Annotated in this window: 208 protein-coding genes, 2 tRNA genes and 2 pseudogenes (2 of these 212 only partly in view); 129 read left to right on the forward strand and 83 right to left on the reverse strand. The window is 70.9% G+C overall.

Annotation, left to right across the window (positions count from 1 at the left end):
- The 12 genes from EDD93_RS13295 to EDD93_RS13350 form a co-directional block, all read right to left on the reverse strand.
- A protein-coding gene (locus EDD93_RS13295) for a beta-ketoacyl synthase N-terminal-like domain-containing protein (RefSeq protein WP_123525351.1) crosses the window boundary here: on the reverse strand, positions 1-20 show its 5' end (the start). The gene continues 1,120 nt to the left of window position 1, outside the view; the window shows 20 of its 1,140 coding nt (coding positions 1-20); its start codon is at positions 18-20; its stop codon lies off the left edge, out of view.
- On the reverse strand, positions 17-1,240 hold the full coding sequence (locus tag EDD93_RS13300; RefSeq protein WP_185092305.1) for a beta-ketoacyl synthase: 1,224 nt from the start codon (positions 1,238-1,240) through the stop codon (positions 17-19). The genes EDD93_RS13295 and EDD93_RS13300 overlap by 4 nt, the downstream gene beginning before the upstream one ends.
- The gene (locus tag EDD93_RS13305; protein WP_123525352.1) at positions 1,233-1,499 is read right to left on the reverse strand and encodes a phosphopantetheine-binding protein; all 267 of its coding nucleotides are present in this window, start codon (positions 1,497-1,499) and stop codon (positions 1,233-1,235) included. Before EDD93_RS13305 ends, EDD93_RS13300 begins: the two co-directional genes overlap by 8 nt.
- Before the next feature lie 145 nt (positions 1,500-1,644).
- Positions 1,645-2,079 carry an ester cyclase gene (locus EDD93_RS13310; protein ID WP_123525353.1) on the reverse strand — a complete coding sequence of 145 codons (435 nt, stop codon included), beginning with the start codon at positions 2,077-2,079 and terminating at the stop codon, positions 1,645-1,647.
- 83 nt (positions 2,080-2,162) lie between these two features.
- Positions 2,163-2,867, reverse strand: a complete 705-nt coding sequence (fabG, locus tag EDD93_RS13315; RefSeq protein ID WP_123525354.1) for a 3-oxoacyl-ACP reductase FabG — start codon at positions 2,865-2,867, stop codon at positions 2,163-2,165.
- Entirely contained in the window at positions 2,864-3,532 is a 669-nt protein-coding gene (locus EDD93_RS13320; RefSeq protein WP_123525355.1) for an HAD family phosphatase, read from the reverse strand. The genes fabG and EDD93_RS13320 overlap by 4 nt, the downstream gene beginning before the upstream one ends.
- Positions 3,533-3,541: 9 nt before the next feature.
- Complete coding sequence (locus EDD93_RS13325; protein WP_123525356.1) at positions 3,542-4,567, reverse strand: AfsA-related hotdog domain-containing protein; 1,026 nt, start codon at positions 4,565-4,567, stop codon at positions 3,542-3,544.
- Positions 4,568-4,668: 101 nt separating this feature from the next.
- Positions 4,669-6,105 carry an MFS transporter gene (locus EDD93_RS13330; RefSeq protein ID WP_123525357.1) on the reverse strand — a complete coding sequence of 479 codons (1,437 nt, stop codon included), beginning with the start codon at positions 6,103-6,105 and terminating at the stop codon, positions 4,669-4,671.
- Positions 6,102-7,196 carry an SMP-30/gluconolactonase/LRE family protein gene (locus tag EDD93_RS13335; RefSeq protein WP_260255713.1) on the reverse strand — a complete coding sequence of 365 codons (1,095 nt, stop codon included), beginning with the start codon at positions 7,194-7,196 and terminating at the stop codon, positions 6,102-6,104. Before EDD93_RS13335 ends, EDD93_RS13330 begins: the two co-directional genes overlap by 4 nt.
- 478 nt (positions 7,197-7,674) lie before the next feature.
- Positions 7,675-9,126 carry a DUF2637 domain-containing protein gene (locus EDD93_RS13340; RefSeq protein WP_123527744.1) on the reverse strand — a complete coding sequence of 484 codons (1,452 nt, stop codon included), beginning with the start codon at positions 9,124-9,126 and terminating at the stop codon, positions 7,675-7,677.
- Positions 9,127-9,334: 208 nt separating this feature from the next.
- On the reverse strand, positions 9,335-10,177 hold the full coding sequence (locus tag EDD93_RS13345) for a DUF3558 family protein (RefSeq protein WP_123525358.1): 843 nt from the start codon (positions 10,175-10,177) through the stop codon (positions 9,335-9,337).
- Positions 10,178-10,346: 169 nt separating this feature from the next.
- Entirely contained in the window at positions 10,347-11,195 is an 849-nt protein-coding gene (locus tag EDD93_RS13350; protein WP_123525359.1) for a DUF3558 domain-containing protein, read from the reverse strand.
- 170 nt (positions 11,196-11,365) lie between these two features.
- Between EDD93_RS13350 and EDD93_RS13355 the strand changes: the two genes are divergently transcribed.
- Positions 11,366-12,559 carry an RtcB family protein gene (locus EDD93_RS13355; RefSeq protein ID WP_123525360.1) on the forward strand — a complete coding sequence of 398 codons (1,194 nt, stop codon included), beginning with the start codon at positions 11,366-11,368 and terminating at the stop codon, positions 12,557-12,559.
- 101 nt (positions 12,560-12,660) lie between these two features.
- Here EDD93_RS13355 and EDD93_RS13360 read toward each other — a convergent pair whose 3' ends face one another.
- Both EDD93_RS13360 and EDD93_RS13365 read right to left on the reverse strand, forming a co-directional pair.
- A complete protein-coding gene (locus EDD93_RS13360; protein ID WP_123525361.1) occupies positions 12,661-13,419 on the reverse strand; it encodes an SDR family NAD(P)-dependent oxidoreductase in 759 nt (252 codons plus the stop codon).
- 53 nt (positions 13,420-13,472) lie between these two features.
- Positions 13,473-13,808 (reverse strand): YnfA family protein, encoded by a 336-nt coding sequence (locus tag EDD93_RS13365; RefSeq protein WP_123525362.1) that lies wholly within the window; start codon positions 13,806-13,808, stop codon positions 13,473-13,475.
- A 137-nt stretch (positions 13,809-13,945) separates the two neighbouring features.
- On the opposite strand from EDD93_RS13365, the gene EDD93_RS13370 reads away from it, so the two are divergent.
- A complete protein-coding gene (locus tag EDD93_RS13370) occupies positions 13,946-14,470 on the forward strand; it encodes a hypothetical protein (protein WP_123525363.1) in 525 nt (174 codons plus the stop codon).
- Positions 14,471-14,565: 95 nt separating this feature from the next.
- On the forward strand, positions 14,566-15,060 hold the full coding sequence (locus tag EDD93_RS13375; RefSeq protein WP_123525364.1) for a MarR family winged helix-turn-helix transcriptional regulator: 495 nt from the start codon (positions 14,566-14,568) through the stop codon (positions 15,058-15,060).
- Positions 15,061-15,107: 47 nt separating this feature from the next.
- Here EDD93_RS13375 and EDD93_RS13380 read toward each other — a convergent pair whose 3' ends face one another.
- The 4 genes from EDD93_RS13380 to EDD93_RS13395 all read right to left on the reverse strand — a co-directional run bounded on the left by EDD93_RS13380 (position 15,108) and on the right by EDD93_RS13395 (position 18,334).
- Positions 15,108-15,866 carry a Mut7-C RNAse domain-containing protein gene (locus EDD93_RS13380; protein ID WP_123525365.1) on the reverse strand — a complete coding sequence of 253 codons (759 nt, stop codon included), beginning with the start codon at positions 15,864-15,866 and terminating at the stop codon, positions 15,108-15,110.
- A gap of 108 nt (positions 15,867-15,974) precedes the next feature.
- Positions 15,975-16,814 (reverse strand): NAD(P)H-binding protein, encoded by an 840-nt coding sequence (locus tag EDD93_RS13385; protein WP_123525366.1) that lies wholly within the window; start codon positions 16,812-16,814, stop codon positions 15,975-15,977.
- A gap of 138 nt (positions 16,815-16,952) precedes the next feature.
- On the reverse strand, positions 16,953-17,483 hold the full coding sequence (locus tag EDD93_RS13390; RefSeq protein ID WP_123525367.1) for a GNAT family N-acetyltransferase: 531 nt from the start codon (positions 17,481-17,483) through the stop codon (positions 16,953-16,955).
- A gap of 29 nt (positions 17,484-17,512) precedes the next feature.
- On the reverse strand, positions 17,513-18,334 hold the full coding sequence (locus tag EDD93_RS13395; RefSeq protein ID WP_123525368.1) for a helix-turn-helix domain-containing protein: 822 nt from the start codon (positions 18,332-18,334) through the stop codon (positions 17,513-17,515).
- Positions 18,335-18,437: 103 nt separating this feature from the next.
- Here EDD93_RS13395 and EDD93_RS13400 point away from each other — a divergent pair, with 103 nt between their 5' ends.
- Positions 18,438-19,010 (forward strand): TIGR03086 family metal-binding protein, encoded by a 573-nt coding sequence (locus EDD93_RS13400; RefSeq protein ID WP_123525369.1) that lies wholly within the window; start codon positions 18,438-18,440, stop codon positions 19,008-19,010.
- Here the strand turns inward: EDD93_RS13400 and EDD93_RS13405 are convergent.
- The 4 genes from EDD93_RS13405 to EDD93_RS13415 form a co-directional block, all read right to left on the reverse strand.
- Complete coding sequence (locus EDD93_RS13405) at positions 18,943-19,260, reverse strand: hypothetical protein (RefSeq protein ID WP_123525370.1); 318 nt, start codon at positions 19,258-19,260, stop codon at positions 18,943-18,945. The two genes, EDD93_RS13400 and EDD93_RS13405, sit on opposite strands and share 68 nt — an antisense overlap.
- Before the next feature lie 62 nt (positions 19,261-19,322).
- Entirely contained in the window at positions 19,323-19,613 is a 291-nt protein-coding gene (locus EDD93_RS39385) for a hypothetical protein (protein WP_148083859.1), read from the reverse strand.
- Positions 19,614-19,851: 238 nt separating this feature from the next.
- Positions 19,852-20,460 (reverse strand): hypothetical protein, encoded by a 609-nt coding sequence (locus tag EDD93_RS13410; RefSeq protein ID WP_123525371.1) that lies wholly within the window; start codon positions 20,458-20,460, stop codon positions 19,852-19,854.
- A gap of 211 nt (positions 20,461-20,671) precedes the next feature.
- Positions 20,672-21,265 (reverse strand): hypothetical protein, encoded by a 594-nt coding sequence (locus tag EDD93_RS13415; protein ID WP_123525372.1) that lies wholly within the window; start codon positions 21,263-21,265, stop codon positions 20,672-20,674.
- 129 nt (positions 21,266-21,394) lie between these two features.
- Between EDD93_RS13415 and hemL the strand changes: the two genes are divergently transcribed.
- From hemL to ccsB, 7 genes are all read left to right on the forward strand, one after another.
- Positions 21,395-22,711, forward strand: a complete 1,317-nt coding sequence (hemL, locus tag EDD93_RS13420) for a glutamate-1-semialdehyde 2,1-aminomutase (protein ID WP_398903557.1) — start codon at positions 21,395-21,397, stop codon at positions 22,709-22,711.
- The gene (locus tag EDD93_RS13425; protein ID WP_123525374.1) at positions 22,708-23,412 is read left to right on the forward strand and encodes a histidine phosphatase family protein; all 705 of its coding nucleotides are present in this window, start codon (positions 22,708-22,710) and stop codon (positions 23,410-23,412) included. Before hemL ends, EDD93_RS13425 begins: the two co-directional genes overlap by 4 nt.
- Positions 23,413-23,681: 269 nt before the next feature.
- A complete protein-coding gene (locus tag EDD93_RS13430; RefSeq protein ID WP_123525375.1) occupies positions 23,682-24,935 on the forward strand; it encodes a hypothetical protein in 1,254 nt (417 codons plus the stop codon).
- Between the two features lie 67 nt (positions 24,936-25,002).
- The gene (locus EDD93_RS13435; RefSeq protein ID WP_123525376.1) at positions 25,003-25,611 is read left to right on the forward strand and encodes a TlpA disulfide reductase family protein; all 609 of its coding nucleotides are present in this window, start codon (positions 25,003-25,005) and stop codon (positions 25,609-25,611) included.
- Between the two features lie 4 nt (positions 25,612-25,615).
- Positions 25,616-26,377 (forward strand): cytochrome c biogenesis CcdA family protein, encoded by a 762-nt coding sequence (locus EDD93_RS13440; protein ID WP_123525377.1) that lies wholly within the window; start codon positions 25,616-25,618, stop codon positions 26,375-26,377.
- A 6-nt stretch (positions 26,378-26,383) separates the two neighbouring features.
- The gene (locus EDD93_RS13445; protein WP_123525378.1) at positions 26,384-28,171 is read left to right on the forward strand and encodes a cytochrome c biogenesis protein ResB; all 1,788 of its coding nucleotides are present in this window, start codon (positions 26,384-26,386) and stop codon (positions 28,169-28,171) included.
- Positions 28,168-29,250 (forward strand): c-type cytochrome biogenesis protein CcsB, encoded by a 1,083-nt coding sequence (gene ccsB, locus EDD93_RS13450; RefSeq protein WP_123525379.1) that lies wholly within the window; start codon positions 28,168-28,170, stop codon positions 29,248-29,250. Before EDD93_RS13445 ends, ccsB begins: the two co-directional genes overlap by 4 nt.
- A gap of 68 nt (positions 29,251-29,318) precedes the next feature.
- Here ccsB and EDD93_RS13455 read toward each other — a convergent pair whose 3' ends face one another.
- Entirely contained in the window at positions 29,319-30,644 is a 1,326-nt protein-coding gene (locus tag EDD93_RS13455; protein ID WP_221217346.1) for an aldehyde dehydrogenase family protein, read from the reverse strand.
- A pseudogene (locus EDD93_RS39910) lies at positions 30,630-31,322 on the reverse strand (type 1 glutamine amidotransferase domain-containing protein); the annotation flags it as partial. The pseudogene EDD93_RS39910 and the gene EDD93_RS13455, both read right to left, overlap by 15 nt.
- A 136-nt stretch (positions 31,323-31,458) precedes the next feature.
- On the opposite strand from EDD93_RS39910, the gene EDD93_RS13460 reads away from it, so the two are divergent.
- Positions 31,459-31,923: a MarR family winged helix-turn-helix transcriptional regulator gene (locus tag EDD93_RS13460; RefSeq protein ID WP_123527745.1), complete on the forward strand. Its 465-nt coding sequence runs from the start codon at positions 31,459-31,461 to the stop codon at positions 31,921-31,923.
- A gap of 11 nt (positions 31,924-31,934) precedes the next feature.
- Here EDD93_RS13460 and EDD93_RS13465 read toward each other — a convergent pair whose 3' ends face one another.
- The gene (locus tag EDD93_RS13465; RefSeq protein WP_123525381.1) at positions 31,935-32,339 is read right to left on the reverse strand and encodes a PLD nuclease N-terminal domain-containing protein; all 405 of its coding nucleotides are present in this window, start codon (positions 32,337-32,339) and stop codon (positions 31,935-31,937) included.
- Positions 32,340-32,427: 88 nt separating this feature from the next.
- Here EDD93_RS13465 and EDD93_RS13470 point away from each other — a divergent pair, with 88 nt between their 5' ends.
- Positions 32,428-33,885, forward strand: a complete 1,458-nt coding sequence (locus EDD93_RS13470; protein WP_123525382.1) for a menaquinone biosynthesis decarboxylase — start codon at positions 32,428-32,430, stop codon at positions 33,883-33,885.
- Positions 33,882-34,799 (forward strand): menaquinone biosynthesis prenyltransferase MqnP, encoded by a 918-nt coding sequence (gene mqnP, locus EDD93_RS13475; RefSeq protein WP_123525383.1) that lies wholly within the window; start codon positions 33,882-33,884, stop codon positions 34,797-34,799. Before EDD93_RS13470 ends, mqnP begins: the two co-directional genes overlap by 4 nt.
- On the opposite strand, the gene EDD93_RS13480 is transcribed toward mqnP, so the two are convergent.
- Complete coding sequence (locus EDD93_RS13480) at positions 34,735-35,376, reverse strand: rhomboid family intramembrane serine protease (protein WP_123525384.1); 642 nt, start codon at positions 35,374-35,376, stop codon at positions 34,735-34,737. The genes mqnP and EDD93_RS13480 overlap by 65 nt on opposite strands.
- Positions 35,377-35,475: 99 nt before the next feature.
- Here EDD93_RS13480 and EDD93_RS13485 point away from each other — a divergent pair, with 99 nt between their 5' ends.
- On the forward strand, positions 35,476-36,141 hold the full coding sequence (locus EDD93_RS13485; RefSeq protein ID WP_123525385.1) for a UbiX family flavin prenyltransferase: 666 nt from the start codon (positions 35,476-35,478) through the stop codon (positions 36,139-36,141).
- 11 nt (positions 36,142-36,152) lie between these two features.
- Here the strand turns inward: EDD93_RS13485 and EDD93_RS40175 are convergent, their stop codons facing one another.
- Positions 36,153-36,287, reverse strand: a complete 135-nt coding sequence (locus EDD93_RS40175; RefSeq protein WP_260255715.1) for a hypothetical protein — start codon at positions 36,285-36,287, stop codon at positions 36,153-36,155.
- A gap of 140 nt (positions 36,288-36,427) precedes the next feature.
- On the opposite strand from EDD93_RS40175, the gene EDD93_RS13490 reads away from it, so the two are divergent.
- From EDD93_RS13490 to EDD93_RS13555, 14 genes are all read left to right on the forward strand, one after another.
- On the forward strand, positions 36,428-36,883 hold the full coding sequence (locus EDD93_RS13490; protein WP_073737182.1) for an Lrp/AsnC family transcriptional regulator: 456 nt from the start codon (positions 36,428-36,430) through the stop codon (positions 36,881-36,883).
- A 78-nt stretch (positions 36,884-36,961) separates the two neighbouring features.
- Entirely contained in the window at positions 36,962-38,125 is a 1,164-nt protein-coding gene (gene mqnE, locus EDD93_RS13495; protein ID WP_073737183.1) for an aminofutalosine synthase MqnE, read from the forward strand.
- A gap of 125 nt (positions 38,126-38,250) precedes the next feature.
- Positions 38,251-38,775 carry a GNAT family N-acetyltransferase gene (locus EDD93_RS13500; protein WP_123525386.1) on the forward strand — a complete coding sequence of 175 codons (525 nt, stop codon included), beginning with the start codon at positions 38,251-38,253 and terminating at the stop codon, positions 38,773-38,775.
- Positions 38,776-38,904: 129 nt separating this feature from the next.
- Positions 38,905-39,159, forward strand: coding sequence for a DUF4229 domain-containing protein (locus EDD93_RS13505; protein ID WP_051386654.1), 255 nt, complete (start codon positions 38,905-38,907; stop codon positions 39,157-39,159).
- 410 nt (positions 39,160-39,569) lie between these two features.
- On the forward strand, positions 39,570-40,922 hold the full coding sequence (locus EDD93_RS13510) for a dicarboxylate/amino acid:cation symporter (RefSeq protein ID WP_123525387.1): 1,353 nt from the start codon (positions 39,570-39,572) through the stop codon (positions 40,920-40,922).
- A gap of 381 nt (positions 40,923-41,303) precedes the next feature.
- Positions 41,304-44,555: a non-ribosomal peptide synthetase gene (locus tag EDD93_RS13515; protein ID WP_123525388.1), complete on the forward strand. Its 3,252-nt coding sequence runs from the start codon at positions 41,304-41,306 to the stop codon at positions 44,553-44,555.
- On the forward strand, positions 44,552-50,293 hold the full coding sequence (locus EDD93_RS13520) for a non-ribosomal peptide synthetase/MFS transporter (RefSeq protein ID WP_260255716.1): 5,742 nt from the start codon (positions 44,552-44,554) through the stop codon (positions 50,291-50,293). Before EDD93_RS13515 ends, EDD93_RS13520 begins: the two co-directional genes overlap by 4 nt.
- Positions 50,290-51,825 carry a class I adenylate-forming enzyme family protein gene (locus EDD93_RS13525; RefSeq protein ID WP_123525389.1) on the forward strand — a complete coding sequence of 512 codons (1,536 nt, stop codon included), beginning with the start codon at positions 50,290-50,292 and terminating at the stop codon, positions 51,823-51,825. Before EDD93_RS13520 ends, EDD93_RS13525 begins: the two co-directional genes overlap by 4 nt.
- On the forward strand, positions 51,822-54,908 hold the full coding sequence (locus tag EDD93_RS13530) for a non-ribosomal peptide synthetase (protein ID WP_123525390.1): 3,087 nt from the start codon (positions 51,822-51,824) through the stop codon (positions 54,906-54,908). Before EDD93_RS13525 ends, EDD93_RS13530 begins: the two co-directional genes overlap by 4 nt.
- Positions 54,905-55,117 (forward strand): MbtH family NRPS accessory protein, encoded by a 213-nt coding sequence (locus tag EDD93_RS13535; RefSeq protein WP_123525391.1) that lies wholly within the window; start codon positions 54,905-54,907, stop codon positions 55,115-55,117. Before EDD93_RS13530 ends, EDD93_RS13535 begins: the two co-directional genes overlap by 4 nt.
- Positions 55,114-55,374, forward strand: coding sequence for an acyl carrier protein (locus tag EDD93_RS13540; protein ID WP_123525392.1), 261 nt, complete (start codon positions 55,114-55,116; stop codon positions 55,372-55,374). The genes EDD93_RS13535 and EDD93_RS13540 overlap by 4 nt, the downstream gene beginning before the upstream one ends.
- Positions 55,367-56,866 carry a condensation domain-containing protein gene (locus EDD93_RS13545; RefSeq protein WP_123525393.1) on the forward strand — a complete coding sequence of 500 codons (1,500 nt, stop codon included), beginning with the start codon at positions 55,367-55,369 and terminating at the stop codon, positions 56,864-56,866. Before EDD93_RS13540 ends, EDD93_RS13545 begins: the two co-directional genes overlap by 8 nt.
- Complete coding sequence (locus EDD93_RS13550) at positions 56,863-58,803, forward strand: N,N-dimethylformamidase beta subunit family domain-containing protein (RefSeq protein ID WP_123525394.1); 1,941 nt, start codon at positions 56,863-56,865, stop codon at positions 58,801-58,803. Before EDD93_RS13545 ends, EDD93_RS13550 begins: the two co-directional genes overlap by 4 nt.
- A gap of 93 nt (positions 58,804-58,896) precedes the next feature.
- Positions 58,897-59,559, forward strand: coding sequence for a TetR/AcrR family transcriptional regulator (locus EDD93_RS13555; RefSeq protein ID WP_185092306.1), 663 nt, complete (start codon positions 58,897-58,899; stop codon positions 59,557-59,559).
- Positions 59,560-59,806: 247 nt separating this feature from the next.
- Here the strand turns inward: EDD93_RS13555 and EDD93_RS13560 are convergent, their stop codons facing one another.
- Positions 59,807-60,625: a MaoC/PaaZ C-terminal domain-containing protein gene (locus EDD93_RS13560; protein ID WP_123525395.1), complete on the reverse strand. Its 819-nt coding sequence runs from the start codon at positions 60,623-60,625 to the stop codon at positions 59,807-59,809.
- Between the two features lie 4 nt (positions 60,626-60,629).
- Entirely contained in the window at positions 60,630-61,949 is a 1,320-nt protein-coding gene (locus EDD93_RS13565) for a 3-oxoacyl-ACP reductase (RefSeq protein ID WP_123525396.1), read from the reverse strand.
- A 76-nt stretch (positions 61,950-62,025) separates the two neighbouring features.
- Between EDD93_RS13565 and EDD93_RS13570 the strand changes: the two genes are divergently transcribed.
- The 8 genes from EDD93_RS13570 to EDD93_RS13605 all read left to right on the forward strand — a co-directional run bounded on the left by EDD93_RS13570 (position 62,026) and on the right by EDD93_RS13605 (position 73,204).
- The gene (locus EDD93_RS13570; protein WP_123525397.1) at positions 62,026-63,303 is read left to right on the forward strand and encodes an acetyl-CoA C-acetyltransferase; all 1,278 of its coding nucleotides are present in this window, start codon (positions 62,026-62,028) and stop codon (positions 63,301-63,303) included.
- 77 nt (positions 63,304-63,380) lie between these two features.
- Positions 63,381-65,285, forward strand: coding sequence for a long-chain fatty acid--CoA ligase (locus EDD93_RS13575; RefSeq protein WP_123525398.1), 1,905 nt, complete (start codon positions 63,381-63,383; stop codon positions 65,283-65,285).
- Between the two features lie 247 nt (positions 65,286-65,532).
- The gene (locus tag EDD93_RS13580) at positions 65,533-66,537 is read left to right on the forward strand and encodes a hypothetical protein (protein ID WP_123525399.1); all 1,005 of its coding nucleotides are present in this window, start codon (positions 65,533-65,535) and stop codon (positions 66,535-66,537) included.
- A gap of 161 nt (positions 66,538-66,698) precedes the next feature.
- On the forward strand, positions 66,699-67,643 hold the full coding sequence (locus tag EDD93_RS13585; protein WP_123525400.1) for an LLM class F420-dependent oxidoreductase: 945 nt from the start codon (positions 66,699-66,701) through the stop codon (positions 67,641-67,643).
- Between the two features lie 10 nt (positions 67,644-67,653).
- Positions 67,654-68,439, forward strand: a complete 786-nt coding sequence (locus tag EDD93_RS13590) for an SDR family NAD(P)-dependent oxidoreductase (RefSeq protein WP_123525401.1) — start codon at positions 67,654-67,656, stop codon at positions 68,437-68,439.
- Between the two features lie 120 nt (positions 68,440-68,559).
- The gene (locus tag EDD93_RS13595) at positions 68,560-69,681 is read left to right on the forward strand and encodes an LLM class flavin-dependent oxidoreductase (protein WP_123525402.1); all 1,122 of its coding nucleotides are present in this window, start codon (positions 68,560-68,562) and stop codon (positions 69,679-69,681) included.
- Between the two features lie 311 nt (positions 69,682-69,992).
- Positions 69,993-71,732: an amidohydrolase family protein gene (locus EDD93_RS13600; RefSeq protein WP_123527748.1), complete on the forward strand. Its 1,740-nt coding sequence runs from the start codon at positions 69,993-69,995 to the stop codon at positions 71,730-71,732.
- Entirely contained in the window at positions 71,729-73,204 is a 1,476-nt protein-coding gene (locus EDD93_RS13605) for an aldehyde dehydrogenase family protein (RefSeq protein ID WP_123525403.1), read from the forward strand. The genes EDD93_RS13600 and EDD93_RS13605 overlap by 4 nt, the downstream gene beginning before the upstream one ends.
- A 69-nt stretch (positions 73,205-73,273) precedes the next feature.
- Here the strand turns inward: EDD93_RS13605 and EDD93_RS13610 are convergent, their stop codons facing one another.
- The 3 genes from EDD93_RS13610 to EDD93_RS13620 are packed head-to-tail and all read right to left on the reverse strand — an operon-like array spanning position 73,274 to position 75,404.
- The gene (locus EDD93_RS13610) at positions 73,274-73,819 is read right to left on the reverse strand and encodes an NUDIX hydrolase (protein WP_123525404.1); all 546 of its coding nucleotides are present in this window, start codon (positions 73,817-73,819) and stop codon (positions 73,274-73,276) included.
- A gap of 5 nt (positions 73,820-73,824) precedes the next feature.
- Positions 73,825-74,946, reverse strand: a complete 1,122-nt coding sequence (locus EDD93_RS13615) for an NAD-binding protein (RefSeq protein ID WP_123525405.1) — start codon at positions 74,944-74,946, stop codon at positions 73,825-73,827.
- Complete coding sequence (locus tag EDD93_RS13620; protein WP_123525406.1) at positions 74,856-75,404, reverse strand: ATP-binding protein; 549 nt, start codon at positions 75,402-75,404, stop codon at positions 74,856-74,858. The genes EDD93_RS13615 and EDD93_RS13620 overlap by 91 nt, the downstream gene beginning before the upstream one ends.
- 178 nt (positions 75,405-75,582) lie before the next feature.
- Between EDD93_RS13620 and EDD93_RS13625 the strand changes: the two genes are divergently transcribed.
- The 5 genes from EDD93_RS13625 (at position 75,583) to EDD93_RS40185 (ending at position 81,057) form a co-directional block, all read left to right on the forward strand.
- Positions 75,583-76,653: a DNA-binding transcriptional regulator gene (locus tag EDD93_RS13625; protein ID WP_123525407.1), complete on the forward strand. Its 1,071-nt coding sequence runs from the start codon at positions 75,583-75,585 to the stop codon at positions 76,651-76,653.
- Positions 76,650-77,306 (forward strand): YdcF family protein, encoded by a 657-nt coding sequence (locus EDD93_RS13630; RefSeq protein ID WP_123525408.1) that lies wholly within the window; start codon positions 76,650-76,652, stop codon positions 77,304-77,306. The genes EDD93_RS13625 and EDD93_RS13630 overlap by 4 nt, the downstream gene beginning before the upstream one ends.
- On the forward strand, positions 77,284-78,096 hold the full coding sequence (locus tag EDD93_RS13635) for a WbqC family protein (RefSeq protein WP_123525409.1): 813 nt from the start codon (positions 77,284-77,286) through the stop codon (positions 78,094-78,096). Before EDD93_RS13630 ends, EDD93_RS13635 begins: the two co-directional genes overlap by 23 nt.
- Before the next feature lie 143 nt (positions 78,097-78,239).
- Positions 78,240-79,601 (forward strand): MFS transporter, encoded by a 1,362-nt coding sequence (locus EDD93_RS13640; protein WP_260255717.1) that lies wholly within the window; start codon positions 78,240-78,242, stop codon positions 79,599-79,601.
- A 124-nt stretch (positions 79,602-79,725) separates the two neighbouring features.
- The gene (locus EDD93_RS40185) at positions 79,726-81,057 is read left to right on the forward strand and encodes a DUF4157 domain-containing protein (protein ID WP_260255718.1); all 1,332 of its coding nucleotides are present in this window, start codon (positions 79,726-79,728) and stop codon (positions 81,055-81,057) included.
- An 18-nt stretch (positions 81,058-81,075) separates the two neighbouring features.
- Here the strand turns inward: EDD93_RS40185 and EDD93_RS13650 are convergent, their stop codons facing one another.
- The 3 genes from EDD93_RS13650 to EDD93_RS13660 form a co-directional block, all read right to left on the reverse strand.
- Positions 81,076-82,599: a CehA/McbA family metallohydrolase gene (locus tag EDD93_RS13650; protein WP_123525410.1), complete on the reverse strand. Its 1,524-nt coding sequence runs from the start codon at positions 82,597-82,599 to the stop codon at positions 81,076-81,078.
- A gap of 98 nt (positions 82,600-82,697) precedes the next feature.
- A complete protein-coding gene (locus tag EDD93_RS13655) occupies positions 82,698-83,378 on the reverse strand; it encodes a DUF4232 domain-containing protein (RefSeq protein ID WP_123525411.1) in 681 nt (226 codons plus the stop codon).
- Positions 83,379-83,576: 198 nt separating this feature from the next.
- Positions 83,577-84,365, reverse strand: a complete 789-nt coding sequence (locus tag EDD93_RS13660) for a hypothetical protein (RefSeq protein ID WP_148083860.1) — start codon at positions 84,363-84,365, stop codon at positions 83,577-83,579.
- 151 nt (positions 84,366-84,516) lie between these two features.
- Here EDD93_RS13660 and EDD93_RS40190 point away from each other — a divergent pair, with 151 nt between their 5' ends.
- From EDD93_RS40190 to EDD93_RS13670, 3 genes are all read left to right on the forward strand, one after another.
- Positions 84,517-84,648 carry a hypothetical protein gene (locus EDD93_RS40190; protein WP_260255719.1) on the forward strand — a complete coding sequence of 44 codons (132 nt, stop codon included), beginning with the start codon at positions 84,517-84,519 and terminating at the stop codon, positions 84,646-84,648.
- Between the two features lie 9 nt (positions 84,649-84,657).
- Positions 84,658-85,257 carry a YdcF family protein gene (locus EDD93_RS13665; protein WP_123525413.1) on the forward strand — a complete coding sequence of 200 codons (600 nt, stop codon included), beginning with the start codon at positions 84,658-84,660 and terminating at the stop codon, positions 85,255-85,257.
- A 165-nt stretch (positions 85,258-85,422) separates the two neighbouring features.
- Positions 85,423-86,268, forward strand: a complete 846-nt coding sequence (locus EDD93_RS13670; RefSeq protein ID WP_123525414.1) for an LLM class F420-dependent oxidoreductase — start codon at positions 85,423-85,425, stop codon at positions 86,266-86,268.
- 128 nt (positions 86,269-86,396) lie between these two features.
- On the opposite strand, the gene EDD93_RS13675 is transcribed toward EDD93_RS13670, so the two are convergent.
- Both EDD93_RS13675 and EDD93_RS13680 read right to left on the reverse strand, forming a co-directional pair.
- The gene (locus EDD93_RS13675) at positions 86,397-86,870 is read right to left on the reverse strand and encodes a hypothetical protein (protein ID WP_123525415.1); all 474 of its coding nucleotides are present in this window, start codon (positions 86,868-86,870) and stop codon (positions 86,397-86,399) included.
- Positions 86,867-87,526, reverse strand: a complete 660-nt coding sequence (locus tag EDD93_RS13680) for a class I SAM-dependent methyltransferase (protein WP_123525416.1) — start codon at positions 87,524-87,526, stop codon at positions 86,867-86,869. The genes EDD93_RS13675 and EDD93_RS13680 overlap by 4 nt, the downstream gene beginning before the upstream one ends.
- 191 nt (positions 87,527-87,717) lie before the next feature.
- Here EDD93_RS13680 and EDD93_RS13685 point away from each other — a divergent pair, with 191 nt between their 5' ends.
- Positions 87,718-88,500 carry a maleylpyruvate isomerase family mycothiol-dependent enzyme gene (locus EDD93_RS13685; protein ID WP_123525417.1) on the forward strand — a complete coding sequence of 261 codons (783 nt, stop codon included), beginning with the start codon at positions 87,718-87,720 and terminating at the stop codon, positions 88,498-88,500.
- A gap of 320 nt (positions 88,501-88,820) precedes the next feature.
- Positions 88,821-89,876, forward strand: coding sequence for a C40 family peptidase (locus EDD93_RS13690; RefSeq protein ID WP_185092307.1), 1,056 nt, complete (start codon positions 88,821-88,823; stop codon positions 89,874-89,876).
- Positions 89,877-89,988: 112 nt separating this feature from the next.
- Here the strand turns inward: EDD93_RS13690 and EDD93_RS13695 are convergent, their stop codons facing one another.
- Entirely contained in the window at positions 89,989-90,939 is a 951-nt protein-coding gene (locus EDD93_RS13695; protein ID WP_123525418.1) for a helix-turn-helix domain-containing protein, read from the reverse strand.
- A 379-nt stretch (positions 90,940-91,318) separates the two neighbouring features.
- Here EDD93_RS13695 and EDD93_RS13700 point away from each other — a divergent pair, with 379 nt between their 5' ends.
- From EDD93_RS13700 to EDD93_RS13710, 3 genes are all read left to right on the forward strand, one after another.
- Positions 91,319-91,900 (forward strand): DUF4333 domain-containing protein, encoded by a 582-nt coding sequence (locus EDD93_RS13700; protein ID WP_123525419.1) that lies wholly within the window; start codon positions 91,319-91,321, stop codon positions 91,898-91,900.
- Between the two features lie 27 nt (positions 91,901-91,927).
- Complete coding sequence (locus tag EDD93_RS13705; RefSeq protein WP_123525420.1) at positions 91,928-92,584, forward strand: maleylpyruvate isomerase N-terminal domain-containing protein; 657 nt, start codon at positions 91,928-91,930, stop codon at positions 92,582-92,584.
- Between the two features lie 146 nt (positions 92,585-92,730).
- Positions 92,731-93,150: an ASCH domain-containing protein gene (locus EDD93_RS13710; protein ID WP_123525421.1), complete on the forward strand. Its 420-nt coding sequence runs from the start codon at positions 92,731-92,733 to the stop codon at positions 93,148-93,150.
- Positions 93,151-93,348: 198 nt separating this feature from the next.
- Here EDD93_RS13710 and EDD93_RS13715 read toward each other — a convergent pair whose 3' ends face one another.
- Positions 93,349-94,026, reverse strand: coding sequence for an HAD family hydrolase (locus EDD93_RS13715; protein WP_123525422.1), 678 nt, complete (start codon positions 94,024-94,026; stop codon positions 93,349-93,351).
- Positions 94,027-94,176: 150 nt separating this feature from the next.
- Here EDD93_RS13715 and EDD93_RS13720 point away from each other — a divergent pair, with 150 nt between their 5' ends.
- Positions 94,177-96,756: a bifunctional FO biosynthesis protein CofGH gene (locus EDD93_RS13720; RefSeq protein WP_123525423.1), complete on the forward strand. Its 2,580-nt coding sequence runs from the start codon at positions 94,177-94,179 to the stop codon at positions 96,754-96,756.
- A 254-nt stretch (positions 96,757-97,010) separates the two neighbouring features.
- Here the strand turns inward: EDD93_RS13720 and EDD93_RS13730 are convergent, their stop codons facing one another.
- The 5 genes from EDD93_RS13730 to eccE form a co-directional block, all read right to left on the reverse strand.
- Positions 97,011-99,767, reverse strand: a complete 2,757-nt coding sequence (locus tag EDD93_RS13730) for an alkaline phosphatase family protein (protein WP_123525424.1) — start codon at positions 99,765-99,767, stop codon at positions 97,011-97,013.
- Positions 99,758-101,137: an ABC transporter permease gene (locus tag EDD93_RS13735; protein ID WP_123525425.1), complete on the reverse strand. Its 1,380-nt coding sequence runs from the start codon at positions 101,135-101,137 to the stop codon at positions 99,758-99,760. Before EDD93_RS13735 ends, EDD93_RS13730 begins: the two co-directional genes overlap by 10 nt.
- Entirely contained in the window at positions 101,134-102,138 is a 1,005-nt protein-coding gene (locus EDD93_RS13740; protein WP_123527751.1) for an ABC transporter ATP-binding protein, read from the reverse strand. The genes EDD93_RS13735 and EDD93_RS13740 overlap by 4 nt, the downstream gene beginning before the upstream one ends.
- Before the next feature lie 562 nt (positions 102,139-102,700).
- On the reverse strand, positions 102,701-103,459 hold the full coding sequence (locus EDD93_RS13745; protein WP_123525426.1) for a hypothetical protein: 759 nt from the start codon (positions 103,457-103,459) through the stop codon (positions 102,701-102,703).
- Positions 103,460-103,512: 53 nt separating this feature from the next.
- Entirely contained in the window at positions 103,513-104,751 is a 1,239-nt protein-coding gene (gene eccE, locus EDD93_RS13750) for a type VII secretion protein EccE (RefSeq protein ID WP_260255720.1), read from the reverse strand.
- Positions 104,752-105,008: 257 nt separating this feature from the next.
- On the opposite strand from eccE, the gene eccB reads away from it, so the two are divergent.
- The 14 genes from eccB to EDD93_RS13820 all read left to right on the forward strand — a co-directional run bounded on the left by eccB (position 105,009) and on the right by EDD93_RS13820 (position 116,817).
- On the forward strand, positions 105,009-106,559 hold the full coding sequence (eccB, locus tag EDD93_RS13755) for a type VII secretion protein EccB (protein ID WP_123525427.1): 1,551 nt from the start codon (positions 105,009-105,011) through the stop codon (positions 106,557-106,559).
- A gap of 239 nt (positions 106,560-106,798) precedes the next feature.
- A complete protein-coding gene (gene mycP / locus EDD93_RS13760; RefSeq protein ID WP_123527753.1) occupies positions 106,799-107,932 on the forward strand; it encodes a type VII secretion-associated serine protease mycosin in 1,134 nt (377 codons plus the stop codon).
- Between the two features lie 146 nt (positions 107,933-108,078).
- Positions 108,079-108,429: a WXG100 family type VII secretion target gene (locus EDD93_RS13765; protein WP_024491245.1), complete on the forward strand. Its 351-nt coding sequence runs from the start codon at positions 108,079-108,081 to the stop codon at positions 108,427-108,429.
- A gap of 53 nt (positions 108,430-108,482) precedes the next feature.
- On the forward strand, positions 108,483-108,764 hold the full coding sequence (locus EDD93_RS13770; protein WP_123525428.1) for a WXG100 family type VII secretion target: 282 nt from the start codon (positions 108,483-108,485) through the stop codon (positions 108,762-108,764).
- A 111-nt stretch (positions 108,765-108,875) separates the two neighbouring features.
- Positions 108,876-109,340, forward strand: a complete 465-nt coding sequence (locus EDD93_RS13775) for a hypothetical protein (protein ID WP_123525429.1) — start codon at positions 108,876-108,878, stop codon at positions 109,338-109,340.
- A gap of 31 nt (positions 109,341-109,371) precedes the next feature.
- Positions 109,372-110,973 (forward strand): WXG100 family type VII secretion target, encoded by a 1,602-nt coding sequence (locus EDD93_RS13780; RefSeq protein WP_123525430.1) that lies wholly within the window; start codon positions 109,372-109,374, stop codon positions 110,971-110,973.
- Positions 110,974-111,026: 53 nt separating this feature from the next.
- Entirely contained in the window at positions 111,027-112,286 is a 1,260-nt protein-coding gene (locus EDD93_RS13785) for a S8 family serine peptidase (protein ID WP_260255721.1), read from the forward strand.
- 68 nt (positions 112,287-112,354) lie between these two features.
- Positions 112,355-113,119, forward strand: a complete 765-nt coding sequence (locus EDD93_RS13790; RefSeq protein WP_123525431.1) for a hypothetical protein — start codon at positions 112,355-112,357, stop codon at positions 113,117-113,119.
- A 21-nt stretch (positions 113,120-113,140) separates the two neighbouring features.
- A complete protein-coding gene (locus EDD93_RS13795; RefSeq protein WP_123525432.1) occupies positions 113,141-113,446 on the forward strand; it encodes a hypothetical protein in 306 nt (101 codons plus the stop codon).
- A gap of 12 nt (positions 113,447-113,458) precedes the next feature.
- Positions 113,459-114,193: a hypothetical protein gene (locus EDD93_RS13800; protein WP_123525433.1), complete on the forward strand. Its 735-nt coding sequence runs from the start codon at positions 113,459-113,461 to the stop codon at positions 114,191-114,193.
- 85 nt (positions 114,194-114,278) lie between these two features.
- Positions 114,279-114,641 (forward strand): hypothetical protein, encoded by a 363-nt coding sequence (locus EDD93_RS13805; RefSeq protein ID WP_123527755.1) that lies wholly within the window; start codon positions 114,279-114,281, stop codon positions 114,639-114,641.
- Between the two features lie 198 nt (positions 114,642-114,839).
- Entirely contained in the window at positions 114,840-115,103 is a 264-nt protein-coding gene (locus EDD93_RS13810) for a hypothetical protein (protein ID WP_260255723.1), read from the forward strand.
- 180 nt (positions 115,104-115,283) lie between these two features.
- Positions 115,284-115,886: a hypothetical protein gene (locus EDD93_RS13815; protein ID WP_148083861.1), complete on the forward strand. Its 603-nt coding sequence runs from the start codon at positions 115,284-115,286 to the stop codon at positions 115,884-115,886.
- Positions 115,887-116,055: 169 nt separating this feature from the next.
- On the forward strand, positions 116,056-116,817 hold the full coding sequence (locus EDD93_RS13820; protein ID WP_185092308.1) for an SDR family NAD(P)-dependent oxidoreductase: 762 nt from the start codon (positions 116,056-116,058) through the stop codon (positions 116,815-116,817).
- A 52-nt stretch (positions 116,818-116,869) separates the two neighbouring features.
- On the opposite strand, the gene EDD93_RS13825 is transcribed toward EDD93_RS13820, so the two are convergent.
- On the reverse strand, positions 116,870-117,478 hold the full coding sequence (locus EDD93_RS13825; RefSeq protein WP_123525436.1) for a TetR/AcrR family transcriptional regulator: 609 nt from the start codon (positions 117,476-117,478) through the stop codon (positions 116,870-116,872).
- A gap of 115 nt (positions 117,479-117,593) precedes the next feature.
- Positions 117,594-121,559: a type VII secretion protein EccCa gene (gene eccCa / locus EDD93_RS13830; protein WP_123525437.1), complete on the reverse strand. Its 3,966-nt coding sequence runs from the start codon at positions 121,557-121,559 to the stop codon at positions 117,594-117,596.
- Between the two features lie 169 nt (positions 121,560-121,728).
- Here eccCa and eccD point away from each other — a divergent pair, with 169 nt between their 5' ends.
- Positions 121,729-123,198, forward strand: a complete 1,470-nt coding sequence (gene eccD, locus EDD93_RS13835) for a type VII secretion integral membrane protein EccD (protein ID WP_123525438.1) — start codon at positions 121,729-121,731, stop codon at positions 123,196-123,198.
- A 171-nt stretch (positions 123,199-123,369) separates the two neighbouring features.
- Here eccD and EDD93_RS13840 read toward each other — a convergent pair whose 3' ends face one another.
- Positions 123,370-126,231 (reverse strand): LuxR family transcriptional regulator, encoded by a 2,862-nt coding sequence (locus tag EDD93_RS13840; protein WP_123525439.1) that lies wholly within the window; start codon positions 126,229-126,231, stop codon positions 123,370-123,372.
- A 284-nt stretch (positions 126,232-126,515) separates the two neighbouring features.
- Between EDD93_RS13840 and EDD93_RS13845 the strand changes: the two genes are divergently transcribed.
- From EDD93_RS13845 to EDD93_RS13875, 7 genes are read left to right on the forward strand one after another with little or no spacing between them, the layout of a single operon-like run.
- Complete coding sequence (locus EDD93_RS13845) at positions 126,516-127,508, forward strand: SDR family NAD(P)-dependent oxidoreductase (RefSeq protein WP_123525440.1); 993 nt, start codon at positions 126,516-126,518, stop codon at positions 127,506-127,508.
- A gap of 10 nt (positions 127,509-127,518) precedes the next feature.
- Entirely contained in the window at positions 127,519-128,715 is a 1,197-nt protein-coding gene (locus EDD93_RS13850; protein WP_123525441.1) for a cytochrome P450, read from the forward strand.
- 22 nt (positions 128,716-128,737) lie between these two features.
- Entirely contained in the window at positions 128,738-129,955 is a 1,218-nt protein-coding gene (locus EDD93_RS13855; protein ID WP_123525442.1) for a cytochrome P450, read from the forward strand.
- Positions 129,952-131,178, forward strand: coding sequence for a cytochrome P450 (locus EDD93_RS13860; protein ID WP_123525443.1), 1,227 nt, complete (start codon positions 129,952-129,954; stop codon positions 131,176-131,178). The genes EDD93_RS13855 and EDD93_RS13860 overlap by 4 nt, the downstream gene beginning before the upstream one ends.
- Before the next feature lie 46 nt (positions 131,179-131,224).
- Positions 131,225-132,544: an MFS transporter gene (locus EDD93_RS13865; protein WP_260255724.1), complete on the forward strand. Its 1,320-nt coding sequence runs from the start codon at positions 131,225-131,227 to the stop codon at positions 132,542-132,544.
- Positions 132,531-133,364 (forward strand): SDR family NAD(P)-dependent oxidoreductase, encoded by an 834-nt coding sequence (locus EDD93_RS13870; RefSeq protein ID WP_123525445.1) that lies wholly within the window; start codon positions 132,531-132,533, stop codon positions 133,362-133,364. Before EDD93_RS13865 ends, EDD93_RS13870 begins: the two co-directional genes overlap by 14 nt.
- Complete coding sequence (locus tag EDD93_RS13875; RefSeq protein ID WP_123525446.1) at positions 133,361-134,593, forward strand: helix-turn-helix domain-containing protein; 1,233 nt, start codon at positions 133,361-133,363, stop codon at positions 134,591-134,593. The genes EDD93_RS13870 and EDD93_RS13875 overlap by 4 nt, the downstream gene beginning before the upstream one ends.
- Here the strand turns inward: EDD93_RS13875 and EDD93_RS13880 are convergent.
- Complete coding sequence (locus EDD93_RS13880) at positions 134,541-135,230, reverse strand: TetR/AcrR family transcriptional regulator (protein WP_260255725.1); 690 nt, start codon at positions 135,228-135,230, stop codon at positions 134,541-134,543. The two genes, EDD93_RS13875 and EDD93_RS13880, sit on opposite strands and share 53 nt — an antisense overlap.
- A 168-nt stretch (positions 135,231-135,398) precedes the next feature.
- Here EDD93_RS13880 and EDD93_RS13885 point away from each other — a divergent pair, with 168 nt between their 5' ends.
- The 9 genes from EDD93_RS13885 (at position 135,399) to EDD93_RS13925 (ending at position 144,572) form a co-directional block, all read left to right on the forward strand.
- Positions 135,399-136,382 (forward strand): aldo/keto reductase, encoded by a 984-nt coding sequence (locus tag EDD93_RS13885; RefSeq protein WP_398905057.1) that lies wholly within the window; start codon positions 135,399-135,401, stop codon positions 136,380-136,382.
- Positions 136,383-136,420: 38 nt separating this feature from the next.
- Positions 136,421-137,362 carry a superoxide dismutase gene (locus EDD93_RS13890; protein WP_148083862.1) on the forward strand — a complete coding sequence of 314 codons (942 nt, stop codon included), beginning with the start codon at positions 136,421-136,423 and terminating at the stop codon, positions 137,360-137,362.
- Between the two features lie 513 nt (positions 137,363-137,875).
- Positions 137,876-138,883 carry a 4-hydroxy-3-methylbut-2-enyl diphosphate reductase gene (ispH, locus tag EDD93_RS13895; protein WP_260255727.1) on the forward strand — a complete coding sequence of 336 codons (1,008 nt, stop codon included), beginning with the start codon at positions 137,876-137,878 and terminating at the stop codon, positions 138,881-138,883.
- Complete coding sequence (locus tag EDD93_RS13900) at positions 138,880-140,715, forward strand: 1-deoxy-D-xylulose-5-phosphate synthase (RefSeq protein ID WP_123525449.1); 1,836 nt, start codon at positions 138,880-138,882, stop codon at positions 140,713-140,715. Before ispH ends, EDD93_RS13900 begins: the two co-directional genes overlap by 4 nt.
- Positions 140,712-141,863: a flavodoxin-dependent (E)-4-hydroxy-3-methylbut-2-enyl-diphosphate synthase gene (gene ispG, locus EDD93_RS13905; RefSeq protein WP_123525450.1), complete on the forward strand. Its 1,152-nt coding sequence runs from the start codon at positions 140,712-140,714 to the stop codon at positions 141,861-141,863. The genes EDD93_RS13900 and ispG overlap by 4 nt, the downstream gene beginning before the upstream one ends.
- A complete protein-coding gene (locus EDD93_RS13910; RefSeq protein ID WP_123525451.1) occupies positions 141,860-142,939 on the forward strand; it encodes a polyprenyl synthetase family protein in 1,080 nt (359 codons plus the stop codon). Before ispG ends, EDD93_RS13910 begins: the two co-directional genes overlap by 4 nt.
- Positions 142,936-143,853, forward strand: coding sequence for a UbiA family prenyltransferase (locus EDD93_RS13915; RefSeq protein WP_260255728.1), 918 nt, complete (start codon positions 142,936-142,938; stop codon positions 143,851-143,853). Before EDD93_RS13910 ends, EDD93_RS13915 begins: the two co-directional genes overlap by 4 nt.
- Positions 143,854-143,992: 139 nt before the next feature.
- Positions 143,993-144,310: a ferredoxin gene (gene fdxA, locus EDD93_RS13920; protein ID WP_123525452.1), complete on the forward strand. Its 318-nt coding sequence runs from the start codon at positions 143,993-143,995 to the stop codon at positions 144,308-144,310.
- A 79-nt stretch (positions 144,311-144,389) separates the two neighbouring features.
- Positions 144,390-144,572 carry a hypothetical protein gene (locus EDD93_RS13925; protein ID WP_221217312.1) on the forward strand — a complete coding sequence of 61 codons (183 nt, stop codon included), beginning with the start codon at positions 144,390-144,392 and terminating at the stop codon, positions 144,570-144,572.
- Between the two features lie 41 nt (positions 144,573-144,613).
- Here the strand turns inward: EDD93_RS13925 and EDD93_RS13930 are convergent, their stop codons facing one another.
- Entirely contained in the window at positions 144,614-145,522 is a 909-nt protein-coding gene (locus tag EDD93_RS13930) for an aminoglycoside phosphotransferase family protein (RefSeq protein ID WP_123525454.1), read from the reverse strand.
- A 311-nt stretch (positions 145,523-145,833) separates the two neighbouring features.
- Here EDD93_RS13930 and EDD93_RS13935 point away from each other — a divergent pair, with 311 nt between their 5' ends.
- The gene (locus EDD93_RS13935; protein ID WP_123525455.1) at positions 145,834-146,718 is read left to right on the forward strand and encodes a hypothetical protein; all 885 of its coding nucleotides are present in this window, start codon (positions 145,834-145,836) and stop codon (positions 146,716-146,718) included.
- Between the two features lie 135 nt (positions 146,719-146,853).
- On the opposite strand, the gene EDD93_RS13940 is transcribed toward EDD93_RS13935, so the two are convergent.
- Both EDD93_RS13940 and EDD93_RS13945 read right to left on the reverse strand, forming a co-directional pair.
- A complete protein-coding gene (locus EDD93_RS13940; RefSeq protein WP_123525456.1) occupies positions 146,854-147,054 on the reverse strand; it encodes a DUF397 domain-containing protein in 201 nt (66 codons plus the stop codon).
- On the reverse strand, positions 147,051-147,875 hold the full coding sequence (locus EDD93_RS13945; protein ID WP_123525457.1) for a helix-turn-helix transcriptional regulator: 825 nt from the start codon (positions 147,873-147,875) through the stop codon (positions 147,051-147,053). The genes EDD93_RS13940 and EDD93_RS13945 overlap by 4 nt, the downstream gene beginning before the upstream one ends.
- A 156-nt stretch (positions 147,876-148,031) precedes the next feature.
- On the opposite strand from EDD93_RS13945, the gene EDD93_RS13950 reads away from it, so the two are divergent.
- Both EDD93_RS13950 and EDD93_RS13955 read left to right on the forward strand, forming a co-directional pair.
- Positions 148,032-148,343: a hypothetical protein gene (locus tag EDD93_RS13950; RefSeq protein ID WP_123525458.1), complete on the forward strand. Its 312-nt coding sequence runs from the start codon at positions 148,032-148,034 to the stop codon at positions 148,341-148,343.
- A gap of 166 nt (positions 148,344-148,509) precedes the next feature.
- A complete protein-coding gene (locus EDD93_RS13955; protein ID WP_123525459.1) occupies positions 148,510-149,625 on the forward strand; it encodes an ADP-ribosylglycohydrolase family protein in 1,116 nt (371 codons plus the stop codon).
- A 108-nt stretch (positions 149,626-149,733) separates the two neighbouring features.
- On the opposite strand, the gene EDD93_RS13960 is transcribed toward EDD93_RS13955, so the two are convergent.
- Both EDD93_RS13960 and EDD93_RS13965 read right to left on the reverse strand, forming a co-directional pair.
- Positions 149,734-151,341 carry a sodium:solute symporter family protein gene (locus EDD93_RS13960; protein WP_123525460.1) on the reverse strand — a complete coding sequence of 536 codons (1,608 nt, stop codon included), beginning with the start codon at positions 151,339-151,341 and terminating at the stop codon, positions 149,734-149,736.
- Between the two features lie 402 nt (positions 151,342-151,743).
- A complete protein-coding gene (locus EDD93_RS13965; protein WP_123525461.1) occupies positions 151,744-152,526 on the reverse strand; it encodes an SDR family oxidoreductase in 783 nt (260 codons plus the stop codon).
- A 79-nt stretch (positions 152,527-152,605) separates the two neighbouring features.
- On the opposite strand from EDD93_RS13965, the gene EDD93_RS13970 reads away from it, so the two are divergent.
- The gene (locus tag EDD93_RS13970) at positions 152,606-153,499 is read left to right on the forward strand and encodes a hypothetical protein (protein WP_260255729.1); all 894 of its coding nucleotides are present in this window, start codon (positions 152,606-152,608) and stop codon (positions 153,497-153,499) included.
- A 138-nt stretch (positions 153,500-153,637) separates the two neighbouring features.
- On the opposite strand, the gene EDD93_RS13975 is transcribed toward EDD93_RS13970, so the two are convergent.
- The 3 genes from EDD93_RS13975 to EDD93_RS13985 form a co-directional block, all read right to left on the reverse strand.
- Complete coding sequence (locus EDD93_RS13975) at positions 153,638-153,844, reverse strand: DUF397 domain-containing protein (protein WP_123525462.1); 207 nt, start codon at positions 153,842-153,844, stop codon at positions 153,638-153,640.
- 244 nt (positions 153,845-154,088) lie between these two features.
- Positions 154,089-154,958: a helix-turn-helix transcriptional regulator gene (locus tag EDD93_RS13980; protein ID WP_123525463.1), complete on the reverse strand. Its 870-nt coding sequence runs from the start codon at positions 154,956-154,958 to the stop codon at positions 154,089-154,091.
- Between the two features lie 264 nt (positions 154,959-155,222).
- A complete protein-coding gene (locus EDD93_RS13985; RefSeq protein WP_024491270.1) occupies positions 155,223-155,945 on the reverse strand; it encodes a GPP34 family phosphoprotein in 723 nt (240 codons plus the stop codon).
- Positions 155,946-156,124: 179 nt separating this feature from the next.
- Here EDD93_RS13985 and EDD93_RS13990 point away from each other — a divergent pair, with 179 nt between their 5' ends.
- Together EDD93_RS13990 and EDD93_RS13995 are read left to right on the forward strand one after the other, a co-directional pair.
- Complete coding sequence (locus tag EDD93_RS13990; protein WP_260255730.1) at positions 156,125-158,752, forward strand: D-alanyl-D-alanine carboxypeptidase; 2,628 nt, start codon at positions 156,125-156,127, stop codon at positions 158,750-158,752.
- 263 nt (positions 158,753-159,015) lie between these two features.
- A complete protein-coding gene (locus EDD93_RS13995) occupies positions 159,016-160,860 on the forward strand; it encodes an MFS transporter (protein WP_123525464.1) in 1,845 nt (614 codons plus the stop codon).
- Between the two features lie 209 nt (positions 160,861-161,069).
- Here EDD93_RS13995 and EDD93_RS14000 read toward each other — a convergent pair whose 3' ends face one another.
- Positions 161,070-163,712 (reverse strand): N-acetylmuramoyl-L-alanine amidase, encoded by a 2,643-nt coding sequence (locus EDD93_RS14000; protein ID WP_123525465.1) that lies wholly within the window; start codon positions 163,710-163,712, stop codon positions 161,070-161,072.
- Positions 163,713-164,486: 774 nt separating this feature from the next.
- Here EDD93_RS14000 and EDD93_RS14010 point away from each other — a divergent pair.
- Both EDD93_RS14010 and EDD93_RS14015 read left to right on the forward strand, forming a co-directional pair.
- Positions 164,487-165,020 (forward strand): hypothetical protein, encoded by a 534-nt coding sequence (locus EDD93_RS14010; RefSeq protein WP_148083863.1) that lies wholly within the window; start codon positions 164,487-164,489, stop codon positions 165,018-165,020.
- The gene (locus EDD93_RS14015; protein ID WP_123525468.1) at positions 165,017-165,394 is read left to right on the forward strand and encodes a transcriptional regulator; all 378 of its coding nucleotides are present in this window, start codon (positions 165,017-165,019) and stop codon (positions 165,392-165,394) included. Before EDD93_RS14010 ends, EDD93_RS14015 begins: the two co-directional genes overlap by 4 nt.
- Here the strand turns inward: EDD93_RS14015 and EDD93_RS14020 are convergent.
- Complete coding sequence (locus EDD93_RS14020) at positions 165,383-165,997, reverse strand: TetR/AcrR family transcriptional regulator (protein WP_123527762.1); 615 nt, start codon at positions 165,995-165,997, stop codon at positions 165,383-165,385. The genes EDD93_RS14015 and EDD93_RS14020 overlap by 12 nt on opposite strands.
- Before the next feature lie 125 nt (positions 165,998-166,122).
- On the opposite strand from EDD93_RS14020, the gene EDD93_RS14025 reads away from it, so the two are divergent.
- From EDD93_RS14025 to EDD93_RS40195, 3 genes are all read left to right on the forward strand, one after another.
- The gene (locus EDD93_RS14025; protein ID WP_123525469.1) at positions 166,123-167,076 is read left to right on the forward strand and encodes an alpha/beta fold hydrolase; all 954 of its coding nucleotides are present in this window, start codon (positions 166,123-166,125) and stop codon (positions 167,074-167,076) included.
- A 921-nt stretch (positions 167,077-167,997) separates the two neighbouring features.
- Positions 167,998-168,402 (forward strand): hypothetical protein, encoded by a 405-nt coding sequence (locus tag EDD93_RS14035; RefSeq protein ID WP_123525470.1) that lies wholly within the window; start codon positions 167,998-168,000, stop codon positions 168,400-168,402.
- Between the two features lie 505 nt (positions 168,403-168,907).
- Positions 168,908-169,150: a hypothetical protein gene (locus EDD93_RS40195; protein ID WP_260255731.1), complete on the forward strand. Its 243-nt coding sequence runs from the start codon at positions 168,908-168,910 to the stop codon at positions 169,148-169,150.
- A gap of 373 nt (positions 169,151-169,523) precedes the next feature.
- On the opposite strand, the gene EDD93_RS14045 is transcribed toward EDD93_RS40195, so the two are convergent.
- Positions 169,524-169,596 (reverse strand) — tRNA-Arg (locus EDD93_RS14045).
- Between the two features lie 597 nt (positions 169,597-170,193).
- Here EDD93_RS14045 and EDD93_RS14055 point away from each other — a divergent pair.
- Positions 170,194-171,978, forward strand: a complete 1,785-nt coding sequence (locus EDD93_RS14055) for a class I adenylate-forming enzyme family protein (protein WP_123525472.1) — start codon at positions 170,194-170,196, stop codon at positions 171,976-171,978.
- 15 nt (positions 171,979-171,993) lie between these two features.
- Here the strand turns inward: EDD93_RS14055 and EDD93_RS14060 are convergent, their stop codons facing one another.
- Positions 171,994-173,271, reverse strand: a complete 1,278-nt coding sequence (locus tag EDD93_RS14060) for a M6 family metalloprotease domain-containing protein (RefSeq protein WP_123525473.1) — start codon at positions 173,269-173,271, stop codon at positions 171,994-171,996.
- Between the two features lie 305 nt (positions 173,272-173,576).
- Here EDD93_RS14060 and EDD93_RS14065 point away from each other — a divergent pair, with 305 nt between their 5' ends.
- Together EDD93_RS14065 and EDD93_RS14070 are read left to right on the forward strand one after the other, a co-directional pair.
- Positions 173,577-174,239, forward strand: coding sequence for a TetR/AcrR family transcriptional regulator (locus tag EDD93_RS14065; protein ID WP_123525474.1), 663 nt, complete (start codon positions 173,577-173,579; stop codon positions 174,237-174,239).
- Positions 174,240-174,441: 202 nt separating this feature from the next.
- Entirely contained in the window at positions 174,442-175,980 is a 1,539-nt protein-coding gene (locus EDD93_RS14070; RefSeq protein ID WP_123525475.1) for an MFS transporter, read from the forward strand.
- Positions 175,981-176,166: 186 nt separating this feature from the next.
- Here the strand turns inward: EDD93_RS14070 and EDD93_RS14075 are convergent, their stop codons facing one another.
- The gene (locus tag EDD93_RS14075) at positions 176,167-176,679 is read right to left on the reverse strand and encodes a MarR family winged helix-turn-helix transcriptional regulator (protein ID WP_123525476.1); all 513 of its coding nucleotides are present in this window, start codon (positions 176,677-176,679) and stop codon (positions 176,167-176,169) included.
- Between the two features lie 135 nt (positions 176,680-176,814).
- Between EDD93_RS14075 and EDD93_RS14080 the strand changes: the two genes are divergently transcribed.
- Positions 176,815-177,597 (forward strand): dioxygenase, encoded by a 783-nt coding sequence (locus tag EDD93_RS14080; protein ID WP_123525477.1) that lies wholly within the window; start codon positions 176,815-176,817, stop codon positions 177,595-177,597.
- A 127-nt stretch (positions 177,598-177,724) separates the two neighbouring features.
- Here the strand turns inward: EDD93_RS14080 and EDD93_RS14085 are convergent, their stop codons facing one another.
- Both EDD93_RS14085 and EDD93_RS14090 read right to left on the reverse strand, forming a co-directional pair.
- Entirely contained in the window at positions 177,725-178,783 is a 1,059-nt protein-coding gene (locus tag EDD93_RS14085; RefSeq protein ID WP_123525478.1) for a questin oxidase family protein, read from the reverse strand.
- Between the two features lie 120 nt (positions 178,784-178,903).
- Entirely contained in the window at positions 178,904-179,464 is a 561-nt protein-coding gene (locus tag EDD93_RS14090; protein ID WP_123525479.1) for a GNAT family N-acetyltransferase, read from the reverse strand.
- A 147-nt stretch (positions 179,465-179,611) separates the two neighbouring features.
- On the opposite strand from EDD93_RS14090, the gene EDD93_RS14095 reads away from it, so the two are divergent.
- The gene (locus EDD93_RS14095) at positions 179,612-180,610 is read left to right on the forward strand and encodes an RNA polymerase sigma factor RpoD/SigA (protein ID WP_073737264.1); all 999 of its coding nucleotides are present in this window, start codon (positions 179,612-179,614) and stop codon (positions 180,608-180,610) included.
- A gap of 117 nt (positions 180,611-180,727) precedes the next feature.
- On the opposite strand, the gene EDD93_RS14100 is transcribed toward EDD93_RS14095, so the two are convergent.
- Positions 180,728-181,768, reverse strand: a complete 1,041-nt coding sequence (locus tag EDD93_RS14100; RefSeq protein WP_260255732.1) for a YafY family protein — start codon at positions 181,766-181,768, stop codon at positions 180,728-180,730.
- A gap of 32 nt (positions 181,769-181,800) precedes the next feature.
- Here EDD93_RS14100 and EDD93_RS14105 point away from each other — a divergent pair, with 32 nt between their 5' ends.
- The gene (locus EDD93_RS14105) at positions 181,801-183,393 is read left to right on the forward strand and encodes an MFS transporter (protein WP_123525480.1); all 1,593 of its coding nucleotides are present in this window, start codon (positions 181,801-181,803) and stop codon (positions 183,391-183,393) included.
- Between the two features lie 214 nt (positions 183,394-183,607).
- Here EDD93_RS14105 and EDD93_RS14110 read toward each other — a convergent pair whose 3' ends face one another.
- Both EDD93_RS14110 and EDD93_RS14115 read right to left on the reverse strand, forming a co-directional pair.
- Positions 183,608-184,378: a DUF6227 family protein gene (locus tag EDD93_RS14110; protein ID WP_123525481.1), complete on the reverse strand. Its 771-nt coding sequence runs from the start codon at positions 184,376-184,378 to the stop codon at positions 183,608-183,610.
- Positions 184,379-184,511: 133 nt separating this feature from the next.
- A complete protein-coding gene (locus EDD93_RS14115) occupies positions 184,512-185,600 on the reverse strand; it encodes a P1 family peptidase (RefSeq protein WP_123525482.1) in 1,089 nt (362 codons plus the stop codon).
- A gap of 161 nt (positions 185,601-185,761) precedes the next feature.
- Between EDD93_RS14115 and EDD93_RS14120 the strand changes: the two are divergent.
- The 8 genes and pseudogenes from EDD93_RS14120 to EDD93_RS14160 form a co-directional block, all read left to right on the forward strand.
- Positions 185,762-186,082 (forward strand): annotated as a pseudogene (locus tag EDD93_RS14120) (pyruvate formate lyase family protein); the annotation flags it as partial.
- Positions 186,083-186,084: 2 nt separating this feature from the next.
- Positions 186,085-186,210, forward strand: a complete 126-nt coding sequence (locus tag EDD93_RS14125; protein ID WP_123525483.1) for a glycine radical domain-containing protein — start codon at positions 186,085-186,087, stop codon at positions 186,208-186,210.
- Positions 186,211-186,751: 541 nt separating this feature from the next.
- The gene (locus EDD93_RS14135; protein WP_123525484.1) at positions 186,752-187,834 is read left to right on the forward strand and encodes an MFS transporter; all 1,083 of its coding nucleotides are present in this window, start codon (positions 186,752-186,754) and stop codon (positions 187,832-187,834) included.
- Positions 187,831-190,155 (forward strand): molybdopterin oxidoreductase family protein, encoded by a 2,325-nt coding sequence (locus EDD93_RS14140; RefSeq protein WP_123525485.1) that lies wholly within the window; start codon positions 187,831-187,833, stop codon positions 190,153-190,155. The genes EDD93_RS14135 and EDD93_RS14140 overlap by 4 nt, the downstream gene beginning before the upstream one ends.
- A gap of 7 nt (positions 190,156-190,162) precedes the next feature.
- Positions 190,163-190,765, forward strand: a complete 603-nt coding sequence (locus tag EDD93_RS14145) for a 4Fe-4S dicluster domain-containing protein (RefSeq protein ID WP_123525486.1) — start codon at positions 190,163-190,165, stop codon at positions 190,763-190,765.
- Positions 190,762-191,526 (forward strand): Rieske (2Fe-2S) protein, encoded by a 765-nt coding sequence (locus tag EDD93_RS14150; protein WP_123525487.1) that lies wholly within the window; start codon positions 190,762-190,764, stop codon positions 191,524-191,526. The genes EDD93_RS14145 and EDD93_RS14150 overlap by 4 nt, the downstream gene beginning before the upstream one ends.
- Complete coding sequence (locus tag EDD93_RS14155; protein ID WP_123525488.1) at positions 191,523-191,903, forward strand: hypothetical protein; 381 nt, start codon at positions 191,523-191,525, stop codon at positions 191,901-191,903. The genes EDD93_RS14150 and EDD93_RS14155 overlap by 4 nt, the downstream gene beginning before the upstream one ends.
- A gap of 93 nt (positions 191,904-191,996) precedes the next feature.
- Positions 191,997-192,236: a hypothetical protein gene (locus tag EDD93_RS14160; protein WP_123525489.1), complete on the forward strand. Its 240-nt coding sequence runs from the start codon at positions 191,997-191,999 to the stop codon at positions 192,234-192,236.
- 8 nt (positions 192,237-192,244) lie between these two features.
- Here EDD93_RS14160 and EDD93_RS14165 read toward each other — a convergent pair whose 3' ends face one another.
- Complete coding sequence (locus EDD93_RS14165; RefSeq protein ID WP_123527764.1) at positions 192,245-192,724, reverse strand: MscL family protein; 480 nt, start codon at positions 192,722-192,724, stop codon at positions 192,245-192,247.
- Between the two features lie 256 nt (positions 192,725-192,980).
- Between EDD93_RS14165 and EDD93_RS40805 the strand changes: the two genes are divergently transcribed.
- Entirely contained in the window at positions 192,981-193,661 is a 681-nt protein-coding gene (locus EDD93_RS40805; protein WP_185092310.1) for a hypothetical protein, read from the forward strand.
- Between the two features lie 256 nt (positions 193,662-193,917).
- Here the strand turns inward: EDD93_RS40805 and EDD93_RS14180 are convergent, their stop codons facing one another.
- From EDD93_RS14180 to EDD93_RS14200, 4 genes are all read right to left on the reverse strand, one after another.
- Positions 193,918-194,751 carry an S-methyl-5'-thioadenosine phosphorylase gene (locus EDD93_RS14180; protein WP_123525491.1) on the reverse strand — a complete coding sequence of 278 codons (834 nt, stop codon included), beginning with the start codon at positions 194,749-194,751 and terminating at the stop codon, positions 193,918-193,920.
- A 254-nt stretch (positions 194,752-195,005) separates the two neighbouring features.
- On the reverse strand, positions 195,006-195,377 hold the full coding sequence (locus EDD93_RS14190; RefSeq protein WP_123525492.1) for an FmdB family zinc ribbon protein: 372 nt from the start codon (positions 195,375-195,377) through the stop codon (positions 195,006-195,008).
- 66 nt (positions 195,378-195,443) lie between these two features.
- Positions 195,444-196,730, reverse strand: coding sequence for an MFS transporter (locus EDD93_RS14195; RefSeq protein WP_123525493.1), 1,287 nt, complete (start codon positions 196,728-196,730; stop codon positions 195,444-195,446).
- A 468-nt stretch (positions 196,731-197,198) separates the two neighbouring features.
- Positions 197,199-198,860, reverse strand: coding sequence for a potassium/proton antiporter (locus tag EDD93_RS14200; protein WP_260255734.1), 1,662 nt, complete (start codon positions 198,858-198,860; stop codon positions 197,199-197,201).
- Between the two features lie 276 nt (positions 198,861-199,136).
- Here EDD93_RS14200 and EDD93_RS14205 point away from each other — a divergent pair, with 276 nt between their 5' ends.
- Entirely contained in the window at positions 199,137-201,887 is a 2,751-nt protein-coding gene (locus EDD93_RS14205; RefSeq protein WP_123525495.1) for a penicillin acylase family protein, read from the forward strand.
- Positions 201,888-201,959: 72 nt separating this feature from the next.
- Here the strand turns inward: EDD93_RS14205 and EDD93_RS14210 are convergent, their stop codons facing one another.
- On the reverse strand, positions 201,960-202,547 hold the full coding sequence (locus EDD93_RS14210; RefSeq protein WP_123525496.1) for a 5-formyltetrahydrofolate cyclo-ligase: 588 nt from the start codon (positions 202,545-202,547) through the stop codon (positions 201,960-201,962).
- Between the two features lie 107 nt (positions 202,548-202,654).
- On the opposite strand from EDD93_RS14210, the gene galU reads away from it, so the two are divergent.
- The 7 genes from galU to EDD93_RS14245 all read left to right on the forward strand — a co-directional run bounded on the left by galU (position 202,655) and on the right by EDD93_RS14245 (position 208,115).
- Positions 202,655-203,557: a UTP--glucose-1-phosphate uridylyltransferase GalU gene (galU, locus tag EDD93_RS14215; RefSeq protein ID WP_123525497.1), complete on the forward strand. Its 903-nt coding sequence runs from the start codon at positions 202,655-202,657 to the stop codon at positions 203,555-203,557.
- A 4-nt stretch (positions 203,558-203,561) separates the two neighbouring features.
- Positions 203,562-204,872 (forward strand): gephyrin-like molybdotransferase Glp, encoded by a 1,311-nt coding sequence (gene glp / locus EDD93_RS14220; protein WP_123525498.1) that lies wholly within the window; start codon positions 203,562-203,564, stop codon positions 204,870-204,872.
- A gap of 122 nt (positions 204,873-204,994) precedes the next feature.
- Positions 204,995-205,495, forward strand: a complete 501-nt coding sequence (gene moaC, locus EDD93_RS14225) for a cyclic pyranopterin monophosphate synthase MoaC (RefSeq protein ID WP_123525499.1) — start codon at positions 204,995-204,997, stop codon at positions 205,493-205,495.
- On the forward strand, positions 205,492-206,007 hold the full coding sequence (locus tag EDD93_RS14230; protein ID WP_123525500.1) for a molybdenum cofactor biosynthesis protein B: 516 nt from the start codon (positions 205,492-205,494) through the stop codon (positions 206,005-206,007). The genes moaC and EDD93_RS14230 overlap by 4 nt, the downstream gene beginning before the upstream one ends.
- 17 nt (positions 206,008-206,024) lie before the next feature.
- A complete protein-coding gene (locus tag EDD93_RS14235; RefSeq protein WP_123525501.1) occupies positions 206,025-206,639 on the forward strand; it encodes a GNAT family N-acetyltransferase in 615 nt (204 codons plus the stop codon).
- Positions 206,640-206,802: 163 nt separating this feature from the next.
- A complete protein-coding gene (gene glpR, locus EDD93_RS14240) occupies positions 206,803-207,945 on the forward strand; it encodes a gephyrin-like molybdotransferase receptor GlpR (protein WP_123525502.1) in 1,143 nt (380 codons plus the stop codon).
- Positions 207,946-208,041: 96 nt separating this feature from the next.
- A tRNA-Ala gene (locus EDD93_RS14245) sits at positions 208,042-208,115 on the forward strand.
- Between the two features lie 446 nt (positions 208,116-208,561).
- Here EDD93_RS14245 and EDD93_RS14250 read toward each other — a convergent pair.
- Positions 208,562-210,013: an MFS transporter gene (locus EDD93_RS14250; RefSeq protein WP_260255735.1), complete on the reverse strand. Its 1,452-nt coding sequence runs from the start codon at positions 210,011-210,013 to the stop codon at positions 208,562-208,564.
- A gap of 156 nt (positions 210,014-210,169) precedes the next feature.
- Between EDD93_RS14250 and EDD93_RS14255 the strand changes: the two genes are divergently transcribed.
- Positions 210,170-211,000: a helix-turn-helix domain-containing protein gene (locus EDD93_RS14255; RefSeq protein ID WP_185092311.1), complete on the forward strand. Its 831-nt coding sequence runs from the start codon at positions 210,170-210,172 to the stop codon at positions 210,998-211,000.
- 103 nt (positions 211,001-211,103) lie between these two features.
- Here EDD93_RS14255 and EDD93_RS14260 read toward each other — a convergent pair whose 3' ends face one another.
- On the reverse strand, positions 211,104-211,301 hold the full coding sequence (locus tag EDD93_RS14260; RefSeq protein ID WP_123525504.1) for a hypothetical protein: 198 nt from the start codon (positions 211,299-211,301) through the stop codon (positions 211,104-211,106).
- A gap of 6 nt (positions 211,302-211,307) precedes the next feature.
- On the opposite strand from EDD93_RS14260, the gene EDD93_RS14265 reads away from it, so the two are divergent.
- Positions 211,308-211,598, forward strand: a complete 291-nt coding sequence (locus EDD93_RS14265) for a transposase (RefSeq protein ID WP_398903647.1) — start codon at positions 211,308-211,310, stop codon at positions 211,596-211,598.
- A 10-nt stretch (positions 211,599-211,608) separates the two neighbouring features.
- Here the strand turns inward: EDD93_RS14265 and EDD93_RS14270 are convergent, their stop codons facing one another.
- Positions 211,609-212,130, reverse strand: coding sequence for a hypothetical protein (locus tag EDD93_RS14270; RefSeq protein ID WP_123527767.1), 522 nt, complete (start codon positions 212,128-212,130; stop codon positions 211,609-211,611).
- Between the two features lie 518 nt (positions 212,131-212,648).
- Positions 212,649-213,938 carry an ROK family transcriptional regulator gene (locus EDD93_RS14280; protein WP_123525505.1) on the reverse strand — a complete coding sequence of 430 codons (1,290 nt, stop codon included), beginning with the start codon at positions 213,936-213,938 and terminating at the stop codon, positions 212,649-212,651.
- Between the two features lie 186 nt (positions 213,939-214,124).
- Between EDD93_RS14280 and EDD93_RS14285 the strand changes: the two genes are divergently transcribed.
- Genes EDD93_RS14285 through EDD93_RS14295 form a run of 3 tightly spaced genes read left to right on the forward strand, consistent with a single transcriptional unit; the run spans position 214,125 to position 217,325 of the window.
- Positions 214,125-215,438 (forward strand): sugar ABC transporter substrate-binding protein, encoded by a 1,314-nt coding sequence (locus EDD93_RS14285; RefSeq protein ID WP_123525506.1) that lies wholly within the window; start codon positions 214,125-214,127, stop codon positions 215,436-215,438.
- An 11-nt stretch (positions 215,439-215,449) separates the two neighbouring features.
- Positions 215,450-216,448, forward strand: a complete 999-nt coding sequence (locus EDD93_RS14290; RefSeq protein WP_123525507.1) for a carbohydrate ABC transporter permease — start codon at positions 215,450-215,452, stop codon at positions 216,446-216,448.
- Between the two features lie 37 nt (positions 216,449-216,485).
- Positions 216,486-217,325: a carbohydrate ABC transporter permease gene (locus tag EDD93_RS14295; RefSeq protein WP_123525508.1), complete on the forward strand. Its 840-nt coding sequence runs from the start codon at positions 216,486-216,488 to the stop codon at positions 217,323-217,325.
- Positions 217,326-217,422: 97 nt separating this feature from the next.
- Here EDD93_RS14295 and EDD93_RS14300 read toward each other — a convergent pair whose 3' ends face one another.
- The 4 genes from EDD93_RS14300 to EDD93_RS14315 all read right to left on the reverse strand — a co-directional run bounded on the left by EDD93_RS14300 (position 217,423) and on the right by EDD93_RS14315 (position 219,147).
- Positions 217,423-217,854 (reverse strand): SHOCT-like domain-containing protein, encoded by a 432-nt coding sequence (locus EDD93_RS14300; RefSeq protein ID WP_123525509.1) that lies wholly within the window; start codon positions 217,852-217,854, stop codon positions 217,423-217,425.
- A 29-nt stretch (positions 217,855-217,883) separates the two neighbouring features.
- On the reverse strand, positions 217,884-218,147 hold the full coding sequence (locus EDD93_RS14305; RefSeq protein WP_123525510.1) for a hypothetical protein: 264 nt from the start codon (positions 218,145-218,147) through the stop codon (positions 217,884-217,886).
- Positions 218,144-218,506: a DUF2089 domain-containing protein gene (locus tag EDD93_RS14310; RefSeq protein ID WP_123525511.1), complete on the reverse strand. Its 363-nt coding sequence runs from the start codon at positions 218,504-218,506 to the stop codon at positions 218,144-218,146. The genes EDD93_RS14305 and EDD93_RS14310 overlap by 4 nt, the downstream gene beginning before the upstream one ends.
- Positions 218,507-218,655: 149 nt before the next feature.
- A complete protein-coding gene (locus EDD93_RS14315) occupies positions 218,656-219,147 on the reverse strand; it encodes a GNAT family N-acetyltransferase (protein ID WP_123525512.1) in 492 nt (163 codons plus the stop codon).
- A 49-nt stretch (positions 219,148-219,196) separates the two neighbouring features.
- On the opposite strand from EDD93_RS14315, the gene EDD93_RS14320 reads away from it, so the two are divergent.
- Entirely contained in the window at positions 219,197-220,012 is an 816-nt protein-coding gene (locus tag EDD93_RS14320) for an exodeoxyribonuclease III (protein ID WP_123525513.1), read from the forward strand.
- 12 nt (positions 220,013-220,024) lie between these two features.
- Here EDD93_RS14320 and EDD93_RS14325 read toward each other — a convergent pair whose 3' ends face one another.
- Positions 220,025-220,657, reverse strand: a complete 633-nt coding sequence (locus EDD93_RS14325; protein ID WP_123525514.1) for a MerR family transcriptional regulator — start codon at positions 220,655-220,657, stop codon at positions 220,025-220,027.
- A 195-nt stretch (positions 220,658-220,852) separates the two neighbouring features.
- Between EDD93_RS14325 and EDD93_RS14330 the strand changes: the two genes are divergently transcribed.
- From EDD93_RS14330 to EDD93_RS14350, 5 genes are all read left to right on the forward strand, one after another.
- A complete protein-coding gene (locus tag EDD93_RS14330) occupies positions 220,853-222,373 on the forward strand; it encodes an NAD(P)/FAD-dependent oxidoreductase (RefSeq protein ID WP_123525515.1) in 1,521 nt (506 codons plus the stop codon).
- Complete coding sequence (locus tag EDD93_RS14335) at positions 222,370-223,317, forward strand: alpha/beta fold hydrolase (RefSeq protein ID WP_123525516.1); 948 nt, start codon at positions 222,370-222,372, stop codon at positions 223,315-223,317. Before EDD93_RS14330 ends, EDD93_RS14335 begins: the two co-directional genes overlap by 4 nt.
- Positions 223,314-224,198, forward strand: coding sequence for an SDR family oxidoreductase (locus EDD93_RS14340; RefSeq protein WP_123525517.1), 885 nt, complete (start codon positions 223,314-223,316; stop codon positions 224,196-224,198). Before EDD93_RS14335 ends, EDD93_RS14340 begins: the two co-directional genes overlap by 4 nt.
- 96 nt (positions 224,199-224,294) lie before the next feature.
- The gene (locus EDD93_RS14345) at positions 224,295-224,489 is read left to right on the forward strand and encodes a hypothetical protein (RefSeq protein WP_123525518.1); all 195 of its coding nucleotides are present in this window, start codon (positions 224,295-224,297) and stop codon (positions 224,487-224,489) included.
- A gap of 197 nt (positions 224,490-224,686) precedes the next feature.
- Complete coding sequence (locus EDD93_RS14350) at positions 224,687-225,097, forward strand: hypothetical protein (protein WP_185092312.1); 411 nt, start codon at positions 224,687-224,689, stop codon at positions 225,095-225,097.
- A gap of 18 nt (positions 225,098-225,115) precedes the next feature.
- Here the strand turns inward: EDD93_RS14350 and EDD93_RS14355 are convergent, their stop codons facing one another.
- On the reverse strand, positions 225,116-225,457 hold the full coding sequence (locus tag EDD93_RS14355) for a hypothetical protein (protein WP_123525519.1): 342 nt from the start codon (positions 225,455-225,457) through the stop codon (positions 225,116-225,118).
- A complete protein-coding gene (locus EDD93_RS14360; RefSeq protein WP_221217313.1) occupies positions 225,454-226,146 on the reverse strand; it encodes a DUF6232 family protein in 693 nt (230 codons plus the stop codon). The genes EDD93_RS14355 and EDD93_RS14360 overlap by 4 nt, the downstream gene beginning before the upstream one ends.
- A 463-nt stretch (positions 226,147-226,609) precedes the next feature.
- Between EDD93_RS14360 and EDD93_RS14365 the strand changes: the two genes are divergently transcribed.
- Entirely contained in the window at positions 226,610-227,266 is a 657-nt protein-coding gene (locus tag EDD93_RS14365; RefSeq protein ID WP_123525520.1) for a hypothetical protein, read from the forward strand.
- 2 nt (positions 227,267-227,268) lie between these two features.
- A protein-coding gene (locus EDD93_RS14370; protein ID WP_260255736.1) for a putative T7SS-secreted protein crosses the window boundary here: on the forward strand, positions 227,269-227,377 show its beginning. The gene runs 4,637 nt beyond the window's last position; 109 of the gene's 4,746 nt are visible here — the first part of the coding sequence; the start codon lies at positions 227,269-227,271; the stop codon falls past the right edge of the window.

Genomic DNA, 227,377 nt, shown 5'->3' on the forward strand with positions numbered 1-227,377 from the left:
ACGGGCGCGGCCGTGGTCACAGATACCTCCCGAGAATGGTGATGACGTTGTTCCCGCCGAAGGCGAAACCGTGGTTCTGCACGATCTCCACCCGGGCGTCCCTGCCCACGCCCGGGACACAGTCCACCCCGGGCCCCAGCTCCGGGTCGGTCTCGACCAGGTTGGCGGTGGGCGGCAGGAACCCCTGCTCCAGGGCCGCACAGCAGGCGATCGCACCGAAGCCGCTGGCCGCGCCCATCGTGTGGCCGAGCATCGACTTGATCGAGCTGATCGGCGGCAGCCGGTCCCCGAAGACCTGGCGGACCGCCCGGACCTCCGTCGCGTCGTTGGTCGGCGTACCGGTGCCGTGGGCGCAGATGTAGTCGATCTGCTCCGGTACGACCCCGGCGTTGAGGTGCGCGGCCCTGATGCAGTCCGCGATGCTGTTCGCTTCCGGGTGCACCATGTGGGACGCGTCGCAGTTGGCGGCGTACCCGAGCACCTCGGCGTAGATGCGTGCACCGCGGGCCAGCGCGTGGTCGAGTGGTTCGAGCAGCAGGGCCGCCCCGCCCTCGCCGGTGATGATGCCCGAACGGTTGGCGTCGAAGGGCTGCGGCAGCTCCTGGGCCATGGCGCCCAGCGCGTAGAACCCGGCGTGGGTCAGCCGGTTCACCGAGTCGGCGCCGCCGGCCAGCATGAAGTCGGCCTCGCCCAGGCGCACCATGTCGAAGGCGTAGCCCAGCGCGTAGTTGCTGGCCGAGCAGGCGGTCGGAATGGTCTGGGCATCACCGCTCAGGCCCAGTTCGGCGTTGACGGCTCCCGCGATCTGACCGGCGGGCAGCTGCTCCACCAGGCGCGGCTCCAGGCCCTTCAGGCCCTGCGACACCCACTGGCTGCCCAGGCTCTGCGCGACCGCGGACTCGCCGCTGGTGGTGCCCATGATCGAGCCGGACCGGCCGGCGGAGAGCTGTGCGGGGTCGATACCGGAGTCCTCGACCGCCAGCCGGGAGGCGGCGGCCGCGAGGAGGGCGCTGCGCCCCCACCGCTCGGGGTCGAGGTGCTGAAGGAGGGCGGCCGGGTCGAAGTCGTCGACCTCGGCGGCCTTTCGGCTGGGGAACGGGGTGGCGTCGAAGCTGCGGGCCGGCCCGATGCCGACCCGGCCCGCCCGGAGGGAATCGGCGAAGAGCTCCACGCCGATCCCCACCGGGCTGACCGCTCCGAGTCCCGTGATGACGACTCGGCGCAAGGTCGACTCAGGCATTCCGCGCGCATCCTTCGACGGCGGTCAGCAGCGTCCTGAGCGTGGTGAGGGACTCCAGCTCCTCCTTGGGCAGGACGTAGCCGAGCTCCTTCTCTATTCGGGAGACGACGGTTATGAGGGTCAGCGAGTCGCTGTCGTAGTCCTCGATGAACAGGCCGTCCTCGGTGAGCTCGTCGTCGTCCAGCTCCAGTTCCTCGTTGACGATGTCGATGACACGGATCCGCAGCTCGGCATCCAGTTCCACGGTCTGCACGGTCATGATGGGTCCTTTCGTGAAGAGAAAACGTGAGTGGTCCGCGTCCGCCGGTGATGGTGGGGGGTGCGGGTGGGAGGGGCGGTTGGTGTGGGGGCGGTTGGCGTGGGGGTGTGGGGGTGTGGCGCGTGTGGGGGTGCGGCGCGAGGGATCAGACGCCGGCCGGGACCGGCGGCTTGAGGGTGATGGCGCCTATCTGGGTCAGCAGCAGCAGGTCCTGGCGGAAGCCCCAGTGCTCGACGACCTTGCCGTCCTCGATCCGGTAGATGTGCGTCTGCTCGACGTCCACGTCGGCCCCGCTCGGCGCGAAGCCCAGGAAGTCACCCGTGTGCTTGCCGGTGAAGCGCAGCCGCAGGACGGCCTTGTCGCCCTCGGTGAAGCTGTCCAGCTCCTCCCACGTCGCACCGGCGAAGGCGCTGTGGACCCAGCGGGCGGTACCGAGGTACCCGAGCGGGCCACCCGGGACGCCGGGCTGCGCCTCGTGGTCGACGAAGGAGTCCGCGATGTACTTGAGCGCGGCCTCCTCGTTCAGGTCGTTGAAGACGAGGCCCATGTTGATGGAGAGTTCGAGTGCTTCGCTGCTCATCTGCTTGCTCCTCAATAGTGGGGAAAGGTCCGGGGATTCACCCCCGGAGGTCTGTGGGTCGGCCGGGCCGGCGGGCCCGTGCCTCAGTGGCCGGCGCCCAGGCCGCCGGTGACCGGGATGACTCCTGCGGTCACGTACGAGGCGTCCTCGCCGGCCAGGAAACGCGCGGCCGCGGCGACTTCCTCGGGGGTGCCGGTACGGGCCAGCGCCGTCCTGGCGAGCGCGGCCTGCCGGCGCGCGTCGGTGACGTTCTCGACCATGTCGGTCTCGATCATTCCGGGGGCCACCACGTTGACCGTGATGTTGCGCCGGCCCAGCTCGATCGCGAGGGACCTGGCGAACCCGATCAACGCCGCCTTGGAGGAGGCGTAGTTGGTCTGCCCCGGGGCGCCGGACATGCTGTTGATGGACGACATGTAGATCAGCCGGCCCCAACGGGCCTTGATCATCGCGGGGATGACCGCGCGGGTGACGCTCACGGCCCCCTGGAAGTTGGTCTCCATCACGGCCCGGAAGTCGTCCTCCGGCATCCCGATCAGCAACTGGTCCCGGGTGATACCCGCGTTGGAGACCAGGATCTCCACGGCACCCTGCTGGATCGACACCTCCTGGACCGCGGCCTCGACCTGGGCACTGTCGGTCACGTCGCACCGCACGGCGAAGAAGCCGGGCGGGGGTTCGCCGTTGCGGTAGGTGACGGCGACCTTGTGGCCCTCGGCCGCCAGGGCGCGTGCGGTGGCGAGCCCGATGCCCCGGTTGCCACCGGTGACGAGTACGGAGCGGCTCATGCGGACTTCCTCCTGGTGTCGTCCCACAGGGACGCGAGCCGGTCGCCCGCGCTCTCGGCGTCGGTGAACAGCACCGTCTGCCAGCCGAGCGCCTCGGCACCGGCACAGTTCTGCGGCAGGTCGTCCACGAGCACACAGCGCTCCGGGGGGACGCCCGCCCGCCGCGCGGCCAGTTCGAACATGCCGGGGGACGGCTTGCGGTGGCCCACCTCGAACGAGAGGAGCACGTCGTCCCAGAGCCCGTCGGGCTCGATCATGCGGCGCCAGTACGGGTCCCAGGCGGGCACCATGTTGGAGAGCATCCCGACGAACGCGCCCCGCTCACGGATCTTGCGCAGCTGGGCCAGCCAGGCGTGGTTGGTCTCCCGCCCGTCGAACCAGGCGTCCGCCATCGTGGTGAGCCGGAGCCGCACCCCGTGCTCGGCCTCCAGCACGTCACCGACCTCGCGGAGCCACTCCTCCTCGGTCACCAGCGGGGTGTCGATCGGCAGCATGATGTCGGTCGTGCCGTACCGGGCGGTGACGGTGGCCAGCGCACGGCCCAGGACCACCTGGTCCAGGCCCATCGAGTCACAGAACGTCTTCATCGTGTGGCCGAGCGGCGGGGTGAGCACCCCGCCGAAGTCCGACCAGACGGCCAGTGGGGGCGATGTGGTGTCAGACATGCCAGGTCCTCAGGATCCGTGGAGGTGGGAGACGTCGACGACGGTGACGCTGAGTTCCGCGATCTCCTGGTCGTCCTGGCGGAAGCGGACCCGCACCGTGTGCCGGCCGTCACTCGCGGGCGTCCGCGCGGCCGTCGCGGTCAGGGGCACGTCCAGCTCGGCGAACCGCTGGAACCCGCCCTCGTAGCCGGCGGCGAAGAGGTTCGCGGAGCCGGACGCCGACGCCGGGCCGGGCGCGGCACCCGCCGTCACCAGCGCCAGCTGACGCGCCGCCTCGACCAGGGCCATGGCCGGCAGGTGGTCGTAGGAGTGGTCGAACAGCGCCGGGTTGTCGAACCGCGGCACCACCTGCGCCGTCACGGACTCCGCGGTGAACTCCGGCTCCGTGAGCACGACGTTCAGCGGGTTGTCGCGCCCCACCAGCTCCGGGGCCACGCGCCCGACGACACCGGGCCACTCGGTGAACTCCGAACTGAGCGGGGCCGGGGTACCGCGCTGGGCGTGGCGCAGGATCTCGTTCTCGTCCCCCTTGAGGAAGAGCACGTCCATCGCGTGGTCGCCGACGTGCACGTCCCCCATGAAGATCCGCTGTTCGAGCCGGCCCTTGCGGAAACGGCCGCTGTGCCGGGCGGTCTTGCCGAAGAAGTCGGTGTCGATCCGGGGCTGCCCCGGCTCGCCGCCGACCCGCAGCGCGGACAGGTTCCGCAGCGAGAACTGGAAGGCGTGCACGATGGCGACGGTTCCGGCCGGCACACCGGCGTTGGTGTGGCCACCCGCGATCGAGGCCTGCCGCCCGGCCTCCAGCAGCAGCAGGGAGTCGTGCAGCTTCGGCCTCGGCCGGTGGTCGCTGTAGTAGAGGTGGGTGAGCGGCAGATGGATGCCCGAGGTCACGGCCATCGGACGTACGGTCCTGACGTCCGTGACGAAGACCTCGGATATCGCGGAACGGTGCGCCAGGGAGCGCTCGATGGTGCGCCCGTAGTCGAGAGTGGGCCGCACGTCCGGCGCGGCGTCTTCCAGCACCTGGGTGGTCATCGGATTCCTCCAAACCAGTTCTCGGGGTGATCAGCCGGGCGGTGGGGCGGGCTGGGGCGGGGCCGGTCGGCCGGCCCCGCCCCGCCGGGTGGCGGCTGCGGTCAGGCGACCGGAACCGCCACCGTGCTGTCCTCGGCCGCCTTGTCGCCGGCCCGCTCCGAGCTCCGCCGGATGAGCAGGCCGCTCACCGCGCCGAGCATCACCACGATCACGCCGATCCACAGCGCGGCCTCCAGGCCGTCGGTGAACGCCGAGGCCTGGTCGCCCGAGGTGTTGGCGGCGAACTGGCGGCTGAACACGGTGGTGAGCGCGGCCACACCGAGCGCGCCGCCGAACTCGCGGCTGGTGTTGTTGGCACCGGACGCCTTGTTCTGCTCGTTCTCCGGCACCGCCGAGATCACCGTGGCGGGGTTGCCCGCGAAGACCAGCCCCATGCCGATACCGGCCAGGGCCAGCGCCGGCACCATGGCGCCGTAACCGACGTCCGGCGTGATGACCAGGGCGATCCAGCCGAGGCCGATGCCCTGCAGCGCGCAGCCTGCGGCCTGCAGCACGCCGCCGCCGATCCGGTCCACGAACTGGCTGGCGACGGGCACCACGAACATCGGCGCCAGGGTCCACGGGATGGTGCGCAGACCCGCCTCGAAGGGGGTGTAGCCCATGGGGCCCTGGAGGAACTGGGTGAGGTAGAAGATCGACCCGAAGACACCGAAGTACATCGTGATCGACACCACGTTGCTCAGCACGAACGCCCGCGCCCGGTACAGGTGCGAGGGGATCAGCGGCTGGCTGCTGGACCGCTCGGACACGACGAACGCCACGGCGAGGACCACTGTGAGGGACAGCCCGACCAGGGTGCTGGTGCTGGTCCAGCCGTGGTCGGCGGCCGAGACGATGCCCCAGACGGCCGAGACGACGGAGCCGGTCACCAGGACCATGCTCGGCACGTTCAGGCTGCGCTCCTTGCCCCGGCTCTCCTTGACCGCCCACAGGGCCAGCGGCAGGGCGATGAGACCGACGGGCACGTTGATCCAGAAGATCCAGCTCCACGAGATCTTCTCGGTGACCAGACCGCCCGCGAGCGGACCGGCCGCGATCCCGAGACCGTTGACCCCGCCCCAGACCCCGACGGCCAGATTCCGCTGCGCACGGGAGACGGCGCCCACGGCCAGCGTCAGCGAGACCGGCAGGATGGCCGCCGCGCCCGCGCCCTGGAACACCCGGGCGATGACCAGCGTGACGACCGAACCGGCCATCGCACAGGCCACCGAGGACACGGTGAACAGGGCGATGCCGCCGAGGAACACCCGACGGCGGCCGAAGCGGTCACCGAGCGCCGCACCGGCCAGCAGCAGACCGGCGAAGGCCAGCACGTAGCCGTTCATCACCCACTGCAGCTCGGACTGCTTGACGTCGAAGTCCTTGCCGATCTCCGCCAGCGCGTTGGTGACGACGAGGTTGTCCAGCGAGACCATGAACATGGGCAGAGACGTGGCGATCAGCGCCCAGAGAACGCCGTTGCTCTTGGCTGCGCTCATCGGTTGTTCCCCCTGCTGCTCTCGGAGTTGCGGCTCACGGAGTCGTGGCCGGTGGTGTGGTGCGTGGTGCCGGCACGGGCCACCCGGCGCAGGGTGATCCGGTCCGAGACTTCCCCGGCCAGAACCACCCCGACCTCACCGCTGAGCACGTAGTCGCCGTACGGCGTGACGGCCACGGTCGTCGGGCCGCTGACGGGCCACGGCTCCTCGCGCGAGCGGACGGTGGCGCTGCGCCAGCCGTTCTTCGAGTCCACGACCGTGACGGCGTCGACTCCGCCGGGCGCGCCGACGGCCTCACCGATGGAGTTGGTCACCACGACCAGGGAGCCGTCGGGCCGCAGTGCGAGCCCGTCGGTGCCCACCAGCGGCTGGGAGAGCTTCACCTCGGCCACCTTGCGGCGGGCCGGGGCGTCCGGAGTGATCCGGAACATGGCGCCGTTGTCGTAGCGAAGGGCCAGCAGATAGCCGTCCGGGTGCCACGTGATGCCGTTCAGGCCCACGATGTCCGCGGCGAAGCGGGGGTCGGTCACCACCGGGTGGACGTGGCCGGCGAGGTCGATCCGCTGGAGCGTGGCCGACACGGAGTCCGTGACGTAGATATTGCCGCGCGGGTCGAAGGTCAGGTCGTTGGCGAAGGTGCGCGAGAGCCCCCGGGCGACGTCGATCCGGCGCTGCAGCTTGCCGGTGTCCAGGGCGAAGATCGCCACGCCCGAGGTCGGCGGCTGGTCGCCGACGTCAAGACGCTGGCGGATCCAGAAGTCGCTGTAGGCGACGAGGATGCGGTTGCGCGCGGTGTCCACCCGGACCCCGAGTGTGGACACCATGCCGATGCTGGGTGCCAGCTCGGTGACGGTGCCGTCCAGCCGGACCACCGAGAGGGTGCCCTTCAGGGCGGAGCCGACCAGGAAGGCGCGGCGGGTGGGGTCCCAGGCGACGCCCTCCGGGTAGACGTCGGCCGCCCGGGTGTTGATCACGTCCGGCCCGGTGTGACGGCCGGCGGCGGCCGAGGCGTGGGTGGACGAATTCGCCATGGCGGGGGCCGGAAGGGCAATCGGCGCGATCGCCGTGAGGACGGCCGCGGAGGCGAGCACGGCTCTTAGCGGAATTGCGCGGGACACGGTGTTCCTCTCGTGGTGGGTCGGGGGGAATCGGGAGTACGCGAACGCGGAAGTACGGGAACGCGTAAGTACGGGAAACGGGAATGCGGGAAACGGGAATGCGGTATTACGGGCACGGAGAACTACGGGCTCCGGCTTCGCGACGGTCGTGCGAATGGGCCGTTCGGCGAATGGTTCAACGGGCGGCTGTCGTGGACGGCTGTCGGGAATCCGGGAATCGTGGTGCCGTAACTCGCCATGGCGCGTATTCACTTGCGGTACACCACTGAATCTAGGCCGGTGGCCGCGCGATATGTAGACGACCTAGGGCGTACCGGGACTGTTTCCTTCGAGACATTCCGCAGGCGCGGACGCGGGCGCGCACGACCGAGGGCCGCCACCCGGGATGCGGGTGACGGCCCTCGGCCGTGCGCGGTGGTTCAGCTGTTCAGCGGCTCATGGGCTCAGCGGCTCACGCGATGTGGTCGGCCTCCAGCTCCGCGTGGTAGCGGTTCTTGAAGCCCTGGATCAGCTGGCGGAGCAGTGCGGCGCTGCGCGGGTGCCGCACGTTGTGGCCGTCCGACAGGTGGATGTCGAGGACCTCGATGCTGGGGTACGTGCTGTGCTGCGTCACGAACGCGGCGAAGACCTCGTAGGCGATCTCGCTGAACTCCGCGTCCTCCTGCGCCCACTCCTCGGCCCATTCCTCGGCCGCCTCGGCGACGGGCTGCGCCTCCTGCACGACCTCGGCGGCCTCCGGGGCCCCGGCCGCCTCGTGGACCGGCTGCTGCTGCGACTGCTGAGGCTGCTGGAACTGCTGCTCGGTGCGCGGGCCGGGCACGGCGCCGATCGTGCCGACGTTGCCGAGCGGGCGGGTGCGGCCGGGACCGGTCGGGATCATGACCGGGCCGGGCTCCTGCTCGTCGACGTAGGTCGGGTTGTACGAGCCCTCGTACGCGCCGTCCGGCGACTGCGCCGCGAACCAGGGGCTCTCGTGCGAATCGGGGGCGGGGGTGAGGACCGGGGAGTGCGGCTGGAACGCGCTCTGCCGCTGGGGCTGGAACGCGCTCTGCGGCTGCTGGTGCTGTTGGTGCTGCTGGTTCTGCGGGCCGTCCTGGTGCTGCTGTTGCGGCTGCTGCCCGGCGTACTGCCCCTGGTCCGGGGCGCCGGCGAGCTCGGGCTGCTGGGGCCGGGCCGTGTCGACGGCGGCGGCCGCCGCGGCGGGGGCCGGGGGCAGCAGCACCGGTTCGATGCCGGCGGCGGCGAGCCCGGCCGGGCCGGTGTCGGCCAGCGGGACGCCGTACTTCGCGAGGCGCAGCGGCATCAGGGACTCGACGGGGGCCTTGCGCCGCCAGTTGCGGCCGAAGCGGGCCTGGAGGCGGGCCTGGTAGATCAGCCGGTCCTGTTCGAGCTTGATGACCTGCTCGTACGACCGCAGTTCCCACAGCTTCATCCGCCGCCACAGCCGGAACGTCGGCACGGGCGAGAGCAGCCAGCGGGTGAGGCGGACGCCCTCCATGTGCTTGTCGGCCGTGATATCGGCGATCCGGCCCACGGCGTGCCGGGCGGCCTCGACGGACACCACGAACAGCACCGGGATCACGGCGTGCATGCCTACGCCGAGCGGGTCCGGCCACGCGGCCGCGCCGTTGAACGCGATCGTCGCGGCGGTCAGCATCCAGGCCGTCTGACGCAGCAGCGGGAACGGGATGCGCAGCCAGGTCAGCAGCAGGTCCAGCGAGAGCAGGACACAGATGCCCGCGTCGATGCCGATCGGGAAGACCAGCGAGAAGTTCCCGAAGCCCTTCTCCAGGGCGAGTTCGCGTACCGCGGCGTACGAGCCCGCGAAGCCGATCGCTGCGATGAGCACCGCACCGGCCACCACGAGCCCGATGAGTATTCGGTGCGTGCGTGTGAGCTGCATCGCGGCCACCCGCGATCCCCTTCCCGCTTCTTCGTCTCCGACGCCCGGTCCGGAGGGACGATTTCGAGTTCTGGCGGGCACAGCCTGGCACATGCGTGCGAGCCGCGTTGCGCGGGGAGGGGCGAAGCCCGGCTCTCCGAGGAGGACCGGGCTTCGTGAATCCGCTTCCGGGCTGGGGAGTTGGGGCTCCCGGAGGCCGGGGAAGGTACTACTCGGCAGCCTTGTCGGACGCCTTGGCCGAGGACTTGCCCGTGGCCTTGTCCGTGCTCTTGCCCGACTCCTTGGCCGAGGGCTTGCCGGACGACTTGGGGGCGTCGGGCGATGCGCTCGTCTTCGGGGCCTCGTTGGCGGTGGCGACCGAGGCGACCGCGTCCCGGGCACCCATCTTGGCGCCCGCGGTGATCTTCTCGGCCGACGGAGTCTTCGACCCGGCGTAGCCCGCGCCGTTGTAGGTGAGGGTCACGACGACGTTCCCGGTACGGGCGAGGACCGTCGCGTAGCGGAAGTCCTCACCGGTCTTCTCGAGGTCGTACGTGACCAGGGTCGCCGTCTCGCCGATCCCGCTGACGGGAGCCGTGACGACCTTCTTGGCGCCCTCGGTCGCCTTGACCTTGGCGATCTGCTTCGTCAGGTCGTCGCCGGCCCGGTCGGCACCGCTGCCCAGGGCCTGGTCCGAGGAGAAGCGGGTGAAGCCGGTGTCGAGCCAGCGGTACTGGGAGCCCTTGACGCCGTTGTCGTCCAGGCCGTTCCAGGAGCAGCTGCCCCGGACGGCGGTGTCGCTGGACTTGCCCTGGGTGCCCGCCTTGGTCTTGGCCGAGGGGACCAGGGACTTGACCGTCTTCGCGGTGATCGACTTGCAGGGGTCGGGCAGCTCGGCGAACTTCGCGGCCGCGACCTTGGGCTCCGACTTCGTCGCTTCCGACGAGGGGGACGAGGCCGAGGCCTTGTCCTTGTCGCTGTCGGAGTCCGACGAGCAGCCGGCGACGACGAGCATCACCGGAACGGCGGCGCAGGCGAGTATGCGGGTGAGTCGCGGGGCTGATCGGTGCATGGTTCCTTCACTCGGGTGGCGCGGCGTTCGGGCGGCCGGACGGTCGGTGGACAGGGGACGCGGGCGGTGGTTCCGGAGGGCCACGGTACGACGGACTGCGGCCGGATGCCGCCTCGGCCGGACGGCTCGCGGCCCGTCCGGCCCGCCGGACGGACCGGCCGGGGCGGGGTCACTCGCTGAAGCCGTCGACCAGCTTCCGGCCCAGTGCCTGGGCCTTCTCCTGCAGTTCCTTGCTGTCGGGGATCTCGGTGGAGAGGGCCGGCTGCGCGGTGTACTGGATGGTCACGATGACGTTCGATGTGCGGAATACCACGCTCACGGTGCGGTGCTGTGCGGTGGAACCTGCCCGAGTGAGCAGATCGTCCAGAAATGCACTGTCTCCGAGCGAATCGAGGACGCGCGGCTGAAGGCTCTCGGCGGTGCTGCCGCCCCCGGTGTCCCCGGTGTCCGTGCCGGTCTTCCCGTCCGCGCCGGCGTCGGAGCCCTTGCCCGCGTCCTTGCCCGCGTCCTTGCCCGGCTTCCCGCTCGCGGTCGCGGACGGGGAGTCCGAGGTGTCCGGAGTGCCGCTGTCCGTGCTGCCGGGCAGCGCGGCGGGCAGATCGGCGGCGGCCTCCTTCTTCGCGTACACCTCGCGCGCGCGGTCGTCGTCGCTCACGGACGTGTCGTACGAGACCACCCGCTCGAAGTCGACGAACAGACTGCGGGCACCCTCCGGCGCCTCGGCCTTCCAACGGCAGCCGACCCGGCGGTCGGTGTCGTAGGTGACGGCGGGCGAACCGTCGAACACCTTCTCCTGCTGCGCCTCGGGTAGTTCGGCGGAGCCGGGCAGCAGGTCCTTCAGGGTGGCGGGCGAGACCGAGCGGCAGGCCTCGGGGAGCGTGCGGTACTTGCCCGGAGGCGCGGCGGAGGTGGTCGGGGCGCCGGGCTTGCTGTCGGTGGCGGAATCGCCGGTTCCGGTGCCGCTGCTGCAGCCGACCGCGAGCGCTGCGATGAGCACGGCGCCGGGCGCGTACGCCATTCGTCGCACGTTCCTGGGCTCCCTTCGTGCGAAAAACGGTTGCCGCTCGTCGGCGGCCGATGGACACAATGTGTATCGCACGCGCTGCCGTGGTTGCCGGTCGGCCGATACTTTTGCCGACCTTGGTACCGGTTTTGCGCTTTCAGGCTTTTCGGGGGAATCGAGGAACAATGTCGTACGTAGAGGTGCCGGGCGCCAAGGTCCCCATCCGCATGTGGACGGACCCGGCAACGGTCGAGGACGTCGCGATGCAGCAGCTGCGCAACGTCGCCACCCTGCCATGGATCAAGGGCCTGGCCGTCATGCCGGACGTCCACTTCGGCAAGGGCGCCACGGTCGGCTCGGTCATCGCGATGCACGGCGCGGTGTGCCCGGCGGCGGTGGGCGTGGACATCGGCTGCGGCATGTCCGCGGTCAAGACCTCGCTGACGGCCAACGACCTGCCCGGCGACCTGACCGGGCTCCGGTCGAAGATCGAGCAGGCCATCCCGGTGGGCCGGGGCATGCACGACGACCCGGTGGACCCGGGCCGGCTGCAGGGGCTCCCGTCGACCGACTGGGACGACTTCTGGGGGCGGTTCGACGGAGTCGCCGAAGCGGTCAAATTCCGTCAGGAACGTGCCACAAAGCAGATGGGGACGCTCGGAGCCGGTAACCACTTCGTCGAGTTCTGTCTCGATGAGTCAGGTTCGGTCTGGCTGATGCTGCACTCCGGTTCCCGGAACATCGGCAACGAACTGGCCGCCTTCCATATCGGTGAGGCGCAGAAACTGCCGCACAACCAGGACCTGATCGACCGCGACCTCGCGGTGTTCGTCGCGGACACCCCGCCGATGGAGGCCTATCGCAACGACCTGTTCTGGGCGCAGGAGTACGCGAAGCACAATCGCGCGATCATGATGGCGCTCTTCCAGAACGTGGTCCGCAAGGAGTTCAAGAAGGCCAAGGTGTCCTTCGAGCCGGTCATCTCCTGTCACCACAACTACGTGGCGGAGGAGCGGTACGACGGGATGGACCTGCTGGTCACCCGGAAGGGTGCCATCCGGGCGGGCTCCGGTGACTTCGGGATCATCCCGGGCTCGATGGGCACCGGCTCGTACATCGTGAAGGGCCTCGGCAACGAGAAGTCCTTCAACTCGGCCTCGCACGGAGCGGGCCGGAAGATGAGCCGGAACGCCGCCAGGCGGCGCTTCTCCACGAAGGACCTGGAGGAGCAGACGCGGGGCGTGGAGTGCCGCAAGGACTCCGGTGTCGTGGACGAGATCCCGGGTGCGTACAAGCCGATCGAGAAGGTCATCGATCAGCAGCGGGACCTGGTGGAGGTCGTCGCGAAGCTGAAGCAGATCATCTGCGTGAAGGGCTGAGCGGAGGCGGGGCCAGGGCGGGTACGGCCGGGGCGAGACCAGCGGGGGGTGGTCTCGTCCCGGCCGTTCTCCGTCGGGCTCGCGTCCGACGGGCAGGACCGTCAGGCGGTGCGGTGGACCTTGGAGTTGGAGGCCTGGGCGCGGGGGCGGACCACCAGCAGGTCGATGTTGACGTGGCTGGGGCGGGTGACCGCCCAGGTGATGGTGTCGGCCACGTCGTCGGCGCTGAGGGGGGCGTCGACGCCCGCGTAGACCTTGGCGGCCTTCTCGGTGTCACCGCGGAAGCGCGTGGTGGCGAACTCCTCCGTCTTGACCATGCCGGGGGCGACCTCAATGACGCGGACCGGGGTGCCGACGATCTCCAGGCGCAGGGTCTCCGCCAGGACGTGCTCGCCGTGCTTCGCGGCCACGTAGCCGCCGCCGCCCTCGTAGGCGGAGAGGCCCGCGGTCGAGGAGAGGATGACCACCGTGCCGTCGCCGCTCGCGGTGAGGGCGGGGAGCAGGGCCTGGGTGACGTTGAGGGTGCCGATGACGTTGGTCTCGTACATCTGGCGCCAGTCGGCCGGGTCGCCGGTGGCGACGGGGTCGGCCCCGAGCGCGCCGCCCGCGTTGTTCACCAGGACGGCGAGGGAGCGGAACGCGGTGGCGAACTCGTCGACCGAGGCGCGGTCGGTGACGTCCAGGGCGTAGGCCGTGGCCTCGTGGCCGGCCGCGGTGATCTCGGCGGCGAGCGCCTCGATGCGGTCCTTGCGGCGGGCGGTGACCACGACGCGGTAGCCGGCGGCCGCCAGCTGCCGGGCGGTCGCGGCACCGATGCCGCTGCTCGCTCCGGTGATGACGGCGATGGGGGATGCGGCCATGACGAGCTCCTCGGACAGCTGATCGATACGGGGCCAGGATAGGCAGGGCGTGGTCAGTGGTCGCGCGGGGCGTACATGATCACGGCCATCCCGGCCAGGCAGACCAGTGCGCCGGTGATGTCCCAGCGGTCGGGCCGGTAGCCGTCCGCGACCATGCCCCAGACGATCGATCCCGCGACGAAGACCCCGCCGTACGCCGCCAGCACGCGCCCGAACTCGCCGTCCGGCTGGAGCGTGGCGACGAAACCGTACGTGGCCAGCGCGACGACCCCCGCACCGATCCAGGCCCAGCCCCGGTGTTCCCGGACACCTTGCCAGACCAGCCAGGCGCCACCGATCTCGAAGAGCGCGGCGACGACGAACAGGGCGATGGAGCGGACCACGGACATGTGATCAGCCTGTCATGCGCGGCGAGGTGTCAGTGCGGCGATGAGGCGTACGGCAGGGGAGTGCCGCAGGGGGCATGGGGGCGCGCCGGAGCGGTCGGAATATGTGGATAATTCGTGCAGATCTGTATCTTCAGGGCATGGTAGTGACGGGTAAGGCCCTGCTGAGGGTGTCCGCTGCGGCGGCCGTGGCATCGACTCTGGCGCTGGGCGGCACGGGCGGTACGGCCTCGGCCGTCGGCGCACCGGCCGTCCTCCCGGGGGCGCGGACCATCGCACCCGAGGCGGATGTGTCGCACCACGGGCATGTGTCGCTGTGGGGCACGGGGCTGGGCGTCTGGCTCGTCAGCCGCAACAGCGGACCCTCGGACCTCGCGAGCGCGACCGTCCGGCTACGGGTGTCCGTGCCGCTCTCCGGCCGTCAGGTGCTGCCCGCGCAATGCCTCCAGGCCGACCAGCAGACGGTGCTGTGCCGGACGGGACCGCTGAGCGCGGACGGCTCGCAGGAGCGGCAGCTCGCGCTCGAACTCCAGCTGCGGGGGCGGCCCGTCGAGGTGGTCGTCAGGATCGACACCGTCTGGAACGGCGGGGCGACGGACCGGAACGCGAACAACAGCGACCACGAGGTACTGGCACCGGCCACCGGTGACGAGTACGTCTTCTGAGGCCTGGCCCCGAGGCACTGAGCCCCCTCTGAGTCCGGGAGGCCCGAGCGCCCCGGGGCACGGGGCGCGTGATCGCTGCTTCGTACACTTTCTGTATGCCGCAGAAGTCTCCCGCCCCCCGTCGCGCCGCGATGCTCGCCGAGCTGTCCGAGGTGGCGCGCCGCTACATGGCCGCGTACGCCCTGTTCAACCAGGCAGTCGCGGACCGGCTGAACCTGCACCCCACCGACCTTCAGTGCCTCAACCTGCTCAGCCTGGAGGCGACTCCCGTCACCACGGGGCGGATCGCGGAACTGACCGGGCTCACCACGGGGTCGGCGACCCGGCTGGTCGACCGGCTCGAACGGGCCGGCTACGTCACCCGCGCCCGGGACACGGTGGACCGGCGGCGCGTCCTCGTCGCGACGGTGCCGGAGCGGATGGCGGAGTTCGGGGCGGTCTGGGAGCAGCTGAACGGCGGCTGGGCGGGCATGTTCGAGACCTACGACGACGACGAGGTCGCGCTGCTCATCGCCCATATGCGGCGCACGGTCGAGCTGAGCGCGGTGCAGGTCGCGGGGTTGCGGGAGGGCGGCGGCGGGCAGCGGTGAGCCCCCGGGCCGGGAGCGCCGGGCCGTGCTCAGCCGCCGGGCCGCGCTCAGCCGCCGGTCGGGTCCGGCGGTGCGGCGGGGGAGTGGCCGAAGTCGCGGACCGCCTCGGTGACGATCGCCTCCAGCCGGGCGTGGTGGGCGCCGCGCCAGTACACCCGCTCGCACTCCGTGCACTGCGCGAACACGTCGTACGAGCGCTGCGTGCCGTCCTCCAGCCGGGTGCCCACGGTGTCCTTGTCGGCCGCCGCCAGCCGCCCGTTGCAGGCGGTGCACCGGCTCCACGGGTCGAGCTCGGGGGCGAACCGCTCCAGCACGTCGCGCAGCTGCGCCTCGGGCCGGTCGCTGTAGACGTACGCGCCCGCCCAGATCTCCCGCCGGTGGAGCAGCCCCCGGTCCCGGGAGAGCAGGACGCGGCGCTCCCGCGCCGAGCGGGTGGCCAGCGCGGGGTCGCCGATGTCCTCGTACTCGTAGGCGGCGTCGACGCCGAGCAGCCGCAGCCGCCGCGCGAGGGTGCCGAGGTGGACGTCGAGGAGGAAGCGCAGGGGCGCGCCCGGCACCTGCTGCGGGCGCCGTACGGCGTGGACGTCGACCACCTCGCCGGCGGCGGGAATGTGCGAGAAGGGGACGGGGCGGCCGTCGACGAGGAGTTCTCCGGCCTCGGTGAGCGGGACCCCGAGCGATTCGACGACATGGCCGAGGGTGGACGAGCCGTCGGTGGTCACGGCCGTCCGCCCCCCGCGGCGGTGGTGCGCCACGAAGAGCCTGAGTTCGGGGGCGACTTCGAGGTGGATCTCCGGTCCGTTCACCTGGTCAGGATGCCATCGGGCCGGGTGCGCCTGCCAGGGAATTCGCGCGGGGGCGAGGCGGCGGGGCGGCGCGGGATCAGCGGCGGAAGCTCTACGGCGCAGGCGTTCTCAGGCGCGGAAGGCGGCGGCGTGTTCGGCGGCCCAGGAAGCGAAGGTGCGCGCCGGGCGGCCGGTGAGCTTCTCCGTGTCGCGGGTGACCTCGGCGGGTGAGCCGTCGGTGGCGGCCCAGTGGCTGAGCAGCGCCTCAGCGAACTCCGCCGGCAGGAAGGGGGCGACGGACTCCTTCCAGGCCTGCCTGCTCACGGCGTTGACGGTCGTGGTGCTGCCGGCGGCCGCGGCCAGCAGCTCGACCTGTTCGGTCGCGGTGAGGGATTCGGGCCCGGTCAGGTGGTAGGCGGCGCCCTGCAACCGGGTGTCGGTGAGCACGGCCAGGGCCGCCTCCGCGATGGAGGTCTCGTCGATCGGGCTGGTCCCGCTGAGGGGGTAGGGCAGGTCGACGGGGCGCCCGCTGCGGAAGGCGCCCGCCCACTGGTGGGCGTTGCTCGCGAAGTCGCCGGGGCGCAGGAACGTCGAGCCGACGGGCGAGGCGGTCAGGGCCTCCTCGACCGCGTGGTGGGAGGCGGCGATGGGGTTGGAGGCGGCGTCCGGGGCGAGGACGGAGCTGGAGGAGAGCAGCACGATGTGTCCGACCCCGGCGGCCTGTGCTGCGGAGAGGAAGTCGTCGATGTGGGAGGGCTCGGCGTACAGGAACACCGAGTCGACGCCCTCCAGCGCGGCCGGGAAGGTCTCCGGGGCGCCGAGGTCGCAGGCCACGGCGGGGATGCCGGTCGGCAGTGAGAGCTCGGCGGGGTTGCGGGAGGCGGCGCGGACGGGATGGCCGCGGCCGAGCAGGAGCGCGGCGAGCGTGGAGCCGATGCGGCCGCGGCAGCCGGTGACGAGAGTGAGCATGGCGGGTGGGTCTCCTGGAGTCTCCGGGGTCGCCGCCGACGGGCGGCAAACCAGTGAATGCGTAACACATAAACTGCGTGACGCAGATAAATATCCAGGAGGCGGCTCCGATCGTCAAACGGTTTCGAATGGGCCCGGTCAGCGGTCCGGGTGCAGGTCCAGCCGCCAGTCGTTCGTGAGCAGTGGATGGCCGGGCGGGTACTCGACCTCGCACTCACCGAGCAGGGTGAACCCCGCCTTGCGGCACACCCCGTTCGACGCGGCGTTGGCCACGGACGGGTAGGCGTGCAGATAGCGGTGCCGGCGCTCGGCGCGTGCCTGCCCGGCCACCGCCGCCGTCGCGGCCGAGGCGATGCCGCGCCCCTGGAAACCCGCGAGAACGGCCCACCCCGTCTCGTACACCTCCTGGCCCTGCCAGGTGCGCTCCCAGAAGCCGATGGTGCCCACGGCCTCGTCCTCGCCGGTCAGCGCGATGCGGAACATCCTGCCCCGGCCCGTGCGGTCCGCGCTCAGCGCCACGTAGCGGCCGTGGCGCCCGATGAGCTGTTCCTCAGACTCCGGGCCGCCCAGATGGTCCATCAGCTCCGGTGCGTTGGCACGGCGGAGCAGGTCGAGGTCGCCGTCCGACCAGGGCTCGATGCGTACGGGTGGTGCTTCGGTGCGCTCCATGCCAGAACTGTAGGACGGGGCACGAGCAGTCAGTGGGTGCCGAGAGCGGTCGGCGGTACGCCGACCGTCGCCGTGAAGTCCCTGACGAGGTGGGCCTGGTCGCTGTAGCCGAGGTCTGCGGCGAGCGCCGCCCAGTCCACCTCCGGCTCCGATTCGGCGCGCTCCAGCGCCTCGTGGATGCGGTAGCGCAGGATGACCCACTTGGGGCCGACGCCGACGTACGTGGCGAACAGCCGCTGGAGGGAGCGCACCGAGACGCCCTCGGCGCGGGCGAGTCCGTCGACCCGGCGCACCGTGCGGTCGGTGCGCACCAGCTCGGCCAGGGCCATCGCGCGGTCGGCCTGCGGATCCGGCTCGGGGCCGAGCGCCAGCAGGTACGCGTCGAGCGCCGCGATCCGCTCGTCCTCCCCGGCGGGGTCCAGGACGGCGGCCGGCGCGGCGGGCGGCGTGAACACCTCGGGCGCCGGGACCCGTCGCCCCGTCCACTCGGACACCGGCCGGTCCGGCGCGAACGGGTGGAAGCCGCCGGGCCGGAACTGCACCCCGCAGACCCGTCCCCGCCCCTCCAGCTTCTGCGTGAACAGCTCGAGGCCGATGCCCGAGACCTCCGCGAAGCCGGCTTCGTCGTCACCGCAGCCCGGGTACCGCTCGAAGACCAGGTTGACGCTGGGGTGCGGGACCAGATGGGAGAGGTACGGCTCCGGCAGGTCCCAGTCGATCAGCCAGTAGTGCTCCAGGTACGGACGCAGCGCGGGGGCGGGGTCGCGACGCCGGAACCGTACGTGCGTGAACAGTTCGGGTGCGTCGACGATGCCTCGGGTGTCGCGCCGGGGACCTTGCTGGCCAGCCATGACGGCAGATCCTATGCCGGGCCGGGGCCGGTGTCCCGGCTGTCGCGCCCCGGCTGTCGTGTTTCTTCAAGACGCGCGCCGCCGGCGCGTGCATGGTCGAAGCATGAAGAGGATCAGCGAATTGTTGGATGCGGCGGCCGGCGACGCACTGCCCGTGGTCCGTGGGATCGACGACAGCCGGCTGGGCGATCCCACCCCCTGTGCGGAGTACGACGTCCACGCCCTGGTCAGTCACCTCAGCCAGGTGGTCGTCAACTTCACGGCCCTGGCGGCCCGGCAGGAGGCGGAGTTCGGCGAGACCCCGGACGCGGTCATCGGCGAGTGGCGCGACCGCTTCGGGGAGCGGACGGCGGCCCTGGTCGAGGCGTGGGCGCGGCCCGGCGCGCAGGACGGTACCGCGGGTTCCATGGGGTTCCCGGCCCGTACCGTCGGCCACATGGTGCTCGGCGACCTGACCGTCCATGCCTGGGACCTGGCCCGCGCTACCGGCCAGGAGTTCCTGCCGGACGCGGACGTGGTGGCCGAGCTCGCCCCGGCCATGGCCGCGATGGCGCCGAAGGCCCGCGAGGCGAAGATGTTCGGTGAGCCGTTCCCCGTACCGGAGGGGGCTAGCCCCTTCGCGCGGGTGCTGGCGCTGACCGGTCGCGACCCGGACTGGCGGCCGGACCGGGGGTGACACCCGTGGCCGGAATTCGCGCGCCCGGCGCACTCGGGCCGTCATAGAGCGCCCCTACGCTCTCGTACGCGCTGTCCACGATCCTCTCGGCATCCACCAGCATCGCGCGCTCGGCCAGCCGGGCCGCCTGGTGGGTGTACGGGGACGGCGGCGCCGGATGCCGGCGCCGCCACCAGCTCTCACCTGCGGCGTAGATACCGGCGGCGAAGACCAGCACGGGGATGGACAGGGCCAGCAGAGTGTCGCCCATGGGCAGGCCTCCCTCAGTTTCGGTGCCTCCTGCATCGGCAGGTCCGACAGGTCCACTGAAGATCATTCTTCGGCCAATGAATGGCCGGATAGGGCTGGCCGACGGACGCCCGCCGTGCAGGTGGGTGCCCGGGGGTGAACGGGCTGGGCCGTGTGTTCGGCGGCGGCCGGCGGGCGGGGTGTGCGTTCGGCGGGCAGGTGTTCAGAGAGGCGGTCCGCCCGCTCCTCGGCCATGGTCTCCGCGGCTCCCATGCACCAGTGGCCCTGGGCGGCCGGGATCTGCGCGCCCGGCAGATCCGGCGTCGTGAAGAGCGGGGGAAGGTCGCGACCGAGCAGTTGCCGGGTCGGTGTCATGGTGCTCACCTGCTGTGCGGGGAGTGCCCGCCGGGAGTGTCTGTGTCGGTGGTCTGTCGCGGTGATCTGCCGTCCGCGGACTCGCGCCGTCCGCATCGTCCGCAGCGTCCGCGTCATCCGCGTCATCCGCGTCATCCGCGTCGTCGCCGGAGTACGGCGGCCTACGTGAATGGTTCGGCACGGACGGCCCGCCGGATTGGTCCGGTGGGCCGTCCGTGCCGAAGGAGGCACGACCGGCTCACGCCGCCTGGAGGACTTCACAGGGGCAGTGACCGAATTCCAGACCGAGTTCGTGGTCCACGGCGGCGCTCGAACGCGTGGCGGCTTCGACGACCTTCTCCCAGGAGCCGTACTTCAGGTAGAGCTGGTCCGCCGTCGGGCCGAGCGGGTTGCCGTACTTCTTCTGGTTGCGTGCCTCCAGCTCCGCGACCTGTTCCGGGCTCATGCCGGCGCGCACGATGTCCTTGGCGTCGTTGCGCATCTGGACCAGCGTGCGGGCGATGTCCTCCTCCGAGCGCCCTTCGGCGCGCATGGCGCACTCCGTGCGCTCCATGTCCTCGAGGAGGGTGAGGTAGTCGATCCGCTGATCACGGGAGACCTCGCGCTGCTGCGGCGTCTCCCTCCGGATCAGGCAGACGACCGGCTCCGGGCTGGTGCAGTCGCCCTTGTCCGGTGCGGCCTGGGAGACGGGCGCGACGACGACCGGACCGCAGCCGGCGACCGCGCGGCACGGGTGCGTCACGTGTGCGGCGGCCGAAGCGGGCTGCAGGGGAAGGAGGACGGCTTGGGCGACCAGCAGCGCGGGAACCACGCGGCCGGCCAGGAAACGCAGACGGGTCAGTGACATGCGCTCATCGTTGGGCGGTCCGCGACGGAAGCGAGACATGGCGAGGCCGAAGTCCCCCTCGCGGGTGGCCGGCTCCACTCCGCCGAGTGAAGCGCCGGCACCGGCGGTGCCGCCGGCCGGGCCTGCACGGGCCCCCGGCTCATCCGCTGATCCCCAGCTCAGCCGCTGACTCCCAGCTCAGGCACGAGCCCGCCTCAGGCCCGGAACCCCCTCAGGGCCACACTAGGCAGTACGCCTGATGCCCCGCGTCGTGCAGCCGGTGGGAGAAGTCCTGCCATTCGTGGAGCAGTTGGTACACGTTGTACGCATCCCGCGGGCCCCCGCGGTCCGGGACCGTGGACCAGATGAAGGCGGCGGCGCCCACCGACTCCTCGCCGACGCCGCGCAGCGGGTCCACGACCGTCATCGGGAGCCGGACCACCGCGTAGTCGGGGTGCAGCACGACCAGCTCCAGCGGCGGGACCTTGTGCAGAGGTATGCCCTGTATGCCGGTCAGGACCATCGCGGCGACCGTCTCCGGCTTGATCTTGCTGAACATGCCGCCCATGCCCAGCTCGTCGCCGCCGAGCTCCTCGGGGCGCATGGAAATGGGCACGCGTGCGGCAGTGGCCCCGTCGGGGGCCCCGAAGTACTTGTAGGTCACCCCCACCCGGCCACCACTCCTGCTTCCGGCTTCGCCGCCCACCTGCGCACCACCGGCCTGTATGCCCTGTCTGCGCTCAGCCTCTCGCCGGTGCCGACCCCGCCGGGCAGGCTCGGGCCCCAGGTCGTCGGTCCCTTCGCCCACTCCGCCACCGCGATGCATATCTCATCCACCCGACTACTAACTAGGAGACACAGCCCCCGCCGCGCAACCCGATCATCGTGTCAGTGACCTCCCCCACGGGCGTGCGGTGAAACACCTGTCCGCAATACCGTCCGTGGCTCTGACACCATGGCATGTGTGAGCTTTCCCTATGACGCCCCAGTTTCGCAGACGCTTTTCGACCGCGCGTCCCTCGTGACGCCCGGCGGCGTGAACTCTCCGGTACGTGCTTTCCGGGCCGTGGGCGGTACACCCCGCTTCATGGTGTCCGGCACCGGTCCGTACCTCACCGATGCCGACGGCCGTGAGTACGTCGACCTCGTGTGCTCGTGGGGGCCGATGATTCTCGGCCACTCCCACCCGGAGGTCATCGCCGCAGTTCAGGAGGCTGTCGCTCGCGGCACCTCGTTCGGTACGCCCGGTGAGGGCGAGGTCGCGCTCGCGGAGGAGATCGTCGCCCGGGTCGAGCCGGTGGAGCAGGTGCGGCTCGTGTCGTCCGGCACCGAGGCGACCATGTCCGCGATCCGCCTCGCCCGAGGTTTCACCGGCCGGGCCAAGATCGTGAAGTTCGCCGGCTGCTACCACGGCCACGTCGACGCGCTGCTCGCCGCCGCCGGGTCCGGGGTCGCGACCTTCGGGCTGCCGGACACGCCGGGTGTCACCGGTGCCCAGGCCGGCGACACGATCGTGGTCCCGTACAACGACCTGGAGGCCGTGCGGGCCGCGTTCGCCGCACAGCCCGGCGAGATCGCCTGTGTGATCACCGAGGCGTCGCCGGGCAACATGGGCGTCGTGCCGCCGCTGGACGGGTTCAACGCCGGGCTCAAGGAGATCTGTGCCGCCAACGGCGCGCTGTACATCTCCGACGAGGTCATGACCGGGTTCCGTACGTCGAAGGCCGGCTGGTTCGGTATCGACGGGGTGCGGCCCGACCTGATGACCTTCGGCAAGGTGATGGGCGGCGGCTTCCCGGCCGCGGCCTTCGGCGGGCGCGCCGACGTGATGGCGCACCTGGCCCCGGCCGGCCCGGTCTACCAGGCGGGCACGCTCTCCGGGAACCCGGTCGCGACCGCCGCCGGGCTCGCCCAGCTGCGGCTGCTGGACGACGCCGCCTACGCGAAGGTCGACGCGGTCTCCGCGGAGATCCGGGGGCTGGTGAGCGAGGCCCTGGCCAAGGAGGGTGTCGCGCACACCGTGCAGGTGGCGGGCAACATGTTCTCCGTCTTCTTCACGGACGGGCCGGTCCGCACCTACGAGGACGCCAAGCAGCAGGAAGCCTTCCGCTTCACCCCGTTCTTCCACTCGATGCTGGCTCAGGGCGTCTACCTGCCGCCGTCGGCGTTCGAGTCGTGGTTCGTCTCCACCGCCCACGACACCCGGGCCGTCGAGCGGATCGCCGCCGCGCTGCCCGCCGCAGCCCGCGCCGCATCGGAGGCCACCGCATGAGCGAGACCAGCAGCAGCGGCACGGGCCGCCAGGACATCACCGTCGTCCACCTGATGCGCCACGGAGAGGTGCACAACCCGGACGGCGTGCTGTACGGGCGCCGCCCCGGCTACCACCTCTCCGAGCTCGGCCGGCAGATGGCCGACCGGGTCGCCGAGCACCTGGAGAAGCGCGACATCACGTATGTCGTCGCCTCCCCGCTGGAGCGCGCGCAGGAGACGGCGACGCCGATCGCCAAGAGCCACGGAGCGGACCTCGCCACCGACGAGCGGCTCATCGAGGCCGCCAACGTCTTCGAGGGCAAGACCTTCGGCGTCGGCGACGGGGCGCTGCGCAAGCCGGACAACTGGAAGCACCTGACGAACCCGTTCCGGCCTTCGTGGGGTGAGCCGTACATCGAGCAGGTCGTCCGGATGATGGGCGCCCTGGACGCCGCGCGTGACGCGGCCCGCGGCCACGAGGCGGTGTGCGTCAGCCACCAGCTGCCGATCTGGATCGTGCGGAGCTTCGTGGAGCGGCGGCGGCTGTGGCACGACCCGCGCAAGCGGCAGTGCACGCTCGCCTCGCTGACGAGCTTCACCTATCAGGGCGACAAGATCGTGTCGGTCGGGTACTCGGAGCCGGCGCGGGACCTCGTACCCGCGCATCTCCTCGCGGGCGCCAAGCCGGTGAAGGGGGCCTCCAAGGGGTTCGGCGCGTAGCCGGCCACCGGTCCGGGGTTCTTCGGTCCGGGTCCGCTCCGGTGACGGCCGGTGGCGGGCCCGGATTTTGTCGTGGTGGGGGTTCTGTCCTCGATCGCCGGACGGGCCCGAGCCGGCCGGGTGGAATCGGTCTTGTGTTCGGTCAAGTCCGGGGTCTGGTTCCGTAAAGAATTGTGTGCTATTTCGGGGAACCCTCGTGTTGCTTCGTCCATCTAACCCTTTGGCAGTTTGTATGGACTTGAGGCAAAACGACCGCAGATGGGAACCGCATGCGTGACATCAGCCGAAGGGGTTTGCTCGGAGCCGGACTTGGGGCCGCGGCCGCCATCGGGGTGGCGGGCTGCAGTTCGTCCGACTCCCCCGACACCGGCCGGGCGGGTCCGGGCAAGGGTGAGAAGGGTTCCGACGGGACGGCCAAGGGGACCGGTCCCGCGAAAAAGGACGTCAGGTCCATCGGCGACGGTTCCACCGCCGACACCGGAAAGCAGCCGCACCAGCCCGCCGCACCGGTCCCGCTCGAGCCGGGCCAGAAGCCGCCGCAGTTCGTGATCTTTTCCTGGGACGGCGCCGGCGAGGTCGGCAACGGGCTCTTCCCGCGCTTTCTGAAACTCGCCAAGGAACACGACGCGGCGATGACCTTCTTCCTCTCCGGGCTCTATCTGCTGCCCGAATCGAAGAAATCGCTCTACCGCCCGCCGGGCAACCCCGTCGGTGCCTCCGACATCGGATATCTCACCGACGAACACCTCAAGGCGACGCTGACGAACGTACGCCAGGCCTGGTACGACGGCCACGAGATCGGCACCCACTTCAACGGGCATTTCTGCAGCGGTTCCGGATCCGTCGAGAACTGGTCCGCCTCCCAGTGGCAGAGCGAAATCGACCAGGCGATCTCCTTCGTCACCGAATGGCGCACCAACACCGGCTGGACCGACGAGGACCCACTGCCCTTCGACTACCGCAAGGAACTCATCGGCGGGCGCGCGCCCTGCCTGCTCGGGCAGGAGAACCTGCTCCCCACGGCGAAGAAGCTCGGCTGGCGCTACGACGCCAGTTCGCCCGGTGGCACCCAGGTCTGGCCCACCAAGCGCATGGACGTCTGGGACCTGCCGCTCCAGGGCATGCCGTTCCCCGGCCACACCTTCGAGGTCCTCTCGATGGACTACAACATCCTGGCCAACCAGTCGCAGAATTCGACCAAGGGAATGCCGTCCCGCTATCCGGGCTGGCGTGAGCAGGCCACCCAGTCCTATCTCAGCGGATTCAAGCGTGCCTACGAGACGAACCGCGCCCCGTTCTACATCGGCAACCACTTCGAGGAGTGGAACGGCGGCATCTACATGGACGCCGTCGAGGACGCGCTCAAGCACATCGCGGGGAAGCCGGATGTGCGCCTCGTCTCATTCCGGCAGTTCGTCGACTGGCTCGACGTGCAGGACCCCGCGGTGCTCGCGAAGCTCCGCACCCTTGAGGTCGGAGAGGCACCCCAGGGCGGCTGGAACACCTTCTTTAAACAAGCCTGACAACGGGCTTTACGGGCACCGAGGGGGGTGCCCAAGATCCCCGAAACCGCCATGCGAAACTTTTCACATGAGCCATGGCCGCGCACCCCGACGCCGCTTCACCCTGCTCGCCGCACCCGCGGTGGCAGTCGCGCTCGCACTGACACTGAGCGCGTGCGACTCCGGCAACAAGACCGGTGGCGGCGGCGACACGAACTTCGTCACGGGCAACAGCGGAATCTCCACCGCGGACAAGGGCGAGCGCGCCGACGCCCCGAAGCTCGACGGCGAGAGCCTGGACGGCAAGGCACTCGACCTCGCCGACTACAAGGGCAAGATCGTCGTCCTCAACGCCTGGGGCTCCTGGTGCGCGCCCTGCAGACTCGAAGCGAAGTACTTCACCAAGGTCGCCAAGGCCACCGCGGACCAGGGCGTCCAGTTCGTCGGCGTCAACACCCGGGATGCGGAACGCGCCCAGGCGATCAGCTTCGAGAAGGACTTCGGGGTCACCTACCCGAGCTTCTACGACCCGACCGGGAAGCTCCTCCTGCGATTCCCCAAGGGCACGTTCAAGCTCCAGTCCATCCCGTCGACCGTCGTCATCGACCGGGACGGCAAGCTGGCAGCCCGGTTCGTGGGCCCGCTCGACGACACCAACCTGCACAAGATGCTCGACCCGCTGATCGCGGAGAAGTGATCAGGTGACCGCCCTCGCCGCCGCCACGCAGAACGAGACGGTCCTGAGTGGAGCCCTGCTGGTCGCCCTGCCCGTCGCCCTGCTCGGCGGACTCGTCTCCTTCTTCTCCCCGTGCGTCCTGCCGCTCGTCCCCGGTTACCTCAGTTACGTCACCGGGGTCAGCGGCGCCGATCTGGCCGACGCGCGGCGCGGGCGGATGGTCGCGGGCGCCTCGCTCTTCGTGGCCGGGTTCACCGCCGTGTTCGTCTCCGGCGGCGCGCTGTTCGGCTACTTCGGCGACACGCTCCAGGCGAACAGCGGCCCGCTCACCAAGATCCTCGGCGTGCTGATGATCCTGATGGGCGTCTTCTTCATGGGTCTGATGCCGTGGATGACCCAGCGCGAGTTCCGCATCCACCGCAAGCCGGTCACCGGCCTGGTGGGCGCACCGCTGCTCGGAGCCCTCTTCGGGATCGGCTGGACGCCCTGTCTCGGCCCGACCCTGAGCTCGGTGAGCATCCTCGCGATGGACCAGGGCACGGCCGGACGCGGGGCGATACTGACCGTCGCCTACTGCCTCGGCCTCGGCATCCCGTTCGTGCTCGCCGCCGTCGCCTTCCGCAAGGCACTCGGCGCGTTCGGCTGGGTCAAGCGCCACTACGCCTGGGTCATGCGCATCGGCGGCGGCATGATGATCGTGACCGGGCTGCTCCTGCTGACCGGCGTGTGGGGCAGCATGATGCAGGAACTACAGGGCTGGTCCGCCGGCTTCACGGTGGGGATCTGAGTACCGATGAGCAACACCAAGTCCAACCCGTCCCAGGAGCGCGAGCGCCCCGACGAGCGTGAGGTGCGCGCCGAGCAGGACCGGGAGACCGCCCGTGAGCTGGGCGCCGCAGGCTCCCAGCTCTCCACCGCCCCGCGCGAGGAGTCCCTGGCGAACCTCCCCGCCATGGGGGTCGTCGGCTGGGTCCGCTGGTTCTGGCGGCAGCTCACCTCCATGCGGGTCGCCCTGATCCTGCTGTTCCTGCTGTCGCTCGGCGCCATCCCCGGCTCGCTGATCCCGCAGAACAGCGTCGACGAGCTCAAGGTGCAGACCTTCAAGGGCCTCCACCCCACCGTCTCGCCGATCTACGAGAAGCTCCAGTTCTTCGACGTCTACAGCTCGGTGTGGTTCTCCGCGATCTACATCCTGCTGTTCATCTCGCTCATCGGCTGCATCGTGCCGCGCACCGGCACCTTCGTCGGCCAGCTGCGCAGCCGCGCGCCCGGCGCGCCCAGGCGGCTGACCCGGCTGCCCGCGTACACCACCTGGCGCACCGAGGCCGAACCCGAGGACGTCCGCGAGGCCGCGCGCGCGATGCTGCGCAGGCGCCGCTACCGGGCCCATGTCGACGGGGACGCGGTCGCCGCCGAGAAGGGGTATCTGCGCGAGGCCGGGAACCTCATGTTCCACATCGCGCTCATCGTGATGCTGGTGGCCTTCGCCTGGGGGCAGCTGTTCAAGTCCGAGGGCGCCAAGCTGATCGTCGAGGGCGGCGGGTTCTCCAACACGATCACCCAGTACGACGACTTCAAGTCCGGCTCCCTCTTCGACCAGGACTCGCTGGCCCCCTTCAGCTTCACCCTCGACAAGTTCGTCGGCACGTACGAGCGCAGCGGCCCGCAGATCGGCACGCCCCGGACGTACGAGGCGCACGTGACGTACGCCGACGGCGCCTACGGCAAGCCGAAGAAGAAGGTCATCAAGGTCAACGAGCCGCTCGTCGTCGACGGTACGAAGGTCTACCTCAACGCCCACGGCTACGCGCCCGTCGTCTCCGTCCGGGACGGCCGGGGCAAGGAGGTCTACAAGGCCGCCGTGCCGCTGCTGCCCATCGACAACAACGTCACCTCGTCCGGTGCGATCAAGGTGATGGACGGCTACCGCGACAAGAACGGCAAGAAGGACCAGCTGGGCTTCCAGGCCTTCTTCGTGCCGACCTTCGCCGGCAACGGCAAGGGCACGATGTTCTCGCAGTTCCCGGCCGCCGACATGCCCGTCCTCGCGCTCAACGGCTTCCACGGCTCGCTCGGTGTCAACTCCGGCCTGGCGCAGAACGTGTACCAGCTCGACAAGTCGAAGATGAAGGAGTTCAAGGACTCCAAGGGCAAGCAGCTCAAGCAGCGCCTCCTGGTGGGCGAGACGATGAAGCTGCCCGAGGGCGCCGGCTCGATCAAGTTCGAGGGCATCCAGGAATGGGCCAGCTTCCAGATCTCGGAGCAGCCCGCCAGCGGCTGGGCGCTCACCGGGGCGATCGGTGCGATCGCCGGGCTGGCCGGCTCGCTGTTCATCCAGCGGCGCCGGATCTGGGTCCGTGCCGTGCGCGGCGCCGACGGTGTCACCGTCGTCGAAATGGCGGGGCTCGGCCGCAGCGAGTCCGCGAAGCTTCCCGAGGAGCTGGCCGATCTCGCGGTCACGCTCAACGCCGCGGCGCCCATGGCGTCCGGCCCCGACAACGACCCCGACACCGATCCGGACCCCGACACCGACGTAGTCGACGCGTCCTCCGCAGAACCTTCCGAAGGGGCTGAGAAGTGAATCTCGCCGCCGCAACCAACGAGAATCTGGCACACACCAGCAATGTGCTGATCTATTCGTCGATGGCCGTCTACACGCTGGCCTTCTTCGCGCACATCGCGGAGTGGGTGTTCGGCAGCCGCAGCAAGGTGGGCCGCACCGCCGCCGCGCTGACCACCGAGGAGGCCGCCGCAGCGACGGTGAAGGTCGAGGTCGCGCAGAAGTCCGGGGGCACCGCCGTACTGGACCGGCCGAAGATCGTCACCCGTTCCGCAGCCGGTTCCCGCGACGTCCCGGACGGGCCCGGCGCGGCCGGCGGCACGTTCAAGGGCGACCTGTACGGGCGGATCGCGGTCTCGCTGACCGTGCTCGCCTTCCTCGTCCAGGCCGGCGGGGTCATCGCCCGCGCCCTGTCCGTGCAGCGCGCCCCCTGGGGCAACATGTACGAGTTCTCCATCACCTTCTCCGTGGTGGTAGTGGCCGCGTACCTGGTGCTGCTCGCGCTGAAGAAGAACGTCCGCTGGATGGGGCTGCTGCTGGTCACGGCGGTGCTGCTGGACCTCGGTATCGCGACCACCCTGCTGTACACCTCCAGCGACCAGCTGGTGCCCGCGCTGCACTCGTACTGGCTGTGGATCCACGTCTCCACCGCGATCATCTGCGGTGCGGTGTTCTTCATCGGCGGGGCCGGCACGCTGATGTACCTCTTCCGCGACAGCTACGAGAGCAAGATCGCCAACGGCGGCCGGCCGGGCGCGTTCGCCGAGTCCGTGCTCTCCCGGCTGCCCGCCGCCGCCAGCCTCGACAAGTTCTCGTACCGGATCAACGCGGCCGTCTTCCCGCTGTGGACGTTCACGATCATCGCGGGCGCGATCTGGGCCGGCGACGCCTGGGGCCGCTACTGGGGCTGGGACCCCAAGGAGGTCTGGTCCTTCATCACCTGGGTCGCGTACGCCTGCTACCTGCACGCCCGCGCCACCGCCGGCTGGAAGGGCCGCAAGGCCGCCTACCTGGCGCTGATCGCCTTCGGCTGCTGGATCTTCAACTACTACGGCGTGAACATCTTCGTCACCGGCAAGCACTCCTACGCCGGGGTCTGACCCGGCCGGTACACGGCGACGGCCCGCATCCCTTTTCTCCGGGATGCGGGCCGTCGCCGTTGACGCACTCAGGCGAGAGGCGTGTCCAGGACGGCCTTGCGGTGGCTGAACGTCTCCAGTGAGTAGCGGCCGTGGTAGCTGCCCATGCCGCTCTCGCCGACCCCGCCGAACGGCAGGTCCGAGACGGTCAGGTGGGCGAGCGGCAGACCGATCCCGACGGCGCCCGACGACGTCTCGGCGACCAGCCGTTCGCGTACCGCGTCCGATTCGGTGAACGCGTACAGGGCCAGCGGCTTGTCCCGGTCGTTGATGAACGCGATGGCCTCGTCGAGGCCGTCCACCGTGACGACCGGCAGCACCGGGCCGAAGATCTCCTCCCGCATGACGGGCGCGTCCGGTGCCACGTCGGCCAGCACGGTCGGGGCGATGTACTTGCCGTCCCGGTCGTACGTGCCGCCGGTCACGGTGCGGCCCGAGCCGAGGAGCGCGGTCAGCCGGTCGAAGTGGCGCCGGTTCACGATCCGGCCGTACTCCGGGTGTGCCGAGGCGTCCGCCCCGTAGAGCTCCTCGACGGCGGTGGCGAGCGCGTCCGCGAGCGCGGGGGCGGTCTGCGGGTCGGTCAGTACGTAGTCGGGGGCGACGCAGGTCTGGCCGGCGTTCAGGAACTTGCCGGCCGCCAGCCGTCCCGCGACCGCCTTCAGGTCCGTGTCGCGGTCGACGAAGACCGGCGACTTGCCGCCCAGTTCGAGGGTCACCGGGGTCAGGTGCTTCGCCGCGGCGGCCATCACGATCCGGCCCACCGTGCCGTTGCCGGTGTAGAAGATGTGGTCGAAGCGCTCGGCGAGCAGTGCGGTGGTCTCGGGGACCGCGCCCTCCACGACGGCGACCGCGTCCTCGTCGAGGTAGCGGGGCAGCAGCCGTGCGACGGCCGCTGAGGTGGCGGGCGCCAGTTCGCTCGGCTTGGCCAGCACGGTGTTGCCGGCGGCCAGTGCGCCGACGACCGGGGCGAGCAGCAGCTGCACCGGGTAGTTCCAGGGCGCGATGACGAGGACGACGCCGAGCGGGTCCTGCACGGTGCGGGCCGTGGCGCCGCCGAGCCGGGCCGGTACGGGGGCGGGTTCGGGCCGCAGCCAGTCGGCCAGGTGCTCAAGGGTGTGGTCGATCTCGCGGACGGTGAAGTCGATCTCGGTGCGGTAGGCCTCCTTGCGGCTCTTGCCGAGGTCGGCGTGGAGCGCGTCGGCCAGTTCGTCACCGCGTTCGGTGAGCAGCGCGCGCAGCTGCCTGAGCTGGCCGGTCCGCCAGTCGAGGCTCTTGGTGCGGCCGGTACGGAAGGTGCAGCGCAGGCGGTCGACGGTCTCGGCCGGGGTCTCGACGGGGGCGAGCGCGGCGACGATCTCGTGGGCGAGCCGCTCGGAGGAGGCCGGGTTCTGGCCGGTGTGCAGGGTGCGGTCGGTGACGGTGTTCGGGGCGAAGGGTGCGGCGGCGGTGTAGTCGGCGCCCAGCTGGACGAGCCGGTCCTCCAGCAGCCAGGGCGCCTTGTCGGCGAGCCCGCCGATGGACTCCTCGGCGTTGCTGAAGCCGGTCATGCGGTAGCCGGCGAAGGGCCAGGAGCCGTCCTCGCGGCGGGCGGCGAGCAGGGCGGCCGGGGCGTGGCAGAGCACGCCGAGGTGGGTGCCGGAGTCGAGCGCGGCGGTCAGCAGCCGTCCGGAGAGCTCGCTGACGGCGAGGTCCTCCATGGGGCCGTGGCCGCCCGGGTAGAACACGGCGTCGTAGCGGTCGGGGTGGATGTCCTCCAGCCGGGCCGGTGCGCGGAGCTCGGGGCCGATCGAGTCGAGGTACGCGGCGACCGCGTCGGCCTGCGCCTGTCCGCCGTTGGCTGCGGCCGTCAGGCTGCCCACGTCGACGGTGGGGGCGACGCCGGCGGGGGTGGCGAGGGTGACGGCGTATCCGGCTTCGGTGAAGACCCGGTGCGGTGCGGCCAGCTCCTCGGCCCAGAACCCGGTGGGGTGGGTGGTGCCGTCGTTGAGGGTCCAGTGGTCGGCGCCGGTGAGAACGAACAGTACGGAGGGCATGGGGGTACTCCCTGCAAAGCTGGCGAGCGGGTCTGGCTCAGAACTTGATATGCTCAAGCAATCCATTTCATGTAACTGCCAAATATTGAGCATGTCAAATAAATGTCGGCGGATGCCGATCGAAGAATGGCCGACCATGACCACCGAACCGACGCCCCGCGCCGACACTGCTCCGGACGATCGAGCCGCCCCCGCCCCGGAAGACCTCCTGGAGCCGCTGGCCCTCGTCGTGCGCGGTCACCACGACGACCTCACCGCCGTCGCCGCCCGCCACGGGCTGTCCACCTCGCAGGCCCGCGCGCTGATCGCGCTCACCGAGCCGATGCCGATGAGCGCACTGGCCGCCCACCTCGTCTGCGACGCGTCCAACGCCACCGGCCTCATCGGCCGCATGGAGGCCCGCGGCCTGGTCGTCCGCACCCCCGCCCCCGGCGACCGCCGCTCCAAGGTCGCGAGCCGCACCCCCGAGGGCACCGCGCTCGCCCACACCATCCGCGCCGAGATGCGCGCCGTGCACGGCGCGCTCGAAGCGCTCACGCCGGAAGAGCGCACAGCGCTGCTGCCCCTGCTCGAACGGCTGGGACAGCTGCTGTACGCCTGATCCGTCCCGCGTTACGAAGCGGGCGGCGCCGACTCCTCCGGACCCGCCCCGCTCTCACGCCGCTTGAGCTCGTCCTCGCGGCGGCGCAGGTCCGCCTCCCAGTCCTTGAGGACCGCCTCGTCCTGCTTGTTCTCTTCCTTCAGGGACTTGAGGAACTCGGGATTGTCGTCCGGCGCCACCCACCGGGAGCGCCCGTTGCGGTGCCACTCGGAGGGCGTACGGCCGTCGGCCGGCACCTCGCGCACCTTGCCCGCGGCCAGCCACACGATCGGGCCGACGATCCAGAACAGCAGGATGATGAAGACCCAGGCGATCTTCGGCAGGTGCTTGGCCTCGTCCTCCGGGGTGTTCAGGCAGTCGATGAACGCGAAGATCGTCAGTGCCAGCGGCAGGAGATAGATCAGGGCCCGGAGCATGGTGGAAGTTTCCCCCCGAGGAGAGTTGGCGGGGCAAAGCCCGCCCCGGTGACGGGCCCAGGGTAGCGGGTGGCCGATACTGGGGCGTATGGCTTACGACGATCTTCGATCCCTCCTCCGGGCTCTGGAGCGCGAGGGCGAGCTCAAGCGCATCAAGGCCGAGGTCGACCCCTATCTGGAGGTCGGTGAGATCGTCGACCGGGTGAACAAGGCCGGCGGGCCCGCACTGCTCTTCGAGAACGTCAAGGGCTCGTCGATGCCCCTGGCCATGAACGTGTTCGGCACCGACAAGCGGCTCCTGAAGGCGCTCGGGCTCAAGTCCTACTCCGAGATCAGCGACAAGATCGGCGGACTCCTCAAGCCGGAGCTGCCGCACGGCTTCGTCGGCGTCCGGGAGGCCTTCGGCAAGCTCGGCACGATGGTCCACGTACCGCCGAAGAAGGTGAAGGCGGAGAACGCCCCCGTCCAGGAGGTCGTCCTCACCGGCGACGACGTGGACCTGGACCGGCTGCCCGCGCTGTTCACCTGGCCCAAGGACGGCGGCTCGTTCTTCAACCTCGGGCTCACCCACACCAAGCACCCCGAGACCGGCGTCCGCAACCTCGGGCTCTACCGGCTCCAGCGCCACGACCGCCGCACCATCGGGATGCACTGGCAGATCCACAAGGACAGCCGCAACCACTACCAGGTCGCCGCCAGGCGCGGCGAACGCCTGCCGGTCGCCATCGCCTTCGGAGCGCCGCCCGCGGTGACCTACGCCTCCACCGCGCCGCTGCCCGGGGACATCGACGAGTACCTGTTCGCGGGGTTCATCCAGGGCAAGCGCATCGAGATGGTCGACTGCAAGACCGTCCCGCTCCAGGTCCCGGCCAACGCCGAGGTCGTCATCGAGGGCTGGCTGGAGCCCGGCGAGACGCTGCCCGAGGGACCGTTCGGCGACCACACCGGCTTCTACACGCCGCAGGAGCCCTTCCCCGCGCTGACCATCGACTGCGTGACCATGCGCAAGCGTCCGCTGCTCCAGTCGATCGTGGTCGGCCGGCCGCCGACCGAGGACGGGCCGCTGGGCCGGGCCACCGAGCGGTTCTTCCTGCCGCTGCTCAAGATCATCGTGCCGGACATCGTGGACTACCACCTGCCCGAGTCGGGTGGCTTCCACAACTGCGCGATCGTCTCGATCGACAAGAAGTACCCGAAGCACGCCCAGAAGGTGATGAGCGCCATCTGGGGCGCCCACATGATGTCGCTGACCAAGCTGATCGTCGTGGTGGACTCCGACTGCGACGTCCACGATCTGCACGAGGTGTCCTGGCGGGCGCTCGGCAACACCGACTACGCGCGGGACCTGACCGTCGCCGAGGGGCCCGTCGACCATCTCGACCACGCCTCCTACCAGCAGTTCTGGGGCGGCAAGGCGGGCATCGACGCGACGAAGAAGCTGCCCGAGGAGGGCTACACCCGGGACGGGGGCTGGCCGGACATGGTCGAGTCCGACCCGGACACGGCGGCGAAGGTCGACCGCCGGTGGAAGGAATACGGACTGTGAGCGCCGCCGAAGCGACCCTGGGCTCCGGGCCCGCGCGACCGAACAGCAAGGTCAAGGCATTCCTGCGGCTCGTGATGATCGAGCACTCGGTCTTCGCGCTGCCCTTCGCGTTCATCGCCGCCCTCACCGCGATGTTCCGGGACGACGAGTCGATCCACTGGGCCACCCTGCTGCTCGTCACCGTCGCCATGGTCGGGCTGCGCACCTTCGCGATGGCCGCGAACCGGATCATCGACCGGGAGATCGACGCCCGCAATCCGCGCACCGCCGGCCGTGAGCTGGTGACCGGCGCGGTGTCGGTGCGCTCGGCGTGGACGGGGGCGCTCGTCGCGGTCGTCGTCTTCCTCGGCGCGGCGGCGCTGCTCAACCCGCTCTGCCTGGCCCTCGCGCCGCTCGCGGTGATCCCGATGGTCGTCTACCCGTACGGGAAGCGGTTCACGAACTACCCGCACGCCATCCTGGGCATCGCCCAGGCCATGGGGCCGGTCGGTGCCTGGCTGGCGGTGACCGGGAGCTGGTCGTGGGACGCGGTGATCCTGGGGCTCGCCGTCGGGATCTGGATCGGCGGCTTCGACCTGATCTTCGCCTGCCAGGACGTGCAGGCCGACCGCGCCCACGGGGTGCTGTCGTTCCCGGCGCGCTTCGGTATCCCGGCGGCGCTGTGGGGCGCGCGGGTCTGCCACGCGGTGACGACGGGACTGCTGGTCTGGTTCGGCCTGGCCACCGAGGCGGGGCTCTTCTACTGGATCGGCATGGTGATCGTCGCCGTCGCCTTCGTGTACGAGCACCGGGTGGTGCGGCCGCACGATCTGTCGCGGCTGAACCGGGCGTTCTTCTCGGTCAACGGATTCATCGGAATGGCCCTGTTCGCGTGTGCCCTGCTGGATCTGCTGCTGCGGGGCCTGACGGTCTGAGCGGCCGGGCGCCCCGGCGCAGGACGAACGCGGCCAGCGCCCCGCCGGCCAGGCCGAAGAGGTGGCCCTGCCAGCTGACGCCCGGATCGGTCGGCAGGACGCCCTGGAGCAGCGAGCCGTACACCGCGGCCACGAGCACGCCGATGACCACGTCCAGCGGGCGGCGGTCCACGAAGCCGCGGACCAGCAGGTAGCCGAAGAGGCCGAAGACCACGCCCGACGCGCCGAGCGTGACGGTGTTCGCCGGGGCGGTGAGCCAGACGCCCAGGCCGCCGGTGACGATCACGGTGAGCACCACGCCGGCGAAGCGGCGCAGCCCGCCCAGCGCGGCTATGAAGCCGAGGACCAGCAGCGGGACGCTGTTCGAGGCGACGTGGGCCCAGCCGCTGTGCAGGAAGGCGGCGGGCACGATGTCGAGCAGTTCCCCCGGCTCGCGGGGGCTTATCCCGTGGCTGTCCAGGCTGTGGCCGCTCGCGAGGTCGATGCCCTCCAGCACCCAGAGCAGCCCGACCCAGCCCAGCATGACCGCGCCCGCCGCGAGGACGCGGGTCCCGGTCGTCATGCGCATGCCGTTCATGGAACGCCCCCCTTCACACCTCGGAACGCGCGGAGCCCCTGGCTCGGTTCCGGGTGGTGCGTGCCGGATAGGCTCGGTTCTGTGGATTCCGGGATTTCAGTGAGTCAGCAGCAGCGGCAGCCTTGGATTGTCGGGGTTTCGGGCGCTTCGGGCACACCATTCGCCGCTGCGGTGCTGCGCGGTCTGCTGGCCGCGGGGGAGAGCGTCGATCTGGTGGTGAGCCGGGCGTCGCGGCTGACCCTGCTGGACGAGACGGGGATCGCGTTCCGCGACGCGCACTGGCAGGAGGACCTGCGCGGCTGGCTGGCGCGGGGCGCCGACGGCAAGCCGCACACCTTCGACGTGGACGTGTCGGGGGTGCGGCACTGGGCGGCCGGTGACCTGGCGGCCGGGCCGTCCTCGGGTTCGTACCCGGCGAAGGGGATGCTGATCGTCCCGGCCTCGACGGCGTGTGTGGCCGGGGTGGCGCTCGGGCTCTCGAAGGATCTGCTGCAGCGGGCCGCGAGCGTGACGCTCAAGGAGCGGCGGAAGCTGGTCGTCGCGGTCCGCGAGACCCCGCTCAGCGGACAGACGCTCAAGGCGCTGGTGGCCCTGGACGAGGCGGGCGCGGTCGTGCTGCCCGCCTCTCCGGCGTTCTACGCGGGTGCGACGCACATCCAGGATCTGGTGGATTTCGTCGCGGGGCGGGTGCTGGACGCGGCAGGGGTGCCGCACCAGCTGTACCGCCGCTGGGAGGGAGAGCTCGGTGGCGGCTCCCGTGGCTGATCCGGGCGGGGTCAGCGCTTCTTGGGTGCGCGCGGGGTGCGGGTCCGGTCGACCCGGTGCGCGGCGGCGGGCTGGTGGGCACGCGAGCGGTTGGCCAGGTCCTGCAGCTCGCGCATCCGGGCGTAGGCCATCTCGATCGTGTACACGGTGTTCTCACTCCTGAGGATTCGAAGATTCGAAAGCATTTTTTGGATGCTCGGGAAGATTTGCAGGCTCTGACGCCTGCGTGCCTTAGATTCTACACATAGACTCGCGATACTGCTGATTAATGGAAGGTTCCATTCACATGGACGCGGTGGACAGGCAGCTCATCCAGGCCCTCAGGGAGAACGGCAGGGCCTCGTACGCCGAGCTGGGCCGGCTCGTGGGGCTCTCCGGGCCCAGCGTCACCGACCGCATCAACCGGCTGGAGTCCGCCGGGGTCATCACCGGCTACCGCGCCACCGTCGACGCGGCCTCCCTCGGGCTCGGCGTCACGGCCCTGATCGGCATCTCGCTCTCCGACGCCGCCGACCACGAGGACGTCGCGCACCGGCTGAAGGACCTCGCCGAGATCGAGGACGCCTGGTTCATCGCGGGCGACGACTCCTACATGCTCAAGGTGCGCGTCGGTGACGTGGACGGCCTGGAGAAGACCATCCGCCGCCTCAGCGGCACCCGGGGCGTCTCGCGCACCCGCACCACGATCGTGCTGTCCACCAAGTGGGAGAACCGCGTCGGCGAGCTGCCCGAAGAGGGCTGACGGGGGGTCCCCCGGCCGCTCCGGGCGGGGGAGTACGGTGAGCGAAGTCTGTTACGTAGAGAAATGGGAGGCGCCCTAGTGGACGCGGGACTCAAGCGCGAGCTGGAGCAGAAGGTCCGGGCCGGCGAGCGGCTGACCCGCGAGGACGGGATCGCGCTCTACGAGTCCGACGACCTGGCCTGGCTCGGCGGTCTGGCCCATGAGGTGCGTACGCGGAAGAACGGCGACGTCGTCCACTTCAACGTCAACCGCCACCTCAACATGACGAACGTGTGCACCGCGTCCTGCGCGTACTGCTCGTTCCAGCGCAAGCCGGGCGAGAAGGACGCGTACACGATGCGCATCGAGGAGGCCGTGCGCCTCGCGAAGGCGATGCAGGGCGAGAACCTCACCGAGCTGCACATCGTCAACGGGCTGCACCCCACCCTGCCGTGGCGCTACTACCCGCGTTCGCTGAGCGCGCTGAAGGAAGCGCTGCCGGAGGTCTCCCTCAAGGCGTTCACCGCCACCGAGATCCACCACTTCGAGACCATCTCCGGGCTCTCCGCCTCCGAGATCCTCGACGAGCTGATCGACGCCGGCCTGGAGTCGCTGACCGGCGGCGGCGCGGAGATCTTCGACTGGGAGGTCCGTCAGCACATCGTCGACCACGCCACCCACTGGGAGGACTGGTCGCGCATCCACCGGCTCGCGCACGAGAAGGGTCTCAAGACCCCGGCGACGATGCTGTACGGGCACATCGAGGAGCCCCGCCACCGCGTCGACCACGTGCTGCGGCTGCGTGAGCTCCAGGACGAGACCGGCGGCTTCCAGGTCTTCATCCCGCTGCGCTACCAGCACGACTTCGTGGACATGAAGGACGGCAAGGTCCGCAACAAGCTCCAGGCGCGCACGACGATGGCGACCGGCGCGGAGGCGCTGAAGACCTTCGCGGTCTCCCGGCTGCTCTTCGACAACGTCCCGCACGTCAAGGTGTTCTGGGTGATGCACGGTGTGCAGACCGCCCAGCTCGCGCTGCAGCACGGCGCGGACGACATGGACGGCTCGGTCGTCGAGTACAAGATCACGCACGACGCGGACAACTACGGCACGCCGAACAAGCTCGGCCGCGAGGACCTGCTGGACCTGATCCGCGACGCGGGCTTCCGGCCCGTCGAGCGCAACACCCGGTACGAGATCCTCCGTGAGTACCCGGGCCCGGACGCGGACCGGCGCGAGTCGCCGCAGCCCATGCGGGTCTGAACCCCGGCGCGCGCCCCGGGCGCGCGCAACGCCCTGCGAGAGCTCCGGCCGCCGTCCCCGGCCGGAGCTCTCTCGCGTTCCGGACAGGGTTTGAGGGCAGCGCCCGTAATGGTTAATCTGCCTGTATGGCACTTACGTTTGAGTGGGACCCGCCCTTCGACAGGCCTCTGCGGGACGGCATCGCCGCACTCTGGGCCGATGTGTCCAACGCGGGCGGCGCGGTGGGCTTTGTGCCGCCCGTCACGGTCGAGGACGTCCGGCCCGAGCTGGTCAAGCACCTCGTCGCCATGACCGAGGAGCGCACCCGGCTGCTGGTCGGCCGCGACGAGGACGGCGTCGTTGCCGCCACCGCCTTCCTGACCCGCAACAGCCACCGGCTGATGACGCACTGGGTCTGGCTCTACACGGTGATGGTCCACCCCCGCCACCAGGGCCGGGGTTACGGACGCGACCTGATGGCCGCGGCCGCCGACGCCGCGCGCTCCATCGAGGGCATCGAGGCCATCCGGCTCACCTGCCGGGGCGGCACGGGCGCCGACCGCTTCTACGCCGCCTGCGGCTACAAGGAGGTCGGGCGGGTGCCGGACGCGATCCGGGTGGCCGACGGGGACGACCGCGACGACATCATCATGCTGCTGCCGCTCGGCTGAGCCCTTGTGCGGAGCCCTGCGAACCGCTCGATTACGGGGCATGCTTCACTGGACGGGCAGGACTGTCACGTAGAGAGAAGGCGAGCTGTGTCCGCTGCAAAGCCGAGCGCAATGATCCGGTACACCGCGATGCGTCTCAGTATCTTCGTCGGCTGCTTCGCGCTCGCCGCCGTGGCCGTCAACTACGGGCTGCTGCCGTCCGGGGCGGGCGGCTCGAACATCATCTGGGTCATCCTGCTCGCCCTCGTGCTCTCCGCACCGCTCAGCTACGTTCTGCTGCGCAAGCAGCGCGACGAGATGTCCGAGCAGATCGTCTCCAAGGTCGACCGCACCAAGGCGCGCCTGGAGGCGAACCGGACCCGCGAGGACAGCGTCACCCAGTAGGGAAAATGTAAGCTGCCTCACACCCGCACCCATTCTTCCCGAAACCCCAGCGCCGGAGCGAACGCTCCGGTACTGGGGTTTTCGCGTTCCCCGGGGCCAGTTGGGGAGCACCGCCGGGTGACGCCGGGCGTCGGGGCGCAGTCTCACATCAAAGAAGACCTTTGAGGTTCTCAAAGTTCAAGTGTTAACGTGTTCGGCATGAAGACAGCTGTGCGCCTCCGACCTGCCCCGAGCATCCCGCTCGTGGCGCGCCTGCATGTCGATCTCTGCCGCTGTATGTCCGCGGTCTGTTGCCGCAACGTCTGAACGGCATCATGCAGCGGCGCCGCCTCTGACGCGGGCGCCGCACCCCCCGTCCCCTCCGCACACCGTCCCCGTGCGTCCCGATGCGTCACATCTGGAGTGTGTCCGTGTCCGCGAACCCCGCGTCCGCCACCACCGAAGAGCCCTCCGGCTCCGGTTTCCGCATACCCAAGGTCCCGTTCTGGGCCCAGATAGTCGCCGGTCTCGTCCTCGGCGTACTGCTCGGCTGGCTCGCCCGCAGCCAGGACATCGGCTGGCTCTACACCACGCTCGACAAGGTCGGCCACATCTTCGTCCAGCTGCTGAAGCTGGCCGTCGCGCCCCTCGTCTTCTTCGCGATCCTGGTGTCGATCACCAACCTGCGCAAGGTCAACAACGCCGCCCGGCTGGCCGGCCGCACCGTCCTCTGGTTCATGATCACCTCGCTGATCGCGGTCGCCATCGGCCTCGCGATCGGTCTGATCACCAACCCGGGCTCCGGCACCGGCCTCACACCGAAGGACGGCAAGGCCCCCGAGCACGCGGGCTCCTGGCTCGACTTCCTGACCGGCATCATCCCGGAGAACGTGATCACCCCGTTCACCGACCTGAACGTCCTTCAGATCGTCTTCATGGCCGCCGTCGCCGGCATCGCCGCCCTGCAGCTCGGTGACAGGGCCCAGCCGATCCTCAACCTCAGCGAAGCCATCCTGGAGCTCCTCCAGAAGGCCCTGTGGTGGGTCATCCGCCTCGCCCCGATCGGCACCATCGGCCTCATCGGCTACGCCATCGCGGACTACGGCTGGGACCTGATCGGCAAGTACGCCACCTTCACCGCCGACGTCTACATCGGCTGCGCCCTGGTCATGTTCGGCGTCTACCCGCTGCTCCTGGCCACCGTCGCCAAGGTCAGCCCGCTCCAGTTCTTCAAGGGCGCCTGGCCCGCGATCCAGCTCGCGTTCGTCTCGCGCTCCTCGGTCGGCACCATGCCGGTCACCCAGCAGGTCACCGAGCGCCTCGGCGTCCCGAAGGAGTACGCCTCCTTCTCGGTCCCGTTCGGTGCGACGACCAAGATGGACGGCTGCGCCGCGATCTACCCGGCACTGGCCGCGATCTTCATCGCGCAGATCTTCGACGTCCAGCTGGGTGTCGGTGACTACATCCTGATCGCGTTCGTCTCCGTGATCGGCTCGGCGGCCACCGCCGGCCTCACCGGCGCCACGGTCATGCTGACGCTGACCCTGTCGACCCTGGGCCTCCCGCTGGAGGGCGTCGGCCTGCTGATGGCCATCGACCCGATCCTGGACATGATGCGGACCGCCACCAACGTGGCCGGCCAGGCGCTCGTCCCGGTGCTGGTCTCGGCCCGCGAGAAGATCCTCGACCACGACATGTACAACTCGGCCTCGGCCTCTCCGGTCGACGAGGCCGAAGCCGAGGTCCGGGACAGCGAGCCGGACCGGGTGCCCGTCGCCGTCTGACCGGCTTCCGCCCGTCGTTCGCGTGTGGGCCTCTCCCCCCTGGTGGGGGAGGGGCCCATTTCGCGTTCCCGGGCCGTTCGTGGCCGGTGGCCCGCAGAGAGCCTGTTTCGGTCACGCGCGTTGCTCCTGATGTCGCGTAACGGGTGATTCGCGACGGCTGAACTCATCGGAATCAGCCAGACCGAATGGTCCATACCATTGACTTGCGGGGGGTCGCCTTCTAGCGTTGCGGTTGCCGCGAGGCCGATGCCGGACGGGGGCTCTGGGAAGCGCAACTCCCTTACCTGTCAAGGAATATGACGGCCCGTCGGCGGATTCCTGCGGCGTGGGCCCCGTCATCCTCGGGGTCCGTGCCGCGCGGGCACACGGGGGGCACGGCACATGAGGGGCACTACCGGTACGGACTTCACGGGCGGCGGCGGTCTGCCGCTGAGCCACGGGCAGGAAAGGCTCTGGTTCCTGGACCAGCTGGACCCGGGGGACGCCTCCTACAACATCCCACTGGTGCTCCGGCTGTCCGGCGCCCTGTCCGTGGAGGCGCTGCGGACCGCGTTCGACGGGACCGTGGCCCGGCACGAGGCACTGCGCACCAGGTTCCCCGACGCGGACGGCCGCCCCGTCGCGGTCGTCGAACCGGCAGCCGCCTTCCCCGTCGAGTTCCTCGACCTGCGGGCCGGCGGCGCGGCGGGACGGGCCGACGCCATCCTCGCCGCCCGGACCAACGGCGCGTTCGACCTCGCGGGCGGCCCACTGCTGCGCGTCACCCTGCTGCGCACCGCCGACGAGGAACACCTGCTGTGCGTGGTGCTCCACCACATCGTCGCCGACGGCTGGTCGCTGAACCTGCTCCGCACGGAGCTGGCCACCCGCTACGCCGCATGCCTGGACGGCCGCGCCGTCGAGCTGCCGGACGTCCTGCCGTACACCGTGCACGCGGCCCGCGAGCGGGAGTCCGCGCAGGGCCCCGAGGCGCAGCGGGCGCTGGAGTACTGGCGGGAGCGGCTGGCCGGTGCCCCGGTGCTGGACCTGCACTCCGGAGACGGGGCCGGGGGGCCGGAGGGGCCGGGCGGACTGGGCGGACAAGGTGCCTTCCACACCCGGCGGCTGGACGGAGCGGCGGCCGGGGTGGCGGCGCTCGCCAAGGAGCGCCGCTGTACGCCGTTCATGGTGCTGCTGGCCGCCTACCAGTGCCTGCTGCACCGGTGGACCGGGCAGGACGACTTCTGCGTGGGCGTACCGGCGGCAGGCCGGGGCGAACCCGAACTGGAGGAGCTGATCGGCTACTTCTCCACCACGCTCGTCCTGCGGGCGGAGCTGGCGGACGGACCGGCCTTCGGCGAACTGCTGCGGCGCGTGCGCAGGTCCGCGCTGGGCGCCTTCGCCCACGACCGGGTGCCGTTCGAGCGCCTCATCGACGAACTGGGCGTCGAGCGCAGCCTTGGAGGCAGCCCGCTGTTCCAGACCCTGCTCACGGTCCACACTCAGGACGAGGGCGAGGGCGGCGAGCGGACGTTCGCCGGTCTGCGGTGCGAGGAGGCCGACGGCGGGCATGCGGCGAGCAAGTTCGAACTGATGCTGGACATCCGCCGCGAGGGCGCCGACCTGGTCACCGTCTTCGGCTACCGCACCGGCCTGCTGGACGCGGACCGGGTGGCCGTCCTCGCCGGGAACTTCGAGACGCTGCTGCGCGGCGCGCTCGACGCGCCGGACACCCCGCTGCCCGAACTGCCCGTCCTCACCGGGCGGGAGCGCGAGGAACTGCGCACGCTGGGCACCGGCCCCGAGGCGCCCGCAGCCGACGCCGTCGCGCTGCCCCGGGTACTGGCCGGGGTGGCGGCCGGGGAGCACGGCGGGTCGGTCGCCGTGCGGGGGCCGGACGCCACGCTGACCCACCGGGCGCTGTGGGACGCGGCCGGGGCGCTGGCCGTGCGGCTGCACGGGGCCGGGGTGCGGCGCGGCGATGTCGTCGGGGTCTGCCTGCCGCGTGGTGCGGCGGCCGTCACGGCGATGCTGGGCGCGTGGCGGGCAGGCGCCGCGTATCTGCCGCTCGACCTGGCCTACCCGGCGCCCCGGCTGGAGTTCATGGTCCGGGACGCGGGCATCCGCGTCGTGGTCGGGCCCGCCCCCGGCACCGCGCCCTGGCTCCCCGACGGGGTCGCCGTACTCGGTGAGGAGCGGTCCGGGGAGCCCGGCACCCCCGACCCCGCCTGGCAGGCCGGGCCGGACGACGCCGCCTACCTGATCCACACCTCCGGCTCCACCGGCACCCCCAAGGGCGTGGTGGTGCCGCACCGCGCGCTGGCGGCCCGGGTCGCCGGGATGCGCCGGGACTACGGGATCACGCCCGGGGACCGGATCCTCCAGTTCGCCTCGCTCAGCTTCGACACCCACGCGGAGGAGATCTACCCCGCGCTCACCGCGGGGGCCCGCCTCGTCGTCGCGGAGACCGGCGACACCCTGCCGGACCTGCTCGCCGGCGGGCAGGGGCGGGAGGTGACGGTGCTGGACCTGCCCACCCCGTACTGGCACCAGCTGGTCGACACCGTCGACACCGTGGCCTGGCCGCCCGGACTGCGGCTGCTGATCCTCGGCGCCGACCAGGTCTCCCCCGCGGCGGTCGCCGCCTGGCGGGCGCACTTCGGGGAGCGGGTCCGCGTCGTCAACTCCTACGGCCCGACCGAGACCACGGTGATCGCCAGTGCGGCGGACCTGGGCCCGGCCGACGCGACGCGCCGGCCCCCCGTCGGACGCCCGCTCGACGGAACGACCCTGGCGGTGTGCGACGCGCGGGGCCGGCTTCTGCCGCGCGGCGCCGCCGGTGAGCTGCTGATCGGCGGCGCCGGGGTGACGTACGGCTACCGGGGCCGCCCCGGTGCCACCGCCCGAGCCTTCGTGCCCGACCCGTGGGGGCCGCCGGGCGCGCTGCGCTACCGGACCGGGGACCTGGTGCGGTGGCGGTCCGACGGGCAGTTGGAGTTCCTGGGCCGGATCGACGCGCAGATCAAGGTACGCGGCTTCCGGGTGGAGCCCGGGGAGGTCGAGGCGGCGCTGCTGGGCCTGCCCGGCGTGGGCCGTGCCGCTGTCGTGGTCCGCGACGAGGCACTGGTCGGCTATGTCGTCGCGGCGGCGGACCACCGGGGCGAGGCGCTCCGGCCCGCGTCGCTGCGGGCCGCCCTCGCCGAGACCCTGCCGGCCCATCTGGTGCCGAACTCGCTGGTCGTGCTGGACGGTCTGCCGCTCACCCCGAACGGCAAGCTGGACCGGCAGGCGCTGCCCGCCCCCGAACGGCGGCCCGAACTCGGGGGCGGCTACGTGGCCCCGCGTACCGACGCCGAGTCCCTGGTCGCCGACGTCTGGGCGGAGGTCCTGGGCCTCGACCGGGTCGGGGCCCTGGACGACTTCTTCGACCTCGGCGGGCATTCACTGCTCGCCACCCGGGTGGTCGCCCGCATCCGCGCGGCGGCCGGTCTCACGGTCCCGCTGCGGGTGCTGTTCGCCCACCGGACCGCCCAGGCCTTCGCCGTCGCGGTGGAAGACCTCCTGCTGGCGGAGATCGACGCCCTGTCCGAAGCGGACGCTGAGGAACTCCTCGCGGCCCCGGCCGCACCGGAAAGAAACGGAACCACGGCGTGAGCAGCACCGAAGCGATATCCGGCACGGACGCGCCGGGACCGGACGCGGGGACCACCGCGACGGAGCCCGCCGGGACACCGGAGCCGGCCGGGACCCCCGGCAGACCGTCGGCGGCCGCGCTCTCCGAGGCCAAGCGCGCGCTGCTCGCCCGGCGGCTGCGAGGCCGGGACCGCACCGCAGGTGCGATCCCCGCCCGCGCCGCCGGAAGCGTGCCACCGCTCTCCTTCGCGCAGGAGCGGCTCTGGTTCATGGAGCAGTTCGCGCCCGGCACCGCCGCGTACAACATCCCCGTCGCCCGGCGGCTGCGCGGCCCGCTGGACCGTCCCGCGCTCCAGCGGGCGCTGGACGCGGTGACCGCCCGGCACGAGACCCTGCGCTCCCGCTACCCGTCCACCGACGACGGGCGCCCGGTCCTGGAGATCGCCGAACCGGGCCCGTTCGCGCTGCGCACCGCCGACGCCGGGAGCGCCGAGGAGGCCGGCCGGCTGGTGGACGAGCTGGCGGCGGAACCCTTCGACCTGGTCACCGGCCCGCTGATCAACGCGGCCCTGATCCGGCTGGCCGACGACGACCACGTCCTGCTCCTGGTCGTGCACCACAGCGTCAGCGACGGCTGGTCCAGCGAGGTGCTGGTCTCCGAGATCCTGCGCGGCTACACCGCCTACGCCTCGGGCCGGCCCGACCCACTGCCCGAACTGCCCATCCAGTACGGTGATTTCGCCGTCTGGCAACGCGAACGGCTCACCGGCGCGCGGCTCGCCGGGGAGGTCGCGTACTGGCAGGAGGAGCTCGCCGGCGTCCAGCCCCTGGAGCTGCCCCGCGCACGCCCCCGCCCCGAGCGGCAGACCTTCGACGGAGCCGGCTACGGCTTCGACGTCGGCCGTGAGCTGCTGGACCGGCTCACCGAGCTCGGCCGGGCCCACGGCGCGACCGCGCACATGGTGCTCCTCGCCGCGTTCCAGCTGGTGCTCGCCCGGTTCAGCGGACAGCGGGACTTCGCCGTCGGCTCACCGGTCGCCGGCCGTCCCGAGCCGGAACTGGAGGGCCTGGTGGGGATGTTCGTCAACGTCCTGGCCTTCCGCGCCCGGCTGGACGGCGACCCCACCTTCACCGAACTCGTCGCCCGGACCAGGGAGACCTGTCTGGAGGCCTACGCGCACCAGGAACTGCCCTTCGCCCAGCTGGTGTCGGAGCTCAAGGTGGAACGCGACGTCTCGCGCTCCCCGGTGTTCCAGGCGGTGCTCGCCATCCAGAACTACGCGGTGCGCGGCGACGGGGCCGGTGAGCGGGCGGACCTGGACGTGGAGGCGTTCGGGCTGCGCGCCGCTGGCACCCGGTTCGACATCGAGCTCTTCCTGATGGAATGGCCCGACGGACTGCACGGCGCCTTCAACTACAACACCGACCTGTTCGACGAGGCGGACGTCGCCCGGATCGGCGGCAGCCTCGGCCGGCTGCTGCGGGCCGTCGCCGACCGTCCCGACGTGCCCCTGTCCACGCTGGACCTCCTCGCCCCCGAGGAACGGGAGCAGGTGGTCGTCGAGTGGAACGACACCGCGCGCGCCTTCCCGGACGACGCCACCCTCCCCGGGCTCGTCGCCGCGCAGACCGCCGCCACCCCGGACGCCGTCGCCGTCGACTTCGAGGGCGCCACCCTCACGTACGCGGAGCTCGACCGGGCCGCCGCCCGGGTCGCCCGGCGGCTGCACGCCGAGGGCGTGGGGCCCGGCTCGCTCGTCGCGGTCAGCGCGGAACGCTCACCGGAGCTCGTCGCCGGGCTCCTCGGCGTGCTGCGGACCGGAGCCGGCTACACCCCGCTCGACCCGGAGTACCCGGCCGGGCGCCTCGCGTCGATGCTGGCCGACAGCGGTGCCGGGGTGCTGCTCACACAGGCCCGTCTGCCCGCCCCCGAGGAGTGCGCCGCGCGCGTCCTGCTGCTGGACGAGTCGGCGTCCTGGCCCGACGACGGACCGCTGCCCGGGGGGCCCGCCGCCGACGACACCGCGTACATGATCTACACCTCCGGCTCGACCGGCCGGCCCAAGGGGGTGCCCAACACCCACCGTGCCCTCGTCAACCGGCTGCTGTGGATGCGCCGCACCTACGGAGTGGGGCCGGACGACGCGGTGCTGCACAAGACCCCGACCGGCTTCGACGTCTCGGTGTGGGAGCTGTTCCTGCCGCTGCTGTCCGGGGCCCGCCTGGTCGTCACCAGGCCGGGCGGTCACAAGGACGCCGCCCACCTGCGGGACACCATCGCCGACCGGGGCGTCACCCTCGCCCACTTCGTGCCCTCGATGCTCGACATGTTCCTCGCCGAGGACGGCATCGAGCGCTGCGCGGGGCTGCGCCAGGTCGTGTGCAGCGGTGAGGAGCTCCCGCCGCGTACCGCACGGGAGTTCACCGCCCGGCTGCCGCACTGCGGGCTCGCGAACCTGTACGGCCCGACCGAGGCCGCCATCGACGTCAGCAGCTGGGAGTGCGCGGGCCCGCTGGAGACCGTGCCGATCGGCGCGCCCGTCGACAACACCCGGCTGTACGTCCTGGACGCGGACCTGCGCCCCGCCCCCGTCGGCACCCCGGGCGAGCTGCACATCGGCGGCGTACAGGTCTCGCTCGGCTACCACCGCAGACCCGGGCTGACGGCCGCCCGCTACGTCCCCGACCCCTTCGGTGAGCCCGGCTCCCGGCTCTACCGGACCGGTGACCTGGCCCGCTGGCGCGCGGACGGGCAGCTGGAGCACCTCGGCAGGATCGACCAGCAGGTCAAGCTGCGCGGCATGCGCATCGAACCCGGCGAGATCGAGGCCGCGCTGTGCGCCGAACCCGAGGTGGCCGCCGCCGCGGTCGTCGTGCGCGAGGACAACCCGGGGGACAAGCGGCTGGTCGCGTACGTGGTGACCCGGCCGGACCTCACCCCCGCAGCGGGGGAGGCCCCCGAGCCCGACACGAAGGCGCTGCGGACCGCGCTGCGGCGCACCCTCCCCGACTACATGGTGCCGGCCGCGTTCGTCGGCCTGGCCGCGCTGCCGCTCTCCCCGAACGGCAAGCTCGACCGCCGCGCCCTGCCCGCCCCGCAGATCCGCCGGTCCGGCGGCGACGCGCCCGTCGCACCCGGGACCGGGACCGAGCGGGTCCTCGCGGACATCTGGGCCGAGGTGCTGACCCTGCCCGAGGTCGGCATCGACGACGACTTCTTCGACCTCGGCGGCCACTCGCTGCTCGCCACCCAGGTGGTGGCGCGGGCCCGCAAACGGCTGCCGGGCGTGGGCGCCCGGCCGGTCAGCGTGATGGACCTGTTCACCTGCCGCACGGTGCGCGAACTGGCCGCCCTCGCCGACCTCGACGAGTCCGAGCGCGGCCCCAGCCGGCTGCTGCACCGGCTCACGAGGCCGGCCCCCGAGGCCACCCGCACCCTGTCGCTGGTCTGCGTGCCCTACGGCGGTGGCAGCGCGGTCGTCTACCAGCCGGTCGCCGACGAACTGCCCGACGGCTACGACCTGTGGTCGGTCGCCATTCCCGGGCACGACATCGGGGTCACCGAACGCCACCTGCCGTTCGGCGAACTCGCCGAGGGCATCGCCGCCGAGGTGGCCGAACGGGTCGGCGGACCGATCGCCCTCTACGGGCACTGCGGCGTCGGCAGCGCCCTGACCGTGGCGGTGGCCCGGCTCCTGGAACGCTCCGGCCGGGAGCTGGAAGCCGTCTACATCGGCGCGCAGTTCCCCTTCGCCCGCCCCCGCAGCAAGGTGCTCGGAGCGCTCAGCCGGATCTCCGCCCTCGAACCGCTGCTGGGCGACCGGGTGTACGTCAACTGGCTGCGCTCCATGGGCGCAGAGGTCGGTGAACTCGACGAGACCCAGACGCGGTTCATCATCGGCAACATGCGCAGCGACTCCAAGGCCGCCGAGGAGTACTTCACCTCGGTGCTCGACGAGGTCGAGCGGGGCGGCGACCGGCTGCGGGCACCGGTGATCTCCGTCATCGGCAACCGCGACCCGGCCACCGACTTCTACCAGGAGCGCTACCGCGAGTGGCAGATGCTCGCCGAACGCTCCGCCGTCACGGTGCTCGACGAGGGCGGGCACTTCTTCCTGAAGTACCGTGCCGCCGAGCTCGCCGAGATCGTCACCCGTACCCACCCCGCCCTCGTGGCCGGGACCGCGGCCGACGAGCTGCCCGCGCGGGCCGACGACGGCTCGTGGTGGTTCCACGGCGTCAGCGACCGCGTCCCGGCCGGCCCGGACGGAACGGAGGCCGGGACCGGGACCGGGCAGGCACCGCCGGGCACCCCGCCGCCGCCGGAGAGCGGCCCGGCCCCCAGCATGGTGCGCTTCCTGCTGGTCGCCCTCGGCCAGCTGCTGTCCATCACCGGCTCCGCGCTCACCGAGTTCGCGCTGCCCGTCTGGATCTACCTGGAGACCGGCTCGATGGGCCGGTACGCGCTGTACGCCGTGATCGGGATGCTGCCCGGCATCCTGATCGGCCCGGTGGCGGGGGCGATCGTGGACCGGCTAGACCGCCGCCGGGTGATGCTGGTCAGCGACGTGGTCGCCGCCGTCACCCAGGCAGCGCTCCTCACCCTGCTGCTCTCCGGACACCTGCACTCCTGGCACATCTACGTACTGCTCGCCGTGCTGTCGATGGCGCTGACCTTCCAGCGCCTGGCCTACGCATCGGCGGTGCCGCAACTGGTGCCCAAGCAGTACCTCGGCCACGCCAACGGCATCGTCCAGATGGCCTTCGGTGTCGCGCAGTTCGTCGTCCCGCTGGTCGCGGTCGCCCTGATGGCGGCGATCGGACTGAAGGGCATCCTCGTCCTGGACGTGGCGAGCTACGCGGTCGCCATCGGTGTGCTGCTGTGCGTGCGGTTCCCCGTCACGATGGCCTGGAGCCGCCGCGAGTCCCTGATCGCCGAGATCAAGCACGGCTTCCAGCACTCCTGGCACAACCGGGGCTTTCGCGCGATGCTGCTCTGGTTCGCCGGACTGAACCTCTTCCTCTCGCCGCTCTTCCTGCTGCTCACCCCGCTGGTGCTGTCCTTCGACTCGCTGGCGGCGGCGGCCCGCGTCGCGGTGGCAGGCGGCGCCGGAGCGATCCTCGGCGGCATCGCGATGGGCTTCTGGGGCGGACCGGTACGCCACCGGCTGCGCGGCATGCTCGGCCTCGCAGCGCTGCTGGCGGTGGCCTGCGCCCTGGTGGGCGTCCGGGCCGACCTGTGGGTGATCGGGGCCGGGGCGTTCGGGATGTCCTTCGCCCTGTCCATGGTCAACGGCGTCTACACGACGATCGTCCAGATCAAGGTCCCGCAGCGCTTCCACGGCCGGGTGTTCGCTCTCAACACCATGGTCGCCTGGTCGACCCTGCCGATCGGGCACGGGATCATCGCCCCGGCCGGTTCCGCGCTGTTCGGGCCGCTGCTGGAGGACGACGGACCACTCGCGTCCACGGTCGGCGCCGTCATCGGCACCGGGCCGGGCCGGGGCATCGGCTTCATGTACGTGCTGTTCGGCGCCGCGATGCTGGTCCTGGTCGCGGTGGGCCTGCGGATGCGGGTGCTGTCCCGCTTCGACCTGGACGTCCCCGACGCGCTCCCGGACGACCTGGTGGGAATCCAGGAACTCGAACGCCGGATGGCCGGGGCGCGCACCGGGAAGGCGAAGGCCGGGGCCGGGGGCGGCGGCCTCGTCACCACCGGACCGGCAGGCTCCGCAGGCCGTTCGCGGGACGAGGCATGAGCGCCGCCACGGCACGGCGGGTGCGGCCCGCCGGTCCCACGAGCCTGCCGGCCCTGCTGGAGCACCGCGCCGCCACCGGCCCCGACCGCCCGGCGCTGCTCTGCGGTCCCCACCGGCTGACCTTCGGCCAGTGGCACGACCGGGCGCGGGCGCTGGCGTCCGGGCTGCGGGCCGGGGGACGCGCGGCAGGCGACCGGGTGGCGCTGCGCTACGGGAGCGCCGACTGGGCCGAGTACGCGGTCGCCTACTGCGGGGTCCTGATGGCCGGCTGCGTGGCCGTCCCGGTGTCGGACCGTCAGGCCCCGGCGGTCTTCGCCCACGTGCTGCGCGACAGCGGGGCCGCCCTGGTGCTGCACGCGGCCGGGGAGCCCCCGCCGGTCCGGCCGGAACCGGACGGCTCGGCCCCGCCGGTCCGTACGGCGACCGTCGCCGAGGTCACGACGGCCGGTGACCCGGGCGCCGGGGCGCTCCCGCTCCCCGCCCCCGGCGCGCTCGCCCAGATCCTCTACACCTCCGGCACCACCGGAGTGCCCAAGGGGGTCACCGCCACCCACGGCAACCTGGCGCACGGCTGCACCCTCGACGAACGCCGCCGTCCGCTGCGGCACTCCGCGTACTTCCTGCACGCCTTCCCGGTGGGGACGAACGCGGGACAGACGATGCTGGTCAACGCGCTGGACTCGGCGGCGGCCGGGATCGCCGCACCCCGGTTCACGCCCGCCCGCTTCGCCCGCCTCATCGAGGAGCACGCGGTGGGCAGCGTCTTCCTCGTCCCGGCCATGGCCATCGAACTGCTCGGCTCGGGCCCCGCGCGGCGGTTCTCCACCGACAGCGTCCGGCTGGTCGGCTCGACCGCGGCCGCCCTTCCGCAGCCCGTCGCCGTCGCACTCGCGGACGCCTTCCCCCGGGCCCAGATCGTCAACTACTACACCTCGACCGAGGCGGCCCCCGCACAGGTCACCCTCCTGTTCGACCCCGAACGGCCCGAGTCGCCGGGCCGCCCCGCATCCGTGAGCGAGCTGCGGATCACCGCCGCCGACGGCACCCCGCTGCCGGCCGGGGAACCCGGCGAGGTGTGGCTGCGGACCCCCGCGTCCCCGCGCACCTACCTCGGGGACCCGGAGGCGGGCGCCGAGGTGTTCCAGGGCCGCTGGGTCCGGATGGGAGACCTCGGCCGGCTCGACGACGAGGGCTACCTGCATCTGCTCGACCGCGAACGGGACGTGGTCAAGTCCGGTGCCCACAAGGTGTCCACCCTCCAGGTGGAGAACGCGCTGCACGCCCACCCGGCCGTGGCCGACGCCGCCGCCCTCGGAGTGCCGCACCCCGTGCTCGGATCCGTGGTCGCCGCCGTCGTCGTGCCACGCGGCGAGGTGACGGTGCCGGAGCTGCGCACCTTCCTGCTGGACCGGCTGGCCCCGCACGAGCTTCCGGCCCGGCTGCTCTTCCGTTCCGGCCTGCCCCGCAACGAGGGCGGCAAGATCCTCAAGCGCGAACTGCGCCTGCTCCTGGACGACGAGGCACCGCGATGACGAATACCGCCCCCCAGGGCCTCAGCCCGGCCCAGCACGGCATGTGGGTCACCGAACAGGTGCTGCACGCCGGTTCGGCCCACCACCTGTCCCTCACCGTCCGCTTCACCGGGCCGCCGGACGCCGCAGCGCTCGCCGCCGCCTGCGCGCGCGTCACCCGCCTCCACCCGGTGCTGACGGCGCGCCTCGACCCGGCCGGCCCCGCCCTCGAACCGGGCGTCGCCGGTGCGGAGCTGCGCCGGCTCAGCTGCGCCCCGCAGGAGGTGGCGGCGGTGCTGCACGCGGAGACCGTGCGCCCCTTCGATCTCGCCGGGGGACCACTGGTGCGGTTCGCACTCGTGGACGGCGGCCAGGACGGGCAGCAGCTCCACGTCGTCGCCCACCACCTGGTGTTCGACGGCACGTCCAAGGACGTCCTGCTGGCCGCGCTGGGCGGCGCCCCCGCGCCCGCCGCGCGGCCGGGGCCGCCCCCGGTGCCGGGGGAGTCCGCCGTCGCCGCGGCGGCCGCGTTCTGGTCGGGCCGCGACCACGGCACCGGCACCCCGGCCCTTCCCGGACTGTCCGCCGCGCCGAAGGACACGTGCGCGCCCGCGCCCGGCGCGTCCGTGCCCTTCGCCCTGGACACCGCGCTGCGCGACCGCCTCACCCGGGCCGCCGCAGACCTGGGCGCCACCCCCTTCGAGGTGCTGCTCGCCGCCTGGCACACCCTGCTCCTGCGCTACGGCAGCACGGCGCCCGCCACAGCGCTGGAGCTGAGCACCCGCCGACCCGAGGACACCGGGCACATCGGCCTGTACGTCAACGAACTGCCGGTCCTCACCCACCCGGACCCGCAGCGGCCCTTCGCCCTGTTCGTCCAGGACGTACGGACCGAACTGCGGGCCCTGTACGCGCACCGCACCGTCCCGCTGGCCCGTGCGGTGCGCGGGCTCACCCCGCGCACCGCGCTCACCCCGGTCTCGGTCAGCTACCGGCGCCGCGGGGATGCGGAGCTGCCGGAGTTCGGCTTCGGACGCGTCGCCGCGGTGGACTGGACGGGCTTCACCCACACCGTCCGCAACCTGCTGCACCTCCAGCTCGTCGACGGCCCCGGCCGGATCGACGGCTCGCTCCAGTACCGCGCCGACGCCTTCGCCCCCGGCGCCCCGGAACGCATCGCCGGCCACTTCCTCACGCTGCTCGACGCGGCGCTCGCCGCACCGCGCACCCCGCTCGCCGGACTCCCCCTGCTGACCGGGGACGAGCGGCGGCGGGTCCTGGACTCCGCCGCCGCCGCCGGACCCGCCGCCTGCCCGCCCGGGGCCACGGTCGTCGGCATGTTCACCGCGCAGGCCGGCCGGACCCCGGACTCGGTCGCCGTGACCGGAACCGACGGCGAGGAGCTGACGTATCGCGAACTGCACGTCTCGGCAGCCGCGTTCGCCGCCCGGCTCGGCGCGCGCGGGCTGGGCGCCGGCGACCTGGTGGGTGTCCTGCTGCCCCGCTCCGTCGACCAGCTGGTGGCCGTGCTCGGCGTGCTGACGGCGGGCGCCGCCTACCTCCCGCTGGACCCGGAGCACCCGGCCGAGCGGCTCGCCCTCGTCCTGGGCGACGCCGCACCGGCCGCCCTGGTCACCGAGGGCGACGCCCCCGCAGGGCTCCCGGCCGGCGTGCCCGTGCTCACCGTCGCCGGACCCGCCGCCCCGGCCGCCGCCGAACCCGCACCGCCGGAGGCCGGCGACCCCGCCTACGTCATCTACACCTCGGGCTCGACCGGAACCCCCAAGGGTGTCGAGGTCCCGCACCGGGCGCTCGCCAACCTCCTCGCCACGATGTCCGAGCGGCTGGGGACGGGCGCGGCCGACCGCTGGCTCGGACTGACCACCCTGTCGTTCGACATCTCCACCGTGGAGCTGCTGCTCCCCCTCACCGCCGGGGCCCGCGTGGTCCTGGTCCCCGAGGCGCACCAGCGCGACGGCGCGGCCCTGCTGAAGCTGATCGACGCGCAGCAGGTGACCCATGTGCAGGCGACGCCGAGCAGCTGGCGGCTGATGCTCGCCGCCGGGCTGCACCGGCCTGACCTGGTCGCCGTCGCCGGTGGTGAGGAACTGCCGGGCCCGCTGGCACGCGGTCTCACGGACGCCACGGGCAGGCTCGTCAACGTGTACGGGCCCACCGAGACCACCGTCTGGTCGACCCTGGCCGAACTCGCCGCAGGCGGGCCCGTCACCATCGGCGGCCCGCTCGCCGCCACCTCCGTCCAGGTGCTCGACGCTTACGGCGCACCGGTGCCGGACGGCATCACCGGCGAGCTGTATCTGGGCGGCGCGGGTGTCGCGCACGGCTACCGGGGGCGTCCCGGACTCACCGCGCAGCGCTTCGTCCCCGACCCGTACGGGCCGCCCGGCTCGCGGCTGTACCGCACCGGCGACCTCGTACGACGGACGCGGGACGGCCTGCTGGAGTTCGCCGGACGCGCCGACACCCAGATCAAGCTGCGCGGCCACCGCATCGAACTCGGCGAGATCGAGGCGCGGATCGGGGAGCACCCGGCGGTGGCCCAGGCGGCCGTCGTCCTCGACGGGGGCACGGACGATCCGGACGGCGGGCAGGCCCGGCTGGTCGCCTACACCGTCCCGGCGGCCGCGCCGGGCGCCCCCGCCTCGCCCGAGGCGCTGCGCGCCCATGTGGCAGCGGCCCTCCCGGCGGCGATGACGCCGGGGGTCTGGGTGTCCCTCGACGCGTTCCCCCTCACCCCGAACGGCAAGCTCGACCGGGGCCGCCTGCCCGCACCGCCGCGCACCCGGGAGCAGCCGGTGGCGCCGGTGTCCGGTGCGCAGGGCGGGAGCGCGGCGGACGGCGGGACGGACCGGGTCACCTCGGTGGTCCGTGACATCTGGCAGCACGTGCTGCGGCTCGACGACATCGGTCTCGACGAGGACCTCTTCGACCTCGGCGGGCACTCCCTGACGGTCACCGCCATCGCCGGCCGGATCCGCCGGGAACTCGGCGTCGACGTACCGCTCGACGTCTTCTTCGACACCCCCACGATCAACGGCGTAGCGGCCGAGGTGGCCCTACTTCAGCAGGAGGAACAGCGATGAGCGAGCAGGCGTCGTACCAGGTCGTCGTCAACGACGAGGAGCAGCACGCGCTGTGGCCCGCCGGTGGCGAACTCCCCGCCGGGTGGCGGGCCGAGGGCTTCACCGGTTCGCAGGAGGCGTGCATGGCGCACGTCGACGAGGTGTGGGAGGACATCCGGCCGCTGAGCCTGCGCCGCCGGCTGGCCGAGGCCGCGACGGGCGCGCGGTGACCGCCGTGCGGGAGCGGCTGGCCGGACTCGTCGAGGCGGCGACCGACGGCGAGATCGCCGCGGCGCACGTCCTGGCCGAGGGGGGTTCCCTCACCGCGATCGGGGTCACCTCGCTGGCCATGCTGCGGCTGATCGACGCCCTGGAGGAGGAGTTCGGTGTGCTGATCGACCCCGACGGATCGTTCCGGCAGCTGGACGACTTCGACGCGCTCGCGGACCGGCTGGCCGCACCGGACGGGGGAGGCGGACATGGCTGACACCGTCACGGCCGACGCCCCGGGCACCGGCCGGGCGGCCCAGGGCGCCCCGGCGGACCCGTACCCGTGCGACGACGGTTCCGGCGTCGTGGAGGTGGCCTTCTGCGGCGAGCGGTCCGGGCGGGCCCCGCTGACCTGGGGGCAGCGGGCGATCTGGCACGCCGTGCTGCGCACCGTCCCCAACGACCACTACTTCAACCTGGGCCGCGTCCTGCCCCTCGGTTCGCGCGGAAGGTCCGTCACCGTGCCTGTGGCCCTGACCGCACTCAGTGCACTGATGGCTCGTCACGAGTCCTTGCGTACAAGGCTGGTGGACGACGACGGCCGTGCGGAGCAGTCGCTCTTCGCCGACGGGACGCTGCCGGTGACCCTCGCGCCGGCACCGGACGCCGACGCCGCGTCGCGGGCCGCGGACGAACTCCTGGACCGGCTGTCCGGCACCCGCTTCGACTACACCGGCGAGTGGCCGCTGCGCGTCGCACTCGTCACCGTGGACGGCCTGGTCACCCACGCGGTGCTGGTCCTGTGCCACCTGGCCGCGGACGGGCACGGCGCCGAGGTCCTCGTACGGGACCTGCGCCTGCTGGCCCTGCGCGGCTCCGCAGGGCGGCCGCCCGCCACCGGCCCGCTCGACCTGGCGCGCGAGCAGCACGGCGAACGGGGCAGGCGACGCGGCGCGGCGGCCCTCGACCACTGGGAACGGGGGTACCGGTCGGCGCCGCCGACGATGTTCCCCACCGAGGTCGCCGAGCCCCGCAGCCCGCGCTTCTGGACCGGGCGGATCGTCTCCGCGGCGATGGCCCGCTCCGTCGGAGCCGTCGCGGCCGCCCACCGGGTCAGCGGCTCCACCGTGCTGCTCGCCGCGTCCGCCGCCCTGGTGGCCGCGGACCAGGGCCACCGCACCGCCGCCGTGATGCCCATCGTCGGGAACCGGACCGCCCCCGGTCTGCGCGACCTCGTCTCGACCCTCTCCCAGGACGGGCTGTTCGTCCTCGACCCGGGGGCGGTGGGCGCGGACGGCCGGTTCACCGATCTGCTCCCGGACGCCTACCGGACCGCGCTGCGCACCTACCGGGCCGCCGTGTACGACCCGGTGGAGTGGGACGGGCTCGGCGAGCGGATGAGCCGGGAGCGGGGGACCGAGGTCCACCCGTACTGCTGCTTCAACGACATGCGGCTGGTGGACCGGCACGGGCCCGCCGGACCGGCGCCCACCCGGGAGGAGCTCGCGGAGGCGCGCGGGTCGACCCGGTTCGACTTCCCCGCCACCCAGGAACGGGTGGCGTGCCGCTACTGCCTGCACATCACGGGGGTGGGGCCGGCCCTCGCCGTGACGCTCACCGCGGACACCGCGTATCTGCCACCGGACGCCATCCGCGGCCACCTGTACGCCATGGAGCACCTGATCGTCGCGAGCGCGACGGGCGATGCGCCGTCCCTCGGTGAACTGCCGGAGCTGCTGAGGCGATCGTGGGGGGACGAGCGGCCATGACCCACAACACCCGCGCGACCGGCGGCGGGACGGAGCCCGGTGCGCCGGCCGTGATCCGCGCCTGGGCCGAGCGGACGTCCGCCGTGCAGGGCGGCACCCTGGCCTTCCACCGAACCGGCGGGCCCGCCCGGGTCGTCGTCACCGACGCGGTCGGCGGCGAGGTACGGCTCACCGCACCGGTCACCGGCCAGGACTGGACCCTGCGGATCCCGGGGGACTGGCCCAGCTCCCTGTACCGGGCCACGTTCGAACCGCTCCCGGACGGCGGCCCCCTCGACGAGGCGGAGCACGAGGCGGACCACGAGGCGGAGCACGAGGTGTGGTTCGTCGTCCGGGCCGCCCGGCCGGGCACCGGTTCGCCGATCCTCGTCTCCGTCCCGTTCGCCACCTGGCGGGCGTACACCCACAGCGGCCGGCCCGGCCGGGGCCTCTACTACACCGAGCAGCCCGGCCGGGCGGCCCGGGTCTCCTTCGCCTCGCCCGGTGGCGGCCCGCCCCCCGAGCGCTGGGAGGAGGGGCTGCTGCGCTGGCTGCCGCGCGCCGGGTACCGGGTCGACTTCTGTTCGGGCCTCGACCTGCACGAGGGCGACGAACTCCTCTCCCACTACCGGCTGCTGGTCGTCAACGGCCACGACGAGTACTGGACGATGGAGATGCGCGACAGCGTCGAGGCGTTCGCCCGGCGCGGCGGCAACCTCGCGTTCTTCGCGGCCAACACCGCGTGGTGGCAGATGCGGCTGGAGGACGGCCTGAGCACGATGGTCTGCCACCGGGACGCGGTCACCGACCCGATGACCGCGACCGACCCGAGGCGGGTCACCGTCGAGTGGTCGAGCTCCCCGGTCGACCGTCCGGAGAACTCCATGACCGGGCTCAGCTTCCGCCGGGGCGCGGGAGCCTGGGGCGAGGGCATGAAGGTGATGCTCAAGGACGCGTACACCGCACGGTTCGCCGGGCACTGGGTCTTCGAGGGGACGGGACTGTCCCAGGGCGAGTCGTTCGCCCGGGGCGCACTCGGGTACGAGACCGACGCCTGCGACCTGGAGTGGACCGGGGACGTCCCCCGGGCCACCGGCACCGACGGCACCCCGTCCTCCTTCGTCGTCCTCGCCACCGCGGACCTGCGGCACTGGCGCGACTACGGCCAGGGCGGCGCCGCCACGATGGGGACGTTCCGGCTGGGCGCGGGCACGGTGTTCAACGCGGGCACCATCAACTGGGGCAGCGTCCTGGCGGATGACCCGGTTGTCGACCGCATCACGCGCAACGTCCTGGACCGCCTTGCGGGTGCGGTGCCCGGCGACGCCTGGGAGGTGGCGTCCGCCGCCGACGGGGTGCGCGCACTCGCGGTCTGCGAGGGGATCCTCTTCGGCGCGGACGCGCAGGGCGCGCTGCTGTGCCGCGAGCCGTCCGGCCAGAACCTGCCCTGGCGCCGGATCGGCGACGCGCCGGGAGTACGGGCCCTGGCCTCGTCCCGCGAGGCGTCGGGCGCGTTCCCGCTGGAGCTGTACGCGGCCACCGACGACGGACGGCTGCTGCGCCGCGACCCGGTTCCCGGCCCGGCCGAATGGCACCGGGTCACCACGGTCCCGGCGGGCACGGCGGCGCTGGCGCTGTGCGACGCCGGGGCCTTCGCGATCACCCCGCACGACGACACACTGCACCACCTGTCCGCCCTCGACGTGGACGCGCCCTGGCAGGCGCTGGGGCCGGCGGGCGGAGCCGTCGCGCTCACCACGATGAACAGCCGGCTCTGGGCGGTGACCGCACAGGGGGCACTCCTCACCCGGCTGCCCTCGGCCGACGCCACCCCCTTCGCGCCCTGCGCGGCGCCGGGGCCGAGCGGCGGCTGCGAGGGGCTGGCCGCCCGTGCCGGGACGCTGTACGCCACTCGTGCCGGGGGGCCGTTGCGACTGCGACGGCAGCCTGTCGTCTGACGGTGCGCCCACGCGTGGACGCCGCACCGCCCGTGCCGTCGGGCGCCGTACTCTTACCGGGGAGTAGTGCATCGGGGGCGGGAGGAGTCCGGCATGGGTGCTGTGAAGGGCAAACGGATGCCGCGCGCCGTGCGCGAGCAGCAGATGATGGACGCCGCGGTCCAGACGTTCGGGCGGCGCGGCTACCGGGCCGCCTCCATGGACGAGATCGCCGAGCTGGCCGGAGTGTCCAAGCCACTGGTGTACCTGTACCTGAATTCAAAGGACGAACTGTTCACCGCGTGCATCCGCCGAGAGGCGCGGGAACTGCTCGCCGCCGTCCAGGCGGGCGCGGAACCGGGACTCCCCGCCGACCGGCAACTCTGGTCCGGGCTCCAGGCGTTCTTCACCCACACCGCGGAGAACCCGGACGGCTGGGCGGTGCTCTACCGCCAGGCGCGTACGCACGGGGAGCCGTTCGCCACCGAGGTGAGCGTGATGCGCGACGAGATCGTCGCGTTCGTCACGGGTCTGATCGGCGCCGCGGCCCGCGAGGCCCACCACGACCCGGCCCTCCCCGACCGCGACGTGACAGGCCTCGCCCAGGCGCTGGTGGGCGCCGCCGAGTCGCTCGCCGGCTGGGCCAACGAGACCCCGGGCGTCTCGGCGAAGGAGGCGGCGGCCACCCTGATGAACTTCTCCTGGGCCGGCCTGGAGAACCTGATGAACGGCCACCCCTGGCAGCCGCGGGGGGCGGGGCGCGGGCGTCCGGCGTGACGGGCGGCGCGGACGCCCTCAGGGGCCTTCGGGCGCTTCGGGGCCGAGCGCGCGGGCAGGCAGGCCGCGCAGGTCGCGGAGCATGACCGTGAAGGCGGGGGAGTCGGGGAACGGCTGCCGCTTGCCGACCCCGGTATATCCCCACGTTTCGTAGAGGGCCCGCACCTTCGGGTGGCCGGGGGCGGTCAGGAGGACGGCGGACGCCCCACGTCCGCTGAACCCGCCGCACCGGAGCGGCCGTCTGCGGTCAACTCCGGTGCGTGGTAGTCCCGGTGAGGTGGACGCGCTCGCCGCCGCGCAGCTGGAAGGCGGCGCCGTCGGACGCGTAGGTGACGGTGCCGGGCAGCAGGACGGGCGCCCTGAAGTCCGCCCGTACCGTGTGGATCAGGTCGGGCCGAGGGGCTTCCGCGAGGCAGCGGGCCACGGTCCACATGCCGTGCGCGATGGCACGCGGGAAGCCGAACAGCCGTGCCGTCAGCGGGTACAGGTGGATGGGGTTGCGGTCGCCCGACGCGGCGCCGTAGCGCCGGCCGAGGTCGGCGGGCAGCCGCCACTCCGCGACGGCGGGGAGGTCCGGTTCCGGTGCGGGGCGCGCCTGTTCGGCGGCGGTACGCGTCGCGTGCCGGGACAGGTAGCCGCTGCGGGACTCCCACACCAGCTCGCCCGAGAGCCGGGCCTCGGTGACCACGGTGACCTCCGTGCCGCGCCGGTGCGGGGCCAACCCGTCTGCGTACACCGTCAGTTCGAGCGCGTCCGAGGGGCGCAGCTCCCGGTGTGCGGTGATCTCGATCCAGGTGTGGACGAGTCCGGTGACCGGCAGCGGGAAGCGGCGCCGGGTCATCAGCCGCATGGCGAGCGGGAAGGCCAGGACGTGCGGGTAGGTGACCGGCAGGGCGTCCGGGTCCGCGAAGCCGCAGATCCTGCGGTACGCGGCCAGCGGACCGGCCGCGAGGGGCGCGGCCGGGCTGCTCGCGCGGTCGGCTGGCAGTACGGCGTCCGGCCGGCCCGGCCGTTTGAACGGGGACGTGGCGGCTCCGCGCGCCAGCGAGAGGATCAGGCTCGGCACCGGTTCACGCCCCCAGCAGGCTCTGGCCGCAGACCCGGACGACCTGGCCGTTGACGGCGCTGGAGGCGGGCTGGGCGAACCAGGCGGTGGTCTCGGCCACGTCGACCGGGAGCCCGCCCTGCGAGAGGGAGTTCATCCGGCGGCCCGCCTCGCGGATGAACAGCGGGACGGCGGCGGTCATCTTCGTCTCGATGAACCCGGGGGCCACCGCGTTGACCGTGACGCCGTGGTCGGCGGCGGCGCGCGGGGCGAGCGAGCGGACCAGGCCGATGATGCCGGCCTTGCTGGCCGCGTAGTTGGTCTGGCCGTTGTTGCCGGCGATGCCCGCGATGGAGGCGGTGGCGACGATCCGGCCGCCCCGGTTGACGGTGCCGGTCTTCAGCAGTGCGTCCGTGGTGCGCAGGACGCTGTCGAGGTTGACGTCGATGACCGGGGCCCAGCGGTCGGCGGCCATGTTGGCGAGCCGCCGGTCCCGGGTGATGCCGGCGTTGTGGACGAGGATGTCGAGGCCGTCCGGGGCGGCGGCGGTGATCCGGGCCGCCGCGTCGGACGCGGTGATGTCCAGCGGCAGGGCGCTCGCGCCGAGCCGGTCGGCGGTGCGCAGCAGGTCCTCCCGGGCCTGCGGGACGTCCAGGCAGATGACGTGGGCGCCGTCCCGGGCGAGCACCGATGCGACCGAGGCGCCGATGCCGCGCGCCGCGCCGGTGACCAGCGCGATGCGTCCGGCCAGCGGGGCGGCCCAGTCGCCGACGGGGTCGGGGGCGGCCGAGGTCACCTCGATGACCTGGCCGCTGATGTAGGCGGACCGGGGCGACAGCAGGAAGCGCAGGGTGGACTCGGCGCCCGCGACCGCGCCGGGTTCGACGCGTACGAGCTGCGCGGTCGAGCCCCTGCCGATCTCCTTGCCCAGTGAGCGCACGAAGCCTTCGAGGGCCTGCTGGGCGGCGGCCTGGTGGTGGTCGTCCGGGGACGGGCGCACTCCGACGACGACGACGCGGCCGCCGGGTGCGAGGGAGCGCACGACGGGGTGCAGCGCGGCGTGCACGTCCCCGAGCCCGGCGGCGGTGTCGACGGCCGTGGCGTCCAGGACGATCGCGGCGGGCCGTTCGGCGCTCGCCCGCACCTGGAGGCCGGTCGCGGTGAGGACCGCGCCGAGCTCCTCGGTCACGGTGGAGTCCCCGGCGGTGAGGTGCAGGACGGGGCCGGTCAGCGACGGGGTCTCCAGCGTCCAGCGGCGCAGCGTCGCGGGCTGCGGAAGCCCGGTCCGCCGGGTCAGGAACCGGCCGGTCGCTGTGCCGGAGAAGTACAGATAGCGGTCGGCCATTGTCCAGACTCCCTGCTCGGTCTTAGATTTACTCCAGAGTAAGGTTACTCAAGAGTCAGGAGTTGGTCGAGATGAGTTGGTCGAGTTGATCCCCCTCGCACTCCCGCAGCCCCGCAGGGTCGCGGTCATCGGCGGCAGCCGTATCCCCTTCGCCCGCTCGGACGGGCCGTACGCGCAGGCCTCCAACCAGCAGATGCTCACCGCCGCACTGGACGGTCTGGTCGAGCGGTTCGGGCTCCAGGGGCAGCGGGTCGGGGAGTTCGCCGCCGGCGCGGTCCTCAAGCACAGCCGGGACTTCAACCTGGCCCGGGAGACCGTGCTCGGCTCACGGCTCGACCCGCGCACGCCCGCGTACGACGTCCAGCAGGCCTGCGGCACCGGCCTCCAGGCCGTCATCGCCGCCGCCAACAAGATCATGCTCGGTGCGATCGACTCCGCGGTCGCGGGCGGCGCGGACACCACCAGCGACGCGCCCCTCGGCGTCAACGACGAACTGCGCCGGCTGCTGCTGTCCGCCCGGCGCGCGAAGTCGGCGGGCGGCCGGGCAAAGGCTCTGGCGGGGGTACGTCCCCGCCACCTCGTCCCGGACATCCCGCGCAACGCCGAACCCCGCACCGGTCTTTCGATGGGCGACCACGCGGCGCTCACCGCCCGGCGGTGGGACATCGCCCGCGCGGACCAGGACCTGCTCGCCGCCACCAGCCACCAGCGCCTCGCGGCCGCGTACGAGCGCGGGTTCCTGGACGACCTCGTCGTCCCGTACCTCGGCCTGGACCGGGACCAGAACCTGCGCCCCGGCTCCACGGTGGAGAAACTCGCCACCCTCAAGCCGGTGTTCGGCGCGGACCACCCGGACGCGACGATGACCGCGGGCAACTCCACCCCGCTGACGGACGGCGCCGCGACCGTGCTGCTGGCGAGCGAGGAGTGGGCCGAGCGGCACGGGCACGAACCGCTGGCCTACCTCTCGCTGTACGAGAGCGCCGCGGTCGACTACGTGGGCGGCGAGGACGGTCTGCTGATGGCGCCCGCGTACGCCGTACCGCGCCTGCTGGAGCGGGCCGGGCTGACGGTCGGGGACTTCGACCTCTTCGAGGTCCACGAGGCATTCGCCTCCCAGGTGCTCGCCACGCTGGCCGCCTGGGAGAAGGCGGGCCTCGCTCCCGTCGACCGGGCGAAGCTCAACGTGGCCGGCTCCTCGCTCGCCACGGGGCACCCGTTCGCCGCGACCGGCGCGAGGATCGTCGCCACCCTCGCCAAGCTCCTCGCGGAACGCGACGCCCCCGGCCGGGGACTGATCTCGATCTGCGCGGCCGGCGGCCAGGGCGTCACCGCGATCCTCGAACGCGCCTGATCAGTGACCCGGCCGGACCATGAGCCGGCCGGACCGCACGTGGCTTGACCCCGACCCCGATGCCCGAGGAGCCGCACGTGTCCACGCCACCCGCCACCACCACCGCGCCCGTCCTGGTCGAGCCGACCAGGGTCAGGGCCGCCGACGGAAGCGTCCAGCAGGTCTCCGTACCGGCGTTCGCCCCGCCCGTCCGTCGCGGCTCACTCGCGGAGATCCCCTTCGACAACGCCCGCGAGGCCCCGGCCGACGCCGTCCTCAGCCGCAAGCAGCCCGACGGCAGCTGGCTGGACGTGACGGCGGCGGAGTTCGCGGGCGAGGTGCTCGCCGTCGCCAAGGGCCTGATCGCCGAAGGGCTGCGGGGCGGCGACCGCATCGCGATCATGGCCCGCACGACGTACGAGTGGACGCTGCTGGACTTCGCGTCGTGGGCCGCCGGACTGGTCACCGTCCCCATCTACCCGACCTCGTCCGCCTTCCAGGCCCGCTGGATACTCCAGGACTCCGGCGCCGTCGCCTGCGCGGTCGAGACGGCCGAACAGGGCCGCGTCATCAGCCAGGAACGCAAGCAGCTCGGCGGCCTCACCCACCTCTGGCAGTTCGACACGGGCGTACTGGGACGGCTGAAGTCGGCCGGCCGGGCCATCCCCGACGACGCCGTCGCGGCCCGCCGCGCCACGCTGGAACCACAGACCCCCGCCACCCTCATCTACACCTCGGGTACCACCGGCCGTCCCAAGGGCTGCGTGCTGACCCACGGCAACTTCTTCGCCGAGGTCGACAACGCCATCGAGCTCCTGCACCCGGTCTTCAAGTCGGTCAGCAAGTACCCGGCGTCCACCCTGCTGTTCCTGCCGCTGTCGCACGTCTTCGGCCGGATGGTCGCGATCGGCTGTCTGCGCGCGAGGGTCAGGCTCGGCCACGCGCCGTCCATCAGGACCGAGGACCTGCTCGCGGACCTGGCGGGCTTCAGGCCCTCGTTCCTGCTGGCCATCCCGTACGTGCTGGAGAAGGTGTACAACACCGGCCGGGCCACCGCCGAGAAGATGGGCCGTGCCTCGTCCTTCGACCGGGCCGCCCGGATCGCCCAGCGCTACGGCCAGGCCGTCGAGGCCGCCGAACACGGCACGGGCCCCGGCCCCGGACTCGGCCTGCGGGCGGCCCGCGCACTGTACGACCCGCTGGTCTACCGCCGCATCCGGGCCGCGCTCGGCGGCCAGGTCCGGTACGCGATCTGCGGCGGCTCCCCGCTGGGCAGCCGGCTCGCCGCGTTCTACGCGGGCGCCGGCATCGAGATCTTCGAGGGGTACGGCCTGACGGAGACCACCGCCGCCGCCACCGTCACCCCGCCCCTCAGACCGCGCCTGGGCACGGTCGGCTGGCCGATGCCGGGCACCGCCGTCCGCATCGCGGGCGACGGCGAGGTGCTGCTCAGCGGCGGCCAGGTGTTCCAGGGCTACTGGGACGCCGAACGCGGCGAGGCGGTGCCCGCGCTGGACGGCGGCTGGTTCGCCACCGGGGACCTGGGCGCGCTCGACGAGGACGGCTACCTCACGATCACCGGCCGCAAGAAGGACATCATCATCACCTCGGGCGGCAAGAACGTCACCCCGGCCCCGCTGGAGGACTGGCTGCGCGCCCATCCGCTGGTCAGCCAGTGCATGGTGGTCGGCGACAACCGCTCGTTCATCACCGCCCTGATCACCCTGGAGCCGGACGGGCTGTCCCACTGGCGCCGGATGAAGAAGAAGGAGGGCGTCCCGCTGCACGAGCTGATCCACGACGAGGAGCTGCACACCACGCTGCAACGCGCGGTCGACGAGGCCAACCGGCTCGTGTCCCGCGCCGAGTCGATCCGGAAGTTCACCGTGCTGCCGGTCGACTTCACCGAGGAGCGCGGCCATCTCACGCCCTCGCTGAAACTGAAGCGGGACGCGATCACGCGGGACTTCTCGGCGGAGATCGAGGAGCTGTACCGCAAGTGAGCCGGCGTGCCCGCCGACCGTGCTCCGGCCCGGTGGCGGGCACGGCGGCGGGGCCGGGGGCGGGCCCGGTGGACCCGCCCCGGGCCATGGGGACGATGCGGTCCGAGGGACGACGCGGCCCAGGGGGACGATGAGGACCACGGGAGCCCTGGGGGCGACCTTCGTCATCCGGCCGGCTACTTTCGTCCCCCCGGCCTGGCCCATCGGCCGATGCCCGCCCCGGGGCGGCCCCTCTAGCTTCGGAGGCATGGCCACCGAACGCGCACGCCATCACCGCCTCCGGTCGGTGCTCGCCCTCTTCCTGCTGGCACCGCTGATCGGGGAGTTCCTGCTGGGCAACCAGCCGATCACGGCGCTCCCCTCGGTGTTCCTGCTCGCGCCCCTGTACGGGGGCGGCGCGTTGCTGGTCCGGGAGGCGACCAGGCGCGCCGGGCGCGGCTGGCCCACCATGATCCTGCTCGGCGCGGCCTACGCACTCATCGAGGAGGGCCCGGTCGACCAGATGCTGTGGAACCCGCACTACGGCGGCTTCGACCTGGGCGCCGCGTACGCGGGCATGCGGGTGCCCCTGCTGGACACCGGTGTCCAGCTGCTCCAGGACGTGCTGACGCTGCACACCGTGTGGAGCATCTGCGTGCCCATCGCGCTCGTCGAGGCCTTCGCCGGGGACGGCGACCGCACCCGCCCCTGGCTCGGTCTCCCCGGCCTCTCGGCGACCGCCCTCGTGTTCACCGCCGGTTCGGGCTTCCTCGCCCTGGCGCAGGTGCGGTCCGAGGACTTCGTGGCCGCGCCGGAGCAGTTCACCGCGGCGGGCGTGCTCATCGCCGTACTGATCACCGCGGCCTTCCTCTGCCGCCCGCCGCGGGCGCGGCACACGACCGGCCGGCCGCCGCCCTCCCCCTGGGTGGTCGGTGCGCTGTCGTTCGCCGCCACCAGCGCGTACTGGGGCCGTGAGTACCTGCCGGACGGGGTGCCCCCGGCGGTGCCCGTCCTCGGCTGGGCGCTGCTCGTGGCGGCGGTGCTGGTGCCGTGCGTCCGCTGGGCGCGCAGCGAGCGGTGGACCGGGGCGCACCGGCTCGGGCTCGCCGGGGGTGCGCTGCTCACCTATGCCTGGGTGGGGTTCGAGCAGGCGCGGTACCTGGACGTGTCCCGCGCCACCGGCCTGATCGGCAACGCGGTGTTCGCGACGGGCGCCCTGGCGCTGCTGGCCGCGGCGGTGGCGGCGGTGCGCCCGGCACGGGCGCTGCGCTGAGCCCGAAGCGCCTGCTGCGGGGTGCCGACGGGGGTTTCGCCGCCGAGGTCGCACTGAGCCCTCCCTTCCCCTTGTCTGATGCGGCGTCAGGTACGACGATGGCCCCGCGCGCCGTCAAGTGACGAGGCGTCAGATATGGTCCAGGGGAAGGAGGCCGGACGGTGCCGATCACGCCCGCCGGGCCGCTGTCGTACGGGATGCAGCTCCCGATCCAGTCGCAGAGCGCGATCTACGCAGAGCCGTGGGAGGCCGGGGCCACCCCGGCCGACCTCGCCGAGATCGCCCGCACCGCCGACCGCACCGGGTTCGCGTACATCGCGAGCTGCGACCACGTCGCCATTCCGCGCCGGCTCGCGGACGGCATGAGCACCGTCTGGTACGACCCGGTGGCCACGCTCGGGTTCCTCGCCGGGGTCACCGAGCGCGTGCTGCTGATGAGCCATGTCGCCGTCGTCGGGCTGCGGCACCCGCTGGCCACCGCCAAGCAGTACGCGACCCTCGACCACCTCAGCGGCGGCCGGCTGGTCCTCGGGGTCGGGGCCGGGCACGTGCGCGAGGAGTTCGAGGCGCTCGGGGCGGACTTCGACGGGCGCGGCGCAGTGCTCGACGAGACGATCGACGCGCTGAAGGCCGCGCTCGGGCCCGAGGAGTACCCGGAGTTCGCGGGGGAGCGGTTCTCCTTCAGCGGTCTCGGCCAGCTGCCCAGGCCCGCCCAGGAGCGGGTGCCGGTCTGGGTGGGCGGCTCCTCGCCCGCCGCGGTGCGCAGGGCCGCCGTGCGCGGCGACGGCTGGCTCCCGCAGGGCGACCCGAGGGAGAAGCTGCCGGAGCAGATCGCCCGGCTGCGCGCGCTGCGCGATGCGGCCGGGGTCGCCGAGCCGATCGTCGTCGGGGCCATCACCGAGCCGCTGTACGTGGGTGAGCCGGACTGGTCCGTGGGGCGGCGCACCCTCAGCGGGAAGCCGGAGGCCCTCGCCGAGTCGCTGCGGGAGTACGTGGCGATGGGCGTGCACCAGATCCAGGTGCGGTTCCGCAGCCGCAGCCGGGCCGAACTGACCGATCAGATGGCGGCGTTCGCCGCCGATGTCGCACCTCACCTCGACAGGTAGGAGTCAGGTCATGGGCAAGCTGGACGGGCGCACCGTGCTGATCAGCGGTGCGGCGCGCGGGCAGGGCGAGCAGGAGGCGCGGCTGTTCGCCGCCGAGGGCGCCCGGGTGGTGATCGCCGATGTGCTCGACGAGCAGGGCGCGGCACTCGCGAAGGAGCTGGGGGAGGAGTCCGCGCTCTTCGTCCACCTGGACGTCAGCCGGGAGGCGGACTGGCAGGCGGCGGTCGTCGCGGCGAAGGCCGCCTTCGGGCGGATCGACGGGCTGGTCAACAACGCGGGGATCCTGCGGTTCAACGAGCTGGTGACCACGCCGCTGGAGGAGTTCCAGCAGGTGGTGCAGGTCAACCAGGTGGGGGCCTTCCTGGGGATACGGACCGTGGCACCGGAGATCGTGGCGGCGGGAGGCGGGACGATCGTCAACACCTCCTCATACACCGGGCTCACCGGTATGGCGTTCGTCGGCGCGTACGCGGCGACCAAGCACGCCGTCCTCGGCCTGACCAAGGTGGCCGCCGTGGAGCTGGCGGCGAAGGGGGTCAGGGTCAACGCCGTGTGCCCCGGGGCCGTGGACACGGCGATGTCCAATCCTGCGGCGCTGGACCCGGACGCCGACCAGGTGGCGTCGAAGGAGGCCGTGGACGGGCTGTACCGCAAGCTCGTCCCCCTCGGCCGGATCGGCAGGCCCGAGGAGGTCGCGGCGCTCGCCCTGTTCCTGACCTCGGACGACTCCTCGTACATCACCGGGCAGCCGTTCGTCATCGACGGCGGGTGGCTGGCCGGGGTCAGCCTCTTCTGACCATGCTCCGCATGGTGTCTGACGGGTCGTCAGGTATTGACGGGTCGGGGTGTCGGTGGAACAGTCGGGCACATCAGAATCTGACGGATCGTCAGAAACGATTGAGGACGGTGAACCCCCTTGGAATTCGGGCTCTTTGTGCAGGGGTACGTGCCAGCCGCTCGGTCCAGGGTGGATCCCGGGGCAGAGCACAAGGCGCTGATCGAGGAGACCGAGTACGTCATCCAGGCGGACAAGTCCGGATTCAAGTACGCCTGGGCCTCCGAGCACCACTTCCTGGAGGAGTACTCGCACATCTCGGCCAACGACGTCTACCTCGGCTACCTCGCCCACGCCACGGACCGCATTCACCTCGGCTCCGGCATCTTCAACCCGCTGGCCCCGGTGAACCACCCGGTGAAGGTGGCCGAGAAGGTCGCCATGATGGACCACCTGTCCGAGGGGCGCTTCGAGTTCGGCTCCGGGCGCGGGGCGGGCAGCCACGAGATCCTCGGGTTCATGCCGGGCATCACCGACATGAACCACACCAAGGACCTCTGGGAGGAGACCATCTCGGAGTTCCCGAAGATGTGGCTCCAGGACGAGTACGTCGGCTTCCAGGGCAAGAGCTGGTCGCTGCCGCCGCGCAAGATCCTGCCCAAGCCGTACGGGAAGTCGCACCCGGCGATGTGGTACGCGGCCGGCTCGCCGTCCTCGTACGCCATGGCGGGCAGCAAGGGGCTCGGAGTGCTGGGCTTCAGCGTGCAGAAGGTCTCCGACATGGAGTGGGTGGTCGACTCCTACAAGACAGCCGTCAAGGATGCCGAGCCGATCGGTGACTTCGTCAACGACAACGTGATGGTCACCTCGACGGCGATCTGCGCCGAGACCCACGCCAAGGCCGTCGAGATCGCGGTGGGCGGCGGGCTGAACTACCTCCAGTCGCTGCTGTTCCGCTACCACGACACGTTCCCGCGCCCCGAGGGCATCCCGCAGTGGCCCGAGCTGCTGCCCGAGTACTCCGAGGAGATCATCGAACTCCTCATCGCCGAGGAGCTGATGATCTGCGGCGACCCGGACGAGGTGCTGGCACAGTGCCGGCGCTGGGAGCGGGCGGGCGCGGACCAGCTGAGCTTCGGGCTGCCGATCGGGATCAGCCCCGAGGACACCCTGAACTCGATCAAGCTGATCGGCGAGCACGTGATCCCGGAGATCGACACGGATCCGGTGCACCGGACGACACGGTTCCGCGACGCGGCGTGAGGCGGGCCGCGCCGGCGTTCGAGGCGCGGGCTTCCGGGGGCGCTGCCCCCGTACCCCCCCGGACTACGTCCGGGGGGACCCCCAAGGGGCTTGGTTCTCCCGGCGGGGCCCAGGAACGAGCGGCGTCTTCCCGGACCGCCGCTCCGCGAGCCGGGGTGCGTACCGCGGCCGTACGCACCCCGGCGCACCACCACCAGCACAGCGCCACCACCGCACAGCATCACCGGCATCACCACCACCAGCACCAGCATCACCACCAGCACCAGCACCACATGAACTCCCCTCACCACCACGGAGAAAGGGACCCCGTCATGCTCGACCACCTCATCCGCGGAGCGACCGTCGTGGACGGCACCGGCGGACCCTCCTACCTGGCGGACATCGGCATCCGTGACGGCCGGATCGCCGTCATCGCGGAACCCGGCACGGCCCCCGGGCCCGCCGCGACCACCGAGGACGCCACCGGCCTCGTCCTGGCGCCCGGCTTCGTCGACCCGCACACCCACTACGACGCCCAGCTGTTCTGGGACCCCTACGCCACCCCGTCGATGAACCACGGCGTGACCACCGTCGCCGGGGGCAACTGCGGTTTCACCCTCGCCCCGCTCCACCCGGACCGCCCCGAGGACGCCGACTACACCCGGCGGATGATGTCGCGGGTCGAGGGCATGGCGCTCAAGGCCCTGGAGGAGGGCGTGGACTGGACCTGGTCCAGCTTCCGCGAGTACCTGGACGCGCTCGACGGGCGGATCGCCGTCAACGCCGGGTTCATGGTCGGGCACTGCGCGCTGCGCCGCCACGTCATGGGCGCCGACGCGGTCGGCGGACAGCCGACGCCCGCCCAGATGGACGCCATGCTGGCCCTGTTCCACGACGCGATGGACGCCGGGGCCTGGGGCCTGTCCACCACCCAGTCCTCCACCCACGCCGACGGCGACGGGCAGCCCGTCGCCTCCCGGCACGCGCTGCCCGAGGAACTCCTCGCCCTGTCCCGCGCGGTCGGCGAGCACGAGGGCACCCAGATCGAGGCGATCGTCGCGGGCTGCCTCGACCAGTTCTCCGACGACGAGATCGACCTGTTCGTCGACATGACGGCGGCCGCCGGACGCCCGCTGAACTGGAACGTCCTGACCATCGACGCCGCCGTACCCGAACGCGTGCCGCGCCAGCTGGTCCCCAGCGAACGCGCCCGCCGCGCGGGCGGCCGGATCGTCGCGCTGACGATGCCGATCCTCACCCCGATGAACATGTCGCTCGGCACGTTCTGCGCGCTCAACCTGATCCCCGGCTGGGGCGACATCCTGTCCCTGCCCGTCCCCGAGCGCATCGAGCGGCTGCGGGACGCCGGCACCCGCACCGAGATGCTGCGCCGCGCCAACAGCAAGGAGGCCGGCGTCTTCCGCCGCCTGGCGAACTTCGGGCGGTACGTCATCGGCGACACCTACAGCGCGGCGAACGAGGGCCTCAGCGGCCGCGTGGTCAACGACATCGCCGCCGAGCGCGGCCAGGACCCCTTCGAATGCCTCGTCGAGATCTGCGCGGCCGACGAACTGCGCACGGTCCTGTGGCCGATGCCCACCGACAACGACCCCGACTCCTGGGCGCTGCGGCAGCGGACCTGGGAACACGAGGACGTGATGCTCGGCGGCTCCGACGCGGGCGCCCACCTGGACCGGATGTGCGGAGCCCCGTACACCACCCGGTTCATCGGCGACTGCCTGCGCGGCCGCAGGCTCATGCCGCTCGAAGCAGCCGTGAAGATGCTCACCGACGACCCCGCGCGCCTCTTCGGCCTGCGCGAGAGGGGCAGGATCGCGGAGGGCTACCACGCCGACCTCGTCCTCTTCGACCCCGAACGCATCGACGCGGGCCCGGCCACCCTCGTCCACGACCTGCCGGGCGACAGCCCCCGGCTCGACTCCAAGGCGCTCGGCATCGTGTCGGTCCGGGTCAACGGGGTGGAGACGCTGCGCGACGACAAGGTGACCGGCGCGGTCCCCGGCACGGTGCTGCGCTCCGGACGCGACACCCGGACGGTGAGCACGCAGTGACCACGACTCCCCAGCGCTCTCCCCAGCGCCTCTTCATCGGCGGCGAGTGGACCGAGCCCGCGAGCGGCCACTACGAGGTGATCAACCCGGCGACCGAGGAGATCGTCGGCCTCGCCCCCGAGGCGAGCCGCGCGCAGGTGTACGAGGCGGCCGCGTCGGCCCGCGAGGCCTTCGCGAGCTGGTCGCTGACCCGCCCCGAGGAGCGCGCCGCGATCCTCGACCGCGCCGCCGACCTGATGCAGCGCGACTTCGCCGCCAACGCCGCACTCGCCCAGGCGGAGAGCGGCGCCACCACGGGAACGGCCCGGGGCATGCAGGTCGCCGTGGGCGCGGCCCGGTTCCGGCGGTACGCGAAGGGCGCCCTGGAACCGGCCGAGGAGGCGGTCCCGCCGCAGATCAACGAGGCCGGTCCGATGGGCCGGGCCGGGATCTTCGGGGCACTCGCGGTCCGCCAGCCGGTGGGCGTGGTCACCTGCATCACCTCGTACAACAACCCCTGGGCCAACCCGGCGGGCAAGATCGCGCCCGCGCTCGCGATGGGCAACACGGTCCTCGTGAAACCGGCCCCGCAGGACCCGCTCTCCGTCTACCGGATGGCCGAGGCCCTCGCGGAGGCGGGCGTTCCGCCGGGCGTCGTCAACGTCGTCAGCGGTTCGGGGGCGGAGGCGGGCGAGGCGGCCGTCGACTCGCCCGATGTGGACATGGTGAGCTTCACCGGCTCCACCTCGGTCGGGCAGCGCATCGCGGAGGTCTGCGGCCGTTCCATGAAACGGCAGTTGATGGAGCTGGGCGGAAAGGGCGCAGCCGTGGTGCTCGACGACGCCGACCTCGATTCGGCGGTGGCGGGCATCGGCACCACGTTCTCGTTCTACAGCGGACAGATCTGTACGGCTCCGACCCGCGTCCTGGTCCAGCGGGCCGCGCACGACGCCCTGGTCGAGAAGCTCACGGCGTACGCCGGGTACCTGCCCGTCGGGGACCCGACGGCGAAGGGCACGGTCGTCGGCCCGGTCATCTCCGCCGCCCACCGCGACCGCGTCGAGTCGTACGTCGAACTGGGCCGCAAGGAAGGAGCCCGGATCGTCACGGGCGGCGAACGCCCCGCCCCCACCGGCCGGGGTTTCTACGTCGCGCCGACGCTCCTGGCCGACTGCACCCCCGACATGCGGGTCGTGCGGGAGGAGATCTTCGGCCCGGTCGTGGTGGTGGTGCCCTTCGACGACGAGGAGGAGGGCATCGCGCTGGCCAACGACAGCGACTACGGGCTGATCGACTACGTCTGGTCCGGCGATGTGGCCCGCGCCTTCCGCGTCGCCCGCAGGCTGCGGGCCGGCGGGGTCGGGGTGAACACCATCGGCCGGAACATGGAGGCCCCGTTCGGCGGGTTCAAGCGCAGCGGGGTCGGCCGGGACGTCGGCTCGTACGCCCTGCACGCGTACAGCGAACTCCAGGCGATCGTCTGGCCGGGCTGAGGCGGGGCGGCCGCTGAACCACAGCTTGTGGAAGGCCGCTTCGAGGGGCAGCCGCACCGGCCTGTGAAGTCAGCGCAGTGCGGCCGCCACCCGTCGACGTAGCGACGCAGACACGATGGCGTCTGGGCCCAGCCAGGTGGCATCGCTGACCTCCTCGGTCTGGAGCGCACTGATCCCGCTGTTCACGGTCCGGAAGAGATACCGGAAGTCGACGTGCCGGTGTTCCGGCTCGCCCTTGGCATCGTTGGCCGGGATGACGTGCACATCGATATGGAGGGGGACGCCCGCCGGCACCTCGATGGCTGAGGTTTCCATGCCCGTCTCTTCGGTGAGCTCGCGCAGGGCGGCAGCCTGAAGGTTCTCGTCCTCGGGTTCCAGATGGCCGCCAGGCAGGAGCCACTTGTCCAGGGCGAGGTGGTGGACGTGGAGGATGCGGCTGTCCGGGCGCACGAGGATCGCGCCCGCGGTGGCGTGGACCGGGAACTCCGTGCGGGACGTGAGATCGACACCACGGTCGAGGAGGTTGAGTACGGTTCTGAGGCCGGGCATTTCCTTCGGATGCGTTCCGAGGTAGGCGATCAGGGTCCTGCGGATTTGGTCTGCACTGATTGGCACGGAGATCACCTGTTGAAGTAGGAGAGCCAGGTCGCCGCGATGGCGGCCCGGTCGGCTGCGGCGACCTCATGGAGGCCGGGGGCGAGGTCGTCTCGGGTGAGCATCCTGATCGCGGAGAGGATCTCTGCCTGAACCAGGAAGATGAACGGTCCAACGCTGGCCCCGTGGAGGAAGTTCACGGCGTTGCCGCCGTTCGCCAGATAGAAGTAGTGACCGGTGGTCTGGTAGCGGGTGACGTGATCGCCGACCTTCGTACGGGTGTAGACCTCGGGGAGGGTGCCGAGTTCGAGTTCGTCCTCGCTGCTGGTGACTGTGGCGACGTACGCGCCGTTGCGGAGGTTGCCGAAGTCCTCGCCACGCAGCGAGACCGAGCCGGTGGCGCACAGAACGAGGCCGGCGCCGGTCAGGGCGCTCTCCCGGTCCCGGGCAACGGCGAAGCCCTGGGCGAGTGCCTGTGCGCGACGGACGGGATCGATATCGAAGACGGTGACCTGGACGCCTTTGGCGTGCAGCAGTCGGGCGATGGAGCTGCCGAGCTTGCCGAAACCGATCACCAGGGCGGGACGACCGTGAAGAATGTCCCCCCGGCCGCGCATGACCGCCTCGGTGGAGAAGACGACGGACTGGCCGACGAGGAAGTCTTCCGGGTCTTTGAGAGGCGAACGAGCGACCGAGATCACCGGGCAGGGGAGCTTGTCGATACCGGCGTAACGTCGGTGGCCGTTCTCCGTGTCCTCGATGACGCCTGCCAACTGCCCGGAGAACCGGTCGTGCAGGTCGGTGAGTGCGGGAGCGAAGTAGCCTCCGACGTCCAGCAGGACGATCCGTTCTCCGCCTGCTCGGGACTCGATGTAGTCCAGTGCACTGTCCGGGTCGGCGAAGAGGCCCCGGGAGAGGGCGTCGACAGCAATGCAGCGCTCGACCTCTCTGCGCGCGCTCTCGCTGACCGACTTGGGCTTGGGAAGCACCGCACGCAGGTCGCTCAGGGCGGCGACAGCGCGGACGAAGCCAGGGCGCTCGGGCAGAAGATGTGTGATCAGGAACGACGAGGCACGTTCCTCGGGGAGGAAGCGGCCGACGATGTTCGCGAAATAGGCGTCCAGTCGGGCACGTTCGAAAGTTTCCATGGCTGTTCTCCCTCACATTCGGTCCGCGACGCGGGTTGATCGGCAGGCTGCATCTCGGGTACGGCCTTGAAGCGCGACCACACGACCTTTCCGTAGGGGGCCCGGTTCTCCACCCCCCAGTCGTCGGCGAGCGATCGGACAATCCATAGTCCGCGCCCCGTGATGTCCGTGTCGGAGGCCGTATGCACACAGGGGAGGGACCCGGGGCCTGCGTCGCGGCTGTCGTGGACCTCCAGGCGTACGCCGTCCCCGTCGGCGCAGAGGCGTACCAGGAAGCCATGACCGCGGCGGGTCCCGTGTACCAGAGCGTTGGTGACCAACTCCGATACGCACAGACGAATGTCTTCGGCCGACTCGCCGGAGATCCCCCACGACGCCAGCGTGGTGAGAACGAACCGGCGGGCCAGGCAGACCGAGGAACGCCTGGCTTCGAAGTAGTTGTGCAGCGCATTCGTCATGGCACACCTCGTTCATGGAGACCGGAAACCGGTCCTCCGGAGACCTGGGTGAGGCCGGCCCCTTGAGCCTGGCTTCTGCGGCCGGGCCATGGAACCAACCGCTGTCCCACTTCTGTCCCACTACCGCCCTCCTTCCCTCTGTGCCCGTGCTTCCATGACCACCGGAGAGGAGCGAGAAGTGGCGACTGTGCTCAACTGGACCGGCCTGGAAGCAAGAGCTTTGCGGCTGGCCCTGCGCAAGAGTGTCCGGGGCTTCGCCGAGCACCTGGGGGTCGCGGTCAACACCGTCTCCAAATGGGAGAAGCTGCTCGGCGATACGACGCCGCAGTCCGACAGCCAGGCCATGCTCGACACCGTGCTCGCCCGCGCGGACGCCGATGCTACGGCGCGTTTCGCACATCGGCTGGCCGAACAGGAGGCCGCGCCGCGAAACCTCGGTCCCGCGGCGCCGACCGTTGCAGAGTACGAGACGTGGGCAGAAGACCTGGAACGCGCCGCAGTCTGCCTGAGCCGCCAGGACTTCGGCTTCGCAGGCACGTTGCTCGAACGTTGGCTGCGCCGTGTTCCACCGCGTGAGCTGGACGACCAGGGGCTGTACCTCTATGCGCGGTCGCTCACACTCAACGGTGACATGCGACGGCTGCAAGGCACGGTCCGCGATCTCCTCACCGCGACCTCGCTCTACGGCGACGCACACAGCATGTTCACCGCGCTCGGCATCCCGCGCAGGGCAGCCCAGCTAGAGCTCTCGCTTGCCGTCGTCGCCGAGATGTCGGGCCGGCTCACGCCCGCCGCCTCCCGGTACGAATCCCTTGCCGCTGACGAGCGGCTGAACCGGCGCGACAGGGTGAGGGCCCGGCTGTGGGTCGGCACCGCCCTGGCGAAGCAAGGCCACAATCGCTCGGCCATCGAGCTCATGCATGCGGCCGCGCGGGACTTCTACGATTTAGTGGAGCCCGAGGACTGGGCAGTGTCCCAGCAGAAGCTCGCACTCGCTCACCGAGGCGCGGGAGACCTCACACACGCGCTGCGCCACATCGCGACAGCCCGGTCCGCCGGACTTCCTAATTCCCCACTTGAGCACGTACAGCTCGACACCGCGCACGCGCACATCCTGTTGTCCGATCCCGCGACCGCCGACGAGGGCAGAAAGACTCTTGCGCGAGCCGCTGTCACCGCCGGGCAACATGGGCTGAAGCATCAACTGCGCAGCATCACCAGCATCCGCGACAACGAGGACCACGCATGAAGCCGATCACCGACGCCGACCGGGAGGACGCCCGGAGGCTGTGGGACTTCAACCTCATGCACCATCCCGTCCGTCCCGTCTCGGCCGCCGTAGCCCTGGGCGGTTGCGACCTCGGCGTCGTCGCCGCCGTGGCAGAGCTCTACCGTGCGCGTCTCTTTCCGACCGTGGTCTTCACCGGCGGCATCACGCCCGCCACTCGCGGACGCTTCCCGCGCGGCGAGGCCGTCCACTTCCGGGCGGAAGCGCTCGCTCTGGGGATGCCGGATCAGGCGATCCTCCTGGAGACCCGCGCGACCAATACCGGGCAGAACATCAGCTTCGCTCGCGAAGTGCTGGAGGGCACGGGCCAGGCGCTGTACTCCGTCCTGATGGTGACCATGCCCTACATGCAGCGGCGGGCGTACGCCACCTGCCGCCGGCAGTGGCCCCAGGTGGAACCCGTCTGCGCCTCCCAGGAGATCACCTTCGACGAGTATGCCAAGACACAGGATGACGAGGAGGAGTTCATCGCCATGATGATGGGCGATACGCACCGCGTGATGGAGTACCCGCGCCGAGGCTTCGCCATCGAGCAGGAGGTTCCGGAGCATGTCCGTGACTCCTTCGAGCGGCTGCGCGAACGGGGCTACGATGGCTGGCTACTCCGCGACTGAACGCCCACCCGACCGCGGGAAGGGCGGGCTCTGCGCTATCCATCAGCCCAACCTCTTCCCCCGGCTCTCGACCCTTGCCAAGCTTTACGCGGCCGACTGCTGGGTTGTCCTGGACGACGTGCAGTTCGCCCGCCGCGACTACCAGCACAGAGCCCTTCTCGGCTCGCTCCCGGACCAGCGGCAACGGCAGTGGCTCACGCTTCCCACGCACCTGCCACGCGGACGGCCGACACTCATCCACGAGGCACGGCTCGTCGACCCCGCGAAGTCACGTCGAAAGGTGGCGCTGCTGCTTCGGCAGTACTACGGGGCCAGCCCGTTCTGGCCCTGTTTCCGCGAGGCGCTGCGAGCGCTTCTCGACCTCATGCAGGAGACCGACCACGCAGACACGATCGCCGAGACCTCCACGCGTTTGCTTCTCGACCTGCTCGGCTGGCGCGGCTGTGTGGTTCGTAGCAGTACGCTCCCCTCGCGCTCCGGACGCTCGGAGCGACTCGCCGACCTCGCGGGAGCGACCGGCGCGGTCGTCTACCTCTGCGGTACCGGCGGGATGCACTATCTGCAGCCCGAGGCGTTCCGGGAACGCGCCATCGAGGTGGCGCCCTTCCGTATCCCGACCGACGGCGGGCCATGGACCGGCGCCCGAGAGATCAGCGCCTTGTGGGCCTTGATGTCCTACGGCCCACGCGAGGTCGCCAGGTATCTGCGCACACCAGCCAGTGGTCAAGTACTGCGGTCGGCTGCCGCCGGCCTCGACGATCGCAGCCGCCCTGCTGGCCGACGACCCTGACCTTCCAATCGCCGTCCTGATGGATGACCTCGCCGACGCCCGCAAAATATCTCGCCATCAAGTATCTTGACATCGAGATTATTTCTCGGCAGGCTGCCCCCGGTCCAGCGATCTCTTGTTGCTGAGATATTCGGGGGTGGAAGGTGCGACGACGTACTACGAGGAGCCGAGGCGACCGGGGCCCGGAAGGCGGGCCGGGGCTGCTGGCGCAGTTGCGCAACCCGCCCGGCGGCCGGAACGCCCGGATCATGCTGCTCGCCCTGTCGGTCGACCGCACCGGATCGGGGCTGTGGGCCGCGTCCTCGGTTCTGTACCTCACCTTCGTCACGCATCTGAGCGCTCAGCAGGTCGGGGTGCTGCTGGGCGTGGCCGGAGTGGCGGGCATCGTCGGTTCGCCGCTGGCCGGGCGGCTGGCCGGGCGCTTTCCGCTGCGTCCGCTGCTGATCGGCTGCCATCTGCTGCGGCTGGTGACCCTGACCCTGGTGCTGCTGTGCACGGGCTTCGAGGCGCTGCTGCCCGTCGTCGCCGCGACCTACCTGGGGGACAGGGCGGCCAAGACGCTGGAGATGCTGTTCGCCACCCGCGCGGCCGGCGAACGGCGTTCCGCATACCAGGCGTTGTCCCGCAGCGCGGCCAACGCGGGGTACGGAGTCGGCGCCGGGATCGCGGCCGTCGGGCTGGCCGTGGGCACCACGGGTGCCTACCGCGCCCTGATCCTCGGCAACGCGCTGTCCTTCGTCGTCGCGGCGGTGCTGGTGTGGCGCACCGGCGAGCTGCGGGAGACGACGGTCGAGGTGGCACGGTCGACGGCGGGGCCCGGGGCGGCGTCGGAGCCTGCCGCCGGGCGCACCTCCGGGCGGCCGAAGAGCCCCTGGCGGGACCGTGGTTACCTCAGGTTCGTCCTGCTCGACATCCCGATGAACCTCGACGACTCGGTCCTCGGCGTCGGCCTGCCGCTGTGGCTGGTCAACCGCACCTCCGCGCCGCACGCGCTCGTGCCGGCCTTCCTGGTCATCAACACCGTGCTGGTCGTGGTGCTCCAACTGAGCGTCTCCAGAAGGGCCGAGGGCCCGCGCCGGACGGTCCGGGCGCTGCTGCTGTACGGCGGCCTGATGTTCGTGTGCTGCGCGCTCCTGGCCGGCGCCGTCCGGTGCGGGACCTGGACGGCCGCGGCGGTCCTGCTCGGTGCGGCGGTGCTGGTCACCCTGGCGGAGCTGATGCGCTCGGTGAGCTCCTGGGAGCTGGCCGTCCTGCTGGCGCCCCCGGAAGCGAGGGCCTCCTACCTCGGGGTGGCGGGCATGTCGCAGTCCATCCAGAAGTCCGCCGGGCCCCCGCTGCTGACCGGCGTGGTGATGGCCGCAGGGCCGGCGGGGTGGCTGGTGCTCGGCACGGTGATCGCGGGCCTCGCCGTCGTCCAACGGCGCTCCTGCGCCCAGCGGTTCCGCGCCCTCGCGCAACCCGTCCCGGACCGCGCGCGGGCCGCCGCACCGGTCGGACCGGAATAGCGGGCGGCCGGGCGGGGCGGTGTCCGGCGAGTGCAGCGGCGGTGCCCCGGGACCGACCCCGGCGTCCATTGGCGGGGCGGGCGCGACGCGGTATCAATGGCAGGGACCGATGGCTGGAGGCCCCATGCCCGCGCACGAGCAGGAACGCCGTACCACCCGCGCCCAGCGTCCACGCGCACAGGACCGCGAGTCGGACCGCCCGCCGGGCCGGGACGCAGCGCCGGGCGCCCCCGCCGAACTGGCGGTGCTCCAGCGGACCGTGGGCAACGCGGCCGTCGCGCGCATGCTCGCGGACCGGGAGCAGGACCGGGAGCAGGCGCAGGGCCGGGACCGGGAGCAGCCGGTGCAGCGCTCGGCGGTGCGCGAGGTGCTGGGCGCGACGGGCCGCCCGCTCGAACAGCCGGTGCGCGAGGACATGGAGGCCAGGTTCGGCACGGACTTCTCCGATGTCCGGCTGCACACGGACGCCACCGCCCAGCGCTCCGCCGCCGAGATCGGCGCCCGCGCGTACACGTCCGGCAACCACATCGTCCTGGGCGGCGCGACGACCGACGCACACACCCTGGCCCACGAACTGACCCATGTGGTCCAGCAGCGCCAGGGCCCGGTGGCGGGAACGGACGACGGGACCGGGCTGAAGGTCTCGGACCCCTCCGACCGCTTCGAGCGCGCGGCCGAGGCCAACGCGCACCGCGTCATGGCCGCACCGCACGCGCACGACGCCGGGGAGACCGGGTTGCGGCACGGCAGCGCGAGCGCGGCACATGACCACGCCGTGCAGCGGGCCCCGGCCCCCGCCGGGGCCGCACCGGTCCTCAGCGCCCCGGTCCAGGGCGCCTACAACGAGGAAGGGCTCTGCGGCAACTTCTCCCGGGTACGGGAATGGCAGCTCGCCAACCCGCAGCAAGGGGTGATCATCCAGCAGGTGACCAGGCACTTCGCCGTGGAGCGGCACACCGGCCAGGGCTGGGCCCCGATCGACGGCCCCGGACTGGACGCCTATGTGTCGGCGGCCGGGGGGACGGCCAACGGGAGCGAGCTCCAGTACTGGGAGCTGTGGGTGGTCAACGCGGACGGCACGATCAACGACGGGGGCGACGACACCTTCGGCATGACCTCGCTGATCCAGAACGCGGGGCAGATCCATAACACCACGCGGGGAAGCTTCACGATCAGCGGCGAGGCGCACTTCTTCGCCACGAACCAGGCTCCGACGGCCATGGGGTTCCAGCGCGGCGGGGCGGTATCGGCGGGCGGCCTGTTCAGCCGCACCACCGACCCGCAGTCGGAGCTGAGCGCCCTCGGCCTGACCGCGGCGGCCGGACCGCTCCGGTACACTGCCCGGTCCACCTGGGACAGCTCGGACCTGCGGACGCCCGCGGCGGCTGCCAAGCCGAGGAACACTGTGTACACCCCGAAGGCGGCGTGGTCCAAGGTGCAGGAGAGCACGACCTGATCCGGGGGCGGCGCGGCCTCAGCCCTCCAGGAACACCGGGTTGGTCAGCGCCGCCAACGCTCCGGGCAGCCCCGGTACCGTCGCCGGATGCCGGACCTCGGCCCGCACATAGGCGGCGTTCGCGGGCGTCGTGCGCCACTCCACCGCCCCCGTACCCGACTTCGGGAGCGTCGAGGTGAACAGGGCCCCCTGGTCGGTGACGAAGTGCGCCGTGCAGCCCGGGGCCCCGCCGACCTCCAGCCGTACGGTGACCGGGGTGGCGTCCCCCGCTGCCCGCAGCCGCTCACCGATTCCGGCGTGGCGCCCGCGCCCGTCCGAGACGCCGAAGGAGAGGCTGACGGCCGACGACTCGGCGATGTAGGAGTGCCCGGCCCGGATGCCCGCCACGATCGCCTCGCGCGACAGGTCGTCGGCCAGGACGACGGTCTGCGGGAGCCCGATCCGGTCCGGCTCCCGGTGCGCGTCGCTGTTGCCCATCGCCGGAACCCACGGTTTCGACGAACGGGTGGACGCGACAAGCGAGTTGTCCCAGTCGGCCAGCGCGATCTCGTCCTCCGGGGTGTACGCCCCGTTCCACACTTCCACCGCGTCCGCCTCGCCGAGGCCGAACTTCCACCGGCAGCCGATGCAGGTGGCGTGCGGATGCGCGGGCACGACCAGCCCGCCGGCCCGGCGCACGGCCTTCGCGTAGTGCCCGAAGCGGTTGTCCCGGGCCCGGTAGCGCCAGTCGACGAACGTGCCCGGATCGGTGGCGAGCGCGAGCACGTGCCCGTTGCGGGTGGTGATCTCCTCGCCCGTCAGGACGAGCAGGTCGTCACCCCACAGCCCGCCCCACGCACCGTGCGCGGAGGTGGTGTTGTGCTCACTGCTGTTGATGAAGTCGAGCCCGGCGGCGCGGGCCCCGGCGGCGATCTCGGCCGGGGTCCGCCCGCCGTCCGAGTGCACGGAGTGCAGGTGGCAGTCCCCGCGGTACCAGGCGCGCCCGCGCCCCTTCGCGCGCTGCGGCGGATACCCGGGACGCGGGGTGGGCGCGGTGGGCCCGGTGCGCAGGGTGACCGTCACCTCGTACGGCAGACCCTGCGGGGCGACGGTGTACGGACCGAGGGCGATGTGCCAGGTCCCGGCCCGCACCGGCCCCGCGAGGTAGCCGGGCGTCGCCTCGTCGCCCCGGATGAAGAAGCTGCCGCGCGCCCCGCCGGACCACCCCCGGAACCCCGGCCCGCCCGGCTCCGTACCGCGCTCGTCGAAGATCCCGATGTCCAGGGCGTTGCCCTGCGTCCCCGCCGGGACGGGCGTCTTCTCGTACGTGTACGAGACGGCGATCTCGGCGACCCCGCGCGGGACCTCGACCGGCAGGTACACGTAGTCGGGGGCCCCGGGCGGCAGGACGCCGCGCACGGTGCTGGACCGGGTACCGCCCTCGTCGGCGGCGGCGAAGCTCACGGTCCCCAACGTTAGGGCGGTGGCGGCGGTTCCGACGAGAAGGCCACGCCTGGCGATCGGGCGGTGTGCGGGAGTCGGTGCAGCAGTCGGATCGGGCATCGGGCGCTCCCCGGGATGTGGTGGACGAGACGAGGTCTGCGTACCGGTGCATCGTGGTGGAGAGCGGTGAATGCCGTGTGAACGCGGGTAGTTCGTTCCTACTTGGTCGTGTGCGTGGGGTAGACCTGCACGTCGGTGTAGGCGCCCTTGATGTCCGCCGCGCCCTCGGGCCACTTCAGGCTCAGGGTGTGGGTCTCGTTCGGCGGCGTCACCAGGATGTTGGTCGGGTGCGAGAGGCTGTTGCCGCTGCTGTCGATGGTGTACGAGAGGTTGAAGACGGCGGCGTCGCCCGGCTTCAGAGTGGTGATACGCGGCTGGGCGTGGCCCCGCTCGATGGGGTTCGAGGTGTTGTCGGTGTCCTTGATGTCGACGCCGGCGAAGCCCGTTGCCGAGCAGGTGGTCGAACCCCGGTTGATCATGGTGATGTCGATGTTGCCGGTCTGCGCGTCGGGCGCGGTGTCCATGGCGTCGATGGCCAGGTCCTCCGTCTTGCAGAACGTGACCTTGTCGCCGGTCTCCGTCGCGCCGTTCGCGGCGTCGTCCGGGGCCCCGGTGCTGTCGCCGGACCCCGACTGCGCGTTACCGCTCTCCGAGCTGCTCTCCGAGCCGCCGTCCTGCTTCGAGCCACCGCCCGAGGACGAGGAGGAAGAGGAGGACGCGGAGGACGAGGAGCCCTGGGACGACGAGGCCGCTCCGGTGTCGTCCCCGTTGCAGGCGGTGAGCGAGAGGGTGGCGGCGACTCCGATGGCGGCGATGGCTGCGATGCGGTTGTACTTCACTGTGTTCCCCCAGAACGAGCGCGGTGCATGTGGTCAGAAATATTTGTATCTCGCACCGAGTTACAGGCGGTCTTCAGCGACGTTCTCGTTCTGTCACAGGGGTATTGACCGCGCGCTCCGAGGAAGCGTCGACCGGACGCTCCGAGGAAGCGTCGACCGGACGCCGACGAACTGCCGACGGGACGTTCGGAACACGCGCTAGAAGGCTCCTCCGCTGTCCACCCAGGAGACGTCCTCGCGCGGCCCCTGCTCCCTGCGCTCGGGGCGGCGGCTCGTGCGCAGCCGCTCGCGCCGCTCCTCGTCGAGCGCCGCCGGCTGCGGGTCGGGGAGGCAGGCGCAGTGCGCGCGGAAGGGGTCGCGGCGGTCGGGCCAGAAGCGCAGGGCGAGCCAGACCAGCGGGACGGCGAGCATCAGCCCCGTGACCACGACGAGGAACAGCCCGAAGAGGAGGTCCCCGGCCCCGTCCGGTGTGTCGTCACCCAGGAACACCCGCTGCACGGGGAAGAAGAAGGCCAGCGCGAGCGCGGTCACGCAGGCCGCCGTCCCGAGGCCGTCGTCCCTGCGGCCCGACCAGCGCGGCACCCGGGCGTCCTGCTCGCGCAGGAATCCGGCCCGCGCCTCGCGCAGCCCTGGATCGTCGCGCAGCCGCCGCAGCGTGACCGGCCCCTGCCGCCGTACGGCGTCCAGCAGGGCGGCGGCGACGGGGTGCCGGGGAGTGCCGGTGGCGCCGCCGTCCGTCACGCGCAGCCGGCCCTCGGCGTCTATCGTCAGGCGTCCGTCGAGGATCAGGACGGCGGCCGCGTGCCCGTCGGCGTCGTGAGCCTCACCCGCCGTGGCGACGGCGTGGTAGGGATCGATGTCCAGGCGCCCTAGCGAGGAGGCGGCGGCCAGGTCGGACCGGTTCCGCACCAGCCACAGGACGGCCAGTACCCCGTAAATGCCTGCGGCGACCGCCAACGCGGCCCCGGAAAGCTGGAGTTGGGTCACGTCCTCATGATGGCAGCGCCACCCGGCCCGAACCAGGGCGCATCCGGCGCCGTCCCGCCGCGCCCCCGCCTCTGCCGCCCGCTCGGTACGGTGGCTGCCGATGTCGCCGGCACCTGCGGGATTCGCGCCTCGCGGGGACGAAGGAGGAGTGATGGGCGGGCAGCACACCGTTCCCGTACGCCTGGTTCCGCTCCTGGACCAGTTCGACTTCGGCTGCGAGCGCCTGCTCGGCCGTAGGAGCCCGAGCCCGCGCACGGAGCATGCCGGCCACGCGGTGCCCTAGGGTCGCCGCATGCGACCAAGGACAGGACTTGCGATGGCCGGGGCAGCGGCCCTGGTCTGGGGCGAGTGGTTGAACTGGCGTTGGTCCCGGGCCCTCGTGGGGGCCGTCGGGGGCACGTCCGAAGCGGTGGTCGTGCTGGGCTATCGCAACCCCGGGCCGAAGGCGAACCTCATCAACCGCCGGCGGGTCCGTGCCGGAGTCCGCTCCGTCGCCGCCGGTAACGCGCGAGACACCCAGGTGATCTTCAGCGGTGGTGTGACCAGCGGCGGCGCCTCGGAAGCCCGGCTGATGGCCGACTACGCCGGGTCGGTGCAGGAGTTCGACGGCACCGTTCTCCTGGAGGACCGGAGTACGACGACCTGGGAGAACATCACGAACGTGATCCCGCTGATCGAGGACGTCGACCGCATCAAGATCGCCTCCCAGCCGGCTCACGCGCTCAAGGCCCGTGCGTACCTGCGGCGACAGCGCCCCGATCTGGCCGCGAAGCTCGTGCGTGCGGACGACTACCGGCTCGGCGAGTACGTGCTCGCCAAACCCCTGCTGGCTCTGTACGGACTCTGGACACTGCGCGGGCTCAGGGCCGACGAACGGACGATCTCGCCGTAGCCGGATGCCGACCGCACCGGCGCCTGGGGCGTGGCAAGGACGCGGCCCGGCCCCGGTGCCATCACGGCCGCTCCTGCGTGGGTGCCTGGGTGCGAGAGGCTCGGTTTTGTGCACCGGACGGCATACCTTTGGCCCGTCATTCGACGACGACGGAGGTGTTCTCGCATGCGGATCGGTACCACGATCTTCCTCACCGACGAGACGATCACACCGGTACGGCTCGCCCGCCAGCTCGAACAGCGGGGGTTCGACGGGCTCTACCTGCCGGAGCACACCCACATTCCGGTGAGCAGGAAGACCCCGTACCCGCAGGGCGGCGAGCTGCCGCCCGAGTACGGTCGCACCCTGGACCCCTTCGTGGCGCTCGGACAGGCCGCCGCAGTCACCGAACGCCTCACGCTCGGCACCGGCATCACCCTGGTCGCCCAGCACGACCCGATCGACCTGGCCAAGCAGATTGCCACCCTCGACCACCTCTCCGGCGGCCGCTTCACCCTGGGGCTCGGCTTCGGCTGGAACGTCGAGGAGGCCGCCGACCACGGCGTGGACTGGCGCACCCGCCGCGACCTCGGCCGGGACCGGATGGCGCTGATGCGTGCGCTCTGGTCGGCGGAACCGACGTCGTACGAGGGCGAGTTCGGCTCGGTCCAGGCGAGCTACGCGTACCCGAAACCGTTCCAGCAGCCCCGGGGCCCGGTGGTCGGCCCGCGCACCCTGATCGGCGGTGCGGCCGGACCGAAGCTGTTCGCGAGCATCGCGGAGTACGCCGACGGCTGGATGCCGATCGGCGGCGGAGGCCTGACGGAGTCCATCCCCCGGCTCCGTGCCGCCTGGGAATCAGCGGGCCGCGACCCGAAGGACCTGCGGGTGATCCCGTACGCGGTCCAGCCGGACGCGGGCAAGCTGGCGCACTACGCGGACCTGGGCATCGAGGAGGTCGTGCTCCAACTGCCCCCGGCGGGCGAGGCGGAAGTGCTGCGGACGCTGGACGCGTACGCGGAGTACCTCTAGGCGTCTGTCGGTCCTGGTTCCTGTCCGGGGCCCGGACAGGCCCCAGGACCGACGTCGGGCCCACGGCGCCGCGGGCGCGGCGGTGGGCCGCGAAGCCCGTGGAGCCTGATGTGAGCCGGGACGGGTTCTCAGTGGGAGCCGAGGCTCGTGCGGGCCGCTGTCATGAAGGCTTGCTTGCACTCCTCCACGTGCTCGTTGACCTCCGTGTCACCGATCTCCCGCCACACCGCCTGGTTGAGCGCGTGCCCGTAGGAGCGGGCTATGCCTTCCAGGGCCGGGGCGCAGAGCAGAACGACGTTGCGATCCGCGGTCCAGAGCTTCGTCATGATGTCACCGGTCCGGGTCATCCAGCCGTCCTCGTCGTCGCCCCACGGCTCGGGGCGGCGGTAGGCGGCACGCTCGGCCTCCTGGGCGCATTCGAGGAACCGCTGTATCGCCAGCAGCTGCTCGGCCCGGCGCGCCTCGGCGGTCGCTGCCGCCTGGCGCCGCTCCTCGGTCCGTTCGGCCGACCGCTGGGTGGCGCGCTGTGTGAACGCCGTCAGCAGGCCACCGAGCACGACACCCGCGAGGGAGAAGGCGGGGGCCGTCAGTTCTCCCGTCACGCCGGGCCCGGCCCGTCCTGCGCCGCGCGCATCAGCAGGTGCCCCCGCCGGAACCGCTCCCCTTCGAGGGGCTCGCGCAGCATCCGGCCGGCCTCGGTGAACCCGGCATCGCGGGCGAGCGCGGCGAGGTCGTCGATCGGCCACCGGTATGCCGTCGTCACCTTGTGGTCGAAGGCCGCCAGCGGCCCGTCACCGGCCTCGAAGAAGGCGAACAGGAGGACGCCGCCCGGGGACAGCAGGCGACGGAACTCGGCGAAGTAGGGCGGAAGCTCCGTCGGCGGGGTGTGGATGACCGAGTACCAGGACACGATCCCGCCCAGCTCGCCGTCGGCCCGGTCCACCGCGTCCATCGACCCGACCTCGAACCGCACGTCCGGGTACGCCTCGCGGGCCAGGTCGATCATCACCGGCGACAGGTCGAGCCCGAACGCGTCCAGTCCCAGCCCCCGCAGGTGCGCCGTGAGGTACCCGGGCCCGCAACCCAGCTCCGCGACCTGCCCGGTGGTCTCCGCCCGTACGAGGTCGGCGAAGGCGGCGAGCATCGCGCGGTCCAAGGGGAGGGCGTCGAGGCTGCCACGGGCGAAGTCGGCGTAGACGACCGCCATGGCGTCGTAGGCCTCCGCTGTCGCGCGGAGGTAGGAGGGGGATTCGGTCATGGGGCACGACCCTAGATGATTGGTTCCAAGGGGCCCCGGCCTTTGCGTCGAGCGCCGAACAGCGGGAGCACAAGGCTGGGTTGTGGCGCTGCGGAAGCCGGAGCGCGGGCTCCCGCAGGCCGGAGTTCCCCGCCGGACCGGCTGGGAAAACCGTTGTCGGGCGAAAGAATCGAGGTGGTAGAACTGCCGCCGTGCACAAGACTCTGGAGTTTCCCGACCTGCTGCGGCTGATCGACGAACGTGCAACCGCCTTCCGCGCCGCGATCGCTGCCGCGCCCAGCCTCGATCTGCCCGTGCCGACCTGCCCCGGGTGGACGTTGTCCGACCTGGTGCAGCACATCGGCGAGGGCCGTCGCCGCTGGGCCGCCACCGTCGCGGCAGGGCCGGACGCCACGGCCAGGACCCCGGCGCAGGGTGACGCGGTCGCGCCGCAGGAGCCCGAGGCCGTGCAGGCCTGGCTGGCCGCCTCGACCGAGCTGATGCTGGCGGCCCTGCGGGAGGCCGGCCCGGACCAGGGCTGCTTCACCGGCTGGGGCAACACTCAGACGCCGCACACCGCCGGTGGCGTCGCCCGGCACCAGGTCCAGGAGATCGCGGTGCACGCCTACGACGCCCAGCTCACCGTGGGCGAGCCGGCCCCACTGCCTGTCGAGGTGGCGCTCGACGGTGTCGAGGAGAACCTGCTCATCGCCAGCTTCACGACGAGCGCCTGGCCGCACAAGCCCACCGCCTTCGACCTTCACGCCACCGAGGGCCGTTCCTGGCGCCTCACGGTCGACGGTGACGGTGCACGGACCACCCGGCTGCCCACTGCCGACGAGGACCCCGACGCGGCTGGACTCTCCATCAGCGGCACGGCCAGTGATCTGGTCCTCTGGCTGTACAACCGCGTTTCGGTGGACTCCCTGCAACTCGACGGCGACCCGCAGCTGCTCGACCTGCTCCTCGCCTGGGAACCGGAGGACTGGGAGTGACGACACGCCGCCGCGTACGAACCTGCCGCTGAATCGCGAACCGGCGGGGCGGAGGTCACGATTCCGGAACGGGCTGTCAGACTACGACTACACGCGGTGTGATGTGACCGGAATATGTGACTCGTGTGCAGAGATTACGCCTCCGCCGATTGAACTGATTACGAGATGGTCACTATGGTTGGGCCTCGAACCTTCGCACGGTTGATCACCCATCCGGGGTGGCAGCGAAGGAACCGCCGATTCCGTGACATCCACGGAGCCGGGGATTCCCGTCCCCCCATAGCCCGGTAGGCGGCTCGAGGAAGAAGGAGCTCGCCTTCGTGGCGTCCCACCGTCGTCCCAAGAACCCGAGCCGCGCCCGTGTGACCGTGCTCACCGCGACTGCCGCTGCGGCCGTGGCCCTGACCTCTCAGGCCGCTCACGCCGACCCCAAGCCGACCAAGAACGAGGTCAAGGCGCAGGTCGACAAGCTCTACCACGAGGCAGAGGTCGCCAACGAGCACTACAACGAGGCCAAGCAGAAGCAGGAGAAGCTCGAAAAGCAGGTCGGCGCGCTGCAGGACAAGGTGGCGCGCGGCCAGCAGGAGCTCAATTCCCTTCGCGCCGGCCTCGGTTCGCTCGCCGCCGCGCAGTACCGCTCCGGCGGCATCGACCCCTCGGTGCAGCTCTTCCTCGCCTCGGACCCGGACAGCTTCCTCGACCAGGCCTCCGCGCTCGACCAGTTGACGGCGAAGCAGACCGAGTCGCTGACGAAGATCCAGGGCAAGCAGCGGACCCTCGCGCAGGAGCGCAAGGAGGCCCAGGACAAGCTGAGCGACCTGGCGGACGTCCGCGAGACGCTCGGTTCGAAGAAGAAGGAGCAGCAGGGCAAGCTCGCTGCGGCCCAGAAGGTGCTCAACACCCTTACCGCCGCCGAGCGCGCCAAGATGCGCGAGGACGACGCGCGCGCCAGCAATGCCGCCGCCGACAAGGTGCGCGCCAGCCGGGGCGCCGGTGACCGGGTCGAACTCGGCAAGGAGGCCCCCGGGTCCGCCCTCGGTGCGTCGGCCCTCCAGGCCGCCGCCTCGCGGATCGGCATGCCGTATCAGGCACGTGCCACCGGACCCGGCGCCTTCGACTGCTCGGGCCTGACCCAGTGGGCGTACCACCAGGCCGGCGCCGAGATCACCCGCACCACGTACACCCAGATCAACCAGGGCACCCGCATCTCGACGAGCCAGCTGAAGCCGGGCGACCTGGTGTTCTTCAACGGCAACTCGCACGTGGGGCTCTACGCGGGCGGCGGCAGCGTGCTCCACGCCCCGTACCCGGGCGCCTTCGTCCGCTACGAGTCGATGAGCACCATCGGCTCCGTCTTCGGCGCGGTGCGCATCTGATCACGCCCTGCCGGGCGAACTTCCGTGCCCCGTAACGCCTTTCCTGCCCGCCGTCGACCACTGGTCACGGCGGGCAGGCCGCGTCCGGGGGCCGTCCGGGGGCCGTCCGGCCTCAGGCCGATACGGAACGGCTGCCGAACGCCGCGCATTCACCGCAGTGGCCGGGTTCGGGCGCCCTGAACGCGCGGTCGCAGCCGTCGCAGTTCTGGAGCGGCTCGGCTCTGAATGCGGCGGGGAGCGTACGCCCCGACGGGAGCAGCGCCGTGAGCCGGTGCCGCAGCAGTTTCGCCGGGAACCTCAGCGGATGCGGCAGATCCGCCGTGAGGGAGTGTCGTACGGAGGCGGGCGAGGCGTCCCGCTCGAACCAGGCCGCCACCGCAGGCGCCAGAAACGCGATGTCCGCCTCGGTCAGGGTGAGTTGGGCGGCCTGCTGCCGGAGCCCCGTGAGCAGCGCCGCAGCGGCGTGCATGAGCTGGGGCGTGGGGTTCCGGGGCGCCGGAAGAGGCGGAGGCGGCGGCTTCTGCGCCGTGGGTACGGGCACGAGCCGGGGCGCGATGACCTCTGCGGGCGGCTGCGGCTGCGGCTGGGGTGCCGGTGCGGGCGCCGGTGCGGGTGCTGGCGCCGGAGGCTGGACCGGTGCTGCGGGGGCCGGAGTTGGGGCCATGGCCGGAGCCGGGGCCGGGGCCGGGTTCCTGCGCGGCTGCTCCTTGCCGAGTGAGGCGGCGTCGGGGTGGTTGTAGGACACCGTGCGGGTGTGGACCCGGCCGTCCCGTCCGCGCTGCCGGGTGCGCTTCAGGTACCCGAACTCCTCCAGCTCGCGCAGGGCGGCGGCGATGCGGTGCTCACTGTCCGGCAGCCGCTCGACGAGGGCCTTGATGCCGACCCTGGCTCCGGGCGGCAGCGACTGGATGTGCACGGCCAGGCCCCTGGCGGCGAGGGAGAGCTCGTCGTGCTGGCTGAGGTGATTGCCCACGATCGTGAAACCGGTCGTGTGGCGAAGATTGACATGCACCACACCAGCGGACAGGGCGTGGGAGGGCGCGATAATCTGCGGGGTATCCATCGAGAAGGTGTCTCTTCCTCGCTGGTCAGGCCCTCGTTCGGGATTGCTGTCCCGCCGGGGGCCGACTCATGTCTGAAGTTTGGTGCGGCGAGCATATGCCAGGCAACCCGGGCGAAATCCAGCTCAGTTGGGAAACCTCACCCGGGAGAGTGACGGGCCCGCCGGGTGGGGTCGGGTTGGTGAAATTTCTTTACCCAAGTGCTTTAAAGCCTTTTACGTCGCGGATCACCGCGACGCGGGGAACCGGGTCGCGGCTCGTGGATTTACCGGGTCGCGGTTTCCGGTCCGGGTGCGGATCAGATCGCGGTGGGCGGCGAGAGCCGCGGTGATAGCTTGGCGCGCCAAGTTTTGGACGCGCGTGTTTGATCAAGGGGGACCCATGCGGAAGTCGGGGCGGAGCCGAATAGCGATTCGAGCGGCGGCGGGGGCACTTGTGGTGCTGTGCGCCGCGGGCTGTTCGGCGAGCGTCGGATCGAAGGCGGTGAGCAAGGAAGAGGTCGCGAAGCAGGCCAAGGCCGGCCTGAGCAAGGAGGTCGGCCGGGAGCCCGACAGCGTCACCTGCGAGCACGACCTCAAGGCCAAGGTGGGCGAGACCGTCCGCTGCACGCTCACCGCGGACGGCAAGAAGCAGGGCATGACGGTCACCGCGAAGTCGGTCGACGGCGACAACGTGAAGATGGACTTCAAGGTGGACGACGCTCCCGACGACGGTGGCAGCGGGGCGAAGGCCGTCGACAAGGCGGAGGTCGCCCGCCAGGGCAAGGCCGCGCTGGCGGCGCAGGTGGGCCAGGAGCCCGACACCTTCACCTGCCCCGAGGACCTTCCGGCCCGGGTGAACGCCGAGGTCCGCTGCCAACTGGGCGCGGGCGGCAAGCAGTACGGCGTCACGGCCACCGCGACATCCGTCGTCGGCGGCCAGGTCAAGATGAACTTCAAGGTGGACGACGCTCCGAGCGGCTGAACCCGGGACATGCACTAGCTTGCGGCCATGGACGACTTCTCCCGCTCCTGGACAGCACTGCTCGCAGCGGTGGCCGGACTCGCCGACGCGGACTTCGCGCGGCCGTCCGGCTGCACCGGGTGGCTCGTACGGGACCTGGTGTGCCATCTCGTCATCGACGCCCAGGACATCCTGATCACCCTCGCCACTCCCGCCACCGACGAGCCGACCCGGGACGCCGTGACGTACTGGGACGTCACCGGTACGCCCCCGACCGGCGAGGACCCGCTCGACGCGCTGACCGTCCGGCTGGCCGCCGCCTACGGGGAGCCGTGGCTGCTCAAGTTCCACCTCGACGACGTCGGCGGCGCGGCGGGCCGGGCGGCCGGGCTCGCCGGCCCGGGACTTCGGGTCGGCACCCGGGACGAGGTGTTCGCGGTGGCCGACTACCTCTCCGTGTACGTACTGGAGAGCACGCTGCACCACCTCGACCTGATCGCACACCTCCCGGCGGCCCCGCCGCCGCCCGCCGAAGGCATGGCCCGCGCCCGCGAGCTTCTGGAGGCGATCGCCGGGACCGCGATTCCGTCGTCGTTCTCCGACCGGGACGCCCTGCTCATCGGCACCGGACGCCGCGCCCCGACGGAGCCGGAGAAGGCGGAGCTGGGCGAACTCGCCCTGCGGTTTCCCCTGTTCCTGGGCTGACCCATCGCCCTTCCGGCCATCCGATCCTCGCCGCCAACGGCTACGAGGGCTGAACTGCCACGAGGACTGAACGGCTACGAGGGCTGACAGAACCGGGCGGCTGAAAAAGCCTGGGTTCGCAGGCCGCGGCCTCGGTAGCCTGCGGCATGGACATCAACGATCTGCCCCTGGCGGAGTTCGCGTTCCCCGGACCGCTGCGGGACCAGCTCGTCGCCGCCATCCTCTCCGGAGCCAAGACCTCGACCTCGGCCCTGGTACTGGGATACGAGCGGGACAACGAGCCGGTGCCCGAGGCCGGCCTGCGGTCGGCAGTGGTCGACTCCGAGGGGCGACGGGTCGCGGTGATCGAAATGACCGAGGTCCGGGTGGTCCGGCTCGCCGACATCGATCTGCGGCACGTCGTCGACGAGGGCGAGGGCGACGAGTCGGTCGCGCAGTGGCGGGCCGGGCACGAGGAGTTCTGGCACAGCCCCGAGTCGCGCGAGGAACTGGGGGACCCCGGTTTCACCGTCGACGACGACACCCGCGTGCTGGCCCAGCGCTTCCGGCTGGTGCACACGGTCTGACGGGCGGGGCCGGTCCGGCAGCGTGTTCGTGCCCGTGCCCGTGCCGGTGCTGGTGCTGTGCGCCCAAGCGGTCGGCGCTGCGGAGCATCTGGACCACGGCCGCGCTACCGGCCGTGATCTGCTGCGCCAGGATGCCCTGGAGCCGCACCGCCCCGGCCGGGGCGGACGTGCGGCGGGCAGGGGCGCGCCCGCTCCCGTCTACAGGGCGCGCAGGGCCCTCGGGCGGGGCGGCTCCGGCGCCTTGTCCAGCAGCGCCGGGAGGTCCGTCAGCGCGTCGATGCGGAAGTCGGCGGCGGCGACGACATCGGGGTGGTCCGCCCACCAGTACCCGCAGGCACCGCGCCGGATGTGTGCGGCGAGCAGCCCGCACGACTTGGCCGGGAACAGGTCGCCGGCCGGGTGGTCGCCCACGTACAGCGTCGAACCCGGGGCCGCGCCGGACACCTCGAGCACCCGCGCGAAGAACTCCGGGTCCGGCTTGGCGACGCCCCACTCGTCCGAGGTGACGACGAGGTCAGCGGGCAGGTCCAGCGCCCGCAGGAGCTCCCCCGCCAGGACCGTCCCGTTGCCCGCGACCACCACCCGTACGCCCAGGGCGCGCAGCTCCGCCAGTACCGGCCGCACGTCCGGGTACAGGTCCGGCTCGGCCAGGTGCTCGCCGCGCCCGGCGGCGGTCCGGGCGAGCGAGGCCTCGTTGATGTCTATGTCGGGGCGCAGCAGGCTCAGCGCGTCGGCGCTGTCCCGCCCCTGGGCGACCGCAGCACCGACCAGCGCACTCAGTGTGTGCGGCGGGACACCGAGCCAGTTGGCCCAGGAGGCCCAGTAGCGGTCGTCGCGGATGAGTGTCTCGCCGATGTCGAAGACGATCGTTTCCATCACCGTGCCGACCCTACGGGGCGCGGACCGCTGTACGGCCGAGGCGCCAGGGGCGGGGGCGGCCTGCGAGCGCCGGGACGCCGGGGGCGGGTGTGGCCTGCGGGAGATCCAGCCGGTCACCGGCCGGCTACTCGCTCGTATGCTCGGTTCATGACCGATCCCCAGAGCGGACGCCCCACCACCAATTCCATGCGCCGTGCCCTGCGGCGGGCCCGCGACGGTGTCGCCCTCGATGTGACCGAGGCCGCCGTCCTGCTCCAGGCGCGTGGCGACGATCTGACGGATCTCGCCGCCTCCGCCGCCCGGGTCCGGGACGCGGGCCTGGACGCGGCGGGCCGGCCGGGCGTCATCACGTACTCCCGCAAGGTCTTCATCCCGCTCACCCGGCTCTGCCGCGACAAGTGCCACTACTGCACCTTCGTCACCGTGCCCGGCAAGCTCCGCCGCGAGGGCCACGGCATGTTCCTCTCGCCCGACGAGGTCCTCGACATCGCCCGCAAGGGTGCGGCGATGGGCTGCAAGGAAGCGCTGTTCACGCTGGGCGACCGGCCCGAGGACCGCTGGCCGGAGGCGCGCGAGTGGCTGGAGGCCGAGGGGTACGACGACACCCTCGCCTACGTACGCGCCATGGCGATCCGGGTTCTTGAGGAGACCGGTCTCCTCCCGCACCTCAACCCCGGGGTGCTGACCTGGACCGACGTCCAGCGGCTCAAGCCCGTGGCCCCGTCCATGGGCATGATGCTGGAGACGACCGCGACCCGCCTGTGGTCCGAGCCCGGCGGCCCGCACCACGGCTCACCGGACAAGGAACCGGCCGTACGGCTGCGCGTGCTGGAGGACGCGGGCCGCTCCAACGTCCCGTTCACCACCGGCATCCTGATCGGCATCGGGGAGTCCTACGAGGAGCGCGCCGACTCCCTCTTCGAGCTGCGCAAGACCGCCCGCGCCTACCACGGCATCCAGGAAGTCATCGTCCAGAACTTCCGCGCCAAGCCCGACACCGCGATGCGCGGAATGCCGGACGCGGAGCTGGAGGAGCTGGCCGCGGCCATCGCCGTGGCGCGCCACATCCTCGGCCCGTCGGCCCGCATCCAGGCCCCGCCGAACCTGGTGGACGCCGAGTACGCGCTGATCGTCGGCGCCGGGATCGACGACTGGGGCGGGGTCTCGCCGCTCACGCCCGACCACGTGAACCCCGAGCGCCCCTGGCCGCACATCGACGAGCTGGCCGCGAAGACCGCGGAGAGCGGCTTCACGCTGCGCGAACGGCTCACCATCTACCCGGAGTTCATCCAGCGCGGCGAACCCTGGCTGGACCCGCGCCTGCTCCCGCACGTCCGCGCGCTCGCGGACCCGGAGACCGGGCTCGCGAAGGAGGGGGCGATCCCCGCCGGACTGCCCTGGCAGGAGCCCGACGAGGGCTTCAACGCCTCCGGCCGCACCGACCTGCACCACACCATCGACACCGAGGGCCGCACCGCCGACCGCCGCGACGACTTCGACGAGGTGTACGGGGACTGGGAGGCGCTCCGCGAGGCAGCGGCGCCCGGCATGGTCCCGTCCCGCATCGACGGCGATGTGAAGGCCGCCCTGAGCCAGGCCGCCGACGACCCGACCGGGCTCACCGACGAGCAGGCGCTCACCCTGCTGCACGCGGACGGTCCGGCGCTGGACGAGCTGTGCCGGATCGCGGACGCCCTGCGCCGTGACGTGGTCGGCGACGACGTCACGTACATCGTGACGCGCAACATCAACTTCACCAACGTCTGCTACACCGGCTGCCGCTTCTGCGCCTTCGCGCAACGTCGCACCGACGCCGACGCGTACACCCTCTCCCTGGACCAGGTCGCGGACCGCGCCGCGCAGGCCTGGGACGTCGGCGCGGTCGAGGTCTGCATGCAGGGCGGCATCCACCCGGACCTGCCCGGCACCGCCTACTTCGACATCGCGCGGGCGGTCAAGGAACGTGTGCCGGGCATGCACGTCCACGCGTTCTCACCGATGGAGGTCGTCAACGGCGCGACCCGCACCGGCATGTCGATCCGCGACTGGCTGACCGCCGCGAAGGAGGCCGGACTCGACTCGATCCCCGGCACGGCGGCCGAGATCCTGGACGACGAGGTCCGCTGGGTCCTCACCAAGGGCAAGCTGCCCACGGCGACCTGGCTGGAGGTCATCAAGACCGCCCACGAGGTGGGCCTGTGCTCCTCGTCCACGATGATGTACGGCCACGTCGACCAGCCCCGCCACTGGCTCGGCCACCTGCGGACCCTGGCCAACCTCCAGCAGGAGACCGGCGGCCTCACCGAGTTCGTGACGCTGCCCTTCATCCACACCAACGCCCCCGTCTACCTGGCCGGCATCGCTCGCCCCGGCCCGACCGACCGCGACAACCGCGCGGTGACGGCGATGGCCCGTCTCCTGCTGCACCCGCACATCACCAACATCCAGACCAGCTGGGTGAAGCTCGGCACGGAGGGCGCGGCCGAGATGCTGCGCTCGGGCGCGAACGACCTCGGCGGCACGCTGATGGAGGAGACCATCTCCCGGATGGCGGGCTCCGGTTACGGCTCCTACCGGTCCGTCCAGGACCTGGTCGCCATCGCGGAGCTCGCGGGCCGGCCGGCGAAGCCGCGTACGACGCTGTACGGGGAGGTGCCCGAGGAGCGGGTGGCCGCCGCGGCCGCGTCGGACGGCCACCTGCCGGAGCTGCTGCCGGTGCTGCCCTAGGGTCTTTCGTTTGGATCAGGCCGGATCAGGGAGCGGTGTCCGGTGCGTGCGGCTGCAAGGCGGAGGAGGGAGTAAATGCGGAGCATTGGCGACCGACGACAACGCCGCAGATGTGCGTGCCGGACACCGCGAGCCCGGCATGATCCAAACGAGAGGCCCTAAGCGTTCCGCCCTGGGAGGGCGGGGCGCGGCAGTGTGCCCCGGCGGGCGCGATCGCCTGCCGGGGCACGGCAAACAGCCGGTGCGGGGTGAGGTCAGCCGTCGTTCTCGGCGGACGGGATGAAGGCCCCCGGGACGTCCTTCGGTGCGAAGAGCTTCTTCTCACCCGGGTACGCCTTCGTCCAGCCGTGCGTCTCGTACCACGTGAAGTGGTTCATCTGCGCGGGGTTGGCGAAGTCGGGCCTGGCGTTCGGGCCCGTCAGACGCTGCTTCGACTTCCAGGTGTCCCACTGCGCCGCCAGTTCGCGCTGCGCCGCCGGGACCTCGGTCGACGGCACGGCCGCCGCGGCCGGGTCCTGCGCCGCCGGAGTGTCCACCCCGCAGGCCGGCGGTGTCTTCAGCCCGTCGGTGAGCGCGGTGCGGTTGGGCAGTGCGGTGAACGGCGTGAAGTCGGCCTTCTTGGTGAAGGCCGCCGCCATCGGCGTCGCCGCGCTGTCCTTCTGGTTCATCGGGTGGATCCCGAGGATCTGCTCGATGGTGCGGATCATCGTGATCTGTGAGTAGTAGTGGCTGTCGACCGTCGCGTGCTTCGCCCAGGGGCTGATGATCTGGATCGGCGCGCGGTGGCCGTCGATGTGGTCGAGACCCGCCTGGGAGTCGTCCTCGACCACGAAGATCGCGGAGTCCTTCCAGTACTTGCTGTGCGAGATCGTGTCCACGATCCGGCCGGTCGCCAGGTCGTTGTCCGCGACCTGCGCGGGCGCGGTCGCCGGGCCGCCGGTGTGGTCGCTGGAGAGCCAGAACATGTTCAGGTTCGCCGGGCCGTTCTTCTCGAAGTCCTGCTTCCAGATCTCGGAGCGGTAGATGTCCGGGACGCTCGTGTCGAACTTCGCGAAGCCGGGCACCGACACCTTGTTGAGCGAGGGGATGGGCGAGGACGAGACCAGGTCGTAGGCGGTGTCCTGACCGGTGGAGCGCATGTCCTTGGCGTCGCAGTACAGGTTCTGCCAGCTGGCGTCGGCCGGCTTGGTCAGGAACTGCTGGAACTCCCCGAAGTCCCGTACGGACTTGTCGGCGGCCTGCGCACCGGTCCACAGGAAGCCCGTGCGCTGGTGACCGAGCGCGTCGTCCTCGGTGTCGTAACTGCGCGCGTACTCACCGGCAGACGATTCGGTGTACTCCGGATCGTCCGACTGCATCAGCCAGTTGTGACCCTCGGCCGAGTTCGTGCCGATGTCGTAGGTGTTGTCGTAGAGGCCGAACTGCCGCGCCAGAGCATGCTGGTTGGGTGTCACGTTCTCGCCGAACTCGGCCAGCGCCGGGTCGCCGTCGCCCTGCGGCATGTCGCCGAACAGCTGGTCGTAGGTCCGGTTCTCCTTGACGATCAGGAAGACGTGCCTGATCGTCGACGGGTCGCCGAGCCGCGCCGGGACCGGCACCGCCTTGGCCCGGTGGCCCTTGCTGTTCGCCTTCTCGACCGCGCCGCGGGTCCAGCCGTTCTGCTGGAAGACCTTGGACGTCAGGGAGCGGACGGTGCGGTCGCTCGGCAGCGTGAAGTGCTGCACGCTCGACGTCGTGTCGTGGGTGGCGTGCCCGGCCTTCGTGGTGGGGCGGCGGGCGTCCACGCCGCGCGTGTTGGAGACCACGATCTGCTTGCCCACGGTCGCGATCTCCGAGGGGAAGTAGTCCGTCGGCAGCAGACCGACGTAGCTCACCGGCTCCTGCGCCGAGTGGTAGCGGTACACGGCGACGGCGTTGGCGCGGCCGAGCGTGACCAGGAGGTGCCCGTCGTCGGTGAGCGTCACCGCGTCGGGCTCGTAGCCCACCGAGGCGTCGGGCCAGGGCTGGGTGGAGATGGTCTGGACGACCTTGCCCTTGGCGGTGTCGATGACCGATACGTCGTTGGTGGCGGTGTTGGTGACGAACAGCGCGCCGTTCCGGGCGTACAGGGCCGTCGGGTGCAGGCCGACCCCGATGCTCGCGGGTGCGGCGTCCGGCTTCGCCAGGTCGATGACGCTGACCGTGCCGGTGGTGGTGGCCGCGGTGACCGGGTCGGCGGGGACCTGCGTGTTGTACGAGTTGATCGTGGTGTCACCGGGCTCGGCGGGACGTCCGCCCTCGTTGCTGACGTAGAGCTTGTCACCGACCTGGGCCATGTCACGCGGGGCGTTGCCGACCGCCCAGCTCCGCTTGACCGCTCCGGTGGCCGCGTCGAGCGCGACCACCCGGTTCTGGCCGTTGACGGCCGCGTACACCGTGGCGCCGTCGGACGAGAACACCGGTTCGCCCACGAGCGCGTGCTTGGGGCCGTCCGCCGCGATCTTCACGGTCGTCGGGTTCGCGACGCTGCCGTCGGCGTTGACGGTGAAGCGGGTGTAGCCGTCGGTCTGGCCGAGCCACAGCTGCGTGCCGTCGGGCGAGTACGTCGGGCCCTCCTGGCCCACGGCGTTGCCGCTGATGCGCGGGGTGGACGTCGCGGCGCTGCCGACGAGCTGCTGCTCCTTCCAGGTCCTCAGGTCCACGATGGACAGTGCGGCCCCGCCGTCGGTGACCGAAGCGGCGAGGTGGGTGCCGTCGGGGCTGACCGACGACGACATGATCTTGCCGCTGTTCAGGACGAGCCGGTCGCCGTACGGGGCGATGTACTGGTCGCTGGAAATCACCTGGCCATGCCGGGTGACCTGGCCCACCTGCTGGTGACCGAACTGGTCGGTACTGGCGAACGCGGCGCCCGCGGCGGTCAGGGCGAGCGCCGTGACGCCCGTGACGATCAGGGGTTTGCGACGGCCGACGTGTCTCGCGAAGCGGCCGGTCGAGGCCGTCTCGTCACGCCTGCGGCGTGTCACCTGCATGGGTTTGATCCTTTCGAAGTACTCGACAGCAGTTCGACGTTGGCGTCGAACTGCCACAGCGGATTGGGGCCGTCACCGGTCGGCGTGCGCACCAGGAAGTAGCCGTTGACCTCCTTCGGTCCGTCGCCGTCCGCCACGAAGCGTCCGTCGGTCGTGACGTCGAGCTGGTAGACGGCCTGGCCGGTGGCGTCGATGCCGGGCAGGTGCCACGAGACGACGCAGCGCCAGTCGTTGCCCGGCCCTTCCGCGTCGACCCGGATGCTGCCCTTGTCGCACGCCGCCGTGGCGCGCAGCTGGGCCTCGGTGACGGCGGGCCGGTTCAGCTCACCGGTCTGGACGACGTAGAGGTGGGCGAAGGCGGTGGCCACGGCGCGCTCCACCTTGACCTGCGTGATCCCGGACCCGCTCACCGGAGACGGCGACGCGACGGCGACGAGCACGACCGTCACGGCGCCGATGCCGAGCAGCGGCAGCGCTCCGACGGTGAGGGCACGGCGCCCCGATCCGTCGGTGGCGAGGTTGGTGAAGTCGCGCCTCACGAACAGGGCGTACGCCAGCCAGGTCGCGGCCACCGCCCACACGAGGGAGACCGCGACGCCGAGCAGGAGCGGCCCCAGTTGCTGCGGCTCGGCGAAGAGGCCGTTCCAGGAGATGAAGGCGTAGCCGGGCAGGGCCACCCGCAGCGCGACGGGCAGCGGCAGCATCTGCGCGAGCTGCATCACGAGTGCCACGACGGCCGGCAGCAGCAGCCCCATCGGCGAGCGCCCGAGCGCGACGGATCCGAGCAGTCCGATCGCGGAGAGGGCGAGGGTCGGGGCGAGGGCGCAGGCCCAGGCGAGCAGCACCTTCCGGGCGGCGTCCGAGGCCGTGAGGAGGTGCCCGTCGAGGCCGGCCAGCGGGTGGTTCCCCACGGTCGCGAGGCCGCCCAGTGTGCTGGACACCATGAGCCCCGCCACCAGCACCAGGATGACGCCGAGGCTGGCCAGCGTCTTCGCCACGAAGATCCGCCCCGGTGAGCGCACGGCCACCAGCAGATGCCGCCAGGTGCCGAGCCGGTCCTCCGCCGCGAACACGTCTCCCGCGACCACCGATGTCACCAGGGGCAGCGCCCAGCTGCCCGCGAAGCCGAGCATGACGAGCGGCCCCGCCCAGCCGGTGGCGTGCATCCATCGTCCGAAGAGCGTGTCGACGGGCAGCGAACTCTGCCGGCTGACCGCCGCGACGAACAGCGCGGGCACCACCCAGCACACCAGCACCAGCAGCCGGATCCGCCACTGCGACACGAGTTTGACGACCTCGAAGCGCAGGGCCCTGGCCACCGGGACCGGCCGGGGCGTGGCAACGTTGTCGAGGGTGTGGGTCGCCGTCATCGCGCGGTCTCCAGGGAGGGGGTGTGCTCCGGGCCGTGCCCGTCCCGGCGCGTGCCGGCCGGCTCGACGTGTGCCCGCCCGTCCGGCTCGTCGTCTGGCCCGGCGGCCCGTTGCCCGGTGAGCGCGAGGAACGCCGACTCCAACGGCGAGACCACCGGGGTCAGTTCGCGCAGTGCGATGCCCGCTGTCACCAGTCGGCTGACCAGGGTGTCGAGCGCGGGCGGGAGCGCGCGCACGACGAGCGCGGCACGGCCGGGGCGCGGCTGCGCGGCGTCCACGACGTGCACGCCGGGGGTGTCGGCGGCGATCCCGCGCGCCGCCTCGGCGGGCGAGGCCAGCAGCCGGTAGTCGAGTTCCCGGTGCGGGGCGGCCAGGTCGCTCAGCGGTCCGGAGAACAGGACCCGGCCCGTGGCGAGGATGGTGACGTCGGAGCAGAGCGCTTCCAGGTCGTCCATGCGATGGCTGGACATGACGACGGCGGTGCCGCCCGCCGCGAGCCGGGTCAGGACGCGGTGCACGTGGCGGGCGCCCGCCGGGTCCAGGCCGTTCGCGGGTTCGTCGAGGATCAGCAGCCGGGGCTCGGTGAGCAGCGCGGCGGCGAGACCGAGGCGCTGGCGCATGCCGAGCGAGAAGCCGCGGGTGCGGTCGTCGGCGACGTCGGTGAGGCCGACCTGGTCGAGTACGTCGTCGATCCTGGGCGTGCGCGCGTCGCGGCCGTGCAGCGCGGCGAGCGCCGCGAGGTTCTGGCGGGCGGTGAGCGAGGGGTACAGGCCGGGGCCGTCCACGAATCCGGCGACGCCCTCGGGCGGTGCGAGAGCCCGTCCGACGGTCGTTCCGAGGATGTCCAGGGTGCCGCCGTCCGCGACGCCCAGGCCGAGGAGCAGGCCCAGCAGTGTCGTCTTGCCGGCGCCGTTCGGCCCGGCAAGGCCGTGGATCCGGCCCCGCCCCACCTCCAGGTCCACCCCGTCGAGCGCGATGACGTCGCCGAAGGTCCTGGTGATGCCGCAGGCCCGTACGGCGAGCGGGCCGTCCGGTCCGCTCCATCCGTCCGGCCCGTCCGGCCCGTCGGGTCCGTCCGGCCCGTCGGGTCCGTCCGGCCCGTCGGGTCCGTCCGACCCGGCTGGTCTGTCCGGCCTCTTCACGGGGGCACCTCTCTCTCGCAGGCTCCACGACCTTAGGGAGCCCATGAGGCGGGTACAGACGCGAGAAGGTGAACACGCAGGGAACGAGTGGCAATTGCCGTCCCAAGGACCTCACGCCCAGTCGGGGTGCTTTCCTGTGGCGACCGCTGCCGAGGGAAATCTGCTTCGAGGTAGGGGAGTTGCCTCAGCGGACCGGTCCCGACCGTGCTCCGCCGCGACGTGCGTGACCGGCGTCCGGGACTGCGCTCCTGGAGAATCGGGCCTGTGCTCGTGCGGCGGTGTTCCGTGCCACGGGCCACCGCGCGGCGATTCGTCCCGTCGACCAGCCGGTCGACGGGACGAGGGTGGACCGGATCAACAACGGCGTCCGCGCGGTGACCAGGATCCGGGACTCACCACGACGGGTAAGCCCGGGGCCGGCTCAGTCCAGGCGGCGCGGGACTCCGAGGAGCCCCGCCTCGATGTCGGTCGGCTGCAGCTTGACGAGCTTGCGGTGCTGGGTCGTGCACCACAGCACCATGTCGTCACCGAGCGAGGGCAGCGCCTCTGCCTGCACCTGCGGCAGCCGCAGGAGCCGGCCCAGGACCGCGGCCTCCTCCGGGGAGACCCGCTGGATCCCGACGAGCCCCGCGTTCTCGATCAGCTTCGGCGCCGTCGGACCCAGGAACGGCATCAGCGTCAGCACGGACTGCCAGGGCCCCGTCGCCAGCCGGCTGCGGGGCGGGCGCATACCGCAGTCCCGTACGACGAGGACGGGGCTGGTGACCGAAGCGCCCTGCGGGCCCACCTGCTTCACGTCGTGCACCGTCATGCACTGCTGGCCGCCGCCCGCCGCCTGCGCGAGCCCCGTCCAGGCCTGCGGCCTGGCCGTCTCGACGGCGACGCGCGCACCGGTACCGGCCGTGCGCAGCGCCAGCACCTGCGCCGTCCACACGCTGCCGATGACCACGACATCGAGCTGCGTGGGGCGGAACAGGCCGAGCACCGCAGGCTGCCCCTTGGCGTCGACGCCCGCCACGACCCCGTCGTCGCCGAGCGGAAGCCTCAGCGCGGCGAGCTGCTCCACGGGCAGTACGTGCCGGTCGCGGCGCGGCCCGAGCAGCCCGAACCCGGGCCTGCTCCGCCCGGCCGCCTGCGGAGCGGAACGGGCCGGGGCGGAAGGACCCGGGACGCCGGGCATCGGACCGGACGGAGCCGGGCCGGTGGGGCCGGCGGTCGTCGTACGACGGGGGCTCAACGGGTACCTCCGAGGGGCAGGGTGGCCAGCACACCGGGCAGCTGCTCGCGGTCCAGCCGTACGAGGCTGACCTTCACGCCTCGCGCGGCACGCTCCAACTGCCGCCTTACCGAAACGAGTTCGTTACTGCCGCGCGCCGTGAGCCGGACGTGTCCGCTGACGGCCGGAGCGCCACCGGTCCCGCGCGACACCGCCAGGCTGAACGTGCTGGCCAGCGCCGGCATCGAGGTGAGCAGCGCCACCAGCTGCGCCGTGGGCGCCGCACCCGCGCCCAGGTGCGGCCAGCGGCCGACCCAGTACGTGGTGTGCCAGCGGTCGTCGCAGCGCCAGGCGCGGGTGGACTCCGTGGTGCGCCGCAGCGGGGCGTCCGCCCGCACCGCCAGCGCACTGGCCTGCGGGCTCACCCCGGCCGACGTCGCGAGCGCGGATGTCACCTGCGCCTCGGTCATGACCGACGCGTCGAACCCCGCCCCGGTCAGCCGGCTCGCCAGCTGGTCCGTGGCGCGCAGCAGCGCCCGCTGCGCTCCGCCGATCCCGCCACCGCGGGCGCGTACCGCCTCCGGGCACAGCTCGGGGGCGAGCTTCAGCGCGATCCACGTCAGCCGGATCGCGGGGGTGCCGGCCTGGGCCTGGAGCGGCGCGTACGAACGGGCCGCCGCGGCCTGCTCCGGCAGATGCGGTCCGGGCGCGGGCTGCGTGTGCTGGACGACCTGCACCGACTCCAGCCGGATGTCGTCCACCTCGAGTGCGTCGTGCAGCAGACCGAGCTCCAGCGGCCGGGCGTCCCGCGCCGACCGCAGCGGTTCGTCGCGCGGCTGCACGAGCAGCAGCGCCGTCAGGAACGTCCCGTCGCCCACCATCCCGATGGAGCGCTCACGCTGCCGGTCGGTGTAGGTGTAGGTCCGCAGCGCCGCGTCGCACTCGACGACCGGCGCGAGCGCCGGGTCCAGCCCGTCCGCGGACCATGGCTGCCGGGCGGCGCGCAGCCGCCCGCGCAGCGCCATGACCGCGTTGAGCCACTCCACCACCGGGCGTCCCCGCCGCCGCACGACCGCCAGTAGCACCAGCACCGCCGCGACCAGGCCCATCGGCACCAGCATGACCCTGTTCGTCACCCACGCGATCAGCATCAGCGCGCCGGCGACCTCCATCAACACCACCTGGTGCAGCCGAACCCCACCGATGCGTCCTGGCTTCGGGTGCACGCTCATCACTGCGGTCGTCGCGCTGCTCATCCCCCGGTATGTCCCTCCGTGTCACGGCACTACGGCGTGTGCGAGCCGGACCGGCGCGATTCGCACACGGGCCCGCGACCGCCAACTGTCCCACGCCCGGCGTCGAGGCGTTCGAATGGGGGCTCGGGGCCCGCGGCCGGACGGGAGCGTTTGGCAGACTCCCTGAATCATGTACCCGCACGGCGGCGGACGAGGGTCGGCGGGCATAGTGGTGGCGGTTCGCGAGGCATCAACAACCACGGGGAGAATTCGGGCAGATGGCATCACGGCGGGACGAACTCAACGCCTACACCTTCGCGAAGAAGCGGCTGGTCGCCGCCTTTCTGCAGCCCTCCGCAGCCGGTACGGACGAGGCGGCGCCGCGCCCGCTGCGCGCGCTGGTGCCGGGAGTGGTGGTGGGCGCCCTGCTGCTCGCGGGCTTCGGGGCCTGGGGGATCTTCAAGCCCAAGGTGCCCGAGGGCTGGGACAAGCCCGGTGCCCATGTCATCGTCGGCAGTGAGTCGACGACGCGCTACGTCGTCCTGGAGACCAAGGGCGTCAAGCGCCTGCACCCGGTGCTGAACTTCTCCTCCGCGAAGCTCCTCCTGGACCCGGGCGCCTCCTCGGTGCTCCAGGTGAAGGAGTCCGAGCTGGACAGCGGGAAGCTGCAGCGCGGTCCGATGCTCGGCATACCGTACGCACCCGACCGGCTGCCCAGCGAGGAGGACGCCGGCCGCAACAAGCTGTGGGTCGTCTGCGAGCAGCCCGGCGCCGGGTCCGGCGGGGCCGTGCAGAAGGCGGTCTTCCTGCTCGCCGACCGCGACGCGGAGAAGGTCGGCGGCAAGAAGCAGCTCCACGGCGGCCAGGCCCTCTACGTCGAGGCGGACGGCGCCAACGGCACCAGGTACCTGGTGGACGCGGACGGCACCCAGCACGTCATCGGGACCACCGGCGGCGACAAGCCCTCCGCCCGCGACGAGGTGCTGCGCCGCTCGCTGTTCAGCGAGGGCGCCCGGCCCCAGAAGGTCACCAAGGACTGGCTCGGCACCCTGCACGCCGGCGCCCCCATCGACTTCCCGAAGCTGCCCGGCAAGGCCGGCGCCCCGGCCGGCGTCAGCGGCCTGGACCCCCGCCTGAACAAGGTGGGCACGGTGCTCAAGGCCGTGGCCGGCAACGGCATGCAGCAGTACGTCGTCCTGCCGGGCTCGGTCGCGCCCGTGTCCGACCTCGTCGCCAGGCTCCTCCTGACGAGCCCGGAGGCGGCGGTGCTGGGCCAGAAGGCGCAGGCCACCGAGGTGGGGCCGCAGTCCTTCACCTCGTCCCCGGACGAGTTCTACGCGAAGTACGGCTGGCCGAGGAGCGTCCCGACGCAGGCCAACGACACCGCCTCCCCGACCGGAACCGTCTGCAACGTGCTGCACGGTGTCACCCGGACAGGCGTCCCGAAACTGACGACCTGGGCCGGTTCCGGATACCCGGTCCGCTTCCTGGACGGGGCCACCAGCGCGTACGTCACGCCGGGCAGCGGTGTGCTGTACCGGCAGTTCAACGGTGCGTCCCCCACCACCGGCTCACTCTTCCTGGTGACGGACACCGGGCTGCGTTACGCCGTACAGACGAACAACGACAGCAGCGCGGACCCCTCGAAGATCGGTGCCACCGGCAAGCCCACGACGCCGGAGGAACAGGCCGCCCAGGTCAACCAGGCCCAGACCAGGCTCGGCTACGCGAACGTCAAGCCGCTGCCGGTGCCGGACAACTGGTCCAACCTCCTGCCCAAGGGGCCACGGCTCGACACGAACAGTGCCAAACAGCCGCAGAGTTCCTGAGGACGGGGAGGAGGAGGCCCGTGATGACCACTAGCAAGACTCAAAACACCCGTATCACCCACAGAACCCCTAACACCCTTAACACCCTCAATATTCGCAACTCTCTTACCGGAGTCCGTTCCTCGGCAGTCGTGCTGCTCCTGGCGGTCGCGGCGGGCGCCGGCCTGCCGGGGCTCGCGGCCGCGGACGACTCCGACCCGCAATCGGGTTCGGAGGCCAGCGGTGAGTGCACCTTCCCCATGAAGAAGCAGATCCAGGGCCGCCCCTGGGCGCTCCAGCGGCTGGTCTTCGACCAGCTCTGGCAGGACACCAAGGGCAAGGGCGTCCGGGTCGCGGTGATCGACACCGGTGTCGACGACACGAATCCGCAGCTGACGTCCGCCGTCGACCGCGCGGCCGGGACCGATCTGCTGCCGCCGCCCAAGGACGGCTCCCAGGACCCGGCCGCGAAGGGCAAGGGCAAGGGCAAGCCGAGCGGTGGTGACGGGACCGTCGATCCCATCGGCCACGGCACCAAGGTCGCCGGCATCATCGCGGCCCGCCCGCGCGCGGGCACGGGCTTCGTCGGTCTCGCCCCGGAAGCGACGATCATCCCCATCCGGCAGAACGACGACAAGAGCACCGGCACCGCGACGACGATGGCCGCGGCCATCCGGCACGCCATCGCGAAGAAGGCCCAGGTCATCAACATCTCCCAGGACACCGCCAAGCCCCTGCGGGCGGACTCGGACCTGGAGCTCGCGGTACGCGAGGCCCTGAACAGGGACATCGTCGTGGTCGCGTCCGCCGGCAACGACGGCCTCGCCGGAAACGTCAAGGTGACGTACCCGGCGGCCTACAAGGGCGTCCTGGCGGTGGCCGCCTCGGACCGCAACGACGAGCGGGCGCCGTTCTCCCAGACCGGCGACTTCGTCGGGGTGGCGGCGCCGGGCGTCGACATGGTGTCCACCGTCCCCAAGGGCGGCCAGTGCGTCGACAACGGCACGAGCTTCTCGGCCCCGTACGTCGCCGGGGTCGCCGCGCTCCTGCGGGCCAAGCACCCGGGCTGGAAGCAGTACCAGGTGGTGGCCCAGATCGAGCAGACGGCGGAACGCGCGGTCAACGGCCGGGACGAGTTCGTCGGGTGGGGAGTGGTCGACCCGGTGCGCGCCCTCAACGACGACGAACATCCCCTGAACGCCCCGACCCCGGACCGGGCGGTGTCAAATGGTCCCGCCGGCCCGGAACCAATCGCGCTCCAGATGGGTGAAACAAGGAAGGAGCGGATCTCCCGGATCTCGATCTACGTGTTGGCTACCACGGGTCTACTCGTGGCAGTGATCGCGGGCGTCGCGATCGTGTTGCGTGACCGTCGCAGCCGAGTAATTAGGTGAATATCCAACAACTCAGTTCAAGACTAAGGCTGTTGGAATGCGTGGCGGCCGCAGCTAAACTGATAATTGACAACTTTGGTCCGATGTACGCGTGGTAGCGACAGGTAAGCAGCCCGCGACATCCGATTCATGGGGGAAGGTGCGTTATGTCAGACAAGCTCAAGCACTCAGCTGATCAAATTGACAGTCTCATCCGCGAACTCGGCCACATGCACGACACGCTCCAGGGCAGGATCACTCACCTCAACGGGGTCATCGACGCCGTGGAGGGCCACTGGAAGGGTGTCGCGGCCAACGCGTACAACGGCCTCCAGACGCAGGTCAACCTCGATGTGCGCGACCTGAAGGACCTCCTCGACTTCACCCAGGAGGCCGTCCGGATGAGCAAGGACGGCTTCGACGCGGAGGAAGTGGAGCAGCTCAACAAGTTCAAGGGCGTCGACGGCGTCGGCAACACGGGCAGCAACGGGGTCCTGGACCGCTTCCAGGTCTCCTAGTAACCCGCCCTCGCAACCTGCCCTCAACTCGCTTCGCATCAGGAGACCGTTCCATGGAGATTACGTACTCAGGGGTTGTAGAAGCCTCGAACCAGGTCAAGTCGACCGCCAACACCATCAAGGGTCAGCTCGACGACCTGAACACCAAGGTCAAGGCAGTCGTCGCCACCTGGGACGGTGAGACGCAGCGCGCGTTCTACGACCGTCACCGCGGTTGGGACGTCAAGGTCAACCACATGCACGAGACGCTGCTGTCGATTTCGACGAGGCTCATGGAAGCCACCGAGGGCTACCGGGCGAACGACCTGGCCCAGTCCCGGCGCTTCCAGGGCTGACCCAGGCTCAGATGACTCACGACGGAACCGGCACGATGTGGGTGTGGGATGCGGCCGACGCATCCCACACCCATGCCTGCGGTTCCGCGGCACTTTAGGGGAGGTGCTCGCATGAGACCTGAACTTCCGGGCGACGGATCACCCGCGCCCGATCTGGCGACGCCCAGCGAGTCTCTGCAGAAGTTCAAGATTCGCGTGGACACGCTGCTGACGAAGCTCGACGGCTCACCGGCCGCGCACAGCCGCATCACCGAACAGAAGGTCACCCCCGCCTCGTACGGCAACGGGTTCCCGGAGGCCATGGGGCTGTCCAGCGCCTACGACATGGTGCACGCGCGCCTGGCGCTGCTGTCCAAGACGCTCGGTGATCAGCTGGAGGCGATGGGCATCACGGTCGACCTGGCGGACCGCGGGTACAAGAACGTCGATCAGGAGCACTCCGAGCGGCTGCACGCCATCCAGCAGCGCACGGAGATCTACTACAGGAAGCCGGAAACCGACAAGGGCTCCGGTGCGCCTGCAGAGGGCAAGGACAAGCCCGGCGACGGTTCGTCCAGCGGTAACGACGGCTTGTAACACCTGAAGTGAACGGGGGACAGGGATAACCATGGGCGAGAAGCTGCCACCACTCAACGCCTGCTACAACACCAGCAACTTCGAGAACGCGTCGTACCAGGAAATGCTCAACATGGTCACCGGCGTCAACGCCACGGCGATCATGGCTCGGGGCACCGCCCTCGTCGACGCGCAGACCGAGATCGAGAAGATCGGCACCGAGCTCAAGGAGCACGTCGGTCGTACCACCGGCTGGAAGGGTGCGGGCGGTGACGCCTTCCGCGAGTGGGGCGACGATCTGGCCAAGGAGACCCTGAAACTGGCCGACTACGCGGGCACCGCGGGCACCTCGCTGCAGACGGCCGGCCAGGCCCTCAGTGAGGTGGCCAAGGTCGTTCAGGGGCACCCTGACGCCGTGGCGATGTGCTACGCGGACGAGGCGAAGGAAAAGGCCCGGATCAAGGCCGTCGAGACGGCGCGGAACGAAGCCATTCCGCAGATGAACAAGCTCGCCTCGTACTACCTGATGGCCCAGCAGTCGATCTCCTCGCAGGAGGAGCCGAACTTCAAGCCGTTGCCGGATGCGGCGCTGCCGAAGAGCCCGTACGACAATGAGAAAACGAGCTACGGCTCTCCTGGAAGTAATTCCGGCAATACGGACTCGGTAACAGGTTCGCAGACCGGTAATGCGTCGAGCGCCGACCGCCATTACTCCACCGTGGACCCTGATGGTGTCAGCCCGTCCTCCCCGGACGGCACACCCGTCACCCACACGCCGCAGCACGTCTCTGCGGTACCGGGGGCTCCGGACAACACGGGGACGAACATCGACACGGTGACGATGCCGCAGACCCCGACGCACACCAACGTTCCGCCCACGCCCGGACTGCCCCCGCAGGGCCCGAACGGCGGCGGGTACCAGACGACTCCTCCGCCCGTGGTGATGCCCACGCGCCCGGGACCGCTCGGTCCGGGTGGCGGTCCCGGGCGTTACGGGCCGGGCGGAAAGGGTGACGTCGGACATGTCCGGCCCCCGACGATCAACCCCGACAGGGGCGGTGTGCCTCCGACGGGCAACCCCTCCAGGGGTGGCTGGGAAGCCAACAGGCCTCCTATGGGCACTCCCGGCCGGGGCGGCGTCGATGGAGTCCGTCCGCCCATGAACACCCGGTCTGACACCGGCATCCACGGCGGTACGCCGGCTCAGGGCGGCCGGGGCGGGGTGGGCCCTGCCCGGGGCACCGCGCGCGGAACGGTCATCGGCGGAGAGAAGCCGACCAGCCAGGGAATGATGCAGGGCCGCTCCGGTGGGGTCTCCGGAATCTCCGGTGGGCGGCCCGCCGGGAGGTCCGGTGCGCCGGGCATGGGCGGTGGCTCGCCGCGCCTGGTCAATGAGCCGGGTGGCACGGTGCGGGCGCCTCGCGGCGCGGAGTCGGGGGCGGGACGCGAGTTCACCCCGGGCGGCACCGGGCTTGTCCGTGAGTCGCCGCGATCGGGCGGGACGATGGGCTCGATGGGTGGCGCAATGGGCGGGTCCCAGGCCAAACGACGACGTCCTCAGCGGCGTGACGGGGAGATCCCGGACTATCTTGCCGAGGACGAAGAGACCTGGGGCGCGGGGGACGACGGTGTTGTTCCTCCCGTGATCGACTAGAACCGGTTCCGGAGCAGCGAAGCCCGGCGGCGGACAGAGAACGAGTGGGTGGCATGAGGTCAACGGTCAGGTGGCACCGCAGGCGTGCGTCGGTGGTGGTGTCAGCGCTGGGTTCCCTGCTCCTCCTCGGCGGCGCCATCGCCCCGGCCGCGTCCGCGGACACCATGCGCGACCGCGAGTGGTATCTGGACCGGATGCAGGCCGAGGAGATGTGGAAAGTCAGCACCGGTAAAGGGGTCACTGTCGCTGTACTCGATACCGGTGTGATTCCTTCCGTTTCCGAACTGACGGGAGGAAAAGTCCTCCCGGGTAAGAACTTCGTCGATCCGAAACTGGGTGCGCATATCGACGTGGACGGGCACGGCACCGCCATGGCGATGCTCATTGCCGGGAACGGAGTGAACGGTCAGGGCGTGAAGGGCCTCGCGCCGGACGCGCGCATTCTCCCTCTGACCGTTTTCGGGTCCACTAAGGAATCGGGCACCAACAGCGTTCCTGCTGTCATCGCAGCCATCCGATATGCTGCCGATAGCGAAGCAAAGATCATCAACATGTCCTTGGGCTTCGAGGACTTCGCTCTCGAGGGGGGCGAGAAGGGTCAGATCCAAGAGGCAGTGGATTACGCCGTGGGGCGTGGGAAGCTGCTTCTGGCAGCGACCGGCAACAGAGGCGACAAGGACAACGGCGTCTCGTACCCCTCGGGAAACCTTGGCGTAGCCGGCATCGGGGCCGTCGACAAGACATCCTCGGTAACGAAGTTCTCGGTGTCGGGGCCTCAGGTGGCGCTTGCTGCTCCAGGTGACGAAATCCCGATCCTCTGTGGCGGTGACATGCCCGGGTACTGCAAGAGCAACGGCACCAGCCAGGCAACCGCCATCGCCTCCGCCTCCGCCGCCCTCATCTGGTCCAAGCACCCCTCCTGGACCGGCAACCAGGTCCTCCGCGTCCTGATGAACACCGCGGGCAAGCCGACCAAGGGCAAGATCCCCAGCCGCTACATCGGCTACGGCACGGTCCGCCCCCGGCTGGCCGTCCTCGGGGACCCCGGAGACCCGGGCCCCGCAGACGTGAACCCTCTGGTGGCCGCCCGGACCCCCAAGAAGTCCCCGTCGCCCTCGGCGTCTGCGTCGGAAGCCGGGGGTTCCGGCTCCTCGAACGCCTCGAAGCAGCCGGCATCCTCCGCCGCCTCGGACACCTCGGAGGACGGCAAGGGCGGTGGCGCGATCGTCTGGATCATCGTCGGAGCCGGCGTGGCCGTCGTTGTGGGCGCGGTGTTTGTGTTGCGCCGGAGAGCCGCCGGCCTCCGGCGCTGAACCCGCTTCGTAGCTCCCCCCACCCGAATCGAACTCACCTGTACATAGACAGGCCATGAGGAGGCATCGTGAACGAGGAATTCATACAGGGCCTGCAGCAGTTCCAGCAGCAGGCGCTGAACCTGCAGAACATGATGGCGGGCCTGCAGAACCAGATGCCCCAAGGCGTCGAAGGAACTGACGCACAGGGCGCCGTGACCGTCCGGTTGGCATCGGACGGGCTTCCGGAAGTCATCAAGGCCGCCTCGGACTGGCAGCGCAGGCAGCCGCCCGAGGCCATCGGCGCTGTCGTCGTGGAGGCGTACGGGGCGGCGATGAGTGCGCAGATGGAGGGCTTGTCGCGCTCCCTCGAAGAGTCGGACTGGCAGTCCAAGGCCGACCGGATGGACGACTTGCTCGCCGCACCCGGCCCTTCCGGAGCGGCGGCCGCGTCCACAGCAGCGCACGAGTTCCCCGAACCGGATCTGCGATATGTCGTCCCGCGGAGTCTCGACGAGGTGACCGAGGACATGCTCTCGGCGTTCGGTGCGGTGGAGCAGCTCGCGGCGGCGCCCTCGGAGCCGGTGCAGGCCACCGGTAATTCCTCGGCCCACCGAGTCGTTCTCACTGTGGCGAAGGGCGGCCTGGTCTCCTGCGAGGTGGATCCTCAGTGGGCGTCGAAGCAGTCGTCCATCGGGCTCAACCAGGCGTTCGAAGAGGCACTGGCCGACGCTCGCGGGAAGCTCGGCGCCGCCGATGCCGCCTCCGGGGACGGGGTGGCCAATCTGCAGCTCGGCGGCCTGCTGAACGAGGCACTGGCCATTCTGAGCGACCCTCGGCGACTTGCCGAATAACTCCTGAAGGGATTGAGGACATTGGGCGACCCAGACCTCAAGGTAATCACCGACGGGCTGCGTACCGACGCGGCGATGTGGGATCTACAGAGTGGCGAGATGAAGGCAGTTCATACCGCGGTCGAGGGAACGCGCATGAACCACCTTCAGGCCGGTGTGTTCCAGCTTCTGGTTTCAGCCTACGGAGCTGTCGTCGATCAGGTCTCTCAGCGCAGCACTGAAGGCGCGACACAGATGGCAGCAGTCGCTTCGGCGTTGTACAAGAACGCGAAGGCCTACGACGATCACGAGGCCGATACGAAGAAGCACGTAAAGCACGCTTACTAGACGGGGAATCGAATGGCTTTCAACGCGGCACAATACGAAGCGACCTCTCAGAAACTGACCGCCGGGATTCAGACACTCTCGACGAAGCTGAACGAGGTCGGTCCGAAGGCGGAATCCACCGCGAACCACTGGTACGTCCCTGACTTCGTGGCGAAGGCCCTCATCTGGGCTGCGAACAAGGTGATCGAGGCCGCCTCCTGGGTGCTCAACAAGATCAAGGAGCTCCTGGAAGGGATAGCGGCGCCCGTCTACCTGGCCATGCACGTCTGGGACTGGCAGTCGGACATCCGCGGTAAGGCCACCGGAGTCGCCGGCAGCACCACGGCCGACCAGCTCGAGTCCCTCAAGCACTGGACTGGTGACGCCGCCACCTCCTACACGACGGCAGTGAAGGCCCAGCCCATCGCCGCCGCCAAGATCGGCACCAGCGCGGACAAGGTGGCCACGGGTCTGGCTCTGTGCGCGACCGCCGGACTCGCGTTCTACGTGGCCGTAGGCGTCATCCTGGCTCAGTACATCGTGACCATGATCGCCGCGATCGCGGCGCTGGGTTCCGTTGTCTTTTCCTGGGCGGGTGCGGCCGTCATCGTCGGAGACACTTCGGTGAGCGCCGGCCTCATCATCACCGCCGTCACCGCTCTGCTGGCACTGCTTGGCGCTCAGGCCCAGCAGATGGCTGCCATCGAGGGGGAAGCGCGTGACATGACCGCTTACCCCCACGGTCACTGGCCCGTCGCGGCACCGTGAAGTCCGGCGTTCGTCCGACGCCGGACCAATGGCCGGTGCGGTACTGGACGTGTGAATCTCCCGCATCAACAGGCAGGTGCACTTCATGTACGGATTGCGGGTAGTTCTCTGGGTCATCGGCATGGTGGCCTTGGGGAGTTCCTTCTTCGTGATGAGATCGGACCTCCCCAAGGCGGTCGTCGTTCTCTGCATGGTTACGGCCATCGCATGCCCGGTGGCGGCCGAGAGCCATGCGGCATGGCGGAAGCAGGGTGCCCGCCAGATGGAACAGCAGGACTGGTACGCCCAGAGCTTCGGTTCGATCGACGTGCTGCGGGCGGCCGTCGATGAGCCGGCCCTGCGCCGCATCCGCGACGAGAAGGGGTCTGCCAACGCGGTACGGGAGGTCAAGCGCCAGTTTCCCCGGCTTCCGTTGGACGTGGCAGCAAACCTGGTCAAAGCCCTGTGAGTTCGCAGGCCGCAGGCGGGTCCGGAGCGGGAGAATGTGCTGCGAGGCGGCGTGCCTTCCCTGAGTGCTTGTTGGTGTCAGGGAAGGCAGGGCCCTCGACATGACAGGTGGTGGTCCAGCGTGAAGTGGATTCGAGTACCGCTTTGGTGTGCCGCACTAGCCAGTCTTTACGTGATGATCTTTTCCTTTCATCTCCTTATGGACTCGCTGTTGGTGTTTCTCCTCTGTCCTGTGGGATTTCTCGTCCCATTCTGGGGCGAGAGCTACTTGCAGCGGCGGCGCCGGAAGGACTGGTACGGACAGTTCGGGTCCATCGATGCATTGCGGTCGATCGTGACGGACGAGGCGGAACTTCGCCGGATCCGCGACGAGAAGGGCGTGCTGGTGGCCGCACGCCGGTTCAGGCGCCAATTTCCTCGGTGCCCCTTGCCCGAAGCCCTGAAGCTGGTTCAGTCGCTGTAACCGGCCATGCCCCGGCAAGGGCCCAGCTCCGTGCGCTGATGGCGGGGTCAAGGAGTCGTGTGCCCGCACAGTAGGCCGGCCCGTTCTCGTACGCCCACTCTGGGTGATCCGTTCACGCGTCGCCGCCGGAGAGTTGAGCGCCGTGTGCCGGCCGTCCGGGACTCAATGAAGGAGAGCGTCGTGTTCACGCCTTTGAGAGATGCTGCCGGGGTGCTCTCGCTCCCCGCCGAGCGGGCACGGCGGGGCTGGTTCTACGTCGGCTTGGTCCTCGCCGGGATGCTGTGCCTGATTCTCCTGGAAGTGCTGACGGCATTTGTGGTCGCCCTCCTGGTCGCGGATGACGTCATGGATGCGGTGGGCTCGCTGGGAGTCCTTGGGTATGCGGAAATACCGGTGCCCGCGGCAGTAGTGGCCGTGTTGTGGCTGATCGTGCTCATGCGCCGGCGCTCGGGGCTGCGCATCGATTCGTCAGGTGTGAGCAAAGTGTGGAGTGACCGCACCCAGACCGTGCCGTGGGCGGTCATCGACAAGGTCCGGTTCAACAGCAGGCGGAGCTACCTGCTGTTGGTGCCGAAGCCGGGCGTGTACCCGGAGTCGCCGAACGGCGTCGGCGGGGAGCGAGTGATTCTGATTTATTCGCTCGGACACTCCTTCTGGAACCACCGGAGGCCGACGCACCCTGACCTGATCATTGACGCGGTCGAGCGGTTCGCCCCCGGAAAGTTCACTGACCCCTGGAACCCGGGCAAGGGCCGCGCGAACGGTGCGGGTGCCTCGCGGTAGCCGAGGTATGGGCAGTCCGGAGCCCCCCAGGTCTGGACTTGCGGGTCCATTTTTGTCGTCGCACAGTGGCTGTACGCCCTGATCGTGATGGGGCGACCCGTCCGGTCGAACGCCGCCGGCGGTCCGGCCGTGCGGTTGCGCAGCGGCGAACCACGAAATGGAGAGAACCATGTCTGTGCGGCTTGCGGGTAAGACCGCCCTTGTCACCGGAGCGACCAGCAACCTCGGGCGGGCCATCGCGGAGGCCTTCGCCGCCGAGGGGGCGTACGTCGTCGTCTCGGGCCGCAGCGCCGAGCGCGGCGCGGAGGTCGTCGACGGGATTCGTGCGCGCGGTGGCCGCGCGGAGTTCGTGCGGGCCGACCTGGACGGCAGCGCCGACGCCTCGCAGGCGCTCGCCCGGGAGGCCACGCGGGTGCTCGGCGGGCGCATCGATGTCCTGGTCAACAACGCCGGCATCTACCCCCGCAACACCACGGTCACCGTTGACGAGAAGACCTTCGACCAGGTCTACGGAGTCAACGTGAAGGCCCCGTTCTTCCTGACCGCCGCTGTCGCGCCCGCCATGGCGGAGGCCGGGGGCGGGGTCATCGTCAACCTGGGTTCCTGGATCGCGCGGCTTGGCATCCCCGGCGCCCTGTACAGCTCCACCAAGGGGGCGATGGAGACGCTGACCCGGGCCTGGGCCGCGGAGTTCGGGCCGCAGGGGGTCAGGGTCAACGCGATCTCCCCGGGCGTGGTCCAGACGCCCGCACCCGGCGAGACCCACCCCGGCGAGATCATGATGAAGGGCACCCCCTCAGGGGAGATGGGCACCCCGGAGGCCATCGCGAACGCCGCCGTGTACCTCGCCAGTGACGAGTCCTCGTTCGTGCACGGCACCGTGCTCGACGTGGATGGCGGCCGCACCACGGTCGCCGTCATCGCCGGCTGATACGGCGGAAGTCTGCCTCGGGAGCATCGGCGCTCCGGGGCGGCCGCCCAGCTCACGCCGCGGCGCCGCCCGCGCGGCGCAGGTCCGCGATCCCCTGGTCGAGGGCGGCGCGCAAGTGCGTGGACCGGCCCGTCGACAGCAGGATCGACACGCCCCCCTGGATCCCGGCCAGCAGCGCCGCCGCCCTCGTATCGGCATCGACGTCCGCGGGCAGCTCACCGGCTGCCCGCAGCGCCCGGATCCCCGCCGCGAGGCTCTCCTGCCAGCGGCGCAGCAGCTCGACCACGATCGCCCGCGCCCCGGGAGTCGAGCGCCCGATCTGGAGGAACAGCGAGCCGAGCGGACACTGGTCGCCCTGCGCCTCGTAGCGCCTGACCACCGCGTCGCGCCACTGTTCCCAGGACTCCCACGAGTCGAGGCGGCCCAGGTAGGGCTGCTGGTCCTCCAGGACCTGGTCCGCCTCGAACTGGGCTACGGCGACAAGGAGTTCGTCCTTGCCTGCCGGGAAGTAGTGGAAGAGCTGGCTCTTGCTGGTGCCGGTCCGCGCCATGATGTCGTCCAGGGTCGCCCAGGCGACGCCTCTCTCCCGCACCACCGCCGCGGCCCCCTCGACGATGCGGCTCCGCGTCGCCTTCCCCTTCGCCGTCAGCTTCCCGGGCACGAGCCACCTCCACGACCGTAATGGACCAGATGGTCCATTGTAGGTGCGGACACGGCGGAGGGGGCCGGCCCCGTGACCGGGCCGGCCCCCTCCGCCGTACTCGACAGTGCCCCGCTCAGTCCAGGTCCGTCGGCAGCCAGCCCGTCTGGATCAGCGAGGGCGCGCTGCGGCGGGAGACGAACAGGCCGCGGCCCGGGGGCAGCGGGCGGGCCTTCACGTCGCCGAGGAGTTCGCCCTCGCCGGGGTGGCCGGACAGGACGACGCCCTGGGCGCCGAGCTCCTTGAAGCGCTGGATGAACTGCTCGTACGAGGAGCGGCCGGCGCCCGCGCTGCTGCGGGCGATGATGAAGTTCACCCCGGCGTCGCGGGCGTAGGGGAGGTTGTCGACCAGCTGCGCCATGGGGTTGCCGGAGGACGTGGCGACCAGGTCGTAGTCGTCGACGATGATGAACGCCCGGGGCCCGCGCCACCAGCTGCGCGTGCGCAGTTGCTGCGGGGTCACGTCGGGGCCGGGGATGCGGCTGGTGATGAGGGTGTTCATGTCGTTGAGGTACGTCTCGAACGCGTTCTGCGTCGTCGCGTATCCGACCAGGTACGGCTCGGGCACGCACTCCAGCAGGCTGCGCCGGTAGTCACCGACGCAGATCAGCGCCTCCTCCGGGGTGTAGCGCTCGGTGATCTGCTTGATGAGCAGCCGCAGCAGGGCGGTCTTCCCGGACTCCGACTCCCCGAAGACCGCGAACAGCGGGTCGGTGTCGAAGTCGACCAGGACCGGTGCGAGGTTCATCTCGTCGATGCCGATCGCGATGCCACCGCTCGACCGCTCCGGGCCGCTCGGCAGCTCCCGCGCGGACAGCTTCCTGGGCAGCATGCGGACCTGCGGGGCGTGCGGGCCGGGCCAGTTGTCGGACGCGGCCCGGACGAAGGCGGTGGTGGCCTCGGACAGGTCGTCGCCGGCGCCCGCGGAGTCGTCGATGCGCGGCAGCGCGCCCATGAAGTGGAGCTTCTCCGCCGTCAGGCCTCGGCCGGGTGCGCCGACGGGGACGTTCACCGCGACCTTGCGGTCCAGCTCGGAGTCGGTCGGGTCGCCGAGGCGCAGCTCCAGCCGGTTGAGGAGCTGGTCCTTGAGCGCCGCCCGCATCTCCATGTACCGGGCGACGGTGACGACCAGGTGCACGCCCAGGCCGAGGCCCCGTGCGGCGATGTCCGCGACGACCGGCTCCAGGAACTCGTAGTCCGTCTTGAAGGACTGCCAGCCGTCGATGACCAGGAAGACGTCGCCCCACGGCTCGCCGGGCAGCCGGCCGGCGGCGCGGAGCTGGCGGTAGGTGGTGATCGAGTCGATGTTGTTGTCCCGGAAGAACTCCTCGCGCCGGTTGAGGATGCCGGAGACCTCGGCGACCGTGCGGCGGATCTTCTCCGGGTCGAGCCGGGAGGCCACCCCGCCGACGTGCGGCAGGCCGTCGACGGCGATCATGCCGCCGCCGCCGAAGTCCATCCCGTAGAACTGCACCTCGTGCGGTGTGTGCGTGAGGGCGAAGGAGCCGATGAGGGCACGCAGCAGGGTGGACTTGCCGGAGCGGGGGCCGCCGACGATCAGCATGTGACCGGCGGCGCCGGAGAAGTCCCGCACCAGCGGGTCGCGCCGCTGCTCGAACGGCTTGTCGACCAGGCCGAACGGAACGACCAGGTTGCCGTTCTGCCCGTACTGCGGGGCGTGGAGTCCGCGCTCGGGTGTCACCGCCAGCGGCGGCAGCATCTGGTCGAGGGACGGCGCCTCGGTGAGCGGCGGCAGCCACACCTGGTGGGCGAGGGGCCCCTGACCCTCCAGGCGGCGGGCGATGACGTCGAGGACGGTGTCCGCCAGCGCGTCGGCGGTCCGCTGTCCGGGCGCCAGGGAGAAGTCCGGATCGGGCTCCGGGTAGTGGACCGCCACCGGGGTCGCGGTGAACAGTACGGGGCGCCGGTCGATGGGGAGCTCCCCGGTGCCGGTGGTCGGGGCGACGCCCGGCCGGTAGGTGCCCGACACATAGGCGGCCTTGAAGCGGGTCATCCCCTCCGTGCCGAACTTCAGGAACCCGGAGCCGGGGACCGAGGGCAGGTGGTACGCGTCCGGCACACCCAGGGCCGTCCGGGACTCCGCGGCGGAGAACGTACGCAGGCCGATCCGGTAGGACAGGTACGTGTCCAGGCCGCGCAGACGGCCTTCCTCCAGGCGCTGCGAGGCCAGCAGCAGGTGCACGCCCAGGGACCGCCCGATGCGGCCGATCTGGATGAACATGTCGATGAAGTCGGGCTTCGCGGTGAGGAGCTCGCTGAACTCGTCGATCACCAGGACCAGGGAGGCCAGCGGCTCCAGCGGGGCGCCGGCGGCGCGCGCCTTCTCGTAGTCGGTGAGGTTCGCGTAGTTGCCCGAGGAGCGCAGGAGCTCCTGGCGGCGCTGCAGCTCACCGGTGATGGAGTCCCGCATGCGGTCGACCAGGGTGAGGTCGTCCGACAGGTTGGTGATCACCGCGGCGACGTGCGGGAGCTCGGACATCCCGGCGAACGTCGCGCCGCCCTTGAAGTCGGCCAGGACGAAGTTGAGCGTCTCGGAGGAGTGCGTGACCGCCAGGCCCAGCACCAGGGTGCGCAGCAGCTCGGACTTGCCGGAACCGGTCGCTCCCACGCACAGCCCGTGCGGCCCCATGCCCTCCTGTGCGGCCTCCTTGAGGTCGAGCATGACGGGCGAGCCGTCCTCCCCGATCCCGATCGGGACCCGCAGCCGGTCGGCCGTCGAACGCGGCCGCCAGACGGTCGCGGTGTCGACCGCAGCCGGGTCACCGATCCCCAGCAGGTCCGTGAAGTCCAGGTTGGCGAGCAGCGGCTCGTCGTCCTCGGCGCCGGCGCCCATCCGCAGCGGGGCGAGCTGACGGCCCAGGGCCTCCGCGGTCGCGACCGGCAGCAGGTCGGGCGTGCCGTGATAGGTGGCCGCCGCCGACTCCAGCCTCAGCCGGCCGGGCCGTACCGCTATGTTCAGCCCGCCGCGGGGCTCGTCCAGCTCCTCCGGGACGATCTCCACGACGGTCACGCCCTGCAGCCCCTCCGGGGAGGCGAGCAGCGACTCCGCCGGTACGAAGGTGCCGTCCAGTACGACGACGACGTGCGGCTGGTCCAGGAGCGGCGCCCCCTCGCGGTTGAACCTCGACCGGCCCGACAGGGTGTTCTCGAGCAGTGCCTCGACTTCCATCAGGTTGTCGCCGAACAGCCGCTTCGTGCCGGCCCCGTCGGACGACCCCGGCACCTGGGTGTGCGGCAGCCACTTCGTCCAGTCCCACTGGTCGGTGACGTCCCGGGATGCCACGACCGCGACCATGAGGTCCTCGGGCGAGTGCAGCGCGACCAGTCCGCCCACCATCGCGCGGGCGGAATCGCGTACCGAACCCGGGTCGCCCGACACCACGACGTGGTAGAAGGCGCGCAGCGACACCGCCATGGGGAGCCGGTCGAGCGAGCCGTGCGTGGCCAGGAACTGGTGCATGGCACCGGCCGACAGGGGCTCCAGCTCGTCCAGCGGTGCGGTGCTCGGAGCGACCAGCGGTGTCCACAGCTGCTGCGGGCCCAGACCGATGCGGACCTGCCCGAAGTCCTTGTCGGCGATCCGCCGCTCCCAGAGCCGGCCGCCCTCGGCGACCAGCGACCACAGCTGGTCCGGATCGGGGTGCAGATAGAACTGTGCGTCGCGCTGGGCCCGCGCGGTGCGGCGCACCTTGCGACGGGTCTGCGCGAGGTACTTCAGGTAGTCCCGGCGGCCCTCCGAGGCCTCGCCCTGGCTTCCCTTGCGGGCCCGCATCACCTGCGCGATCGCCATGGCCACGGTCGACAGCAGCATCATGACGCCCATGATCTTCATGAAGGGCTGCGAGCCGGGCATGAAGAAGAACACCACCGACGAGCCCATGCCGAGCATCGGCAGCAGCTGCATCGCCATACCCTCTTGCTGCCCGCGCGGCAGTTCGGGAGGCGATTCGAGCCGTAGTTCGGCCGTCGATGTCTCCGGTGGCATGGCTCGGGGCTGGCGCTTCACGACAATCTGGGTCACCGGCGAATCAATCCCTCAGTGCGGCCCGGAGAGTTGCGGGCCGGCACCCCCGTGGCAGCGACCTACCTCCGCGCGCCGACAATCCTACGTGTAGGCCATGGGAGGGACCCCGATAGGGTGGCGCCCTTGGCCTGGAGCGTGGTGTACAGCGAACGAGGGGATCCATCAGGTGAGTTCGACCCTGACAACCGGTTTTTGCCGCGTAACGGTCGTGGCGCCGGACAGCCGTATCGATGTCGCCCTCCCGGACGACGTAGCCGTCGCGGACCTCCTGCCGGAGATCCTGCGGCTGACCGGACAGGTCACACCGCCGGGAGCGCCTCCCGGCTACCATCTGGCCCGCCGCGACGGCACCCTCCTGGACGCCACCCACCCGCTGTCCGTCCAGCGCGTTCTGGACGGTGACGTCCTGCGGCTGCGGCCCTTCGCTGAATCGCTGCCCCCGGCCGTCTTCGACGACGTGGCCGACGCCGTCGCGTCCGCCGTCCGCCGGGACCGCGCGCTCTGGAGCGACCAGCTGTTCGGCGTCTCCGGCCTGTTCGGCGGTGCGCTCCTTCTCGTACTCATGGGCTTCGTGCTCTGGTTCGCGGACCCGGTCAAGCACGACATGCACGGCCTTCCGGGCATCGTCGCGGCCGCAGTCGGCGTACTGCTCGTCACACTGGCGGGCATCAGGGCACGCAGTTACGGGGACCGGGCCTCGGCGGTCGCGCTCGGCCTCGCCGCGCTGCCGCACCTGATGATCGCCGGGTCCGGGCTCCTCGCGCTCGACCCGGGCACCGGCATCGGGCGACTGCAGTTCCTGCTGGGCTGCGCCGCGGTGCTCCTCGTCTCGACCGGGCTCGTCGCCGCGATGCCGACCGGCGACGCCCCCTTCGTCGCCATCGTCTTCGCCTCGGCGGTCGGCACCCTCGCCACGTTCTGCGCGATCCTCACCGATTCCAGTCCCAGCGAGACCGCAGCCGTCTGCGCGGTCGTCGCGATCGGCGCCATCGCCTTCCTGCCCGGCCTCTCCGCGCGGGTGGCCCACCTGCCGATCGGCTACGCCGCCCCGCGCCCCACGACCGACGCCGACCTCGACAACGAGACGGGTGTCCTCGGCGAGGCCGACCCCGTCGACGCCGAACGCATCGCGGCCCAGGCCCGGCGCGGGCACGAGCTGCTGCTGGGCCTCGTCGGGGGCTGCTGCGTCGTGGTGGTCGCGGCCGCCGCCGTCCTGGGCTTCTCCAGCAACGTCTGGGGCCAGACCCTCGCGCTGGTCGCGGGCCTGGCCATGCTGCTGCGGGCGCGCCTCTTCCGCTACACCGCCCAGGTCGTCGCCGTCCTCGGCGCCGGCCTCGCCGCCCTGGGCCTGCTGGTCCTGGGCCTGTCGCTCAACCCGCCGGCCGACGCCGTCATCAAGCTCCTGACGGAACAGGACCGGGGACCGCTCGACATCCGCACCCTGTGGCTCGCCGCGGCCGTCACGGCCGGAGCCGCGCTGCTGGTCGCTATCGCGCTGATCATCCCGAAGAAGGGGCTCTCCCCCTTCTGGGGCCGCCTCTCCGACCTGGCCGAGGTGGTCCTCCTCCTCGCGCTCGTTCCCCTGTGTCTGGCCGTACTGGACGTGTACTCCTCGGCACGCGGGATGACGAGCTAAGGGCTGTCCCGTAATTGATGGCGGGTGCACGACGACAGCTGCGGCACCTCACCCCGTAGCCGGACGGAGCATTTATCCGTCGTCGCGCAGCAGACGGGCATCAGGGGCAAAGCCGGTTCCACAGGTGGCAGCCCGTCTGCGCGGGAAGACCCCCCCCGGCGCCAGGGGGTGTCAGCTGACTGCCTTGGGGAACCTGCCCGTGTCCTGCGCGAACCTGTTGAGGGTGAGCCGGCGAGGAAGTTCCGAGCGGCGCTTGATGCACAACTTTCGGTAGATCCGCGTGAGGTGCTGTTCGACGGTGCTCACCGTGACATGCAGCTTGCGAGCGATTTCGCGGTTCGAGCTGCCCAGCGCCGCCAGTTCGGCAACCCGCCGCTCGGCATCGGTGAGCAGCTCGCTGTCCGTCGAGTCACGCACCAGGGGCGCGCGGAGCGCGGGCCCGGACTCCGAGGCGGCGTCCAGCTCACCGAGCAGTGGGCTCGCGCTGCACTCGCTCGCCCTGAAGCGGGCCTGATGGGCCACCATCTCCGCTTTGGAGTAGTCCCCGGCGCGCCGGTAGCTGTGGGCGAGTGCCACCAGGGTCCGTGCCAGTTCCAGTTCGTTGCCGCTGTTACTGAGGTGCGTGGCCGATTCCCGTAGCAGTGCCAGACGGTCACCGGCCCGGCCGGCCCTGGCCAGAGCCCGCAGGCCGATGCCCCGGAGGGTGGACGAGGCGCCGCCCGGACGCTGTTCCTGTTCGTGTATCAGACGACGAGCCTCGTCCGCCTCTCCCATCTCCAGGAGCGCGAATGCCGCATCACTGCGCCAGGGAAGAAAGGTCGGGACATCGAACCCCCACGACCTCGCCGTCTCGCCACAGGCCAGAAACGCGTCGAGCGCCGCGTAGTGCCGGCCCGTCCCCAGGTAGTGACGGCCGCGGGCGTGCTGGTACACAAGGCCGAACCGGGTTCTGGCCACACCCGGCAGTCGCTGGTGCAGCAGAAGTGCCTGGGCCTCGTCGTGTCGCCCCGTGTCCGTGTATGCCTGGAGGAGCGTGGCCACCGGAAGCCCGACCCCCACCCCCCACAGCTCCGGAGACAGTGCCTTGAGCGCCGACTCCGCCATGGTGAGCGAGGCCGGAGGGTCGCCCCGCCGTATCGCCGTCTCCGCGCGCACCGCGGTCAGGATCGAGCTCCACCGGGGAATGCCGTGATCCGACGCGACGGCCTGGAGCCGCGCGCCCCACTGCTCGGCGAGTTCGTAGTGCTCGGAATAGGTGAGCGCCTGGAGCACCGCCACCGCGGTCTCCAGCGAGCGCTCGTCCGGACTTATGGCCTCCAGTATCTGCCTGCCCCACTGGACGACGACGTCCTGCGGTCCCTCGTCGAGGACCAGCTTCAGGAGGACGGCTCCGTGCTGGGGGCTGCTGCCGGTGAAGGTGCGGCCGGTGGCACGCCGTTGCGCATGCCTGCTGCCGAAGTGTGTCCGGACGTCGGGCAGGGGCCACGGCGTCGACGGGTAGTAGACACGGAGGAACTGCCGGGTCTGTTCCAGCGCCGTCGTGGTCTCGGAATCCAGTTTCGACCGGCCGGCCCCGACCCTCTGGATGACCTCGACGGCGTCCTGTTCGCGTCCGTCCCGCAGCAGATGGCGTACGAGAGTGAGTGCGCACCGGCCGGTCAGGGAGCCGTCGCGCACGTGGCCGAGCAGGGGATCGTTGTACATGGTCTGCTCGGACGGATTGTCCCGCCCGGTGGCATGCGCGAGATACGCCATGGTCCTCGCCCGGTCCTCGTCGGTCGGGCCGACCGCGTGGGCCAGTTCCAGGCAGCGCACGGCCGACCCCGCGTGCCCGGTGCGAAGCATCTCCTCGGCGGCGTGGATCAAGGGCAGACGTGCCCACGGTTCGGCCCGGCCGGCCGCGACGACACGCTGGGCGACATCGATGTCCGCGGCCCCGCACTCGTACAGCACCCGTGCGGCGGCCAGGGCCATCGCGTCCCGTTCCACGAAGGAAGGGTCCTGCAGAACGGCGGTCCCCACCACCGGATGCGCGAACCGGTCATCCTGGAACACACCCATGGTGCCGAGGGCCTCCAGCGCCGCCGAGCCCTCGCCCCGGTCCAGTCCGAGAACCCTGCTGACGTTGAACTCGCTTGATGACGGACCGAGGACGGCGGCGGCGCGGGCGGCGTTCAGGATCGTCGGGCCGCTGCGGTGGAGCAGGGACAGGGCGGTCCGGGCGAACGAAGCCGTCGCCGCGAGCGATTCCGTGCCGGTCCGGCCCGCCGTCTGACCATCGGCGGCCAGTCCGGTGGCCATGTCCGGCAGCTCCGCCATCAGAGCCCGTACGAGCAGAGGACTGCCGCCGCTGGCCCGATGGATCCTCTCCGCGTGGTGGTCCGCTTCGTCCGGTGCGAGGCGATCGGCGAGAATCCGGCGGACCCCGGCGGGCGACAGCATGGGCAGCGAGATCCGGTGAGCATGCTGAAGAGCCAGTAAGTCCATGTCCGGTAAGGGGCGTTCGGCCGGAACCGACGTGCGTTCGGTCACCACCACGAGGACGCGGGAGGTCCGGGCGGTATGCATCAGCCGGAGCAGGAACCGATATGAGGTCTCGTCCGCGTGATGAAGGTCGTCGACCGCGATGAGCAGGGGATCGTGTGACGACGCGGCATCGATGAGCGCGCACAGTTCCGCAGTCACCCAGGAGGGGAGAGCCGGCCCGCCGGGTGTCGACCCGGCGTCCGCCGCCGGGGCGGCGCCGAGCAGCGCGCCGGCCCGTTCCCGGAGCTCGGTCGCGATCCGGTGCGGGCCCGCGAACAGCTGACGCAGCATCCCGCCGGGCACGTGGCTCTCCGCCGGAGTGCCGACGGCTCTCAGGACCACCGCGCCCGCCTCCTGCGCCAGGCGCTCGGAGAACGCCGACAGGAGCTCGCTCCTGCCGCACCCGGGGGGACCGTGGATTACCGCCGTGCCCCCCTCGCGGCGGACAGCTGCGGAGAACAGGCCTCCGAGCGCCGCCCACTGACTGTCCCGCTCGACCAGGTGCATGTGCCCTCCCCGAGGCCTCGTGGCATCACATGGTGGCCTGAGCCTTTGGAACTGTAGGTCATCGCTCCCCTTACGAGGGTGGATCTCAGCCAACGGTCAGGAGACCCCTGCGGGACCAGATCCCCTACGCATGCTCTGAGCTGCCATTTCATAGGAATTCAAGGAGCCACTAGGGGTTGGTGAGGGGTGGTGGGGTGCGAGTGAAGCACATAGCTTCGCGGTTAATCGGGGTGCCCGTTCCGGATGGGGGAGCGGCGCCCGTTGGCTGGGGAGAGGGTGGGTGCATGGTGCCGGACGTACGGTTCGACGACCTTGTGGTGGTGGTCACCGGCGCTGGGGGCGGCATCGGACGGGCCATGGCTCTGGCCTTCGCCCGCCGCGGTGCCCGGGTGGTCGTCAACGACCTCGGAGGCCCGCCGACCGGAGGAGACACCCCCAGGGCGGAACTGGCTCGAACCGTCGTGCGGGAGATCCGTGAAGCGGGGGGCGAGGCGATCGCCTCCACCCACACCGTGGCCACGCCAGAGGGGGGCGAGGCGATCATCCGTACGGCGCTCGATGCCTGGGGACGGATCGACGCGCTCATCGCGAACGCCGCCATCCTGCGGGACAGCCTCTTCACCCGGATGCTGCCCGAGGACTTCGACGATGTGGTCGCCGTGAACCTGCGCGGTGCCTTCTGTGTCATGCAGCCGGCCTTCCGGGCCATGGCGGAACAGGGCCACGGCAACATCGTCGCGGTGACCTCCGTGGCCGGACTGTGCGGCTCGTACGGAGGCGCCAACTACTCCGCCTCCAAGGCAGGGCTCGTGGGTCTCACCAAGGCCGTGGCCTGGGAGGGGCAGAAGTACGGGATCAAGGCCAACCTGCTCGCGCCCGGCGCACTGGACACCCGGCAGTCCGAGGCGTTCAACGCCACCGGCGCCCTGCTGCCGGGCCGGCCGGCCCCGGACGTCGAACCGGGCGAGGAGATGAAGCTGCTCACCGCCGACCGGGTGGCCCCGATGGCCCTGGTGCTGGCGCATCCGAGCTGCCCGGTGACCGCGGAGACGTACGGCGCGGCCGGCGGCTGGTTCCACCGGTACTGGACCGCCCACAGCGAGGGGTGGGCCGGGACGAGAGAACCCACCGCCGAGGACATCACCCAGCACTGGGAAGCGGTCCGGGGGCAGTCGCCGGCGGGCCGTGAGATCGACCAGGAGACCTTCCGGTTCGCCCTGAGCGCGAACCAGCGGGGGCTCGCCCCCCTGCTCGACCAGCAGCTGACGATCGACTGAAGGACGGGACATGGACATCAACATCGTGACGCCCGAATCGGTTCTGGACCCCTGGCCGTTGCTCGACCGGCTGCGGGAGACCGGGCCCGTCGTCCGCAGCGAGGCGATGGGCGGCGTCTGGCTCGTCTCCTCCTACGAGCACTGCCGGGAGGTTCTCCTGGACCCCACGCGGTTCTCGAACACCGTCTTCGCGTCCACCGACTTCGGACCGTGGTTCGAGGGCACGGACACCATGGTCCACACCGACCCGCCGGACCACACGCGGCTGCGCTCGATGGTGCAGAAGGCGTTCACGTACCGCTCGGTCCAGCAACTGGAGCCCCGGATCGCGGAGATCGTCCGGGAACTGCTCGACGCGCCGGAGTTCGTGACGGGCATGGCGTCCGGCGAACCGGTGGATGTGCTTGGCCAGTTCATCAGCGCCCTGCCCACGACCGTCATCTCCGAACTGCTGGGCATCCCCAGCAGTGACCGCAAACTCTTCTACCAGTGGGCGGAGGCCATGATGCGCTGCATCATGGCCGACCCGCGCCTGGTACCGCAGGCACACATCGATGCCGCGGTCACCAGCGGCCGGGACATGCTCGCCTATCTCCAGGCGGAGATCACCGCCCGGCGCAGGAGCGGTACCACCGACGACCTCATCGGCCGTCTCGTGCAGCAGAACACCGACGGGGCACTGTCGGACGACGAGCTCGCCGCGACCTGCGTCACGCTGCTCGTCGCCGGATCCGACACGACGTCGTCCACGACGACCACCATGCTGTCCCTGCTGGCGAGCCACCCCGAACAGCGCCGGCGCGTGATCGAGGACCGGGTGCTCGTGCCGACGGGCATAGAGGAGACCCTGCGCTTCGAGCCGACGGCCCGGGTGAACTTCAGAAAGGTGCTCGGAGACGTCGAACTCGGCGGACAACGGCTCGCCGACGGAGACGTCGTCTGGGCACTGGTCATCGCCGCCAACCGGGATCCGGCCCGCTTCGGAGAGCCGGACCGGTACGACATCACCAGGAACCCCAACCCTCATCTGACGTTCGGGCAGGGGCCGCACCTGTGTCTGGGTGCGCAGCTCGCCCGGATGGAGATCCGGCACGCCATCAACGCCTTCCTCGACCGCTGGCCGCACTACGAAGTCGCCGAGCGCCGCCCATCTCCCGCCTACGCCGCGCTGACCTGGGAGAAGTTCACAGTCGCCGGCGGGCGGTGACCCAACCTTGTCCGGAGTGGAAATGACGACCGAGACCCAGCCCATCGAAGTGGATTTCGACCCCTGGAGTCCCCGCCTCGCCGGGGAGGACCAAGACTTCTGGGCGGTGATGAACGGCCTGCGGGATCGTGGGCCGGTGCTCCGCAGCAGCGCCTACGGCGGGTTCTGGATCATCACCACCCATGAGGAAGTGCTCGCCGCCAACAAGGACTGGGAGACGTTCTCCTCCGCCCAGGGCGTGTCCCTGCCGCACAATCCCGGCGCCCCGCTGCTGGCCCCCATCGAGGTCGACCCGCCGGAGCACCGCGACTGGCGACGTCTCCTCAACCCGCTCATGTCGCCGCCGACGGTGGCCCGTCACGAGCCCGCCATGCGGCGCATCGCATCGGACCTGATGGACGAGTTCGTGGCAGCGGGCCAGTGTGACCTGGCCGTCGACTTCGCCTGGAAGTTCGTTCCGGCGGCCCTCTTCCAGCTGCTCCTCGGAGTCGCCCCGCAGGAGGTTCCGCACACCCGGGAGCTCGCACACCGCATCGTGTCGCACGGCACTACGCAGGAGGAGCAGAACCAGGCGTTCGCCGACCTGAGCGACTGGTCGCTGCGGTACCTGGACTGGCGCGAGACGCAGCCGGAGCGCGGCGACGTCGTCGACGCGCTGCTGCGGGGGGAGATGCGAGGCCGTCCTCTCACCCGGGAGGAGATGGTGCGCGCGATGATCCTGCTGATCGTCGCGGGAATGGACACCACATCCAACAGCATCGGTGACCTGGCGCTGCACCTGATCGACGACCCCGCCCTGACCGAGCTGTTCCGCGACAACGAGCACTCCGTGGAACAGATCGTCGAGGAAATGCTGCGCCACGGTTCGGTCTCCTTCGGGCTGTCCAGGGTGACCACCAGGGAGACGGTGGTCGCCGGCTGCCGGATACCGCAGGGCGAGCGCGTGTTCCTGCTGTGGGCGGGCGCCAACCGGGACCGCCGCGTCTTCCCCGACCCGGAGAGCTTCGACCCGTCCCGCGCCCCCAACCCTCATCTGGCGTTCGGGGCGGGACCGCACCGTTGCATGGGGGCCCATTTCGCGCGGCTCATGCTCAAGGTGGCGGCGACCGAGATCCACGCACGGATGCCCGGTCTTCGACTGCGTCCGGGCGCGCGGATCGAGCAGCCCCCGGGCCTCGTCCGCAGTACCCGTTCCCTCCCCGTGCTCTTCGAGCCGACGGCCGTGCGGGAGGCGCGGTGAAGCCCTCGGCACAGGCCCCGGCCCTGCCACCCATCGCACCCGACGACCCCGACTTCTACCGGGAACCGGAGCGCGCGTTCGGGTGGCTGCAGGAGCACAGCCCGGTCCATCCCTGGGTGTCGGCCAAAGGCAGGCCGATGTACGTGGTCTCCCGATGGGCAGACGTGCGCCAGGTGTCGGCATCCCCCGCACAGTTCAGCAGCGGACGCGGGCACATGATCGACCAGCCCCGCGCCGGCCACGGCGACCGGCCGGCCGACAGCAGACAGGACACACCCCTGCTGCACAACATCGATCCACCGGAGCACGACAAACACCGCAAGCTGATCAGTCGCAGCCTCACCGCGCGCAGGGTGGTCGGGCTCGAACCGGCCGTACGCAAAGTGATCACGCGGGTTCTCGGCGCTGTGCCCGGCAACGAGGAGATCGATGCCGTGAGCGCCTTCGCGGCGGCCGTACCGCTACGGGTGATCGCCGAACTGCTGGGTGTGCCGTTCGCCGACCTGCCGCTGCTGCGCGGCTGGTCCGACGAGCTCGCCGCCACCTCGGACGCCGAGGGCGCGCGACCACGACAGGAGGTGCTGTCCGAATTCTTCGACTACCTGGACATCCTCATCGCCGAACGGCGCCGCTGTCCCCGGGACGACCTGATCACCTCCCTGGCGTTCGCCGAGGTCGAGGGTGAGAAGCTCTCCCACCCGGAGCTCCTCATGCACATATGGACGGCGCTCGTGGCGGGCAACGAGACCGCGCGCAACGCCATCTCCGGTGGCATCGAGGCGTTCACCGGACACCCCGGCGAGTACCGGCGGCTGACCCAGGAGCCGGGAATCGCCGAGACGGCCACCGAGGAGATACTGCGCTGGACCACACCCGCGCGATACGGCGGCCGCACCGTGGTGCGTCCGGTGCGACTGGCTGGACGACAACTGCACGCCGGCGAATACGTGTTGATGCTCTACAGCGCGGGCAACCGCGACAGCCGGGTGTTCCCCGACCCCTACCGCTTCGACATCGGACGTGACAGCAGCCGGCTGCACCTCTCGTTCGGCCACGCCACCCACTTCTGCGTCGGTTCCCAGCTCGCCCGGCTCGAACTGCGGATCCTGCTGGAGGAACTCGCCGTCCGCTACCGCGGCATCTCGGCGGCCGGACCCGTGGAGCGCACCCGCAGCCCCATGCTCAACGGCTACGAACGCGTCCCGGTCGTGCTTCATGTCTGACCCGGTGACGGCCCGGCGACCCGGGGACCGGCTTCCCCGGCGGTTGATGACCGTGGCGTGCACGACGCAGTTCGTCGTGGTGCTGGACGTCTCCGTCGTCCATGTGGCACTGCCTTCGGTCCGTCAAGACCTCGGGTTCTCCACCGAGGGGCTCCAATGGGTCGTCACCGCCTACATGCTGGCGTTCGGCGGGTCGCTGCTGCTGGGCGGCAGGCTCGCGGATCTGATCGGCCAACAGCGCGCGCTGCTGGGTGGAATGGCCCTCTTCGCCACCGCGAGTCTCGTCGCCGGCCTGGCCTGGGGGCCGGGGGTGCTGATCTCCGCCCGCGCCGTTCAGGGCATCGGGGCCGCGGTGCTGTCCCCCGTCTCGCTGACCCTGCTCACCAGCGAGTTCCACGACGCGAATCTCAGGGCGAGGGCACTCGCGGCCTGGGGCGGGGTGGCCGCCGCGGCGGGCGCGGCCGGTGTCTTCGTGGGCGGACTCGTCACGCAGTACCTGAACTGGCGCTGGACGATGCTCATCAACGTGCCGATCGCGCTTCTCGTCCTCGTGCTGGCCCGGGGCACTGTGGCCGGCCGGACACGGGGCGCGGCGTGGCGCACCCCGGACATCGTGGGGGCCCTGGCTGTGACGGCGGGCCTGGTCGCCTGTGTCTACGGCGTCGAGCCGGGACGCCGACCGGTGCTCGGTGCGGGGCTGGCGCTGCTCGCCTTCTTCGCGGTGTGGGAGGCCCGGGGGGCCCGTGAGCCGCTGCTGCCGATCCCCGTGCTCCGCAGCCGGTCCGTTTCCGTCGCGAACGTGGGGATGTTCCTGACCGCTGCGGCCACCTTCTCGATGTGGTTCTTCCTCTCGCTCCATCTCCAGAACCAGCGCGGATTCAGCCCGCTCGAAACCGGCGCGGCCTTCCTCCCGCAGTACCTGGCCATCGTGGCGGGAGCGCAGCTGGCCGCCCGCCTGCTGCCGGCGTACGGAGCCAAGCGGATGCTGGCGATCGCGGCGCTGCTCCAGTCGGCCGGCTTCGCCTGGCTGTCCGCTGCGGGTCCGCACAGCCCGTTCCCCGTACACATCCTGCTGCCCGGTCTCCTCGTCACCCTGGCCCTCGGGCTGGCGAGCACCCCTCTGACCCTGGCGGCGACCAGTGGGGTGGCGGCGGACCGGGCCGGCACCGCCTCCGGGCTCGTCAACACCTCACGCCATCTGGGCGGTGCCATGGGCGTCGCGGCGCTGGCCGCCGTCGCCGGGCAGCGGCCCGGGGGAGTGGACCGGATCTTCCGGACCGACGCTCTGCTGCTGGCCGCCGTCGCAGTGCTCGCGCTGCTCCTGCCCGAGCCATCCGAGAGAAAGGACTCCAGTGAACCAGCCTGATGCCCTCGAACGATTCCGGCTGACCGGACGTACCGCTCTGATCACCGGGGCGGGCCGGAACATCGGTGCTGCCATCGCGTCGGGCTACGCTCAGGCCGGCGCCGACCTCCTCCTCGTCGACCGTGACAAGGAAGCGGTGGAAGACGTCGCCGAGTCCATCCGCGCCTCGACCGGACGCGTCGTGGCCACCGTGCACCGCGATGTCGGCGCCGCCGACATCGTCGACCAGGTGGCCGGCGCGGCAGAGGCGCACTTCGACGCGGTGGACATCCTGGTCAACGGCGCGCTGGCCTTCGGGGCCACCGGTACGCACAGCGCCGATGTGTCGACGGCGCAGTGGCAGGACGCGCTCGACGTCAATGTGCTGGCCCCGGCGAGACTCTCGTCGCTGTTCGTCAACACGTTGGTGAAGGGCGGTCCGGGCACCATCATCAACCTCCTCTCGGGAGCCGGGTTCGCACCGGTTCCGCTGGCAGCGCCGTACAGCATGTCGAAGGCGGCCCTGTGGATGCTCACCCGGTGTTTCGCCAAGGACTGCGCCCCGCGCATCAGGGTCAACGGGCTGTGCCCCGGGACCATTTCACCGGACGGCGTCGCGCGCACGGAGGAGCTCCGCAAGGCGACCCCCATGGGCCGGGGCGGACGTGCGGACGAGGTTGTCGGCGCGGCGATCTACCTGGCGTCGGATGCGTCCGGCTACTCGACCGGAGACGTTGTCTATGTGAACGGAGGATTCACCGGACTCACTGGCTACAGCGACGAGATCATCGGCTCGGACCCCGTGGGCCGTCCGCGTACCGGGAGGCGTTCGGCGGGATGACGACAGTCGCGCAAGAGACGATCGGGGAACGGATCGAACTGCTCAGGCGCCGACGAGGACTCTCCCGGCAGACCCTTGCCTCGTTGGTCGGACACAGCTCCGAGTGGCTGCGGCAGGTGGAGCGCAAGGGGCGGGGGGTGGACCGGCTGTCGACCCTCCTGCGGCTCGCCGAGGTCCTTCAAGTGAAGGACGTCGCGGCCTTCATGGGGGTCGCAGTGCCGGGCCGGCGGGTCGACGAGCCGACGTTCGGAGCGGCGCCGGACATACGGGCGGCGCTCCTCGGCCACCGCGCGGCGGTCCGCGCGGGTGGCCACCGGCCGGGCGACATCGACCGGCTGGCCTCGGAGGTGACCGAGGCCTGGACGTGGTGGCGGCAGTCCGCGAGACGCTGGTCCGCCGTGCGAACGAGCCTGCCGGGACTGCTGGAACGGGTCTGCGGACCGCACATCGACCGTGCGGCCCCCGAAGCACTCCGACTGAGCGCCGAAACACATCGGCTGGCCGCCGCCTACCTGCACAGTTCGGGGGACCTGTCCCTGGCCCTGCTGGCGACGGACCGGGCGCTGGCCGAAGCCAGGCTGGCCTCGGCGCCCCTGACCGAGGCGGCATGCCTTCAGGGCTTCGGCGATGTACTGCTGCGTCTTCAGGCGCCGGCCGAGGCCTGCGAGATGTGCGTCACGGCGGCCGACGCCCTGGAGCTGTACGACGGTTCCCCCGCCTGCGAGACCACCGCGGCCCGCGTACGGCTGTACCTCACCGCGGCCGAGGCGGCGGCGTTCGCCCGCGACCACCACGGCGCCGAGCGGTTGCTCGACCGGGCCGCCATGCTGGTCCAGGACGCACAGGACATGACGTCGGTGCCCAGTCCCGTGCCCCCGGGGACGACGGCGCCCGCCCGGCCGGTGGACGTGGCGATCTACCGTGTCCGGGTCGAGGTCGTGCTCGGCCGTTCGGGCAAGGCGCTGCGGCTGGCCGAACACGTCGGCAGTGTGGACACGCTGGACCGTGAGGGCCGGGCCCGGTTCTATCTGACCCTGGCACGGGCCCACCTGCATCAGCGTAATCAGCCGGGCGCGGTGCTGGCACTCATGCAGGCGGACCGGGCCTCGCCCGAGGAGGTCCGGTTCAACGTCTACGCGCAGCACCTTCTCAAGCAGGCGATCGGCCAGGACAGCGTCACCGTTCGCCACGACCTGTACCGTCTGGCCGAACGGGCGGGTCTGCTGTGACGCTGTTCGCGCAGCCGTGCCGTAGACCGTCGCACACCACACTCAGTACCCGTTGTGGCACGGCCGCGCCACCGTCGTTGCGGTTGCGGGCCAGTATCAGCCCGGTGATCAGGGCCATCAGGTCGGCGACACTGATGTCGTCGCGGACGGCCCCCGCCTGCTGCGTGTTGAAGAGCAGCTTGCCGATGCCCCGCCGAAGGCGCCGCCTCGCCCGGGGCACGGCGGCGGAAGCGTCGACGTCCTCCCCGGCGAGGGCGTCGACCATGTCCCTGCGGACGCTGCCTTCCTCGATGGTCAGGGAGAGGAACTGGAAGAACGCCTCAGCGGGGTCGTCCGAGTCCGCCAACTTCTCCGCATGGTCGACGAGTTGCTCCAGGCGGCCCAGCACGATCGTTTCGAACAGCGCTTCCTTGCTCGTGAAGTGCCGGTAGATGGTGCCGGAACCCACACCCGCGCGCCGGGCGATCTCGTCCAGGGGCACGCCGAGACCCTCCGAGGCGAACGCCTCCTGGGCGGCCTCCAGCACCCGGGCACGGTTGCGCCGGGCGTCCGAACGCAGTGCCGGCCCGAAGCGGGACGTTGGTTCCGCTTCTTCTTCCTCGGGGTGCAGATCTTGCGCGCTAATGTCCATGTTCATGCGTGTTCTCCGTGGTGATTGCCGTTGACAAGCGGGGAGTTGGTTCCGTAAGTTCGGCCGGGATCGAATGTCCGGATTCTAGGATGCGCAGAAGGAAAACGGATCCGAGGGCCGGGAAGACAACCACGGGAACCTGAGGGAAGGGCCCTGGATTTGAACTCGTCACTGATTCCGCGGCGTCGGCCGGGAAGCGCCGGCCTTGAAGTCTCCGCGTTGGGACTCGGCTGCATGGGAATGAGTCAGACTTATGGAGTTCCGGACGACAAGGAGTCGATTGCGACGATCCATCGGGCACTCGAACGAGGCTGCTTCTTCTTCGACACCGCAGAGTCGTATGGCCCCTTCGTCAATGAAGAACTTCTGGGCCGCGCGCTCCGTGGCCGCCGGGACGAGGCGGTCATCGCGACGAAGTTCGGGTGGGAGTACGAGGGAACACGACGCGGAGAGCTGAACAGCAAGCCCGAGCACATTCGCAAAGTGGTCGACGAATGCCTGAGGCGGCTGGAGACCGACCGGATCGACGTCCTCTATCAGCACCGCGTGGACCTGGAAGTCCCGATCGAGGAAGTGGCCGGCACGGTCCGCGAGCTCATCCAAGAGGGAAAGGTGCTCCACTTCGGCCTGTCGGAGGCCGGCGCCGGAACGATCGCCCGCGCCCACGAGGTCTGTCCCGTGGCCCTGCTCCAGACGGAGTACTCGCTCTGGGAGCGCCACATCGAGCGGGAGATTCTGCCGGCGGTCCGGGAGCGGGGAATCGGTCTCGTGGCCTACTCGCCCCTGGGGCGTGGGTTCCTGACCGGTACGGCGCTGCCGGCGGAGGAGTATCCGGAGTCGGACTACCGCCGCTACGACCCCCGGTTCCAGGGGGACAACTTCACCGCCAACTCGGTGGCGGCATCGGTGGTGCGCGAAGTGGCCACGAAGCACGGGGCGACACCGGCCCAGATCGCCCTCGCGTGGCTGCTCCACCGGGGCGAAGACATCGTGCCCATTCCCGGAACCAAGCGCAGGGTCACGCTGGAGGAGAACCTCGCGGCCGTGGACGTGGCGCTCGACGCCGAGGACCACCAGCGGCTGGACGAGGCGCTGCCTCCGGAGGCGGTGGCGGGAACCCGCTACCCAGAAGCTGTCATGCATATGAACGGCCGCTGACAGTCATTGAACGAAAAGAAAGAAGAAACGGGGAAATCATGTTCCGCAGGCTGGTCATATCTTTCGTGGCGATGGCGACAGCCACGCTCGGAGTCACCGGGACGTCGAGTGCGGCCGCTCGGACGCCCGTGCCGGCAGGACCCACCACACTTCAACTGCCGGACGGCTTCCACCCGGACGGCATCGCCATCTGCCCGCAGGAGCACCGTGCGTACTTCGGTTCGCTGAACGACGGTGCTGTCTACCGGGTCGACCTGTCCACCGGCCAGGGTGGCTTACTCACCCCGGGGACGGGCGGAATGGCCACCGGCATGAAGCTCGGCGAGGGCCACAAGCTGTATGTCGCGGGCGGGTCGGTGGGCGACGGCCGGATCGTGGACAGCGGGAGCGGGAAAGTGCTGGCCGACTACAAGTTGCCGGCCACCACCGGCTTCATCAACGATGTCGTCCTGACCAAGGACGCCGCATGGTTCACGGACTCGTTCAACCCCGTCCTGTACAAACTCCCGCTGCACGCGGACGGCTCGCTGCCCGCGCAGAGTGAGCTGGTCACCCTGCCGCTCACCGGCGATCTCCAGTACCTGGACGGGTTCAACGTGAGCGGCATCGCGCCCACACCCGACGGAAAAGGCCTGCTGATCGCTCAGATCAACACCGGGAAGCTCTTCGAGGTGAACACGGCCAGCGGAGCGACTCACACCGTGGACACCGGGTCCGAGACACTGACCAATCCCGACGGAATGCTTCTGGTCGGCCACACTCTCCATGTGGCCGAGAACCGCATGAACGAGGTCGCGTCGCTGAAGATCGACGATGCCGGACTGCACGGCGAAGTCGTCCGGCGCACCACGGACCCTCGCTTCGACATCCCGACCCGCATCGCGGCGGACGGAGATCTCCTCTACCTTCCGAACGCGCGCACGACGACTACGCCCACACCGACCACGCCCTACACGGCGGTGGCGATTTTGAAGCCGTGAACTGTGGCTCCGGGCAGGCCGGCCCGACGGGTGCCCGGTTCCGGAGCGCGACACACATAACTCCCCTCCACGGCAGCGCGTTATCCCGAAGCTCTTCGGGATAACGCGCTGTTTTCTTTTCCATGGTCGAGCCAATTCTGCGGCCGAAGGAAAGGGGCAAATGAATTTGTCATTCCGGACGCGCTGATCGGCTTTCCTGGAGACACAGCCCCTCGGTGGAAACGGGAAGGTTCATCAGTGAACGCCTACATACAGACAGAAACTCTGGCTGTGCGGTCCGTCGACCTGTCCCTCGCATCCGGTGAAGTGATGGTGGCCGATGGAATCAAGGGGGAGGACCCGCAGGACTTCCCCCGGTCCGGAATCTCTCTGCTTCTGCGAGGAGAGCTGCGGCGTCGGGGCTTCCACGTGCGCACCGGCCCGCTGTGCGCCACGGGTACAGCAACTCCCGGTCATCCCGTACTTCACCTGGCCCGATGCACCCCGCCGGGGGCGGGGAAGCAGGTGCTCGGCGTGGTCACCGCCCCGGGTGACGAGACGGCGGCCGCTGCGGTGCGGGACGTGTTCGGACAACTGGAGGCCGCGTTCCGGCCGCGCACCGTGCTGCTCGCCTCACCCAGGTCGTTCTGCGCGGGTGTCGACCGTGCCATCGAGATAGTGGAACGGGTACTGGCCGACCGCGGCAGCCCCGTCTACGTCCGCAAGCAGATCGTGCACAACATCCACGTCGTACGGAGCCTGGAGCGACGGGGCGCCGTGTTCGTCGACGACCTCGACGAGGTGCCCGCCGGCGCGACCCTCGTGTTCTCCGCCCACGGTGTCTCCCCGGAGGTCCGCGAACACGCGGACGCACGCCGCCTCGACGTCATCGACGCGACCTGCCCCTTGGTCACGAAGGTCCACGCGGAGGCACGGCGGTTCGCCCAGCACGGCGACACCGTGGTCTTCATCGGGCACGCGGGCCACGAGGAGACGGAGGGAACCCTCGGAGAGGCACCGGACAGCATGGTGCTGGTGGAGAGCGTGGCCGACGTGGCGGCCCTGAGCGTCCCCGATCCGGACCGGGTCTCCTATCTGACCCAGACGACCCTGGCCGTCGACGAGACGGCCGGAATCGTGTCCGCACTGACGGAACGCTTTCCGGCACTACGGGCCCCCCGCTCGGAAGACATCTGCTACGCGACGACCAACCGGCAGGAAGCGCTGCGCGCCGTCGCGGCCGCCTCGGACCTGGTGCTCGTCGTGGGGTCGGTCAACTCGTCCAACTCACAACGCCTGGTGGAACTGAGCACTCGCCAGGGCACCACGGCCCAGCTGATCGACGACGCTTCGGAGATCGATCCCGCCCACCTCCGGGAGGCCGCAGTCGTAGGCCTCACCGCAGGGGCGTCGGCGCCGCCCGAACTGGTGGAAGAAGTGGTCGACGTGCTGGCCGGCCTCGGAGCAGTGACGGTGAAGGAGCGAGAAGTGACCCGAGAGAACGTGCATTTCGCACTGCCCAGGGCGGTGGGCGCCCGATGAGTGTGAAGACCCCCGAGCGGCGTTCGACCGCCCTGCTGGACACCATCGATTCCCCCGACGACCTGCGTGCCCTTCCCGCGGACCGGCTGGAGGAACTGGCCGAGGAGATCCGTACCTTCCTGATCGACACCGTCACCGGCACGGGCGGGCATCTCGGTCCCAATCTCGGCGTGGTGGAACTGACCCTCGCCCTGCACCGGGTCTTCGAATCGCCCCGCGACGTCATGCTTTTCGACACCGGACATCAGACGTACATCCACAAGCTGCTCACCGGGCGCCGGTCGGCCTTCGACAGGCTGCGGCAGAAGGACGGGATCTCCGGCTACCCCTCCCGGCGGGAGTCCGTCCACGACATCATCGAGAACTCCCACGCCTCCACGGCGCTGTCGTACGCGGACGGGCTCGCCAAGGCGCACGCGCTGGCCGGTACGCCGGAGCGGAGGGTCGTCGCCGTGGTCGGTGACGGTTCGCTCACCGGGGGAATGTCCTGGGAGGCGCTGAACAACATCGGCGCGGCCCCGGAGCGCCCGGTGACGGTCGTGCTCAACGACAACGGGCGGTCCTACGACCCGACCGTCGGTCTCTTCGGCCGAGTACCCGCCCACTCGGCAGGGCACACCAGCGGTGACCCGGGCGCCGACGCGGTGGCCGCCCTCTTCGTGTCCATCGGCCTCGACTACATCGGCCCGGTGGACGGCCACGACATCGAGGCGGTCGAAGCCGCTCTGCGCAAGGCGGATTCGGCACACAGGCCGACGGTCGTGCACTGCCGCACGGTCAAGGGGAAAGGCTATCCCCCGGCAGAGGCGGACGAGGCCGACCGCCTGCACGCCGTCGGAGTGGTCGACCGCGACACAGGCAGGCCGCACTACCGCACCGCACCCACCTGGACCACGGTCTTCGGCGACGAGATGAAGGACATCGGGGCCGAGCGCCAGGACATCGTGTGTCTCACCGCCGCCATGCTGCGGCCCACGGGTCTGCTGCCGTTCTCCGACGCGCACCCGGACCGGGTCTTCGACGTGGGCCTCGCCGAGCAGCACGCCGTCACCAGTGCGGCCGGGCTCGCGACCTCGGGCCTGCACCCGGTGGTGGCCGTCTACGCGACCTTCCTCAACCGTGCCTTCGACCAAGTCCTCATGGACGTGGCCCTGCACGGCCTCCCCGTCACCTTCGTCCTCGACCGTGCCGGTGTCACGGGCCCGGACGGAGCCAGCCACCACGGCCTGTGGGACTCATCGCTCCTCTCCCTCGTCCCCGGACTGCGCCTGGCCGCACCCCGCGATCCCGCACGGCTGCGGGAACTGCTGCGTGAGGCGGTGGCCGTCTCGGACGGACCGACGGCCATCCGCTTTCCGAAGGCGTCGGCGGGGCCGGACATCCCGTCCCTGGAACGGGTCGGTGCGACCGACGTACTGCACCGAGCAACGGGCAGTGAAGTCCTCGTCGTCGCCGCGGGGCCGCTCGCCCTCGACGCCCTGGAAGCCGCCCGCACACTGGGCGAACACGGCGTCGGCGTGACGGTGGCCGACCCGCGCTGGGTGTCACCGCTGGACCCGTCTCTCGTACGGATGGCACTGCGTCACCGGCTGGTCGTCACCGTCGAGGACAACATCGAAGTCGCCGGCCTGGGCAGCAGGGTGGCCCACGCACTGTCGGACATCCCCGGCGCACCGCGCAACTGCACACTCGCACTGCCCGCCGAGTTCGTCGCCCACGATTCCCGCGGCGCCATCCTGCGCAGCAAGGGACTGGACGGCTCCGCCATCGTGACCGCGGTACTCGACCGTCTCGGCGGCCACGGCACTCTCGACGAGGGGACAGACCGATGACCGGGACAGTCGCACTCCCGATTCCCACAGTGACACCCCGACTCCGCGCGCGGCGCGCCACCCGGCAGATCGTGGTCGGTCACGAGGAGCGAGCCGTGCCGGTGGGCGGCGGCGCACCCGTGTCCATCCAGTCCATGACGACCACGCTCACCGCCGACGTCAACGCGACGCTCCAACAGATCGCCGAGCTCACCGCGAGCGGCTGCCAGATCGTGAGGGTCGCCGTCCCGAGCCAGGACGACGCCGACGCGCTTCCCGCCATAGCCGCGAAATCGCCCATCCCCGTGATCGCCGACATCCACTTCCAGCCGAAATACGTCTTCGCCGCGATCGACGCCGGCTGTGCCGCGGTGCGTGTGAATCCCGGCAACATCCGCCGGTTCGACGACCGGGTCAAGGAGATCGCGCGAGCCGCGTCCGACGCCGCCGTGCCGATCAGGATCGGCGTCAACGCGGGCTCCCTGGACGATCGTCTGCTCCGGAAGTACGGCAAGGCCACCCCCGAGGCCCTCGTCGAGTCCGCGCTCTGGGAGTGCTCCCTCTTCGAGGAGCACGGTTTTCAGGACATCAAGATCTCCGTCAAGCACCACGACCCAGTGGTCATGATCAATGCGTATCGGCTGCTCTCCGAGAAGTGCGACTACCCACTGCACCTGGGCGTGACGGAAGCCGGCCCGGCCTTCCAGGGCACCGTCAAGTCGGCAGTGGCCTTCGGTGCGCTTCTGGCGGAGGGCATCGGCGACACCGTGCGGGTCTCGCTCTCGGCGCCGCCGGTGGAGGAGGTCAAGGTCGCCACGGCGATCCTCCAGTCACTCGGATTGAAGGAACGCCGGCTGGAGATCGTCTCCTGCCCCTCCTGCGGCCGTGCCCAGGTGGACGTCTACCGTCTCGCCGAACAGGTGACCGCCGCGCTGGACGGCTTCCCGTACCCGCTGCGGGTCGCGGTCATGGGCTGCGTCGTCAACGGTCCGGGCGAGGCGCGTGAGGCGGACATCGGTGTCGCGTCGGGTAACGGGAAGGGCCAGATCTTCGTGCGCGGAGAAGTGATCAAGACCGTGCCGGAGTCCCGCATCGTGGAGACCTTGGTGGAAGAGGCCATGAAGCTGGCCGAAGAGCTGCAGCTGACCGGTGAGGAGAAGTCGTCATGACAACAGCCACCGCCGTAGCGGGACCCCTCGACCTCGCCGCAGTCCGGCAGGCCGTCGACAGGACTCTGACCGAATTCCTGTCCGCCAAGGCGGAGTCCGCCGACTCCGCCGCGCTGCCCGAACTCATCGATGTGCTGAGCAGGTTCGTCACCGCCGGGGGCAAGCGACTGCGCCCCCTGCTCTGCGTGTGCGGCTGGTACGCGGCCGGTGGCGGTCCGGAAGCCGGTGTGGCGCTGCGCGCGGCCGCCTCGCTCGAACTCTTCCACGCCTTCGCTCTCATCCATGACGATGTGATGGACGGCTCCGACACCCGCCGGGGGCATCCCAGCGCTCACCGGGCCCTGGAGGCCACACGGGCAGGCGGGGACTGCGCGTCCACGGAGTGGTTCGGTGTGAGCGGCGCGATCCTCCTGGGTGATCTGGCGCTGGTGTGGTCGGACGAGATCCTCACCACCGCAGCCATGTCGGCGCAGCAGCACCAGGCGCTCCGCCCGGTCCTCGACGCGATGCGCAGCGAGGTGATGCTTGGTCAGTACCTGGATCTCCTCGGCACCGGCCAGGTGACCGGTGACCTCAAGGAGGCCATGGACGTCGTGCGGTACAAGACCGCCAAGTACACCATCGAGCGGCCGCTCCACGTGGGCGCCGTGCTGGCCGGCGGGCGGACGGCCGACCTGGAGGCGTGCAGCGCGTACGCCATTCCGGTCGGTGAGGCATTCCAGCTCCGGGACGACCTGCTGGGTGTCTTCGGTGATCCGCTGATCACCGGCAAGTCGGATCTCGACGATCTGCGCGAAGGCAAGCGCACGCCTCTGGTGGCCCTGGCCGTCCAGCGGGCCGACGAACGCCAGCTGTCCGTGCTGAAGGGCCTGCTGGGCAGGCAGGACCTCGATGCGGAGGGCGCCGCTTCCGTGCGGCGAGTACTGGAGGAGACCGGAGCCCGGCGGCGGGTCGAGGAGATGATCGCGAGCCGCTACGAGCAGGCCATGCGGGCGCTGGGCAGCGTGGGATTCCCGACCGCGGTCACGGCGGCACTCCAGGAGATCGCGCGAGCGGCGACGGCGAGGTCCTCGTGAGCGCCCCCCTCGGTCCGGCACGTCCGGCTCCGCTGTCCCGGCCGCTGGCGTCCGCGTGCCGCGCCGTCGTCAACGAGATACAGATCAGTTGCCGTTTCATCAGCAACGACGTGTGGACCACAGTGCTGCCGGCCACCGCGTTCGTCCTTGCGGCAGGACGCCACAGCGGACACTCCGGTGGTCGGATCGCCGTGGATTTCCTGTGTGGGGCGCTGTACTTCTGGCTCTACATCTACGGGTTCACCCTCACCAACCAGCTGTACGGGGTGGAGGAGGACCGCGTCAACAAACCCTTCCGGCCGCTGGTCACCGGCCGGTCCAGCTACCGCGGCGCACAACGCCGGGCCTTAGTAGTGCTGTTGCTCTTTCCGGTTGTCGCCTGGTGGTTCGGAGTCCTGTTCTGGGCCCTGGCATGGGAAGCGACGTATCTGCTGACCAATGTGGCGCGCTGGGAACGGCATTGGTTCCTGAAGAACCTCTCGATGGGTATCGGCGTGACGGTCCAGCTCGCTGCGGCCTGGTCGATCGTCACTCCGCTCACCCCGCTCGCCTGGCGATGGGTGATGACACTCGCCGTGTCCATCTGGCTGCTCATCCCGCTGCAGGACCTGCGTGACGTGAAGGGCGATCTGGTCAACGACCGCAAGACCTTCCCGATCGCTCTCGGCGAGCGGTTCACCCGCGTCTATCTGGCCACCGGCTTCGCACTGCTGCCAGTGGTCGTGCACCTGCTGCTGGTGGCTCCCGGCCGGTCGTCATGGGGGCTGCCGCTGGACGCGGTCCTCGCTGCCATCAGCTGGCTCGTGGCCGTGCGGGTCGTCACCCGACGGGCACCGGAGGAGGACCACGTGACCTACCGGAGGTTCGAGCAGTGGTACACGCTCGCGCTGATCACCGCGATCATCGTGCTGTGACGGCGGTGACCGTCAAGGGCGCCCGCCGGAGTCCCGCCGGGCCGGCGCAATACGGCGATGCCGGCCGCTGACCGGCTGGCTGCTCACACCCGGCGGGCCCCCGCCGCTTCATCGTCCCGTCCCATTCATGGAGATACTCATGACGTATGTCATCGCGCAGCCCTGCGCCGACGTGAAGGACAAGTCGTGCATAGAGGAATGCCCCGTCGACTGCATCTACGAGGGCGCCCGGTCGCTGTACATCCATCCGGACGAGTGCGTTGACTGCGGTGCCTGTGAGCCGGTCTGCCCGGTCGAGGCCATCTTCTACGAGGACGACGTCCCGGAGGAGTGGAAGGACTACTCCGGAGCGAATGTGGAATTCTTCCAGGACCTCGGTTCACCGGGCGGCGCCGCCGTGCTCGGACTGATCGACCGCGACCCCCCGTTGGTGGTGCAGCTTCCCGCCAGGACGTGAGATTCATGCGGATGAGGGGCGGGAGCAGCAAGCTCGTGACGCACTACCGCACGCCATCTCGGCCTCGGCGAAGCCGGGGATGATCAGCCCGCGGCAGTTCGCCGACGCCGGCGGGCCCGGGACGTCCTTCGCGATCCAGGAACCGGAGAACGAGGAAGCCTTCAGCGCGCGCATGGAGTACGCCGCGGGGTCAGGCATGAGCGAGGCGGTCAAGGCGCTGAGCAGGCCCTCCCGCACCACCAGCCTGCGCGAGATCGGCTGAGAGCCGGCGGGGCGGCCCCACGCAGGCTCCCCGGGAGAGCCTCAGCCGAACCGTTCGTGGTCGGCCAACACCGCTCCGACCACGCGCAGTTCCTGCGCGGTGCGGGCCGGGTCCGTACCGACGCTCTTCGTCAGGTTCAGCAGCGACTTCCACAGCGACCACCCGCGGGCCCGTGCCCAGGTGCCGGCGTCCTGGCCGACGGCCTGCCGGAACGCCTCCCGGCTCTCCCCGGAGAACAGCCCCCACGCGATCACCAGATCGCAGGCCGGGTCACCGACCCCCGAGGTGCCGAAGTCGATGACGGCCGTCAGCTCCCCGTCGGCGACGAGCAGGTTGCCGGAGGCGATGTCGCCGTGGAACCACACCGGCTCCCCGCGCCAGGGTGCGGCGAGCGCCGCCTCCCAGACCGCGCGGGCCCGCCCGGTGTCCACGTGGCCCTCCAACGCGGCGAGGCAGCGCCGGGTCTCCGCGTCGTAGTGGCCGGGCGAGGCGCCCCGGTACCAGCTGTGCTCCCCGGCGAGCGGCCCGTCGGACGCGTCGCAGCGCTGGAGGGCGAGGATGAAGTCCGCCACGGCGCGCGCGAACCGCGGAACGTCGTCGATGCGGTCGAGGGCCGCCGTCTCACCGCGCAGCCAGCGGCGGACCGACCACGGATACGGATAGCCCTCGCCCGGATCGCCCAGGGCGAGCACCGGGGGAACGGAGACCGGAAGCGAGGGCGCCAGCCTCGGCAGCCAGTGGTGCTCCTTCGTCACGGCGGGGACGTAACCGGCGGCCGTGGGCAGGCGCACGGTCATCGCGTCGCCCAGGCGGTACGTCCGGTTGTCCCAGCCGTCCACCGCCACGGGCGTCACCGGGAGGCCGCTCCACCGGGGGAACTGGGCGTCGATCAGGCGCTTCACGAGCGCGGCGTCGATTCCGGCGCGGCCGTCGGGGTGGGGGGATGCCATCCGGCGATCATCGCGCCGGTGTCCGGGCAGCGCAACGAGATATCGGCGGCACGCCGGGGCCGCCCTCGCTGAGGGCGGCCGACCGTTTCGCACAGGCCGGGACTTCGTGAGGGTTGGCTTTCAACTCCCCTGGTGAGTAGGTCACTCACTTGGGTGACGTGATGCTTGGGACGACTCCGTGCACTATCTCCGGACATATGCTCCTGGCAATAACGACCTTGTGCTCGGGGGCACGTGGGCACGCACATCACCACAGGTCACCGCGTATCAGTACAGATCGATACAGATCGCCGCACTCGCAGGAGTCCCGCATGGTCAGTTCGCCCCATGAGGCGATGCACCGCATCTTCCAGGAGAACCCGGGCCTGTTCTCCCGTGTCTCGGAGGTACTGGGAATCACGATCCCCCCGCCGGTCTCGGTCACCGTGATGCCTACCGACCTGACCGAGAACCGCCCCGTCGAACGCCGTGTGGACACCCTGTTACGCCTGGACACGGAGAACGACGAGCCGCTTCTCCTGGCCGTCGAGGCCCAGGGCAGGAAGGACCCCGACAAGCCGGCGAGCTGGGCCTACTACCTGTCCTACCTGTACACGAATTACCGGCTCCCGCCGCTGCTGCTAGTCGTCTGCCAGGACCGTGCGACTGCGGAATGGGCCTCTTGCCCGGTCCCCATCGGGCCCCGTCAGTGGCCTTCGCTCACTCTGCGTCCGCTCGTCGCGGGCCCGCACAACATGCCGGTGATCACGAGTGTTGCCGAGGCCCGCAAGGACTTGGCGCTCACCACGCTGGCGGCCATCACACATGCCGCCGATCCGGACATCGGTGCCATACTGAAGACGCTCTGCACCGCTCTCCGGGACGTACCGGAAACCATCGCCGATCCCCTTGTCGAACTCACCGCACAAGGCCTGGGCAACCGCCCGGCCGCACAACAGTGGAGGAACCTGGTGGCCGTGGACCTCTCTTTCTACAAGTCCTTCATGGCAGAGGAGATCCGGGACGAGGGCCGGACGGAAGGCCGTACGGAGGGCATCGCCCAGAGCATCCTTCTCCTCCTCGCGCAGGCGGGCATCGACGTACCGGACGAGGTGCGCGAACGGATCACCACCTGTGGTGATCGGGACGCCCTGAACCGCTGGCTTCTGCGCGCCCCCACCGCCGGGGCGGCCGAGGACGTCTTCGGCGGCGAGTAGGCGGCCGCCCGCCCGGCGTCGTCGACCGGCAGGCCGAGCGGAGCCGCCTGGACAGCCGGTGCCGGGCCCGTCGACGGGGCGCCCGACAGGACGGCCCCGCAGCGAACGCGTTGCGGGGCCGTCGTGCGGGCCGCCTCAGCGCCCCGCAGCGAACCCCACGAACGCGGACCAGGCCGCGGGCCCGATGACCAGCGCGGGGCCGGCGGGGGTCTTGCTGTCGCGTACGGGGACGAGGCCGGGGAAGGTGTCCGACACCTCGACGCAGTTGTTGGCTCCGCCGTCGCTGTAGCTGGACTTGCGCCAAATGGCGGTGGAGAGGTCGGGGGTACGGCTCATGATCTGTGCTCCTCCAGGACACCCCTGATGAACGCGGTGGACTCCGACGGGGGCAGCGCCAGATCCCGGAGCCGATCGTAGGACAGCCGGTAGCGCGTCACGGCAGCCGGATCCTCGATCAACTCGGCGCATCCGTTGCCTTCCGTGTAGGCAACGGCGGACGTGTCGTCCTGCCACAGCAATGTCAGGGAGCCGTCCATCAAGTGGTGTGCTCCGACGGCGAAGGGGAGGACCTGTAGGGCCATGGAGGTCACCTCGCTCATGTCGAGGAGGTGCGCCAGCTGCTCGTCCCACGCCTTGGCGTCAGTGACCGGCCGCCGGAGCGCGTACTCGTCCATGATGATCCGTACGGACGGAGCCGGCTTGCGGTGCAGCAGCTGCTGGCGGCCCATGCGGGCTATCACCTGCTCCTCCACCAACTCGCCCTCGGTGTCGGTCTCCTGGGCACCGGACAGCAAAGCCCGCGCCACCTCCTCCGTCTGGAACAGACCCGGGATGCCGAGGGTGAACAGGTGCATGATGCGAGCCGTCGGCTCCAGCCGCATGAACTCCTTGTACCGGTCCTTGAAGACCTCCTTGCGCGCCACCTTCCAGAGCTGCACCAGCAGCCCCCCGGAGTCGTAGAACCGGTCCAGGTCCTCCATCACCGCGAGCTTGGAGAGGCGCTGGCTCACCTCCAGGCGGTAGAGGTAGCTCTTGTCGTAGCGGGTCTCCTCGGCGAGCTGCCCGAGCGACCGGCCCGACTTCTCCCGTAAGTAGCGCAGTGCCCGGCCGAGCGCTGCCCGGCCCGACTCCTCGTCCGTGGTGCCGGGTTCGTCCATCTGGCGCCCTCCGTTGTCCAGTGCGCGGGCAAGCGTGTGTCCCTGTCCGAGCGTACGGCGCGGGCGTAATCATCGGGTCACGATCCGTCATCGTCACCCGGTGGTGGGACGCCCCGTGCCCCCGCCGCCCCGTGCCCCCGCCCGTCAGGAGCAGTCATGTCTTCCGGTCTTCCTCCCCGTCTCCTTCCCTGGCTCTCCCCGGAGGGCAATCCGTGCTGGCTCAGTACCGACGATCCCGACAGCCGGATGTCGCGGCTGGCCGATGACATGGAGGACGAGCAGATCGAGTGCGGCGAGCAGGTGTGGGCCGGTTCGCGGGCCGTGCTGGCGGACCGGGCGGCGGGGGAGTGGGCGGTGCGGTCCGCGCTCGCCCGGACTTCGGAGTCGCTCGGGGACGTGCTGCGGATCGCGCACAGCAGGGGGCTCCGGATGGGTCGGGAATCCCCGGAGAATGCCGCGCAAAACTGAACCGAACCGCCACTTCGTACATACTGTTCCGCCCCATTGACCACAGGGTCATTCGATTACAGTGCTTCGCAGTCACCAAGTGGTTACGGCGCGGTCGCACTTGGGCGGAACCCGTCATACGCAGGCGGAACCGGTCGTATCCGGCGGTACGAGGGGGAGGGGCACGGTGAGCACAGGGACCACGGCTGTCTGGGGCCGTGCCGAGCAGCAGGACTTCCGCAGCCGGGTACGTGGCGCGCTGCTCGGCGGCGCCATCGGTGACGCGCTCGGCGCGGGCGTCAGCGGGCTCTCGCTGGAGGAGATCCGCGAGGCGCACGGCGCCGACGCCGTCACCGACTTCGTTCCCGCGCACGGCGGACGCGGCCTCGTCACCTCCGTCACGCAGCTCAACCTGTTCACCGTGGACGGGCTGATCCGCGCCCAGGTCCGCCGCGACATCGGCGCCTGGCACCCGCCCACCGATGTGCACCAGGCGCATCTGCGGTGGGCCGCGACGCAGCACGACTGGGGGCCCGACGAACGCCGCAAGGACAACGGCTGGCTTGCCGGGCAGGAGTGGCTCTACGCCCGCCGCTCGCCCACCCGGGAGTGCCTCAACGGGCTTGGCGACACCGTCATGGGCACCCTCGAACAGCCCAAGAACCCCGCAGCGCACGACTCGGCGGCGCTCACCCGCTCCGCCCCGTTCGGGCTGCTGGTCGGCTGGGAGCCGGAGCTCGTCCTCCAACTGGCCGTCGAGTGCGCCGCGCAGACCCACGGCCACCCCGTCGCCCTGCTCTCCGCAGGCGCCCTCGCCGTGATGGTGCACGGGCTGGCGCGCGGCGAGACGCTGGACGGTTCCGTGCAGCAGGCCCTCGCCCTGCTCGCCGAGCGTCCGGGCCACGAACCCGTCACCGGGGCGCTCCAGCAGGCGCTCGGTACCGTGCGCCAGGGGATACCCGGGCCCGCCCTCATAGAGTCCCTCGGCGCCACGGACTCCGCCGAGGACGTGCTCGCCGTGGCGGTGTACTGCGCGCTGGTGGGCGAGGACGTCCGGCACGGCCTGCGGCTGGCCGTGAACCACGGCGGGCCGTCGTCGGCGACCGGGACCCTGTGCGGGGCGCTGCTCGGCGCGCTGCACGGCGAGACCGCGCTGCCGCCGGCCTGGCTCGCCGAGCTGGAGGGCCGGGCGACGCTGCTCGAACTCGCCGACGACTTCGCGATGGAGATGACCCAGGGCGCCGCCCTGCACAGCCCGGTGGCCGTCGCGGCCGGCTGGCTGGCCCGCTACCCGCGCGGCTGAGGGCCGAAGGGGGCCGGCGGAGCGCGAAGAAGGGGTGCGGGGCGGGTTACGGCACGCCGCCGCATCCCGTAACCCACCCCGCACCCCCGTTCCGTAGAACCGTGCGGGTCAGTCCTTCGCGCCGTTCGCGCCGGTTCCGCCCCGCACGTTCTTCGTCTCCTCGGCGAGCGCCACGTCCTGCGGGCCGCCCTGTGCCGGCACGGCCGCGCCGATACCCGTGCCGTCGCCGTCCGTGTTGATCATCTCGATGACCGCGTCGCGCTCCGGAGTGTCCTCGGGCTTGATGAAGCCGATGACGATGTAGAGCACCAGCGAGATCGCCAGCGGCAGCGCCACCTGGTACTGCAGCGCCACGTCCGTCTTCGTCGAACCGTCGAGGTTGTAGTTGGTGAAGAAGAAGGCCAGCAGACCGGCCGCCCAGCTGACGAGTGCTGCCGTCGGTCCGGACTTACGGAACCGGCGCAGCAGGCCCAGCATGAACGGGATCGCGATCGGCCCCATCAGACCGGCGACCCACTTGATGACGACGGAGATGATGTCCTTGAACGTGGGCGAGTTGATCTGTGTCGCCAGCGCCATCGACAGGCCCAGGAAGCCCAGCGTGGAGAGCCGGGCCGCCAGCAGGCCCGCGCGGGCGCTCCAGGTGCGGGCGGCCTTGGAGAAGACCGGGGCGATGTCGCGGGTGAAGACCGCCGCGATGGCGTTGGCGTCCGAGGAGCACATGGCCATCGTGTGCGAGAAGAACCCGACGACGACCAGACCCAGCAGCCCGTGCGGCAGCAGCTGCTCGGTCATCAGCGCGTAGCTGTCGGAGGCGTCCGGCTTCTGTGCGTGGACCAGCAGCGGTGCGCACCACATCGGGAAGAACAGGACCGTCGGCCAGACCAGCCACAGGATGGCGGAGAGCCGCGCCGAGCGGGTCGCGGAGGCTGCGGAGTCGGTGGCCATGTAGCGCTGGGCCTGGTTCCACATGCCGCCGTTGTACTCGAAGGTCTTGATGAACAGGTACGCCAGCAGGAAGGTCACGGTGTACGGACCGGCCGTCGGGTCCGTGTGGCCCTCGGGCAGCTTGTCCCAGACCGTCCACAGCGTGCTGAAGCCGTCCAGTTTGCTCATCGCGGTGACCAGCATCGCGACACCGGCGAACAGCTGGATGATGAACTGGCCCAGCTCGGTGAGCGCGTCGGCCCACAGGCCGCCGACCGTGCAGTAGACGGCCGTGATGATGCCGGTGATGAAGATGCCCTGGGTGAGGGTGATGCCGGTGAAGACGGAGAGCAGGGTGGCGATGGCCGCCCACTTGGCGCCGACGTCCACGATCTTCAGCAGCAGACCGGACCAGGCGAGCGCCTGCTGGGTCTGGATGTTGTAGCGGTTCTTGAGGTACTCGAGCGGTGAGGCGACGTGCAGCCGCGAGCGCAGCCGGTTGAGGCGGGGCGCGAAGAGCTTGGCGCCGATGCCGATGCCGATGGCGATCGGCAGGGACCACGTCACGAAGGACGTGACGCCGTACTGGTAGGCGATACCGGCGTAGCCGGTGAACATCACCGCGCTGTAGCCGGACATGTGGTGCGAGATGCCGGACAGCCACCACGGCATCTTGCCGCCGGCCGTGAAGAAGTCGCTGACGTTGTCGACACGCTTGTGGGACCAGAGCCCGATCGCGATCATCACGCCGAAGTAGCCGATGAGCACGACCCAGTCGAGACTGTTCATGTGCCCCCTCCTGGGGTCCGCCTTGTGAACGAGTACGCACTTCGTCAGCACGGCCGTTCAGCGGGGCCCCCGTGCGGGAGCGGGGACATCGGGGATTGAACCGTCTGTCCGGGCTCCCGGTCAAGGTCTCCGGCGATCAGGGATGTGAACGCGGATCAGTAAGGCGAACGATTTTACGTGTTCTTGACTCGCGGGGGCGTTGTAGCGAACGTGACGGCGGCCACACCATGAGCAGGCACTTCGTCAGGCTGTGCAGACAACGAGGACACGTCCAGGAACGCCGAAGAACGCAGAGAGACCGCACGGGATGCGGGTCCCGTGCGGCCGAGAAGGAGGAGAACTGACGCTGCCCGGCTTCCTGTTCCCCCTGTCGAGGCGTCGGTATGCCGGCGCGTGGGCGCGTCAGCGCATGAGCTCACCGGCGTTGACCAGCAGGGACTGCCCGGTGATCGCCCGCGCCCGGTCGGAGGCCAGGAACACCGCGGCCTCCGCCACGTCGCCGTCCGTGGCCAGCTCCGGAAGCGCCATGCGCTTGGAGAGCCTCCCCAGCACCTCGGCCTCGGGCACCCCCTCGGTGCGGGCGGTGAGCTGTACGTAGGCCTGTACCGGCGGCCCCCACATCCAGCCCGGCAGCACCGTGTTGACCCGGATCCGGTGCGGGCCGAACTCCCGGGCCATGGAGTACATCGCGGAGGTCAGCGCGCCCTTGGAGGCCGCGTACGCCGCCTGCCGTACCTGGGACGGCGCGGCCACCGCCGACTGCGTGCCGATGACGACGACCGATCCGCCGCGCTCCCTCAGGGCGGGCAGGCAGGCGCGTGTCATCCGCAGGGTGCCGAGCAGATTGACGTCGATGACCGACTTCCAGGTGTCCAGGTCGGCGTCCTCCACCCCGCCGAAGTAGCTGTCCCAGGCGGCGACATGGACCACCGCGTCGATCCGCCCGAACCGCTCGACGGCCAGCGCCGCGAGCGCCTCGCACTGCGCCTCGTCGGTGATGTCGGTGGGCAGGTACGCGGTGTGCAGCCCCTCGGGATCGATCTCGGCGGCCGACTTGGCGAGGTTGGCCCCGGTGCGCGCCCCCAGGACCGCGTTGCCGCCGTCCCGCACGACGGTGGCCGCGATCCGGTGCCCGAGCCCGGCGCCCACTCCGGAAACGATGACGGTCTTCCCCGTGAGCAACATCGGTGCCTCCCGGCCCTGGCAGTTCTTCTGACGGGGCGTCAGAGTAGGTGGCTCCGGCGGAGTACGGAAGGGGAACGGCATGAGCGAGGAAGCACGGGACGAGGCAGTGGACAGGGCGGCGGGCGGCGCGGCGCGGGACGGCGGGACGCGGAGCGACACCTACGCCGAACTGGCCGCGCTGGGACCGTACGGGGTCCGCCCCGGCCACGCGCTGATCACCATGGTGGAACCGCACCCGGGCCACGAGTACGCGTACAACCGCTGGTACGAGGACGACCACTACTACGCGGGCGCGATGGCGATGCCCTGGATGGCCGCCGGACGGCGCTGGGTGGCCACCCGGGAGCTCCAGGCGCTGCGGTACCCGGAGAAGTCCGCGATCGCGACACCGGTCGGCGCCGGCTGCTACCTGTCCACGTACTGGGTGACGGAGGGGCGCTACGACGACCACATGAAGTGGACCGTCGGGATCAACAAGCGGCTGAACCGGGACGGCCGGGTCTACCAGGACCGCACCCACGTCTTCACGGCGTTCCAGGACCACGAGGCGACGGTCTACCGGGACGGCGCTGCGGGCCCCCGTGACTTCCACGCCCTTGACCACCCCTACAGCGGGCTCGTCCTGGAGGTGATCGATGCGGAAGGGCCTTTGCAGCGGGCCGAGTTGCTGGAGTGGCTGCGCTCACGGCACCTGCCGAAGCTGCTGAGCGGATCGCCCGCGGCGATGGTGACGGTGTTCCGCCCCACCCCGTTGCCGGGCGACCGGATGACGTATGTGAAGCAGGTCGAGGGCGTCGACACCAGGCTGACCCTGCTCTGGTTCCTCCAGGAGGACCCGCGGCAGTGCTGGGACGAACACTTCACCGGACTCGACGCGGCGGTCGCGGAATCAGGACTGGGGCGGGTGGAGCTGGTGGCACCCTTCATCCCGACCGTGCCGGGCACGGACCGTTACGTCGATCAGCTGCGCTGACGCCTGTGGGGCGGCCCGTGGGTGCGCCGCACTGCGGCGGCCTCGCGGTGAGCCCCCTCGGCCAGGACGGCGAACCGGGCGAGAGGGCTACCCACAGCACCTGGTCGGGTGCTGCGACAAGGCGTGGGAAATCATCGGTCAGGCGTCGAGGGCGCCCTTGGCGACATCGCGCACGAACGCGTTCCAGGCACCGGGGACGAAACCGATCGAAGGGCCCTCGGGCACCTTCGAGTCACGTACGGCAATCTCGCGCACGAGAGGGGACCTGACTTCGACGCAGGCGCCGTTGCCCCCGGAATACGACGACTTCGTCCACTTATCCGTAGCACCCTGACGAATGGCCATGTTCACTCCGGTTCAAAGAGTTGTGTGAGTGGCGCCAACGGTGTTCAGCTGGCGTGATCGACGCTACTCGCCAAGCTCCTTGTGTGAAGGGGCCATTCACTCGACCGGATGGCATATACCATGCGGGTCTTCCATTACGAGGCGGCGGCGGTGTACCGTGCCGCCGCCCACTCGTAACATCGCTTCTTTTCTCTCATTACGGACTACGTGGGCCGGTCGGCTCAATCGCCCGTCCGGCCTGGATTCACTCCGAGTTCAACCGGGTGTAGCCCTTCGCGATCCCGTCGATGAAAATCCGGGTCTGCTCCACATTCAGGGCCTGTGCCCGCAGGTGCTCGTACATGACGCTGTACCGCTGGACGTCGTTCGCCTTCTCCAGGTAGAGGTCGCTGGTGACTCCCTCGATGTAGACGACGCTGGAATCCGCGGCGTCCGGGAATTCCAGGATGGCGTACTGCCCGTTGATCCCGGGGTGGGCGCCCATCTCGAACGGCAGTACCTGGACGGTCACATGAGGCAGGTGCGACAGCTCGACCAGGCGCTCCAGCTGCTCGATCATCACCTGTTTGTCGCCGACCAGCCGGCGCAGCGCCGACTCGTCGATCACCGCCCACATCCGCAGCGGGTGCTCGGGGGCGTTGATCCGGTCCTGGCGTCGCGAGCGGACGCTCACGCGCTTGTCGATATCGGTCTGCGGCGCCTCCGGCAGCGCGCCCTTGATCAGGGCCTCGGCGTACTGCCGGGTCTGCAGCAGGCCCGGGATCACCTGGGGTTCGTACACCCGCAGTGACTCGGCGTCCGTCTCCAGACCGATGTACACGCTGTACGGGATGTCGCCGAAGGCGTGCCACCAGCCCTGCTGGCGGGAGTCCTTGGCCATCTGCATGAGCGAGTCGACGATCCGGAGGTCCTCGACCTCGTACACCCCGCAGAGATCGCGGACATCGCGCTGGCTGATGGAACGGCGGCCGTTCTCCAGGCGGCTGATCTTCGACTGCGATACGAGGAGCCGCTCCGCGACCTCCTCGGCGGTCATGCCCTTGATCTCGCGCAGGCGGCGCAATTCCTGACCCAACCGGCGTCGTCTGACGGTGGGATTGACGTTGGACGGCACGGAAACGGCACCTCCGGCTATGTAGCTGTGCGTATCTACTGCTCAGCAGATTGCCACCCTCGCCCCCGGCCGCGCTGGAAAACGCCCACACGCAGCGGCGCGGGGCAGCCGGTGGTACCGGCTGCCCCGCGCTTGGTGCGGCTCCCGAACCGGGTCTTTGGGGACGACGGTGCGGCGGTATTCGGTTGTTGCGGTGCTGCAGTGCTGCGGTGACGCCGTGGTGCGGTGCTGCTGTGCGGGTGCTGCGTCGGCGCTCGTGCCGCCCTAGTGGGCCGCTGTGTGCGCCATGCTGTCGCGACGTGACTGCGACTGGGCTTGCGGTTGCAACGGCACGCCGGCCGCCTGGTTGCGGCGCGGTTGTGCGACCGCCCCGTTCTGGACATCCATGACGGCATGCGCCACGAGGCCGCCCATCGGGTCGTGTCTGATCAGGTCCCGGAGCCGGGAGCGCGATGAGCGCCCCTCGTTCCCGGGGTACAGGTGCTTGCCGAGTCCGACCGCGTGGGCCAGTGCGGCGAGCGCCGCGGTCCGCGGGTCCGGCGGTACGCCGGTGCGGATCGCGCTGTCCAGCCGGGCCTTGATGTCCCGGCTTATTGCCGTGTCCGTCGCCTGGTAGCGAGTTGTCGGCAGCACTCCGCACATCTGGCCCGCCACGGCATGCACCATGCCGCACCGCTCCAGATGGGCGAGGTAGATCTGGCGAAGCCCCAGTCGGGGTCCGCCTATCCAGTGGACGGCCCGAACCGGGCTGCCGCGTCTGCGCAGCAGTTCCAGTGCGGAGTCCAGAGTCGGATCTCCTGTCGGCCGTGGCATCACCACGGCGATACGATCCCCGTCAGGGGCTATCCGTCCTGCCAGAGCCAGCTCTACTAGCTGTGCTCCGGCGAGGCCGAGGTCGAGCGACTGCGGCTGCGCTGTGGTACCCGTGGTCGGGTCCAGAGCGAGCAGCAGAAGCTCCTCCGGAATTGTTCTGCGGCTCCTGCCCATCCATGCCTCCCCGCGTGGATGAGTGACAGGGTGACCCCTCTCACATCTGTCTGTCGAGGGTGCCTGGGTGCTTTGTACTGGAACCAGTAGGTATGTCGTTCTCGTCTAGCAGCTCAGCCGAGGGTTCACACGGGACACTGGTAGATGGTTCGGACAGCGCGGGGATGTCCCCGTGCCGCATGGAGGAGGCATCGGTGGCGGGCGAGTCCCCCGACAAGTCGGAGCAGCAGAAGTCGTCGGGAACGGCTCGGAGCGAGCACGATCCGCGGCTCTCGGTGTTCCGCGAACCCGCCTCACCGGCGGAGTCCGGCGGCAGGACGGACACGGCGACGGCCGTCTTCGGTACGCAGCGGTCCGAGTCGGCGGCCGACGGTGAGCCTGCGGCCGGGTCCGCAGCCGCCGCGGCGGAGACCCCTGAAGGCCCTCAGAGCCCGGTGAAGGCCCCTGGGGCCGCGTCGGACGCCCCGGAGGAGTCCGGGGAGCCCCGGGAGCCCGCAGGGCCCGCGGAGGGCGAGGAGCCCGCTGGGGCGGCGGACGCGGCGGAGGCCGATGCGGCGGATCCGGCGGAGGCGCCGGAGAGCGCGGCGGCCGAGGCCGACGGCGACGCGGCCGAGCCCGAGGAGGGCGATGTGCGGCTGCGCGCTGCCGTGGCCGCCTGGGTGTCGACGGACGGCGAGGCGCAGGACGGGGACGACGGGGACGCCGGCGGCGAGAAGCCTGCGGCGGAATCCGGGAAGCCGTCCGATGAGCCGGCCGAGCCGTCGGCCGACGAGCCGGCCGGGCGGTCCGACGCGACCGCGGAGAGCGAAGCCAGGGTGCCTCGGACCCGTGAGGAGTCCGACGAGAACTCCAGCTCAGGGGCCGACGAGGGCTCCGGGCCGGATTCCGGGCCGGATTCTGGGGCGAAGTCCGAGGAAAGCTCTGAGCCGAAGCCGGACGCGGACTCTGAGCCGAAGCCGGACGCGAACGCAGACACTGACCCGGACACGAAGCCGGACGGTGCAGAATCCGACGCGAAGTCCGGCGCGAAGTCCAAGGCAGTCCCGGAGCCGGAGCCTGAGCCTGAGCTGGGAGAAGACTCCGGCAGCGGCTCCGAAGGCGACTCGGACAGCGGCTCCGGCGCGGCGCCCGACGGAGATGTCGACGGAGACGTCGACGGCCCGGCCGCCGCGAAGACCGGCATCGACCAGGCGACCGCCGTGTTCAAGGCGCCGAAGCTGCCACGCGTCGACCAGCCGACGACGGCGCTGAAGATCACCCCGCCGTCGGCCGGGAAGCCGAAGCCCGGGACCGGAGGCGGGACCGGGTCCGAGCCCGAGTCCGCAGCCGAGCGGACCAGCAAGTTCGTACCGCTGCGGGCCGACGACGTACGGCAGGCCCCCGCGCCGCGCGCCCCCGAGACCCCTGCCCCGGCGTCGGGACCGGGCCGGTCCGAGAGCGGGACCGGCCCCGCGTGGGCCGCCCAGCTGCCGCCCGACGCGTCACTCAGCGGCGCCGAGCGGACCCGGCAGCAGCCGATGCCGCCCAGGCCGCCGCTCGACCTGCTGGCCGAGCTGACGAACACCCCGCCGCCGCCGGAGACCCCGGTGCGCACCGCGGTGCGGCGGGTCAAGATCTGGACGCCGCTGGTCCTCCTGCTGCTGATCGCGTTTGCAATCGTGCAGATGGTGCGTCCGCTGCCCGACCCCTCGCTCACGCTGTCGGCGAAGCCGACGTACACCTTCGACGGCGCTCAGCCGTCCCTGCCGTGGCCCGACCAGGGCCAGGGCTACATGGCGGCGACCGGCCTCGGCAAGGTCGGCTCGTTCGGCAAGCAGAAGCCGGTGCCGATCGCGAGTGTCGCCAAGGCGATGACCGCGTACCTCGTGCTCAAGGACCACCCGCTGAAGCGCGGTGAGAAGGGTCCGGGCATCCCGGTCGACGCCAAGGCGGAGTCGGACGGCAAGCTCTCCAGCGAGGGCGAGTCCACCCTGGACACGGTGAAGAAGGGCGACGTGCTCTCCGAGCGCGACGCGCTCGCCGCTCTCATGATCCCGTCGGCGAACAACATCGCCCGGCTGCTGGCGCGCTGGGACGCGGGATCGGAGAAGGCGTTCGTCGAGAAGATGAACGCGACCGCGGACGAGCTGGGCATGACGAACACCACCTACACCGACCCCTCCGGGCTCACGGCCTCGACCGTGAGCACCGCCGAGGACCTGGTGAAGCTGGGGGAGAAGCTCGTCGAGTTCCCGGCGCTGATGGACATCACCAAGCTGCCGGAGTGGAAGGACCCGTCGGGCAAGACCTGGCGGAACTACAACACGCTCGTGCCCTACGACAACGCCCTGGGCATCAAGACCGGCTCCACCACCAAGGCGGGCGGCAACCTGCTCTTCGCCGCGCACAAGATGGTCGACGGCACGGACCAGCTCATCGTCGGGGCGGTGCTCGGGCAGTACGACAGCGACTCGATCATCGACGCGGTGAACGCGGCCAGCAAGAAGGTCATGCTGGCCACGCTGGACCTGCTGGAGGGCGCCAAGATCGTCAAGAAGGGTGATGTCGTCGGCACGGTCGACGACGGTATGGGCGGCACCGTCCCCGTCGTCGCGACCAAGGACGTGAAGGCGGTCGGCTGGTCGGGTCTCACGATCAAGCTCGAAATCACCGACGACGGCAGGACCATCCCGCACTCGGCGGCAGCCGGTACGCACGTCGGCACCCTCACCGTGGGTGAGGGTGCGAGCCAGGTGCAGGTGGCGGTCGCGCTCCAGAGCGACCTGACGGAACCGGGGGCCGGCGAGAAGCTGACCAGGATCGGCTGACCGGCTCCAGCAGGAGCTGACCGGTTCCGGCAGGAGCTGACCAGCGGTTCCACCGGCCGGACAGCGTCCGAAAAGGCGGAACACGGGGTGGGTGAGGGGCGCCCGAAACGGCGCCCCTTCCCCCGCTCGCGTACGTGTTAGCGTCCCGGAACAACCCGAGGACGCGGGGACGGCGTCTGCACAGGTGAACGGCGAACGGTGCACTGCGCATGAAGCCCGGACGGGGCCCGGTGACGGGGCTCGGGGAGACAGGGAGAGCCGTAGTGACCACCGCGGAGCCGAAGTCCGGCCGCGAGGTGGCCGACAGCAGAGGCGCGAGGGGAAGCGACACCAGCATGCGGATCGAAGTGCCTGCCCCGCGTGCCTCCGAGCCCGATGTCGGCGCACCCGTACAGAACCGCACCATGAAGTGGCTGCGGCACCCGGTGACCATCGCGACGGCGGCTGCGGCTGTCACGCACGTTCTCTGGTTCTTCTTCTTCGCGAACAGCGGCGGCGACATCGCGGCCCAGGACGCCTGGGCCGAGTTCGTCGGCCGGCACCCCGGTACCGCGTACAACCTGGCCTGGTACGGGGGGATGCACCCCGTCTCGTACAGCGTCGTGTCGCCGTACCTGATGTCGGTGCTCGGTGTCCGTACGACGATGATGATCGTCGGTACGGTCTCGGCGGCGCTGACCGCGCTGATCCTGGTCAGGGTGCGGGCGGTCCGCAATCCCATCGCGTGCTCGCTGGCCGGCGTCTTCGCGTACCTGTGCAACGCGCTGTCGGGCCGGGTGACGTTCGGCCTCGGCATGATGTTCGCGCTCGGCGCGGTGGCGGCGGTGTTCTGCTGGCCGTACCGCTGGCGGTACAAGCGGTGGGCGAAGGCGGCCGTGGCCGCTCCGCTCGCCGGGCTCGCGACCGCCGGCAGCCCGGTGGCGGGGCTCTTCCTCGGCGTGGTCGCCGCCGCCCTGTTCCTGAACAAACGCCGCCCGGGGGCGTATGCGCTGGGACTGGCACCGGTCGTGGTGGTGGCGCTGTCGGCGTGGCTGTTCCCGTTCTCCGGTACGCAGCCGATGTCGATCGCGACGCTGTCACTGCCGTTCGTCTTCGCGGTCCTGGTCTTCTTCCTCGTACCGCGCGACTGGAAGACGGTACGGACGGCGGCCGCGGTGTACGGCATCGGGACGCTGCTGACGTACGTCGTGGACTCGCAGATCGGCTCGAACGTGTCGCGGATGGCGATGCTGTTCGCCGGTGTGGTGCTGCTGGCCGCGCTGCCGTACGCGGAGCCGCGCTCCCGGCGGTGGTACGCGCTGGTCCTCGCGTTCGCCGGGCTCAACTTCTGGATCGGGTTCAAGGGTGTGGACGACGTCGTCCGGACCGCGCCGACCGCGTCCTGGACGCGGTCGCTGGCTCCGCTGGTCAACGAGTTGCAGAAGGTCGATGCCGAGCGCGGCCGCGTCGAGGTGATCCCACCGAGCAGCCACCGGGAGGCGTCCGCGCTGGCCCCGGTGGTGAACCTGGCCCGCGGCTGGAACCGTCAGGCCGACATGGAGCGCAACCCGCTCTTCTACGACGACACCCTGAACTCCGTCAACTACCGGCAGTGGCTCGACCGCTGGGCCGTGCACTACGTGGTGCTCCCTCAGGGTTCCCCCGACTCCAGCGGTGCGGTGCAGGAGACGGAGCTGGTCAGCAAGGGGCTGCCGTACCTGAAGCCGATCTGGTCCAACTCCGACTGGCGGCTCTACTCGGTGGACAGCCCGGTGCCGCTGGCCGATCCGCCGGCGACGGTGGACGAGGCCGGCGCGGGGGAGCTGACCATCCATGTGAAGGAGCCGGGCCGGGTACTGATCCGCATCCCGTACTCGCGCTGGCTCGCCCTGCTCGACGAGGAGGGCCGCAGTGTGAAGCGCCCCCAGGAGACCGAGGAGTCCAAGCAGCGTGAGGACCAGGACATCCCCAAGGACTTCGTCAACACGAACGGCTGCCTGATCAAGCTGGAGGAGGACCAGTACGGCGACGAGTGGACGGAACTGCTCGCCCCGCACGCAGGCGTGTACCGGCTCGGCGCCCCGTACCAGCTGTCGCCGGGCACACCGTGCCCGGACGAACTGCGCTGACGACCGGGGCAGGTTCCGCGCAGAGGCGCGGGGACCGGCCGGACCGATTCCGACGATCCCTCCCCTGCGGAGACGACGGAGACGACGGAGACGGCGAAGACGCCGCGCTGGGGTCGTGTGAGGGGCCGGTGCCCAGCGGTTGTCCGCCGGGCACCGGCCCTTCCGTCACCCGCCCGCGTTGTCAGGGCCTCGGCGCGACGGCCCCCGCATCACGGCGCCAGCGTCTGGCCGAGGTGGGCCGCCGCCGGGGTGCCGAGGTTGGAGCGGCCGTAGTAGAGGGCGCTCTTGGCGGAGATGCCCGCGCTGCCGCTGTCCAGCTGGAGGAAGACGCCGTCGCCGGCGTTCTCGCCGTCCGCGCCGATCGCCAGGTCCGCACGGCCGTAGCCGGACAGGTCCTGGAGGAGGACGGAGGAACCCATCCGGTCACCGGACTCCGTGTCACCGGAGACGTCGGCCGTGTCCTGGCTGTAGGTGACCGAGCCGGCACCGGAGATGCCGGTGGAGGTGCCCTTGAAGAGGATCACCGCGCCGGCGTCCACCCGGCTCACATCGGCACGGGTGATGTCCTCGTTCGGGGATCCGGCCATGACGTCCGCGTACCCGTCGAGGTCGCAGTCGCCGACGGCGACGGAGGCGCCGAGGTCGTCGCCCGTCTCGCCGCCGCCCGGCACATCGGCGGAATCCTGTCCGAGAGTGATCGCGCCGGTCGCGGTGAGGCCGGTCGTCGTGCCCTTGAGCAGGGTGACCGTGCCGCCCTTGGCGGTCGTACCGGACTCGGTCGTGCCCGGCTGGCCGACGACGAGGTCGTCGATACCGTCGCCGGTGACGTCGCCGGCGGCCAGGGAACGGCCGCCCTTCGCGGAGAGGATCCCGACGCGCTGCAGCCCGCCGGACGAGCCCTTCAGCCACAGGACACGGGAAATGCCGCCCGGGTCACGGAAGTTGACGGCGGCGTCCGCGTAACCGTCCCGGTTGAAGTCGCCCGTGGCGACGGCCGCGTAGGAGACGGCCGCGGTGTAGGCGGTGGTGTTCAGGTACCCGGACGTGGCCGCGCCGGTGCCGGAGTCGTACGACCACCAGCGGCCGGGCTCGCCGGGCGCGACGGAGAAGATGTCGGACTTGCCGTCCGCGTTGAAGTCACCGGTGGCGACGGAGGTGCCGAGCTCCTCACCGACGGCGCGGGTCGCGGTCGCGGTTCCGTACGACGTGCCGGTGTTGAGCGCGGGGCCGTACATCACGGAGATCAGGCCCGAGTCGGCGTGGCCGCTGGTGTCGTCCTCGCCGGGTGAGCCGATGACCAGGTCGCCGTATCCGTCCCCGTTGACATCGCCGTACGCGTTCGACGCGCCGAAGAGGTCACCGGACTCGCTGCTGCCGGGGACGCCGGGGCTGTTCTGGTCGATGATCTTCCCGGCCGAGGCGACCGGGCCGTCGTCGCCGCCCGGGACGACCGTGAGCGAACCGGCGTTGCCGCCCGCCTGCGGGGTGCCCGCGACCAGGTCGGTCACGCCGTCACCGTCGAAGTCCGAGCGGGTGAGGGCGTGCGAGACGCCGGGCGAGGCGGCGAGGGTACGGATGAGCGGCAGCTTGCCGTACAGCGCGTCGCCGGGGCACAGCGTGGCGTTGGTGTCGCGGTGGCCGAAGACCCGGGGCAGCGTGATCGAGTCGCCCTCGGGGACCTTGTTGCCGTCCTGGCCGAGCGGCGAACCGGACACCAGGGTCACGTCGGAGCTCGGGCTGATGCCGTACATGCCGAACTTCCAGGCGACGACCCGGGAAATGGCCTCCAGGCCGGCCCGGGTCGGCTTCAGCGTCATCGTGTTGCCGATGTACGAGATGCCCACGGTGTTGGTGTTGAAGCCGACGTCGTGGGCGCCGGTCACCGGGAGGTCCATGCCGCCGCTGCGGCCCTCGAAGATCTGACCGCAGCGGTCGACGACGAAGTTGTAGCCGATGTCGTAGTACCCGCGGGCGAAGTGCTCCTGCTGGATGGTGCGCATCCGGGCCATCGACTGACTGCACGGGACGCCGTTGTCCTGGTCGACGCCGGTGTGATGGATGACGGCGGCCTTGATCTCCTGACCGTATTCGGGCGTGCCGTTGTAGTCCGTTGAGGCACCCCACTGGGCCTGGGTGATGACCGGCGGCTTGACGACGGTCGAGGGCAGGGGAGCCGGGACGGTCGGTGACGGGGAGGCCGTCGCCGTCGGGGTCGGGGTCGCGGGGTCGGTGGGCGAAGGCGTGGTGGCCGCGTCGGTGGGCGTGGCCGACGGGGTCGGCGCGGCGTCCTTCGCGTACGCGACGGGCTTCGGGGTGCCGGTCGGGTCGGTGCCCGGGTCGAGGAGTTTCACGTCCATGCCGGACGGGAGCGCGGAGGCGGAGCCGTCGGCGGCGACCACCCGCACCTCGACGCCGTCCGAGGGCCCGGTCCACACCGCGGAGGTGCCGCCGCGGGTCGCCGCGTCCTCGGCCTCCTTGCCGTCGGCGGAGAAGGGGTCGTCCGGCAGCGCCTGCCAGCCCGACCACTTACCGGTCCCGACCTGCTTCGAACGTATCTGTGCCGTTCCCCCGAGCTTGGCGGCCGGGTCCGACCAGGTCAGCAGGGCGGCGCTGTACTCCTTGGTGTCCTGCCTCGGCAGCCCCTTGCGACCGGCCCCCTGACCGGCGAGCTCGACCGTACGCACGGCCGCGGCCCGCCCCTTGTGCTCGCCCGCCGTGCCGTTGCCGGCCGGACCGGCGACCGCGTAGGTCGCTGTTCCCACCCCGCTCAGGACGACGACGCCGACGGTCAGGAGCGCCCGTCTCCGCAGGCCGCCCAGCGGCCTGGACGAATACTCTCTGCTCGTGCTCAATTCCCCACCCCATTTGTTCTGTTCGTGGTCACGTGAGCACCACAAGTCGCCTTGATGGCCTCATGCATCCTGCGTCCGTGAAGCGTGGAGTGTCACACCAAGAGGCGTAACCGGCCCCGGCTGTTGAGCGCGGCGGCCCGTCGCGGGTGGGCTTCTGCACGTGGGCCGGCGAACGCCCGGGGCCGGCAAGGGCGTTCGGCCGGGAGATGACCTGCACCGGCACCGGATCTTTCACGGCTCCGTTCCGGGGAACGCACGGTCACCGTTCCGGCGGGGCTGCCCTCCGCGCTGGTGCGGGCGGTGCAACTGCCCGGCTCCGCAAGGTTCAGGGGCTGCTCCGTACGCCCGATACCGGCCACCGTCGCTCATGAACCACAGCGCCCCTGCCCCGGCTCCGGCCGGCGGCAGGGGACGCTTTCGCGCGTGCGGGGTCAGCCGCGCCCGACGGCCCCTGACGACAAGACGATCCGCACGGCGCAGCAGCTCGGCGCTCGCCGCCTCGTACGCGGTCCGGTTCGCTGTCTCGTGGGGCATCGCCACGACTTCCACGGCCGCTTCGACGAGATGGCCGAAGACGGCCGCACCGGTGTGTACCGGCTCGGCGCCCCGAACCAGCTGTCGCCGGGCACACCGTGCCCGGACGAGCTGCGCCGACGGGGGCGGCGGGCTGGAGCGGCGGGCTGGGATGGTGGCCACTTTCCATGCTGGAAAGTAAATGCCATGATGGCAAGTATCGGGCCGGTCGGGTGCCCTCGGGAAGGAATCGGTGTGCTCATGTCGTCGCAGGAGAAGTCGTCGCAGGAGAACAGTTCCGCGCTTTCGGGGAACGGTGGCGGCCGGGCGACCGTGCACGCCGAGGACGCGCTGAAGGGCGTGGAGAGGGCCAGGGAGCGGGCTCGTCTCCAGGCCGGGCGGGCTCCCGCGTGGTACGGCCCGGCCGTGGCGGTGGCACTGGTGCTGCCGAGCGCGGTGCAGGTCTGGAGCCGGACCCGGGGTGGCTGGGCGACGCCGTTGGCGCTCCTCGTGTCGCTCCTGGGGCTGGCGGCCGTGTTCGCGCTCGTCCGGGCGGCGAGGCGGACGGCTGGGGTGCGGGTGGAGCGTTCCCTGCCCTCGCGTCTGACCCGGAGCCGGACCGCGCTTCCGGCCGTCCTGGCGGCGGGACTGGCGGCGGGAGCGTGCTGCTGGGCGGCGGGGGCCGGGGAGGGTGCGACCCGGATCACGGCGTTCGCCGTATGGGGGCTCGGCGTGTGGGGCGTGTGCCTCGTCCGTAACGCGGCGATCGACCGCGCGCTGGGGCAACTCGCGTGAAGGGCGATCCGCCGGGACGGGGGCGGGCCGCGCTGGACGAGGCCATCCACCATCCGACCCGGCTGGCCGTGGTCGCGTTCCTCTCCGCGTGCGACGAGGCGGATTTCGCCGCCGTCCGCGACGGCTGTCAGGTGTCCGACTCGGTCCTCAGCAAGGCCTCGTCTGCGCTGGAGGCTGCCGGCTACCTGAACGTCCGCAAGGGGCACGTGGGCAAGCGCCCTCGGACCTGGCTGTCTCTCACGTCCGCCGGTCAACAGGCCCTGGCGGGGCACATCGCGGCGCTTCAGGACATCGTGGCCACGGCCCGGAGTGCGGGCGGGGACGCCCGGGAACCCGCCGGACCGGCCGGGCACCCGGTGCCGTCACCCGAGTGACGGGCCCGGGAAGAGCTTGTCGAGGCAGTGACGAAGGACGGCGACGGCGGCCTCGGCACTGCGCTGCCCGGTCAGAACGCTGATCCCGAGCCCCGCCGCCGTGGCGAGGAGGACGACGGCCTCGGTCCGTACGTCCACGTCGGGCCCGACGAGACCGGCGTCCTGCGCCTGTGCGAGCAGGCCGGCCACGGCGTCCTCGGCGGCGTCGGGGTTCTGGAGGAACGGCTGCGCGGCGAGCACCTCGTCCGTCACGGCGAGCACGGCGTACGAGGTGTAGACGAGGTGGAAGGCGCGGCTCTCCTCGTCGATGGGCAGCGAGGCCAGGAGCAGGGCCTCGACCGTCGCGCGCGGTCCCGGGGTGTCGCCGGCGGCCCGGACCCGGGCGGTGACCCGCGCGCCGAACTCCTCGGCCAGTTGCTGGAGCCCGTAGAGCAGCAGCTTCTCCTTGGTCTGGAAGTAGTACTGCACCAGCCGCAGTGACACCCCGGCCTCTGCGGCCACGTCCCGCATCCCCACGGCGTGCAGTCCCAGTCTCCCCGCGACCCGGACCAGGGCCCGGCCGATCTCGGTGCGCCGCTCGTCGTGGTCCACGCGCTTTGGCATCGGCCGGATCTCCACCCGTCTGTACGACTCGTCAGCCCTGACCGGGCCTTCGACATGGTACCGCCGTACCACGAACATGGTACGGTCGTATCATAAAAACGAGCTGCTCCAGGAGGTGGCCCACCGTGTCCGATGCCAGGACCCGCAACCGTCCCCCGGCCGACATCGGCCGCTACGTGAACGACGCCTTGCGCGACCGGTACTTCGAGGCCTGCGACGCGCTGTACGCGCTGGGCGCCCCCGTGCGGGCGGAGCTCGACGTGGAGACCCGCTTCGGGACGACCCACGTGTACCGGTACGGTCCCACGGACCCCGCCGCCGCATCCCGCACCCCGGTCGTCCTGGTGCACGGGGCCGGCTCCTGCTCCGCCATGTGGTACCCGAACACCGCCTCGCTCAGCGCCGAACGCCCGGTCTACGCGATCGACACCCCCGGCGATCCGGGACGCAGCGTGCAGCGCGCGCCCATCCACCAGCCCGAACGCGCGGCGCAGTGGCTGGACGAGGCGCTGTCCGGCCTGGGCCTGGACCGCGTACACCTCATCGGCTCCTCGTACGGCGGCTGGCTCACCCTGAACCAGGCCCATCTCCGCCCCGGCCGCCTCGCGTCGGCCACCCTGCTGGACCCGGGCGGGCTGGAGAAGGTCGGCCTCCGCTTCTTCGCCTGGATCTTCGTCAGCCTCCTCGCGACCTCCGCCCCCAAGGCCCTGCGCCCCCGCCTGGCGGCCTGGCTGGCCCAACCGGTGCTGGTCGTGCCGGAACTGCGCGCGATGATCAGGGCGAGCGTCCGCGCCTACCGTGTACGCCGCCCGGCCCCGCTGCCCCTCACCGAGGACGAACTGCGCACCATCCGCACGCCGCTCTACCTGCTCCTGGGCAAGCGGAGCCTGCTGGTGCACCCGCGCCGCCAGGCGGAGCGCGTCCCGCGCCTGGTGCCGACGGCGACGGCCGAGATCATCGGCGCCACCGGACACGGACCACAGATCGACCACGCCGACGAGGTCAACGACCGGATACTGACCTTCCTGGCCAGGACGGACGCGGCCACCGCCACCGCCACGGGCGCCGACGCCGACTGATGCGCCACCAGCGCCCCCTGCCCCTGCCCCTGCCCCGGCTACGGCCGGAGGCAGGGGACGCTCCGTCGTGTCCGGGGTCAGCTGGGGCCACCCGGTGAGTTGGGACCGCTGCGAGCGGCTGATGCGCCCGGACGAAGCCGAATCGATCCCCAACTACGTGGCCACTGAAGCCGGGTCCACGGTCTACGTCCACAAGGTTCCGTGCACCAGATCGCGGGCCCACCCGCCGTCGTACCTGTGTCCGGATCGCCGCGCCCACTGACTCCCGCTCGCGGCCGCACGGCGACGGCCGCGGGCGAGGTCACGCCCGCGCGGGCCCGTGCGGAAGGGCGCTGCTTGCATTGGCCCGTGACTCTGTCGGCACACCGGACGAGACGCAAGAGAAGGCAGAGCTTGCGGTCTGGTTCGGCGGAGCATCCTTGGCGTTCTGGTTCTGCTGTCCGTTCTGGATACTGATCAGTTTTGTCGCGCTGTCTCTGGCGCTCGTCGGCCTGGTGCGGGCCTTTGCCGAGTACCGCGCATCAAGGTCGGGGCGAGCGAACAGGACGCGAGCCGTGGTGGGTGCTGTGTTGTCCCTCTGGGGGCCGCGGCGATCGCCTACATGATCTTTCTGGCCACCCATCCTGATCTTCCCGTGCAGGGGTAGCCGCCTCATCGGTGGCCTGTTTGATGCGGGTCAGTCGTACGAAGAGACTCACCGCTTCACGAGCGAGGTAAGGCGAGTTGGAGGCTGACCTGCGGAACGCGGATCTCGGTACCTGCTGCCTGTGCGCTCCGCCGGCAGCCGCAGTGCCCCGTGAGTCCCCGACCGGTCTGGCGCGGTTGTGACACGGGGAATATGTGATCGATGGTCGCATTACTCAAGCAGAGGTGAGTACTGGAACTCAGGCCAGTTCCAGGGGCAGCGGGAAAGCTTGAGTCATGCCACAACGACCTCTGAAACTCTTTCCCCAGCTGATGGCGATCCTCGGGCTGGCCGTGGTAGCGCTAGCGGTGTGGGCTGCCTGGCTGGGCTGGGACCAGCACCGTGACGTGCAACCTGATGGTTCGGAGACCGGGCCGTACGAGGCGTGGCAGGTGATCGGGCTGGTGCTGACTCTGCTGGCGCCGGTGTACTGGGCGGCATCCCGGCGCTACATCGCAGGCGCCGTGCTCGGCGTCACAGCCGGCCTGACTGTTGCCGCCTACTACGACTGGTCGGACGACTCCAGCGGCCTGTTCATGGTCGGCGTAGGCATGGTCATGGTGGGGAGCCTTGCCGTGACAGGTGTCGCTTCGGCCGTGATCGCCTCTGTGAAGACAAGTGCCGACTCAACTCGGCAGTGATCTTGAAGCCGTCGGGGCAGCGATGCCACCGTGAAGTTCAGATCCCACACCCGCCGCAGGCGAACGGCCCCTGACCAGGTGAATCGGTCGGGGGCCGTTCCTGTGCGTCCTGTCCGACGTTCCCCGTCAGTTCCCGGCTGATCGGGCAGGGACGGGGCGCGGGCGCCCTCTGGCCCAGCAGACCCGTCGGTTGCCGACTGGAACAGCGGTCAGGTGGGGAGGAACCGATCACATTCACGGTGTCGTACGGGGGCAGCCATATGAACTCAGACACGGTCACCGCTGTTGCAGCGACAGCCATAGCGCTCGGCTCTCTTTGGGTCAGCTACACACAGGCCAGGGACAGCAGGCGACATAGCCGCCAGTCGGTGAGGCCGATGCTCCAGATGCGCCGCGTCACGGAGTACGAAGGCACTGAAGCGGGGCTCAACGTCGTCAATGCTGGTCTTGGGCCGGCCATTGTGACGAGTTCGGTGGTGCGGTTGGACGGAGAGGCCGTTGGACAGTGGAACTACCACACGCAGCAACGCATATTGGGCTCGTTCCCGATGCGACCGAAGGCACACTCTTACGCCCGGGTGCCGTGGTGTTAGCCGGGCAGACCGTCTTCTTGTTGTCCCTGGATGAGTTCAGCGATGACGAGCACGGCTGGTTCTGGGATCTCATCACCCGACGCCTGGTGATCGAGATTCGTTACGAATCCCTTTACGGTGGCGAAGACTTGAGTGTGATACCACCCGTGTTCTGAAGCGGTCCTGAACCACCACTCACCTCAGCTCCCCCCCCTCGTCCGCCCTGGGCCGAATCTGCTCGGCTTCCCCTGGAGCGAGGGTGGCCGGAAGGGGAGCCCACGACGCTCGCCACGTTCGGCCGTCACTCGCGAACGGTGTCCCGTCCAATCACCCGGATTGCCGAAACCGTCGGCCTCCGGGTGATCCGCCTGCACGCTGCCCGGCCCGGCTGCGCCACGATCCTCGTGCCGGACGATACTGATCCGTTGGGAGGAATTCCGGAGATCAACTCTCTGTCCGCTCACGCAAACGGCCCCGGACGGGAAGTCCGAGGCCGAATAAGGCCCCTCCCTGGGGGGAGAATCCGCAGGCCAGAGCGGTAACGCGTTGTGCCCCCGGCAGGATTCGAACCTGCGACACCCGCTTTAGGAGAGCGGTGCTCTATCCCCTGAGCTACGGAGGCGGGGCTTGTTGAAGGCTCTCTCGGAACCCCAGAGGGGATGCCGGGTGAGTTGAGACAAACGCCCTGGTCAGGCTCTCTTGCGGTGGTGCCGGGATGAGGGTCCGGAGGACGATTTCCCAGGCAGCCGTACCGAAGGTCGACCGACCGCTGACAGCCTAGCGGATAGGGGTTCCGGCGGTCGCCCCCGTTCCTGGCACGCCTCGCGGTGGGCTTGCGGACGGGGCCTCTGAGCTGGGGATTGCCCGCGGGGTGCGTGGGGCTGGAGCTGGTGTGATCGAGGTGTCGGCCGGATGGTGTCCGTCGTGCCCGCCATGGCTGTCGGGGCGGTGTGTGCGACTGTTCTCGGGCTGATCGCGGGGCAGTTGCTTCGGGTGCTGACGGATGGGGCGGATCTGGGCGCGGGGCTGTTGCAGCTGTTCGCCGGGCTCGGGGCGGGTGTTTCGGTGGCTCCGGTCTGCGGTCCGGTGGCCGGGGTCGCGGCCGGCGTGACGTTGCGGGTGGCCGTGGGCCGTAGCCGTGCGGTTGGCTCTCTTGACGGAGGGCAGGTCCGGGCATAGCGTCGCGAATGCCCTGAGCAAGCGCTTAGAAAGGTCGTTCGTGCCGCACACCGACCCGACCCCAGCCACATCCGCTCCCGAGCCCCCCGGTACAGCCGCATCCGCAGCCGCCGGCGTGGTGGCCGCGCTGGCCGGGCCCGGGGCTCCGTTCGCCGTCGTGCGTTCCGAGGACGGGCCGTCGGCCGGTTCGCTCGTCTACGTGGACGGGCCCCGGACGCTGCGGGAGTTCGTGGAGACCACCTGGGCGTTCGGGGACCAGCCGTTCCTGATCTCGGGCGAGCGCCACTACACGTACGGGGAGTTCTTCGCAGCGGCCTCCGCGCTGGCGTGCCGGTTGACCGGGGAGTACGGGCTGCGGCCGGGGGACCGGGCCGTGGTGGCGATGCGCAATCATCCCGAGTGGCAGATCGCCTTCTGGGCCGCCCAGCTGGCCGGTCTCGTCGCCGTACCGCTGAACGCCTGGTGGACCGGGGACGAGTTCACGTACGCGCTCGACGACTGCGGGCCCCGGGTACTCCTCGTCGACGGGGAGCGGTTGCCGCTGGTCGCCGACTGGGCCCGGACCGCCGGGGCGCGGGTGATGGTCTTCCGTGACGAGGAGCGCGGGGCGCAGCCGTCCGGCGCGGTCGAGTGGTACGAGGACCTGCCCGCGCCCGATCCGTACGCCGCACCGCCCGACGTCGAGATCCGGCCCGAGGACGACGCGACGATCATCTACACCTCCGGGACCACCGGCAGGCCCAAGGGGGCCGTCGCCACGCATCTCGCGCAGGCCGGTGCCGCGCGCAACCCCGGGTTCCACGCGGCGGCCTCCGCGCTCGGCCGGGGGGTCATCCCGGGACAGGGGCCGGCGCCCGTCGCGCTGCTTACGTTCCCGTTCTTCCACGTCGCCGCGTTCACCAGCTTCTACGCCGCGATGTCGGCGGGCGGTGCCCTCGTCCTGATGCACAAGTGGGACGCGGAGGAGGCGCTGCGGCTGATCCGCGAGCACGGCGTGACGCACTACGCCGGGGTGCCGGCCACCGCGCTCCAACTCCTCGCCGCAGCCGCCCGGAAGCAGGACGGGCAGGAGGGCGACGAAGGGGAGCAGGACGCGCTGGGCGGGCTCCGGATGCTCAATACCGGCGGGGCCGCCGCCCCGCCGGATCTGGTGGCCCGGCTGACCGCCCGCTACGGGGAGCGGATCGAGCCGCGCAACGGATACGGGCTGACCGAGACCAGCGGCGGCGTCCTGGCGAACTTCGGCGCCGAGTACCGCGCGCATCCCGGCAGCGTCGGCCGCCCGACCCCCACCACGGAGGTGCGGATCTCGGGTCCGGCGGGGGAGGAGCTGGCCGAGGGCGAGGTCGGCGAGCTGTGGCTGCGCGGGCAGGCGCTGGTGCGGGGCTACTGGCAGGACGAGGCGGCGACGGCGGGGGCGTTCAGCGGCGGCTGGTTCCGTACCGGGGACCTCGCCGTGGTCCACGAGGGACGGGTCGCTGTCGTCGACCGGATCAAGGACATGGTGATCCGGGGCGGCGAGAACGTGTACTGCGTCGAGGTCGAGGGCGTGCTGCACGGCCATCCGGATGTCCAGGACGCGGCGGTCCTGGGCGTGCCCCACCCGGTGCTGGGCGAGGAGGTCGCCGCGGTCGTCCGGCTCCGCGCCGGGGCCGTCGCCACGGCCGATGACCTGCGGGCGCACGTGGCGCGCAGCCTGGCCGCGTTCAAGGTCCCGGCCCATGTGCTGCTCTCCGGGGAGCCGCTGCCCCGCAACGCCACCGGGAAGATCCTCAAGCGCGAGCTGCGCGGGCCCGTCGAAAAGGAGGTACGGGACAGCGCTTAGGGAGACCGGGAGGGGTCAGGGGCGGGTGACGCGTACCCGGTAGTCCCCCTTGGAGTCCTTGTCGACCACCGATATGCGTATCCCGGTGGCCCGGTCGGTGAAGGTCTGGCCGGGCTGGAACGGGGCGTCGGAGAGCTCCGCGTGCACATTGGGCAGCCGGGTGCAGCCGCTGCTGTCCTTGGTGCTGTCCGCGACGGAGATGGGCCCCTGGCCGGTGTCGACGTCCGAGCTCACCTTGTAGATCAGTACGCCGGGCCGGCAGACGGCCTGGTCGTTGCCCGACTGGGTCCGTACCTCCACCGCGTAACCGGACTCCGCGCTGAGCGGCACGAACGCCAGCTTCGTGCCGCCGCGGGTGGCCAGCGGCTCCAGTACGTGGTCGCTGGTGCCGGTCTGCGAGGCGCAGCTGATCTGGTTGTTGTCCAGCCAGCCGAGCTTCCACTTGTGCCAGCCGAGCAGGTCGTTATTGGCACCCCAGTCCTCGGACATGATGTCCCAGTGCCCGACCGAGCCGCCGCCCTCCATCGTGTACAGGTCGGGGAGGCCGAAGACGTGGCCGTTCTCGTGGGGCAGGACCCGGTATCCGGTCTGGGCGTACGAGCCCGAGCCGTCGTCCTGCCGGCTGTAGACGAAGGACGTGTTGGCGAGCGGCACCCCGTCCGCGTAGGGCGCGTCGTCGTTGCCCGAGAAGGTCACCGACAGCACGGTGTCCAGGGCGGAGGGCCCGGCGTTCGGGCTGACGAGGATGTTGACCAGGTCGTACGCGCTGAAGTCCACCTTCGGGTCGGCGGCGGCGACGATGTCCTGGACGAGGTGGCGGTAGCCCGGTTCGTACGGTGAGCCGCGCTCGATCCCGTAGCCCGAGAACGGCAGTGGCATCCGCAGCCAGGACTTCACCGGGGCTTCCGGTACGTAGGTGAGCCGCCCGTAGGAGCTGGTGCGGAACCAGTCGGTGGTCTGCGGGAAGAACTCCGCGAGGCGGTCCATGGCGGGCTCGGTGCCCGGCGCGTCCGGGAAGTCGACCATCAGGTTGAGTGCGTGGATCTGGCCGGTGGAGCGGGCGTAGCCCGGCTGTGTCGGCATGCCCTCCGACATCTGTACGCCCATGGCCGCCGATATCCGGCAGGGGCCGATCCCGGCCGTCCCGGTGCTGGACACCGGTCCGGCGGACGCCCGGCTGGGAAGGTGGAGCGTGGTGCTGGCCGAGGCCAGTGCCGCGATGACCAGGGCTGTTGCCGCGCCAAGGACGACCGGGTGGCGGTGCTTGCGTATCCGGTGGCGGGGCTGCTGCATGAAGGCGCCTTCGGGGCCGCGGCAGTCGGCCGACCCTGACTGCGCTCTGCGGATCAGCCTGTGTCGGGTGGTGCGGCGCCGCGCGTTGGGTGCGCCGAAGGGGTGGGATTCTGCCGATTCACGGGGGTGTGACTCAGGTCACATGAGGGCGGGAAATAACCGGGGACCGTTTCCCCGTTTGAACTCGTGTCCCCGTGAAACCGGGGAGGCGCTCCCCGGTTAAGCGGAGAGGCCGCCCGAGTAACGCGAGTAACGCACCTACGAACAGCACAGGCCGCAGGATCAGGAAGAGAAGGAGTGCCGCCGTGGACACCGTCGCCCGTACCGCCCCCGGAACCGCGCAGCCGCGTACGCCCCGCCCGCGGGCCGACGCGCTGCGCAACCGGGAGCGGATCGTGACGGCCGCGCGCGAGATGTTCGTCGAGTTCGGGCCGGACGTGCCGCTCGACGAGGTCGCCCGCCGCGCAGGTGTCGGCAACGCCACGCTCTACCGGAACTTCCCCGACCGGGCCGCGCTGACCCACGAGGTCGTCCTCGCGGTCACCTCCCGCACCACCGACCGCGCCGAGGAGGCCGCGAACGAAGAGGGAGACCCCTTCGTCGCGCTCACCCGCTTCGTGCACGCGGCGGCCGACGAACGGATCGGCGCCCTGTGCCCGATGCTGTCCGGCGGCTTCGACAAGGACCACCCCGAACTGCTCGCCGAGCGCCGGCGCCTCGAAGAGGCCGTCGAAGGACTCGTCGGGCGTGCCATGTCCGCGGGGCGGCTGCGTACCGACATCGCCGTCGGTGACGTACTGGTCGCCCTCTCCCAGCTCACCCGGCCGCTGCCAGGCATCGCCTGCATGAACATCGACCGGTTCACCCACCGCCACATCCAGCTGTTCCTGGACGGACTGGAGGCCCCGGCCCGGTCCGTCCTGCCCGGAACGGCGGCGACCTTGGAGGACCTGCGGAGCCGGACCTGACCAGCGCTCCGGGCCGCTGAATCGGCTGCCCCGCCGCGCGTCCGCCCCGCCTCGACCACCCTTTCCCACCCCTGATCCACGCCCGACCCACGCCTTCACGAGCCTTCGCCGCATCCACGGTTCACGGCCCGATTCACGGTTCACGGTTCACGACTTCGCGCGCCCGAACGCGCCCGAAACGCGCCCTTAGGTGGCTACTCCCATGTCAAAAACAGCTGATATCCGACTCCCTGACCCGAGTCGCTGGAAAGCACTGGCGTTCATCGCGCTCGCTCAGTTGATGGTCGTGCTCGACGCCACGATCGTGAACATCGCGCTGCCGCACGCCCAGACGGACCTGGGCATCACGGATGCCAACAAGCAGTGGGTCATCACGGCCTACGCCCTCGCCTTCGGCGGACTGCTGCTCTTCGGAGGCCGCATCGCCGACCTCTGGGGCCGTAAGCGCACCTTCGTGGTCGGACTGATCGGCTTCGCGCTGGCCTCCGCGCTCGGCGGAGCGGCCCAGAACCAGGGCATGCTCTTCGGCTCGCGCGCACTCCAGGGTGTCTTCGGCGCCCTGCTCGCCCCCGCGGCCCTCTCGCTGCTCGCGGTGATGTTCACCGATGCCAAGGAGCGCGCCAAGGCGTTCGGCATCTACGGTGCGATCGCCGGTGGCGGCGGCGCCGTCGGCCTGATCCTCGGCGGATTCCTCACCCAGACGCTGAACTGGCGCTGGACGTTCTTCGTCAACATCCCCTTCGCGATCGTCGCCGCGGCCGGTGCGTACTTCGTGATCCGCGAGCCGTCCGGCAGCCGCAACCGTTCCGCGCTCGACATCCCGGGCGTCGTCCTGTCCGCGCTGGGTCTGGTCTCGCTGGTGTACGGATTCACCCGCGCCGAGTCCAGCGGCTGGTCGGACGCGCTGACCATCGGCACGTTCGTCGCCTCGGGCCTGCTGCTGCTCGCCTTCGTACTCACCGAGTCCAAGGTCAAGTCGCCGCTGCTCCCGCTGCGCGTCCTGATGGACCGCAACCGAGGTGGCGTCTACCTCTCGCTGGGCCTCGGCGTCATCGCGATGTTCGGCCTGTTCCTCTTCCTCACGTACTACCTCCAGGTCGTCCAGGGCTTCTCGCCGATCAAGACGGGCTTCGCCTTCCTCCCGATGATCGCGGGCATGATCACCGGTTCGACGCAGATCGGTGCCCGGCTGATGACCCGGGTCCCGGCCCGGATGCTGATGGGTCCCGGCTTCCTGACCGCTGCCGTCGGCATGCTGGTGCTCACCCAGCTGCAGGTCGACTCGTCCTACGCGGCGGTCATCCTGCCGGGCCAGCTCCTGATGGGTCTCGGCATGGGTACGGCGTTCATGCCCGCCATGTCGCTGGCCACGCACGGCATCGAGCCGCGTGACGCCGGTGTCGCCTCCGCGATGATCAACACCTCGCAGCAGGTCGGCGGGGCGATCGGTACGGCGCTGCTCAACACCATCGCCGCCTCCGCCGCCACGGCGTACGCCACCTCGCACGCCGCGCTCGGTGCCACTGACCCGGAGCAGCTGAAGCTCCAGTCGATGGTGCACGGCTTCACCGGCGCCATCTGGTGGGCCGTCGGCATCCTGGTGGTGGCCTCCGCGATCGCGGCGACCTTCGTCAACGCCGGCCGTCCCTCGATGACCACGACGTCCGGTGGCACGGGTTCCGGTTCCGGATCCGCCGACGGTGTCGAGGACGAGGTCAGGATCCCGGTCGTCGCCCACTGAGCCGCCGACCGCGACGTCCTCGTGACGGCGGCGTCCTCGTGACGCGACGTCCCGTGAAGTGAAGCGACCGCTGCCCCGGTTCCGTTCTGCGGAACCGGGGCAGCGGTGTGTCCGGGACAGCGGTGTGTCCGGGGTGCGGTGCGTTCGGGGTACGGCGTTGGGCGGTGTGCCGGCGGAGCGGGACGGTCAGCGGAGCCAGGGCAGGTCGGCGTTCGTGCCCTCCGGCTGCAGTCCGGCCGCGACGACCTGCATGATCTCCCCGAGCGAGCGCATCTGCTCGGGGGTGAGCCGGTCGAACAAGGCCTGGCGTACGGCGCTGACGTGGCCCGGTGCCGAGCGGCGGAGCATCTCGTGGCCCTCTTCGGTGAGGACCGCGTTCTGGCCGCGCTTGTCGGACGGGCAGTCCTCGCGGCGCACCCAGCCGCTCTTCTCCAGCCGGGCGACGGCGTGCGAGAGCCGGGAGCGGGTGATCTTGGCGTCCTTGGCCAGCTCCGTCATCCGCTTCTGCCGGCGAGGTGCCTGGGAGAGCTGGACGAGCAGTCCGTAATAGATGTGCGGCATGCCGGCATCGCGCTGCAACTGGCGGTCGAGGTGATCCTCCAGGAGCGTGGTGGCGTGGAGGTACGCCCGCCACACGCTCTGTTCTTCGTCGGTGAGCCAGCGCGGCGCACCGGTGGATGCCGTGGTCATGTACTCCACTGTACGACCTTTTCTTGAAAGTTGAACTAGATAGAGCTAAGGTCTCCGAGGGTAGGAACTTGAAGGTTAAAGAAGTGTTCCTTCTGAAGGTTCCAGTAGAAGACTTACCTTGAGCAGCAGCGGATGGGGAGTGCCATGACAGTCACCGCGGAGCGCATGCCCGCCCTCTACCTCTCCCACGGCGCCCCGCCGCTGGCCGACGACCCGGTCTGGCCCGGCGAGCTGGCCGCCTGGTCCGCCGGGCTGCCGAGGCCCACGGCCGTCCTGATGGTCTCGGCCCACTGGGAGGAGGCCCCGCTCGCCCTCGGCGCCACCGAGACGATTCCGCTCGTCTACGACTTCTGGGGCTTCCCCGAGCACTACTACCAGGTGCGGTACGCCGCGCCGGGTGCACCCCGGCTGGCCGAGAGCGTGCGCAAGCTGCTGCGCGGCGCCGGTACGCCGGTCCAGGACATCCCGGACCGGGGCCTCGACCACGGGGCGTACGTCCCGCTGGTGGAGATGTTCCCGGAGGCCGACATACCGGTGCTGCAGATCTCCATGCCGACGCTGGACCCGCAGAAGCTGATGGAGATCGGCCGCAAGCTCGCGCCGCTGCGCGACGAGGGCGTCCTGATCGTCGGCAGCGGATTCTTCACCCACAACCTGGCCGCGCTGCGGCACCCGGGCGGCGGTACCCCCGGCTGGTCGGCGGAGTTCGACGACTGGGGGAGCCACGCGCTCCGGGCGCAGGACATCGACGCCCTGCTGGACTTCGAGAACAAGTCCCCGGCGGGCCGCCTCGCCCATCCCCGTACCGAGCACTTCGCCCCGCTCTTCGTGACGCTGGGCGCGGCGGAGGGGGAGCTCGACCGGGGGCGCAGCGTGATCGACGGATTCTGGATGGGGCTGGCCAAGCGCTCGCTGCAGTACGGCTGAGGGCTGTCCTCCGCTCGGATCGGGCCGAACGGAAGCGGGCCTGTCCGGGCGGCTTGTTCGCCGGCCGGGCAGGCCCCGCTCCGTGCCATGGGATCAGGGAGCTGGAGGGTTCGGAGCACCGCTGGGATCAGAGCACCGGCGGGTTCAGTTCGATCGAGCGGAGCGCGGCGGCCAGCGCGAGCGGGCCACCGACGTCCAGTGCGGTGTCGGTGAACTTGATGGTGTGGTCGTCTCCGTGGGCGGCGGCCCGCGCGAAGACCTCCTCGGGGGTCAGCCCGGCGGGCGCGGCCGGGTGATCGGCGGGCCGGGCCGGGGAGTACGCGGCGGTGACCGCCGCACTGGCCGCCCACGCGGCGTCCAGGCTCGGCGCCCACAGCTCCCGGGGGAGCGCCGGCAGCGTACGCAGTACGGCGTTGGGCGCGGTCGCGGCGTGCACCAGCATCACCGGCGAGCCGTGCGCGTACGCCGCGTAGCGGTGGGTCGCGGCACGCACCAGCTCCTCCAGCCGGGTCCGGGCGAGGCCGGCGTCGGTCACCGGCTGCGGCGGCCAGAGCGGGAACGCGGTGAGCTGCCCGAGCCGTTCCCGGATGCCGCCGCTCTGGTCCGGCACCCGGTCCACCGCGTCCAGCGCGGCCGCCGCGCCGGATGCCGGGGCGAGCGGGGCCAGCGGGGGGAGCGGCTGGTGGCGGGCGGCCCAGTAGCCGAGGCCGTGGGCGAGTTCCGCGATACGGGGCGCGTTCCCGCTCTTCTCGCCGTTCCCGTCGGAGGCCAGCAGGGTGCGTACGCAGTGGCCGACCCGGATCACCGGGTGGGTGGCGCCGGCCGCGATGCCGGGGAGCAGCCGCGGCCACCACTCCGCGAGGACCTCGCGCCAGGGCCGGTCGGCGGTCTCCCGCTCGAAGTACGCCGTCCAGTCGGCGATCCGGCGCGGGTCGCCCAGGGCCTCGCGCCAGTTGTCCGGGGTCACCTCGGCGAACCGGTCCGGCATGTCCTCCAGTTTCGCCCGGTAGTGGTCCAGCCACCGGTGCACGCCGGGCGCCTGGCCGTGGTGCACCAGTGCCTCGACCGCCATCGGGGCGTGATTGCTCAGCCAGCCGTCCCGCTCGGGGCCGAAGGAGTGAAGCCGTTCCAGTGCCTCGTCGAGCGTGCCGGAGGTGTCGGGTGAGTTGTGCGTCGTGTCGTCCATGCCGCATCACGCTAGGGACCGCGACCGCTCTCCGTAACGGGCTGCGGTCCTAGGGAGGGTCCCGGCTGCGGTCCTAGGGCGGGCCCCGACTCCGGTCCTAGGGCGGGCCCTGCTCCGGTCCTAGGGAGATACGCGAGCGGTCCTGGTCCCCAGGTGTTTCTCGTACCACGCGACGTCCCAGTACCGGCCGAACTTCCGGCCGACCTCCGCGTACGTGCCGAGGTGCCGGAAGCCGAAGCGTTCGTGCAGCCGGACCGAGGCCTCGTTCGGCTGGGCGATGCCCGCGTACGCCCGGTGCAGGTCCTCGCCGGCCAGGGCCTCGAAGAGCGCCGCGTACAGGAGGGTGCCGATGCCGCGCCCGGCGGCGCCGGGGGCGCAGTACGCGCTCACCTCGACGGAGGTGGAGTACGCCGCTTTGGGCCGGAAGGCGCTGCTGGTGGCGTAGCCCAGGAGCCGGGGAGCCGGTCCATCGACATTACGGACATCCTGAGCAACCAGGAGCCGGTGCGGGCCGTCTACAGGGTGGGAGCGCAACCAGGGCAGACGCTGCTCCGGGGTGAAGGGCGCAGTGTCGAATGTGAGGGCGGTCTCACGCACGTAGTGGTTGTAGATGTCCGTGAGGGACTCCAGATCCCTCTCGATACCTGGCCTGACCTGCGCCTCCGTGCCCGGCTGTGTCATGTGCCCTCCCTGGGTGGCGCGACAGGGTACTGCATGATCGCGAAAATGAATGCCAGGCATGGGAATTCTGTCCGGATTCCAGTCGTTGTTTCCATCGGAAGCTGGGCACCCGAAAGGGTGTCGCGACCTACTCAGCAAGGAGCACGCATGGCAACCCGTGCCGTCGCCCGACGTTCGTCCTCCACCGGCGGGACCAACCGGGCAAGCAGTGTTCGCGCCGTGGGCGGGGAGATCGCCGATCGCGACCTGGTCGGCATGTATCTGGATGAGATCGCGCGCACGCCGCTGCTCGATGCCGCCAAGGAGGTCGAGCTGTCGCAGACCGTCGAGGCGGGCGTCTTCGCGCAGCGGATACTCGACGGCGTGGTGGAGAGCGATGCCGGCGGGGCCTCGCGCGAGGAGCTGGAGGCGCTGGTCGCCGACGGCGAGCGCGCCAAGGACGTATTCATCCGGTCCAACCTCCGACTCGTGGTAGCCGTGGCCCGCCGGTACCCGCGGGCCGGGCTTCCCCTGCTCGACCTGATCCAGGAGGGCAACGCGGGCCTGGTGCGGGCGGTCGAGAAGTTCGACTACGCCAAGGGCTTCAAGTTCTCCACGTATGCGACGTGGTGGATCCGGCAGGCCATCACCCGCTCGATAGCCGACCAGTCACGCACCATCCGGCTCCCCGTCCACCTGGTGGAGGAGCTCGGCCGGATCCGCCGGGTGCAGCGCGAGTTCAACCGCGAGCACGGGCGCGACCCGGAGCATGCGGAGATCGCCGCCGAGCTGGATTCCACCACCTCGCGAGTCGGCGACGTGCTGGACTGGGCCCGTGACCCGGTCAGCCTCAACATGTCGGTCGACGACGACGGCGACACGCAGTTCGGAGACCTCCTGGAGGACACCTCCGCGGTGTCCCCCGAGCAGTCGGTGATGACACTGCTGCGCAGCGAGGAACTGGAGGAGCTGATCGGCAGGCTCGACAACCGCACCGCCTCCATCATCCGGATGCGGTACGGAATCGAGGACGGCCGTGAGCGGACGCTGACCGAAGTGGGCAAGCAGCACGGGCTCACCAGGGAGCGAATCCGCCAGATCGAGAAGCACGCACTGCTCGAACTGAAGCGAATGGCTCACGACACGGGCTTTGACGCTGCGGCCTGAGCCCAAGTCCAGTAACCTCCGAATTGGGCCGCTTCATATCGGCCCCCCTGAGCTGAGTCCCGGCGCCCACCCCCCCCTGGCGCCGGGGCTCATCCCTTTTTCCTCATGCTTTTTCCTTCATGTCTTCTCCGGGGGCCCGCCCCCTCGCGCCGCCTGCTGCGCGGCAGACGACGCCGCCGCGCGGGTGAGCCTGCCGCCCAGGTCGTTCAGATACGCCACCAGCTGCGGCGGCCCGTACGCGGTGAATTCGCAGTCGACCATCGCCAGCCGCACCGCCACCCACTCCAGGGAGTCCGACAGCGCCGCCCGCAGCCGGCAGCTGTGCTCACCGGTCGCCTCCAGCGGGCCGATCGAGGCGGGCAGCCGCGAGGTGACGAACTCCGCCGGGGCCGCGAAGCTCACATCGATCGCCAGCTCCGGCTTGACGCGCGCCATGGATCTGGTCAGGAACTCCGCCGCGTCGCCCGTCGGCAGCTCCCGGGGCACGAAGCGGGAGCCCGTCGCGAACGGTTCGCTCACCCGGTCGACCCGGAAGGTGCGCCATGCCGCCCGCTCCAGGTCGTACGCGACCAGGTACCAGCGCCACCCGGTGCTGACCAGGCGGTACGGCTCGACCTGCCGCCGCGTCTCGGCGCCGTCCCCCGCCCGGTAGGCGAACCGCAGCCGCTCCCGCCCCGTGACCGCCGACGCCATCACGGTCAGCGTCTGCGGGTCGATCATCGCCCCGTCCCCGCGCGCCAGCGGCACCGTGGCGTTCTGGAGGACGGAGACCCGGTGGCGCAGCCGCGAGGGCAGCACCTGCTCCAGCTTGGCCAGCGCCCGCACGGAGGCCTCGTCGACGCCCTCGATGGCGTGGCCCGCCCCGGCCCGCAGCCCCACCGCGATGGCCACCGCCTCCTCGTCGTCCAGCAGCAGCGGTGGCATGGCCGCGCCGGCCACCAGCCGGTAGCCGCCGACCGCGCCGCGTGACGCCTCGACCGGGTACCCCAGGTCGCGGAGGCGGTCGATGTCCCGGCGGATGGTGCGGGGACTGACGTCGAGTCGTTCCGCGAGTTCACTGCCCGGCCACTCGCGCGGCGTCTGGAGCAGTGACAGCAGATTCAGCAGTCGTGCCGGGGTGTCGGTCATGTCACCCAGGATGCCCACCCATTGGGTCATGAACTGACCTAATGGGCCCTTAACTTCTTCATATGACTTCTTCCGCACCCCAGCCGTCCGGGACGGCCGCCGCCGCGGTGTCCTCGGACGCATCGGACCGCCGCCGGTGGTTCGCGCTGGCCATCGTGATGACCGCGGCCTTCATGGACCTCGTCGACGTCACGATCGTCAACATCGCCATCCCGAGCATTCAGCGGGATACCGGCGCCACGTTCGGTTCGATCCAGTGGATCACCGCCGGATACGCCCTGGCCTTCGCCGCCGGGCTGATCACCGGCGGCCGGCTCGGTGACATCTACGGCCGCAAGCGGCTGTTCCTCATCGGGATCGGCGGCTTCACCCTCGCCTCCGCACTGTGCGGATTCGCCGCCAACCCGGAGATGCTGGTCGCCTCGCGCATCCTCCAGGGCGGCACGGCCGCGCTGATGGTCCCGCAGGTGCTGTCGATCGTGCACGCCACCTTCCCGGCGCACGAGCGTGGCAAGGTCTTCGGCCTCTTCGGCGCGATCGTCGGACTCGGCGCCGTGTCCGGGCCGCTGCTGGGTGCGCTGCTCACCGAGTGGAACATCGCCGGTCTCGAATGGCGCCCGATCTTCCTGATCAACCTGCCGGTCGGCATCGCGGGGCTGATCCTGGGCCGCAAGTTCATCACCGAGTCGAAGGCGCCGAAGGCGCTGCGCCTCGACCTGGTCGGTGTGGTGCTGGTGACGGCCGCGATGCTCATGCTGATCTACCCCCTCACCCGTGGCGAGGAGCTGGACTGGCCGCTGTGGGGCTACCTGTCGATGGCCGGCAGCCTGGTGGTGTTCCTGGTCCTGGTGATCTTCGAGCAGCGCAAGGCGCGCCGGGACGGCTCGCCGCTGGTCGAGCTGTCGCTGTTCCGGGTCAAGAGCTTCGCCGCCGGTATCGCCGTGCAGCTGACCTTCGGCGTCGGCCTCGGCATCTTCTTCCTGGTCTGGACGCTCTACATGCAGGAGGGGCTCGGCTGGAGCGCGCTGCGGGCCGGCACGACCGGAATCCCGTTCTCGGTCGCCGTCTCCGTCGCCGCCGGGATCTCCGTACAGAAGCTGGTGCCGCGCTTCGGCCGCAAGGTCCTCCAGGCGGGTGCGCTGCTGATGGCCGCAGGTCTGCTGATCTACATCTGGGAGTCCGACCGCTACGGCATGGGCATCACCTCCTGGCAGATGGCGCTGCCGCTGGTGGTCATGGGCCTCGGGATGGGGCTCATCGTGGCCCCGCTGGCCGACGCGGTGCTGTCCGAGGTGCCGAAGGAGCACTCCGGCTCCGCCTCCGGCCTCTTCAACACCGTCCAGCAGATGGGCAACGCCCTGGGGCTCGCGCTCGTCTCGGTCATCTTCTTCGGGGCGATCGGTGACCGGCTCACGCTCGCGCAGGTGGGCCCGGCGTTCGCGAACGCCTTCGAGCACTCGCTGTGGTGGGTGGTCGGAGTGCTCGCGGCCATCTTCCTGCTGATGTTCGCGCTGCCGGCCCACCCGAAGCAGCACGTGGAGGGCGGGGGTGACGATGCCGGTGGTGCCGACGGTGTCACCGATGCCACCGAGGAGCCCGGCAGCGAGGGTCCCATCAGTGGGGAAGCCACCACTGAGTCCGTGCTCACGCACTGAGGCGACGAGGTACGGGGACGAAGAAGAAGACGGGGGCAGAGACGGGGACGCGACGGCTACGGGGACGCGACGGAGAGCGGCGCACGGGGGTCGCGGCTCCGTCGCGTCCCCGCACCCGTCCTTACGCTTGTCCCGTCTCCGCTCTCCTTCGCGTCCCCGTCCTCACGTCCGTCCCGTCTCCGTCACCACGTCCGTCGCGAGGCGCGCCGTGCCGTCAGCAGATGCGCGTACGGCTCTCCATCGCACCGCGCGCGGTCTCCTCGTCGCCGTACACCTCGCACATGTGGCGGCCGTCGGGCGTCGCCGTGTGCTCGACCTCCCACAGGCTCGTCTCGCTGCCGTCCAGCAGCAGGAAGGCGTGCTCGTACAGCGTGAAGCCGGCGTCCCGCCCGTCCACCTGGCACTGGCGCCCGAAGATCTGCGTGATGTGGTGGGCGAAGGCCGCCCGCAGGAGGTGGGCCGTCTCCTCACCGGGGACGTCCCCGTTCTCCGCGCGGCGCAGCACGCGGCGGGCGTGGTCCGCGGAGTTGTCCGGGGCGTACATCCGGGGCAGCGGGGCCGGCGGCGCGGCCATCAGGGCCGTGAGGATCTCCAGGTCACCCTGCGGGCCCTCGTCCCCGAAGACCGGGGCGTCGCAGAAGCCGCCCGCGAGCCGGGCTGCGGCGATATGCGCATCGGCCTCGTCGTCGTACAGCTCGTGCTGCCGGTCGCCGGGCTGCGAGCCGCAGCGCGGGCCCTCCGGATCCCGCTGGCCGCAGTGCACCAGCTCCCAGAGCGTTAACGGGCTGCCGTCGCACAGCAGATACGTGTGCCGGTAGGTCTCGCGGTGCAGCGTCGCGCTGTGGTGCGAGGAGTGCAGGGAGCTGCTGTGGGCGAGGGCTGTGCCGAGCCGCTCCACCGTACTGTCGGGCAGGTCGAACGAGTTGAGAGCCCGTCGCAGGAGTCGTTCGAGGTGCTGCTCGGTTGTCTCGTACGGATCGCTCAAGGTGCTTCTCCAGGCCGTCGCCGCGTGTTACCCGATGCGTGCTTAACGTAGTCCCTGGGTCTGACATCGTGACCGGGGTTCAGCAAAACGTACGACGCACGCAGAAGGTTCCCGGCGTTTTGCCCGAACTTCCTTATGCGGAGGGCGAGTCGGCCATGGGTCCCTCGTCGTCCGTAGGCCGCCCCGGGCGGGGGTGCATGCCGTAGAGCTCGCCGTACGAGGGATAGGTGCCGCCGCCCTCGCGGCCGTTGACGCCTGTCGCCGCCCGTGCGGCCTTCACGATGGCGCGGGCCACGGCCTCCGCACCCGCCGCGAGCAGGTCGTTGAGGGCGATCGGGTTCGCCGGGTCCAGTGTCCGTTCGCCGGTGGCCAGGGCGAAAACGGTGTCCCCGTCGGTCAGCAGGTGTACGGGACGGATGGCGCGCGCCAGCCCGTCGTGGGCCGTGCCGGCGAGCTTCTGGGCCTGTGCCCGGCCGAGGTCGGCGTCCGTGGCGACGACGGCGAGCGTGGTGTTGAGCAGGGGGCGCGCATTCCCGTCGTGCGCCTGCGCCAGGCGCTGTCGCGCCGTGCGGTGGACCTCGGGCGCGGGGGCGACCGCCGGCTCGGCGGCCCCGTACTCCCCGTACAGCACCCCGGTACGGGGATCGAGCACCGAGCCCGCCGCGTTCACCACGACCAGCGCACCCACCGTGATCCCGGACGGCAGCAGGACGCTCGCGGTGCCCACCCCGCCCTTCAGCTGCCCGGCGACCGCGCCCGTGCCCGCGCCGACGCATCCCTCGGCGACCGCCGCCCCCGGCTCCGTGCGCGCGGCGTCCTCCACGGCGGCCCGGCCGGTCGACGCGTCCGGGCGGGCCCGCCAGTCGCCGCCCCGGCCCAGGTCGAAGAGGCAGGCCGCCGGGACCACCGGAACGACCTGCGCCGGATCGGCCCCGACCCGCACGCCGCGCCCCTGCTCCTCCAGCCAGGCCATCACCCCGGACGCCGCGTCCAGCCCGAACGCGCTGCCCCCGGTCAGCACCACGGCGTCGATGCGCTGCACCAGGTTGCGCGGGTCGAGCGCGTCCGTCTCCCTGGTGCCGGGGCCGCCGCCACGCACATCGACGGCGGCGACCGCACCGCCCTCGGGGGCGAGGACCACGGTGGTGCCGCTGAGCGCGCCCCTGCCCGCGAGCGAGGCGTGCCCGACCCGGATTCCGGCGACATCGGTCAGGGCGTCCATCCGGTGCTCCTCGGGGTCGGGGCCGTGGCAATCGGGGTCGGGGTCGGGGTCCGGGTTGTGCGTGGTGGGCGGCACAGGGCGAACCTACCCGCGCGCGGGCGGGAGAAGCGGGAGGGGCCACGGCAGAGGAAGGGCAGGAGCAGGGGGCGGCGGGCGGCGCCGGGTTCAAGGAGTTCGCCTCGCGGGTCGCCATCGACACCTCGGCCCTCCAGTTCGAGTCCGACGAGCTGATGCGCCCGAAGTACGGGGACGACGCGGCCATCGCCTGCGGCGTATCCGCGATGGCCACGGGCAGGCAGATGCAGTTCTTCGGCGCCCGCGTCAACGTCGCCAAGGCGCTGCTGTACGCGATCAACGGCGGCCGCGACGAGCGCACCGGCAAGCTCGTGGTGAGCGGCTTCGAGCCGGTCACCGGCGACTACCTGGACTACGACACCGTCGCCGAGCGGTACGACGCGATGCTCGACCGGCCGGCCAGGACGCCATGGAGCACCCGGAGAGGTACCCGCAGCTGACCATCAGGGTCTCCGGATACGCGGTCAACTTCACCCGGCTGAGCCGTGAGCAGCAGCTCGACGTCATCAACCGCACGTTCCGCGACTCGCTCTGACGCCATCCGCACCGGAGGCCCCGCCATGGCCGCGTCCCTCACCCCCACTGCGTCCCGCACGCCTATCCCCTCCCGCACACCCACCCCATCCCTCATACCTGCCTCGTCTCCTGCGCCGGGCCGGGCCCCGGGCACCCCGGCTGCGGCGGTCACCCGCAGGACGGTCTCCGGCTCCGTCCACTCCTGGGACCTCTCGACCGGCGTCGACGGCCCCGGCACCCGCTTCGCCGCCTCCCTCGGCAACGTCTCGCACGTCGACGTACTCCCGTTCCACAAGCTCGGCGAGGCGAAGCGCGGGCCCTGGATGCGCCGTTCGCCCTGCACGACACCCCGTCACCCACCCCCGGACAGGTCGCCGCCAGGGAGATCTTCGCCGCGCACGGCTTACACGCCGTCTGAGGAGCGAGCCCGCGGCCCGCACCGCACGTCCGTGCGGCCGGTACGCCCACCTGGTCGTCCGGACGTCGTCCCGCCACGACGCGCTCACCCCGTAGAGCCGTAAAACAGGACTAACCTCCCCATACAGCCCTACGGTGACGGGGTGACCGAGCCACCAGAGCCGTCTGCCGACAGGTCCGCCCGCCTCGCGCCCACGGGCACCCGGTCCGTCACCGCCCGCGCGACCGCGGCCGGCGTCATCGTCTCCCTCCTGCTCGTCGTCGCGATCGTGCTCGGCAGCAGGCTTCTGGAGAACTTCGACTCGGCCCTCCTGCCCTATGCCGTGGCCACGGTCTTCCTCGCCTTCGGAGTGGCCTACCGGTACACGGTCTGGGTCTCCGCACCCGGCGCCAAGCGGCTGTTCAAGAAGGGCTGGGGGAGCCTCTTCTCGGTCGCCAACTTCCGCAGGGCCCCCACCGCCCTGCCGAAGATGATCGCCACGTACCTCGGCTTCCAGAAGTTCCTCGGCGCCCGCTCCCACGCCCGCTGGGCCGCCCACCAGCTGATCTTCTGGGGCTGCATCCTCGCCTCCCTGATCACCTTCCCGCTGACCTGGGGCTGGTTCACCTTCACCTCCGGCAGTGGCACCGGGCCCGGCTACGAGATGCGTATCTGGGGCTTCAAGATCATCGGATTCGACTCCCTGGACATCCTCGGCTGGCTGATGTTCCACGGCCTGGACATCGCCGCCGTACTCGTCATCCCGGGCGCCTCCTATTTCCTGTGGCGCCGGATGAAGGACCGGGGCGCCATCACCGGCCAGCGGTTCGCCTACGACCTGGTGCCGCTGATCGCGCTGCTCGTCATCGCCGTCACCGGCCTGCTGCTCACCTTCTCCTCGATCTTCCTGCACGGCGGCGGCTACGAGTTCCTGGCGATCCTCCACATGGTGTCGGTGGTCTTCACCCTCATCTACATCCCGTTCGGGAAGTTCTTCCACATCGTGCAGCGGCCCGCCGCGGTCGGCATGCAGCTGTTCAAGTACACCGGCCGGCAGGACCAGGAGGTCTTCAGCTGCCGCCGCTGCGAGGAGCCCATCGACACCGCCTCGTATGTCGAGAACCTCCGCGGCACCATGCGCGACCTCAGCCTCGACTTCGACGCGTGGGCCGAGTACTGCCCGCGCTGCAAGCGGGTGCTGCGCGGTAGTGCCTATCTCTCCCAGGTGAAGAAGGGCTTCAAGTGACCGCGGACCCCCGAGCGGCCGACCCCCGGGCGATCGTGCCCCTCGACCCCTCCCTCGCGCCGCCGGGCACCCGCGCCTTCCGGGACGCGGGCGGTATCCCCGCCGACCAGTGGCACGCCGACCAGAACGGCGAGACGCTCGTCCCCACCCACTGCTGCTTCTGCGGCGTCCAATGCGGGATGTATCTGCGTGTCGACCGCGGCGGCAAGGTCTTCGGTGTCGAACCCCGCAACCACGACATCAACCGGATGCGCCTGTGCCCCAAGGGCATCAACGCCTACCAGCAGGTCAACCACCCCGACCGGCTCACCGCCCCGCTCATGCGCCGCTCCCGTGACGAGGAGTTCCGGGAGGTCTCCTGGGACGAGGCCCTCGACTTCACCGTCGCCGAGATCAAGCGGATCCAGCAGACCCACGGCAACGACGCGTTCGGGCTGCTCGGCGGGGCCAGCCTGTTCTCCGAGAAGACCTACCTGGTCGGCAAGTTCGCCCGGGTCGCCCTCAAGTCCCGGCACGTCGACTACAACGGCCGGCTCTGCATGGTCAGCGCCGCCGGCGCCAACAAGCTCGCCTTCGGCATCGACCGGGCCGGCAACCCCTTCTCCGACATCCTGCTCACCGACTGCCTGCTGATCGCGGGCTCCAATGTCGGCGAGTGCTTCCCCGTGCTGACCCAGTACGTATGGGGTGCGCGGGACCGCGGGGCCAGCCTGATCGTCATCGACCCGCGCGAGACGGCCGTCGCCCGCACCGCCGACATCCATGTCGCCCTGAAACCCGGCACGGACTCGGTGTTCTTCAACGCCGTTTTGAACGTGGTGATCGAGGAAGGGCTCACCGACGAGAACTACCTCGCCGCCCACGCCACCGGCTGGGCGGAGGTGAAGGCCAAGGCCGCCGAGTACCCGCCGTCCAGGGCCGCGGAGGTCTGCGGCATCCCGGCCGAACAGGTCGTCCAGGTCGCCCGCGTCTTCGCTCGCGCCCCCAGGGCCATGGCCTGGCACGCCCGCGGTATCGAGCACCACTCGCAGGGCGTCGAGAACTGCCTCACCGTGATCAACCTCTGCACCGCCACCGGACACATCGGCAAACCCGGCGCCGGATACGGAACCCTCACCGGCCAGGGCAACGGCCAGGGCGGCCGCGAACACGGCCAGAAGTCCGACCTCCTGCCGGGCGGGCGCTCGATCATGAACGAGGAGCACCGACGGCAGATCTGCGAGATCTGGGGGATCGAGGAGTCCGAACTCCCGCCCGCCGGAACGTCGATGATGGAAATGGTCTGGCAGATGCAGCGCCGAGAGATCCGCGGGCTGATCGGCATCTGCAACAACCCGTTCGTCTCCCTCCCCAACTACAAGGTGGTCAAGGAGGGGTACGACACGACTGAGTTCCACGCTCAATTCGACTTCTTCCTTTCCGAGACCGCTGCCAACGCGCATGTCGTCTTCCCCGTCACCAGCTGGGCCGAGGACGACGGAGTGATGGCCAACGCCGAGGCCCGGGTGGTCAAGCACAACAAGGCCCAGGACCCGCCCCCCGGCGTACGGACCGACACCTGGGTGATGTGCGAACTCGCCAAGCGCCTGGGCGTGGGCGACAAGTTCGCCTTCGCCGACTCCCGCGAGGTCTTCGACGAACTGCGGATCGCCTCCGCCGGCACCGTCAACGACTACTACGGCATCACCTACGAACGGCTGGAGGAGACGGGCGGAATCGCCTGGCCCTGCCCCTCCACCGACCACCCCGGCACCCCCCGCCTCTTCGAGGACGGCAGGACCTACCACCCCGACGAAAAGATCCATCTGCAGGTCGTCGACTGGCACCCGCCCATGGACCCGTACGACGACGAGCACCCGATGTCCCTCACCACCGGACGCACCGTCGCGCACTTCCTCTCCGGCAACCAGACCCGCCGGCTCGGCGCCCTCGTCGAACAGACCCCGCGCCCCTGGGCCGAGATCCACCCCTCCCACGGCTTCCGCAACGGCGAACCGGTCCGGGTCGTCACCCGGCGCGGCAGCGAGGTGTTCCCCGCCCTGGTCACCGAGGCGATCCGCCCCGACACCGTCTTCATCCCGTACCACTGGCCCGTCCCCACCGCCGCCAACGCGCTGACCATCGACGCCCTGGACCCCCGCTCCAAGATCCCCGAGTACAAGGTCTGCGCCTGCCGCATCGAGCACGCCGCGACGATCGACGAGGTACCCGCGCCCCCCGTCGCGCCGGGCCGCCACGCCTACCCGGAGGCCCAGGTCTCCCGTACCGACCCGTTGCCGCCCACGACCCCGCAGGGCCGTGGCACCTCGGAGAGGAGCTGATGCCCGCATGATGGGCAGAACGATCTTTATCGACCCGGGGCGCTGCATCGGCTGCCAGGCCTGTGTCTCCGCCTGCCGGGAATGCGACTCGCACCGCGGCAAGTCGATGATCCACCTCGACTACACCGACGAGGGCCAGTCCGTCGCCTCCCTTCCCACCGTCTGCATGCACTGCGAGGACCCCGTCGCCCCGTGCGCCGAGGTCTGTCCCGCCGACGCGATCCTGGTGACCGCGGACGGGGTGGTGCAGCAGGCGGACACCACCCGCTGCATCGGCTGCGCCAACTGCGTCAACGCCTGCCCCTTCGGTGTCCCGAAGATCGACCTCCAGGCCAAGCTGCAGCTGAAGTGCAACCTCTGCTACGACCGCACCGCCTACGGCCTCGCCCCCATGTGCGCCACCGTCTGCCCGACGGGGGCCCTCTTCTACGGAACCGTCGAGGAGCTCCAGGCCGAACGCCCCGGCGTCCAGGTCGCCGACACCTTCGTCTTCGGCGAGAGCGAGGTCCGCACCGGCGTCGCCATGGTCGTCCCCGCCGACAAGCTCCAGTGGCCGGTGCCCGGCGGTCTGCCCGTCGTGGAGATCAACGGGAAGGACGTCCGCCGATGAGCGTCACCGACCAGCCGCCGCCCTCCCAGCCGCCCGCCGGGGACCCGCGCGAGGCCCTGCACGACCGGATCGCCGCGGATTCCCTGACCACCCGGCGCGACTACCTGCGGATCGTCGCCACCGTCTCCGGCGGACTCGCCGTCGGCGGTCTCGGCGTCGCCGCCGGCATCCTCCCGCGTCACGGCGACCCCGACGACGCGAAGGCACCCGAGCCGAAGAGGGTCAGCACCCAGCTGCTGCCCGGGGAGTCCGTCGCCTTCCGCTACCCGGACGAGGAGGACCGCGCGGTCGCCGTCCGGCTCAACGACGGGACCCTCGTCGGCTACTCGGCCATCTGCACCCACCTCGCCTGCGCCGTGCTCTGGCGGAAGGACCGGGGCTCCGAGGGTGAGCTGTACTGCCCCTGCCACGAGGGTGTCTTCGACGCGCGAACCGGCGAGGTCACCGCAGGACCGCCGCCCCGCGGACTGCCCAAGGTGGCCCTCACCGAGCAGCCCGACGGCAGTATCTGGGCGCTGGGCACCACGCACTCGGGCGAGAGCATCGAGCACGGCCTCTGCCGCCGGCTCGGCGACGACCGCCCGGACCTCGCGTCCCGGATCGGCTGCCCCGGAGCCAAGCGGGGCGCCGAGGCCCCCGCGGCGACCGGCGCGGGCGCCCCGCATGCCACCGGCTCCCGGCCCGCTGCCCCCCAGACCCCTGACGACCAGACTCCTGACGACCGGACCTCCGGCGCCCGGACCTCCGGCAGCCGGACATGAGCGACGCCCAGCAGCCCGAGCCCGGCCCGCACTATCCGGACTACCACCCGGGCAGCGCCCGGCCCGAACTCAACCGGCCCGTCCACGAGCGCTACCCCCAGATCCGGCCCACCAGCGGATACGGCGACCCCCGCGTCCGCCACACCGGGCCGGGGCCGGGAGCCGGCACGGACCAGGAGCCGGAACGCTCCTCGAAGCTCACCGCCCGACTGACCCTCGCCATGACCGTGGTCATCGGGCAGCTCTGGGGACTGACCGTGATCATCGACGAATGGATGGAGGGCAACTCCGGTACCGCCTGGTGGGGGGCCGGATTCCTGTGCCTGTCGTTCCTCGTGGTGCTCGGCCTCTGGGCGCTGGACCCGAAGGACCGCTGAGCACCGCCCGGCACCGGAGGGCGGTCGTACCCCGCAGGGCTGCCGGACACCTGAGCTCGGCCCGGTACCGGAGGGCGGCCGTACCCTGGGGGTATGAGTACCGCCCCCGCCCCCGGCCCGCGTGATCCCGAACCGGGCCCGCCGGACCCCTCGCAGCGGCCGGACCGGCCCGAGCCCAAGGGCCGGCCGAAGCCGGCTCTGGTCTTCGACGATCCGCTGGACCAGCAGTCCTCGGACGACACGGACCGGGGCTGGGGCGAGCGGTCCCCGTCCGGCAGCAGCGCCGCCGACCTGGCCCGCTTCCTCGACGAGAAGCCGCCCCACCACATCTGAGCAGCCGGTTACTCCCGGCCGCCCGGACCGGAGTCGCCGTTCCCGGAGCCCGCTGCCCCGGGGCTCCCGTCCGCCGGGCCGACGCGCTGCGAGACCAGCGCGTCGCGGATCTCCTTCAGCACCTCCAGCTCGCTGACCTCCAGCGTCTCCTGCACGCCCTCCTTCGCCGCCAGCATGGCCGCACGCCTGGCGAGGTACTTCGCCATCGGCAGGACCATCAGGAAGTAGACGACGGCGGCGGTGATGAGGAAGCTGAGGGTGGCGCTCAGCACCGATCCCCACAGGATGCGGATTCCCTCGGTCGCCTCGCCCGTCTTCGGGTCCGTCGTGCACGGGCCCTTGAGACAGGAGCTGTAGTTCGCCAGATCCTTGGTGCCGAACGCACCGACGAGCGGATTGATGACGCCCTTCACGATGGCGTTCACGATGTTGGTGAACGCGGCGCCGATGACGACGGCGACCGCCAGGTCGATCACATTGCCACGCATCAGGAAGGCCTTGAAGCCGTCCAGCAGATTGGCCTTCTTCTTCTCGCTCAAGGGTGAGCCGTCCTTCGTCTGTGCCGTAAGCGGAGTGAACTCCTCCGCAACTTACGGCAGTACAAGGCGGAACAACCCAATTCGGCACTGTCCTCAAGTGGCATGATGAGGCGTCAGTTCGAATCAGCACAGGATAACCGCAAGTCCCGCCGACACTCCCGCGCCCGCCAGCTTCGCTGCCGCGGCCCGGGGCACGGACAGCACGATGAGCGCCCCGTTCTCCGTCGGGCCCTCGGTAGACGTCTGGGGCACCTGGGCGACTCGCGCGCTCTTCGCCATGACCCGGGCATCGGTTCCGGGCCCCTCGGACGCGATCACATCGACGCGGTCCCCGGGCCGCAGCAGCCGCACGGTCGCCGCGTCCGCGATCCGCACCGGCGCCGAGACCAGCCGCCGGACCGGCGGCGAAGCCCGCTCCCGCGCCGTCCCGGCCGCCGGTGCCGCGCCCGCCGCGGCACCGGCCCCGCCGGGTCCCGTAACACCGTCCCCGCCCCGGCTCCCGCTGCCGCCGAACCCCGAGACGGCCAGCACGGCAGCGGTCAACGCCAGCCCGGCGGCCATCGCCCGCCGCCGGCGCCACGCGGCCCGGCACATCCGGTGCCCGCCACCCCCGCGCACCCGCAACGGCGGGAACGCGGGCACCCCGCAGGGCGGGGGAGCGGGCGCGCACATCAAGGGCGAGCCGGAGAAGCCGGTGGGGGCGGACCCAGGAGACAAGGACGAGGCGGGTGAGGCGGGTGAGCTGGGTGGGCCGAACGAACCGGGTGAGCTGGGTGAGCCGAACGGACCGTGTGAGCCGATCGAACTGGGTGAGCCGGGTGAGCGCATGACGAACACCGCCTGGGGCGAGGGAGTTGAGGACGCGGAACCGAGCGGCCCCGGATGAACAGGCCCCACGATCCGGCATTCACGAGATTCCCGCCGAGCCCTGTGGACGGCTCACCGGATGTGGAAAACTCCCTCACCCGCCCGCGAGCCCGGCCCGCAAGCCCACCCGCGAGCCCGGCCCGCAAGCCCACCCGCAAGCCCCGCCGGCGAGGCACGCCCACGAAGCCCCCACGAGGCCAGCGCACCGGCCCCGCCCACGAGGCCAGCGCACCGGCCCCCCACGAGGCGGCGCGCACAAGCCGCGCCCGCACGCCCTACGGCAGCTCGATCCCCGTGTCGATTCCGTCCAGCGCGTGCGCGCACGGGCAGTCGCGGTCCGCCTCCGCGGGCAGCTCGCCCACCGCGTCGAAGAGGACCGAGCGCAGCCGGTCGACGTTGGCCGCGAACACCTTGAGCACTTCGGCGTGGGAGACGCCCTCGCCGGTCTCGGCGCCCGCGTCTAGGTCCGTCACCAGCGTCATCGTCGTGTAGCAGAGCCCCAGTTCGCGGGCGAGGACGGCTTCCGGGTGCCCGGTCATGCCGACCACCGACCAGCCCATCGCCGCGTGCCAGCGCGATTCTGCCCGGGTCGAGAAGCGCGGTCCCTCGACGACCACCAGCGTCCCGCCGTCCACGGCCTCCCAGTCGCGGCCCCGGGCCGCCGCCAGCGCGGCCTTGCGGCCCTTGGGGCAGTACGGGTCGGCGAAGCCCAGGTGCACCACGTTCGGCACCACGCCGTCCGCTCGGGTCTCCCCGTCGTAGAAGGTCTGGGTACGGGTCTTCGTACGGTCCACCAGCTGGTCGGGCACGATCAGCGTTCCCGGTCCGTAGTCCGGCCGGAGCCCGCCGACCGCGCACGGGCCGAGCACCTGGCGAACCCCGACCGAGCGCAGCGCCCACAGATTGGCGCGGTAGTTGATGCGGTGCGGCGGCACGTGATGGCTGCGGCCGTGCCGGGGGAGGAAGGCGACCCGGCGGCCCCCGATCTCACCGAGGAACACGGAGTCGCTCGGCTGTCCGTAAGGGGTGTCCACGCGGACCTCGGTGACGTCCTCCAGGAAGGAGTACAGCCCCGAGCCGCCGATCACGCCGATCTCTGCGTTTGCCATGCGTTCACCCTAGGGCCTGTCGTCAAACGGCCGTCTGCCGCGCGGCGCCATGCACGCACTCCCGCCGCACCGGCCCCGGACCCCGGTACGTCCAGTACAGGGGCCTGAGGCCGGCACGCCGCGAGCACGCACAGCGCGGCCGCCCTCCGGGCGACGACGGCAGTGTGACGACAGGCCCTGGCGGGACCGCAAACGCGGGTGACCCCGCCGAGTTGGATCAGCGGGGTCACGGGCGAAGCAGGTGGGGCGGCGGCTCAGGCAGCCGACGTACCGCTCGAGGAGCTCGACGACGAGCCCGAAGAACTTGACGAACTCGAGGACGAAGATCCCGAAGAGGAGGACGTCGACGAGGACGAAGAGGCCGAGGACTTGGTGTCCGACCCCGTCGAGGACGATCCGGAACCGGCGGCCTTCGCGGCGGCCGGGGCCGGCGTGCTGCTCGACGAGGAGCCGCGGCTGTCGTTCCGGTAGAAGCCGGAGCCCTTGAAGACAATGCCGACCGCCGAGAACACCTTCTTGAGGCGTCCTTCGCAGTTCGGGCACACCGTCAGGGCGTCATCGGTGAACTTCTGCACCGCTTCGAGGCCCTCGCCACACTCGGTGCACTGGTACTGATAGGTCGGCACTTGTTCCTCCTGGCACTCTGACTCAATGAGTGCTAACGACGCTCCATAGTGACGTATTCCGCTGGATCAGTCCACCGTGACCGGCCCGCGGTGACCGATCCCACGTGCCACGGTCCGCCCCGAGGTGCTCGGCAGGAGCCTGGACCGCAGTGCCAGCAGGGTCACCAGAGCCAGCACCGTACCCACCAGCGGCACCAGGAATCCGGTGCTCGCGCCGTGGGCGTCCGCGAGCTGACCGGCGACCGTCACGGCCGCCGCCTGCCCGAGCGCGACCGCACCCGTCAGCCAGGTGAACGCCTCGGTCCTGGCGGAGGCGGGAACCAGCGCCTCGACCAGCGTGTAGCCGCTGATCAGGGCCGGGGCGATGCAGAGGCCCACCAGCAGCCCGAGCGCGGCCAGCAGGGGCACGGAGTGCACCGCCCACAGGCCCGACGCGGTCAGGGTCAGCCCCGCGTACCCGGCGATCAGCCGGCGCCTCGGCCCGCTCTTCCAGGCGATGGCACCGCAGGCGATCCCGGCCAGCATGTTGCCGGCCGCGAAGATTCCGTAGAGCACCCCGTTCGAACCGGGGCTGCCGATCTCCTCGGCGAAGGCGGTCAGCGAGACCTGCATGCCGCCGAAGACCGCGCCGATCCCGAGGAAGGCCACCGCGAGCACGCGCACGCCCGGCACCGACAGGGCGGAGGCGTGCCGCGGGGAGCCGCCGGCGGGTCCGGTGTCGCGCACGGACGGCTGGGTGGCGCGCTGCGCGGCGAAGAACAGTCCGCCGACCAGCGTCAGCGCGGCTTCCGCGATGAGCCCCGCCGCCGGGTGCACCCCGGTGCACAGCGCGGTGGCGATGACCGGGCCGATGACGAAGGTGAACTCGTCCGTCACCGACTCGAAGGCGGCGGCGGTGGACATCAGGGGCGAGGCCTCGCGGCCCGGCGCGGCCCCGAGCACGGCAGCCCAGCGGGCACGCACCATCGGGCCGATCTGCGGGATGGAGGCGCCCGTCGGCACAGCGGCCAGGAACAGCGCCCAGATCGGCGCGTCCGCCAGCGCGAGCGCCGTCAGCGCGCCCACGGACGCCGCGTGCACCAGGACGCCGGGCAGCAGGACCGCCCGCTGTCCGAAGCGGTCGGCGAGCTTGCCGGTCTGCGGCGCGAACAGTGCCATGGAGACGCCGCTCACGGCGGCGACGGCGCCGGCGCTGCCGTAGGAGCCGGTGGTGTGCTGGACCAGCAGGACGATGCCGATGGTCAGCATGGCGAACGGCTGCCGTGCGGCGAAGCCCGGCAGGAGGAAGGTCCACGCACCCGGAGTGCGTAGCAACTGCCCGTATCCGGGGCGGTCGGAGACCGTGGACACCACGGTCCATGCCTTTCTGCCGCCTGGTGGCCATGCTCCTGCGGTACGGGCCGGCACCTGGGGTGCGGGCCCGGTCAGGGGCTGCCGAGAGCTGTCCTCTTCGCGCGGGACTGCGGTAGATGCCGGGCGCTCACAGCAGAGGCGGAGGACGCCACGACCGCCATACGGTCGCGCCAGCTCTGCGTCAGGCAGAGTTGGTCGATCAAGATCGTTGGGTGTCGATCGTTGATGGGTCGATCGTTGATTGTCGGTTGGTCTGAAATGCGGGTGGGTCGTTCACTGCCGGATGCCTGCGGCCGGCCGCCGGGAGGCGGCGCCGGGTCCGGCGACCGGGCCGGCCGCGGTGGTGCGCGTCACGGCCGTACGCCTACGGGGCATCGGCAGATTTCCTTCATCGTACAGGCAGGTTTCGCTGCGTACCTGCGATTGTGCGCTAGTCACCCTCCGTAACCTGCGAACGCGGGCGCCCCCTCACTGGTGGGCCTTCGCTTCGCGTTCCTTCGCGTCTCGTGCGTCACGTTCCTTCGCCTCACGGTCCCCTGCCTCGCGGGCCCTCGCCTCGCGCACCTTCGCGCCGCGGGTCTTCATCTCCCGGGGCGGCGCCTCGTGCGGCTTCGTCTCGTCCGGTGTCCGGCCGAGCTTCTTCACCGCCTTGAGCGCGTTGGAGACGTGCGGCCCGGTGAAGGGCTCCGTGCCGGGGTTCCCGTCGGTGCCCAGCCAGCTCGCCAGCTTGCCGCCCTCGCCGACCGCGCGCAGCCGGGCCTCCGTTGCGTCGCGCACCGGATCGGTGGTGACCACCAGCAGTTCGTCGCCCCGGCGCAGCACCGTCGGCGGGGTGGGGACGAAGCTCTTGTCGTCGCGTACGACGAGGGTCACGGCGGCGCCCGATGGCAGTCGCAGTTCACCGACCTCGACGCCGTGCATCTTCGACTTGGCCGGGATGGCCACCGACAGCAGATGTCCGCGCAGTCGCTCCAGGGGCGCCGACTCGATGCCCAGGTCGGCCGCCTCGGACGGGGCCTGGCCGATCTTGAGGGCCTTCGCGAGCCACGGCAGCGTCGGGCCCTGGATGAGGGTGTAGACGATGACGAGGACGAAGACGATGTTGAAGACCCGGGTGGAACCATCGATGCCGGACACCATCGGAATGGTCGCCAGGACGATGGGTACGGCACCGCGCAGCCCCGCCCAGGACATCAGGGCCTTCTCCTGCCAAGGCAGCCGGAACGGGGCCAGCGCCAGGAAGACCTCCAGCGGCCGGGCCACCACGGTGAGCACCAGGCCCACGACGACGGCGGGCCAGAAGTCGTCGACCAGTTCGTGCGGGGTGACCAGCAGGCCGAGCAGCACGAACATGCCGATCTGGGCCAGCCAGCCGAGCCCGTCGGCGAATCCTCGGGTGGCGGGCCAGTGCGGGAGCTTGGCGTTGCCGAGGATCATCGCCGCGAGGTAGACGGCGAGGAAGCCACTGCCGTGCACCATGGCGCCCGCCGCGTACGCGGACACCGCGATCGCCATCACGGCGATGGGGTAGAGGCCGGAGGCGGGCAGCGCCACGTGCCGCAGCCCGAACGAGCCGAGCCAGCCGACCGCGATGCCGACGGCCGCGCCGATCGCCAGCTCCAGTGCTATCTCGCCGACCAGCACGTACCAGTGGTCCACCGGGCCGACGGTCGAGAAGGCCACCACCAGGATCACCACGGGGGCGTCGTTGAAGCCGGACTCGGCCTCCAGGACACCGGTGATCCGGGCGGGCAACGGCACCTTGCGCAGGACGGAGAAGACCGCGGCGGCGTCCGTCGAGGAGACGACCGCGCCGATGATCAGCGCCTGCCGCCACTCCAGGCCGACCAGGTAGTGCGCCCCGGCGGCGGTCACGCCCACGCTCACCGCGACGCCGACGGTGGAAAGCATCGCAGCCGCCGGCAGCGCGGGTCTGACCTCTTTCCACTTCGTGCCGAGGCCGCCCTCGGCGAGGATCACGACCAGGGCCGCGTACCCGATGACCTGCGTCAGTTCCGCGTTGTCGAACTTGACGTCGAAGAGCCCGTCCTGCCCCATGACGACGCCGATGCCGAGGTACAGGAGCAGGCTCGGGAGCCCGCTGCGCGACGAGATCCGGACCGCCGCCACCGCGACGAGCAGGACAAGTGAGCAGACGAGCAGGAGCTCGTTGAGCGCGTGGACAGTCAGTGGCCGGTCCTTCCCTGCGAGCGCCTGCCGGATCGTGTTCCGGCGGCCGGTACTTCGTTACCTTACCTAATCTTTAACGTTTTCTTGATGCGTTCGAGTACTCGTGCGATCGCTACGCAATTCGAACCATCCCGATACCGCGTCAGAGGGGCCTCAGCGCTGCGCCTATGGTTGCTCCTGCACTCCCAGGACCACCCTGCCCCTCGAAGGACAGCGATGCCCGCCAACACAACCGCCTCTTCCGGCTCCACCGGTACCGCCGGTGGCGGGTCGCGCAAGAAGAAGGGGCGACGCGCCCGCAAAATCGTGATCGTCCTGGTGCTGGCGCTTGTCGCGGGTATCGGATTCGGCACGTACTGGTCCGTATCGACCGTGCGGGCCTCGTACCCGCAGACCAACGGGACCGCCCAGCTCGCCGGCCTCGACAGCAACGTCGAGGTCAAGCGCGACAGCTACGGCATTCCGCAGATCTACGCAGACTCCGACGCCGACCTGTTCCGCGCCCAGGGATTCGTCCAGGCGCAGGACCGCTTCTGGGAGATGGACGTCCGCCGTCACATGACGGCCGGCCGGCTCTCCGAGATGTTCGGCTCCGGCCAGGTCGAGACGGACTCCTTCCTGCGCACCCTGGGCTGGCGCAAGGTCGCCCAGGAGGAGTACGACCACGTCCTGTCCGCGGAGACCAAGAAGAACCTCCAGTCGTACGCGGACGGCGTGAACGCCTACCTCAAGGGCCGCGACGGCAAGGACATCTCCGTCGAGTACGCGGCTCTGGGCCTCACCAACGACTACAAGCCGACGAAGTGGACCCCGGTCGACTCGGTCGCCTGGCTCAAGGCCATGGCCTGGGACCTGCGCGGCAACATGCAGGACGAGATCGACCGTTCGCTGATGACCAGCAGGCTCGACGCGAAGCAGATCGAGGACCTGTACCCGCCGTACCCGTACGACAAGCACAAGCCGATCGTCTCCGAGGGCGGGATCTCCCCGGCCACCGGGAAGTACGACCCGCAGGCGACGCCGTCCGACAGCCTCGGCTCGTCGACCGTGCAGGGCGCCACCGAGGGGCTCAACACCCAGCTCGGCGCGCTCTCCGACACCCTCGACAAGATCCCCTCGCTGCTCGGTCCGAACGGCACCGGCATCGGGTCGAACTCCTGGGTGGTCTCGGGCAAGTACACGACGACCAACAAGCCGCTGCTCGCCAACGACCCGCACCTCGCGCCGCAGCTGCCCTCGCTCTGGTACCAGATGGGGCTGCACTGCCGCAGCGTCTCGGCCACCTGCAAGTACGACACCGCCGGCTACACGTTCTCCGGCATGCCGGGCGTGATCATCGGCCACAACCAGGACGTCGCCTGGGGCTTCACCAACCTGGGCGCGGACGTCACCGACCTCTTCCTCGAGAAGGTCTCCGCCGACGGCTACCAGTACGACGGCAAGGTGAAGCCCTTCACCACCCGCGAGGAGACCATCAAGGTCGCCGGCGGCAAGGACCGGCACATCACCGTCCGTGAGACGAACAACGGCCCGCTGGTCTCCGACCGCAGCAGCGAGCTGGAGAAGGTCGGCCAGAAGGCGCCCGTGACCAACGCCGCCCCCGACCGTGCGGACGGCTACGGGGTGGCGCTGAAGTGGACCGCGCTGGAGCCCGGCCACTCCATGGACGCCGTCTTCGAGCTCAACCGCGCCAAGGACTTCACGACCTTCCGGGCGGCGGCTGAGCACTTCGAGGTCCCCTCGCAGAACCTGATCTACGCCGACACCAAGGGCCACATCGGCTACCAGGCGCCGGGGAAGATCCCGCAGCGCAAGTCCGGTGACGGCACGATGCCCAGCCCCGGCTGGTCCTCGGAGTACGGCTGGAAGAAGGACCCGATTCCGTTCGACCAGCTGCCGTACGAGTACGACCCGAAGCGCGGGTACATCGTCACCGCCAACCAGGCGGTCGTCGACGAGGCCAAGTACCCGTACATGCTCACCAAGGACTGGGGCTACGGCACCCGCAGCCAGCGGATCAACGACCTCATCCAGTCGAAGATCAAGGGTGGCGGGAAGATCTCGACCGATGACATGCAGAAGATGCAGATGGACAACACCAGCGAGATCGCCGCGCTGCTGGTGCCCGAACTGATGAAGATCAACATCTCGGACAAGGACGTCCGGGAGGCGCAGAAGCTGCTGGAGGGCTGGGACTACACCCAGGAGTCCGACTCGGCGGCCGCCGCGTACTTCAACGCGGTCTGGCGCAACATCCTCAAGCTGGCCTTCGGCGACAAGCTGCCCAAGGAGATGCGCGTCAAGGGCGAATGCCTGAACGTGCCGCCGGCCAAGAGCTCGGGCCCGGTCGACGAGCAGGACAGGCTGGTACGCGAATGCGGCCAGCGCGCCCCCGACTCGGCGCAGCCGGACGGCGGCGACCGCTGGTACCAGGTCGTCGAGAACCTCATGGACAAGCCGGACAGCGACTGGTGGAAGGCGCCGGCGAACCGCAAGGACAAGGCGACCGGCAACCGTGAGGAGCTGTTCGCCCGCGCCATGGAGGACGCCCGCTGGGAGCTGACGGCCAAGCTCGGCAAGGACATCACCACCTGGAACTGGGGCCGGCTGCACCAGCTGACCCTGAAGAACCAGACCCTCGGTACGGAGGGGCCCGGACTGCTCCAGCGGGTGCTCAACCGCGGCCCGTGGAACCTGGGCGGCGGCGAGGCCGCGGTGGACGCCACCGGCTGGAACGCCGCAGGCGGCTACGAGGTCGTGTGGGTCCCGTCGATGCGGATGGTCGTCAACGTGGGGGACTGGGACAAGTCCCGCTGGATCAACCTCACCGGCGCCTCCGGGCACGCGTTCAGCGCGCACTACACCGACCAGACGGACAAGTGGGTCAACGGCGAGCTGCTCGACTGGTCCTACGGGACGAACGCGGTCACCGGGTCGACGACGGACACGCTGACCCTGAAGCCGTGAGGGGTGCGCTGATCCTGAAGCCGTGAGTGCGGGCCCGTTCCTGGAGTCTTCGGGGGCGGGCCCGCGGTGTTGTCAGCCGGCGCCGCCGAAGCGCCGCGATCCCGTCGGTGTCACGACCGCGTCCACGGGGTGGTCGTGCGGTTCCGCCGGGACCCGCGCGGTCACCTCGTCGTCGTACAGCAGGACGACCAGGGCGGGGTGCGCCCCGGCCGCCGAGAGCCGGGCCAGCACCCGGTCGTAGCTGCCGCCGCCCCGGCCCAGCCGCATCCCGCGCCCGTCCACAGCCAGGCCCGGCAGCAGCACCGCCCCGGCGTCCAGGACGGCGTCGGGGCCGAGCCGCTCGCCGGCCGGCTCCAGCAGCCCTCGGCCGGCCTTCCCGAGGCTCCCGGGACCCTCGTACGGCGCCCAGTCCAGGTCGTTGTCCGGCAGGAGCACCGGCAGCAGCACCCGGACGCCCCGGGCGCGCAGGGCGTCCAGCAGGGCACGGGTGCCCGGTTCGCGCCCCACCGAGACGTACGCGGCGACGGTACGGGCCCGGGAGAGCTCGGGGAGCGCGAGCGCGTGACGGGCGAGAACCGCGGCGGCCCGTTCGACGTCCTCATCGGTCAGGAGGCGTCGTGCTGCGAGCAGTTCACGCCGCAGCAGTGCCTTTGCGGACATGTCGGTGTTCAACGGGGCACCCACAGATCTCTCGTACTGGCATATATGAGTACAAAGTTAACCGGAGGATCATCTTCCGCCCATGTGCGCCGGTTAAGGTTCTGCGCATGACTCAGTCGAACCCCAGGATCAGCAAGGCTGTCATTCCGGCGGCGGGCCTCGGTACCCGCTTCCTGCCGGCCACCAAAGCCACTCCCAAAGAGATGCTGCCTGTCGTCGACAAGCCTGCCATCCAGTACGTCGTCGAAGAGGCGGTGGCCGCCGGTCTCTCCGACGTACTGATGATCACCGGTCGCAACAAGCGTCCTCTGGAGGACCACTTCGACCGGAATTACGAGCTGGAGTCGGCGCTCACCCGTAAGGGCGACGCCGAACGGCTGCGCAGGGTCCAGGAGTCGAGCGACCTCGCGACCATGCACTACGTGCGCCAGGGTGACCCGCGCGGCCTGGGCCACGCCGTCCTGTGCGCGGAGCCCCATGTGGGCGACGAGCCGTTCGCCGTGCTTCTGGGCGACGACCTGATCGACCCGCGCGACCCGCTGCTGGCCCGCATGGTGGAGATCCAGGAGCGCGAGGGCGGCAGTGTCATCGCGCTCATGGAGGTCCCCACCGAGCTGATCCACCAGTACGGCTGCGCGGCCGTCGAGCCCACCGCCGAGGGCGATGTGATGCGGATCACCGGCCTGGTCGAGAAGCCGGAACCGGCCGACGCGCCCAGCAACCTCGCCATCATCGGCCGCTACGTCCTGGACCCCGCGGTCTTCGGGATACTGCGCCGGACCGAGCCCGGCCGCGGTGACGAGATCCAGCTGACCGACGCCCTGCAACTGCTGGCCGAGGACGAGAAGACCGGCGGCCCGGTGCACGGGGTCGTCTTCAAGGGCCGCCGCTATGACACCGGCGACCGGAGCGACTACCTCCGTGCCATTGTCAGACTCGCGTGCGAACGTGAAGACCTGGGCCCGGAGTTCCGGACCTGGCTCCGCAGTTACGTCACCGAGGAGATGTAAGACCTTGAGCAGCACGATCTGGTCGGTGGACGAGCACCTGGAAGACATCCTCGCCGCTGTGAAGCCGCTCGAACCCATCGAGCTGCAACTGCCCGACGCACAGGGCTGCGTCCTGGTCGAGGACGTCGTGGTGGAGATCGCCCTGCCGCCCTTCGACAACAGCTCGATGGACGGCTACGCGGTCCGCGTCTCCGATGTGGAGGGCGCCACCGAGGAGTTCCCCGCTGTCCTCACGGTCATCGGTGACGTCGCGGCGGGCGACGCCGGGCTCCTCGGCGACCAGCGGGTGGGGCCGGGCGAGGCCGCCCGCATCATGACCGGCGCCCCGCTGCCGGCCGGTGCGGAGGCCGTGGTCCCGGTCGAGTGGACCGACGGCGGTACGGGCGAGGGCCCCGCCGCCTCGATGCGCTCCCACAGCGACGCCCCGGAGGGCGCGCGCGGTGAGGTCCGCGTCCACCGCCCGGCCGAGGCCCGTGCCCACGTCAGGGACCGGGGCAGCGATGTCCGGCCGGGCGATCTGGCCCTGCGCGCCGGCTCGGTGGTCGGACCGCCGCAGATCGGCCTGCTCGCGGCGATCGGCCGCTCGACGGTGAAGGTGCGGCCCCGGCCGCGCGTCGTCGTCATCTCGACCGGCAGCGAACTGGTCCAGCCCGGCGAGGAGCTGACCGGCGGCCAGATCTACGACTCGAACAGCTTCGCGCTGACCGCCGCCGCGCGCGACGCCGGAGCGATCGCCTACCGGGTCGGCGCCGTCACCGACGACGCGGAGACGCTGCGCGCCACGATCGAGGACCAGCTGATCCGCGCCGACATCGTCGTCACCACCGGCGGCGTCAGCGTCGGCGCGTACGACGTGGTCAAGGAAGCGCTGTCCTCGGTGGGCGATGAGGACGAGCCGGGCAGCGGCATCGACTTCCGCAAGCTGGCCATGCAGCCGGGCAAGCCGCAGGGCTTCGGCTCCATCGGCCCGGAGCACACCCCGCTGCTGGCCCTGCCGGGCAACCCGGTCTCCAGCTACGTCTCGTTCGAGCTGTTCGTACGGCCCGCGATCCGGACCCTGATGGGCCTGCCGGACGTGCACCGCCCCACCGCCAGGGCCACCCTGGTCTGCGACAAGGCGCTGTCCTCGCCCGACGGCAGGCGGCAGTTCCTGCGCGGGACGTACGACGCCGAGGCGGGCACCGTCACGCCCGTGGGCGGTTCCGGATCGCATCTGATCGCGGCTCTCGCCCAGGCGGACGCGCTGATCGTGCTGCCCGAGGACGTCACCTCCGCGGAGCCCGACGCGGACGTCGAGGTGATCCTGATCCGCTGAGCGGCGCCGGGTGGCGGTACGGTATCTGCCGCTGTGCCTTCCGGGGGACACCCCCCGGACCCCGGGCCCGCACCCCGGTGCGGCTCAGGGGCATCCGGCGCCCTACCGCTAGGCGGAGTTAGTTGAGTACGCAGAACAGGCTGACGCATATCGACGAGGCGGGCGCCGCCCGCATGGTCGACGTCTCCGAGAAGGACGTCACCGCGCGCGTCGCCCGTGCCAGCGGCCGGGTCCTCGTCTCGCCCCGCGTCATCGAACTGCTCCGGGGCGAAGGGGTCCCCAAGGGCGACGCCCTCGCCACCGCGCGCATCGCCGGGATCATGGGGGCCAAGCGCACCCCCGACCTGATCCCCCTCTGTCACCCGCTCGCCGTCTCCGGTGTCAAGGTCGACCTGAGCGTGGCCGACGACGCGGTGGAGATCCTCGCGACCGTGAAGACCACGGACCGCACGGGCGTGGAGATGGAGGCCCTGACCGCGGTGTCGGTCGCCGCGCTCACCGTGGTCGACATGATCAAGGCGGTCGACAAGGCCGCGGTCATCACCGACATCCGGGTCGAGGCGAAGTCGGGCGGCAAGTCCGGCGAGTACGTCCGCACCGCACCCGCCGGAGCGGACGCGTGAGCGCCCCCGGGCCCTCCGCCGGCTACCGCGCCCTCGTGGTGACCGCGTCCAACCGGGCCGCCGTCGGGGTCTACGCCGACAAGGGCGGCCCGCTGATCGCCGAGGCGCTGACCGGGCTCGGCTTCACCGTGGACGGCCCGCAGGTCGTCCCCGACGGCGATCCGGTCGAGCAGGCGCTGCGGGACGGGGTGGCTGCCGCGTACGACGTCATCGTGACCACCGGCGGCACGGGCATCTCGCCCACCGACCGCACCCCCGAGGCGACCCGCCGGGTCCTGGACCACGAGGTCCCCGGCATCCCCGAGGCGATCCGTGCCGAGGGCCGCGACAAGGTCCCCACGGCCGCGCTCTCGCGCGGTGTCGCGGGCGTGGCCGGCCGCACGCTCGTCGTCAATCTGCCCGGCTCCACCGGCGGGGTGCGCGACGGGCTCGCGGTCCTGACCCGGCTCCTGGTGCACGCCGTCGACCAGCTCCGCGGCGGCGATCACCCCCGACCCGGGAGCCCGAGCTGAACGTCCCGACCTGGCCGGTGACCCTGGTGGACGGCGACGTCACCCTCCGGCCGATAAAGCTGCGCGACCAGACCACGTGGCGCGAGGTCAACCGGCGCAACCGGGACTGGCTGCGCCCCTGGGAGGCGACCGTGCCGCCGCCCGCCCCCGGCGGTCCGGTGGCCCAGCGCCCCACGTACCGGCAGATGATCCGCCATCTGCGCTCCGAGGCCCACGCCGGCCGGATGCTGCCGTTCGCCATCGAGTACCGGGGCCGGCTGGTCGGCCAGCTGACCGTCGCCGGAATCACCTGGGGTTCGATGTGTTCGGGCCATGTCGGCTACTGGGTCGACCAGGACGTGGCCGGCCGAGGGGTGATGCCGACCGCGGTCGCACTCGCCGTCGACCACTGTTTCCGCACGGTCGGACTGCACCGGATCGAGGTGTGCATTCGCCCGGAGAACGCCCCCAGCCGTCGGGTGGTGGCGAAACTCGGATTCCGTGAGGAAGGGATCCGGCCCCGCTATCTGCACATCGACGGCGCCTGGCGCGACCACCTGATCTACGCGCTCACGGCCGAGGAGGTGCCCGACGGGCTGCTCCGGAGGTGGCAGCGGGCCAGGCCGGAGAAGCCTGAACATCGCACTAAATGAAATATGTGTTCGAAATTGATCGCTGTTTGACTGCTAACGGACGAGCAAGCGCCGACTGTTGATCCGAACAATCACAAAAAAAGTCCGTGATATCAGCAGGATCGTGCGACACACCGCGCCAATTGGCGGATGCCTCCAGGCAAACCCCTCTACGGTGTGAGATGTGAGCAGCAGCGGCCTCATCTACGCAGTCATCGTCGGGGCCTGGGCCGCCTACTTGGTGCCGATGTGGCTCCGCAGGCAGGACGAGCTCAACGAAGCCCGTCCGACGGAACGCTTCAGCACCGCCATCCGGCTGCTGTCCGGACGGGCGGCGATGGAGCGCCGGTATGCCAAGGGGCTGCAGGAGCGCACCGACGATGAGGCGGCGCCCGGCGCCGAGCCGGACGTGAGCACGGATCGAATGGATTCCGTCGACGTCCGGAACTTCTCCGCGCCTCCGGCGCACACCGAGGCCCGGGTCCACGACCCGGCTCGTGCCCCGGAGCGTGCACCGAAGCAGCGCCCGGCCCGGGAACGCCCGGCATCCCCCACCGACCCGGCACCCGTACCCGCACGGCGCGCTCGACCGCGCCCCGGCGGGATCGACGCCGAACGAGCCCGGCGCGCGCAGCGCACGCAGGTCCTCGCACGCCGTCGCCGCACCACCGTCGTCCTCTTCCTCGCCTTCACGCTCGGCGCGGTCGTCGCGGCGGTCGGCGGCCTAGGCTTCCTCTGGGCCCCCGCCGCTCCCGCGGTGCTGCTGAGCACGTACATCGTGCATCTGCGCGCCCAGGAGCGGCGCAGGTTCGCCTTCACCATGGACCGGCGACGGGCCGAGGTGGCGGCGCAGCACCTGCGCGAGAGCCGCACGCGCAGGCACCAGCCCGCCGCGACGGCCCCCGCGGAGTCCGACGAGGACCCCGAAGCGCGTCACCCCGCCCCCGAGCCCACCCCCACGGTCTCCCCGCAGGAGGCCGGCCGCCGCGCCCTGGTCGAGCAGACGGACCACGCGGAGTGGGTGGACCAGCAGCGCGAACGCGGCCGGGTCCAGGGCGACAGCTGGGAGCCGGTCCCGGTCCCGCTGCCGACCTACGTCACGGCCCCGGTCGCCCCGCGCGCCTCGGGCGGCGTCGAGGTCGGCAACCCGGAGACCTGGAGCGCGGCCCGCTCCAGCACCGCCGAACCCACGCAGCCCCCGGCACCCCCCGTGGACCCCGCCCCGCGCCAGCGCACCAACCAGTCCCGCCGCTCCCGCGACCGGGGCCGGACCCCCCTCTTCGACCAGTACGACGAGGACGACCGCCCCCGCGCGGCCAACGAGTGAGGCCTCCGCCCCACCCGGGGACGCCGACTCGGCTGACCAGCACCTAACCGATTTCCGAGCACCCCGTTGAGGGTGCTAAAGTTTCACTCGTTGCAAGGGCCTGTGGCGCAGTCTGGTAGCGCACCTCGTTCGCATCGAGGGGGTCTGGGGTTCAAATCCCCACAGGTCCACCGCACACACGAGATCCCGTCCGATCTGATTGATCGGGCGGGATCTTGGCGTTTCCGGGGTCTGTTCGAGGCGATGTCCGAACGCGATCGGTGCCGGACGCGGTTGCTTGGCGGTCGTCGACCTGATCTTTCGGGGTGGTTCGGGTGCGTGAGTCGTTTCTGGGCTGTCGGCGGGCATGCGTGATCCCGGCTGGAGCTGCTGGGGTTTCAGATGGCCTCGTGGATCTCCGGCCCTGTGGGCGGGGCAGCCCGGCCGCGTCGGGGGGCGTGGATGCCGATCCAGCCAGCGCGGCGACTTCGTGGGAGGTGCCGGTCGCTTGTGTTCGGGTGGTCTGAGCGACCTCGTCAACGCCCAGTCGAAAGTGCTGGACGCTGCCGGACGAAGCGCGGCGGACTGGCGGGCCGACGGAGCAGAAGCTACGACCGCCACCGAAACGGCGCGGGCGTCAGCCCCGGTCCGGACGCGTCACCCGGTCATAGCGCGCCCGCCCCACCCCCGCCGCGACCGTCAGCGGGATCGTGAGGAGGGCGGCCGTCAGGAACAGGCCCCTGTACGCGTGGTGTTCCGCGGGGCCGGCGGCGATGGCGCTCGCCAGGGCGCTGCCGACGTAAAGGGCCAGGCCGAACATCGCCACACCGGTGGCGCGGGCCGCCGGGGACAGGCCGGTGGCCCAGGACTGGATCGTGGAGTGCATGAACGACCAGCCGCCGCCGAGCAGCAGCGTGCACACCACCAGCGCGGGCACCGACCGGCTGGCCGCCGCGAGGCCGAAGGCCAGGGCCATCTGCACCCCGCCGACCACCATCAGCCGCACCGGCGTCCAGCGCCCCACCAGCCGCTTCACCGTCTGGGCCGCAGCCATGGAGCCCACCCCGTACAGCGCGGACACCGCGCCGGCCAGCATCGCCGACGCCCCCTGGGCCTCCAGGGCGGGCGCGATGTACGTCAAAAAGCCCAGCAGGACCGCGCCTTCGAGCATGGCCACCGCCATCACGTACCACTGCCAGCGCGAGCGCAGGACGACCTTGAACGGGGTGAGCAGCGCCCCCGGCGCCGCACGCGGCGGCTCCGGCAGGCGGCGCAGGGCGACGGCCAGGTAGGCGGCGATTACGCCGGGCAGCGCGAAGACGAGACGCCAGCTCACGAAGTGCGCCAGGGCGCCGGCGGCGACGGTCGCCACGGCCGTGCCCAGGGCGAACGCGGTCATCAGCTCGCTCAGCGGGCGCTGGCGGACCGCCGCGGGCACGGTGTCCCCGATGTAGGTGATGGACGCGGCGATGGACGCCGCGAAGAACGCGCCGGCCGCGGCCCGCGCCACGATCAGCACCGTCGCGTCGGGCGCGAGCACCGAGCAGAGCGCGGCGACCGCGGCGCCGGCCAGGGAGATCCGCATGACGCGCACCCGGCCGAGCCGGTCGCTGGCCAGTCCCCACACCGGCTGCATTAGACCGTAGGCGAGGAAGTAGCCGCTGGCCGCGAGCATCACCGTCGGCAGCGCTACGCCCAGCTGGGCGCCGATGAGCAGCAGCATCGGGGTGATGCAGAAGCGGTCGAAGTTGCTGACAAACCCGGCGGCCCGCAGCAGCCGTAACGAGGCGGCAGGCAGGGCCGGCAGCGCGGGCGGCACGGGCAGCGCGGGTGCCTCCGGCGGCGATACGGGAGCCTCCCCGGGCGCAGGGGCTGCCGCGCCACGCGCCGCCGAAGGGGCGGCGGCGTGCCCGGCTCCCTCGGCGGACCCGGACGGGACGGCGGGCCCGGATGCGGCGGCTGACCCGGACGGGGCGGCGGGCCCGGATGCGGCGGCTGACCCGGCCGAGTCCGCGGACCCGGCCGAGTCCGCGGGCCTCGCCGGGCCGGCGGGCCCCGCTGAGTCGGTGGTTTCCGTATGGGCGTCCATGACGGCTCTCCTTTGTGGCAATCCTGCGGTGGTCGCTCAGTCCCGCACCAGACCCGGCCTGGCTGGTGGTTCCACCCCATCACCGCCGGTGAGCGGCGCGGCCCCGCAGCCGATTACCCTTGCTCACACCCTGGGAGTGCGGGGCGAGGAGGGATCATGAACGGCGGCGCGGGCAGCGTCCGGGACCGGGAACTGGGCGCGTTCCTGCGCTCGCGGCGTGAGCGGCTGACGCCCGCCGAGCTGGGGCTGCCCGGGTCCGCACGGCGGCGCACCCCGGGGCTGCGGCGCGAGGAGGTCGCGGAGCTCGCCGGGATCAGCAGCTCCTGGTACGCGTGGCTGGAGCAGGGCCGGGTGCGCACGTCGGAACAGGTGCTCCGGGCGGTGGCGCGGGCGCTGCGCCTGGACGCGGACGAGACCGCGCACGTGCTGTCGTTCCTGGAGCACGCCGCGCCGGACGAACACCCGCCGGGATGGGTCTCGCGCAACCTGCTGACCCTGGTGGAGGCACTGACGCCCAACCCGGCCGTGGTGCTCGACCCGCACTGGGACCTGCTGGCCTGGAACTCGGGGTACGCAGCCCTGCTCACCGATCCGGCCAGGCTCGCGCCCAAGCAGCGCAACCTGCTGTGGCTGGTGTTCCGCTGGGCGCCCGCCCGTACGCTGCTGGCCAGTTGGGAGCCCGAGGCGCGGAGCCTGTTGGGTCAGTTCCGGGCGAAGGCGGCCCGACATCCCGAGGACGGCCGGTACGTCGAGATCACCGCGGAACTGCTCGCCGACCCGGACGCGGCGCGCTGGTACGGCCGCCGGGAGACCTCGGCGTTCCATCCCGCCGTACGCCACTTCCGGCATCCGGCCGCCGGCGATCTGCGGCTGCGCTACGTCAAGCTCGCCGCCGTCGACGAGCCGGGCCACCATCTGCTCGCCTACCTGCCCGACGACCCGGCGACGCAACAGGCCCTGGGAACGCTGGGGGCGCCGGGCCGCTGAGCGGGGTGCGGCGCCGCCCCGCGTACCGACGGCACGCGGGGCGGCGGGGCGAGGAGGGGCGGGCCAGGGCGACCGCCCCCCCGCCCTCAGGTGCGCGACCCGCTCAGGAGGTGAGCACCGCCTTCATCACCGACCCGTCCGCGACCGCCCCGAGCGCGTCGGCGTGCCGCTCCAGCGGGAACGGCGTGACCAGGCTCGCCAGGTCGAAGCGGGCGGTGAGCGCGGGCAACAGGCATACGTACTCGACGAGATGGGCTCCGGTGAAGGCCCAGGAGCCGATGACGTCCAGCTGCCGGTGCACGATCGGGTGCGGGCTGACAAGGCGTACGCCTCCCGCAGGAACCGCGCCTACCTGCGCCGCCGCGGGATCCGCTGCACCATCCCGGACAAGGCCGACCAGGCCCGCAACCGCCAGAAGCTCGGCTCCCGCGGTGGCCGGCCGCCACGCTTCGACCCGGTCGACTACCGCGAGCGCCATGCGGTCGAGTGTGGGATCAACCGGCTCAAGAGACACCGTGCGGTCGCCACGCGATACGACAAGCTCGCTGTCCGCTACGAGGCGACCGTGCTGGTCGCAGCCATCAGCGAGTGGCTGTGACCTTGGGCCGTCACGTGGTGGGATCCACGTTCCATGCCGTGGGCAGATCGCTGCCGCAGAAGACGCAGACGAAGTCGTCCTCACGGACGATGTTGCGCTCCTGACAGTCAGGGCATCGCCGGAACATCACCTCGTGGGTGAAGCCGGAGGGCCGCTGGAGCTCTGCAGCGTCCAGGGCGCGGGCGACTTCCGCCCAGGAGGTGACATCTGGGCAGTAGCCGGTGGACTGGTTGCTGACCTCGCTCACGGTCCACCGGTCTGCCTCGCGCATGAAGCTGATCTCACATGCGCTCAGGACCATGTCTCCGCCAGCACAGGCCACGTGCTCGCTCCGGCGCGCCGCCAGCCGAAGCACACCGTCCACGCCGACCACGAAGGTGAACGGTTCGGCCAGCTCGACCGCCGACTGCTCCACAATCCAGCCGTCGAAGTCAGCCGCCGAGCCGATACGACGCCCGCCGTCACCAGGCCGGACCGCGGCCTTCAGCTCGACCGGTCCGACATATCGATAACTCCGCCCCCGCCCAGTCACGTCAGCCAACCTAGAGCACTTCCGACACACGCCCTAGTCGACCCGTCACGTCGTCAGAGCCAGTTGCTACGTCAAGGCGCACGCCAGGGCGAAGCAGACCAATCCACCTGTCGGCATCCCCGGGCGACAGATGCTGCAAGGCAAGGGAGCGAAGGGCATCCCGGGAACCATGTGTCATGCGCCCGATCATCCGCGGCGCCACTGACAGCGACTGAGAGGGCGCGCATCCGTTGGCGGTCCGCCGCTGACCCTTCGCTTCCCGACCCGACCCGTCCCGTCCCGTCCCTTCGTCTCTCTGTTTCCGGTCGTGGCCGTTGTCGCCCTGCTCGGCCGCACGGCCGACCTGCCTCGGTCGCAGGGCGCGGCATTCCTTCCGCAGAGTTCACCGAACGGCTGGACAGGGCGCGGGACGGTGGTCCGGGGGAGGAGTTCCTGCGCACGCCGGCCGGCCGGTCCCCGCAGACCAGCCGCAAGAGGTGCGCCCGGCGCACCGGTTGGGCGGCCCGGCGCGCCCCCGGTCAGTTCTTGATCCGGTCCTCCAGAGCGGTGCGCCAGGCCGGGAGGACCGTCTCGCGCGCCGGTGCGCTGCCGCGTCCGCCCCGGCTCAGGAAGTCCGACAGCGGCAGGGACGCGGCGCCCACGGTGACCGCGTCGGGGCCCAGCCTGCCCAGCTCCACGGTGACCTTCGAGGCCGGGTGGGACAGGGAGTAGGCCACGGCGTGGGCCCGGACCTCGTCGAGGTGGCGGGCCCCGAACTGCAGCCCCGCCCAGCCGCCGATCAGGACGCGGTCGGGCTGGAGGAGGTTGATGAGACCCGCCACCCCGGCGCCCAGGTACTCGGCGGTCTCCCGGACCAGCGCGCGGGCCACGGGGTCGGGCCGGGTGCCGTCGTCCGGGGCGGCCGCGGCGAGCAGCGCGGTGAGGCGGGTCTCCTGGTCGACGCCTTCCGGAGGGTGCCCGCCGACCTCCTGCCAACGCTGCACGAGGGCCTCCGCGCCCGCGTACGCCTCCAGGCATCCCGATGAGCCGCAACGGCACTGCCGGCCGCCCACCCGCACGGTCAGATGGCCCCATTCCAGGGCCCGACCCTGGGGGGCGTCCTCCGCGAAGAGGCACGCGCTGACGCCGGAGCCGAAGAGGATCGCCACGGCGCTGTGCGCACCCCGGCCGGCCCCGAACCACATCTCGGCCCGGCCGAGCGTCTTGGCCCCGTTGTCGATGACGTAGGGCACGGAGTGCGGGAGGCTGCCGGCCTCGCGCAGCAGCGTCTCCAGGGGGACCGCGTCCCAGCCGATGGTCTGGCCGTGCACGATGGCGCCCCGCACCGGATCGTGCTCCACGACGCCGGGGACGCCGATGCCGACGCCGATGAGACCCTCCGCCCCGAGCCCGGCCGTCGCCAGCACCTCGTCGATGCCGCTGCGGATGTGGTCCACGATCTGGTCCACTTCGTATACGTTCGCCGCCAGCGGCCTTTCGGTGCGGGCGAGTTCGGCCAGGGTGAAGTCGAGGGCCGCGACACGCACCCGGGTCTCCCCGACGTCGATGCCGATCAGATGGCCGTGACCTGGGTTGACCCGGAGCAGGGCGCGCGGGCGCCCGCCGTCCGACTCCACGCTGCCGGCCTCCTCCACCAGGTCATCGGCGACGAGTTCGGTGACCACGTTGCTGACGGAACCCGAGCTGAGACCGGTGGCGGTGCCCAGCTCCGGGCGGCTCATCGGCCCATCGAAATACAAATGTTGCAATACGGCCGCACGGCTGCTCCGGCGCAGGTCACGCACCGTACGTCTGGTCCGCTGGGCCATCTGGGCTCCTTCCCCGCTCGCTCGGCAGGCACGCTACCGCGCCTCCGGCTCTTGACGCGACCTTCTCATGAGGCTTAACTCACGCCATAAATTAAGCCATGGGGGTTGCGTGGCCGCTCGCCGGGTTCCGGTCGCGGACTCGGCACGTCCGGCTTGGACGCTCCTCAGGAAGGGACACCTGGAGCCATGCGAAGTATCCGAGTAGTCGCCAGCAGTGCGGCAGTCATCTCCCTGCTCGCCGCCGCGACCGCGTGTGGTGGCGGAGAGTCCGCGGGCGGCGGGTCCAGCTCGCCGAAGACGCTCACCTACTGGGCCTCCAACCAGGGACCCAGCCTTGAGGCCGACAAGAAGATCCTCACTCCCGAACTGAAGAAGTTCGAGAAGCAGACCGGCATCAAGGTCAAGCTGGAAGTCGTTCCCTGGTCGGACCTGCTCACGCGCATCCTCACGGCGACGACCTCCGGCAAGGGCCCCGATGTGCTGAACATCGGCAACACCTGGTCCTCCTCGCTCCAGGCGACCGGCGCGCTGCTGCCCTGGGACGACGCGAACTTCGCCAAGGTCGGCGGCCGCGACCGCTTCGTGGAGTCGGCGCTCGGCTCGACCGGTGCGCAGGGCAAGGACCCGGCCGCGCTGCCGCTCTACTCCATGGCGTACGCCCTCTACTACAACAAGGCGATGTTCAAGGAGGCCGGCATCGAGAAGCCGCCGGCCACCTGGGCCGAGGTCGCCGAGACCGGCAAGAAGCTGTCGAAGGACGGCAAGTGGGGCCTCGGGGCCGAGGGCTCGAACCTCTCCAACAACATCCACCAGGTGTTCGTCCTGGCCAAGCAGCACGGCGCGGACTTCTTCGACTCCGAGGGCAAGCCGAACTTCACCGACGACAAGGTCGTCGCGGCGGTCAAGCAGTACGTCGACATGATGGCCAAGGACAAGATCGTCGCGCCCGGCAATGCCGAGTACGCGCAGAACCAGTCGCTCAGCGACTTCTCCAAGAACAAGACGGCCATGGTGCTGTGGCAGGCCGCGGCCACCACGTTCAAGTCCCAGGGCATGAAGGACTCCGACTGGGGCGTCGCACCGGTGCCGGTCCAGTCCGGGAAGCCGGGCCAGGGCGAGCAGATCAACTCGATGGTCGCCGGCATCAACATCGCCGTCTTCAAGAACAGCAAGAACCTCGACGGCGCCACGAAGTTCGTCAAGTTCATGACGAGCGACGAGGAGCAGAAGCTGCTCTGTAAGACGTACGGCTCGATCCCGCCGGTGAAGGCCGCCCAGGGCGACGCGGCGTTCAACCGGCCCGAGCTCCAGGTCCTGAAGAACACCCTCGCCACCAGCGCCTCGGCGCTGCCGCAGGTCCCCAACGAGTCGCAGTTCGAGACGTCGGTCGGTACCGCGGTCAAGTCCCTGTTCGCCAAGGCCGCCGGCGGTGCGTCGATCAGCACGGCGGACGTCAAGGCCGAGCTCACCAAGGCTGAGCAGCAGATGGCCAGTCAGTGAGTGATTCGTCCATGACCACCATCGTGAACCCCGTGCAGGGGGACCCGGCGGTGCGCAAGGACACTCCCGGGGAGGCGCCGCGCAAGCAGCGCCGCCCCGGGCGCCTGCGCCGCCTCAGCCTTCCCTACCTGCTCCTGCTCCCCGCGGTCGTGCTGGAACTCCTCGTCCACCTGGTGCCGATCGCCTTCGGCTTCATCATGGCGTTCAAGGAGCTCACGCAGTTCTATCTGCGTGACTGGTCCAACGCTCCCTGGCGCGGCATGGAGAACTTCCGTATCGCCGTCGACTTCGACGCGCCCGTCGGCAAGGCGCTGCTGCACTCGTTCTGGGTCACCTGTCTCTTCACCCTGCTCGCGGTCGCCCTGTGCTGGCTGCTGGGCGTCGCGGCGAGCATCTTCATGCAGGAGGCCTTCGCCGGACGGGGCTTCCTGCGGACGCTGTTCCTCGTGCCGTACGCGTTGCCCGTCTACGCGGCCGTCATCACCTGGGCGTTCATGTTCCAGCGGGACAACGGCCTGGTGAACCACGTGCTGCACGACCAGCTCGGGCTCACCGACGGGCTGCCCTTCTGGCTGATCGGTGACAACGCCTTCTACACCCTGCTGATCGTCTCGGTCTGGAAGGGCTGGCCCTTCGCCTTCCTGATCGTGATGGCGGGACTGCAGAACATCCCCAAGGACCTGTACGAGGCGGCCGCGCTGGACGGTGCCGGCATGTGGCAGCAGATCCGCCGCATCACCCTGCCGTCGCTGCGGCCGGTCAACCAGGTACTGATCCTCGTGCTGTTCCTGTGGACGTTCAACGACTTCAACACGCCGTTCGTGCTGTTCGGCAAGTCCGCACCGGAGTCGGCCGACCTCATCTCCGTACACATCTACCAATCGTCGTTCGCTACCTGGAACTTCGGCACCGGAGCCGCGATGTCGGTCCTCCTGCTGCTGTTCCTGCTGCTGGTGACGGCGGTCTACCTGCTGCTCACCTCTCGTGGGAGGAAGGCCTCACGTGGCTAGCCACACCGTCCCGGGGGCCCGTGCCCCGCGCTCGCCGATGGCCTCCCCGCGCTCATTCGTCTGGGCCCGGCGGGTCTTCCTGACCCTGCTCGCGGGCTTCGTCCTGCTGCCCGTCTACGTCATGGTCTCCAGCTCCCTCAAGCCGCTGGAGGACGTGTCGGGCAAGTTCCAGTGGCTGCCCACCGGGCTGACGATCCGGCCGTACTTCGACATCTGGAAGACCGTTCCGCTCGGCCGGTACTTCGCCAACTCCCTGATCGTGGCGGGCTCGGCGACCGTACTGTCCGTGATCATCGCGGTGTTCGCCGCCTACGCCGTCAGCCGCTACACGTTCCGCGGCAAGCGGGTCTTCACCGTCACGGTGCTGTCCACCCAGATGTTCCCCGGCATCCTCTTCCTGCTGCCGCTGTTCCTCATCTACGTGAACATCGGCGACGCCACCGGCATCGAGCTGTTCGGCTCGCGCGGCGGTCTGATCCTCACCTACCTCACGTTCTCGCTGCCGTTCTCGATCTGGATGCTCATCGGGTACTTCGAGTCGGTGCCCAGGGAGCTGGACGAGGCCGCCATGGTGGACGGCTGCGGCCCGCTCAAGGCCCTGTTCCGGGTGGTGGTGCCGGCCGCGACGCCGGGCATCGTCGCGGTGGCCGTCTACGCGTTCATGACGGCCTGGGGCGAGGTGCTGTTCGCCTCCGTGATGACCACGGAGACCACCCGCACCCTCGCCGTCGGTCTGCAGGGCTACTCCACCCAGAACGACGTGTACTGGAACCAGATCATGGCCGCCTCGCTCGTCGTGAGCATCCCCGTGGTCGCCGGATTCCTGCTGCTCCAGCGCTACCTGGTCGCCGGACTGACGGCCGGTGCGGTCAAGTGACGCGCGGCGGTCGGAGGTCTGACCGCCGCGCCCTCCGCTGAGCCCGGGGCCCGCGAAGCCGGCCCGGCAGGGCACGGGCGCGGGGGGTGCGGCGGCCCTACTCGCAGAAGATCCGCACCTGGCCGCTGGGGTCGTCGACGTCGACGGTGACCTCGTCGAGCTGTTCGACGAGCTCCTCCAGGTGCTCGGGCTTGAGTTCGGTGAGATCGATCGGGACGCCCGACCTGCGCAGTTCCGTGTTGGCCCGGGTGAGGGCCTGCGGCGGGAGGAGGCTGGCGATGCGGACGCCCGCGCGCAGCAGCTGGAGCGGCACCTGGATGTTGACCCGGCTCGGCCCCTCGCCGGTGCCGTCGTCCTCCGAGTTGACCATCACGCGCAGGTACTTGGCCCGGGACTTCGGGCGGGGCGTGGCTCCCGCGGCCGGCTCGGGCTGCTGGCGCTGGAGGGCGTCGATCAGCCGCTCCGCCTCGTCCGCGGTGATCTTGCCCTCTGCCAGCATCTGCAGGATCTGTCGGCGTTGCTCGTTCATCGTGGTTCTCCCCCTCTGGGACCTGTGAGTCATCTGACGCTTATCCGAAAGGCCATGGGGCCGTGTTCGATCTCGAACCGGGTGCCGGGCAGTGCCCACAGCAGCTGCCAGGCGGCGCGCAGCACGCTCACCGGGCTCAGCCGGAAGCGCCGGCGGCACGCGATCAGCCCGGCCGGTACGGCGAGCAGCAGCAGCGGCGACAGCAGCAGGGCGACCGGCAGGAGCGGGATGTGCAGCCGGCGGCGGCTGCCGTTGGTGCGGCGGTAGCCCACCGTCACCAGTTGCGGGATCACCGGGGCCGCTCCAGCTCGTCCAGCGCCTCCTGGGCGCTGATCTCCCCGCGCTGGAGGCGGTCGACGACATCGGCTCCGGCGGGCGCCGGGTCGGTGTCGACGAAGTCGAGGCCCTCCGCGATCCGCTTCAGCCGGGCCTTGACCGTCGGGTAGCTCACCCCGAAGACCCGCTCCATCTCCTTGATCGAGCCGTGCGACCGGACGAACGCGGCGACGAACACCTGGTCGTCGGCGGTGAGCCGCGCCAGCTGCGGCGGCTCGAACTCCCCCTCGACCGCGACGCCGCTGTCGGTGAGCCGGACCCGCTCGACGACGAACGGCCGGCCCTGGGTCAGGTCCGTCAGTTCCTGCCAGTCCACCTTCGGCTCCTCTGCACTCGATGATGTGCTCGTAGCCAGTTCTATATTGAGTTCTTCAAGGAGTCAACGTCAAAAACTTAAGTTCTCTGATTTGATCTTCAATATTACAGCCTTGCGGCCGCTCGGGCATGCCTCGCGGCCCGCTGGGCTCAGGCCGTCGCGCCCCGCAGTGGCTTCGCGAAGCAGCGGCTGCTCTCGTACGTCCGGTAGTGGCCGAACTTCTCGCAGGGCTCGTAGCCGCTGGAGAGGTACAGTGCGATCGCCTCGGGCTGCTTGTCGCCGGTCTCCAGGACCATGCGGGTGCGGCCCGCCGCTCGGGCGTCGGCCTCCAGGGCGGCCAGGATGCGGCGGGCCAGGCCGTGGCCGCGCCCCTCGGGTATCACGAACATCCGCTTGAGCTCGGCGTCACCGTCCGAGTAGCCCTCGTCGTTGCGCTCCTGCGCGCGCCAGCCGCCGGTCGCAACCGGGCGGTCCGACGCGTCGTAGGCGAGCAGGTACAGGCCGCGCGGCGGGTCGAACATCGTGGCGTCCAGCGGTGTGATGTCGCCCTCGTCCCCGTAGCGCTCGGCGTATTCGAGCTGCACCTGGTCGTTGAGTTTGACGGCGTCGGGGTGATCGTAGGGCCGCGGCTGGATATTCATGCGAATGATGGTACATGTATGCGTTCAGCTGGGCCGGTATCGTGCCGGGATGCTCACTGTGACCACAGTAAATGTGAACGGTCTCCGCGCCGCCGCCAAGAAGGGCTTCGTCGAGTGGCTGGCGCAGACCGACGCCGATGTGATCTGCCTCCAGGAGGTGCGGGCCGAGGCGCAGCAGCTGGCCGAGCACGTGCGCGAGCCCGAGGGGTGGCACACCGTTCACGCCCCGGCTGCCGCCAAGGGCAGGGCCGGGGTCTCGCTCTACTCCCGCCGGGCGCCCGAGCGGGTGCAGACCGGCTTCGGCGGCTTCGGGGTCCCCGGGGCGGAGGAGTTCGACGCGAGCGGCCGGTACGTCGAGATCGACCTGCCGGGTGTCACGGTCGCGAGCCTGTACCTGCCCTCCGGCGAGGTCGGCACGGAGCGGCAGGAGGAGAAGGAGCGCTTCATGGCGGCCTTCCTCCCCTACCTGGCCGGGCTGAAGGCGCGGGCCGCCGCCGACGGCCGCGAGGTGGTGGTCTGCGGTGACTGGAACATCGCCCACCAGGAGGCCGACCTCAAGAACTGGAAGGGCAACAAGAAGAACGCCGGCTTCCTCCCCGAGGAGCGGGCCTGGCTGACCCGGGTCTTCGATGAGGCCGCGTACGTCGATGTCGTACGGGCGCTGCACCCGGACGTCGAGGGCCCGTACTCGTGGTGGTCCTACCGGGGCCGCACCTTCGACAACGACACGGGATGGCGGATCGACTACCAGGTGGCCACCCCGGGGCTGGCCGCGCGCGCCGCCAAGGCGTACGTGGAGCGGGCCGCCACGCACGAGGAGCGCTGGAGCGACCACGCGCCCGTGACGGTGGTGTACGAGCAGTAGGGCGTACGGGCGCTACTGCGCCGCCTCCGCGTCGCGGCGCAGTCGCCGGTCCAGGGCCATCGAGAGCTCCGCGTCGACCACCGCGCGTGCCAGCGGCCGCAGCTGGGGAGGCTCATCCTGTGTGCTGTGATCGCGCAGGGTCGAGACGAAGAGGTCGGCCAGGGCGTCCGCGTGTTCGCGGACCCGGCGGCCGGAGGCGAGGACGGTGGCGAGCGGGACGCCCTCCCGCACCAGTTCGGCGGAGACCTCCAGGAGGCGGCGGCTGATGTGCACGATCTCGTCGCCGTCCGTGCCGAGGTAGCCCAGCTCCATCGCGGCCGCCAGGTTCTCCGGCGTGGACTCGCCCTCGAAGTAGTCCGCGAGCTGCTCGGGCGTGAGCCGGACCGGCGTCTCCTCGGTCGGTTCGCCCAGGCCCAGCACCTCGGCCACGTCGCGGCCGCTCTCGAAGGTGCGGGCCAGGTCGGCGATGCCGGTCAGGGTGTGGCCGCGCTCCAGCAGACCGGTGATCGTGCGCAGCCGGGCGAGGTGGTGGTCGTCGTACCAGGCGATGCGGCCCTCGCGGCGCGGCGGTGAGATCAGGCCGCGTTCCCGGTAGAAGCGCAGGGTCCGGACGGGGATGCCGGCTTCCTTGGCCAGCTCCTCCATGCGGTATTCGCGGTGCTCGTGTCCGTCAGCCACCCCCGCACCCTACCGGCCGGTCCGGGGCGCGGGCCGCTTGTTGAACCGCCGGTAACTTTCCCTCGCCGCACCCCTACCCATCGGTACGGGGCTGCTCTAGTCTCCCAACAGTGCCAGTGATTGCTGGCAGAGTCGTGTGACGTACCGCGGGGAGGCGGCAGCATGGCCCAGCACGAACACGTACGAGTGGCGGTGATCGGATCCGGATTCGGGGGCCTCGGAGCCGCTGTCCGGCTCCGCCGCGAAGGCATCACCGATTTCGTGATCCTGGAGCGCGCCGGCTCGGTGGGAGGGACCTGGCGCGACAACAGCTATCCGGGCTGCGCCTGCGACGTACCGTCCCACCTCTACTCGTTCTCGTTCGCCCCCAACCCCGAGTGGCCGCGCACCTTCTCCGGGCAGGAGCACATCCGCGCCTATCTGGAGCACGTCGCGGACACCTTCGGGCTGCGCCCGCACCTCAGGCTGGACCACGAGGTGACGATGATGCGCTGGGACGGCGACGAGCTGCACTGGGTCATCGAGAGCGCGAACGGCACGACCGTGGTGGCCGATGTCGTCGTCTCCGCGACCGGGCCGCTCTCCGACCCGAAGCTGCCCGACATCCCCGGGCTCGCGGAGTTCCCCGGCAAGGTGTTCCACTCCGCCCGCTGGGACCACGACGCCGACCTGACCGGCAAGCGCGTCGCGATGGTCGGCACCGGCGCCTCCGCCATCCAGATCGTGCCGTCGATCCAGCCGAAGGCCGCGAAGCTCACCCTGTTCCAGCGCACCCCGCCCTGGGTCATGCCGAGGATGGACCGCCGGATCAGCGGCGCCGAACGCTGGCTGCACCGCACGCTCCCCCTCACCGGCACCGCACGCCGCGGACTGCTCTGGGGCATAAGGGAGTTGCAGGTCAGCGCCTTCACCAAGCACCCGGACCAGCTCGGCCTGGTCGAGCGGATAGCCAAGTCCAACATGGCCCGCTCCATCAAGGACCCGGCGCTGCGCGCCAAGCTGACCCCCTCGTACCGCATCGGCTGCAAGCGCATCCTGCTCTCCAGCGCCTACTACCCGGCGCTCGCCCAGCCCAATGTGGACGTCGTCGCCTCCGGCCTGAGCGAGGTGCGCGGCTCCACGGTCGTCGCCTCCGACGGCACGGAGGCCGAGGTCGACGCGATCGTCCTCGGCACCGGCTTCCACGTGACCGACATGCCGATCGCGGACCGCGTCGTCGGCGCGGAGGGGAACACCCTCGCGGAGTCCTGGAAGGGCGGCATGCAGGCGCTCCGCGGCGCGAGCGCGGCCGGCTTCCCCAACTGGATGACGATCATCGGGCCCAACACGGGCCTGGGGAACTCCTCGATGATCCTGATGATCGAGGCCCAGCTCAACTACATGGCCGACTACCTCCGCCAACTGGACGTGCTCGGCGGGCGGGTCGCACTCGACGCCCGCCCCTCGGCCGTCGGCGCCTGGAACCGCCGCGTCCAGGAACGGATGAAGCGCACCGTCTGGAACACCGGCGGCTGCACCAGCTGGTACCTGGACGCCAACGGGCGCAACACCACCGTCTGGCCCGGCACCACCGCCGAGTTCCGCAAGGTGACCCGGACGGTCGACATATCCGAGTACCAGGTCGTCCGCGTACCCGCGCAGCGCGGCGCGGAGCAGGCCCTCTCCGAGGAGGTCGCCGGATGAGCCGCCCGACCCGCACCGGCAGCACCCGCCCGGTGCCCGTACGCGAACTCATGGCCGTCTCCGCCGACGGCTCCCGCGTCCACGTCGAGGTGCACGGACCGGACGGCGCCCCGGCGGTGGTCCTCGCCCACGGCTGGACCTGCAACACCGGCTTCTGGGACGCCCAGATCCGGGACCTCTCCGTCGACCACCGGGTCATCGCCTACGACCAGCGCGGCCACGGCACCTCACCCGCCGCCCGCCCCGCCGGATACACCACCGAGGCGCTGGCCGACGACCTCGAAGCGGTGCTCGCCGCCACACTGGAACCGGGCGAGAAGGCCGTGCTGGCCGGGCACTCCATGGGCGGCATGACCATCATGGCCGCCGCCCGCCGGGCCGGTCTTCGCGAACACGCCGCCGCCATACTGCTGTGCAGCACGGGCAGTTCGGGGCTGCTCGCCGAATCACGGGTCGTGCCGATGCGGGCGGGCGCCGTGCGCACCCGGCTCACCCGCGCCATCCTCGGCGCCCGCGCGCCCCTCGGGCCCGTCACTCCGCTCTCCCGCCGCATCCTCAAGTACGCGACGATGGGGCCGGGTTCCGCGCCGGACCGGGTCGACACCTGTGCCCGGATCGTGCACGCCTGCCCCCGTACCCCCAGGTTCGCCTGGGGCCACGTCCTCGCGGAGCTCGACCTCGACGAGGGCGTACGGGAGCTGCGGGTGCCCACCGCGGTGATCGCGGGTACGGAGGACCGGCTGACGCCGCCCGTCCACGCCCGCGCCATAGCGGCGGCGCTCCCCGACTGCCTCGGCCTCACCGAACTGGCGGGCATGGGACACATGACGCCGGTGGAGGCGCCGGAGGCCGTCACGGCGAAAATACGGGAACTGGTGACCGGGTGCCTCCAGGTACGCGGAACGGCAGTAGTCGAGAGCAAGGAAGAGGAGGGGGTCGCATGAGCGGCAGGCACGGTCTCGAAGGACAGGTCGTCGTCGTCACGGGCGCGGCGCGCGGTGTGGGCGAGCTGCTGGCCCGCAAGCTCTCGGCACGCGGCGCGAAGCTCGCGCTGGTCGGCCTGGAGCCGGACGAGCTGAAGAAGGTCTCGGAGCGGCTGCACGGCGACAGCGAGCACTGGCACGCCGACGTCACTGACCACGAGGCGATGGCCCGCGTCGCCCAGGAGGTCAAGGAGCGCTTCGGCAAGATCGACGTCGTCGTCGCCAACGCGGGCGTCGCCTCCGGCGGACCGTTCGTCGACTCCGACCCCGTGGCCTGGCGCCGGGTCATCGAGGTCAACCTCATCGGCGGCGCGGTCACCGGCCGGGCGTTCCTGCCGGTCCTGATGGAGAGCCGAGGCTACTTCCTCCAGATCGCCTCCCTCGCCGCGATCACGCCCGCCCCGATGATGACCGCCTACTGCGCCTCCAAATCAGGCGTCGAGGCCTTCGCCCACAGCCTGCGTGCCGAGGTCGGCTACCAGGGAGTGAAGGTCGGCGTCGGCTACCTCTCCTGGACCGACACCGACATGGTGCGCGGCGCCGACGAGGACGACGTCATGCGCGAACTGCGCCAGCGGCTGCCCTGGCCGATGAACCGCACGTACCCGCTCGGCCCGGCGGTCGACCGGATAGTGGCCGGCATCGAGCGCCGTTCACCGCATGTGTACGCACAGTGGTGGCTGCGCGGCATGCAGTCGGTACGCGGCTACCTGCCCTCCCTGATCGGGGTCGGCGGCCAGCGCGAGATGAAGAGGTTCGGCTCGCGGCTCGAAGGTGTCAGCAAGGGCCTCGTCGGTGCGGGAGGCGCCGCTGACCAGCACGAACGGTCCTCGCGCACATAGCGTGAATGATCGAAATGCGATGAATGCCCGGTCGTGTAAGTCTGGTCGAGGCCCCACGGGGCCATCCCCCACGCACCCCACCGAGGAGTGAACAGCATGGGCATCGCCGACCAGTTCAAGGACAAGGCGCAGGATCTTGCCGACCAGGCGCAGAAGAAGATGAAGGACGGCAAGGGCGAGGGCCAGGACCGGTCGCAGGACGCGTCCGAACGGACCTCCGACGCGTCGGAGCAGGGTCGCGACAGGGCCCGGGGCGCGGCGGACGACGTTCGCGAGACGTTCGACCGCTGACCGCGGTCGCGCATGAGTGACGTGTATCGAGGGGCGTGCCCGGATTCGTTCCGGGTGCGCCCCTTTCGCGTGCGCATTGCCGGAATCCGGAAGACTGCCCGGCCCGCCGACTGCCGTGCTCCGCAGATGACGTGCGACGTCCGGGCGGGCGATCATTCGGGCCGGGACGGCCCTTGGCGTCGAGGACCGCGTGAAGCGTGAAGCAGGAGAGCGAGGCGCGGATGCCCGGCATCCAGACCGATGCGCTGGACACGTTCGGAGCGCTGTTCGCGGCGGTCGTGGGGCTGGGCTGTGCGGCGTGGGGAGGCCGGACCCTGTTCCGGCCGCACCGGTCGCCGGAGCCGTTCGCGGGCCCCGCGTGGGGCGCCCGAGCCTGGGGCACCGCCTATGCCGTGCTCGGCATCTGCCTGACCGTCCAGATGCTCGGGAAGCTGTACGGCAAGGAACTGGTCTGGCCGATGGCCGTGATGGCCTCCGTCGCCCTGCCGCTCCTGGCCCTCGCGTTCATCGCGGCCTACGGGGCCCGGTGGCGGGCGCGCCGACGCGGCGAGGCCGCCCGCCCGGGGCGGCACAAACGACGCGCCCGCGCGCCACGGTCCACCCGTTGACGCTCACGGGCGAGGCCGTCAGCTCAGCAGCGTGACCAGCCGCCCCACCGCCTCCACGACGGGCCGGCCCACCTCGCCGACCGTGGCCGCGATCTGCGCGACGGACGCCAGGGCGAGGCCGCGCTCCCGCAGGGCGCCCCGGTCGGGAGTGAGCTCGGGCAGCGTGCCCTCGACGGTCCGGGCCTGGTCCGGGGCGAGGTGCGGACGCAGCTCCCGCAGGAGGCGGGTGAGGTCCTCGACGGCGGCACGCAGTTCGACGTCCTGGGCGGGACCGCCGACAGTGCCGTGGTTGATGCCGATGTTCTGGCGGCCGCCGTGCATGTTGACCACGGGGCCGTAGTAGTTCGACGCGTCACTCACAGTTTGAACCCCGTGTTTCCCCGGCCGTTGTGCATGTTGACGACAGGGCCGTAGTTGTTGGTGCTGTTGTTGTGGAACTGCCGCACGATCGCGGTGAACTCGGCCTCCGGGTTGTCGATCGCCTGCACGATCCGTCCGGCGATCTCGCGCAGTTCGTCCATGCTGGGCAGGGTCACGACCACCCTGGAGCCGCTGTTCATCTCGACGACCAGCACCGGCTTCGCGGACGCGATCAGTTCCCTGATGACGACGACCAGGCAGACCCCGAGGACGATGAGCAGGAGACTGCCGTACCCGTTCTCCCCGACGTCACCCTCGTCCCCGTTCCCGCTCCCGCTCGCGTAGTTGACCGCGGCGTAGAGCAGGACGGCGACGACCAGCCATTGCACGAGGCGGCTGAAGGCCCTGCCCCAGTTGTAGCCGAGCTTGAACGCGTCGACCCAGCTGATGTTGTGCAGCGGTACGGCAGCCGACCCGACCCACAGCGTGCGGCGGGTGACCCGGAGGACCAGGGGGTCTCCCTTGCGGGTGGACTGGTTCTGCGCCCCGGGGTTGTTGAGGCGTCCAGGTACCGCAGAGCCGGGGTGGAGAGGCCGCGCCTGCGGCGGCAGTGGGGGAGCCGGCGGCCGTGGCGCAGCTTGGGGCGGCGGCTCGGGCGGTGATGTGCCGGGTGTTCCTGTGTCGCCCATGGCTCCCCCGTGTGGTCAGTCGGTCCCACCCGCATGCAGCGGAAGCACCATTAAGCGCCCGGGGGCGGCTGCGAGGCAGACGAGAAGAAGCCAAATTGCCAGGCGATGGCCGGTAGTCGAGACATTGGCCGCGTCTCCCGGGGACCGTCTCGCGGTCATCGGCATCCCATGACCCGCGCCGGGCGGTCCGGAGGCGAGCGCATCGCTGATCCGCAGGTTGCGGCATCCCAGCGGGTGCTCGGCCCCTCTGGGTCCCGTGGAGAACCGGTCGTGTCCTGTCGCGCGTCCTGTTCTACGGTGCTTTCAGTCACCTACGACGGGGGAGAGACATGGGTAGGGCGGGGACGGTGTCGGCCGAGTGGATCACCGAGCGGCATCGGGGGGTCGTGGATCCCAGGGCGCTGGTGGGTGAGCCGGCGGGTCCGGTTGTGGATGCCGGTGCGGGTGAAGCGGGGAACGGGCGGTGAGTGGTGACGGGGCGGATCTGCATCTGGACAAGGAGTCGGTCACCAAGTTCACCAAGGGGCTGAACTCGACGATCGATGAGCTGGGCGATCTGGGTGGTGCGACGGGTTCGGTGATGGGGAAGGGCTTCTCGTCGCTGGCGATCACGGGGATGGAGGCCGGGCACCACGGTGTCTCGGTCGATTTCGAGGACTTCTGTGAGCGCTGGGAGTGGGGGGTGCGGGCGCTGGTGCGCGATGCCAGTGGGCTCGCGGACCGGCTGGGTCTGGCGGCGGGCACGCAGTGGGAGAACGACCAGTACCTCGCGGGCACGCTGAAGGTGGGTGCCAATGCCGTGTTCGGCGGGAATCCGCATGCGAGTGAGGAGGAGATCGCCAAGCAGAACTGGGGCGACATCTTCACGCCGGACTACCTGGACCCGGACTTCAGCCCGGAGTCGTTCGAGAAGGCCGGTCAGGACATGGGGCAGACCTGGAAGGACACCGGCCGCACCGTGTTGACCGAAGGGTATGGCGGGCGGCAGTCGGACATGTTCAACAGTGCGCTCGGCATCTCCGACGAGCAGTTCGACCAGAGCCTGGACGACACGCTGGGGCCGTCGCCGGAGGAACGCGCCCAGCAGGCGCAGCAGCAGGGTGAGTCGGGGGGTAACTGACCGTGGGTATAGGCGACTTCATCAGCGATATCACGCCTGATTCGGTCGAGGACGCGATCGAGGACGGTGTCGAGTGGGCCGGTGACCGGGTCGAGGACGTCGGGAACTGGA

This window comes from Streptomyces sp. 840.1 (assembly GCF_003751445.1).
GTDB lineage: Bacteria > Actinomycetota > Actinomycetes > Streptomycetales > Streptomycetaceae > Streptomyces.

What these genes read in the sequence shown, in the direction of transcription:
- EDD93_RS13300 (WP_185092305.1), bottom strand. Translation starts at nt 1,240, where the DNA reads ATGCCTGAGTCGACCTTGCGCCGAGTCGTCATCACGGGACTCGGAGCG.
- EDD93_RS13305 (WP_123525352.1), bottom strand. Translation starts at nt 1,499, where the DNA reads ATGACCGTGCAGACCGTGGAACTGGATGCCGAGCTGCGGATCCGTGTC.
- EDD93_RS13310 (WP_123525353.1), bottom strand. Translation starts at nt 2,079, where the DNA reads ATGAGCAGCGAAGCACTCGAACTCTCCATCAACATGGGCCTCGTCTTC.
- fabG (WP_123525354.1), bottom strand. Translation starts at nt 2,867, where the DNA reads ATGAGCCGCTCCGTACTCGTCACCGGTGGCAACCGGGGCATCGGGCTC.
- EDD93_RS13320 (WP_123525355.1), bottom strand. Translation starts at nt 3,532, where the DNA reads ATGTCTGACACCACATCGCCCCCACTGGCCGTCTGGTCGGACTTCGGC.
- EDD93_RS13325 (WP_123525356.1), bottom strand. Translation starts at nt 4,567, where the DNA reads ATGACCACCCAGGTGCTGGAAGACGCCGCGCCGGACGTGCGGCCCACT.
- EDD93_RS13330 (WP_123525357.1), bottom strand. Translation starts at nt 6,105, where the DNA reads ATGAGCGCAGCCAAGAGCAACGGCGTTCTCTGGGCGCTGATCGCCACG.
- EDD93_RS13340 (WP_123527744.1), bottom strand. Translation starts at nt 9,126, where the DNA reads ATGCAGCTCACACGCACGCACCGAATACTCATCGGGCTCGTGGTGGCC.
- EDD93_RS13345 (WP_123525358.1), bottom strand. Translation starts at nt 10,177, where the DNA reads ATGCACCGATCAGCCCCGCGACTCACCCGCATACTCGCCTGCGCCGCC.
- EDD93_RS13350 (WP_123525359.1), bottom strand. Translation starts at nt 11,195, where the DNA reads ATGGCGTACGCGCCCGGCGCCGTGCTCATCGCAGCGCTCGCGGTCGGC.
- EDD93_RS13355 (WP_123525360.1), top strand. Translation starts at nt 11,366, where the DNA reads ATGTCGTACGTAGAGGTGCCGGGCGCCAAGGTCCCCATCCGCATGTGG.
- EDD93_RS13360 (WP_123525361.1), bottom strand. Translation starts at nt 13,419, where the DNA reads ATGGCCGCATCCCCCATCGCCGTCATCACCGGAGCGAGCAGCGGCATC.
- EDD93_RS13365 (WP_123525362.1), bottom strand. Translation starts at nt 13,808, where the DNA reads ATGTCCGTGGTCCGCTCCATCGCCCTGTTCGTCGTCGCCGCGCTCTTC.
- EDD93_RS13370 (WP_123525363.1), top strand. Translation starts at nt 13,946, where the DNA reads ATGGTAGTGACGGGTAAGGCCCTGCTGAGGGTGTCCGCTGCGGCGGCC.
- EDD93_RS13375 (WP_123525364.1), top strand. Translation starts at nt 14,566, where the DNA reads ATGCCGCAGAAGTCTCCCGCCCCCCGTCGCGCCGCGATGCTCGCCGAG.
- EDD93_RS13385 (WP_123525366.1), bottom strand. Translation starts at nt 16,814, where the DNA reads ATGCTCACTCTCGTCACCGGCTGCCGCGGCCGCATCGGCTCCACGCTC.
- EDD93_RS13390 (WP_123525367.1), bottom strand. Translation starts at nt 17,483, where the DNA reads ATGGAGCGCACCGAAGCACCACCCGTACGCATCGAGCCCTGGTCGGAC.
- EDD93_RS13395 (WP_123525368.1), bottom strand. Translation starts at nt 18,334, where the DNA reads ATGGCTGGCCAGCAAGGTCCCCGGCGCGACACCCGAGGCATCGTCGAC.
- EDD93_RS13400 (WP_123525369.1), top strand. Translation starts at nt 18,438, where the DNA reads ATGAAGAGGATCAGCGAATTGTTGGATGCGGCGGCCGGCGACGCACTG.
- EDD93_RS13405 (WP_123525370.1), bottom strand. Translation starts at nt 19,260, where the DNA reads ATGGGCGACACTCTGCTGGCCCTGTCCATCCCCGTGCTGGTCTTCGCC.
- EDD93_RS39385 (WP_148083859.1), bottom strand. Translation starts at nt 19,613, where the DNA reads ATGACACCGACCCGGCAACTGCTCGGTCGCGACCTTCCCCCGCTCTTC.
- EDD93_RS13410 (WP_123525371.1), bottom strand. Translation starts at nt 20,460, where the DNA reads ATGTCACTGACCCGTCTGCGTTTCCTGGCCGGCCGCGTGGTTCCCGCG.
- EDD93_RS13415 (WP_123525372.1), bottom strand. Translation starts at nt 21,265, where the DNA reads ATGCATCGCGGTGGCGGAGTGGGCGAAGGGACCGACGACCTGGGGCCC.
- hemL (WP_398903557.1), top strand. Translation starts at nt 21,395, where the DNA reads ATGGCATGTGTGAGCTTTCCCTATGACGCCCCAGTTTCGCAGACGCTT.
- EDD93_RS13425 (WP_123525374.1), top strand. Translation starts at nt 22,708, where the DNA reads ATGAGCGAGACCAGCAGCAGCGGCACGGGCCGCCAGGACATCACCGTC.
- EDD93_RS13430 (WP_123525375.1), top strand. Translation starts at nt 23,682, where the DNA reads ATGCGTGACATCAGCCGAAGGGGTTTGCTCGGAGCCGGACTTGGGGCC.
- EDD93_RS13435 (WP_123525376.1), top strand. Translation starts at nt 25,003, where the DNA reads ATGAGCCATGGCCGCGCACCCCGACGCCGCTTCACCCTGCTCGCCGCA.
- EDD93_RS13445 (WP_123525378.1), top strand. Translation starts at nt 26,384, where the DNA reads ATGAGCAACACCAAGTCCAACCCGTCCCAGGAGCGCGAGCGCCCCGAC.
- EDD93_RS13460 (WP_123527745.1), top strand. Translation starts at nt 31,459, where the DNA reads ATGACCACCGAACCGACGCCCCGCGCCGACACTGCTCCGGACGATCGA.
- EDD93_RS13465 (WP_123525381.1), bottom strand. Translation starts at nt 32,339, where the DNA reads ATGCTCCGGGCCCTGATCTATCTCCTGCCGCTGGCACTGACGATCTTC.
- EDD93_RS13470 (WP_123525382.1), top strand. Translation starts at nt 32,428, where the DNA reads ATGGCTTACGACGATCTTCGATCCCTCCTCCGGGCTCTGGAGCGCGAG.
- EDD93_RS13480 (WP_123525384.1), bottom strand. Translation starts at nt 35,376, where the DNA reads ATGAACGGCATGCGCATGACGACCGGGACCCGCGTCCTCGCGGCGGGC.
- EDD93_RS13490 (WP_073737182.1), top strand. Translation starts at nt 36,428, where the DNA reads ATGGACGCGGTGGACAGGCAGCTCATCCAGGCCCTCAGGGAGAACGGC.
- EDD93_RS13500 (WP_123525386.1), top strand. Translation starts at nt 38,251, where the DNA reads ATGGCACTTACGTTTGAGTGGGACCCGCCCTTCGACAGGCCTCTGCGG.
- EDD93_RS13505 (WP_051386654.1), top strand. Translation starts at nt 38,905, where the DNA reads ATGCGTCTCAGTATCTTCGTCGGCTGCTTCGCGCTCGCCGCCGTGGCC.
- EDD93_RS13515 (WP_123525388.1), top strand. Translation starts at nt 41,304, where the DNA reads ATGAGGGGCACTACCGGTACGGACTTCACGGGCGGCGGCGGTCTGCCG.
- EDD93_RS13525 (WP_123525389.1), top strand. Translation starts at nt 50,290, where the DNA reads ATGAGCGCCGCCACGGCACGGCGGGTGCGGCCCGCCGGTCCCACGAGC.
- EDD93_RS13530 (WP_123525390.1), top strand. Translation starts at nt 51,822, where the DNA reads ATGACGAATACCGCCCCCCAGGGCCTCAGCCCGGCCCAGCACGGCATG.
- EDD93_RS13535 (WP_123525391.1), top strand. Translation starts at nt 54,905, where the DNA reads ATGAGCGAGCAGGCGTCGTACCAGGTCGTCGTCAACGACGAGGAGCAG.
- EDD93_RS13545 (WP_123525393.1), top strand. Translation starts at nt 55,367, where the DNA reads ATGGCTGACACCGTCACGGCCGACGCCCCGGGCACCGGCCGGGCGGCC.
- EDD93_RS13550 (WP_123525394.1), top strand. Translation starts at nt 56,863, where the DNA reads ATGACCCACAACACCCGCGCGACCGGCGGCGGGACGGAGCCCGGTGCG.
- EDD93_RS13555 (WP_185092306.1), top strand. Translation starts at nt 58,897, where the DNA reads ATGGGTGCTGTGAAGGGCAAACGGATGCCGCGCGCCGTGCGCGAGCAG.
- EDD93_RS13565 (WP_123525396.1), bottom strand. Translation starts at nt 61,949, where the DNA reads ATGGCCGACCGCTATCTGTACTTCTCCGGCACAGCGACCGGCCGGTTC.
- EDD93_RS13580 (WP_123525399.1), top strand. Translation starts at nt 65,533, where the DNA reads ATGGCCACCGAACGCGCACGCCATCACCGCCTCCGGTCGGTGCTCGCC.
- EDD93_RS13590 (WP_123525401.1), top strand. Translation starts at nt 67,654, where the DNA reads ATGGGCAAGCTGGACGGGCGCACCGTGCTGATCAGCGGTGCGGCGCGC.
- EDD93_RS13600 (WP_123527748.1), top strand. Translation starts at nt 69,993, where the DNA reads ATGCTCGACCACCTCATCCGCGGAGCGACCGTCGTGGACGGCACCGGC.
- EDD93_RS13615 (WP_123525405.1), bottom strand. Translation starts at nt 74,946, where the DNA reads ATGGAAACTTTCGAACGTGCCCGACTGGACGCCTATTTCGCGAACATC.
- EDD93_RS13620 (WP_123525406.1), bottom strand. Translation starts at nt 75,404, where the DNA reads ATGACGAATGCGCTGCACAACTACTTCGAAGCCAGGCGTTCCTCGGTC.
- EDD93_RS13630 (WP_123525408.1), top strand. Translation starts at nt 76,650, where the DNA reads ATGAAGCCGATCACCGACGCCGACCGGGAGGACGCCCGGAGGCTGTGG.
- EDD93_RS13635 (WP_123525409.1), top strand. Translation starts at nt 77,284, where the DNA reads ATGGCTGGCTACTCCGCGACTGAACGCCCACCCGACCGCGGGAAGGGC.
- EDD93_RS40185 (WP_260255718.1), top strand. Translation starts at nt 79,726, where the DNA reads ATGCCCGCGCACGAGCAGGAACGCCGTACCACCCGCGCCCAGCGTCCA.
- EDD93_RS13650 (WP_123525410.1), bottom strand. Translation starts at nt 82,599, where the DNA reads ATGCCCGATCCGACTGCTGCACCGACTCCCGCACACCGCCCGATCGCC.
- EDD93_RS40190 (WP_260255719.1), top strand. Translation starts at nt 84,517, where the DNA reads ATGGGCGGGCAGCACACCGTTCCCGTACGCCTGGTTCCGCTCCTGGAC.
- EDD93_RS13665 (WP_123525413.1), top strand. Translation starts at nt 84,658, where the DNA reads ATGCGACCAAGGACAGGACTTGCGATGGCCGGGGCAGCGGCCCTGGTC.
- EDD93_RS13670 (WP_123525414.1), top strand. Translation starts at nt 85,423, where the DNA reads ATGCGGATCGGTACCACGATCTTCCTCACCGACGAGACGATCACACCG.
- EDD93_RS13680 (WP_123525416.1), bottom strand. Translation starts at nt 87,526, where the DNA reads ATGACCGAATCCCCCTCCTACCTCCGCGCGACAGCGGAGGCCTACGAC.
- EDD93_RS13695 (WP_123525418.1), bottom strand. Translation starts at nt 90,939, where the DNA reads ATGGATACCCCGCAGATTATCGCGCCCTCCCACGCCCTGTCCGCTGGT.
- EDD93_RS13700 (WP_123525419.1), top strand. Translation starts at nt 91,319, where the DNA reads ATGCGGAAGTCGGGGCGGAGCCGAATAGCGATTCGAGCGGCGGCGGGG.
- EDD93_RS13705 (WP_123525420.1), top strand. Translation starts at nt 91,928, where the DNA reads ATGGACGACTTCTCCCGCTCCTGGACAGCACTGCTCGCAGCGGTGGCC.
- EDD93_RS13710 (WP_123525421.1), top strand. Translation starts at nt 92,731, where the DNA reads ATGGACATCAACGATCTGCCCCTGGCGGAGTTCGCGTTCCCCGGACCG.
- EDD93_RS13715 (WP_123525422.1), bottom strand. Translation starts at nt 94,026, where the DNA reads ATGGAAACGATCGTCTTCGACATCGGCGAGACACTCATCCGCGACGAC.
- EDD93_RS13720 (WP_123525423.1), top strand. Translation starts at nt 94,177, where the DNA reads ATGACCGATCCCCAGAGCGGACGCCCCACCACCAATTCCATGCGCCGT.
- EDD93_RS13730 (WP_123525424.1), bottom strand. Translation starts at nt 99,767, where the DNA reads ATGCAGGTGACACGCCGCAGGCGTGACGAGACGGCCTCGACCGGCCGC.
- EDD93_RS13735 (WP_123525425.1), bottom strand. Translation starts at nt 101,137, where the DNA reads ATGACGGCGACCCACACCCTCGACAACGTTGCCACGCCCCGGCCGGTC.
- EDD93_RS13745 (WP_123525426.1), bottom strand. Translation starts at nt 103,459, where the DNA reads ATGCCCGGCGTCCCGGGTCCTTCCGCCCCGGCCCGTTCCGCTCCGCAG.
- eccE (WP_260255720.1), bottom strand. Translation starts at nt 104,751, where the DNA reads ATGAGCAGCGCGACGACCGCAGTGATGAGCGTGCACCCGAAGCCAGGA.
- eccB (WP_123525427.1), top strand. Translation starts at nt 105,009, where the DNA reads ATGGCATCACGGCGGGACGAACTCAACGCCTACACCTTCGCGAAGAAG.
- mycP (WP_123527753.1), top strand. Translation starts at nt 106,799, where the DNA reads ATGAAGAAGCAGATCCAGGGCCGCCCCTGGGCGCTCCAGCGGCTGGTC.
- EDD93_RS13765 (WP_024491245.1), top strand. Translation starts at nt 108,079, where the DNA reads ATGTCAGACAAGCTCAAGCACTCAGCTGATCAAATTGACAGTCTCATC.
- EDD93_RS13770 (WP_123525428.1), top strand. Translation starts at nt 108,483, where the DNA reads ATGGAGATTACGTACTCAGGGGTTGTAGAAGCCTCGAACCAGGTCAAG.
- EDD93_RS13775 (WP_123525429.1), top strand. Translation starts at nt 108,876, where the DNA reads ATGAGACCTGAACTTCCGGGCGACGGATCACCCGCGCCCGATCTGGCG.
- EDD93_RS13780 (WP_123525430.1), top strand. Translation starts at nt 109,372, where the DNA reads ATGGGCGAGAAGCTGCCACCACTCAACGCCTGCTACAACACCAGCAAC.
- EDD93_RS13785 (WP_260255721.1), top strand. Translation starts at nt 111,027, where the DNA reads ATGAGGTCAACGGTCAGGTGGCACCGCAGGCGTGCGTCGGTGGTGGTG.
- EDD93_RS13800 (WP_123525433.1), top strand. Translation starts at nt 113,459, where the DNA reads ATGGCTTTCAACGCGGCACAATACGAAGCGACCTCTCAGAAACTGACC.
- EDD93_RS13805 (WP_123527755.1), top strand. Translation starts at nt 114,279, where the DNA reads ATGTACGGATTGCGGGTAGTTCTCTGGGTCATCGGCATGGTGGCCTTG.
- EDD93_RS13810 (WP_260255723.1), top strand. Translation starts at nt 114,840, where the DNA reads ATGGACTCGCTGTTGGTGTTTCTCCTCTGTCCTGTGGGATTTCTCGTC.
- EDD93_RS13820 (WP_185092308.1), top strand. Translation starts at nt 116,056, where the DNA reads ATGTCTGTGCGGCTTGCGGGTAAGACCGCCCTTGTCACCGGAGCGACC.
- EDD93_RS13840 (WP_123525439.1), bottom strand. Translation starts at nt 126,231, where the DNA reads ATGCACCTGGTCGAGCGGGACAGTCAGTGGGCGGCGCTCGGAGGCCTG.
- EDD93_RS13845 (WP_123525440.1), top strand. Translation starts at nt 126,516, where the DNA reads ATGGTGCCGGACGTACGGTTCGACGACCTTGTGGTGGTGGTCACCGGC.
- EDD93_RS13850 (WP_123525441.1), top strand. Translation starts at nt 127,519, where the DNA reads ATGGACATCAACATCGTGACGCCCGAATCGGTTCTGGACCCCTGGCCG.
- EDD93_RS13855 (WP_123525442.1), top strand. Translation starts at nt 128,738, where the DNA reads ATGACGACCGAGACCCAGCCCATCGAAGTGGATTTCGACCCCTGGAGT.
- EDD93_RS13865 (WP_260255724.1), top strand. Translation starts at nt 131,225, where the DNA reads ATGACCGTGGCGTGCACGACGCAGTTCGTCGTGGTGCTGGACGTCTCC.
- EDD93_RS13875 (WP_123525446.1), top strand. Translation starts at nt 133,361, where the DNA reads ATGACGACAGTCGCGCAAGAGACGATCGGGGAACGGATCGAACTGCTC.
- EDD93_RS13880 (WP_260255725.1), bottom strand. Translation starts at nt 135,230, where the DNA reads ATGAACATGGACATTAGCGCGCAAGATCTGCACCCCGAGGAAGAAGAA.
- EDD93_RS13890 (WP_148083862.1), top strand. Translation starts at nt 136,421, where the DNA reads ATGTTCCGCAGGCTGGTCATATCTTTCGTGGCGATGGCGACAGCCACG.
- EDD93_RS13900 (WP_123525449.1), top strand. Translation starts at nt 138,880, where the DNA reads ATGAGTGTGAAGACCCCCGAGCGGCGTTCGACCGCCCTGCTGGACACC.
- ispG (WP_123525450.1), top strand. Translation starts at nt 140,712, where the DNA reads ATGACCGGGACAGTCGCACTCCCGATTCCCACAGTGACACCCCGACTC.
- EDD93_RS13910 (WP_123525451.1), top strand. Translation starts at nt 141,860, where the DNA reads ATGACAACAGCCACCGCCGTAGCGGGACCCCTCGACCTCGCCGCAGTC.
- fdxA (WP_123525452.1), top strand. Translation starts at nt 143,993, where the DNA reads ATGACGTATGTCATCGCGCAGCCCTGCGCCGACGTGAAGGACAAGTCG.
- EDD93_RS13925 (WP_221217312.1), top strand. Translation starts at nt 144,390, where the DNA reads ATGATCAGCCCGCGGCAGTTCGCCGACGCCGGCGGGCCCGGGACGTCC.
- EDD93_RS13930 (WP_123525454.1), bottom strand. Translation starts at nt 145,522, where the DNA reads ATGGCATCCCCCCACCCCGACGGCCGCGCCGGAATCGACGCCGCGCTC.
- EDD93_RS13935 (WP_123525455.1), top strand. Translation starts at nt 145,834, where the DNA reads ATGGTCAGTTCGCCCCATGAGGCGATGCACCGCATCTTCCAGGAGAAC.
- EDD93_RS13940 (WP_123525456.1), bottom strand. Translation starts at nt 147,054, where the DNA reads ATGAGCCGTACCCCCGACCTCTCCACCGCCATTTGGCGCAAGTCCAGC.
- EDD93_RS13945 (WP_123525457.1), bottom strand. Translation starts at nt 147,875, where the DNA reads ATGGACGAACCCGGCACCACGGACGAGGAGTCGGGCCGGGCAGCGCTC.
- EDD93_RS13950 (WP_123525458.1), top strand. Translation starts at nt 148,032, where the DNA reads ATGTCTTCCGGTCTTCCTCCCCGTCTCCTTCCCTGGCTCTCCCCGGAG.
- EDD93_RS13960 (WP_123525460.1), bottom strand. Translation starts at nt 151,341, where the DNA reads ATGAACAGTCTCGACTGGGTCGTGCTCATCGGCTACTTCGGCGTGATG.
- EDD93_RS13965 (WP_123525461.1), bottom strand. Translation starts at nt 152,526, where the DNA reads ATGTTGCTCACGGGGAAGACCGTCATCGTTTCCGGAGTGGGCGCCGGG.
- EDD93_RS13970 (WP_260255729.1), top strand. Translation starts at nt 152,606, where the DNA reads ATGAGCGAGGAAGCACGGGACGAGGCAGTGGACAGGGCGGCGGGCGGC.
- EDD93_RS13975 (WP_123525462.1), bottom strand. Translation starts at nt 153,844, where the DNA reads ATGGCCATTCGTCAGGGTGCTACGGATAAGTGGACGAAGTCGTCGTAT.
- EDD93_RS13985 (WP_024491270.1), bottom strand. Translation starts at nt 155,945, where the DNA reads ATGGGCAGGAGCCGCAGAACAATTCCGGAGGAGCTTCTGCTGCTCGCT.
- EDD93_RS13990 (WP_260255730.1), top strand. Translation starts at nt 156,125, where the DNA reads ATGGAGGAGGCATCGGTGGCGGGCGAGTCCCCCGACAAGTCGGAGCAG.
- EDD93_RS14010 (WP_148083863.1), top strand. Translation starts at nt 164,487, where the DNA reads ATGTCGTCGCAGGAGAAGTCGTCGCAGGAGAACAGTTCCGCGCTTTCG.
- EDD93_RS14020 (WP_123527762.1), bottom strand. Translation starts at nt 165,997, where the DNA reads ATGCCAAAGCGCGTGGACCACGACGAGCGGCGCACCGAGATCGGCCGG.
- EDD93_RS14035 (WP_123525470.1), top strand. Translation starts at nt 167,998, where the DNA reads ATGCCACAACGACCTCTGAAACTCTTTCCCCAGCTGATGGCGATCCTC.
- EDD93_RS14060 (WP_123525473.1), bottom strand. Translation starts at nt 173,271, where the DNA reads ATGCAGCAGCCCCGCCACCGGATACGCAAGCACCGCCACCCGGTCGTC.
- EDD93_RS14070 (WP_123525475.1), top strand. Translation starts at nt 174,442, where the DNA reads ATGTCAAAAACAGCTGATATCCGACTCCCTGACCCGAGTCGCTGGAAA.
- EDD93_RS14080 (WP_123525477.1), top strand. Translation starts at nt 176,815, where the DNA reads ATGACAGTCACCGCGGAGCGCATGCCCGCCCTCTACCTCTCCCACGGC.
- EDD93_RS14085 (WP_123525478.1), bottom strand. Translation starts at nt 178,783, where the DNA reads ATGGACGACACGACGCACAACTCACCCGACACCTCCGGCACGCTCGAC.
- EDD93_RS14090 (WP_123525479.1), bottom strand. Translation starts at nt 179,464, where the DNA reads ATGACACAGCCGGGCACGGAGGCGCAGGTCAGGCCAGGTATCGAGAGG.
- EDD93_RS14095 (WP_073737264.1), top strand. Translation starts at nt 179,612, where the DNA reads ATGGCAACCCGTGCCGTCGCCCGACGTTCGTCCTCCACCGGCGGGACC.
- EDD93_RS14100 (WP_260255732.1), bottom strand. Translation starts at nt 181,768, where the DNA reads ATGACCCAATGGGTGGGCATCCTGGGTGACATGACCGACACCCCGGCA.
- EDD93_RS14105 (WP_123525480.1), top strand. Translation starts at nt 181,801, where the DNA reads ATGACTTCTTCCGCACCCCAGCCGTCCGGGACGGCCGCCGCCGCGGTG.
- EDD93_RS14115 (WP_123525482.1), bottom strand. Translation starts at nt 185,600, where the DNA reads ATGGACGCCCTGACCGATGTCGCCGGAATCCGGGTCGGGCACGCCTCG.
- EDD93_RS14125 (WP_123525483.1), top strand. Translation starts at nt 186,085, where the DNA reads ATGGAGCACCCGGAGAGGTACCCGCAGCTGACCATCAGGGTCTCCGGA.
- EDD93_RS14145 (WP_123525486.1), top strand. Translation starts at nt 190,163, where the DNA reads ATGATGGGCAGAACGATCTTTATCGACCCGGGGCGCTGCATCGGCTGC.
- EDD93_RS14150 (WP_123525487.1), top strand. Translation starts at nt 190,762, where the DNA reads ATGAGCGTCACCGACCAGCCGCCGCCCTCCCAGCCGCCCGCCGGGGAC.
- EDD93_RS14155 (WP_123525488.1), top strand. Translation starts at nt 191,523, where the DNA reads ATGAGCGACGCCCAGCAGCCCGAGCCCGGCCCGCACTATCCGGACTAC.
- EDD93_RS14160 (WP_123525489.1), top strand. Translation starts at nt 191,997, where the DNA reads ATGAGTACCGCCCCCGCCCCCGGCCCGCGTGATCCCGAACCGGGCCCG.
- EDD93_RS14165 (WP_123527764.1), bottom strand. Translation starts at nt 192,724, where the DNA reads ATGCGTGGCAATGTGATCGACCTGGCGGTCGCCGTCGTCATCGGCGCC.
- EDD93_RS40805 (WP_185092310.1), top strand. Translation starts at nt 192,981, where the DNA reads ATGAGCGCCCCGTTCTCCGTCGGGCCCTCGGTAGACGTCTGGGGCACC.
- EDD93_RS14180 (WP_123525491.1), bottom strand. Translation starts at nt 194,751, where the DNA reads ATGGCAAACGCAGAGATCGGCGTGATCGGCGGCTCGGGGCTGTACTCC.
- EDD93_RS14205 (WP_123525495.1), top strand. Translation starts at nt 199,137, where the DNA reads ATGCCCGCCAACACAACCGCCTCTTCCGGCTCCACCGGTACCGCCGGT.
- EDD93_RS14210 (WP_123525496.1), bottom strand. Translation starts at nt 202,547, where the DNA reads ATGTCCGCAAAGGCACTGCTGCGGCGTGAACTGCTCGCAGCACGACGC.
- galU (WP_123525497.1), top strand. Translation starts at nt 202,655, where the DNA reads ATGACTCAGTCGAACCCCAGGATCAGCAAGGCTGTCATTCCGGCGGCG.
- EDD93_RS14250 (WP_260255735.1), bottom strand. Translation starts at nt 210,013, where the DNA reads ATGGACGCCCATACGGAAACCACCGACTCAGCGGGGCCCGCCGGCCCG.
- EDD93_RS14255 (WP_185092311.1), top strand. Translation starts at nt 210,170, where the DNA reads ATGAACGGCGGCGCGGGCAGCGTCCGGGACCGGGAACTGGGCGCGTTC.
- EDD93_RS14280 (WP_123525505.1), bottom strand. Translation starts at nt 213,938, where the DNA reads ATGGCCCAGCGGACCAGACGTACGGTGCGTGACCTGCGCCGGAGCAGC.
- EDD93_RS14285 (WP_123525506.1), top strand. Translation starts at nt 214,125, where the DNA reads ATGCGAAGTATCCGAGTAGTCGCCAGCAGTGCGGCAGTCATCTCCCTG.
- EDD93_RS14290 (WP_123525507.1), top strand. Translation starts at nt 215,450, where the DNA reads ATGACCACCATCGTGAACCCCGTGCAGGGGGACCCGGCGGTGCGCAAG.
- EDD93_RS14295 (WP_123525508.1), top strand. Translation starts at nt 216,486, where the DNA reads ATGGCCTCCCCGCGCTCATTCGTCTGGGCCCGGCGGGTCTTCCTGACC.
- EDD93_RS14300 (WP_123525509.1), bottom strand. Translation starts at nt 217,854, where the DNA reads ATGAACGAGCAACGCCGACAGATCCTGCAGATGCTGGCAGAGGGCAAG.
- EDD93_RS14315 (WP_123525512.1), bottom strand. Translation starts at nt 219,147, where the DNA reads ATGAATATCCAGCCGCGGCCCTACGATCACCCCGACGCCGTCAAACTC.
- EDD93_RS14320 (WP_123525513.1), top strand. Translation starts at nt 219,197, where the DNA reads ATGCTCACTGTGACCACAGTAAATGTGAACGGTCTCCGCGCCGCCGCC.
- EDD93_RS14325 (WP_123525514.1), bottom strand. Translation starts at nt 220,657, where the DNA reads ATGGAGGAGCTGGCCAAGGAAGCCGGCATCCCCGTCCGGACCCTGCGC.
- EDD93_RS14330 (WP_123525515.1), top strand. Translation starts at nt 220,853, where the DNA reads ATGGCCCAGCACGAACACGTACGAGTGGCGGTGATCGGATCCGGATTC.
- EDD93_RS14335 (WP_123525516.1), top strand. Translation starts at nt 222,370, where the DNA reads ATGAGCCGCCCGACCCGCACCGGCAGCACCCGCCCGGTGCCCGTACGC.
- EDD93_RS14340 (WP_123525517.1), top strand. Translation starts at nt 223,314, where the DNA reads ATGAGCGGCAGGCACGGTCTCGAAGGACAGGTCGTCGTCGTCACGGGC.
- EDD93_RS14345 (WP_123525518.1), top strand. Translation starts at nt 224,295, where the DNA reads ATGGGCATCGCCGACCAGTTCAAGGACAAGGCGCAGGATCTTGCCGAC.
- EDD93_RS14360 (WP_221217313.1), bottom strand. Translation starts at nt 226,146, where the DNA reads ATGGGCGACACAGGAACACCCGGCACATCACCGCCCGAGCCGCCGCCC.